215 protein-coding genes, 5 tRNA genes, 2 pseudogenes and 2 riboswitches (1 of these 224 only partly in view) are annotated in these 223498 nt (G+C 72.2%); of the genes and pseudogenes, 125 read left to right on the top strand and 97 right to left on the bottom strand.

Features of this window, described 5'->3' with window-relative positions:
• Positions 1-289 precede the first annotated feature (289 nt).
• From Nocox_RS35275 to Nocox_RS35250, 6 genes are all read left to right on the top strand, one after another.
• Positions 290-2866 carry a putative bifunctional diguanylate cyclase/phosphodiesterase gene (locus Nocox_RS35275; protein ID WP_246649656.1) on the top strand — a complete coding sequence of 859 codons (2577 nt, stop codon included), beginning with the start codon at positions 290-292 and terminating at the stop codon, positions 2864-2866.
• Between the two features lie 205 nt (positions 2867-3071).
• Positions 3072-4811 (top strand): acetolactate synthase large subunit, encoded by a 1740-nt coding sequence (locus Nocox_RS35270; protein ID WP_020544008.1) that lies wholly within the window; start codon positions 3072-3074, stop codon positions 4809-4811.
• The gene (ilvN, locus tag Nocox_RS35265; protein WP_026214497.1) at positions 4804-5328 is read left to right on the top strand and encodes an acetolactate synthase small subunit; all 525 of its coding nucleotides are present in this window, start codon (positions 4804-4806) and stop codon (positions 5326-5328) included. Before Nocox_RS35270 ends, ilvN begins: the two co-directional genes overlap by 8 nt.
• 34 nt (positions 5329-5362) lie before the next feature.
• Positions 5363-6346, top strand: a complete 984-nt coding sequence (ilvC, locus tag Nocox_RS35260) for a ketol-acid reductoisomerase (protein WP_026214496.1) — start codon at positions 5363-5365, stop codon at positions 6344-6346.
• A gap of 68 nt (positions 6347-6414) precedes the next feature.
• Positions 6415-6789, top strand: a complete 375-nt coding sequence (locus Nocox_RS35255) for a VOC family protein (RefSeq protein ID WP_026214495.1) — start codon at positions 6415-6417, stop codon at positions 6787-6789.
• A gap of 113 nt (positions 6790-6902) precedes the next feature.
• Complete coding sequence (locus Nocox_RS35250) at positions 6903-7742, top strand: hypothetical protein (RefSeq protein WP_020544004.1); 840 nt, start codon at positions 6903-6905, stop codon at positions 7740-7742.
• A gap of 21 nt (positions 7743-7763) precedes the next feature.
• Here the strand turns inward: Nocox_RS35250 and Nocox_RS35245 are convergent, their stop codons facing one another.
• Positions 7764-8456: an MBL fold metallo-hydrolase gene (locus tag Nocox_RS35245; protein ID WP_020544003.1), complete on the bottom strand. Its 693-nt coding sequence runs from the start codon at positions 8454-8456 to the stop codon at positions 7764-7766.
• Between the two features lie 108 nt (positions 8457-8564).
• On the opposite strand from Nocox_RS35245, the gene Nocox_RS35240 reads away from it, so the two are divergent.
• From Nocox_RS35240 to Nocox_RS35230, 3 genes are all read left to right on the top strand, one after another.
• Entirely contained in the window at positions 8565-9518 is a 954-nt protein-coding gene (locus Nocox_RS35240) for a LysR family transcriptional regulator (RefSeq protein WP_020544002.1), read from the top strand.
• A gap of 39 nt (positions 9519-9557) precedes the next feature.
• Positions 9558-10325 (top strand): type I methionyl aminopeptidase, encoded by a 768-nt coding sequence (gene map, locus Nocox_RS35235; protein ID WP_020544001.1) that lies wholly within the window; start codon positions 9558-9560, stop codon positions 10323-10325.
• 203 nt (positions 10326-10528) lie between these two features.
• Positions 10529-10774, top strand: a complete 246-nt coding sequence (locus tag Nocox_RS35230; RefSeq protein WP_020544000.1) for a hypothetical protein — start codon at positions 10529-10531, stop codon at positions 10772-10774.
• Positions 10775-11111: 337 nt separating this feature from the next.
• On the opposite strand, the gene dacB is transcribed toward Nocox_RS35230, so the two are convergent.
• The 4 genes from dacB to Nocox_RS35210 all read right to left on the bottom strand — a co-directional run bounded on the left by dacB (position 11112) and on the right by Nocox_RS35210 (position 15733).
• Positions 11112-12656 (bottom strand): D-alanyl-D-alanine carboxypeptidase/D-alanyl-D-alanine endopeptidase, encoded by a 1545-nt coding sequence (gene dacB, locus Nocox_RS35225; protein WP_020543999.1) that lies wholly within the window; start codon positions 12654-12656, stop codon positions 11112-11114.
• Positions 12657-12824: 168 nt separating this feature from the next.
• Positions 12825-13376 (bottom strand): FHA domain-containing protein, encoded by a 552-nt coding sequence (locus Nocox_RS35220; RefSeq protein WP_020543998.1) that lies wholly within the window; start codon positions 13374-13376, stop codon positions 12825-12827.
• Positions 13377-13442: 66 nt separating this feature from the next.
• On the bottom strand, positions 13443-14798 hold the full coding sequence (locus Nocox_RS35215; protein ID WP_020543997.1) for an MFS transporter: 1356 nt from the start codon (positions 14796-14798) through the stop codon (positions 13443-13445).
• Positions 14799-14878: 80 nt separating this feature from the next.
• Positions 14879-15733: a hypothetical protein gene (locus Nocox_RS35210; RefSeq protein ID WP_020543996.1), complete on the bottom strand. Its 855-nt coding sequence runs from the start codon at positions 15731-15733 to the stop codon at positions 14879-14881.
• A gap of 242 nt (positions 15734-15975) precedes the next feature.
• Between Nocox_RS35210 and serA the strand changes: the two genes are divergently transcribed.
• The gene (gene serA / locus Nocox_RS35205; RefSeq protein ID WP_020543995.1) at positions 15976-17565 is read left to right on the top strand and encodes a phosphoglycerate dehydrogenase; all 1590 of its coding nucleotides are present in this window, start codon (positions 15976-15978) and stop codon (positions 17563-17565) included.
• 311 nt (positions 17566-17876) lie between these two features.
• A complete protein-coding gene (locus tag Nocox_RS43820) occupies positions 17877-18005 on the top strand; it encodes a hypothetical protein (protein ID WP_020543994.1) in 129 nt (42 codons plus the stop codon).
• A gap of 26 nt (positions 18006-18031) precedes the next feature.
• On the opposite strand, the gene Nocox_RS43815 is transcribed toward Nocox_RS43820, so the two are convergent.
• Complete coding sequence (locus Nocox_RS43815; RefSeq protein ID WP_020543993.1) at positions 18032-18793, bottom strand: C40 family peptidase; 762 nt, start codon at positions 18791-18793, stop codon at positions 18032-18034.
• Between the two features lie 24 nt (positions 18794-18817).
• Positions 18818-18958: riboswitch (cyclic di-AMP (ydaO/yuaA leader) on the bottom strand.
• A gap of 112 nt (positions 18959-19070) precedes the next feature.
• Here Nocox_RS43815 and Nocox_RS35195 point away from each other — a divergent pair.
• Together Nocox_RS35195 and Nocox_RS35190 are read left to right on the top strand one after the other, a co-directional pair.
• Entirely contained in the window at positions 19071-20117 is a 1047-nt protein-coding gene (locus tag Nocox_RS35195; RefSeq protein WP_026214494.1) for a 3-isopropylmalate dehydrogenase, read from the top strand.
• A gap of 222 nt (positions 20118-20339) precedes the next feature.
• On the top strand, positions 20340-21437 hold the full coding sequence (locus Nocox_RS35190) for a branched-chain amino acid aminotransferase (protein ID WP_020543991.1): 1098 nt from the start codon (positions 20340-20342) through the stop codon (positions 21435-21437).
• 21 nt (positions 21438-21458) lie between these two features.
• Here Nocox_RS35190 and Nocox_RS35185 read toward each other — a convergent pair whose 3' ends face one another.
• Positions 21459-22103 carry an O-methyltransferase gene (locus Nocox_RS35185; protein ID WP_020543990.1) on the bottom strand — a complete coding sequence of 215 codons (645 nt, stop codon included), beginning with the start codon at positions 22101-22103 and terminating at the stop codon, positions 21459-21461.
• Between the two features lie 60 nt (positions 22104-22163).
• Here Nocox_RS35185 and Nocox_RS35180 point away from each other — a divergent pair, with 60 nt between their 5' ends.
• The gene (locus Nocox_RS35180) at positions 22164-22808 is read left to right on the top strand and encodes a DsbA family protein (protein ID WP_084685712.1); all 645 of its coding nucleotides are present in this window, start codon (positions 22164-22166) and stop codon (positions 22806-22808) included.
• Between the two features lie 191 nt (positions 22809-22999).
• Positions 23000-24574: a citramalate synthase gene (gene cimA / locus Nocox_RS35175; protein WP_020543988.1), complete on the top strand. Its 1575-nt coding sequence runs from the start codon at positions 23000-23002 to the stop codon at positions 24572-24574.
• Between the two features lie 25 nt (positions 24575-24599).
• Here the strand turns inward: cimA and Nocox_RS35170 are convergent, their stop codons facing one another.
• Together Nocox_RS35170 and Nocox_RS35165 are read right to left on the bottom strand one after the other, a co-directional pair.
• On the bottom strand, positions 24600-26282 hold the full coding sequence (locus Nocox_RS35170) for a heparinase II/III domain-containing protein (protein WP_246649655.1): 1683 nt from the start codon (positions 26280-26282) through the stop codon (positions 24600-24602).
• Between the two features lie 106 nt (positions 26283-26388).
• Positions 26389-26760: an antibiotic biosynthesis monooxygenase family protein gene (locus tag Nocox_RS35165; RefSeq protein ID WP_020543986.1), complete on the bottom strand. Its 372-nt coding sequence runs from the start codon at positions 26758-26760 to the stop codon at positions 26389-26391.
• 117 nt (positions 26761-26877) lie between these two features.
• On the opposite strand from Nocox_RS35165, the gene Nocox_RS35160 reads away from it, so the two are divergent.
• Together Nocox_RS35160 and gltX are read left to right on the top strand one after the other, a co-directional pair.
• Positions 26878-27654: a fumarylacetoacetate hydrolase family protein gene (locus Nocox_RS35160; protein ID WP_026214493.1), complete on the top strand. Its 777-nt coding sequence runs from the start codon at positions 26878-26880 to the stop codon at positions 27652-27654.
• A gap of 34 nt (positions 27655-27688) precedes the next feature.
• The gene (gene gltX, locus Nocox_RS35155) at positions 27689-29029 is read left to right on the top strand and encodes a glutamate--tRNA ligase (RefSeq protein ID WP_051112600.1); all 1341 of its coding nucleotides are present in this window, start codon (positions 27689-27691) and stop codon (positions 29027-29029) included.
• A gap of 54 nt (positions 29030-29083) precedes the next feature.
• Here gltX and Nocox_RS35150 read toward each other — a convergent pair whose 3' ends face one another.
• On the bottom strand, positions 29084-31054 hold the full coding sequence (locus Nocox_RS35150) for a M3 family metallopeptidase (protein WP_020543983.1): 1971 nt from the start codon (positions 31052-31054) through the stop codon (positions 29084-29086).
• 167 nt (positions 31055-31221) lie between these two features.
• Here Nocox_RS35150 and Nocox_RS35145 point away from each other — a divergent pair.
• Positions 31222-31293 (top strand) — tRNA-Gln (locus Nocox_RS35145).
• Positions 31294-31427: 134 nt separating this feature from the next.
• Here Nocox_RS35145 and Nocox_RS35140 read toward each other — a convergent pair.
• A complete protein-coding gene (locus tag Nocox_RS35140) occupies positions 31428-32336 on the bottom strand; it encodes an alpha/beta fold hydrolase (RefSeq protein ID WP_020543982.1) in 909 nt (302 codons plus the stop codon).
• 143 nt (positions 32337-32479) lie between these two features.
• Between Nocox_RS35140 and Nocox_RS35135 the strand changes: the two genes are divergently transcribed.
• From Nocox_RS35135 to Nocox_RS35120, 4 genes are all read left to right on the top strand, one after another.
• A complete protein-coding gene (locus Nocox_RS35135) occupies positions 32480-33682 on the top strand; it encodes a sensor histidine kinase (protein WP_020543981.1) in 1203 nt (400 codons plus the stop codon).
• Positions 33679-34299, top strand: a complete 621-nt coding sequence (locus tag Nocox_RS35130) for a response regulator (protein WP_026214491.1) — start codon at positions 33679-33681, stop codon at positions 34297-34299. Before Nocox_RS35135 ends, Nocox_RS35130 begins: the two co-directional genes overlap by 4 nt.
• A gap of 110 nt (positions 34300-34409) precedes the next feature.
• Positions 34410-34485: transfer RNA gene (locus Nocox_RS35125), tRNA-Glu, on the top strand.
• 19 nt (positions 34486-34504) lie between these two features.
• Positions 34505-34577: transfer RNA gene (locus Nocox_RS35120), tRNA-Glu, on the top strand.
• A gap of 113 nt (positions 34578-34690) precedes the next feature.
• Here the strand turns inward: Nocox_RS35120 and Nocox_RS35115 are convergent.
• Positions 34691-36418, bottom strand: coding sequence for a hypothetical protein (locus tag Nocox_RS35115; protein ID WP_020543979.1), 1728 nt, complete (start codon positions 36416-36418; stop codon positions 34691-34693).
• Between the two features lie 58 nt (positions 36419-36476).
• Positions 36477-37193 (bottom strand): IclR family transcriptional regulator, encoded by a 717-nt coding sequence (locus Nocox_RS35110; RefSeq protein ID WP_020543978.1) that lies wholly within the window; start codon positions 37191-37193, stop codon positions 36477-36479.
• A gap of 143 nt (positions 37194-37336) precedes the next feature.
• Between Nocox_RS35110 and leuC the strand changes: the two genes are divergently transcribed.
• The 4 genes from leuC to Nocox_RS35090 all read left to right on the top strand — a co-directional run bounded on the left by leuC (position 37337) and on the right by Nocox_RS35090 (position 39940).
• Entirely contained in the window at positions 37337-38722 is a 1386-nt protein-coding gene (gene leuC / locus Nocox_RS35105) for a 3-isopropylmalate dehydratase large subunit (RefSeq protein WP_026214490.1), read from the top strand.
• 13 nt (positions 38723-38735) lie between these two features.
• Positions 38736-39323 carry a 3-isopropylmalate dehydratase small subunit gene (gene leuD / locus Nocox_RS35100; protein WP_020543976.1) on the top strand — a complete coding sequence of 196 codons (588 nt, stop codon included), beginning with the start codon at positions 38736-38738 and terminating at the stop codon, positions 39321-39323.
• Complete coding sequence (locus Nocox_RS35095; protein WP_051112592.1) at positions 39302-39541, top strand: SCO5555 family protein; 240 nt, start codon at positions 39302-39304, stop codon at positions 39539-39541. The genes leuD and Nocox_RS35095 overlap by 22 nt, the downstream gene beginning before the upstream one ends.
• 99 nt (positions 39542-39640) lie before the next feature.
• On the top strand, positions 39641-39940 hold the full coding sequence (locus Nocox_RS35090; protein WP_020543974.1) for an HU family DNA-binding protein: 300 nt from the start codon (positions 39641-39643) through the stop codon (positions 39938-39940).
• A 69-nt stretch (positions 39941-40009) separates the two neighbouring features.
• On the opposite strand, the gene Nocox_RS35085 is transcribed toward Nocox_RS35090, so the two are convergent.
• Both Nocox_RS35085 and cofC read right to left on the bottom strand, forming a co-directional pair.
• Complete coding sequence (locus tag Nocox_RS35085) at positions 40010-40210, bottom strand: hypothetical protein (protein ID WP_026214489.1); 201 nt, start codon at positions 40208-40210, stop codon at positions 40010-40012.
• A 41-nt stretch (positions 40211-40251) separates the two neighbouring features.
• Positions 40252-40899 (bottom strand): 2-phospho-L-lactate guanylyltransferase, encoded by a 648-nt coding sequence (cofC, locus tag Nocox_RS35080; RefSeq protein WP_020543972.1) that lies wholly within the window; start codon positions 40897-40899, stop codon positions 40252-40254.
• 74 nt (positions 40900-40973) lie between these two features.
• Here cofC and Nocox_RS35075 point away from each other — a divergent pair, with 74 nt between their 5' ends.
• The 3 genes from Nocox_RS35075 to Nocox_RS35065 all read left to right on the top strand — a co-directional run bounded on the left by Nocox_RS35075 (position 40974) and on the right by Nocox_RS35065 (position 43883).
• Entirely contained in the window at positions 40974-41684 is a 711-nt protein-coding gene (locus Nocox_RS35075; RefSeq protein WP_020543971.1) for a lysophospholipid acyltransferase family protein, read from the top strand.
• 4 nt (positions 41685-41688) lie between these two features.
• On the top strand, positions 41689-42699 hold the full coding sequence (locus tag Nocox_RS35070) for an NAD(P)H-dependent glycerol-3-phosphate dehydrogenase (RefSeq protein WP_026214487.1): 1011 nt from the start codon (positions 41689-41691) through the stop codon (positions 42697-42699).
• Between the two features lie 86 nt (positions 42700-42785).
• On the top strand, positions 42786-43883 hold the full coding sequence (locus tag Nocox_RS35065; protein WP_020543969.1) for a D-alanine--D-alanine ligase family protein: 1098 nt from the start codon (positions 42786-42788) through the stop codon (positions 43881-43883).
• Between the two features lie 3 nt (positions 43884-43886).
• On the opposite strand, the gene Nocox_RS35060 is transcribed toward Nocox_RS35065, so the two are convergent.
• Complete coding sequence (locus tag Nocox_RS35060) at positions 43887-44309, bottom strand: DUF3515 family protein (protein WP_020543968.1); 423 nt, start codon at positions 44307-44309, stop codon at positions 43887-43889.
• Between the two features lie 28 nt (positions 44310-44337).
• Positions 44338-44571 (bottom strand): Lrp/AsnC family transcriptional regulator, encoded by a 234-nt coding sequence (locus Nocox_RS35055; RefSeq protein WP_020543967.1) that lies wholly within the window; start codon positions 44569-44571, stop codon positions 44338-44340.
• Between the two features lie 98 nt (positions 44572-44669).
• Between Nocox_RS35055 and Nocox_RS35050 the strand changes: the two genes are divergently transcribed.
• The 3 genes from Nocox_RS35050 (at position 44670) to thiD (ending at position 48526) form a co-directional block, all read left to right on the top strand.
• The gene (locus tag Nocox_RS35050) at positions 44670-45587 is read left to right on the top strand and encodes a thiamine-phosphate kinase (RefSeq protein ID WP_425517743.1); all 918 of its coding nucleotides are present in this window, start codon (positions 44670-44672) and stop codon (positions 45585-45587) included.
• A 126-nt stretch (positions 45588-45713) separates the two neighbouring features.
• A complete protein-coding gene (locus Nocox_RS35045; protein ID WP_026214485.1) occupies positions 45714-47705 on the top strand; it encodes a hypothetical protein in 1992 nt (663 codons plus the stop codon).
• A 17-nt stretch (positions 47706-47722) separates the two neighbouring features.
• On the top strand, positions 47723-48526 hold the full coding sequence (gene thiD / locus Nocox_RS35040) for a bifunctional hydroxymethylpyrimidine kinase/phosphomethylpyrimidine kinase (RefSeq protein ID WP_026214484.1): 804 nt from the start codon (positions 47723-47725) through the stop codon (positions 48524-48526).
• 72 nt (positions 48527-48598) lie between these two features.
• On the opposite strand, the gene rpmB is transcribed toward thiD, so the two are convergent.
• Complete coding sequence (gene rpmB / locus Nocox_RS35035) at positions 48599-48784, bottom strand: 50S ribosomal protein L28 (RefSeq protein ID WP_043618345.1); 186 nt, start codon at positions 48782-48784, stop codon at positions 48599-48601.
• Between the two features lie 209 nt (positions 48785-48993).
• On the opposite strand from rpmB, the gene Nocox_RS35030 reads away from it, so the two are divergent.
• The 8 genes from Nocox_RS35030 (at position 48994) to mutM (ending at position 56866) form a co-directional block, all read left to right on the top strand.
• Entirely contained in the window at positions 48994-50538 is a 1545-nt protein-coding gene (locus Nocox_RS35030) for a DAK2 domain-containing protein (protein ID WP_020543963.1), read from the top strand.
• Between the two features lie 54 nt (positions 50539-50592).
• The gene (gene recG, locus Nocox_RS35025) at positions 50593-52779 is read left to right on the top strand and encodes an ATP-dependent DNA helicase RecG (protein ID WP_020543962.1); all 2187 of its coding nucleotides are present in this window, start codon (positions 50593-50595) and stop codon (positions 52777-52779) included.
• 293 nt (positions 52780-53072) lie between these two features.
• Positions 53073-53642 carry a 16S rRNA (guanine(966)-N(2))-methyltransferase RsmD gene (rsmD, locus tag Nocox_RS35020; RefSeq protein ID WP_026214483.1) on the top strand — a complete coding sequence of 190 codons (570 nt, stop codon included), beginning with the start codon at positions 53073-53075 and terminating at the stop codon, positions 53640-53642.
• Positions 53643-53656: 14 nt separating this feature from the next.
• On the top strand, positions 53657-54133 hold the full coding sequence (gene coaD / locus Nocox_RS35015; protein WP_026214482.1) for a pantetheine-phosphate adenylyltransferase: 477 nt from the start codon (positions 53657-53659) through the stop codon (positions 54131-54133).
• A 54-nt stretch (positions 54134-54187) separates the two neighbouring features.
• The gene (locus Nocox_RS35010; protein ID WP_020543959.1) at positions 54188-54757 is read left to right on the top strand and encodes a YceD family protein; all 570 of its coding nucleotides are present in this window, start codon (positions 54188-54190) and stop codon (positions 54755-54757) included.
• 1 nt (position 54758) lies between these two features.
• Entirely contained in the window at positions 54759-54938 is a 180-nt protein-coding gene (gene rpmF / locus Nocox_RS35005) for a 50S ribosomal protein L32 (protein WP_033409409.1), read from the top strand.
• Between the two features lie 316 nt (positions 54939-55254).
• Positions 55255-55989: a ribonuclease III gene (gene rnc / locus Nocox_RS35000; RefSeq protein WP_020543958.1), complete on the top strand. Its 735-nt coding sequence runs from the start codon at positions 55255-55257 to the stop codon at positions 55987-55989.
• A gap of 22 nt (positions 55990-56011) precedes the next feature.
• On the top strand, positions 56012-56866 hold the full coding sequence (gene mutM / locus Nocox_RS34995; RefSeq protein ID WP_020543957.1) for a bifunctional DNA-formamidopyrimidine glycosylase/DNA-(apurinic or apyrimidinic site) lyase: 855 nt from the start codon (positions 56012-56014) through the stop codon (positions 56864-56866).
• On the opposite strand, the gene Nocox_RS34990 is transcribed toward mutM, so the two are convergent.
• Entirely contained in the window at positions 56805-57959 is a 1155-nt protein-coding gene (locus tag Nocox_RS34990) for an MFS transporter (protein WP_084685711.1), read from the bottom strand. The two genes, mutM and Nocox_RS34990, sit on opposite strands and share 62 nt — an antisense overlap.
• A gap of 93 nt (positions 57960-58052) precedes the next feature.
• Here Nocox_RS34990 and Nocox_RS34985 point away from each other — a divergent pair, with 93 nt between their 5' ends.
• The 7 genes from Nocox_RS34985 to Nocox_RS34955 all read left to right on the top strand — a co-directional run bounded on the left by Nocox_RS34985 (position 58053) and on the right by Nocox_RS34955 (position 67387).
• On the top strand, positions 58053-58958 hold the full coding sequence (locus tag Nocox_RS34985; protein WP_020543955.1) for a LysR family transcriptional regulator: 906 nt from the start codon (positions 58053-58055) through the stop codon (positions 58956-58958).
• 27 nt (positions 58959-58985) lie between these two features.
• The gene (locus tag Nocox_RS34980) at positions 58986-59273 is read left to right on the top strand and encodes an acylphosphatase (RefSeq protein ID WP_020543954.1); all 288 of its coding nucleotides are present in this window, start codon (positions 58986-58988) and stop codon (positions 59271-59273) included.
• A 191-nt stretch (positions 59274-59464) separates the two neighbouring features.
• Positions 59465-59659, top strand: coding sequence for a hypothetical protein (locus Nocox_RS34975; RefSeq protein WP_026214481.1), 195 nt, complete (start codon positions 59465-59467; stop codon positions 59657-59659).
• Positions 59660-59803: 144 nt separating this feature from the next.
• Positions 59804-63499, top strand: coding sequence for a chromosome segregation protein SMC (gene smc / locus Nocox_RS34970; protein ID WP_020543952.1), 3696 nt, complete (start codon positions 59804-59806; stop codon positions 63497-63499).
• 53 nt (positions 63500-63552) lie between these two features.
• Positions 63553-64728 (top strand): signal recognition particle-docking protein FtsY, encoded by a 1176-nt coding sequence (ftsY, locus tag Nocox_RS34965; protein ID WP_020543951.1) that lies wholly within the window; start codon positions 63553-63555, stop codon positions 64726-64728.
• Positions 64729-64994: 266 nt separating this feature from the next.
• The gene (locus Nocox_RS34960; RefSeq protein WP_020543950.1) at positions 64995-66671 is read left to right on the top strand and encodes a tetratricopeptide repeat protein; all 1677 of its coding nucleotides are present in this window, start codon (positions 64995-64997) and stop codon (positions 66669-66671) included.
• A 59-nt stretch (positions 66672-66730) separates the two neighbouring features.
• Entirely contained in the window at positions 66731-67387 is a 657-nt protein-coding gene (locus Nocox_RS34955) for a DUF72 domain-containing protein (protein WP_051112591.1), read from the top strand.
• Between the two features lie 6 nt (positions 67388-67393).
• Here Nocox_RS34955 and Nocox_RS34950 read toward each other — a convergent pair whose 3' ends face one another.
• Positions 67394-68467, bottom strand: coding sequence for a PLP-dependent cysteine synthase family protein (locus Nocox_RS34950; RefSeq protein WP_026214480.1), 1074 nt, complete (start codon positions 68465-68467; stop codon positions 67394-67396).
• A 234-nt stretch (positions 68468-68701) separates the two neighbouring features.
• Between Nocox_RS34950 and Nocox_RS34945 the strand changes: the two genes are divergently transcribed.
• On the top strand, positions 68702-69304 hold the full coding sequence (locus tag Nocox_RS34945) for a sigma-70 family RNA polymerase sigma factor (protein ID WP_026214479.1): 603 nt from the start codon (positions 68702-68704) through the stop codon (positions 69302-69304).
• A gap of 10 nt (positions 69305-69314) precedes the next feature.
• On the opposite strand, the gene Nocox_RS34940 is transcribed toward Nocox_RS34945, so the two are convergent.
• Positions 69315-70259 carry a sensor histidine kinase gene (locus tag Nocox_RS34940; protein WP_020543947.1) on the bottom strand — a complete coding sequence of 315 codons (945 nt, stop codon included), beginning with the start codon at positions 70257-70259 and terminating at the stop codon, positions 69315-69317.
• Between the two features lie 27 nt (positions 70260-70286).
• On the bottom strand, positions 70287-71129 hold the full coding sequence (locus Nocox_RS34935) for a DMT family transporter (protein ID WP_020543946.1): 843 nt from the start codon (positions 71127-71129) through the stop codon (positions 70287-70289).
• A gap of 94 nt (positions 71130-71223) precedes the next feature.
• Between Nocox_RS34935 and Nocox_RS34930 the strand changes: the two genes are divergently transcribed.
• The 4 genes from Nocox_RS34930 (at position 71224) to Nocox_RS34915 (ending at position 73706) form a co-directional block, all read left to right on the top strand.
• Positions 71224-71799, top strand: a complete 576-nt coding sequence (locus Nocox_RS34930) for a helix-turn-helix domain-containing protein (RefSeq protein ID WP_020543945.1) — start codon at positions 71224-71226, stop codon at positions 71797-71799.
• 75 nt (positions 71800-71874) lie between these two features.
• Positions 71875-72180 carry a hypothetical protein gene (locus Nocox_RS34925; protein WP_020543944.1) on the top strand — a complete coding sequence of 102 codons (306 nt, stop codon included), beginning with the start codon at positions 71875-71877 and terminating at the stop codon, positions 72178-72180.
• A gap of 35 nt (positions 72181-72215) precedes the next feature.
• Positions 72216-73013 carry a polysaccharide deacetylase family protein gene (locus Nocox_RS34920; RefSeq protein ID WP_084685710.1) on the top strand — a complete coding sequence of 266 codons (798 nt, stop codon included), beginning with the start codon at positions 72216-72218 and terminating at the stop codon, positions 73011-73013.
• Between the two features lie 42 nt (positions 73014-73055).
• A complete protein-coding gene (locus Nocox_RS34915) occupies positions 73056-73706 on the top strand; it encodes a DUF2461 domain-containing protein (protein ID WP_020543942.1) in 651 nt (216 codons plus the stop codon).
• Positions 73707-73752: 46 nt separating this feature from the next.
• Here the strand turns inward: Nocox_RS34915 and typA are convergent, their stop codons facing one another.
• Positions 73753-75603, bottom strand: coding sequence for a translational GTPase TypA (gene typA / locus Nocox_RS34910; protein ID WP_020543941.1), 1851 nt, complete (start codon positions 75601-75603; stop codon positions 73753-73755).
• A 49-nt stretch (positions 75604-75652) separates the two neighbouring features.
• The gene (locus tag Nocox_RS34905; RefSeq protein ID WP_020543940.1) at positions 75653-76237 is read right to left on the bottom strand and encodes a TetR/AcrR family transcriptional regulator; all 585 of its coding nucleotides are present in this window, start codon (positions 76235-76237) and stop codon (positions 75653-75655) included.
• Between the two features lie 109 nt (positions 76238-76346).
• On the opposite strand from Nocox_RS34905, the gene Nocox_RS34900 reads away from it, so the two are divergent.
• The 4 genes from Nocox_RS34900 to Nocox_RS34885 are packed head-to-tail and all read left to right on the top strand — an operon-like array spanning position 76347 to position 81116.
• On the top strand, positions 76347-77090 hold the full coding sequence (locus tag Nocox_RS34900; protein ID WP_169577044.1) for an AMP-binding protein: 744 nt from the start codon (positions 76347-76349) through the stop codon (positions 77088-77090).
• A gap of 54 nt (positions 77091-77144) precedes the next feature.
• Positions 77145-79922 (top strand): LuxR C-terminal-related transcriptional regulator, encoded by a 2778-nt coding sequence (locus Nocox_RS34895; RefSeq protein ID WP_020543938.1) that lies wholly within the window; start codon positions 77145-77147, stop codon positions 79920-79922.
• A 56-nt stretch (positions 79923-79978) separates the two neighbouring features.
• Positions 79979-80335, top strand: a complete 357-nt coding sequence (locus Nocox_RS34890; RefSeq protein WP_157383136.1) for an AMP-binding protein — start codon at positions 79979-79981, stop codon at positions 80333-80335.
• Positions 80336-80372: 37 nt separating this feature from the next.
• Entirely contained in the window at positions 80373-81116 is a 744-nt protein-coding gene (locus Nocox_RS34885; protein ID WP_020543936.1) for an alpha/beta hydrolase, read from the top strand.
• Positions 81117-81313: 197 nt separating this feature from the next.
• On the opposite strand, the gene Nocox_RS34880 is transcribed toward Nocox_RS34885, so the two are convergent.
• On the bottom strand, positions 81314-82747 hold the full coding sequence (locus tag Nocox_RS34880) for an aldehyde dehydrogenase (protein ID WP_020543935.1): 1434 nt from the start codon (positions 82745-82747) through the stop codon (positions 81314-81316).
• A 116-nt stretch (positions 82748-82863) separates the two neighbouring features.
• Positions 82864-85884 (bottom strand): M14 family metallopeptidase, encoded by a 3021-nt coding sequence (locus tag Nocox_RS34875; RefSeq protein ID WP_033409404.1) that lies wholly within the window; start codon positions 85882-85884, stop codon positions 82864-82866.
• A gap of 203 nt (positions 85885-86087) precedes the next feature.
• On the opposite strand from Nocox_RS34875, the gene Nocox_RS34870 reads away from it, so the two are divergent.
• Positions 86088-86984 carry a coiled-coil domain-containing protein gene (locus Nocox_RS34870; RefSeq protein WP_020543933.1) on the top strand — a complete coding sequence of 299 codons (897 nt, stop codon included), beginning with the start codon at positions 86088-86090 and terminating at the stop codon, positions 86982-86984.
• Here the strand turns inward: Nocox_RS34870 and Nocox_RS34865 are convergent.
• Positions 86966-88282, bottom strand: a complete 1317-nt coding sequence (locus tag Nocox_RS34865) for a GH1 family beta-glucosidase (RefSeq protein ID WP_020543932.1) — start codon at positions 88280-88282, stop codon at positions 86966-86968. The genes Nocox_RS34870 and Nocox_RS34865 overlap by 19 nt on opposite strands.
• Before the next feature lie 90 nt (positions 88283-88372).
• Between Nocox_RS34865 and Nocox_RS34860 the strand changes: the two genes are divergently transcribed.
• Complete coding sequence (locus tag Nocox_RS34860; RefSeq protein WP_026214478.1) at positions 88373-89011, top strand: TetR/AcrR family transcriptional regulator; 639 nt, start codon at positions 88373-88375, stop codon at positions 89009-89011.
• A gap of 4 nt (positions 89012-89015) precedes the next feature.
• Here Nocox_RS34860 and Nocox_RS34855 read toward each other — a convergent pair whose 3' ends face one another.
• On the bottom strand, positions 89016-89939 hold the full coding sequence (locus tag Nocox_RS34855) for an aldo/keto reductase (protein WP_020543930.1): 924 nt from the start codon (positions 89937-89939) through the stop codon (positions 89016-89018).
• 80 nt (positions 89940-90019) lie between these two features.
• On the opposite strand from Nocox_RS34855, the gene Nocox_RS34850 reads away from it, so the two are divergent.
• Positions 90020-90379 (top strand): MerR family transcriptional regulator, encoded by a 360-nt coding sequence (locus Nocox_RS34850; RefSeq protein WP_020543929.1) that lies wholly within the window; start codon positions 90020-90022, stop codon positions 90377-90379.
• A 72-nt stretch (positions 90380-90451) separates the two neighbouring features.
• On the top strand, positions 90452-91867 hold the full coding sequence (locus Nocox_RS34845; protein ID WP_246649653.1) for a penicillin-binding transpeptidase domain-containing protein: 1416 nt from the start codon (positions 90452-90454) through the stop codon (positions 91865-91867).
• On the opposite strand, the gene Nocox_RS34840 is transcribed toward Nocox_RS34845, so the two are convergent.
• Positions 91868-93730, bottom strand: a complete 1863-nt coding sequence (locus Nocox_RS34840) for an ABC transporter ATP-binding protein (RefSeq protein WP_020543927.1) — start codon at positions 93728-93730, stop codon at positions 91868-91870.
• 159 nt (positions 93731-93889) lie between these two features.
• On the opposite strand from Nocox_RS34840, the pseudogene Nocox_RS34835 reads away from it, so the two are divergent.
• A pseudogene (locus tag Nocox_RS34835) lies at positions 93890-94147 on the top strand (sugar ABC transporter permease); the annotation flags it as partial.
• Positions 94144-94743: an ABC transporter permease family protein gene (locus Nocox_RS34830; RefSeq protein WP_425517742.1), complete on the top strand. Its 600-nt coding sequence runs from the start codon at positions 94144-94146 to the stop codon at positions 94741-94743. The pseudogene Nocox_RS34835 and the gene Nocox_RS34830, both read left to right, overlap by 4 nt.
• On the opposite strand, the gene Nocox_RS34825 is transcribed toward Nocox_RS34830, so the two are convergent.
• The 6 genes from Nocox_RS34825 to Nocox_RS34800 form a co-directional block, all read right to left on the bottom strand.
• Positions 94733-95737, bottom strand: coding sequence for a 2-hydroxyacid dehydrogenase (locus Nocox_RS34825; RefSeq protein WP_020543924.1), 1005 nt, complete (start codon positions 95735-95737; stop codon positions 94733-94735). The genes Nocox_RS34830 and Nocox_RS34825 overlap by 11 nt on opposite strands.
• On the bottom strand, positions 95734-96351 hold the full coding sequence (locus tag Nocox_RS34820; protein ID WP_020543923.1) for a histidine phosphatase family protein: 618 nt from the start codon (positions 96349-96351) through the stop codon (positions 95734-95736). Before Nocox_RS34820 ends, Nocox_RS34825 begins: the two co-directional genes overlap by 4 nt.
• Positions 96348-97763, bottom strand: coding sequence for an FGGY-family carbohydrate kinase (locus tag Nocox_RS34815; RefSeq protein ID WP_033409402.1), 1416 nt, complete (start codon positions 97761-97763; stop codon positions 96348-96350). The genes Nocox_RS34820 and Nocox_RS34815 overlap by 4 nt, the downstream gene beginning before the upstream one ends.
• On the bottom strand, positions 97760-99238 hold the full coding sequence (locus Nocox_RS34810) for an FGGY-family carbohydrate kinase (protein WP_020543921.1): 1479 nt from the start codon (positions 99236-99238) through the stop codon (positions 97760-97762). Before Nocox_RS34810 ends, Nocox_RS34815 begins: the two co-directional genes overlap by 4 nt.
• Before the next feature lie 122 nt (positions 99239-99360).
• Entirely contained in the window at positions 99361-100329 is a 969-nt protein-coding gene (locus tag Nocox_RS34805) for a sugar-binding transcriptional regulator (RefSeq protein ID WP_020543920.1), read from the bottom strand.
• A 62-nt stretch (positions 100330-100391) separates the two neighbouring features.
• Positions 100392-101384 (bottom strand): helix-turn-helix domain-containing protein, encoded by a 993-nt coding sequence (locus tag Nocox_RS34800; protein WP_157383132.1) that lies wholly within the window; start codon positions 101382-101384, stop codon positions 100392-100394.
• A gap of 59 nt (positions 101385-101443) precedes the next feature.
• On the opposite strand from Nocox_RS34800, the gene Nocox_RS34795 reads away from it, so the two are divergent.
• A complete protein-coding gene (locus Nocox_RS34795) occupies positions 101444-102676 on the top strand; it encodes an MFS transporter (protein WP_246649652.1) in 1233 nt (410 codons plus the stop codon).
• Here Nocox_RS34795 and Nocox_RS34790 read toward each other — a convergent pair.
• Positions 102642-103622: a LacI family DNA-binding transcriptional regulator gene (locus Nocox_RS34790; RefSeq protein WP_425517741.1), complete on the bottom strand. Its 981-nt coding sequence runs from the start codon at positions 103620-103622 to the stop codon at positions 102642-102644. The genes Nocox_RS34795 and Nocox_RS34790 overlap by 35 nt on opposite strands.
• Before the next feature lie 67 nt (positions 103623-103689).
• Here Nocox_RS34790 and Nocox_RS34785 point away from each other — a divergent pair, with 67 nt between their 5' ends.
• Complete coding sequence (locus tag Nocox_RS34785) at positions 103690-104862, top strand: CynX/NimT family MFS transporter (protein ID WP_033409400.1); 1173 nt, start codon at positions 103690-103692, stop codon at positions 104860-104862.
• A 22-nt stretch (positions 104863-104884) separates the two neighbouring features.
• Positions 104885-105535, top strand: a complete 651-nt coding sequence (locus Nocox_RS34780) for a hypothetical protein (protein WP_020543915.1) — start codon at positions 104885-104887, stop codon at positions 105533-105535.
• Positions 105536-105537: 2 nt separating this feature from the next.
• On the opposite strand, the gene Nocox_RS34775 is transcribed toward Nocox_RS34780, so the two are convergent.
• A complete protein-coding gene (locus Nocox_RS34775) occupies positions 105538-106074 on the bottom strand; it encodes a cysteine dioxygenase (RefSeq protein ID WP_020543914.1) in 537 nt (178 codons plus the stop codon).
• Positions 106071-106967, bottom strand: coding sequence for an amidohydrolase family protein (locus Nocox_RS34770; protein ID WP_211212696.1), 897 nt, complete (start codon positions 106965-106967; stop codon positions 106071-106073). The genes Nocox_RS34775 and Nocox_RS34770 overlap by 4 nt, the downstream gene beginning before the upstream one ends.
• A 188-nt stretch (positions 106968-107155) precedes the next feature.
• On the opposite strand from Nocox_RS34770, the gene Nocox_RS34765 reads away from it, so the two are divergent.
• Entirely contained in the window at positions 107156-108145 is a 990-nt protein-coding gene (locus Nocox_RS34765; protein WP_033409398.1) for a LacI family DNA-binding transcriptional regulator, read from the top strand.
• Positions 108146-108271: 126 nt separating this feature from the next.
• Here the strand turns inward: Nocox_RS34765 and Nocox_RS34760 are convergent, their stop codons facing one another.
• Complete coding sequence (locus Nocox_RS34760; RefSeq protein ID WP_020543911.1) at positions 108272-108652, bottom strand: phage holin family protein; 381 nt, start codon at positions 108650-108652, stop codon at positions 108272-108274.
• Between the two features lie 115 nt (positions 108653-108767).
• Here Nocox_RS34760 and Nocox_RS34755 point away from each other — a divergent pair, with 115 nt between their 5' ends.
• Positions 108768-109037, top strand: a complete 270-nt coding sequence (locus Nocox_RS34755; protein WP_020543910.1) for a hypothetical protein — start codon at positions 108768-108770, stop codon at positions 109035-109037.
• A gap of 20 nt (positions 109038-109057) precedes the next feature.
• On the opposite strand, the gene Nocox_RS34750 is transcribed toward Nocox_RS34755, so the two are convergent.
• Positions 109058-109816, bottom strand: coding sequence for a ferredoxin reductase domain-containing protein (locus tag Nocox_RS34750; RefSeq protein ID WP_026214473.1), 759 nt, complete (start codon positions 109814-109816; stop codon positions 109058-109060).
• A 51-nt stretch (positions 109817-109867) separates the two neighbouring features.
• Here Nocox_RS34750 and Nocox_RS34745 point away from each other — a divergent pair, with 51 nt between their 5' ends.
• From Nocox_RS34745 to Nocox_RS34720, 6 genes are all read left to right on the top strand, one after another.
• On the top strand, positions 109868-110260 hold the full coding sequence (locus tag Nocox_RS34745) for an OsmC family protein (protein WP_026214472.1): 393 nt from the start codon (positions 109868-109870) through the stop codon (positions 110258-110260).
• Positions 110261-110564: 304 nt separating this feature from the next.
• Entirely contained in the window at positions 110565-111488 is a 924-nt protein-coding gene (locus tag Nocox_RS34740) for a nucleoside hydrolase (protein WP_020543908.1), read from the top strand.
• 41 nt (positions 111489-111529) lie between these two features.
• Positions 111530-111603 (top strand) — tRNA-Lys (locus Nocox_RS34735).
• Between the two features lie 161 nt (positions 111604-111764).
• Positions 111765-112418, top strand: a complete 654-nt coding sequence (locus tag Nocox_RS34730) for a DUF433 domain-containing protein (RefSeq protein WP_033409472.1) — start codon at positions 111765-111767, stop codon at positions 112416-112418.
• Positions 112399-112848, top strand: coding sequence for a DUF5615 family PIN-like protein (locus Nocox_RS34725; protein ID WP_020543906.1), 450 nt, complete (start codon positions 112399-112401; stop codon positions 112846-112848). The genes Nocox_RS34730 and Nocox_RS34725 overlap by 20 nt, the downstream gene beginning before the upstream one ends.
• Positions 112849-112953: 105 nt before the next feature.
• A complete protein-coding gene (locus Nocox_RS34720) occupies positions 112954-114009 on the top strand; it encodes a hypothetical protein (RefSeq protein ID WP_020543905.1) in 1056 nt (351 codons plus the stop codon).
• 4 nt (positions 114010-114013) lie between these two features.
• Here Nocox_RS34720 and Nocox_RS34715 read toward each other — a convergent pair whose 3' ends face one another.
• Complete coding sequence (locus tag Nocox_RS34715) at positions 114014-114595, bottom strand: HD domain-containing protein (protein ID WP_020543904.1); 582 nt, start codon at positions 114593-114595, stop codon at positions 114014-114016.
• 72 nt (positions 114596-114667) lie between these two features.
• On the opposite strand from Nocox_RS34715, the gene Nocox_RS34710 reads away from it, so the two are divergent.
• Positions 114668-115528 carry a DUF4429 domain-containing protein gene (locus tag Nocox_RS34710; protein WP_020543903.1) on the top strand — a complete coding sequence of 287 codons (861 nt, stop codon included), beginning with the start codon at positions 114668-114670 and terminating at the stop codon, positions 115526-115528.
• A 176-nt stretch (positions 115529-115704) separates the two neighbouring features.
• The gene (locus Nocox_RS34705; RefSeq protein WP_020543902.1) at positions 115705-116226 is read left to right on the top strand and encodes a phospholipase; all 522 of its coding nucleotides are present in this window, start codon (positions 115705-115707) and stop codon (positions 116224-116226) included.
• Between the two features lie 12 nt (positions 116227-116238).
• Here the strand turns inward: Nocox_RS34705 and Nocox_RS34700 are convergent, their stop codons facing one another.
• Entirely contained in the window at positions 116239-117339 is a 1101-nt protein-coding gene (locus tag Nocox_RS34700; RefSeq protein ID WP_020543901.1) for a winged helix DNA-binding domain-containing protein, read from the bottom strand.
• A 141-nt stretch (positions 117340-117480) separates the two neighbouring features.
• Here Nocox_RS34700 and Nocox_RS34695 point away from each other — a divergent pair, with 141 nt between their 5' ends.
• Positions 117481-119097: a serine/threonine-protein kinase gene (locus Nocox_RS34695; protein ID WP_020543900.1), complete on the top strand. Its 1617-nt coding sequence runs from the start codon at positions 117481-117483 to the stop codon at positions 119095-119097.
• 16 nt (positions 119098-119113) lie between these two features.
• Here the strand turns inward: Nocox_RS34695 and Nocox_RS34690 are convergent, their stop codons facing one another.
• The gene (locus Nocox_RS34690; protein WP_084685708.1) at positions 119114-122332 is read right to left on the bottom strand and encodes a WD40 repeat domain-containing serine/threonine-protein kinase; all 3219 of its coding nucleotides are present in this window, start codon (positions 122330-122332) and stop codon (positions 119114-119116) included.
• Between the two features lie 97 nt (positions 122333-122429).
• A complete protein-coding gene (locus Nocox_RS34685) occupies positions 122430-122933 on the bottom strand; it encodes a shikimate kinase (protein WP_211212695.1) in 504 nt (167 codons plus the stop codon).
• A gap of 37 nt (positions 122934-122970) precedes the next feature.
• On the opposite strand from Nocox_RS34685, the gene Nocox_RS34680 reads away from it, so the two are divergent.
• Both Nocox_RS34680 and Nocox_RS34675 read left to right on the top strand, forming a co-directional pair.
• Positions 122971-123252 carry a hypothetical protein gene (locus Nocox_RS34680; RefSeq protein ID WP_020543898.1) on the top strand — a complete coding sequence of 94 codons (282 nt, stop codon included), beginning with the start codon at positions 122971-122973 and terminating at the stop codon, positions 123250-123252.
• A gap of 13 nt (positions 123253-123265) precedes the next feature.
• Entirely contained in the window at positions 123266-123649 is a 384-nt protein-coding gene (locus Nocox_RS34675; RefSeq protein WP_020543897.1) for a ChaB family protein, read from the top strand.
• A gap of 21 nt (positions 123650-123670) precedes the next feature.
• Here the strand turns inward: Nocox_RS34675 and Nocox_RS34670 are convergent, their stop codons facing one another.
• A complete protein-coding gene (locus tag Nocox_RS34670) occupies positions 123671-125497 on the bottom strand; it encodes a transketolase (RefSeq protein WP_020543896.1) in 1827 nt (608 codons plus the stop codon).
• 73 nt (positions 125498-125570) lie between these two features.
• The gene (locus tag Nocox_RS34665; protein ID WP_020543895.1) at positions 125571-126167 is read right to left on the bottom strand and encodes a nucleotidyltransferase; all 597 of its coding nucleotides are present in this window, start codon (positions 126165-126167) and stop codon (positions 125571-125573) included.
• Positions 126168-126237: 70 nt separating this feature from the next.
• Between Nocox_RS34665 and Nocox_RS34660 the strand changes: the two genes are divergently transcribed.
• Complete coding sequence (locus Nocox_RS34660; protein ID WP_020543894.1) at positions 126238-126723, top strand: DUF1360 domain-containing protein; 486 nt, start codon at positions 126238-126240, stop codon at positions 126721-126723.
• Here the strand turns inward: Nocox_RS34660 and Nocox_RS34655 are convergent, their stop codons facing one another.
• The 3 genes from Nocox_RS34655 to Nocox_RS34645 form a co-directional block, all read right to left on the bottom strand.
• Positions 126724-126987, bottom strand: a complete 264-nt coding sequence (locus Nocox_RS34655) for a hypothetical protein (RefSeq protein WP_157383131.1) — start codon at positions 126985-126987, stop codon at positions 126724-126726. It lies immediately after the preceding gene.
• Between the two features lie 172 nt (positions 126988-127159).
• The gene (locus tag Nocox_RS34650; RefSeq protein ID WP_026214469.1) at positions 127160-128164 is read right to left on the bottom strand and encodes an SDR family oxidoreductase; all 1005 of its coding nucleotides are present in this window, start codon (positions 128162-128164) and stop codon (positions 127160-127162) included.
• A gap of 8 nt (positions 128165-128172) precedes the next feature.
• Positions 128173-128430, bottom strand: coding sequence for a hypothetical protein (locus tag Nocox_RS34645; protein WP_157383130.1), 258 nt, complete (start codon positions 128428-128430; stop codon positions 128173-128175).
• Between the two features lie 56 nt (positions 128431-128486).
• On the opposite strand from Nocox_RS34645, the gene Nocox_RS34640 reads away from it, so the two are divergent.
• The 3 genes from Nocox_RS34640 to Nocox_RS34630 are packed head-to-tail and all read left to right on the top strand — an operon-like array spanning position 128487 to position 130513.
• Entirely contained in the window at positions 128487-129494 is a 1008-nt protein-coding gene (locus Nocox_RS34640; protein ID WP_026214468.1) for a DNA topoisomerase IB, read from the top strand.
• A 46-nt stretch (positions 129495-129540) separates the two neighbouring features.
• Positions 129541-129789, top strand: a complete 249-nt coding sequence (locus tag Nocox_RS34635; protein WP_020543889.1) for a BON domain-containing protein — start codon at positions 129541-129543, stop codon at positions 129787-129789.
• Positions 129782-130513, top strand: coding sequence for a metallophosphoesterase family protein (locus tag Nocox_RS34630; protein ID WP_020543888.1), 732 nt, complete (start codon positions 129782-129784; stop codon positions 130511-130513). Before Nocox_RS34635 ends, Nocox_RS34630 begins: the two co-directional genes overlap by 8 nt.
• Before the next feature lie 164 nt (positions 130514-130677).
• Here Nocox_RS34630 and Nocox_RS34625 read toward each other — a convergent pair whose 3' ends face one another.
• The 4 genes from Nocox_RS34625 to Nocox_RS34610 form a co-directional block, all read right to left on the bottom strand.
• Entirely contained in the window at positions 130678-130827 is a 150-nt protein-coding gene (locus tag Nocox_RS34625; protein WP_020543887.1) for a GPGG-motif small membrane protein, read from the bottom strand.
• Positions 130828-130878: 51 nt separating this feature from the next.
• Positions 130879-133029, bottom strand: coding sequence for an accessory Sec system translocase SecA2 (gene secA2 / locus Nocox_RS34620; RefSeq protein WP_020543886.1), 2151 nt, complete (start codon positions 133027-133029; stop codon positions 130879-130881).
• Between the two features lie 188 nt (positions 133030-133217).
• The gene (locus tag Nocox_RS34615; protein WP_020543885.1) at positions 133218-134096 is read right to left on the bottom strand and encodes a DMT family transporter; all 879 of its coding nucleotides are present in this window, start codon (positions 134094-134096) and stop codon (positions 133218-133220) included.
• 163 nt (positions 134097-134259) lie between these two features.
• Entirely contained in the window at positions 134260-135075 is an 816-nt protein-coding gene (locus tag Nocox_RS34610) for an SAM-dependent methyltransferase (protein ID WP_026214467.1), read from the bottom strand.
• 180 nt (positions 135076-135255) lie between these two features.
• Here Nocox_RS34610 and Nocox_RS34605 point away from each other — a divergent pair, with 180 nt between their 5' ends.
• The 3 genes from Nocox_RS34605 (at position 135256) to Nocox_RS34595 (ending at position 137147) form a co-directional block, all read left to right on the top strand.
• Positions 135256-135612 (top strand): PRC-barrel domain-containing protein, encoded by a 357-nt coding sequence (locus Nocox_RS34605; protein WP_020543883.1) that lies wholly within the window; start codon positions 135256-135258, stop codon positions 135610-135612.
• A 107-nt stretch (positions 135613-135719) separates the two neighbouring features.
• Complete coding sequence (locus tag Nocox_RS34600) at positions 135720-136094, top strand: VOC family protein (protein ID WP_026214466.1); 375 nt, start codon at positions 135720-135722, stop codon at positions 136092-136094.
• Positions 136095-136226: 132 nt separating this feature from the next.
• On the top strand, positions 136227-137147 hold the full coding sequence (locus Nocox_RS34595) for a DMT family protein (protein WP_020543881.1): 921 nt from the start codon (positions 136227-136229) through the stop codon (positions 137145-137147).
• On the opposite strand, the gene Nocox_RS34590 is transcribed toward Nocox_RS34595, so the two are convergent.
• A complete protein-coding gene (locus tag Nocox_RS34590; RefSeq protein ID WP_020543880.1) occupies positions 137122-138282 on the bottom strand; it encodes an FAD-dependent oxidoreductase in 1161 nt (386 codons plus the stop codon). The two genes, Nocox_RS34595 and Nocox_RS34590, sit on opposite strands and share 26 nt — an antisense overlap.
• Positions 138283-138357: 75 nt before the next feature.
• On the opposite strand from Nocox_RS34590, the gene Nocox_RS34585 reads away from it, so the two are divergent.
• Positions 138358-138936 carry a TetR/AcrR family transcriptional regulator gene (locus Nocox_RS34585; RefSeq protein ID WP_020543879.1) on the top strand — a complete coding sequence of 193 codons (579 nt, stop codon included), beginning with the start codon at positions 138358-138360 and terminating at the stop codon, positions 138934-138936.
• On the opposite strand, the gene Nocox_RS34580 is transcribed toward Nocox_RS34585, so the two are convergent.
• A complete protein-coding gene (locus tag Nocox_RS34580; RefSeq protein ID WP_020543878.1) occupies positions 138923-139504 on the bottom strand; it encodes a GNAT family N-acetyltransferase in 582 nt (193 codons plus the stop codon). The genes Nocox_RS34585 and Nocox_RS34580 overlap by 14 nt on opposite strands.
• Positions 139505-139611: 107 nt before the next feature.
• On the opposite strand from Nocox_RS34580, the gene Nocox_RS34575 reads away from it, so the two are divergent.
• From Nocox_RS34575 to Nocox_RS34565, 3 genes are read left to right on the top strand one after another with little or no spacing between them, the layout of a single operon-like run.
• Positions 139612-140814 (top strand): acyl-CoA dehydrogenase family protein, encoded by a 1203-nt coding sequence (locus tag Nocox_RS34575; protein ID WP_020543877.1) that lies wholly within the window; start codon positions 139612-139614, stop codon positions 140812-140814.
• A gap of 5 nt (positions 140815-140819) precedes the next feature.
• The gene (locus tag Nocox_RS34570) at positions 140820-141983 is read left to right on the top strand and encodes an acyl-CoA dehydrogenase family protein (RefSeq protein ID WP_020543876.1); all 1164 of its coding nucleotides are present in this window, start codon (positions 140820-140822) and stop codon (positions 141981-141983) included.
• On the top strand, positions 141980-143041 hold the full coding sequence (locus Nocox_RS34565; protein WP_020543875.1) for an acyl-CoA dehydrogenase family protein: 1062 nt from the start codon (positions 141980-141982) through the stop codon (positions 143039-143041). The genes Nocox_RS34570 and Nocox_RS34565 overlap by 4 nt, the downstream gene beginning before the upstream one ends.
• Here Nocox_RS34565 and Nocox_RS34560 read toward each other — a convergent pair.
• The gene (locus Nocox_RS34560) at positions 143000-143614 is read right to left on the bottom strand and encodes a TetR/AcrR family transcriptional regulator (protein WP_020543874.1); all 615 of its coding nucleotides are present in this window, start codon (positions 143612-143614) and stop codon (positions 143000-143002) included. The two genes, Nocox_RS34565 and Nocox_RS34560, sit on opposite strands and share 42 nt — an antisense overlap.
• A 161-nt stretch (positions 143615-143775) precedes the next feature.
• On the opposite strand from Nocox_RS34560, the gene Nocox_RS34555 reads away from it, so the two are divergent.
• From Nocox_RS34555 to Nocox_RS34545, 3 genes are all read left to right on the top strand, one after another.
• Positions 143776-144549 (top strand): nuclease-related domain-containing protein, encoded by a 774-nt coding sequence (locus tag Nocox_RS34555; RefSeq protein WP_020543873.1) that lies wholly within the window; start codon positions 143776-143778, stop codon positions 144547-144549.
• Between the two features lie 100 nt (positions 144550-144649).
• Positions 144650-145009 carry a hypothetical protein gene (locus Nocox_RS34550; RefSeq protein ID WP_157383128.1) on the top strand — a complete coding sequence of 120 codons (360 nt, stop codon included), beginning with the start codon at positions 144650-144652 and terminating at the stop codon, positions 145007-145009.
• Positions 145006-145410, top strand: a complete 405-nt coding sequence (locus Nocox_RS34545; protein ID WP_020543871.1) for an FmdB family zinc ribbon protein — start codon at positions 145006-145008, stop codon at positions 145408-145410. The genes Nocox_RS34550 and Nocox_RS34545 overlap by 4 nt, the downstream gene beginning before the upstream one ends.
• Here the strand turns inward: Nocox_RS34545 and Nocox_RS34540 are convergent.
• Both Nocox_RS34540 and Nocox_RS34535 read right to left on the bottom strand, forming a co-directional pair.
• Positions 145391-146764, bottom strand: a complete 1374-nt coding sequence (locus Nocox_RS34540; protein ID WP_020543870.1) for a vWA domain-containing protein — start codon at positions 146762-146764, stop codon at positions 145391-145393. The two genes, Nocox_RS34545 and Nocox_RS34540, sit on opposite strands and share 20 nt — an antisense overlap.
• Positions 146757-147596 (bottom strand): AAA family ATPase, encoded by an 840-nt coding sequence (locus tag Nocox_RS34535; protein WP_020543869.1) that lies wholly within the window; start codon positions 147594-147596, stop codon positions 146757-146759. Before Nocox_RS34535 ends, Nocox_RS34540 begins: the two co-directional genes overlap by 8 nt.
• A 101-nt stretch (positions 147597-147697) precedes the next feature.
• Here Nocox_RS34535 and Nocox_RS34530 point away from each other — a divergent pair.
• Positions 147698-147771 (top strand) — tRNA-Lys (locus Nocox_RS34530).
• A 63-nt stretch (positions 147772-147834) separates the two neighbouring features.
• Here the strand turns inward: Nocox_RS34530 and Nocox_RS34525 are convergent.
• Positions 147835-148164, bottom strand: a complete 330-nt coding sequence (locus Nocox_RS34525; RefSeq protein ID WP_020543868.1) for a hypothetical protein — start codon at positions 148162-148164, stop codon at positions 147835-147837.
• Positions 148161-148340, bottom strand: a complete 180-nt coding sequence (locus tag Nocox_RS34520) for a hypothetical protein (protein WP_246649651.1) — start codon at positions 148338-148340, stop codon at positions 148161-148163. Before Nocox_RS34520 ends, Nocox_RS34525 begins: the two co-directional genes overlap by 4 nt.
• Positions 148341-148669: 329 nt before the next feature.
• On the opposite strand from Nocox_RS34520, the gene Nocox_RS34515 reads away from it, so the two are divergent.
• Positions 148670-150094 (top strand): NsdA family TPR-like regulatory protein, encoded by a 1425-nt coding sequence (locus tag Nocox_RS34515; RefSeq protein ID WP_020543866.1) that lies wholly within the window; start codon positions 148670-148672, stop codon positions 150092-150094.
• A 26-nt stretch (positions 150095-150120) separates the two neighbouring features.
• On the top strand, positions 150121-150600 hold the full coding sequence (locus tag Nocox_RS34510) for a hypothetical protein (RefSeq protein ID WP_020543865.1): 480 nt from the start codon (positions 150121-150123) through the stop codon (positions 150598-150600).
• A gap of 28 nt (positions 150601-150628) precedes the next feature.
• On the opposite strand, the gene Nocox_RS34505 is transcribed toward Nocox_RS34510, so the two are convergent.
• The 5 genes from Nocox_RS34505 to Nocox_RS34485 are packed head-to-tail and all read right to left on the bottom strand — an operon-like array spanning position 150629 to position 159698.
• Positions 150629-153850 (bottom strand): type I restriction endonuclease subunit R, encoded by a 3222-nt coding sequence (locus tag Nocox_RS34505; protein WP_020543864.1) that lies wholly within the window; start codon positions 153848-153850, stop codon positions 150629-150631.
• A complete protein-coding gene (locus Nocox_RS34500) occupies positions 153847-154974 on the bottom strand; it encodes a restriction endonuclease subunit S (RefSeq protein WP_084685705.1) in 1128 nt (375 codons plus the stop codon). The genes Nocox_RS34505 and Nocox_RS34500 overlap by 4 nt, the downstream gene beginning before the upstream one ends.
• Positions 154971-156032 carry a virulence RhuM family protein gene (locus Nocox_RS34495; protein WP_020543862.1) on the bottom strand — a complete coding sequence of 354 codons (1062 nt, stop codon included), beginning with the start codon at positions 156030-156032 and terminating at the stop codon, positions 154971-154973. The genes Nocox_RS34500 and Nocox_RS34495 overlap by 4 nt, the downstream gene beginning before the upstream one ends.
• The gene (locus Nocox_RS34490; protein WP_020543861.1) at positions 156025-157635 is read right to left on the bottom strand and encodes a class I SAM-dependent DNA methyltransferase; all 1611 of its coding nucleotides are present in this window, start codon (positions 157633-157635) and stop codon (positions 156025-156027) included. The genes Nocox_RS34495 and Nocox_RS34490 overlap by 8 nt, the downstream gene beginning before the upstream one ends.
• Before the next feature lie 17 nt (positions 157636-157652).
• On the bottom strand, positions 157653-159698 hold the full coding sequence (locus Nocox_RS34485; RefSeq protein ID WP_020543860.1) for a DNA methyltransferase family protein: 2046 nt from the start codon (positions 159696-159698) through the stop codon (positions 157653-157655).
• Between the two features lie 186 nt (positions 159699-159884).
• Between Nocox_RS34485 and Nocox_RS34480 the strand changes: the two genes are divergently transcribed.
• The 3 genes from Nocox_RS34480 (at position 159885) to Nocox_RS34470 (ending at position 162512) form a co-directional block, all read left to right on the top strand.
• Positions 159885-160439 carry an Rv1352/Rv1906c domain-containing protein gene (locus tag Nocox_RS34480; protein ID WP_020543859.1) on the top strand — a complete coding sequence of 185 codons (555 nt, stop codon included), beginning with the start codon at positions 159885-159887 and terminating at the stop codon, positions 160437-160439.
• Positions 160440-160473: 34 nt separating this feature from the next.
• Complete coding sequence (locus Nocox_RS34475; RefSeq protein ID WP_246649650.1) at positions 160474-162093, top strand: DNA recombination protein RmuC; 1620 nt, start codon at positions 160474-160476, stop codon at positions 162091-162093.
• Between the two features lie 155 nt (positions 162094-162248).
• A complete protein-coding gene (locus tag Nocox_RS34470; protein WP_157383127.1) occupies positions 162249-162512 on the top strand; it encodes a hypothetical protein in 264 nt (87 codons plus the stop codon).
• 24 nt (positions 162513-162536) lie between these two features.
• On the opposite strand, the gene Nocox_RS34465 is transcribed toward Nocox_RS34470, so the two are convergent.
• From Nocox_RS34465 to Nocox_RS34455, 3 genes are read right to left on the bottom strand one after another with little or no spacing between them, the layout of a single operon-like run.
• Entirely contained in the window at positions 162537-163244 is a 708-nt protein-coding gene (locus Nocox_RS34465; RefSeq protein WP_020543856.1) for a hypothetical protein, read from the bottom strand.
• Positions 163241-163687 carry a cupin domain-containing protein gene (locus Nocox_RS34460; protein WP_020543855.1) on the bottom strand — a complete coding sequence of 149 codons (447 nt, stop codon included), beginning with the start codon at positions 163685-163687 and terminating at the stop codon, positions 163241-163243. The genes Nocox_RS34465 and Nocox_RS34460 overlap by 4 nt, the downstream gene beginning before the upstream one ends.
• Positions 163684-164076: a VOC family protein gene (locus Nocox_RS34455; RefSeq protein ID WP_026214461.1), complete on the bottom strand. Its 393-nt coding sequence runs from the start codon at positions 164074-164076 to the stop codon at positions 163684-163686. Before Nocox_RS34455 ends, Nocox_RS34460 begins: the two co-directional genes overlap by 4 nt.
• 111 nt (positions 164077-164187) lie before the next feature.
• Between Nocox_RS34455 and Nocox_RS34450 the strand changes: the two genes are divergently transcribed.
• Positions 164188-164757, top strand: a complete 570-nt coding sequence (locus tag Nocox_RS34450; protein WP_020543853.1) for a TetR/AcrR family transcriptional regulator — start codon at positions 164188-164190, stop codon at positions 164755-164757.
• Here Nocox_RS34450 and Nocox_RS34445 read toward each other — a convergent pair whose 3' ends face one another.
• From Nocox_RS34445 to Nocox_RS34395, 11 genes are all read right to left on the bottom strand, one after another.
• Positions 164758-165297 (bottom strand): hypothetical protein, encoded by a 540-nt coding sequence (locus Nocox_RS34445; RefSeq protein WP_020543852.1) that lies wholly within the window; start codon positions 165295-165297, stop codon positions 164758-164760.
• On the bottom strand, positions 165290-165814 hold the full coding sequence (locus Nocox_RS34440) for a hypothetical protein (RefSeq protein ID WP_020543851.1): 525 nt from the start codon (positions 165812-165814) through the stop codon (positions 165290-165292). The genes Nocox_RS34445 and Nocox_RS34440 overlap by 8 nt, the downstream gene beginning before the upstream one ends.
• A gap of 52 nt (positions 165815-165866) precedes the next feature.
• The gene (locus tag Nocox_RS34435) at positions 165867-176528 is read right to left on the bottom strand and encodes a WXG100-like domain-containing protein (protein ID WP_026214459.1); all 10662 of its coding nucleotides are present in this window, start codon (positions 176526-176528) and stop codon (positions 165867-165869) included.
• A gap of 9 nt (positions 176529-176537) precedes the next feature.
• Positions 176538-176882, bottom strand: a complete 345-nt coding sequence (locus tag Nocox_RS34430) for a hypothetical protein (RefSeq protein WP_020543850.1) — start codon at positions 176880-176882, stop codon at positions 176538-176540.
• Positions 176879-177283 carry a YbaB/EbfC family nucleoid-associated protein gene (locus Nocox_RS34425; protein WP_020543849.1) on the bottom strand — a complete coding sequence of 135 codons (405 nt, stop codon included), beginning with the start codon at positions 177281-177283 and terminating at the stop codon, positions 176879-176881. The genes Nocox_RS34430 and Nocox_RS34425 overlap by 4 nt, the downstream gene beginning before the upstream one ends.
• Before the next feature lie 100 nt (positions 177284-177383).
• A complete protein-coding gene (locus Nocox_RS34420) occupies positions 177384-177788 on the bottom strand; it encodes a hypothetical protein (protein WP_020543848.1) in 405 nt (134 codons plus the stop codon).
• Positions 177785-178675 (bottom strand): SseB family protein, encoded by an 891-nt coding sequence (locus Nocox_RS34415; protein ID WP_020543847.1) that lies wholly within the window; start codon positions 178673-178675, stop codon positions 177785-177787. The genes Nocox_RS34420 and Nocox_RS34415 overlap by 4 nt, the downstream gene beginning before the upstream one ends.
• Before the next feature lie 30 nt (positions 178676-178705).
• Positions 178706-180826, bottom strand: coding sequence for an iron ABC transporter permease (locus Nocox_RS34410; protein WP_020543846.1), 2121 nt, complete (start codon positions 180824-180826; stop codon positions 178706-178708).
• On the bottom strand, positions 180823-181803 hold the full coding sequence (locus Nocox_RS34405; RefSeq protein ID WP_020543845.1) for an ABC transporter substrate-binding protein: 981 nt from the start codon (positions 181801-181803) through the stop codon (positions 180823-180825). Before Nocox_RS34405 ends, Nocox_RS34410 begins: the two co-directional genes overlap by 4 nt.
• A 47-nt stretch (positions 181804-181850) precedes the next feature.
• Positions 181851-182669: an ABC transporter ATP-binding protein gene (locus Nocox_RS34400; protein WP_020543844.1), complete on the bottom strand. Its 819-nt coding sequence runs from the start codon at positions 182667-182669 to the stop codon at positions 181851-181853.
• Between the two features lie 80 nt (positions 182670-182749).
• Positions 182750-183547: a hypothetical protein gene (locus Nocox_RS34395; protein ID WP_020543843.1), complete on the bottom strand. Its 798-nt coding sequence runs from the start codon at positions 183545-183547 to the stop codon at positions 182750-182752.
• Positions 183548-183733: 186 nt separating this feature from the next.
• On the opposite strand from Nocox_RS34395, the gene Nocox_RS34390 reads away from it, so the two are divergent.
• The 10 genes and pseudogenes from Nocox_RS34390 to Nocox_RS44275 form a co-directional block, all read left to right on the top strand.
• Positions 183734-184861: an ROK family transcriptional regulator gene (locus tag Nocox_RS34390; protein WP_020543842.1), complete on the top strand. Its 1128-nt coding sequence runs from the start codon at positions 183734-183736 to the stop codon at positions 184859-184861.
• 17 nt (positions 184862-184878) lie between these two features.
• Positions 184879-185838, top strand: coding sequence for a glycoside hydrolase family protein (locus Nocox_RS34385; RefSeq protein WP_020543841.1), 960 nt, complete (start codon positions 184879-184881; stop codon positions 185836-185838).
• An 89-nt stretch (positions 185839-185927) separates the two neighbouring features.
• Entirely contained in the window at positions 185928-187706 is a 1779-nt protein-coding gene (locus Nocox_RS34380; protein WP_020543840.1) for an ATP-binding protein, read from the top strand.
• 15 nt (positions 187707-187721) lie between these two features.
• Complete coding sequence (locus tag Nocox_RS34375; protein WP_020543839.1) at positions 187722-188864, top strand: exonuclease SbcCD subunit D; 1143 nt, start codon at positions 187722-187724, stop codon at positions 188862-188864.
• A complete protein-coding gene (locus Nocox_RS34370) occupies positions 188864-191341 on the top strand; it encodes an AAA family ATPase (RefSeq protein WP_020543838.1) in 2478 nt (825 codons plus the stop codon). Before Nocox_RS34375 ends, Nocox_RS34370 begins: the two co-directional genes overlap by 1 nt.
• Positions 191338-192282: a hypothetical protein gene (locus tag Nocox_RS34365; RefSeq protein WP_020543837.1), complete on the top strand. Its 945-nt coding sequence runs from the start codon at positions 191338-191340 to the stop codon at positions 192280-192282. The genes Nocox_RS34370 and Nocox_RS34365 overlap by 4 nt, the downstream gene beginning before the upstream one ends.
• Before the next feature lie 297 nt (positions 192283-192579).
• Positions 192580-193989 carry an AAA family ATPase gene (locus tag Nocox_RS34360; RefSeq protein ID WP_026214456.1) on the top strand — a complete coding sequence of 470 codons (1410 nt, stop codon included), beginning with the start codon at positions 192580-192582 and terminating at the stop codon, positions 193987-193989.
• Positions 193990-194216: 227 nt separating this feature from the next.
• Positions 194217-194981 (top strand): transposase family protein, encoded by a 765-nt coding sequence (locus Nocox_RS34355; RefSeq protein WP_219495520.1) that lies wholly within the window; start codon positions 194217-194219, stop codon positions 194979-194981.
• A gap of 222 nt (positions 194982-195203) precedes the next feature.
• Positions 195204-195521, top strand: a complete 318-nt coding sequence (locus Nocox_RS34350) for a hypothetical protein (protein ID WP_211212543.1) — start codon at positions 195204-195206, stop codon at positions 195519-195521.
• 307 nt (positions 195522-195828) lie between these two features.
• Positions 195829-195984: pseudogene (locus Nocox_RS44275) on the top strand (IS701 family transposase); the annotation flags it as partial.
• A 37-nt stretch (positions 195985-196021) separates the two neighbouring features.
• Here Nocox_RS44275 and Nocox_RS34345 read toward each other — a convergent pair.
• The 3 genes from Nocox_RS34345 to Nocox_RS34335 form a co-directional block, all read right to left on the bottom strand.
• The gene (locus tag Nocox_RS34345; RefSeq protein ID WP_020541349.1) at positions 196022-196471 is read right to left on the bottom strand and encodes a hypothetical protein; all 450 of its coding nucleotides are present in this window, start codon (positions 196469-196471) and stop codon (positions 196022-196024) included.
• A 172-nt stretch (positions 196472-196643) separates the two neighbouring features.
• Complete coding sequence (locus Nocox_RS34340) at positions 196644-197852, bottom strand: sensor histidine kinase (RefSeq protein WP_020541348.1); 1209 nt, start codon at positions 197850-197852, stop codon at positions 196644-196646.
• Entirely contained in the window at positions 197849-198505 is a 657-nt protein-coding gene (locus tag Nocox_RS34335) for a response regulator transcription factor (protein WP_020541347.1), read from the bottom strand. The genes Nocox_RS34340 and Nocox_RS34335 overlap by 4 nt, the downstream gene beginning before the upstream one ends.
• Before the next feature lie 173 nt (positions 198506-198678).
• On the opposite strand from Nocox_RS34335, the gene Nocox_RS34330 reads away from it, so the two are divergent.
• The 4 genes from Nocox_RS34330 (at position 198679) to Nocox_RS34315 (ending at position 202350) form a co-directional block, all read left to right on the top strand.
• The gene (locus Nocox_RS34330; protein ID WP_020541346.1) at positions 198679-199203 is read left to right on the top strand and encodes a hypothetical protein; all 525 of its coding nucleotides are present in this window, start codon (positions 198679-198681) and stop codon (positions 199201-199203) included.
• Positions 199200-200348 carry a peptidoglycan-binding protein gene (locus Nocox_RS34325; protein ID WP_020541345.1) on the top strand — a complete coding sequence of 383 codons (1149 nt, stop codon included), beginning with the start codon at positions 199200-199202 and terminating at the stop codon, positions 200346-200348. The genes Nocox_RS34330 and Nocox_RS34325 overlap by 4 nt, the downstream gene beginning before the upstream one ends.
• Positions 200345-201067: an ABC transporter ATP-binding protein gene (locus Nocox_RS34320; protein WP_020541344.1), complete on the top strand. Its 723-nt coding sequence runs from the start codon at positions 200345-200347 to the stop codon at positions 201065-201067. Before Nocox_RS34325 ends, Nocox_RS34320 begins: the two co-directional genes overlap by 4 nt.
• A 107-nt stretch (positions 201068-201174) precedes the next feature.
• Positions 201175-202350 (top strand): ABC transporter permease, encoded by a 1176-nt coding sequence (locus Nocox_RS34315; protein WP_020541343.1) that lies wholly within the window; start codon positions 201175-201177, stop codon positions 202348-202350.
• Between the two features lie 13 nt (positions 202351-202363).
• On the opposite strand, the gene Nocox_RS34310 is transcribed toward Nocox_RS34315, so the two are convergent.
• Together Nocox_RS34310 and Nocox_RS34305 are read right to left on the bottom strand one after the other, a co-directional pair.
• The gene (locus Nocox_RS34310; RefSeq protein WP_157382838.1) at positions 202364-202846 is read right to left on the bottom strand and encodes a hypothetical protein; all 483 of its coding nucleotides are present in this window, start codon (positions 202844-202846) and stop codon (positions 202364-202366) included.
• Positions 202847-202895: 49 nt separating this feature from the next.
• Entirely contained in the window at positions 202896-203891 is a 996-nt protein-coding gene (locus tag Nocox_RS34305; RefSeq protein ID WP_020541341.1) for a rod shape-determining protein, read from the bottom strand.
• A gap of 161 nt (positions 203892-204052) precedes the next feature.
• Between Nocox_RS34305 and Nocox_RS34300 the strand changes: the two genes are divergently transcribed.
• From Nocox_RS34300 to Nocox_RS34290, 3 genes are all read left to right on the top strand, one after another.
• Positions 204053-204253 carry a DUF5302 domain-containing protein gene (locus Nocox_RS34300; RefSeq protein WP_026213948.1) on the top strand — a complete coding sequence of 67 codons (201 nt, stop codon included), beginning with the start codon at positions 204053-204055 and terminating at the stop codon, positions 204251-204253.
• Between the two features lie 147 nt (positions 204254-204400).
• Positions 204401-204536: riboswitch (cyclic di-AMP (ydaO/yuaA leader) on the top strand.
• A 207-nt stretch (positions 204537-204743) separates the two neighbouring features.
• A complete protein-coding gene (locus Nocox_RS43435; RefSeq protein WP_020541339.1) occupies positions 204744-205613 on the top strand; it encodes a hypothetical protein in 870 nt (289 codons plus the stop codon).
• Positions 205614-205675: 62 nt separating this feature from the next.
• Positions 205676-206521: an alpha/beta fold hydrolase gene (locus Nocox_RS34290; protein ID WP_020541338.1), complete on the top strand. Its 846-nt coding sequence runs from the start codon at positions 205676-205678 to the stop codon at positions 206519-206521.
• 50 nt (positions 206522-206571) lie between these two features.
• Here the strand turns inward: Nocox_RS34290 and Nocox_RS34285 are convergent, their stop codons facing one another.
• The 5 genes from Nocox_RS34285 to Nocox_RS34265 form a co-directional block, all read right to left on the bottom strand.
• Entirely contained in the window at positions 206572-206943 is a 372-nt protein-coding gene (locus Nocox_RS34285) for a hypothetical protein (RefSeq protein WP_020541337.1), read from the bottom strand.
• A gap of 28 nt (positions 206944-206971) precedes the next feature.
• Complete coding sequence (locus Nocox_RS34280; protein ID WP_020541336.1) at positions 206972-207346, bottom strand: roadblock/LC7 domain-containing protein; 375 nt, start codon at positions 207344-207346, stop codon at positions 206972-206974.
• Between the two features lie 29 nt (positions 207347-207375).
• Positions 207376-208218: a hypothetical protein gene (locus Nocox_RS34275; protein ID WP_020541335.1), complete on the bottom strand. Its 843-nt coding sequence runs from the start codon at positions 208216-208218 to the stop codon at positions 207376-207378.
• A 3-nt stretch (positions 208219-208221) separates the two neighbouring features.
• On the bottom strand, positions 208222-208596 hold the full coding sequence (locus Nocox_RS34270; protein WP_020541334.1) for a roadblock/LC7 domain-containing protein: 375 nt from the start codon (positions 208594-208596) through the stop codon (positions 208222-208224).
• A 137-nt stretch (positions 208597-208733) separates the two neighbouring features.
• Complete coding sequence (locus Nocox_RS34265) at positions 208734-209009, bottom strand: winged helix-turn-helix transcriptional regulator (protein ID WP_020541333.1); 276 nt, start codon at positions 209007-209009, stop codon at positions 208734-208736.
• Positions 209010-209138: 129 nt separating this feature from the next.
• Here Nocox_RS34265 and Nocox_RS34260 point away from each other — a divergent pair, with 129 nt between their 5' ends.
• Positions 209139-209744, top strand: coding sequence for an NAD(P)-dependent oxidoreductase (locus Nocox_RS34260; RefSeq protein ID WP_020541332.1), 606 nt, complete (start codon positions 209139-209141; stop codon positions 209742-209744).
• Here Nocox_RS34260 and Nocox_RS34255 read toward each other — a convergent pair.
• The gene (locus Nocox_RS34255; RefSeq protein ID WP_020541331.1) at positions 209738-210952 is read right to left on the bottom strand and encodes a DUF4032 domain-containing protein; all 1215 of its coding nucleotides are present in this window, start codon (positions 210950-210952) and stop codon (positions 209738-209740) included. The two genes, Nocox_RS34260 and Nocox_RS34255, sit on opposite strands and share 7 nt — an antisense overlap.
• A 22-nt stretch (positions 210953-210974) precedes the next feature.
• Here Nocox_RS34255 and Nocox_RS34250 point away from each other — a divergent pair, with 22 nt between their 5' ends.
• Positions 210975-212576, top strand: coding sequence for a DUF885 domain-containing protein (locus tag Nocox_RS34250; protein ID WP_020541330.1), 1602 nt, complete (start codon positions 210975-210977; stop codon positions 212574-212576).
• Here the strand turns inward: Nocox_RS34250 and Nocox_RS34245 are convergent.
• Positions 212545-213180, bottom strand: coding sequence for a class II aldolase/adducin family protein (locus Nocox_RS34245; RefSeq protein ID WP_020541329.1), 636 nt, complete (start codon positions 213178-213180; stop codon positions 212545-212547). The genes Nocox_RS34250 and Nocox_RS34245 overlap by 32 nt on opposite strands.
• A 47-nt stretch (positions 213181-213227) precedes the next feature.
• A complete protein-coding gene (locus Nocox_RS34240; protein WP_020541328.1) occupies positions 213228-213821 on the bottom strand; it encodes a TetR/AcrR family transcriptional regulator in 594 nt (197 codons plus the stop codon).
• Positions 213822-213867: 46 nt separating this feature from the next.
• On the opposite strand from Nocox_RS34240, the gene Nocox_RS34235 reads away from it, so the two are divergent.
• On the top strand, positions 213868-214785 hold the full coding sequence (locus tag Nocox_RS34235; protein WP_020541327.1) for a carbohydrate kinase family protein: 918 nt from the start codon (positions 213868-213870) through the stop codon (positions 214783-214785).
• Entirely contained in the window at positions 214782-215996 is a 1215-nt protein-coding gene (locus Nocox_RS34230; RefSeq protein ID WP_020541326.1) for an aminotransferase class III-fold pyridoxal phosphate-dependent enzyme, read from the top strand. The genes Nocox_RS34235 and Nocox_RS34230 overlap by 4 nt, the downstream gene beginning before the upstream one ends.
• A gap of 174 nt (positions 215997-216170) precedes the next feature.
• On the opposite strand, the gene Nocox_RS34225 is transcribed toward Nocox_RS34230, so the two are convergent.
• The 4 genes from Nocox_RS34225 to tnpA form a co-directional block, all read right to left on the bottom strand.
• The gene (locus tag Nocox_RS34225) at positions 216171-216587 is read right to left on the bottom strand and encodes a nucleotide triphosphate diphosphatase NUDT15 (protein ID WP_020541325.1); all 417 of its coding nucleotides are present in this window, start codon (positions 216585-216587) and stop codon (positions 216171-216173) included.
• A gap of 19 nt (positions 216588-216606) precedes the next feature.
• The gene (locus Nocox_RS34220; protein ID WP_020541324.1) at positions 216607-217230 is read right to left on the bottom strand and encodes an MBL fold metallo-hydrolase; all 624 of its coding nucleotides are present in this window, start codon (positions 217228-217230) and stop codon (positions 216607-216609) included.
• Positions 217231-217337: 107 nt separating this feature from the next.
• Positions 217338-218522 carry an RNA-guided endonuclease InsQ/TnpB family protein gene (locus tag Nocox_RS34215; protein ID WP_026213946.1) on the bottom strand — a complete coding sequence of 395 codons (1185 nt, stop codon included), beginning with the start codon at positions 218520-218522 and terminating at the stop codon, positions 217338-217340.
• A complete protein-coding gene (tnpA, locus tag Nocox_RS34210) occupies positions 218515-218934 on the bottom strand; it encodes an IS200/IS605 family transposase (protein WP_026213945.1) in 420 nt (139 codons plus the stop codon). Before tnpA ends, Nocox_RS34215 begins: the two co-directional genes overlap by 8 nt.
• A gap of 155 nt (positions 218935-219089) precedes the next feature.
• Between tnpA and Nocox_RS34205 the strand changes: the two genes are divergently transcribed.
• The 4 genes from Nocox_RS34205 to Nocox_RS34190 all read left to right on the top strand — a co-directional run bounded on the left by Nocox_RS34205 (position 219090) and on the right by Nocox_RS34190 (position 221535).
• The gene (locus Nocox_RS34205; RefSeq protein ID WP_020541321.1) at positions 219090-219365 is read left to right on the top strand and encodes a 4a-hydroxytetrahydrobiopterin dehydratase; all 276 of its coding nucleotides are present in this window, start codon (positions 219090-219092) and stop codon (positions 219363-219365) included.
• A 97-nt stretch (positions 219366-219462) separates the two neighbouring features.
• Positions 219463-220035 (top strand): superoxide dismutase family protein, encoded by a 573-nt coding sequence (locus Nocox_RS34200; RefSeq protein ID WP_020541320.1) that lies wholly within the window; start codon positions 219463-219465, stop codon positions 220033-220035.
• Between the two features lie 76 nt (positions 220036-220111).
• A complete protein-coding gene (locus Nocox_RS34195; RefSeq protein ID WP_020541319.1) occupies positions 220112-221209 on the top strand; it encodes a low temperature requirement protein A in 1098 nt (365 codons plus the stop codon).
• Positions 221206-221535, top strand: coding sequence for a nuclear transport factor 2 family protein (locus tag Nocox_RS34190; RefSeq protein ID WP_020541318.1), 330 nt, complete (start codon positions 221206-221208; stop codon positions 221533-221535). The genes Nocox_RS34195 and Nocox_RS34190 overlap by 4 nt, the downstream gene beginning before the upstream one ends.
• 3 nt (positions 221536-221538) lie before the next feature.
• Here Nocox_RS34190 and Nocox_RS34185 read toward each other — a convergent pair whose 3' ends face one another.
• A complete protein-coding gene (locus Nocox_RS34185) occupies positions 221539-222384 on the bottom strand; it encodes a spermidine synthase (RefSeq protein WP_033408172.1) in 846 nt (281 codons plus the stop codon).
• A 61-nt stretch (positions 222385-222445) separates the two neighbouring features.
• Here Nocox_RS34185 and Nocox_RS34180 point away from each other — a divergent pair, with 61 nt between their 5' ends.
• Positions 222446-223498 carry the 5' portion of a penicillin-binding transpeptidase domain-containing protein gene (locus Nocox_RS34180; protein WP_169577003.1) on the top strand. It continues 444 nt past the right edge of the window, so the window shows 1053 of its 1497 coding nt (coding positions 1-1053); its start codon is at positions 222446-222448; its stop codon lies beyond the right edge, outside the window.

The following is a 223498-nucleotide window of genomic DNA, read 5'->3' as shown; positions in this document are numbered from 1 at the left end:
CGGGACTCGTACTGAGAGGATTCCGGAACGTGGCTGGTCCGTGACCTGGGGTGCGTACGGTTACGTTTGCAGGGAGTTCCTGACTCACTGTCAAGGAACTCTTGGCGGCAATCGGTCCGTGTGGTTATCAGATCGGTGACGACATCGGCGTTGTCACCACCCGGGCGCCCGCGACCGCACACACTGGCGAGTGATCGCCGAGCCCCGGCGGTCGCGAGACGCAGAGTTCGAGACGGGATGGGCAACGACTGTGATCCGCTGGCGTGATCCGCGTGCGCCGCTGACCGCTGTGATCGCGGCAGGAGCGGTGGTGCTCGCCGCCGCGTTCCTGAACGACGATCAGGTCCTCGTCGCCGGAGCGGTCATCGGAGGGATCGCCGCGCTCGCGGCCGCCGCCTCCCTGGTGGTGGCCTCGCTGCGGTCGGGCGGGCACCGCCCCACCGCCATGGGCGCCCGCTGGATGGGCGGCGGCGCCGTCATCTGGGGCGCCGGACTGGCGTTGCGCCCGGTCGACGGAGGCTTCGTCGCCGGCTTCGCCGACCTGTTCCTCCTGCTCGGCACGGTGATCACCGCGGGCGGCGCGCTGATCGCCGCCGACCGCAAACTGCCGGCCAGGTCGGTGTTAAGGCACATCACCGACTCCTACCTGTGCGTGGCCTCGATCTTCCTCGTCGGATGGGTGGTGCAGCTCCGCCACGTCTACGACGCCACCGCCGACCCGCCGACGTTCACCCTGGTCATGCTGCCGTCCATGATGGGCCTGCTGGTGACCTGCGCGGTGCTCCCGTCGGTGGCGATGAGCAGGGCGCGGTCGTGGACGCTGAGCCTGGCCGGGGCCGGCGCGCTGCTCGCCATGAGCGTGGCGGGCCTCGCCGTCGCCGTGACGCGCCTCGACGACGGCGTGCCGCCCGTCTGGGCGGTGGTGCCCGCCCCGGTGGCGTTCCTGCTGCTGGCGGCCGTGCCCTGGATCCAGTGGCCGGGCCAGGGCGGCGGGGTCGTGGCGAAGAACCTCGTCGCGATGGTTCCGCTGGGTCTGGTCGCCGTGGCCGCCTGCACGCTGCTGGCCCACGTGGCCGGCGGCGACGCCGGGCACCCCGTGACCGGCGTCGTGGTGATCGCGGTCAGCGTCGTGCTGCTCCTGCTGGTCCGGCTGGTCGTGGTCTCGGCGGTCAACGTGCGCCTGCGCGGCCTGGTCCGGCTCGGCGAGCGGCAGCTCAGGGAGCTGGCCGAGAGCACCGGCGACGTGGTGTTCCTCTGCGACCACGAGGGTGTGGTGCGCGAGATCGGCGCGGGCGTCGAGGTCACCTACGGCTACGCGCCCGACGAGGTGGTCGGCGGCTCGATCTTCGACTACATCCATCCCGAGGACGTCCCCGTCATCCAGGCCGCGCTCCAAGCCCTGGGCCTCGACGAGGAGAAAGCCACCGCCGGCGCCTGCCTCATCGCCTGCCGGGTGCGCGCCGCCGACGGCACCTGGCGGCCCACCGAGTCCGTCGCCACCCGCCACGTCGGCGGCGACGAGCTGATGCTGGTCACCACCAGGGACGTCAGCGACGAGGAGGCGCTGCGCAACCAGGTCGCCCACCTGACCTTCCACGACGGCGTCACCGGCCTGCCCAACCGGGCCTACTTCGAGGAGCGCACCCGCGAGGTGCTCTCCGGCCGCACGGTGGGCAACGTCGCGGTGATCTTCCTCGATCTCGACGGGTTCACCTCGGTCAACGACTCGGTCGGCCACGCCAGCGGCGACTACCTGCTCGGGCAGGCCGCGCGGCGGCTGCGCGGGGCCGTACGCGCCGACGACACCCTCGCCCGGTGGGGCGGCGACGAGTTCGCGGTGCTGGTGGAGACCGGCGGCGACGCGCAGGTGGCGGTCGACCTGGCCGAGCGGCTCGTCCGCGCGGTGTCGCAGGAGCCGTTCCGCGTGGCCGACCGCGACGTGGCGCTCACGGCGAGCGTCGGGGTGGCCTTCGCCGAGGACGACATACCGGCCGGCGACCTCATCCGCAACGCCGACGTGGCCATGGCCCGCTCGAAGGAGCTGGGCGGGAGGCGCGTGGAGGTGTTCGCGGCGCAGATGCACGCCGACGTCGTACGCCGCCTGGAGCTGGCCGCCGACCTGCAGCGGGCGCTCATCGAGCACCAGTTCGCGATCGAGTACCAGCCGGTCGTGGACCTCGCCACCTCGCGGGTGACCGCCGTGGAGGCGCTGGTGCGCTGGTGGCGCGGGTCGGTGTTCGTGCCGCCCGAGCGGTTCCTCGGCCCGGCCGAGGACACCGGCCTGATCGTGCCGCTCGGCGAGTGGATCCTGCGCGAGGCGTGCCGCGAGGTGGCCGCCTGGCGGGCCTCCTCCTGGGACATCGGGCTGTCGCTCAACCTGTCGGCCCGCCAGATCACCGCGCCGCGCTTCGTCGAGACCGTCGAGGAGGCGCTGGCCGAGAGCGGGCTGCCCGCCTCCGCGCTGACCCTGGAGGTCATCGAGGAGATGCTGGTCGAGGACGCCGAGGAGACGATCAAGCGGCTGTCGGAGCTGCGCGCGCTCGGCGTGCGGCTGGCCATCGACGACTTCGGCACCGGCTACGCCTCGCTCGCCTTCCTGCGGCAGCTCCCCGTCGACATGATCAAGATCGATCCGTCGTTCGTGGCGGGGCTCGGCAGGGACGACACCCTGACGCTGCTCACCCGTACGATCGTGCGGCTCGGCCACGACCTCGGGCTGATCGTCGTGGCGGAGGGCATCGAACGCCCCGAGCAGCTCGAACTCCTCCGTGAGATGGGCTGCACCCGAGGTCAGGGCTTCCTCGTGGCCCGGCCGATGGCGGCGCGCGGTGTCGACTCGCTGATGCGGACAAGTCTCACGGTTTGAGACTTGTGTCCACCAAGTTGACACCAGGGCGTTCGGAGCGGATATCGTGGACGACATGCTTCGCAGTGAGATTCTCGTAGTACTTCGCCGGCGCGCAGGCCGATAGCGAAGCACGACGACCTGCGCGCCGCCCCAGTCCCGCCGTCACAGGTGGGAAGGGGCCTTTTTTATGTCCTAAGCGAGTAGCCACGCAAGGAACGAGCCGATGACCGAACGCATGACAGGTGCACAGGCCCTGGTCAGGGCGCTGGAGCACGTGGGGGTCGACACCGTGTTCGGGATCCCCGGCGGCGCCATCCTGCCCGCCTACGATCCCCTCTACGACTCGGTCAAGGTGCGGCACGTGCTTGTACGGCACGAGCAGGGCGCCGGGCACGCGGCCGAAGGATACGCGCAGGCCACCGGCAAGGTGGGCGTGTGCATGGCGACCAGCGGGCCGGGGGCGACCAACCTGGTGACGCCGCTGGCCGACGCCTTCATGGACTCCGTGCCGATCGTGGCGATCACCGGTCAGGTGGCCGCGCCGATGATCGGCACGGACGCCTTCCAGGAGGCCGACATCTCCGGCATCACCATGCCGATCACCAAGCACAACTTCCTGGTGACGGATCCCGGTGACATCGCCCGTACGATCATGGAGGCGTTCCACATCGCCTCGACCGGGCGGCCAGGGCCGGTGCTCGTGGACATCTCGAAGGACGCGCTGCAGTCCGAGACGGTCTTCTCGTGGCCGCCGGTCATGCAGCTGCCCGGCTACCGCCCGGTGACCCGGCCGCACTCCAAGCAGATCCGCGAGGCGGCCAAGCTGATCGCCGAGTCCAGGCGGCCGGTCCTCTACGTCGGCGGCGGCGTCCACAAGGCGCGCGCCTCGGCGGAGCTGCTGCAGCTGGCCGAACTGACGAACATCCCCGTCGTCACCACCCTGATGGCGAGGGGCACCTTCCCCGACGGCCACCCGCAGCACATGGGCATGCCCGGCATGCACGGCAGCGTCGCGGCGGTCGGCGCGCTGCAGAAGTCCGACCTGATCATCGGGCTGGGCGTGCGGTTCGACGACCGGGTGACCGGCCAGCTCTCGACGTTCGCCCCCTACGCGAAGATCGTCCACGCCGACATCGACCCGGCCGAGATCTCCAAGAACCGCCACGCCGACGTGCCGATCGTCGGCGACTGCAAGGAGGTCCTCACCGACCTCATCGCGGCCGTCCAGGCCGGCGGGCAGAAGGGCGACTACGACGAGTGGTGGCGGCTGCTCAACGGCTACAAGCAGACCTACCCGCTGGGTTACGAGCAGTTCGCCGACGGCTCGCTGGCTCCTCAATACGTCATGGAGCGGCTGAGCGCGATCGTCGGGCCGGACGCCTACTACGTGGCCGGCGTCGGCCAGCACCAGATGTGGGCCTCGCAGTTCATCGACTACGAGAACCCCGGCACGTTCATCAACTCCGGCGGCCTCGGCACGATGGGCTTCGCCGTCCCGGCCGCGATGGGCGCCAAGATGGGCTGCCCGGACAGCACGGTGTGGGCCATCGACGGCGACGGCTGCTTCCAGATGACCAACCAGGAGCTCGCCACCTGTGCCCTGGAGGGCGTGCCGATCAAGATCGCCGTCATCAACAACGGCAACCTCGGCATGGTCCGCCAGTGGCAGACGCTCTTCTACGACCAGCGCTACTCCAACACCGACCTGCAGACGACGCGCCGGATCCCCGACTTCGTCAAGCTGGCCGACGCCTATGGTTGTGTTGGTCTCAGGTGCGAGCGTCCCGAGGACGTGGACGCCGTCATCAAGAAGGCCATGGAGATCAACGATGTGCCCGTCGTGATCGACTTCGTCGTCCACCAGGACGCGATGGTCTGGCCGATGGTCGCCGCGGGCACCAGCAACGACGACATCAAGATCGCCCGGGACATGGCGCCGAAGTGGGAGAACGAAGATGAGTAGGCACACGCTGTCCGTGCTTGTCGAGAACAAGCCGGGCGTGCTGGCGCGCGTGTCCGCGTTGTTCAGCCGGCGCGGCTTCAACATCGACTCGCTGGCCGTCGGGCCCACCGAGCACGCCGACATCTCACGCATGACCATCGTCGTGAGCGTCGAGGAGCTGCCCCTCGAACAGGTGACCAAGCAGCTCAACAAGCTCGTCAACGTGCTCAAGATCGTCGAGCTGGACCCGTCGCAGTCCGTGCAGCGCGAGCTGACGCTCATCAAGGTCAAGGCCGACGCCGAGAGCCGCTCGCACGTGCTGGAGCTCGTCCAGCTCTTCCGCGCCCGCTGCGTGGACGTGGCCACGGACGCGGTGACCATCGAGGTCACCGGCACTCCCGACAAGCTCGACGCCTTCGTCAAGGTCCTTGAGCCGTTCGGGATCAAAGAACTCGTCCAGTCGGGCATGGTGGCCGTCGGCCGCGGTGCCCGTTCCATCACCGACCGGTCCCTCAGGGCACTGGACCGTACCGCCTGAAATCCGCCTGAAAGGTTCTAAGCAAGTGACCGAGATCTACTACGACGACCAGGCCGACCTGTCGATCATCCAGGGACGCCACGTGGCCGTGCTGGGGTACGGCAGCCAGGGCCACGCCCACGCGCTCTCCCTGCGTGACTCCGGCGTCGACGTGCGCGTCGGCCTGCCCGAGGGCTCCAAGAGCCGCGAGAAGGCGGAGAACGACGGCCTGCGCGTCGTCACCCCGGCCGAGGCCGTCGAGGAGGCCAACCTCACGATGATCCTCGCGCCGGACCACGTCCAGCGTGACCTCTACGCCCAGCACGTGGCGCCCAACCTGGTCGAGGGCGACGCCCTCTTCTTCGGCCACGGCCTCAACATCCGCTACGGCCTCATCGAGGCCCCCGAGGGCGTCGACGTCTGCATGGTCGCCCCCAAGGGCCCCGGCCACCTCGTGCGCCGCCAGTTCGAGGCCGGCCGCGGCGTGCCCTGTCTCGTCGCCGTCGAGAAGGACGCCTCCGGCAAGGCGCTGGACCTGGCGCTGTCGTACGCCAAGGGCATCGGCGGCACCCGCGCCGGCGCGCTGCGCACCACGTTCAAGGAGGAGACGGAGACCGACCTGTTCGGCGAGCAGGCCGTGCTCTGCGGCGGCGTGTCCGAGCTCATCAAGGCGGGCTTCGACACCCTCATCGAGGCGGGCTACCAGCCCGAGGTCGCCTACTTCGAGTGCCTGCACGAGATGAAGCTCATCGTCGACCTCATGTACGAGGGCGGCATCTCCAAGATGTACTGGTCGGTCTCCGACACCGCCGAGTACGGCGGCTACACCCGCGGGCCGCGCGTCGTCACCGAGGAGACCCGCCAGGAGATGCGCCGCATCCTCGGCGAGATCCAGGACGGGTCGTTCGCGCGCGAGCTGGTCGACGAGTTCGACAGCGGCCAGAAGAAGTTCCAGCAGTACCGCGACGAGCTGGCCGAGGACGCCATCGAGAAGACGGGCGCCAAGCTGCGTCCGATGATGAGCTGGCTCAAGGGCTGAGATCCGCGGCGTGAGGCGCCCCCGGCGAAGCGGTCTTCGCCGGGGGCGTCCGTGCGTAGGATGCGATCATGGCTTGTCGCATCTCCGAACTGATCATCCCTTGTCGGGACCCGCGCGGTCTGGCCGCGTTCTGGTGTGAGGTGCTGGACTTCGTGGTCCTCGACACCGAGGCCGACGGCTCGGTGGAGGTCGGTCCACGGGAAGGGTTCGGCGGGCTGCAGCCGACCCTGATCTTCAGCCCTGCCACCGAGCCCAAGACGGGCCCGCTGCGGATGCACTTCGACGTCAACGCGACCGACCGCGACCAGGACGCCGAGCTCGAACGCCTGCTGAGCCTCGGGGCCCGCCCGGCCGACGTCGGCCAGACCGGCGAGGAGTCCTGGCACGTGCTGGCCGACCCCGAGGGCAACGAGTTCTGCCTGCTGCGCGCCCGCCTGAGCTGAGCCGGGGTCTCGGCGACCTGCATACCCATGGTGTGCACCGACTTGACTGATGATCTTGCATGCACCAGATTGTTCGCGTTCCGGAAATTCCCCCTCAAGGAAACCAAGAACCCATGAAGCGAACCATCGTCGGTGCCGCCGTGGTCGCCGGTGCGCTGCAGCTCGCCGTCGCCGCGCCCGCGCAGGCGGCCCCGAAGATCGATCCGGTGAAGGTGCTCACGTCCGAGCTGGCGCGGGGCAAGGGCGTCAACGTCCGGGGCACCGCGAAGGTGACGTACTCGGCGGCCGAGTACATCTCCACGACGCTCGACGGCACCGTCGAGTTCGACGCGCGCGGCGCGCGGGCGGCGGACACGAGCCAGAGCCTGGCCTACAGCAGGAGCCTGCTCGCCAGGATGGCGAAGGTGAGCCCGCGCGAGACCGAGGCGCTGCAGCAGTCGCCGGTCCGGGTGCTCTCCTCCGGCCAGGTCAGCTACGTCTCCGGCGCGGTGGTCCAGGACGCCCTGCCCGAGGGGACGAGCTGGGTGCGCTACGGCGGCACCGACGTCCCGTCGGGCAACCTGCTGCTCGACGTCTTCGAGCCCGCCACGCTCAGGGCGCTCATGGACCACCGCGCGTCCTGGAGCGGCGGCGTGGTCAAGGGCACGATCAAGCCGAAGGAGCTGGCCAGGGCGTCCGCCTCGTTCGTGGCCCGGTACGGCGAGCAGTGGAAGAAGGCCCGCGGCGGCGCGATCTCCTACGCCCTCCGCCTCAGCGCCGCCGGACGGGTGGAGCGCGTGTCGGTGAAGGGTGAGCTGCCCTACGGCAAGGGCTCGGTGCGGATCCAGTCGGAGACCGTCTACACCGAGTGGGGCCGCCAGGTGACGGTCCTGCTGCCGTTGCGCGGGGAGGTCATCGACCAGCCCGAGGTCAAGGACGAGGTGCCGGCGCAGGCCCCCGCCCTCTGGAGCTGATCCCGGAGGGCGGCCCGCCCGTCAGAGCGCCGCGGCGGCCGCGCTGAGTGCGGCGTGGGCGTCCGTGACGGGCGCGCCGTGGCCGACGCAGGCGAGCCGCGCGTCCACCCCGGCGAGCCGCCGGAAGGAGCGCAGCATCTCGTCGCGGTCGAGGTTGAACACGCCGGGCATGACCTGCCCGTCGACGTGCGCGACCGTGTCGCCGGTGAACAGCACTCCCTGCTCAGGCAGGTGGACGGCGATGCTGCCGTCGGTGTGCCCGGGGGTGTGGATCACCCGGGCGCCGCCGCCGAAGCCGATCACGTCGCCGTCCTCCAGCTCGCGGTCCACCCGGCAGGCGGGCGCGGGAGGCAGCAGGTGGGCTCCCAGCTCCTGGTGGAGGACCCGTTCCTGATCGGTGAACCGGGGCGGGGGCGCGGGCCGCTCGCCGCGGATCACCGGCGCCTCCAGCCGGTGGGCCAGCACGGTGACGTCACCCCAGCCGGCGATCTCGGCCGCTCCTCCGGCGTGGTCCTCGTGGAAGTGCGTGAGCACGACCCGCCTGACGTCCTCGGTACGGAAGCCGAGCTCGCGCAGGGCGGCCGCCACTGCGGCGCCGGAGGTGGCGATGCCGGTGTCGACGAGGGTGAGCCCGTCCTCGTCGGCCCACAGATACATCTGACCGAACTCCGGCAGCAGCAGGTGCAGCTCGGGACGGATCCGCTCGATCTTCATGGGTGCCCCCTTTCGCTCGGCCACCAGCCAACCGGGGGCGGGGCGGCGGCGTCCAACAACGGTTCCGGCGGATTGACAACCGGCGGTTGTCGATCCAGGCTCGCCCGCATGGAGCCGGACATCGAGGGCCTGCGCGCGTTCACCGTCGCCGCCGAGGAACTGCACTTCGGACGGGCCGGCGCGCGGCTGTTCCTCACCCAGCAGGCGTTGTCGAAGCGGATCCGCCGGCTGGAGGAGGCGTTGGGGACGCGGCTGTTCCGGCGGACGACACGGGCGGTGGAGCTGAGCGAGGCGGGGCGGCGGCTGCTGCCGGAGGCGATCGAGGCGGTCGCCGCGTTCGACCGGGCGGTGCGGTCCGTGCGGGCGCAGGACGAGCCGCTGCGGGTGGACGTCTACGACGAGCGCTTCACGCCGCTGCGGCTGGTGCGCGAGGCGAGCGAACGCGATCCGCGGGTCCGCATCGAGCTGAGCATGCGCCAGGGGCTTTCGGTGGCGCTGCCGGCGCTGCGGCGGCAGGAGATCGACGCGGCGTTCGGACGGGTGCACGGGACGCCGGGGCCGTGGCCGGACGAATTGGCGCACCGGCTGGTGCATCTGGAGCCGCTGCACGCGTTCGTGCCCGAGGATCACCGGCTGGCGGCCAGGAGCGTGCTGTGTCCGGCCGATCTGCGGGAGGCGGGCATCGCGATGCCCGACCCGGCGGGCGCGGCCGAGTGGCGTGACTACCTGGAGCGGCTGGCCGCCCGGCTCGGCGTGCCGCTGCGCTTCAACGCGCCCGCCATCGGCCTGCGGCACCTGGTGGAGCAGTTCCTGGCGGAGAAGGCGGCGGTGGGGCTGGGGGAGGCCGCCATCGATGTGACGGGCAGCGGGCTGCGCCGGATCCCGATCGTCCGGCCGACGCCGCTCATGCCCTGGTCGGTGGTCTGGCACCGGGGCAATCCGCGCCCCCTGCTGCGGGCGATGCTGCGGCAGTTGCGCGGGTGCGCGCCGCCCGCGCGGCTCGACCCGGAGGTGTGGGTGCCGGAGCCGGATCGGATTGCGGCGATAAAAATACCGGTATAGTTATCGCTTGTACCGGCCGTTGATCGTTGAGGAGGGGCCGTGATCGAGCTGAAGAGCGCCGGGGAGATCGCCGCGATGCGCGAGGCGGGACGGGTGGTGGCCGCCGTGCACGCGGCGGTCCGCGACCAGGCCGCCGTGGGCGTGACGCTGAGGCGGCTCGACGAGGTGGCGCGGACCGTCATCGAGGAGGCCGGGGCCGGGGCGTCGTTCCTGGGCTACCACCCGTCCTTCGGCGCGACGCCGTACCCGGGGGTCATCTGCACCTCGGTCAACGGGACCATGCTGCACGGCCTGCCGACGGCGTACCGGCTGCGCGACGGCGACCTCATCAGCGTGGACTGCGGCGCGATCGTGGACGGCTGGCACGCCGACGGCACCGTGAGCTTCACCGTCGGCACGCCGCGCGCCGAGGACCTCAAGCTCATCCAGGTGGCCGAGGAGACGCTGGCCGCCGGCATCGAGGCGGCCGTGCCCGGCGGCCGGATGGGTGACATCGGCCACGCGATGTCCACCGTGGGGCGCGGCGCCGGCTACGGCATGCAGAACGACTTCGCCGGCCACGGCATCGGCCGGGCGATGCACGAGACGCCGTTCGTGCCGAACGAGGCCCGCGCGGGGCGGGGCCTGCGGCTGCGCCCCGGGCTGGTGATCGCGATCGAGCCGAGCCTGATGGCCGGCGGCGGCGACGACTACTACATGGCGGACGACGGCTGGTCGGTGTGCTCGGGGGACGGCAGCCGCAGCGTTCACGTCGAGCACACGGTGGCCGTGACGGCCGACGGGCCGGTGGTCCTCACCCTCCCCTAAGGGATGGTCATGGAAGGGCCGGGCGTTCCTCCGCCGCGCGCATGGCTCCGTCAAGGGCCGAAGGGCTCCGGCACGTCTTCGCTCGGATTCGGTATCGTCCCAGGTCAAGGCTGAGATCTTGGCGTTTGGTCAAAGATGGCATAGGGCAGATCTTCTCCCGATAGCTACGGAGAGTAGTCGATAGGTATCAGAGGAGATACGATATGTACAGAGCAGGACTCGTCCTTGCCGGCCTCGTCGGCGGGATGGTTGTGTTCGGCGGCTCCGCGCTAGCGACAACCAACGCCGTCACGGTCGAGGGCGTGCAGAGCGGCATCGTGCCCGGTCCGCACCACGGCCACGACGCGGCGAACTGGGACTTCGGCGAGTGGAACAACTTCGGCGATGACCGCGACGTCCTCGACCTGGACCTCCTGACCCAGCTCCTCAGCAGGGTGCTCAGCGGCTGACGCTCCGCTTTTCCCATACGAGTCGTACGAAGGGGCCCATCCGGTAGGGATGGGCCCCTTCGCCGCGTCGTGGGCCCGGTGGGCGGGCCCGGCCGCGGTCCTGTGTGCGGGGGGAGGCGCGGCCGAGCCCGCGGGAAGGGGAGCGCCATGGGCGTGCGGTGGGTAACCGGCTCAAGGGTGTGGCCGGCGAAGCCCCGGGCGCTCCCGTGGTCCTCGGTGGGCTGTCCTGAGAAGGGATTCTGGTTGCCGGATGTCGACCATGTCCTGAAAAGTTGGCCGATATCTGGAGCTCCAGGTAAACCTGGCCGGCCCCCTGGGCGTCAGAGGGCCATCCGGGTCAGCACTGGACGGGCTTCAGCCACGAGCACTCCAGGTCGCCCGCCTGCCCCTCGGCCGCCGAGCGGAGCTGGGCCGGAGCGTCGGCGGCGGCGGCGCGGGTGAACTGCGCGAGCCGTACCGCGATCTTGTCCTCGATGTCCTTCGGCGAGCCCGACAGGTACTGGTTCAGCATGATCGAGAAGACCAGCGGCTCGCCGTCTGCGCTGGTCACGTAGCCCGACAGCGACGTCACGCCGGTCAGGGAGCCGGTCTTCGCGTGGACGTTGCCGGCGGCCGGGGTGCCGCGCATCCGGCTGCGCAGGGTGCCGCCCACGAAGCGGTCGGCGTTGCCCGCGATGGGCAGGGCCGCGTACCAGGTGGGGAACCACGGCTTGCCGCGTACGGCGGTCAGGAGCTGGACGATCGAGCCGGGCGAGAACCCGTCGCGGCGCGACAGCCCCGAGCCGTCCCGCATGTTGATGACCTGCACGCCGTTCGCCTTGGCGAAGTCGGTGGAGACCTTGAGTCCGGCCGACCACGTGCCCTGGCCGGCGACCTTGCGGCCCATGGCCTTGGTGAGGATCTCGGCGTGGATGTTGTTGCTCAGCTTCATGAAGGGCACCAGCAGCTCGCCCAGCGTCATCGACTCGTGCCTGGCCAGCTCCTTGGCCCCGTCGGGCGCGGCCCCCGTGGCGGTGCCGCCGAGCACCTTCACGCCGTGCTTGGCGAGCGAGGCGCGGAACAGCGTGGAGACGTAGGCGGTGGGGTCGTCCACGGCCACCCACTCCTGGTACGGGTCCGCCACCGTGCCGGTGATGACGACCGTGCGGGTGCCGTGCAGGCGCTCGATGAGCACGTCGGTCTCGGCGCCCGCCGTGGCCTTGTTGACGATCTTCAGGTAGTCGGTCTCGGGCGTCGTCGACACCTTGACCTTGCCGCCGTCGGCGGCCACGGAGACGATCACCGATCCGGCGTCGTAGTCGCGGTCGGGCGAGGCGGTGAGCGCGGAGATCGGGGCCGCGTAGTAGGCGGTCTCGTCGTCCCACGTCCAGTCGTTGCCGAGCAGCTGGGAGTCGAACCAGGTGTCGTCGGCCACGAGGCGGCCGGTGACGACCTTGACGCCGGCCGCGGCGACCTCGGCGGCGAGGGCGTCGTAGTCGGCGGCCAGCATGGTCGGGTCGCCGGTGCCGCGCAGCACGAGGTCGCCGGCGAGGACCGAGCCCGCCTTGCGGCCCGCGCCGAGCACGGTGGTCGGGAAGCGGTAGTCGAGGCCGAGCGTCTCCACGGCGGCGGCCGAGGTGAACAGCTTGGTGTTGGACGCCGGGATGAGCTGCTTGCCGGCGTCGGTGGCGTACAGCTCCTCGCCGGTGGAGGCGCTCTTCACCACGACGCCCGCGCGGGCGATGGTGAGCCGGGAGTCGCTGAGGATCTGGTTGAGGTCCTGGGTGAGATCGGCAACGCCGGCCGCGGGGTCCAGGGCGACGGCGGGTGAGGACGGGCCGGACGCCCACGCGAGGGCCGCGACGAGCGCGCCCGCGACGAGGGAGGCTGAGGTGCGCCGCATGGGGTCTCCAAGAAGACTGGGGGATCGCCTGTGAGCATGGTTCAGCACAGTCAGCCTGTAATCCGCAAAATTCCGTATTTATCGATCAGGGTCGCCTGATCGACCGCGCCTGATCGACCGCGCCTGATCGACCGCGCCTGATCGACCGTGCCTGATCGACCGGCCCGCTCAGGCCGTCGGCACCCCGGACGTCAGCAGGAAGCCGCAGTCGCCGAAGGACACCTCGTCGCCCGGCGTCACCCGCGCCGGCCCCACCAGCCGCCAGCCGTTGAGCCGGGTGCCGTTGAGCGAGCCCAGGTCGACCAGCACCCACCGGCCCTCGTCGTCACGCCGCAGCTCGGCGTGGACCCGGGAGACGGTCAGGTCGGACAGCACGAGGTCGCAGGCCGAGCCCCGCCCCACGACGTAACGCACCCGCTCGTCGTCGGGCAGCGCGAGCCGGGGCAGCCGGGGCCGCCGCCAGGCGGACTGGAGCTTGGTGGTGAACTCCGACACCGACGACACCGCGTCGGTCAGCCGCTGACGGAACGTGGGCCGCCGCGGCAGGTCGGCCACCAGCTCGTCGAGCTCGTGCTGACTGCGGGCGCGCAGCGCCTGGTCGACCCGGCCGACGAAGGTGTCGTGGGAGATGCGGCCCTCCACCGCGCGGACCTTGAGCTCGTCGATCGCGCGGTCGCGTTCCCCGTCGGAGGCGCGGAAAGGTGGAGGGGTCGAGCTCATGTAGCGAGTATCGGCCTGAACCTCGGTTCGTGTCCAGAATACGCCGGATCGGGTGCCGCGCTGGGTTCAGGCGTCCGCGGGCGGCGCTGCGGGGGGCGTGAGCCGGTACTTCAGGGTCACCAGCACCGACGTGAAGATGATCAGCGCGGGGATCGTGGTCTGGCCGATGAGCACGGCGGTCACCGCGCTGTCCGGCTGCCGCACCGGCGTGTCCGGCTGGGACTCGACGAAGCCGCCGAGCGACAGGACGATGCCGAAGATCAGCGCGCCGAACGAGCTGACCCCGCTCTCGATGGCCGTCCAGAGCCCGGTGAGCACGCCCGCGCGGCGCTTGCCGGTCTCGGCGGCGTCCACGGCGATGACGTCGGCCAGCATCGAGAACTGCAGCAGCTGCAGCCCGGCGTACCCGACGCCGACGAACAGGATCGTCACGTGCGCCCACAGCGAGCCGAACAGCGGCGTGGCCATGGCCGCCGCCGTGCCCGCGCCGAACAGCGACGCCGCCAGCACCATCGCCCCGCGCTTGTCGAAGCGCCTGGCGAGGCGCACCCACAGCGGCATGGTCAGCAGGATCGGGCCCACGAGCGCGGCGAAGAGCGTCTGCGTGGCCTTGGGATCGCCGATCGTGTAGGTCGCGAAGTACGGCGCCGCGGCCAGCATCATGCTGACCGCCAGCATCTGCGTGCAGGCCAGCACGGTCAGCCAGAGGAACGGCCGGTTGCCCCTGATCGCGGCCAGCTGCTCGCGCCAGGTGCCCCGGTCGGCCTCCGGCGCGCCGGTCATGGGGGCGCGGGCGGTGCCGAAGAAGGAGCCGAGCATGGCGAGCAGCAGGATGGCCGCGATGGTGAGCGCCATCGTCCGGTAGCTGCCGAGCGTCCCGTTCTGGCCCTCGGCGGTGGCGATGGCGGGGGCGAGCACGCCGCTGATCGCGGTGGCCACGCCGACGAAGACCATGCGCCACTGCAGCAGCGAGGTGCGCTCGTGGTAGTCGTGCGTCATCTCGCCGGGCATGGCCTTGTACGGCACCTCGAACAGCGCGTACGCCGTCGCCGTGGCGAGGAAGCAGACCGCGACGTAGCCCGCGGCGGGGACCCCCGTCAGCGGCGGCCCGGCGAAGACCAGGAAGAACGCGACCGGCAGCGTGCAGGCCCCGGCGAGCAGCCACGGCCGGCGCGGGCCCCAGCGCGAGACGGTCCGGTCGGACCAGCGCCCGACCAGCGGGTTGACGACGAGGTCCCAGATCTTGGGCGCGGTGACCACCACGCCGGCCAGCCACGCGGGCACGGCCAGGAAGTTGGTCATGTAGTAGAGCAGCAGCAGCCCGGGAACGGCGTTGACCGTGGCCGTGCAGAAGGAGCCGACCCCGTAGCCGAGGCGCACGCCCCGGGGAACCGTGGCGGCGCCCGCGACCGGTGTGATCATGCCCACATTAGAGCCGAGCAATGGCTTGTTTGGCGAGACCCATTCGGCCCCCGGCGGCGGGGGAGCCCCGCCGCCGCCGGTCAGTCGTGGACGTCGGCACACACCACGTGCGCGCCGATCTCGATCATCCGGCGCTCGCTGCGCGCGTCGGCCACCCGGGCCATGAGGATCGGCGCGCCGCTGGCCGCGAACTGCGGCAGCCGGGCCCGCACCAGGCGGTGCAGGTCGCGTACGACGTCCTCGGCGGCCGACATGTGCACCTTGACGTGCAGCATGATCCCGGTGGCCCCAGAGGCGGTGCTCGCCTCGGAGATCCAGACGTGGTGCACGAGCGGGAAGTCCCTGAGCAACTGCGCGATCGCCTGCCGCAGCGCGGGCAGGATCGGGTGGGCGCACCTGCGGTAGCCGGGGTCCACCTGCTGCATCGGGCCCGACAGGTGAGGCCGCGGCGCGGGCACCCAGGGGAACGCCGGCGCCTGCGGAGCCGGCGGGGCGACCTGGGCCAGCGCGGCACCCCGCGACACGGTGGCCATCGCGCCCGTCGCGTAGGCGGCGGGGGCCGCCCCGGACAGCACGGGCGTGGGCCCGGTCCGCGTCGTGGTCAGGAAGCGCTGGAGATCGTCGATCGGCACGGCCGCGGCGGCTGGTCCGGCCGCGTCGATGACGATCTCCCGCACGCCGGTGACGCGCTGGATGTCCAGGATGGTGTCGGCGTCGCACGCCGACAGGGAATGGCTGCCACGGTGGCGGGCGTAGGTGGCGGCGCTGGTGTAGCCGAGCAACACGCGGTCGCCGGCCTGGGTCGTCCCGAGGACGACCGAACGGTCAGGGCGCACTGCCACCAGGACGCCACCGTCGGCGAGAGCGCCCAGCAGCCGGTGGGGCGTGCCATGCTGGGCGAGAACGTCGGCAAGCGCAGGATTCCCGATGCTCATATGACGAACCATAGGTAGTCGGCCACGGCTTATCAGGCTAATGGCGAATAAATCTCCCGATCAAGACGAAGATGGCCCCAGGATGGGTGACTTTCTCCTCTACCGGGTAGCCAAGCGCCCGTCTCAAATGGTGGGTCCTTCGTGAAAGCGTTCACAAGCGCCGGTTAGACTCGGAAGGACCGCCGGGGGATCCATGGACGTGTCCCCCTCATGACTCGCCGGAAGCCCCTAAGGATCCACCCGTGAACAAGCCCGTCGTACTGGTCGCTGAGGAGCTGTCCGAGGCCGGCCTCGCCGTTCTCGGCGCCGATTTCGAGGTCCGCCACACCGACGGCGCCGACCGTTCCCAGCTCCTGCCCGCCCTCGCCGGCGTGGACGCCCTCATCGTGCGCTCCGCGACGCAGGTCGACGCCGAGGCCATCGCCGCGGCGCCCAAGCTGCGCGTGGTCGCCCGCGCGGGCGTCGGGCTCGACAACGTCGACGTCGAGGCGGCCACCAAGGCCGGTGTCATGGTCGTCAACGCGCCGACCTCCAACATCACCAGCGCCGCCGAGCAGACCGTCGCCCTCATCCTGGCCAGCGCGCGCAACACGGCCCAGGCCCACGCCGCGCTGAAGAACGGTGAGTGGAAGCGGTCCAAGTACACCGGCGTCGAGCTGGACGAGAAGGTCGTCGGCATCCTCGGCTTCGGCAAGATCGGCCAGCTCGTGGCGCAGCGGCTGCTGCCGTTCGGCGTCGAGATCATCGCCTACGACCCCTACCTGCCGCCGGCCCGCGCCGCGCAGCTCGGCGTCAAGCTGGTGAGCCTCGACGAGGTGCTCAGGCAGGCCGACTTCCTCACCGTGCACCTGCCGAAGACCAAGGAGACCCTCGGGCTCATCGGCGAGGAGGCGCTGCACAAGGTCAAGCCGAGCGTGCGCATCGTCAACGTCGCCCGTGGCGGCATCGTCGACGAGGCCGCGCTCTACTCCGCGATCAAGGAGGGCCGGGTCGCCGGCGCCGGCCTCGACGTCTTCGCCAAGGAGCCCTGCACCGACAGCCCGCTGTTCGAGCTCGACCAGGTCGTCGTCACCCCGCACCTCGGCGCCTCCACCCACGAGGCCCAGGAGAAGGCCGGCACCCAGGTCGCGCGGAGCGTGAAGCTGGCGCTCGCGGGCGAGTTCGTGCCGGACGCCGTCAACGTCCAGGGCGGCGCGGTGGCCGAGGACGTCAAGCCGGGCCTGCCGCTGGCCGAGAAGCTGGGCCGGGTCTTCACCGCGCTGGCCGGCGAGGTCGCCACCAAGCTCGACGTCGAGGTGCGCGGCGAGATCGCCTCCCAGGACGTGCGGGTCATCGAGCTGGCCGCGCTCAAGGGCGTCTTCGCCGACGTGATCGAGGAGCAGGTCACCTACGTCAACGCGCCGCTGCTGGCCAAGGACCGCGGCGTGGCCGTCGAGCTGATCACCAGCTCCGACAGCCCCGACTGGCGCAACGTGGTCACCGTCCGCGGCGTGCTGGCCGACGGCCGCCAGGTGTCGGTGTCGGGCACGCTGTCCGGCCCCCGCCAGATCACCAAGATCGTCGAGGTCAACGGCTACGAGATGGAGATCGAGCCGACGGCGCACCTCGCGTTCTTCACCTACGCCGACCGTCCCGGCATCGTCGGCGTGGTCGGCCGGCTGCTCGGCGAGCACGGCGTCAACATCGCCTCCATGCAGGTGGCCCGCGACGTCAAGGGCGGCAAGGCGCTCATCGCGCTGACCGTCGACTCGGCGATCCCGGCCGACATCGTCGACCAGATCGTGGCCGAGATCGGCGCCGAGAGCGGCCGTTCCGTGGACCTGGAGGACTGACCCTCCCTCACGTGCGGAAGGCCGCCGCCCCGGTTCGGGCGGCGGCCTTCTGTCGTCTCAGCATGCGAGATGCTAGGACATCCAACGAGATTCCTCGGTTACCGTGGAAGCACATGCGCCAGGTGTCCGTACTCATTACCTGCCGCGGCGAGGCCTGTTAGGGCAGGTCGGCGACTCGCCGCGGTGAGCGGCGTGCGTCGGCCGGTAAGTCCCTTCCGTCCGGTCCGTGATCCGGACCGCGGCATCAGGCCCCGTTCGGATTCGCGACCGGGGTCCGACCCTCCCGTCACCAACGCCTTTCGCGAAACGAGATGACCACCATGTACGAGATGTACGCCTGGAACCGTGCCGACGACCCCAAGGACGAGGCCGCCGAGGCCCTGCAGACCGCGCTGGACCGCCGCGACAACGGCGGCGCCCCGCAGGAGTCCGGCCGGTAGGGCCCCGGCTCGCTCATGAGGCCGCGTCAGAGCACTGACGCGACGGGCATGGACGGCGGCGGCGTCTCGCGCCGCTCCGCCCACTCCCGCACGCCCTTGCGGTCGGGCCGGACGCCGCCGACGAAGGCGCTCCTGCGCCAGCTCGACAGCTTCTCCTCCTTGACGACGTCCCCCGTGCGGGGCGCGTGCACCATGTAGCCGGGCCGGGAGATCATCCCGACGTGGCCGAGGTTGCTGAAGAAGACCAGGTCGCCGGGCTTGAGGTTGTTCCAGGAGACCTTCTTGTCGTACGCCGCGTACTGGTCCGTGGTGACGCGGGGCAACTGGATCCCCGCCTTCTGGTACGCCCGGAGCATGAGCCCCGAGCAGTCGTACCCGCCCCTGCCGGTCCCGCCCCAGAGGTACGGGATGCCCCGCTTCTTCATGGCGAAGCGCAGCGCGATCTTCCAGGCGGGCCTGCTCTGCCTGTCCCGGATCTTCTTGAGCTCCGGGCCGGTGAGCGTGGTGGTGAGTGCGCGCTCGTCGAGGGTGTCGTTCTTGGGCGCGCGGTCGGGGGTGGACGCGCCGGAGGGGTCAGATCCTCCGGCGGTGCTGGATCCCCCGGCGGGATCGGGCTGGATGGGATCGGGCTGGGTCGGGGTGGGCTGAGCGGGATCGGGCTGGGCGGGATCGGGCTGGGTGGGGGTGGGCTGGGCGGGATCGGATTGGGTGGGGGTGGGCTGGGGGGCTGGGGTGGATGCCTGGGCGGGGGAGGCGAGCACGGCGACGCCGGCCGCGCCCGCCGCCACGAGAATGGCGATGCGAGACAGGGGACTGTCCTTCCAAACGGCCGGCCGGGTTAGCTGACGGGCTCGGGCCTGGAAGCAGCCCTACGGCGGATGCCGATTCGCCCCTGGGGAGAGTGGGTCCCCGGCTCCACGCGAACCGCCGCGTGAATTAGGCAGGGCACGGACGCTAACGAATCGGTCAAAAGATCGCAAACTTCTCAAATCGGACGTTCCTCGGAACGGTCCGGAAAATGAGACCGAGTGTTCGTCAGGCGAGACGAGCCGGTAAGGTACCGGCATGGAGTCGCGTAACATCCGCTTGGCCGTCATCCCCGGCGATGGCATCGGCACCGAGGTCGTCGCCGAAGGGCTCAAGGTCCTCGAAGCCGTCGGCACGAAGATCGAGCCCACGCACTACGACCTGGGCGCGGCGCGATACCACCGCACCGGCGAGACGCTGCCCGACCCGGTGCTGCAGGAGCTGCGCGGCTACGACGCGATCCTGCTCGGCGCGGTGGGCGACCCCAGCGTGCCCCCGGGCATCCTGGAGCGCGACCTGCTGCTGCGGCTGCGCTTCGAGTTCGACCACTACGTCAACCTGCGCCCGGTCAAGCTCTTCCCCGGCGTCGAGACCCCGCTGGCCGACACCGCCGCCGAGGACATCGACATGATCGTGGTCCGCGAGGGCACCGAGGGCCTCTACGCGGGCACCGGCGGCGCCATGCGGCGCGGCACGCCGCACGAGATCGCCACCCAGGAGTCGCTCAACACCGCCTACGGTGTCGAGCGCGTCGTCCGCTACGCCTTCGACAAGGCCCAGAGCCGCCCGCGCAAGAAGCTGACGCTGGTCCACAAGACCAACGTCCTCACCTTCGCCGGCGACCTGTGGCAGCGCACGGTCAACCGGGTCGCCGAGGAATACCCCGAGGTCACCACCGACTACTGCCACATCGACGCGGCGTCGATGTTCTTCGTGACCCAGCCGGGGCGCTTCGACGTCGTCGTCACCGACAACCTGTTCGGCGACATCATCACCGACCTCGGCGCGGCCATCGCGGGCGGCATCGGCCTGGCCGCGAGCGGCAACATCAACCCCGAGGGCACGGCGCCCAGCATGTTCGAGCCGGTGCACGGCAGCGCGCCCGACATCGCGGGCCAGGGCAAGGCCGACCCGACCGCCACCATCCTGTCGGTCGCCATGCTCCTCGACCACCTGGGCCTGCGGGCCGAGGCCGCCAAGGTCGAGCAGGCGGTCGCCGACGACATCGTCGAGCGGCTGGCCGGCTGGACCGGCCGCACCACGTCGCAGATCGGCGACGACATCACCGCGCGAGTATCCGGCTAGGGCCGCCCAGCCTCACCACGCGCCTGGCGGTCCGCATCGGATCGCCAGGCGCTTTTTGCTGTCCAAAGCGGCTGAATCCCCCCAACGGCAGCTTGTCATCCCATACGGCGAGACAATAGGAAGTACTAGCTGCCTTCGGGCAGAACTGCCGCGCCATAGCGGGTCCGCGGGCCCGCAGGATTCGGTAGATTTCGCGAAATCGCAGAGAGAAGGACCGTCGTCATGACCATCGCTCAGAAGCTCAGCTTCGACGTGCAGCTATCCGACCACGCGCGCACCGCGGCCGAGCGGGAGCAGGTACTGGCGAACCCCGGATTCGGGCAGTCCTTCACCGATCACATGATCACCATCGACTACACCGAGGGCCAGGGCTGGCACGACGCCCGGCTGGCGCCGTACGGACCGCTCTCGCTCGACCCGGCCACCGCGGTCTTCCACTACGCGCAGGAGCTGTTCGAGGGCCTGAAGGCTTATCGGCAGATCAACGGGTCCATCGTGATGTTCCGCCCCTACGCCAACGCCGCCCGCTTCAACCGCTCGGCCGCCCGCATGGCCATGCCCGAGCTGCCCGAGGAGACGTTCGTCGAGTCGCTCGAACTCCTCGTCCGCACCGACGAGGAGTGGGTGCCGACCACCGAGGGGCACAGCCTCTACCTGCGGCCCTTCATGATCGCCACGCAGGCGGGGCTCGGCGTCAACTACCCGTCCAGGACCTACTCGTACATGGTCATCGCCTCGCCGGCGGCGTCGTACTTCAGCGGCGGCGTCAAGCCCGTGTCGGTGTGGCTGTCCACCGAGTACACCAGGGCCGCGCCCGGCGGCACCGGCTTCGCCAAGTGCGGCGGCAACTACGCCGCCGCCTTCGTCGCCCAGCGCCAGGCCGTCGAGAACGGCTGCGACCAGGTCGTGTGGCTGGACGCCCAGTCCCACGAGTACGTCGAGGAGATGGGCGGCATGAACCTGTTCTTCGTCTTCGGCAACAAGCTCGTCACCCCCGCCCTGACCGGCACCCTGCTGCCCGGCATCACCCGTGAGTCGATCCTGGAGCTGGCCGGCGGTCTCGGCCTGGAGACCGAGGAGCGGCTCATCTCGGTCGACGAGTGGCAGTCGGCGTGCGAGTCGGGCGAGCTGACCGAGGTCTTCGCCTGCGGGACGGCGGCCGTGGTGACCCCGGTCGGCTCGGTCAAGGGCGCCGACCGGGCCTGGACGGTCGCCGACGGCACCCCCGGCCCCGTGACGATGCGGGTGCGCGAGGAACTGGTCGGCATCCAGTACGGAGCCCGCCCCGACGCCCACGGCTGGGTCCACAAGATCGCGTGACCTCGGGGACCCGCGCCCGTCTCAGTGCTTGGTGATCAGCGTCATGCCGTCGGCGACCGGCAGCATGAGCACGCTCACCCGCGGGTCCTCGATCACCAGGTCGTTGAACTGGCGGATCTCCACCGTGGTCGGCTCGTCGTGGGCCGGGTCGGCCACGTGCCCGCGGCGCAGCGTGTTGTCGGCGATGAGCAGCCCGCCCGGCCGCATGCGTTCGATCAGCAGCTCGTAGTAGCCGGGGTAGTTGCCCTTGTCGGCGTCCACGAAGGCCAGGTCGACGGTCTCGCCGAAGCCGGCGAGGGTGTCGAGCGCCGGGCCCAGGGTGAGCGTCACCCGGTCGGCGACCCCGGCCTCCGCCCAGTAGCGGCGGGCGATCGAGGTCCACTCGTCGCTGACGTCGAAGCAGTGCAGCCGGCCGCCGCGCAGGCCCCGGGCGATGCAGATCGACGAGTAGCCGGTGAACGTGCCCACCTCCACGGCCACCTGGGGCGCCATGATCTGGGTGATCATGGTGAGGAACGTGCCCTGGTCGGGGGAGATCTGCATCCCCGCGCTGTCGCCCGCGATCTCCAGCGTCTCGCGGGTCAGCCGCTCCAGCAGCGGGTCGGGCTTGGTCGAGTGCTCGTACACGTAACGCGCCACGGCGGGGCTCAGGAGGTCGGCCTTCATACGGCCATTGTTTCTGTTCCGGTAGGGTCTGCGCGATCGGCAAGCTGAAGGTGTGGGCGAATGATGAAGCGGTTGGTGGCGGTCGCGGTCGCGTGCGCGACGATCGTCATGCTCGGTGTGCTGGCGTTCTCCGAGCCGGGCGAGAGCTCGGCGGAGGTGCGGCTGACCCGGCAGCTCGACGGGTCCATGGTGCTGGCGGAGCGCGGCGGTGACGCCCCCGTACTGGATGTTTACGAAGATTTTGACTGCCCGGTCTGCAAGGAGATGCACGCCAAGGTGGACCCGACGATCCAAAGGCTGGCCCGCGCGGGCAAGGTCAAGGTCGTCTTCCACGCCGTGACCATCTTCCGCGACGAGCCGATGCGCTCCAACTCCGTCCGCGCCGCCGCCGCCGCGCGCTGCGTCCCCGAGGCGAGCTGGCTGGCCTTCCGCGACGAGCTGTACGCCATCCAGCCCGCCCCGCACGGCGTCGCCTCGGGCTTCACCGTCGAGGAGCTGGTCCAGGCCGCGAGGAAGGCGGGCGCGCAGGTGGACGCCTGCGTACGCGGCCAGTCGTACGCCGACTCCCACCTCGCCGAGACCGCGAAGGTCCGGCTGGAGGGCACCCCGACGCTGCTGCTCGACGGCAAGCTGCTGGGCAACGAGGCGTTCGACCCCGAGGCGCTGGAGCGCGCCATCACGGGCGGCGGCGGCGTCACCGTGTAGGCGTCCCGAGCGGTGAGATCCTTGTGCCGAATGGTGGAAACGTATGGCAGACTGATGAGCACCATGTTCTACGGTCTGCTCATTATCGGCAGGCGCGCTGGCTGACACAGGGACACCGCCAGCGCGCAGACCTCTCACGTCCGTGAGGGGTCTTTTTGTTTTCTCCAGGGATCTCCAGAAGGAAGAGGCTCATGGCCGATGACCGGTTCCACGTATACGACACGACCCTGCGTGACGGCGCGCAGCAGGAAGGGCTCAACCTGACCGTCGCCGACAAGCTCGCCGTCGCGCGTCACCTGGACGGACTGGGCGTCGGCTTCATCGAGGGCGGCTGGCCCGGAGCCAATCCCAAGGACACCGAGTTCTTCAGGCGCGCTCAGACCGAGCTCGACCTGAAGCACGCGCAGCTCACCGCGTTCGGCGCGACCCGCCGGGCCGGGGTGAAGGCCGCCGACGACCCACTGGTGGCCGCACTGCGCGAATCCGGCGCGCCCGTCGTGACCCTTGTCGCCAAGAGCCACGACCGGCATGTCGAACTGGCCCTCCGCACCACGCTGGAGGAGAACCTCGCGATGATCCGCGACACGGTCTCCCACCTGCGTGCGGAGGGCCAGCGGGTCTTCCTCGACGCCGAGCACTTCTTCGACGGCTACAGGTCCAACCCGGCGTACGCCCTGGAGGTGCTGCGCACCGCCGCCGAGGCCGGCGCCGACGTCGTCGCCCTGTGCGACACCAACGGCGGCATGCTCCCCGACGAGCTGGCCGATATCGTCCACGAGGCGGTCCAGGCCGGGGCCAGGGTCGGCATCCACTGCCACGACGACACCGGCTGCGCGGTCGCCAACACCCTCGCCGCGGTCCGCGCCGGCGCCACCCACGTGCAGGGCTGCGCCAACGGCTACGGCGAGCGCTCGGGCAACGCCAACCTCTTCACCGTCGTCGCCAACCTGCAGCTCAAGCGCGGCTTCGACCTGGTGCCGCCGGACGCGCTCGCCGACATGACGCGCATCGCGCACGCCATCACCGAGGTGACCAACGTCACCCCCAACTCGCACGCCCCCTACGTCGGCATGTCCGCCTTCGCGCACAAGGCCGGGCTGCACGCCAGCGCCATCAAGGTGGACCCCAACCTCTACCAGCACATCGACCCGGCCGCCGTCGGCAACGACATGCGCATGCTGGTCTCCGACATGGCCGGCCGCGCCTCCGTCGAGCTCAAGGGCCGCGAGCTGGGCTACGAGCTGACGGGCGAGCACACCAAGGCGCTGGTCGAGCGGGTGAAGGAGCTGGAGTCGCGGGGCTTCACCTTCGAGGCCGCCGACGCCTCCTTCGAGCTGCTGCTGCGCGACACCGTCCAGGGCGAGCGCAAGCGCCACTTCGAGGTGGAGTCCTGGCGGGTCATCGTCGAGCGCACCAAGGGCGGCGAGCTGGTCAGCGAGGCCACCGTCAAGGTGCACGCCAAGGGCGAGCGCATCGTGGCCACCGGCGAGGGCAACGGCCCCGTCAACGCCCTCGACAGGGCCGTCCGGCTGGCCCTGGAGCAGCTCTACCCCGAGCTGGCCAAGGTCGAGCTGGTCGACTTCAAGGTCCGCATCCTGGAGGACACCCACGGCACCGACGCGGTCACCCGCGTGCTCATCACCACGAGCGACGACACGGGCGAGTGGGCCACGGTCGGCGTCGCCGAGAACATCATCGACGCCTCCTGGCAGGCCCTGGAGCAGGCGGTCACCTACGGCCTGCTGCGCGCCGGCCGCGACTGCTGAGGCAGGGAGGCGGCCCCGCAGAGGGTCAGAGCAGGCGGGCGGAGAAGGAGACCCCTTCGACCGTCACCTTGCCGCCGGAGCACGACACCTTCGGCGCGTCCGTCCCCGGCACGACCACCGTCAGCAGGGACTTCGCCGCAGGCGAGACCACCACCGTGGCCGCCTGCCTCGACAGGTACGTCGGCGACACCCAGCCGAGCTTGCCGCCGCGCTCCACCCGCTGCCCGCCCACCTTCGCGCACGACGGCGAGAGCTGCAGCAGCGTGACCTTGAACTTGCCGTCGCCGAGCACGACCTTGCCGCCGCCGTTCGAGACGACCTTGAGCGACGGGGCGAACCGCCACAGGTTGCGCACCCGCTTGCCGCCCGAGGCGGTGTCGAGCACCGCCATCAGGTCCTCGCCGTGGTTGACCAGCACCGACCGCGTACGGCTCACGCCGTAGGCGTCGTCCGTCACCCGGAACGCCTGCCGGTCGTCGCCGAGCGAGGACTTCGTCAGCCGCGAGGAGGTGCGCGGCCGGAACTTCGCCCCGGCCACCGTCGGCACGTTGTGCGCCTCGGGGGAGAGCGTCCAGTAGCGGTAGGCGCTCTTCTCGTAGGAGTGGAAGCCGGCGTCCACGAGCACGTCGCGGCCCTGCGCGTAGTAGGTGACGCCCAGGTGGTCCTCATGGCCGTGGAACTTCATCCCCGGGCCGAACCTGATCGAGTAGTACGCCGAGTCCTGCTTGTCGAAGGCCGTCCTGCCGAACACGTAGCCCGCCCGGTAGACCTTGACCTTCTGCTTCGGCGTGCCGGTCTCCATCTTCGGCTCGGTCTCGGCGCTGCCGTCGCCGAGCGGCACCATGAAGCCGTTCGGCATGGTGGCGTGCGCGATGAAGTCCTTCAGCGCCTCGGCGCGGGAGGAGATTTGGCCGGGGACCTTGCGTCCGCAGGACTTCATGTTCGTCATCGCGACCTGAAGGCGGCCGTAGACGTAGACCGCGTAGCGGGGGGCCTGCTCCATCAGCGCGCCCTGGGAGTCCACGTCCAGCTTGACGGTGCCCGTCAGGCGCCTGGAGGCCAGGTCGGCCCAGTCCTTGCGGCCGTAGCGGCAGCCGATGCCCATGAGCGCGATGTCCTGGTCGATGCCGTGGTTGTGGCCCTTCTTGTACAGGGCCGGGTTCGCGAGGAGCTTGGCGTGCACCGCGAGGCTGTCCTTCAGCCAGGCGTCCTTCACGTGCTCGCTCAGGCACAGCAGCGGCTGGGTGCGCAGCGAGACCGGGTGGTCCTTCCAGACGTAGGGCTTCGTGCCGCGGGCGCCGTACTTGTTGTGCGCCACCCAGTCCTTGGCGAGCTCCGTGGCGCGGTCGAGGTAGCGCCGCTCGCCGGTGTTCTCGTACTCGACGACGAGCGTGCCCAGCCAGCGCAGCGACTGGAAGACGAACTCCCACGAGCGGTTCTTGTACGGGCTCGCGCCCCAGTCGACCTTCTCACCCAGCTTGTACGCCGGCAGCCCCACCAGCGAGATCTCGCCGCCCATGACGTCCGCGGCGGTCGGCGTGCCGGGCAGCCAGTCGCCCTGGCACGCCGCGGTCCGCGCCACCTTGTCCGCCTGGCCGCCCGCCTGCCCGCCCATCTGTCCGCCCGTCTGTCGGTCCGCGTGCGCGGGTGTCCCCGCCAGGCCGCCGAGCGCGAGCGTGAGGGCAAGAGGGATCGCGAGGCGGCGCACGCCAGTTCCTTTCAGCATGAACTCGGACACACAAGGTGGAGGCGGGACATGCTTTCGCGTGCGCGATCATCCGGTCAAGCCGAGTGCCCGATTCGTTAACCGCCCCCTACGCCTTGGGCGGGGCGCTCTCGACCACCTCGAACGTCCACAGCTCGGAGCCGCTGGCGGCGGGCCCCTGCCCGTGACCGTGACCCTGCCCGTGCCCCTGCCCGTGACCGTGCCCCTGGGCGCCTTCGCCGGCGGCGCGCGCGTGGCCGCGGGCGAACTCCTGGCTCTGCTGCCACGCCTGGAAGTCCTCCTCGCTCCGCCAGCGCGTGTAGACGAGGTAGCGCTCGGTCCCGTCCACCGGCCGCAGCAGCTCGAACCATTCGAACCCGTCCGCGGACTCCACCATCCCGGCCCGGCCGGCGAAACGTCGTTCGAGCTCCTCCCGCATCGCGGCGGGCACGGTCAGCACGTTGATCTTCACGACGGACATGGGAAACCCCTCTCGTCAGCGCACCGGCGCAGGTCAGAGGTCCAGGCTAACCGGTCGTACGGGACCCGCGCGGGGCAGGTGAACGGACTCCCGTGGCGGCGGCGATAGCCTGGACGGGTGCGTATAGCGAGGTTCTCCACAGGCGATGGCGTGTCGTTCGGCGTGGTCGAAGGCGGCCCCGGCGAGGAGTTCGTCTCCACCGTCGCCGGCCACCCGTTCAACCAGGTGCAGTTCACCGGCGAGCGCCACCCGCTCAGTCAGGTCAAGCTGCTGGCGCCGATGCTGCCGAGCAAGGTCGTCGCCATCGGCAGAAACTACGCCGAGCACGCCGCGGAGATGGGCAACGAGGTGCCCGAGGAGCCGCTCATCTTCATGAAGCCCTCCACCTCGGTGATCGGCCACGGCGAGCAGATCGCCTACCCGGTCCACCTGTCCGACCGCGTCGACTACGAGGGCGAGCTGGCCGTGGTCATCGGCCGGCTGTGCCGCGAGGTCCCGGTCGAGCGGGTCAAGGACGTCATCTTCGGCTACACCTGCGCCAACGACGTGACCGCGCGCGACCTGCAGAAGAAGGACGTGCAGTTCACCCGGGCCAAGAGCTTCGACACCTTCTGCCCGCTCGGGCCGTGGATCCAGACCGACCTCGACGCGAGCGACCTGGCCCTGACGACCACGGTCAACGGCGAGGTGCGCCAGAGCGGCCGCACCACCCAGCTCATCCACGACATCCCCGCGCTGGTGGCCTACGTCAGCGCGGTCATGACGCTCATCCCCGGCGACGTCATCCTGACCGGCACGCCGGCCGGCGTCGGCCCGCTCCAGGTCGGCGACGAGGTCAGCGTCGGCATCGAAGGCATCGGCACACTCACGAACAAGGTGGTCTCCCGTGACTGACGTACGGGTCAGGTTCGCCCCGTCCCCCACCGGCATGTTCCACGTCGGCGGCGCCCGCACGGCGCTGTTCAACTGGGCGCTGGCCGAGCAGTCCGGCGGCCGCTTCGTGCTGCGCGTCGAGGACACCGACGCCTCGCGCAACCGCCCGGAATGGACCGAGGGCATCATCTCCGCGCTCGACTGGATCGGCGTCAACGGCACCAACCCGGCCTTCGAGGGCCCCTACTTCCAGTCGGCGTACGAGCCGCAGCATCGCGAGGCCGTGGCCAAGCTGCTGGCCGACGGCCGCGCCTACTACTGCGACTGCACCCGCGAGGCGCTGGTCGCCCGCACCGGCTCCGAGCACCGCGGCTACGACGGCCACTGCCGCGAGCGCGGCCTGACCGAGGGCGCGGTCCGCTTCCGCACGCCCGACGAGGGCGTGACGATCGTGTCCGACCTCATCCGCGGCGAGGTCGAGTTCCCCAACGAGGCCCAGGAGGACTTCGTCATCGCCCGCACCGACGGCTCGCCGCTCTACGTGCTGGCCAACGCGGTCGACGACATCACCCAGAACATCACCCACGTCGTACGCGGCGAGGAGCACCTGGGCAACGCCGCCAAGCAGATGCTGCTCTGGCCCGCCCTGGGCGCCAACCCGCCGATCTGGGCGCACCTGCCGGTGATCGTCAACGAGCAGCGCAAGAAACTGTCCAAGCGCCGCGACAAGGTGGCGCTGGAGGACTACCGGGCCGAAGGCTACCTCGCCGAGGCCATGGTCAACTACCTCATGCTGCTCGGCTGGGGCCCCGGCGAGGACCGCGAGATCATGCCGTGGTCGGAGATGGTGCCGCTGTTCCGGCTGGAGGACGTCAACTCCTCCAGCGCCTTCTTCGACGAGAAGAAGCTGCGGGCCTTCAACGGCGAGTACATCCGGGCGCTGCCGCTGGAGACGTTCGAGGAGCGCTGCGCCCCCTACCTGGAGGACGGCTGGGACCGCGAGCTGTTCAGCAAGGTCGCGCCGCTCGCCCAGACCCGCATCGGGGTGCTGTCGGAGATCCGGCAGAACGTCGACTTCCTCTTCCTCGACGAGCCGGTGTTCGACCAGGCGTCCTGGGACAAGGCGATGAAGAACTCCCCGGTGGAGATCATCTCCGGCTACCTGGCGCGGCTGGAGCAGATCAGCTGGGACCCCGAGTCGCTGAAGGAGGCTCTGGAGGACGTCGGCGCGGCCCACGGGCTCAAGCTCGGCAAGGCCCAGGCGCCGGTGCGGGTGGCCGTCACCGGCCGCACGGTGGGCCTGCCGCTGTTCGAGTCGATCGAGGTGCTGGGCCGCGAGCGCACCCAGGACCGGCTGCGCGCCGCCCTCGCCCGCCTCGGCGCCGTCGGCGTCTGACGGACTCCGCCGGGCGGCCCGCTCGCGTGGCGGGCCGCCCGTGCCGGGCCGGCGTCAGTCCAGGCCGCGCCGCTTCAGCAGCGGCTCGATGCTCGGCTCGCGCCCGCGGAAGTTGCGGAAGGCGGTCAGCGGATCGAGGCTGCCGCCCCGCGACAGCAGCTCGCGGCGGAAGTGCTCGCCGTTCTCCCTGCGCAGCCCGCCCTTCTCCTTGAACCATTCGACGCTCTCGGCGTCCAGCACCTCGCTCCAGATGTAGGAGTAGTAGCCGGCGCTGTAGCCGCTGGCGAAGATGTGCGCGAAGTAGTTGGTCCGGTAGCGCGGCCGGACCTGCGGCACGGCGATCCCGGCCCGCTCCAGCGCCGCCGCCTCGAACGCCTCGGCGTCCGCCACCTCCTGGCCGGGCGCGAGCCGGTGCCAGGCCCAGTCGAGCAGCGTGGCGCCGAGATACTCGACGGTCTTGAAGCCCTGGTTGAACGTCTCGGCCGCGGTCAGCTTGTCCACCAGCTCGGCCGGCATCGGCTCGCCCGTCTCGTGGTGCCTGGCGTAGTTGGCCAGCACCTCGGGCCAGGTCACCCACATCTCGTTGACCTGCGAGGGGTACTCGACGAAGTCGCGCGGCACGGAGGTGCCGGACACGCGCGGGAAGCGCACCTGCGAGAACAGGCCGTGCAGGGCGTGCCCGAACTCGTGGAAGGCGGTGGTGACCTCGTCGTAGGTGAGCAGCGTCGGCCCCGAGGCGGGCTTGGTGACGTTGAGGTTGTTCAGCACCACCGGCCGCAGCCCGAACAGCAGCGACTGGTCCACCAGGTTGTTCATCCACGCCCCGCCGCGCTTGTTCGCCCGCGCGTACGGGTCCAGCAGGAACAGCCCGAGCGCCGAGCCGTCCTCCTCGAACACCTCGAACACCTTCACGTCCGGGTGGTAGCCGGACAGGTCGGACCGTTCCGCGAAGGTGACGCCGTACAGCTTGCCGGCCGCGAAGAAGACGCCGTCGCGGTAGACCCGCTCCAGCTCGAAGTACGGCCGCATCGCGCTGTCGTCGAAGTCGTAGCGGGCCTTGCGCACCTGCTCGGAGTAGTAGGGCCAGTCCCACGGCTCGATCGGGAACCCGGCCTGCCCGGCCAGCTCGGCGGCCTCCCGCCCGGCATTGCGCACGGCCGGGCCGACGAGCTGGCCGAGCATCTCCTCGACCGCCTCGACGGTCTTGGCCGTCTGGTCGGCCACCACGTAGGAGGCGTGGTCGGCGAAGCCCAGCAGCGCCGCCCGCTCGGCGCGCAGCGCCGCCATCCTGGCCGCGATCGCGAAGTTGCCCGGCGCGCGGCCGACGCTCAGCTCGAACAGGCGGCGGCGCACGTCGCGGTTCGTGAGCTGGGAGAGCGCGGGCTGGGCGGTGAAGTTGAGCAGCGGCAGCGCGTACGTGCCGTCGTCCTGGCGCAGCGAGTCGATCCTGGCCTGGTCGAAGCCGTCCAGGTCGGCCGGGTCCTCGACCACCAGCGCGGCCTCGGTGGCCGCCTTGAGCAGCGCCTGCGCGAACTCGGTGGACAGCCGCGACAGCTCCTCGTTGAGCTCGCGCAGCCGGGCCTGCTCGGTCTCCGACAGGTCGGCGCCGGCCCTGATGAAGTCCTCGCGGTACTTCTGCAGCAGCCACGCCTCCTCCGGGTCGGAGGTGGTGACCTGCTTGATGCGCGCCCACAGCTTCCGGTCGAGCCGGATGCTGTCGCTGTGCCGGGTCAGCTCGGGGGAGATCTCCTTCTCGATCTCCATGATGCCGTCGCCGGAGTTGGAGGAGGCGATCGTGAAGAAGGCCGTGGCCGTGCGGTCGAGGACGCGTCCCGACCGTTCGAGCGCGGCGATCGTGTTGTCGAACGTCGGCGGCTCGGCGCTGCCGGCGATCGCCTCGACCTCCGCCAGGTGCTCCGCCATGCCGCGCCGGAAGGCGGGCAGGTAGTGCTCCTCGCGGATCTCGGCGAAGGGCGGCAGCTCGTACGGCAGGGCGCTGGGGGCGAAGAAGGGGTTCTCTGCCAAAGCTCGGGGCTCCTTCACGTGGTGTTTTGTCCCCAACAGCTTGGCACGGCCACGCCCTCGCCGCGCCCGGCGGAAACCCCGTCCGGCAATCGTTTTGGTCTTACCCCCGGAGCTGGGCTATTCTTTCGGACGTCGCCAAGCGCGCTCCACGGAGCTCGCGGCAGCGGTGGGGTATGGTGTAATTGGCAGCACGACTGATTCTGGTTCAGTTAGTCTAGGTTCGAGTCCTGGTACCCCAGCAAGGCGTGACCTGTGGCGGGAGTCTCATCGAGACCCCCGCCTTGTTCGTTCTCAGGGCTCGATGCCGCGCTCGCGCTCCACCAGTTCCGTCACCGCGAGCTCCAGAGCCACCTCGCCACCGCCGAGTCGCCGGTCAGCGGGCCAGCTTGTCCAGGATGTCGGTGATCTGGCGGTAGTCCGCCGGGGTCGGGGCGTGGGAGGTGTCCACGGTGAAGACCTTGAACCGGTTGCCCGGCGTGGCGGCGTCCGCCTCCCTGATCATGCGGTCCTGGAGCGCGGGCGGGATCACCCGGTCACGGGAGTGCCGGATGTAGACGCGCGGCACCCGTCCCCAGGCGTGCGGGCGGCCGCGGGCGTCGGCGCCGGACACCAGCAGGCTCTCGTCGGGCAGCAGCGTGTTCAGCATGGCCAGCAGCTCGCCGTCGGTCCCGCCGGCCATGAACGCCGCCTTGGCGGCCGTCAGGAACGCGGGGTCGTTCGTCCGCCAGTTCACCCGGATCGCGCCCAGCTCGCGGGGGTCGGCGACGATCGCGCCGAGCACGCTGCCGGCCAGGCTGCCTTCGTTCTCCGGCGTCTCCATGTACGCGGCGGGGGAGCTCAGCTCCGTGCAGCAGAAGGCGGCGTCGTAGACGAGCAGGTCGACGAGGTCGGGCACGGCGTCGGCCGCCATCGTGACGGTGGAGCCGCCGAGGCTGCCGCCCACCAGCACCACCCTGCCGTGCCGCGCGGCCCTGCGCACGGTGTCCACCGTGGCCGCCACGTAGTCGTCCAGCGTCACCCGCGCCACCGGCGAGGGCAGCGCCGCCAGCGTCGTGAGGTCCTGCGGCGCCTGGTAGGCCACGTGGAACTGCTCCTCGGGGCCGTGTCCCGGCAGGCTCACGCCCACCGAGCGGTGGCCGCGCAGGGTCAGCTCGGGGTCGGCGGAGGCGACGCCGTTCGAGCCGGTCACGAAGACGAACGTGGTCACCTCCTTGGCCTTCCCCGGCGGCCCGCCCGCCAGGGCGGCCGTCTGGACGCCGAGCGCGCCCGCTGCCGTTGCCATCCGGAACGCCTTCCTTCGTGTGGGATCGTTCATGGCACCGATCGTCGCCCGCGCGGCCCCGGCGCCGCCTCGCCCGGCCGGCTCCGCGATCGGGCGAGGCCGCGTATCCACCGATCGGTGGATGCCGTGCCAGGCTGGAGGGCATGAGCCGGCTTGACGGGCGCGAACGGTGGGTCTTCCTGGGGCTCGCGTACGCGCTGCTCGCGATCTCCGCGACCGCCGCCGCCCTCATGGGCACGGGCAGGGGCGCGGTGTGGCCCGTGCTCGCCGTGGCCGCCGCCGGGTGGGTCGCGCCGCTCGCCTGGCTGCACCCGCGCCGCGACCGCCGCCGCGTGCTCGTCGTCGGCCACTACCTCGTCCTCGTGGCACTCGCGGGGGCGCTGACGGCCGCGCACGCCGCCTTCGCGGTGTTCGCCGCGATCGGCTATCCGCTCGCCCTCGCGCTGCTCCCGTCCCGGCTGGCGATGGCCGGGGTGACGGTCACCGCCGTCGTCGTGGTGGCCGCCCAGGCGGGCCCCGGCGACCGCGCCGCGCTGCTCACCGTGGTCGCCGGCGTCGCCCTGCCCCTGGCCGTCGCCGGCTGGTACGTCGCCGCCGAGCACGACAAGCGCCGCCGCCTCGTCGAGCGCCTGCGCGCCGCCATGGACGAGAACGCCTCCCTGCACGCCAGGCTGCTCGACCAGGCCAGGCACGCGGGCGTCCGCGACGAGCGGCGCCGGGTCGCCGGCGAGCTGCACGACACCCTGGCCCAGGACCTCGTCGCGCTGATCCGCCAGCTCGACGCCGCCGCCGGCGCCACCGGCGAACAGGCCCGCCGCCACCTCGGCCAGGCCGCGGGCCTGGCCCGGCGCGGGCTGGCCGAGGCCCGCAGGTCGGTGAGCGCGCTCGGCCCCGGCCCGCTGGAGCGGTCGAGCCTGCCGGAGGCTCTGGAGCGGATGGCGGCGTCCTGGTCGCGGATGTCAGGGGTGCCGGTGGCCTGCGAGGTCACCGGATGGCCGGTCGCGCTGTCCGCCGACGTGGAGGCCACGCTGTTCCGCGTCGCCCAGGAGGCGCTGGCGAACGTGGCCAAGCACGCGGAAGCCACCAGGACGGCGCTGACCCTGTCGTACACGGACGATCTCGTGCTCCTGGACGTCCGGGATGACGGCGCCGGTTTCGATCCGCAGACGGCCACTGACGGCTTCGGGCTCGACGGCATGCGGCAGCGGGTCCGGGCCGCCGGCGGCACCCTGGAGATCGAGTCGCGGCCCGGGGAGGGCACCACGATCGCCGCCGCCGTCCCGGCTCTGCCCACCGCCCGCCGCCCCGCCGATGAGACGATGGCCGGCGGAGGGGAGGACCCATGACGTCACCTGTGCGGGTGCTGGTCGCCGACGACCATCCGATCGTGCGCGACGGCCTGCGCGCGGCCCTCGGCCCCGGCTCCGGCGTGGAGCTCGCGGGCGAGGCGGCCGACGGCGAGCAGGCCGTGCGCCTGGCCGCCGAGCTGCGTCCCGACGTCGTCCTGATGGACCTGCGCATGCCCGGCCTGGACGGCGTCGCCGCCATCAGGCGCATCGCCGGCACCGGCCCCCGCGTGCTGGTGCTGACCACGTTCGACACCGACGTGCTGCCCGCGCTGGAGGCGGGCGCGCACGGCTACCTGCTCAAGGACGCCCCGGCCGGCGAGCTCGTCCGCGCCGTGCTGGCCGTGCACCGGGGCGAGACCGTGATCGCGCCCGCCGTCGCCGGCCGGCTGGCCGAGCAGGTACGCCGGCCGTCCAGAGGCGCACTGAGCAGACGCGAGCTGGAGGTGCTGCGACTGGTGGCCGGGGGAGCGACCAACAAGGAGGCGGCGGCCGCGCTGTTCATCAGCGAGGCCAGCGTCAAGACGCACCTGCTGCACGTCTACGCCAAGCTCGACGTCCGCGACCGGGCCGCCGCCGTGAGCGAGGGCTACCGGCGCGGCCTGCTCACCGCCTGAGCGCGCGAACGGCGTCCTGAGCGCTGTTCAGCGGTTTGGTTGTGGTCTGCGGGGTGCGGTACAGTTACCTGCGTCGCCGGGGAGATCCGGCGACGAAAGCTTGTGGACAGGGTCCCGTCGTCTAGTGGCCCAGGACGCCGCCCTCTCAAGGCGGTAGCGCCGGTTCGAATCCGGTCGGGACTACCACTGGTCACAAGCTCGCGAAGGTCCCGTCGTCTAGTGGCCCAGGACGCCGCCCTCTCAAGGCGGTAGCGCCGGTTCGAATCCGGTCGGGACTACGTCTGCTTCACCACCGCTCCGGTGCCTCTGGCCCGGGGCGTTTTCGCGTTTTCGGGGGTCGTACGAACGGGGAAGCCCCCCGCCGCGAACGGCGGGGGGCTTCCCGAGGGCGTCAGACCGAGCGGGCCTTGAACAGCGCCCGACGGGCCGCCTTGGCGATCTGCTTGTCAGGGTGCACCTGGGAGATGAGGTCCAGCAGCTCCTCCACGTGCGCGTGCGGGATCTTCCAGATCACCTCCAGCAGCTCGGTGACCATCTCGGGGCCGATGTCCTGGAGGCTGCTCACGAACTCCGACCGGCCGAGGCCGGCCGAGATCGTCCACATGTCGAGAATGAGCCAGTGGGTGTCGTCCTGGGTCGGCTCGGGAGCGCCCTCCACGCCGAGCTGGCTGAGGTGCGTGGCCGCGTAGGGCCGCAGCGACGGCTGCTTGAGCGCCGCCTGCCAGGCGGGGAGCGCCGCCTCGCCCAGCGTGCCGACGACGCTGGCCGCCTGCACCCGGATGAGCGCGTCGCTCTCGTCCTCGGCCGCGGCCTCCAGCAGCTCCTCGGCGGCCCTGGCCGGCTCGCGCAGCCGCATCCAGGCCGCGAACTCGGCGTCGGCCTCGTCCTCGGGCAGCTCGGCGCTGAGCGCCAGCAGCTCGTGGGCGCTCATCGACTCGATGGCGGGCCGGGCGTCCACCTCGATGTCGGCGTCGTCCACCAGGTGGACGACGCCCTCGGTGCCGAGCGGCGTGAGCTTGAGCGTGCGGCCCTCGACCTCCACCATGCCGTAGCCGACCAGCCAGTCGACGGCGGGGGCGAGCGGGTCGCCCGCGGCCTCCCAGGCGTCGGCGCCGAGCTCCTCGTCCAGCTCGGCGGCGGCCTCGGCCAGCTCGCGCGCCAGCTCGTCGAGGTCGCGCGCGCCGCCGGCCAGCAGCAGCCGCACGAGCACGCCGCGGGTCAGGCCCGCCAGCGCCATGGTGAGGTCGTCGTCGGGCAGCTCGGGGTCGCCGTAGTCGACCGAGTGCAGCCCGAGCATCCAGGCGTCGAGGACGTCCTCGTCGTCGTCGAACGGCCACTCGGCGGTGTCGTCCTGGACCGCGACCGTGCTGCCCTCGCCCGGCTCCAGGAACTCGAGGTCCACCGCGAGGTTCCAGATGTTCCACAGGTAGGGCACGGCCTCGGCGATCGGGCCCTCGACCTCGGGCCGGGGCAGCCCGACGGCGGCCAGCGCCTCCTCCACCTCGGCGTCGCTGAGCAGGGTGTCCTCGCCCACGCGGCGGCCCGAGCCGACCCAGAGGGCCAGGTCGCGGGCCTTGGCGATGAGCGGGGCCTGCCGGGCGGCCGCGGCCAGCTCGGAGTCGGGCCGCAGCCGGATGGTGTCGAGGTCGGCGAGCTCGTCGGCGAACGGCTCGAAGTCGCCGAGGTCGCCGAGGTCGCCGGTCTCCTCCTCGTCGCCGTCCGCGTCGTCGTCGCCGTCCTCGGCCAGCTCGTCCATGAGGTCGACGAACTCGTCCTCGACGTCGTCGAGCTCGGCCTGCAGATCGGCGAGGGAGTCGGAGCGCTGGGTCAGCCTGCCGGTCTGCGAGAGGAACGTGAGGTAGGCGTCCACGGCCGGGAGCATGCCGTCGGCGGCGGCGTCGGGATCCTCCACGACCTTCGGCATGCGGTCGAGCAGCAGGTTGCGCAGGTCGGCGCGCTTCCAGGTGCCGAGGTCCGGCGAAAAGGCGAGACGGTGCCACAGGGCGGCGGGCCCCACGAGCTCGGGGTCGCTGTCGGGCGCGTTGACGCGCGCCCACATGATGAACTCTTCGAGCAGGGGTCGCAGCTCAGTGGCGGCTACCTCGATGCGATCTGTCACCCACTCAGGCTAGTGCGCTCCTGGCGTTGACGGCTCCCGAAATACATCCTTTTGCTGATCATGACGTGCGTCGCATGGCCTCGGTGATCCGTTCGGCGGCGGCCATGACGGGCACCGCGTGCAGCCGGCCGGGCGCCCGGGTGAGCCGTTCGATGGGGCCGGAGACCGACACCGCCGCGATCACCTTGCCGCCGCTGCCCCTTATGGGCGCCGAGACGCTCGCCACACCCTGCTCGCGCTCGCCGACGCTGTGGGCCCAGCCGCGCCGCCGTACGGACGCCAGGGTCGCGGCGGTGAACTTGGCGCCGCGCAGGCCGCGGTGCAGCCGGTCGGGCTCCTCCCAGGCGAGCAGGATCTGGGCCGCGGAGCCGGCCGTCATGGGCAGCGCCGAGCCCACCGGCACGGTGTCGCGCAGGCCGCTCGCCCGCTCGGCGGCGGCCACGCAGACCCGCTCATCTCCCTGGCGGCGGTAAAGTTGCGCACTCTCCCCGGTCAGGTCCCTGAGCTGCATGAGCACGGGGGAGGCCACGGCGAGCAGCCGGTCCTCGCCGGCGGCGGTGGACAACTCGGACAGCCGCGGGCCCAGCACGAAACGGCCCTGTGTGTCCCGGCTGACGATGCGGTGGTGCTCCAGCGCGACGGCCAGGCGGTGGGCCGTGGGCCGGGCCAGGCCGGTGGCCTGGACGAGCTGCGCCAGGGAAGCGGGGCCCGCTTCCAGGGCATTGAGTACAAGAACGGCCTTGTCGAGTACTCCGACTCCGCTAGAGTTGTCCATGTACCGATACTGCAGTCTCGACATATGAGAAAGCAAGTCGGAGGCAAACTCCCGCAAAGAAGCACCGGAACCCGGAGCCGCGAACGGGGGCGGGCCTTGAGCGGGCGATGCGACGGCGCATCGCGAAGACACAGGAGGAGATCATGGGCCGCACACTGGCCGAGAAGGTCTGGGAGCAACACGTCGTCAGGCGTGCCGAGGGCGAACCTGACCTGCTCTACATCGACCTGCACCTCATCCACGAGGTGACCAGCCCGCAGGCGTTCGACGGCCTCCGCCTCGCCGGTCGCAAGGTGCGCCGCCCCGACCTCACCATCGCCACCGAGGACCACAACGTGCCGACCGTGCTCGGCCCGATCTCCGACCCCGTGTCCAAGACGCAGGTCGAGACGCTGCGCAAGAACGCCGCCGAGTTCGGCGTCCGGCTGCACCCGATGGGCGACGCCGGGCAGGGCGTGGTGCACATCATCGGCCCGCAGTTCGGCCTGACCCAGCCGGGCATGACGATCGTCTGCGGCGACTCGCACACCTCCACGCACGGCGCGTTCGGCGGCATCGCCTTCGGCATCGGCACCTCCGAGGTCGAGCACGTGCTCGCCACCCAGACGCTGCCCGCCTACCGGCCGAAGACGATGGCCGTCGAGGTCAGCGGCGAGCTGCCCGCCGGCGTCACCGCCAAGGACCTGATCCTGGCCATCATCGCCAAGATCGGCACCGGCGGCGGCCAGGGCCACATCATCGAGTACCGCGGCGAGGCCGTGCGCAAGCTCTCCATGGAGGGCCGCATGACCGTCTGCAACATGTCGATCGAGGCCGGCGCGCGGGCGGGCATGATCGCCCCCGACGAGACCACGTTCGCCTACCTCAAGGGCCGCCCGCACGCGCCCGAGGGCGAGGCGTGGGACCAGGCCGTCGAATACTGGAAGTCGCTGCGCACCGACGACGACGCCGTCTTCGACCGGGTCGTGGAGATCGACGCGACGACGCTGACCCCCTACGTCACGTGGGGCACCAACCCGGGCCAGGGCCTGCCGCTGGGCGAGTCCGTCCCCAGCCCCGAGTCCTTCGCCGACCCGGTCGCGCGGGCCGCCGCCGAGCGGGCGCTGGAGTACATGGGCCTCGCCGCCGGCACGCCGCTGCGCGAGATCGAGGTCGACACCGTCTTCGTCGGCTCGTGCACCAACGGCCGCATCGAGGACCTGCGCTCGGCCGCCGAGATCCTCAAGGGCCGCCAGGTCAAGACCCGCACGCTCATCGTGCCCGGCTCGATGCTGGTCAAGCTCCAGGCCGAGCAGGAGGGCCTGCACGAGGTGTTCAAGGCCGCGGGCGCCGAGTGGCGCGAGGCCGGCTGCTCGATGTGCCTCGGCATGAACCCCGACACGCTCCAGCCGGGCGAGCGCAGCGCCTCGACCTCCAACCGCAACTTCGAGGGCCGCCAGGGCAAGGGCGGCCGCACCCACCTGGTGTCCCCGCAGGTCGCCGCCGCGACCGCGGTCACCGGCCGCCTGACCGCCCCCGCCGACCTGTAAGGAGTCACGACCGATGCAAGCCTTCACCACCCACACCGGTACGGCGGTGCCGCTGCGCCGCAGCAACGTCGACACCGACCAGATCATCCCGGCCGTCTGGCTCAAGCAGGTCAGCCGCACCGGCTTCGAGAAGGGCCTGTTCGCCGCCTGGCGCGAGGACCCGGCGTTCGTCCTGAACGACCCCGCCTACGAGGGCGGCTCGATCCTCGTCTCCGGCCCCGACTTCGGCACCGGCTCCTCCCGCGAGCACGCGGTGTGGGCCCTGCAGCAGTACGGGTTCCGCGTCGTGATCGCCGCCCGCTTCGGCGACATCTTCCGCAACAACTCCACCAAGATGGGCCTGCTGCCGGTCGTCCTGCCCGGCGACAAGGTCGAGGCCCTGCAGGCCGCCGTCGAGGCGGACCCCAAGCTGGAGATCACCGTCGACCTGGCAGGACGCGAGGTCCGCTGGGCCGGCGAGGCCGTCGCGTTCGAGATCGACGACTACACCCGCTGGCGGCTGATGGAGGGCCTGGACGACATCGGCCTGACCCTGCGTCACGCCGAGGACATCACGGCGTACGAGAATGGTCGGCAGCCATGGCTGCCGACGACCGTCTAGAGGACGACGAACTGGCGCGGCGGTTGCGCGAGGCGCACCGCCGCGTCCGCCTGCTGCCCGCCGCCGACCCCGCCGTCGACAAGGCGCGGCTGGCCCGCCGCTACCTCGCCATCTGCGACCTCGCCAAGCGCGACCCCGAACGCGCGGCGGCCCGTCTGGAGGCGTTCCTGTCCGCGCTCGACACGCCACGCGATGACGAAAACACCGTCGGTGATTGAGTTCCCCCGCGATCCCGCCTACTTTCGACTCGCGTAAGGGGTTTCTACGTCGAACTCGTGTGCTGGAACCCTGACCATAACTGGGGGAGCAGGACTTTCATGAACAAGCGAGAACTCGTCGAGGCCATTTCGGACCGGGTGGGCGACAAGAGGACGGCCACCGAGGCCGTGAACGCGGTCATCGACACCATCCAGAAGGCCGTGGCGAGCGGCGACAAGGTCTCGATCACGGGCTTCGGCGCGTTCGAGATGGTGAACAAGCCGGCGCGCACGGCCAGGAACCCGTCCACGGGTGCCGAGATCAACGTCGCGGAGAGCTGGGCTCCCAAGTTCCGCCCCGGTTCGGAGTTCAAGGACCTCGTGAACGAGGGCGGCAAGAAGAGCGGCAAGAAGAAGTAGCCGCGGCCGATTCGTAGCGGACCGTCACGCCCGGGCTCCTCGCCCGGGCGTCGCGCGTTGTCGGGGCCTTCAGGGCAGCGGGAACGTGGACAGCGTGACGTAGGTGACGCGCTCCCCGGCCAGCGCCAGGTTGACCCGCTGGCCGGTGCGCAACAGCCGCAGCGGGCCCGCGTCGAAGGCGGCGGCGTCGAACTCCAGCACGGTCCCGTCGTCCAGGAAGACCGTGCCCGACCTGGTGGCCTCGTCGAAGCTGCGTACCGTGCCCTGCACGCCCACCAGCGTAGTCCGTACGGCCGGGGCCGGGCGAGCGGTCAGCCGGAGGCCCCGGAGCGCGGCCACAGCTCGGCGACCACCGCCGCCGTGTGCCGGCCCAGCCCCAGCGCGATCGCCGCCTCCAGGTCGGCGGGGGTGTCCACGTCGCGGCGGACCGAGTCGATGCCCGGCACGCACAGCTCCTTCGCCCCGCCCGCCAGGTGCCTGGCCCGGGACTCCCCGCCGAAGCGCGGCGTGAACGGCACCCCCGGCCGCACGCCGTAGAACGTGGTGCCGACGTCGAGCGCGTCCGGCACGAACGCCTGGTCGAACTCGGCCGCCGCGCCCAGCGCCGTCGCCAGCTCGGCCGGCCGCAACGCCGGCAGGTCGGCCTGCAGCGCCCCCACCGCCTCGCCGGGAGCCACCGACACGGCGTGCGCGGCGCCCGTGCGGAGCGCGGTGTTCAGCCCGCGGTCGGGATCGGTCACCACCTCCGCCCCCAGCGCCGCGAGCGGGACCGCCGCCGCGGGATCGGCGGTCACCACGATCACCCGCGCCACCGCAGGGCAGGACAGCGCCGCCGCCACGGTGTCGCTCGCCACCGCCACGGCGAACCTCGTGCGATGCGGTCCCGTCGCGTCGGCCAGCCGGGTCTTCGCGGCGACCAGCGTCTTGACCGGAATGACCAGGGACCACCGGAAGCTCATACCCTTAAGCATCGCGCCTCGACATCCTCGGCGGGCAACCGGGAGACTTGGGGCGCACACCCGAGGAGGAGTCCATGAGCCGCCGCACGCGACCGTCGCGTTTCTGGGAGACCCTGGCCGTCGTCGTCGTGAAACCGCTGTCCCGGCTCCTGGTCAAGCGGGACTGGCGGCACGGCGAGCGCCTCCCGCGCACCGGTGGCATCATCATCGCGGCCAACCACCTCTCCTGGACGGACCCCGTCCTGCTGTCGCACTTCCTGTTCAACAACGGGCGCTGGCCGGTCATCCTCGCCAAGTCCGCACTGTTCCGCGTGCCCCTGCTCGGCCGGGCCCTGACCGGGCTGCTGGTCATCCCCGTCGAACGCGGCAGCACCGAGGCCGCGCGGTCGCTGCGGATCTCCTCCCAGCGGCTCCAGGACGGCTGCGCGATCCTGTTCTATCCCGAGGGCACCTGCACCCGTGACCCGGCCCTCTGGCCGATGGTGGGCAAGACCGGCGCGGCCCGGCTGGCGCTGGAGAGCGGCGTCCAGGTCATCCCGATCGCCCACTGGGGCGCGCACGAGCTGCTGCCGTACGGCGAGAAGAGGCCGCGGCTCTTCCCCCGCAAGACCTTCCGCGTCTCGGTGGGACCACCGGTCGACCTGTCCGGATACGCCGGCCTGCCGCCGCAGGGCGACGTCCTGCGGGAGGCCACGGCCGACATCATGGCGGCGATCACCGCGCAGCTCGCCGAGCTGCGCGGCGAGAAGGCCCCCGAGGCCCCCTACGACCCCGCGGGGCGGTGACCGCATGACGAGAGCCGCCGTGTTCGGCCCAGGATCGTGGGGCACCACCTTCGCGATGATCCTCGCGGAGGCGGGCAACGAGGTCACGCTGTGGGGGCGCAGGCCCGAGCAGATGGAGGCCATCGAGCGCACCCACGAGAACGCCGACTACCTGCCCGGCATCCCCCTGCCGCCCTCGCTGCGCGCCACGACCGACCCCGAGCGGGCCCTCGACGGCGCCGACTTCGTGGTGCTGTGCGTGCCGTCGCAGACCCTGCGGCCCAACCTGGCCGCCTGGCGCGAGCACATCCCGCGCGGGGCGGTCCTGGTCAGCCTCATGAAGGGCATCGAGCTCGGCACCACCAAGCGGATGAGCGAGGTGATCCGCGAGGTCGCCGAGGTGCCGGAGGAGCGGGTGGCCGTCGTCTCCGGCCCCAACCTGGCCAAGGAGATCGCCCAGCGCCAGCCCGCCGCCACCGTCGTGGCCTGCGCCGACGAGTCCGTCGCCGAGAAGCTGCAGGCCATCTGCCACCTGCCGCCGTGGTTCCGCCCCTACACCAACCCCGACGTCGTCGGCGTCGAGCTGGGCGGCGCGGTCAAGAACGTCATCGCGCTCGCCGTCGGCGTCTCCGCGGGCATGGGCATGGGCGACAACGTCAGCGCCATGCTCATCACCCGCGGGCTCGCCGAGATGCAGCGCCTCGGCGTGGCCCTGGGCGCCGACCCGCACACCTTCGCCGGGCTCGCCGGCATGGGCGACCTCGTCGCCACCTGCAACTCGCCGCTGTCGCGCAACCGCACCTTCGGCGAGAACCTCGGGCGCGGCATGACCCTCGCCGAGGTGGTCGCCGCCACCAGGCAGACCGCCGAGGGCGTCAAGTCCTGCGAGTCCGTGCTGGCCCTCGCCCGCAAGCACGACGTCGAGATGCCGATCACCGAGGTCGTGGTCGGGGTGGTGCACGACGGCATGTCCCCGGCCGAGGCCGGCATGCTGCTCATGTCGCGCTCGCCCAAACCGGAGCGGTACGGCGTGTGACCGGCGCGGACGAGGCCGTTGACCGGGCGCGCCGTACAGCGGGGTTGACTCGCTGTGCAGAGGACACCCCGGTAGATTCGGACACCATGAGCAAGCCACGCGTCGCCGTCGTTTTCGGAGGTCGCAATTCCGAGCACGCCGTGTCCCTGATGGGCGCGGGCAGCGTGCTCGACGCGATCGACAGGAGCAAGTACGAGGTGGTCCCGATCGGGATCGCCCAGGACGGCAGGTGGGTGCTGGCCGCGTCCGACCAGCGGTTCGCCATCGAGGAGGGCGAGCTGCCGGTCGTCGACACCTCAGGGGCGGCGCTCGCGCTGCCCTCCGGCGGCAGCTCCCTCGTGGCCTACGACCCCGGCGCCATCCCCGTCGAGCTGGGCAAGGTGGACGTGGTGTTCCCGGTGATGCACGGCCCGTTCGCCGAGGACGGCACCATCCAGGGCCTCCTGGAGATGGCGGGCGTGCGCTATGTCGGCTCCGGCGTGCTGGCCAGCGCCGTCGGCATGGACAAGGCGTACATGAAGACCGTCCTCGCCGCCGCCGGGCTGCCCACGGGCAAGTTCGTCACCGTACGCGACCGCGACTGGCGGCTCAACCGCGAGCTGGTGCTGAAGGAGGCCGAGGAGCAGCTCGGCTACCCGGTCTTCGTCAAGCCCGCGCGGGCCGGCTCCTCCCAGGGCATCTCCAAGGCACGCGACCGGGCCCAGCTCGAACAGGCCGTGGAGTTCGCCAGGCAGCACGACCCCAAGGTCCTCATCGAGGCCGCCATCGAGGGCCGCGAGATCGAGTGCGCGGTGCTGGAGTCGCCAGGCGACGAGCCGGCCGCCGCGTCGGTGCCCGGCGAGGTCAAGGTCGAGGGCGGGCAGGAGTTCTTCGACTTCGAGGCGAAGTACTACCCCGACCAGATGTCGCTCACCGTGCCCGCCGACATCCCCGACGAGACGGCCGAGGAGCTGCGCGCCCTCGCGGTGCGGGCGTTCGAGGCGCTCGACTGCGAAGGGCTCTCACGGGTCGACTTCTTCTATACGCCCGACGGGCGGCTGGTGCTCAACGAGATCAACACCATGCCGGGCTTCACCTCGCTGTCGGTGGCGCCGCAGCTCTGGGCCGCCACCGGGGTGTCGTACGCCGAGCTGGTCGACCGGCTCATCCAGCTCGCGCTCAACCGGCCCGCCGGGCTGCGGTGAGCGCTACCCCGCCATCCGGCCCACCGGGCCGGACAGCTCGGCGAGCACGTCGCCCGGCACGTGGCCGCCGCCGATCGTGACCTCCACGTACGCGGCGTCCGTCACGGCGGTGTACAACGCGGGCCGCTCGGGGTCGGCGAACCAGCCGACGCCGTTGATCTCCTGGAGCTGGTCCGTCGGCGCCATCCGCGCCGGCCGGGGCACGCCGCAGCGCAGCGCGATCGTGCCGTCCCCCCAGACGGCGACATACGGCGAACGCGGCTCGGACGTGCCACGCTCGGCCCCGTCGAGCGAGGCGGGCAGCAGCGTGGCCAGCCTGTCGCAGGCGGCGACCGCCGGGCCCGCGGGCGCCGGCGGCTCCACCTGGACGGTGCCGCCGCAACCGGCGAGCGCTAGGAGAACGAGCAGGACGGCGGCGGCACGCATGCGACGACTACCTTCGGAACTGGACGGCTCAGATGTGGACGATCGGACACGTCAGCGTACGCGTGATCCCCTCCACCGCCTGAATCTGGGCCACGACGAGCTTGCCCAGCTCGTCCACGTTACGGGCCTCCGCGCGGACGATGACGTCGTAGGGACCCGTCACGTCCTCCGCCTGCGTCACACCGGGGATCCCGGAGATCTCCGCGGCCACTGCGGCGGCCTTGCCGACCTCGGTCTGAATAAGGATGTAGGCCTGCACCATCACGTCCTCCCGGGCGATTGGATCACGCCGAAGGGCCACCGTACCCTGTGTGCGTCAGGAGGTGCGTCATCACAGTCGGAGATCTCGGCGAATTCGGCGTGGTAAATCGTATTACCGGTCGTCTGCCCCAGGGCGCGGCGGTAATGCTGGGTCCGGGCGACGACGCGGCGCTGGTCGCCGCTCCTGACGGGCGGGTCGTGGTCTCCACCGACCTGCTGCTGGAGGGCAGGCACTTCCGGCGCGACTGGTCCAGCCCCTACGACGTGGGCCGCAAGGCCGCCGCCCAGAACCTCGCCGACGTCGCCGCCATGGGCGCCGCCCCCACCGCGCTGGTCATCGGCCTCGGCATCCCCGCCGACCTGCCCGTGACCTGGCTGGACGGGCTGACCGACGGCTTTCGCGACGAGTGCGTGGTCGTCGGTGCGAGCGTCGCGGGGGGCGACGTGACCCGGTGCGACCTGGTGGTCCTCGGGGTCACCGCGCTGGGCGACCTGGGCGGGCGGGCCCCCGTCCGCCGGGACGGCGCGCGGCCCGGGCAGGTCGTGGCGGTGGCGGGGCGGCTCGGGCACGCGGCGGCCGGGCTCGCGCTGCTCGACGCCGGTGTACCGGCGCGTACCGAGGCGCTGGAGCGGGCGGTGGCGGCGCATCGGCGGCCGTGCCCGCCGTACCAGGAGGGGCCGCGCGCCGCCGAGCTGGGCGCGAGCGCGATGCTGGACGTCAGCGACGGGCTGCTGCAGGACCTCGGGCACGTCGCCGCGGCGAGCGGGGTGCGGATCGAGGTGGATCCGCAGGCGTTCGCGGTGGGCGAGCCGGTGCTGGCCGCGGCCAAGGAGCTGGCGGCCGATCCGCTGGAATGGGTGCTCACGGGTGGCGAGGATCACGCGCTCGCGGCGGCCTTTCCCGCAGGGGTGCGGTTGCCGGCGTCGTGGCAGGTCGTGGGGCGGGTGGTCGAAGGTGAGGGGGTTCTCGTGTACGGGCGGGAAATGGGGCGTGGCGGCTGGGATCACTTTCGGTAATGATCTGTCCCGATTTTTGGGATATTTTCCCGGTTTGGGGTACGACTAGTGGGATTGCTGTGACAACGGCGTAGCAAAGGTGTTATGAAGATTGGCGGCCAACTGTAACCGGCAGAAAGGGCAGCCATGGGCCGCCACGGCACAGGTGGATCCGACGACGGGGATGAACGGGGGAGCGGCAGCGCATTCTGGGGTCCTGACGAGGACGCCGAGCCGCCGGGCTGGCCGTCCCTGCCGGACCGGCCCGAGGTCACGGGGCAGTGGGCCCCGGTGCGGCCCCGCGAGGGCGAGCCGCCGCGCGGGTCGGCTTCCGAGCCGTACGAGGTCACCGGAGCTTTCGCGCTGCCCACCGACTCCGCCGGCGGACCCGCGGGTGCCTTCCCTCCGCCCCCTGGCGACCAGGCCGGCCCCTTCGAGGTGACGGGCGCCTTCGTCCGCCCCACGGACTGGGACGCCCCCTCCAACGACCGCCCCGGCCCTTCCGGCTTCCCCGGCGACCCCGCCGCCGGATCCGGCTTCCCTGGCGACCCCGCCGCCCCTCGGGGTCCTGGAGGTGGCCTGCCTGGCGATCCCGCCGCGGGCCCGCGGCCTCCGGGCGGCGCCGCGTCGTACGGCGGGCCCGTCACCGGTGACTTCGACGTCCCGGCGCCCTTCGACAGGACGCCAGGTCCCAGCGCCGGTCCTCGCCCCGGCGACGGCTTCTTCAACCCTCCCGCCGAGCGCACCGCCGCCTTCCCCGGCCCGTCCACCCCCCGTGACACCGCAGGCGGCCCTCCCCCCGGCCCCACCGGCCCCTTCGACCGGCCCGCCGGAACCGGCCCCTTCGCCCAGGCCGGGGGCACCGGCCCCTTCGACCAACGCGGCGGGACCGGTCCCTTTGACCAGCGCGGCGGGAGCGGCCCGTTCGACAGGCCCGGGGGTGATGACCCCTTCGGGCGGCCGATGCGGGGCGAAGGGTTCTTCGACGAGCCGGAGGGGCAGGCCGGGGGCGCGTTCGACGGCCCGGTGGACCGTACCGCCAGGTTCGACGCCGCACCTCCCGCGGGCCCGCCCATGCCCGGGGACATCAAGGTGGCCGGCGAGCCCACGGTGGCGGCCAGGACCCCGGCGTGGGCGGAGGCCGAGACGGGCTTCCTCACCTCCGGCTGGTCCGCCGACTCCGGCCTGGACGACCTCGACGACCCGGACGAGCCCAAGGGCCGCCGCGGCCGCCGCAAGGCCGGCCGCGACCAGGACCGCGACAGCGGCAGGGGCCGCGGCAGGGACCAGGACGACGACCTGGCCGCCCCGCCGTCGTCGGGCGGCGGCAAGGGCAAGGTGGCGTTGCTGTCCGTCGCCGCCGTGGCCGTGGTGCTCGGCGGCACGGTGGTGGGCGTGAAGCTGATGAGCTCCGGCGACCCGGCCAAGTGCGAGGGCGCGACCTGCGCGGCCGTGCAGCAGAGCCCGGCCGGCTCCGGCCCCGCGGTCAGCGACCCGGCGGAGGAGGAAGCGGAGAGCGAGCCCGAGGAGGAGCCCGCGACGGACGAGGAGGAGACCACGCCGTCCGGCCGTCCGACGCCCACCGCCTCGTACGTCGCCCGCACCCCCCGCCGCACCACCACGCCCACGCCGAAGCCCACCAGGACCAGGGTGAAGGCGTCCGCGCAGCCGACCAGGGAGGTGATCGAGGAGCCGACGGGCGCGGAGGAGAGCGACACGCTCACCCCCAACCCGAACGCCGAGCCCTCCTCGGACGGCGGTGGCGCCACCACGGCCCCCGCTGAGCCGACGCCGGTCGACACCGGCGGCCCCGGCCCGTTCGGGCAGGGCGGCGCGGCCGGCGGCTCGGTCAACGTCCGGCAGACGATCAAGCAGCGCGTCGGCACCTACGCGGCGAGCCTCACGGTCGCGAACACCTCGACGCGGGCGCTGGCGGGCCCCACGGTCTCGGTGCCGGTCGAGGGCCGGGTGCTGAGCGTGCGCGGCGCGGCCTGGACGCAGGACGGCGACCTGCTGATCCTGGACGTGCCGGACACGCTGGCGGCCGGCGACGCGGCCGAGGTCACGTTCACCGCGACGGGCAAGGGCGAGCGGGCGGAGACGTGCGGCATGGTCAGCGGGGAGTGCGCCGTCACCTGATCGGGCGAAATGGTTGGATGGGGGACATGACGGTTTCGACCCCTCCCCGTGTGCTCACCGTCGCCGGCTCCGACTCCGGCGGAGGCGCGGGCATCCAGGCCGACCTGAAGACCATGATGGCGATGGGCGTGCACGGCATGAGCGTCATCGCCGCCGTGACCGCCCAGAACTCGCTCGGCGTCCAGGGCTACTGGGAGCTGCCGCCCGAGGCCGTACGCGCGCAGCTCGACTCGGTGCTCGGCGACATCGGCGCGCAGGCGGTCAAGACCGGCATGCTGGCCTCGCCCGTCCTGGTGGAGGTGGTCGCCGAGGCCCTCGGCGCGTACGGCGCCCCGGTCGTCGTCGATCCCGTCGGGGTGTCCAAGCACGGCGACTCGCTGCTCGCGGAGGAGGCCGTGGACACCCTGCGCACCCGGCTGCTCCCGGTGGCCACGGTGGCGACCCCGAACCTGTGGGAGGTCGAGCAGCTCACCTCGGTCAAGGTCGAGGACGAGGACGGCCTGCGCCGCGCGGCCGACGCCGTGCTCGCGCTGGGCCCGAGATGGGCGCTGATCAAGGGCGGCCACCTGCCGGGCGCGCCGGTGGACCTGCTGACCGACGGCTCGGAGGAGCACCGCTTCGTCGCCGAGCGCCACGACAACCGCCACACCCACGGCACCGGCTGCACGCTGGCCTCGGCCATCGCCTCCCGCCTCGCGCTGGGCGACGACGTGCCGGAGGCGGTGCGGGCCGCCAAGGAGTACGTGACCGGCGCCATCGCCCGGGGCTTCCCCCTGGGCGCGGGCATCGGCCCCGTGGACCACGCCTGGCGCTGGCGCTGACTCGCCGGCAGGTGCGCATGACAAAGGCCCGCTGCTCCCTGAGGGGAGGCGGGCCTTCGCTCGTGCGGGAACCTAGCGGGTGACCTTGCCCGCCTTGATGCACGAGGTGCACACGTTCAGCTTCTTCGGCGTGCCGCCGACGACCGCGCGCACCGTCTGGATGTTGGGGTTCCAACGACGGCGGGTGCGGCGGTGGGAGTGGGACACGTTGTTACCGAAGGTCGGCCCCTTGCGGCAGACATCGCAGACGGAAGCCACGGTATCGCTCCTTAAAACAGTCGATGTAGCCCTGTCCGCGTGATGCTTTCCGGGCGGAGGGCATGCCGGGACAACCGGCCAGCCAGACGAGAATATCCGATCCATGCCGCTGGGCGCGAACTGGAGCGTTGGCCGGGTCTCGATCAGCCCGGCACGGAGATATTCTCCATCGACAACGGTAGCGCACGCGGGGAGCACGGAGGCGCCGGATGGAGATCCTCGACCCGCCCGCGGTGCGTAGATGGGCGCGGCTGGCGGCCGACGCGCTCGGCCGGGCCAGGACGGACATCGACGCGCTCAACGTGTTCCCGGTGGCCGACGGCGACACCGGCACCAACCTGCACCTGACCCTGCTGTCCGCGGCCGAGGCCGTCGAGTCCCTGCCCGACGACGTGGACGCGGCCGTGGTGTGGCAGACGCTCGCGTACGGCGCCCTGGTGGGCGCGCGGGGCAACTCCGGTGTGATCGTCAGCCAGGCCCTGCGCGGCCTGGCCGAGGTGCTGAAGGACGGCCACGACCTGCGGGCCGCGCTGCACCGGGGCGCGGTGCTGGCCAGGGAGGCCGTGGCCAGGCCGGTTGAGGGCACGGTGCTGAGCGTGCTGGAGTCGGCCGCGCGGGCCGTCCAGGGCCTGGACGGCGGCCTGGCCGAGGTGGCGCGGAGCGCGGCCCGCGAGGCCAGGGCGGCGCTCGGGCGCACCCCGAGCCAGCTCGACGTGCTGGCCCGCAGCGGCGTCGTGGACGCGGGCGGCGCCGGGGCGGCGATCGTGCTGGAGACCCTGGCCGCGGTCGTCACCGGCTCCTACGACGGCCGCTACGAGGTGCCCGCGCCGGCCGCCAGGCTGAAGCCGATGACCGAGGCCGGGGCGGGCTACGAGGTGATGTACCTGCTGGACGCCGGCGACGAGGCGGTGGCGGCGTTACGCGCGGAGCTGGACGCGATGGGCGACTCCCTGGTGGTGGTCGGCGGCGACGGCCTCTGGAACGTGCACGTCCACGTGCCCGAGGCCGGGCCAGCCGTGGAGGCGGGGATGCGGGCGGGGCGGCCGCACCGGATCCGGATCACCTACCTGGCCGAGCCCGCCCGCGGGGCCGGGGCGGGCCGGGGCGTGGTGGCGGTCGCCGCGGGCGACGGGATCGCCGCGCTGTTCGAGGAGTGCGGGGCCGTCGTGGTGCGCCGCGAGCCGGGCTCAAGGCCGCCGCTGCCCGCCCTGCTGGCGGCGATCCGCCAGGCGGGCAGCGAGGTCGTGGTCCTGCCCAACGACGAGGGCGTCGGCGACGTGGCCGCGGCGGCGGCCGAGATCGCCCGCGGCGACGGGCAGGCGGTCAGCGTGCTGCCCACGCGGGCGACCGTGCAGGGCCTCGCGGCGCTGGCGGTGCACGACCCGCTGCGCCGCTTCGGCGAGGACGTGGTGGCGATGGCGGACGCGGCCGGCCAGACCCGCTGCGGGCACGTGACGGTGGCCCGCGAGGAGGCGTTCACCAGCGCGGGGGTGTGCCGCCCCGGCGACGTGCTCGGCCTCATCGAGGGCGACGTGGCGGTGATCGGCGGCACGCTGGAGCAGGTGGCGGCACTGGTGGTGGACCGCCTGGTGGCGGGCGGCGGCGAGCTGGTCACCCTGATCACCGGCGCCGGCGCCCCGCCGGGCCTCGCCGAGGGCGTGGAGGAGCACCTGCGGGCCACGCGGCCGGACGTCGACCTCGCCGTGTACGCGGGCGGCCAGGGCGGCTACCCGCTGCTGATCGGCGTCGAGTGACGCGCCGGGGGATGGCGGGATTCCTGTCGGCCGCAGGCGGTAGAACTTAATGCCGTGAGCCGTTTCGACGAGCCTCTGACGAAGGCGCTCGACCCGAAGACCGCCAAGCTGCTGCACAGTGTGCTCGGCCTGGAGACGGTCGGCGACCTGCTGCGCCACTACCCGCGCCGCTACGCCGAGCGCGGCGAGCTGACCTCGCTCGCCGACCTCGAGGTGGACGAGCACGTCACGGTGGTCGGCGAGGTCACCCGGCTGATGCGCAAGCCGATGCGCAACCGGGGCGGCACCTGGCTGGAGGTCGAGGTCGCCGACGGCAGCGGCGACAAGATCTACCTGTCGTTCTTCGGCAAGGGCTCCCACGTGGCCGAGTCGCGGCTCAAGCCGGGGCGGCGCGGCATGTTCGCCGGCAAGGTGGGGCTGTTCGGGGCGCGTGGCAGGCCGCGATGGCAGCTCGCGCACCCGGAGTTCGAGCTGTTCGAGGAGGAGGACGAGGGCGGCGCGGCGGAGTTCGCGGCCGCGCCGGTGCCGATCTACCCGGCGGGCAAGGACCTCACGCCGTGGGCCATCCGGCGCGCGATCGGCGTCGTGCTCGACACGCTCGGCCCGCTCGACGACCCGCTGCCCGCCGAGCTGCGGGCCCGCCACAAGCTGCAGCCGCTGGGCGAGGCGCTGGCCGGCATCCACCGGCCCAAGGACTTCGCCGAGATGGGGCGGGCGCGGCAGCGGCTGAAGTTCGACGAGGCGTTCGTGCTCCAGGCCGTGCTGCTCCAGCGCCGCCAGGCGGCCACCGCCTGGCCCGCGCGGTCCCGGCCGCGCCGCGCCGACGGGCTGCTCGCCGCGTTCGACGAGCGGCTGCCGTTCGCGCTGACGGAGGGGCAGGCCGTGGTCGGCGAGGAGATCGCCGCCGACCTCGCCCGCGAGCACCCGATGCACCGCCTGCTCCAGGGCGAGGTGGGCGCGGGCAAGACCGTGGTGGCGCTGCGCGCGATGCTCCAGGTCGTCGACGCGGGCGGCCAGGCCGCGCTGCTGGCGCCCACCGAGGTGCTGGCCCAGCAGCACCACCGCTCGATCACGGCCATGCTGGGCGACCTCGCGCAGGGCGGCATGTTCGGCGGCACGGCGGTCACGCTGCTGACCGGCTCGATGGGCGCGCCCGCCCGCCGCGCGGCGCTGCTCGACGCCGCCTCGGGCAACGCCGGGATCGTGGTCGGCACGCACGCGCTGCTCCAGGAGCACGTGCAGTTCGCCGATCTCGGGCTGGTGGTGGTGGACGAGCAGCACCGGTTCGGGGTGGAGCAGCGTGACGCGCTGCGCGAGAAGGCCGGTGACGCCCGGCCGCACGTGCTGGTCATGACGGCCACGCCGATCCCGCGCACGGTGGCGATGACGGTCTTCGGCGACCTGGAGGTCTCCACGCTGTCGCAGCTCCCGTCGGGGCGGGCGCCGATCACCACGCACGTCGTCCCGGCCGCCGAGAAGCCCCACTACCTGGAGCGCACCTGGGAGCGGGTGCGCGAGGAGGTGGCGCTGGGCCGGCAGGCCTACATCGTGTGCCCGCGCATCGGCGACCTGGAGGGCGACGAGGGCGACCTGCAGGTGGCGCCGGCCTCGGGCGACGACGAGCGGCGCCCGCCGCTGGCCGTGCTCGACGTGGCCGAGCTGCTGACCCAGGGGCCCTTCCACGACCTGCGGGTGGGCGTCCTGCACGGCAAGCTGCCGCCGGAGGAGAAGGACGCGGTGATGCGCTCGTTCTCGCGCGGCGAGCTCGACGTGCTGATCGCGACCACGGTGATCGAGGTGGGCGTCGACGTCCCCAACTCCTCCGTGATGATCATCATGGACGCCGACCGCTTCGGCGTCTCCCAGCTCCACCAGCTCCGCGGCCGGGTGGGCCGGGGCGGGCTGCCGGGCCTGTGCCTGCTGGTCTCCGACTTCCCCGCGGGCACCCCCGCCCGCGCCAGGCTCGACGCGGTGGCCGCCACGCTCGACGGCTTCGAGCTGTCCCGGGTCGACCTGGAGCAGCGCCGCGAGGGCGACGTGCTGGGCGCCGCCCAGTCGGGCAAGCGCAGCTCGCTGAAGCTGCTGCAGCTCCTGCGCGACGAGGACGTGATCGCGGCGGCCCGTGAGGAGGCCGGCCTGCTGCTCGCCGGGGACGCCGACCTCGCCGGCCACCCGGCGCTGCGGGCCGAGATCGACCGGCTGCTGCAGGACGAGCGGGCCGAATACCTGGAGAAGACCTGAGCGGGCGGCGCGACGGCGCCGGAGAAGGAGAGACGGGGAGAAGAAGGAACCCAGCCGCGGGGACGGCCTCCCCCCGAATGCCGTCCCCGGCTGGGCCCACCCTCGGGTCAGGTGCCGAGGGAACCGGCGTGCGGAAGGGCTCACGATCACGCCGGTCGGCCTTCATGTGGGTCACCTTGAAGGCCGCAGATTCATCATGCGTGCCGTCCCGGCCGAAGCCAATCACCCTTGCTCAGTCGAGGCCGACACTTGTCCACTCTTGACCTGCGGGAACATGCGAAAGAATGGGGCACATGACTCGGATCATCGCGGGGAGCGCGGGCGGCAGGCGGCTGGGGGTGCCGCCGGGGCGCGGCACGAGGCCGACCAGCGACAGGGCCAGAGAAGGGATCTTCTTGACGATCGGCTCCCTCTACGGCCTGGACGGGGTCCGCTTCCTCGACCTCTACGCCGGTTCCGGCGCGATCGGCCTGGAGGCGCTCTCGCGCGGGGCGGCGGAGGCGGTGCTGGTCGAGTCCGACCCCAGGGCGGTGCGGACGATCAAGGACAACGTCCGGGCGCTGGGCCTGGAGGGCGCGCGGGTGGTCGCGGACAAGGTCGTCCGGCTGCTCGCCAGGCCGCCGGAGGGCGGGCCGTTCGACGTCGTCTTCGCCGATCCTCCCTACGCGGTGCCGGACGCCGAGGTGGCCACGGTGCTTGAGCTGCTGCGGGACCACGGCTGGCTGGCCGAGGAGGGATTGGTGGCTTTCGAGAGGGAAAGCAGAGGAAAAGCCCTTGTGTGGCCTGAGGGGTACGTTGAGGAGAGGGTCCGTCGTTATGGCGAAGCGTCCGTTTGGTACGGTCGCGCCGCCGGGAACCCGTAGACCTGGGAGGCGTCTTGCGCCGCGTAGTCTGCCCGGGGTCGTTCGACCCCATCACCAATGGCCATCTTGACATCATCGGACGTTCGGCCCGCCTGTACGACGAAGTGACGGTGGCGGTCCTCATCAACGTCGAGAAGAGCAGCCTGTTCACCGTCGACGAACGCATCGAGATCCTGCAGACGGTCACCAAGGATTTCTCGAACGTCACCGTCAGGAAGTTCCACGGCCTGCTGGTGGACTTCTGCAAGCAGAACGACATCCCCGCCATCGTCAAGGGCATCAGGGTGGTCAGCGACTTCGACTACGAGCTGCAGATGGCCCAGCTCAACTACCGCCTGTCGGGGGTGGAGACGCTGTTCATGCCGACCAACCCCGAGTACTCGTTCCTGTCCTCAAGCCGGGTCAAGGAGATCGCCCGTTATGGCGGAGACGTGTCGGGTCTGGTGCCCGACCTCGTGCACAAGCTCCTCATCGAGCGGCTCAGGGGCTGAACGCGACCTGCTATCCTTTCATTTCGGCCTTGTACGACGGCGAGCATCTTCGCCATGCCTAGCGAGATCAGGATGACTCAGCACCTCGACCCCCGCTCCCCGTGGGTGATCTCCACTCATGACCTGGGCAAGCGGCCGGGCACGATGCGGCAGATGACCCTGGCCCTCCCGGCACCGGAAGACCTCGGCGTCGACATGATCGGCGTCCCCAAGGACGCCGAAGTCGAGCTGGATCTCCGGTTCGAAGCAGTGATGGAAGGCGTGCTCGTGTCCGGCACGGCGCGTGCCCCGCTCGCCGGGGAGTGCGCCCGCTGCCTCGACCCGATGTCCTCGGACATCGAGGTCGATCTGCAGGAGCTGTTCTTCTACTCCGACGAGGACGCCTCCGAGGACGACTCGCTGCTCGACGGCGAACTGCTCGACCTCGAGCCGACGTTCCGCGACGCGGTGGTGCTCGCACTGCCGCTGAGCCCCGTGTGCCGCGAGGACTGCGAAGGGCTCTGCACGGAGTGCGGGGTCAAGCTGGCCGAGGCCGGCGACGACCACCGGCACGAGGTGATCGATGCCCGCTGGGCGTCGTTGCAAGGTCTGATTTCCGACAAAGATAACGATCAGGAGAAGTGACGTGGCCGTCCCGAAGCGAAAGATGTCGCGGAGCAACACCCGCGCCCGTCGCTCCCAGTGGAAGACGACTGCCGTCGCCCTGGTGAGCTGCCCGCAGTGCCGTTCGCCGAAGCAGCCGCACATCGCGTGCCCCACCTGCGGCACCTACAACCGCCGTCAGGTCATCGAGCCGTCCGCCTGATCCGCCGGCACGACCGCAGACCCCTGCCGGATGGACCGCCGCCGCCTTTCGTGCTTGGTTGAGAGCGTGGCGGCAGTCACCCAGCAGGTTTCTCGTCAGCAGTTGACGTGATGCCGACCGAGTGCCATTGTGCCTCGGTCGGCGTTACCGTCTCAGATGCGTGCGGCGGCGGTTCGCCCGCGGCCGTGGTGGACGCCGGGGCCAACGCGATCACCCCGACGCCCACCACGTTTTCGGGCATCTTCCCGCCAGTCGGCGCGCCATCGCCATAGGAAGATGTCCGAGGAGGAAGCACGTGGGCGCAGGTCCTAAGCCCGTGGCCGTCGAGGTCGCCAGGGACGAACTTGAGCGGGTTCTGTCGGTCGGTCTCGACCACGACATTCTTGAGCGGGCGCTGACGCACCGCTCGTACGCGTACGAGAACGGCGGCCTGCCGACCAACGAGCGCCTGGAGTTCCTCGGCGACTCGGTGCTCGGCCTGGTGGTCACCGACACCCTCTACCGCAACCACCCCGACCTGCCCGAGGGGCAGCTCGCCAAGCTGCGGGCGGCCGTGGTCAACATGCGCGCGCTGGCCGACGTGGCCCGCAACCTCGGCCTCGGCCGCTTCCTGCGGCTCGGCAGGGGCGAGGAGGGCACCGGCGGGCGCGACAAGTCCTCGATCCTGGCCGACACGCTGGAGGCCCTGATCGGCGCGATCTACGTCGACAAGGGGCTCGGCGAGGCGTTCCGCGTGGTCCACCTGCTGTTCGACCCGCTGATCGTGCGCTCGGCGTCGCTGGGCGCCGGGCTCGACTGGAAGACCTCGCTGCAGGAGCTCACCGCCTCCGAGGCGCTCGGGGTGCCCGAGTACCACGTCGAGGAGAGCGGGCCCGACCACGCCAAGTCGTTCACCGCCATGGTGCGGGTCGGCGGCGAGTCCTACGGGTCGGGCACCGGCCGCAGCAAGAAGGAGGCCGAGCAGCAGGCGGCCGAGGCGGCGTGGACCCGCATCCGGGCCCGCCGCGACGAGCGCGAGAAGCAGCGCGAGAGCCAGCCCGCCGCGGGCTGAGCCGCGCGAGGAGCGGAGTCCTGTGCCGGAGTTGCCGGAGGTCGAGGTCGTCAGGCGTGGCCTCGCCCAGTGGGTCGTCGGCCGTGAGATCGCCTCCGCGGAGGTGCTGCACCCCCGCGCCGTCCGGAGGCACCTGCCGGGCGCCGACGAGTTCGCGGCCCGGCTGAAGGGCCGGACGGTGCTGTCGGCCGAGCGCCGCGGCAAGTACCTGTGGCTGCCGCTGTCGGGCGCTCCCGAGGCGCTGCTGGCACACCTGGGGATGAGCGGCCAGCTCCTGGTCGTCGATCCGCAGGCGCCGCCGGAGAAGCACCTGCGGGTCCGCCTGCGCTTCGAGGATGGCGGCCCCGACCTGCGCTTCGTCGACCAGCGCACGTTCGGGCACGTCATGCTCACCCCGCTGGTGAACGGCGTGCCCGAGCCGATCGCGCACATCGCGCCCGACCCGTTCGAGGCGGCCTTCGACGACGAGGAGTTCGCCCGGCGGCTGCGGGCCAGGCGCACCGAGGTCAAGCGGGCCCTGCTCGACCAGTCGCTGATCAGCGGCGTCGGCAACATCTACGCCGACGAGGCGCTGTGGATCTCCCGGCTGCACTGGGCCCGCCCGACGCAGACGCTCACCAAGCCCAAGATCGCCGAGCTGCTGGCGGCGGTCCGCACGGTCATGGCCGCCGCGCTGCGGCAGGGCGGCACGTCGTTCGACAGCCTGTACGTCAACGTCAACGGCGAGAGCGGCTACTTCGAACGCTCGCTGGAGGTCTACGGGCGGCGCGACCTGCCCTGCTCCCGGTGCGGCGCGGCGATCAGGCGCGAGGCGTTCATGAACCGCTCGTCCTACTCCTGCCCCAGATGCCAGCGGCGGCAGCGGCCAGCAGGCTGAGGGCGGCGGCCGGCCACATCGCGGCGGTGGTCGACACCCCGTCCACGACCCGGCCGCCCACCAGGGCGCCGAGCGCGATCGACAGGTTGAACGCGCTCACGAACAGGGCGGTCCCCAGCTCGCCGCCGCCCGAGCGCATGATCCACAGTTGCAGGGTCACGCCCACGCCGCCGTAGCCGAGCCCCCACACGACGAGCGCGGCCAGCGGCGGGGCGCCGAGCGGCAGGGCGGCCGTGGCCGCGGCGACGAGGACGGCCAGCAGGATGAGGACGGCACGGGGGTTCCTGGCCGCGCGGGCCCCGGCGGCGAAGTTGCCGGCGACGCCGGCCGCGCCGTACAGCAGGAGGGCGGCGCTGACCAGGCCCGGACCGGCCTGCGCGGTCTGCTCCATGAACGGCCGGAGGTACGTGTAGGCGGCGAAGTGCCCGCCGATGATCAGCACGGTCAGCACGAGCACGAGCGCGAGCGGCCGGGACATCCGCGACCGCGCCCCCGCCCGGTCCCCGGATGAGGGCAGAGGCGGGAGGGTGACGGCCAGCAGGGCGAGCAGCGCCAGGGCCAGCACGCCCAGGGCGGCGAAGGCCGCCCGCCACCCCGCCGAGGAGGACACCAGCGTCGCCACGGGCACCCCCAGCACCGACGCCACCGACACCCCGCCCAGGATGACCGAGGTGGCCCGCCCGACCTGCCGTTCGGGCACCAGCCGCGCCCCCAGCCCGGCCGCGAACGCCCAGAACCCGCCGATGCTCACCCCGGTCGCCACCCGGGCCGCCAGCATGACCGCGTAGCCGGGCGCGAGCGCCGCCGCGAGGTTCGCCGCCGCCAGCAGCGCCATCAGCCCGATCAGCAGCGTCCTGCGGTCGGCCCGGCGGGCGGCCACGGCCAGCGCCGGCGCGGCGACGGCGGCCACCAGCCCCGGCGCGGACATGGTGAGGCCCGCCGTCCCCGGCGAGACGCCGAGGTCCGCGGCGATCGAGGTGAGCAGGCCGACGGGCAGCATCTCGCTGGTCACGAGGGTGAAAGTGCCGAGGGCCACCGAGGCCACGGCGAGCGGGCGCGCCCGTACGGGGGAGGGGTCAAGGGTTGTCGTCATGCCCCTCAGCCTTCTTCCGGCCCGGCTCCGGGAACAACGGCGAAGTCCGAAGGCTTGGTTGAGTCAGGCTGAACGATCCACGGGGAGGCGGACATGGACTTCAGGGAGCTGGAGTGCTTCCTGGTGCTCAGCGAGGAGCTGCACTTCGCCCGTACGGCCGAACGCCTCTACCTGTCACCCGCCCGGGTCAGCCAGCTCCTGCGCGCGCTGGAGACCAGGATCGGCGGCCGGCTGTTCGAGCGGACGAGCCGGCGGGTGCGCCTCACGCCGCTCGGCGAGCGGTTCCTGGCCGACCTGAGGCCCGCCTACGACGGCGTGACGGGCGCCGTGAGCCGCGCCACGGCCGCCGCGCGGGCGGTGAAGGAGGTGGTGCGGGTGGGCTTCCTCGCGACGCCCACGGAGGTCGTGACGGGCAGCGTACGGGCCTTCGAGCGCCGCCATCCCGGCAGCGCGGCCGAGCTGGTGGAGATCCCGCTCGCCGACCCGTTCACCCGGCTGCGGGCCGGTGAGGTGGACGTCGCCTTCACCCTCCTGCCGGTGGACGAGCCCGACCTCGCCACGGGGCCGGCGCTGAACAGGGTCTCCTATCGGCTCGGACTCCCCGCCGGCCATCCGCTCGCGGGGCGGCCGGCCGTGACGGCGGAGGAACTGGCCGAGGTTCCCCTGATCGGCCTGGCGGGGCCGGCGCCGTGCTGGTGGAGCGAGCGGACGGCACCCTCCGTGACGCCTTCCGGACGGCCGATACCCCGGTCGGGCGCCGTCGCCACCGCGCAGGAGGGCTTGACACAGGTGGCCCTCGGGCGTGGGGGAATGCTTTTCTGCACCCCCACCGCGGCCGTCCACGAGCGGCCCGACGTAAGCTTCGTGCCGGTCAGCGGGCTGGCGCCGTCGATCCTGGGCCTGGCCTGGGTCAGGGCGGCGGAGAGCGCGACGGTCAGGGCGTTCGTGGCGGCGGCGGCCGGGTGGGCGTCCTCCGCGAAGGACGCCCTGGTCGCCTGAGGACGACGGGCCCAGGGGAGGGGAAAGATGACGGAAAATCAGGAAAACGCCAGGTTGACGGCCTGGGTCCGGGGGAGGGTCCAGGGTGTCGGTTTCCGTTGGTGGACCCGCGCCAGGGCACTGGAGCTGGGCCTCACCGGGTGGGCCCGCAACACCGACGACGGCCGGGTCGAGGTCGTCGCGGAGGGCTCGCGCGTGAGCTGCGTCAAGCTGCTGGAGCTGCTCAGAGGTTGCGACACGCCGGGCAGGGTCGATGGAGTAGTGGAACGTTGGAGCGAACCCCGAGGTAGTTTGGGTGGTTTTGTGGAGAGGTAGCCACTTTCGTTAAACCGCCCAAATAGGGTATAGTTATATGTCGGGAGTGCCCATCAGTAGGGCGCAGCGGTTTGTTCGACTTGACCGCCCACACTGCCGGTGCGACTCTTGTTAGGTACCACGCGCACCCCTCCCGCGGAATAAGAAGTGCGCGAACCAGTCTGGTCACTCAGCGTGGAGGACCCTTTACCATGGCGAAGGCTCTACTCGGCCACGTCGGCGGTCCTGACCCTCGTATGGTCTCGGAGATGCGCCGCCTGCAGCAGCGCATCCGTGACCTGGAGGCAGAACTCATCCGACTTCAGGCCACGAACGACGCTCTTGCGGCGCAGACCCGCGACGAGGCGCTCAGTCGCTTGCAGGAGCGCGAGCCGGCACTCACCTGAGAGTGATCGGAACGCAGGACCCAGGGACGTCTCCACGAGGCGTCCCTTGCTATTTGCCCTTGTCCCACCCGGCGTCGCCTGCGCCGGGTGGCCGGGACCAGTAGGCTTTTCCGAAGGTCCGGGTCAGGGAGAAGGGGGTCGCGCTTGTACCTGAAGACCCTCACCCTGCGCGGGTTCAAGTCCTTCGCCTCCGCCACCGCCCTGCGGTTCGAGCCGGGCATCACCTGCGTGGTCGGCCCCAACGGCTCCGGCAAGTCCAACGTCGTCGACGCCCTCGCCTGGGTCATGGGCGAGCACAGCGCCAAGTCGCTGCGCGGCGGCAAGATGGAGGACGTCATCTTCGCCGGCACCTCCTCCCGGCCGCCCCTCGGCCGCGCCGAGGTCACGCTGACCATCGACAACACCGACGGCGCGCTGCCGATCGACTACACCGAGGTCACCATCAGCCGGCTGATGTTCCGGTCCGGGCAGAGCGAATACGCGATCAACGGCGACACCTGCCGCCTGCTCGACATCCAGGAGCTGCTGTCCGACTCCGGCATCGGCCGCGAGATGCACGTCATCGTCGGCCAGGGCCAGCTCGACGCCGTGCTGCACGCGGGCCCGGAAGACCGCAGGGCCTTCATCGAAGAGGCCGCCGGCGTGCTCAAGCACCGCAAGCGCAAGGAGAAGGCGCTGCGGAAGCTGGACGCCATGCAGGCCAACCTGACCCGCGTCCAGGACCTCGCGACCGAGCTGCGCCGCCAGCTCAAGCCCCTCGGCAGGCAGGCCGAGATCGCCCGCAAGGCCGCCGTCATCCAGGCCGACCTGCGCGACGCCCGGTTGCGGCTGCTCGCCGACGACGTCGGCACGCTGCGCGCCACCCTGGAGCGCGAGGCCGCCGACGAGGCCGCGATCATGGCCAGGCGCGCCCAGGTCGAGGCCGAGCTGGCCGAGGCCCAGCGGCGCGAGGCCGCGCTGGAGGCCGCGGAGGCCGAGGCCCAGCCCCGGCTGGCCGCCGCCCAGGAGACCTGGTTCCGGCTGTCCTCGCTCCGCGAGCGCATCACCGGCCTGGAGCAGCTCGCCGCCGAGCGGCACCGCCACGCGCTCGACGCCGCCTCCATCGAGCGCCGCGGCCGCGACCCCGAAGACCTCGAACGCGAGGCGGACGAGGCGCGCGAGCGCGAGCTCGTGCTCAGGGCGGAGCTGGAGCAGGCGCGCGAGCTGCTCGAGGAGGCCGTCCAGGCGCGGGCCGGGTGCGAGGCCGAGCTGAGCGAGGAGGAGCGGCGGCTCGCGCTGGCCGCCCGTGCCGCCGCCGACCGCCGCGAGGGCCTGGCCAGGCTGCGCGGCCAGGTCGACTCCGTACGCAGCAGGGCCCGCGCCGCCGAGGAGGAGATCGGCCGGCTCCAGCAGGCGGTGGCCGAGGCCGCCGAACGCGCCCGGCAGGCCGGCGAGGACCTGGAGACCCAGCGGCTGGAGGAGCCCCCGGTCGATCCCGCGCTGGCCGAGGAGCTGGCCACGGCGCAGGCGCTGGTCGAGGAGGCCCGCGCGGTCGCCGACGCGGCCAGGGCGGCGGCCGAGGAGGCCAAGGCCGCCCTCGACGAGCCGCGTTCGGGGCTGCAGGCCGCCCGCGCGGCGGTCGCCACGGCGCGCTCCGCCGACCAGGAGGCGCAGCGCTCGGTCGCCGCGCTGTCCGCCCGCCGCGACGCCCTGGAGCTGGGCCTGGCGAGGGGCGACGGCGGCGCCGCGCTGCTGGAGGCCGACCTCGCCGGGGTGCTCGGCCCGCTGGCCGTCGCGCTGCAGGTCACGCCGGGCGCGGAGACGGCGGTCGCCGCCGTGCTCGGCCCGGTCGCCGAGGCGATCGCCGTCAAGACCATCGACACCGCCGTGGAGGCCCTCACCCTGCTGCGCGACCGCGACGCCGGCCAGGCCACCCTGCTGGTCGCCCGCCCCGGCGGACCCAGCGGCTCCGGCGGGGGCGGCGGTGCGTACGGGGCCGCGCCCGAGGGGGCGCGGTGGGCCGCCGATCTGGTCACCGTTCCCGACCACCTGCGGCCGGCGCTCGACCACGTGCTCGACGGCGTCGCCGTGGTGGCCGACCTGGAGGCGGCGCGGGAGCTGGTCGAGCGGCACCCGCGGCTCAGGGCCGTCACCATGGCGGGAGACGTGGTGGGCGCGCGGGTGGCGAGCGGCGGAGCCGCGGGCGGGCAGTCCGTGCTCCAGGTCCGCGCCGCCTTCGACGAGGCCGTCAGAGACCTGGAGGAGGCCGAGGCGCGGGCGGAGGAGACCGCGGCGGCCCTGGACGAGGCGATCGACGGAGAGCAGCGCGCCCAGGCCGCCCTGGAGGCCGCCCAGACCGGGGTCAACGAGGCCCAGACCGCCGTCACGACCGCCCAGTCCGGCGTGAGCGCCGCCCAGGGCGCGCTCGACCAGGTCAGGGGCCGCCAGCGGGAGGCCGACCAGCGCACGGCCGCCGCCGCCCGGCGGCTCGCCCAGCTGGAGGCCGCCGCGGGCGCCGCCCGCGCCGAGGCCGAACGGCTGGCCGCGAGCGTGACCAAGGCCGAGGCGGCCCGCGCCGAGGGCCTGGAGGAGCTGGCCGAGCTGGAGATCCGCCTGGCGGAGGCCGAATACGCCCAGGAGCTGGAGACCGAGCCCACCACCGACCTGCGCGACGAGCTGGCCGCCTCCTGCGAGGCGGCCCGCCGGCGCGAGATGGACACCCGCCTCCAGGTCCGCACGGCCGAGGAGCGCGTCAAGAGCGTCGAGGGCCGCGCCGACGGCCTGCTGCGGGCCGCCCGCCGCGAACGCGAGGAACGCGCCCAGGCGGCCGCTCAGCGGGCCAGGCGGCGGCGTCAGGCGGCGCTCGCCGAGGCCGTGAGCAAGGGCGCCAAGCGGGTGCTGGCGGCCCTGGCCGAGTCGGTCGCGCTGGCCTCCAGGGAGCGCGACGAGGCCGACCTCGCCCGCGTCGCGATCGACGCCGAGCTCAAGCAGGTGCGCCTGCGGGTGCGCGAGCTCGGCCAGGAGCTCGACAAGCTGGTCAACCGCGTGCACGGCAGCGAGGTCGCGCGCACCGAGCAGCGGCTGCGGCTGGAGCAGCTGGAGCAGCGGGCGCTGGAGGAGTTCGGCGTCGAGGTCGAGTCGCTGCTCACCGAGTACGGCCCCGACGCCGAGGTCCCCGGCGACCCGCCCGTCCCCTACGTGCGTGAGGAGCAGGAGAAGCGGGCGCGGGCCGCCGAGCGGCAGATGAACCAGCTCGGCAAGGTCAACCCGCTCGCGCTGGAGGAGTTCGCGGCGCTGGAGGAGCGGCACGCGTTCCTGACCTCGCAGCTCGAAGACCTGAAGAAGACCCGGCGCGACCTGCTGACCGTGGTCAAGGAGGTCGACGACCGCGTGGAGCAGATGTTCGCCTCCGCGTACGACGACGTGGCCCGCGAGTTCGAGCAGATCTTCACCCGCGTGTTCCCCGGCGGCGAGGGCCGGCTGGTCCTCACCCAGCCGGACGACATGCTGACCACCGGCATCGAGGTCGAGGCCAGGCCGCCGGGCAAGAAGGTCAAGCGGCTGTCGCTGCTGTCGGGTGGCGAGCGCTCGCTCACGGCGGTGGCGTTCCTGATCTCGATCTTCAAGGCGCGGCCGTCGCCGTTCTACGTGATGGACGAGGTCGAGGCCGCTCTTGACGACACCAACACGCAGCGCCTGCTGACGCTCTTCGAGGAGCTGCGGCAGAGCTCGCAGCTGATCGTCATCACGCACAACAAGCGCACGATGGAGATCGCCGACGCTCTCTACGGCGTGTCGATGCGCGGCGACGGGGTCACGCAGGTCGTCAGCCAGCGGCTCAGAGAGCGCGAGCCGGCCTGAACGGTGTGGCCTTGGGCGTGACCATGACAGTCGATCTGGAAAACTGACATCTTGTGGAGAGTTACCTCGGCGTCATCGTGATCGTGGCCGTCGTCGCCCTGCTGGCGGCCGGCGGTCTCTTCCTGCTGCTCAGGCCGGGCCGGAAGGCCCCGCCGGTCAAGCCGCCAGAGACCCTCCCGATCCCGGAGGAGAAGGAGAAGCCGCCCGCCGCGGCCGAGGAGCGCGAGGGCGGGGCGACCACCACGCTGCCGCCGCCCGCCCCGCCGGCGGAGCCGATGGTCGTCGTCCCCGAGATCGAGGTGCCGCCGCCGTCCGCCGGCCGGATGGTGCGGCTGCGCTCGCGGCTGGCCCGTTCGCAGAGCGCGCTCGGGCGCGGCCTGCTGGAGCTGCTGTCCCGTGACCGGCTCGACGACGAGGTGTGGGACGAGATCGAGGAGCGCCTCATCACCGCCGACGTCGGCATCGCGCCGACGCAGGTGATCGTCGAGGAACTGCGCACCCGCGTCAAGGTGCTGGGCAGCCGCACGCCCGCGGAGGTGCGGGCGCTGCTGCGTGAGCAGCTGCTCGCCCAGATCGACCCCGACCTCGACCGCACCCTGCACGTCCAGAAGCACGGCGAGCGCCCGGCCGTGGTGCTCGTCGTCGGCGTCAACGGCACCGGCAAGACCACCACCACGGGCAAGCTCGCGCGTTCACTGGTCGGCGACGGCAAGAAGGTCACGCTCGGCGCCGCCGACACCTTCCGCGCCGCGGCGGCCGACCAGCTCCAGACGTGGGGCGAGCGCGTGGGCGCCGACACCGTGCGCGGGCCCGAGGGCGCCGACCCGGCGTCCGTGGCCTTCGACGCGGTCGCGAAGGGCATGGAGGAGAAGGTCGACGTCGTCATCGTCGACACCGCGGGCCGCCTGCACACCAAGACCGGCCTGATGGACGAGCTGGGCAAGGTGAAGCGGGTCATCGAGAAGAAGGCGACGGTCGACGAGGTGCTGCTCGTCCTCGACGCGACCACCGGCCAGAACGGCATGCGCCAGGCCCAGGTGTTCGGCGAGGTCGTCAACATCACCGGCATCGCGCTGACCAAGCTGGACGGCACCGCCAAGGGCGGCATCGTGATCTCGGTGCAGCGGGAGCTGGGCGTGCCGGTCAAGCTCGTCGGGCTCGGTGAGGGTCCCGACGACCTGGCGCCGTTCGACGCCGAGGTCTTCGTGGACGCGATCCTGGGTGAGTGATCCATTACGGTCAGGTCGTTTCTGGTGATGTAAGAGCCCTTACCAGAAGATGCCTTGATGGGCGAGATTTCCGTGTGCTGACATGTACCGGTCATCAGTGATCGTCGGGTCATGAGCACGCGAAAGGGCGCCCCCATGAAGAAGATCGTCGTTCACCGGCCAGGAACCGTGAAGGTCACCGCCGCGGCCGCGCCGAGGCACATGTCCTGAGCCGACCTCGCCGGCGCCTCCCGCACAGAGGCGCCGGCCGCACCGGAAGAGGTCGCGTGAACACGATCGTCATCGACGCGGACCGCCGCGCGGGAGGCCCCTACACCTTCGCCGCTGCGCTCCTCGGCCGCCTCGTCCCTGAGGCGCTGGAGAGCGGATCCGGCCTGCCCGCCCTTCACGACATCGAGATCAGGGCGGCGGCGCCCGCCCTGCGGCCGCTCGTGCCGGCCCGCAGGCGCTCGCTCGCCGACAGTCTGCCCCGGTCCCAGCGGGTGCTGGTCCCGGGGGCGCGGCGCACGCTCAGGCTGGCCAACGGGCTCGCCGAGTTCGTCCGCGGCCACCTGACGCGGACGGGGCCGCTCACGGTCACCGTCACCAACCTGGCCGAGGCCGACCCCACCGACGCCGAACTGGTCGCGGTGCTGCGCCGCCGGCTCGACCCCGCGCTGCTGCGCGTCGAGGAGGGGCCGTCGGCGCCGTCGGCCGGGCCGCTGCCCGAGGACTTCGACCGCTACCGCGACGAGGGCTTCCACCACGCCATGGCCGAGTCGGGGCTCGCCAGGCTGCGCGCGAGCGCGTACGAGGACGACCCGGGCGGCTGGGAGCGGCTGCTGGTGCGGGTCGCCGGCGCCCTGGAGGCCGTCGAGCGGGAGGACGAGGCCCGCGCGCTCTACGACGAGGCCCGCCGCCGCGTCACCGACCCGCGGCGCCGCGCCACGATGGCCTACGCCACGGCCATGATCCTCGTCCGGCACCACGACCCGGCCCGGCGCGACCCGGAGGAGGCGCTGGCCTGGGTCAACGAGGCCGTCACCATCACCTCCCTGCTGCCCGACCCCCGCGAGCGCGCCTTCCACCTGGGCTTCGACCTCAACGGCAAGGCCCTCGTCGAGGTGCGCAGGGGCCGCGTGGAAGCCGCCATGGACCTCGTCCAGGAGGCGCTCGACCTGGCCGGGGCCGACCTCGCCGACCAGCACCCGATCCACCGGCTCGTGCTGCACGCCAACCGCGCCCAGCTCCTCGCCATGGCCGGCCGGCCCGAGGAGGCGCTGGCCGACTACGGGCGGGCGATCGCCGCCGACCCCGGCTACCCCGACTACTACCTCGACCGGGGCAACCTGCTGCACCGGCTCGGCCGCCCGGCGGAGGCGCTGGCCGACTACGAGGCCGTCATGCGGCTCAGCCCGCCCTTCCCCGAGGCGTACTACAACCGCTCCGAGCTGCGTTACGCCGCGGGCGACCTGGCGGGGGCCCGCGCCGACCTGGACCACACGCTGGAGCTGGACCCGGCCTTCGCCCCCGCCTACGTCAACCGGGCCGGGATCCACGCGGCGACCGGGGCGTACGCGCTGGCCAGGGACGATGCGCAGGCGGGGCTGGCGGTCGCGCCGCGTGATCCGTACCTGCTGTGCGTGCTCGGTCAGGTCGAGCAGGCCGAGGGCCGCGCCCGGGAGGCGCGGGCCGCCTACGACCGGGCGCTGGAGCTGGACCCGCGCCTGGTGGCGGCGTGGGCCGGCCGGGCCGAGCTGGCCCACGAGCGCGGCGACCACGAGGAGGCCCTCGCCGACCTGGGCCGCGCGCTCGACGTGGAGGAGAGCGCGGAGCTGCTGTTCAACCGGTCGGTGGTGTTGCGGGCGGCGGGGCTGCCGGAGCGGGCGCGTCGGGACCTGCTGCGCGCCGCCGACCTGGCCCCGGACGACGAGGACGTGGGGCGCGCGCTGGCCGAGGTGTGAGGCGGCGCCCGCGCGGGGTACGTGGCGCCGATGGGCAAGATCCTCGTCGGCACCGCGTCGTGGACGGACAAGTCGCTGCTCGCCTCCGGCTGGTACCCGCCGGAGGCGCGCACCGCGAGCGCACGCCGGACGGGTTCACCTTCAACGTCAAGGCGTTCTCCCTGCTCACCCAGCACCCGACCCGGCCGTCCTCGCTGCACAAGGACTTACGCGCGGCGCTCGGCGAGAGCCCCAAGCGCACCCTCTACCAGCGTGACCTGCCGGCGGAGATCGTCGAGGAGGTGTGGGACCGGTTCCTGGGCGCGCTCGCGCCGCTGCACGAGGCGGGGCGGCTGGGGGCGCTGCTGTTCCAGTTCCCGCCGTGGTTCCCGCCGGGCGAGAGCAACCGCCGTTACCTGCTGCGCTGCCGCGACCGGTGCCGGCCGATGCGGATCTGCGTCGAGTTCCGCAACGCCGCCTGGATGGACGACGCGCACCGGGAGGACACGCTCGCCTTCCTCGCGGCGCACGACCTGCCGTACGTGTGCGTGGACATGCCTCAAGGGCACCCGTCGTCCGTGCCGCCCGTGCTGGCCGCCACCTCGGACCTCGCCGTCGTCCGCCTGCACGGGCACTCCGAGCGGTGGACGAGCCGGGTGATCGAGGAGCGGTTCGGCTACCTGTACGGCGAGCACGAGCTGCGCGACTGGGCGGAGCTGCTGGGCGCGGACCGCTGACCGGAGCTACCCCTCCAGCCAGGCGCGCAGCTCGGCGAGGTGCGGCTCGATGTCGAGCGACTGCGCGGCGAGCCAGGCGGGGTTGCCGTAGGTGCCCTTGTAGCGGTCGCCGCTGTCGCAGACGAGCGTGACGACGCTGCCGCGCTCGCCCGTCTGGCGCATCTCGTCGACGAGCTGCACGCAGGCGGCCATGTTGGTGCCGGTGGAGCCGCCGACGTCGAGTCCGGTGACCTCGCGGGTCCAGTGCATGGCGGCGATGGAGTGGGCGTCGGGCACCGCGATCATGCGGTCGATGACGGACGGCTGGAACGACGGCTCCACGCGGGGCCTGCCGATGCCCTCGATCCGCGAGCCGGGCGCGGTGAGCGCGGCGTCGCCGGTGGTCCAGCTCGGGTAGAAGGCCGAGCCCTCGGGGTCGACGACGGCGAGGCGCGTGGGGTGACGGCGGTAGCGGATGTAGCGGCCGATGGTGGAGGAGGTGCCGCCGGTGCCCGCCCCGACGACGATCCAGGCCGGCTCGGGGTGCGGCTCCATCGCCATCTGGGAGTAGATGGACTCGGCGATGTTGTTGTTGCCGCGCCAGTCGGTGGCGCGTTCGGCGTAGGTGAACTGGTCCATGAAATGGCCGCCGGTCTCGGCGGCCAGACGGTGAGATTCGTCATAGATCGTGGCGGGATCGCGTACGAGATGACATTTGCCGCCGTAGAACTCGATGAGGTGGATCTTCTCCGGCGAGGTGGAGGCGGGCATCACCGCGATGAAGGGCAGCCCCAGCAGCCTGGCGAAATAGGCCTCGCTGACCGCCGTGGAGCCGCTGGAGGCCTCGACGACGGTGGTGGCGGGCCCGATCCAGCCGTTGGCCAGACCGTAGAGGAACAGCGAGCGAGCGAGTCGGTGTTTGAGTGAACCTGTAGGGTGCACCGACTCGTCTTTCAAGTAGAGGTTTACTCCCCAGTGCGAGGGCAGCGGAAAGACGTGAAGGTGTGTGTCGCAACTGCGGTTGGCATCGGCCTCCACCTTGAGTATGGCCTCCGCCACCCAGCGGCGCGTACGCGAGTCGTGACGGTCTACGAAAATCATGCTCTTACGCTATCCCCTGTGATGCTGGCCACTATTACTGCGGAAATGGGTAGGTAGTGTTATGATAACGAGACTTGTCCGGCCGTGGACGTGATGACGCACGCCGCGAGCAGACGGACGGAAACCCCTTCTGACCTTGGCGGACTCTCGCTAACGCGTCCCTTAGCCGGGACTTGCCATGATGAGAACGTCGGCAGACGGCCTTTGCCGAGACGGGGGACAGCGCAAGGGGGAATGAACATTTTGATCACCATGACCGATGAGCAGCGCCAGGACTGGTTCGAGCGCGATGTCGTGCCCGTGACGTCGCAGCTGTTCGCGTCCGCCATGCGCTTGACCCGGAACGCCGCCGACGCGGAGGACCTCGTCCAGGAGACGGTGGCCAAGGCGTACACGTCTTACCACCAGTTCCGTGAGGGCACCAACCTCAAGGCGTGGCTCCACCGCATCCTCACGAACAACTTCATCAACGACTACCGCAAGAAGCAGCGCTCGCCGAAGCTGTCCGCGGCCGAGGAGATCGAGGACTGGCAGCTCCACGCCGCCGAGTCGCACAGCTCCACCGGTCTCCGGTCGGCCGAGACCGAGGCGCTCGACCGGCTGCCCGACAACGTCGTCATGAACGCCCTCCGCTCCCTGCCCGAGGACTTCCGGGTGGCCGTCTACCTGGCCGACGTGGAGGGATTCCCGTACAAGGAGATCGCCGAGCGCATGGGCACGCCCATCGGCACCGTGATGTCCCGCCTGCACCGGGGCCGCCGCCAGCTCCGCGGGATGCTGGAGGAGTACGCCCGCGAGGAGGGCGCGCTGCGCGTTCCCAGCCAGCGCGCCGCCTGAGCAGGGAAGGTCATTCCCCCAGAGACAGATGGAGGCGGACGCGCAGCACGCCGCCTTCCGCGCGCAGCTCCACCAGGTCGCAGAGCTGCCTGCTGATCCAGAGCCCGTATCCCCTGGGGGACTCGGGCTCGGGTGGTATGTAGCCGGGCAGGGGGTCGTCCAGGGCCCCACCGGGGTCGGCGATCTCGCAGAGCAGCTCCCCGCCGGTCTTCCACATCGTGATCGTGCCGAATCCCGCCCCGTGCTCCACGCTGTTCGCGGCGATCTCCGAGACGCTGATGACCAGCGACGTCACGTGGTCGCGCGCCATGCCCGCGGTGCTCGCCCAGTCGCCGACGCTGCGGCGCAGCCGTCTCAGCTCGCGGGCGGTGAAGCGGATCGTCACCGCGCCGGGCCCGGGCGCGGGCAGCGGGGCGCGGTCGCCGTCCAGCACCAGCTCACCCGGCGGGACGAAACCGGCGCTCGGCGTCTCGCCCGCCGCGTCCAGCAGCAGCGGATGGTTGACCTCGTGGTACTCCAGCGCGGCCGGAGGCGTCCTGCGCAGGTCGTACATGCAGAAGACGAGCGCCGAGGAGCGGGCGAGCGCCGCGTTGACCACCGACTCGTGGCGGATCAGCTCGCGGACCTCGCGCTCGTTCCTGCCCTCCCATGCCGGCTCGCCGACGACGAGCGTGCGCCGGCCCCGGGTGTACTCGTGCAGGGCGGCCAGGGTGCGGTAGGGGTGGCCGTACCAGGAGGCCGCCACCCGCCGGTCGACGCGCTCGGCGTCCCGGCCCAGGGCCTCGGCCAGCCGGTCCAGCTTGTCGGGGCGGGTGATCACCAGCACCCGCCGGCCCTCGGTGAGCGCGGTCCGCACGCGCGGCAGCACGAGCCGGACATAGGCGTCATCAGAGTCGTACGGCACGCCGACGTGCCTCAGACCCTCGCCCTTGATCCGTGCCCCGTCGGGCCGCACGGGCGAAACGTAACAAGCGCGCCGGGGCTACGCAACGGCTATCAGGGCGACCGCGCCGAGCGCGCATGCCACGCCCGTCACCTGGATGCCGTTCAGCCGCTCGCCGAGCACGTGCCTCGCCAGCAGCAGCGTGCTGGCCGGGTAGAGCGAGACGAGCACGGCCACGAGACTGAGCAGCCCCTGCCGCTGCGCCAGCAGGTAGAGGACGTTGGCCGCCATGTCGAGCACGCCCGCCGCCACGATCACGCGGCCCGCTCCCGCCCCCGCCCGGGGCCACAGCGCGCGCCCGGTGGCGAGCGCCACCAGGGCCACCGCCGTCACCGACGACAGGCGCGCCCCGACCAGCGGCCACAGGCCGGCGTCGGCGGGCGCCATGGCGAGCAGGATGAAGAACCCGCCGAACCCGGCCCCGGCCAGCAGCGCGGTCGCGAGCCCCGCTGAGGCGCCCCGGCCGGCGCCGGCCGAGCGGTCCTGGCTGACCAGCAGCACGGAGCCGAGCGCCAGCGCCACGCCCACGAGCGCCCAGAACGCCGGCCGCTCCCCGGTCGCCAGCCCGAACAGCACCGGCAGCGCCGCCGAGGTCACCGCCGTGGTCGGCGCGACCACCGACATCACGCCCGTGGCGAGCGCCCGGTAGAACAGCGCCAGCCCGCCCGCCCCCGCCAGCCCGGCGGCCAGGCCCCACAGCAACGCGGGCGCGCCCGCCGCGCCGGGCAGCGCCGGCAGCAGGACGAGGACCAGCGCCAGTCCGGCGAGCTGCGAGAGCGCGACGACCGCGAGGACCTGGGTGCGCCGGGTGGCGAGACCGCCGAAGAAGTCGGCGGTGCCGTACACCACCGCGCAGGCGGTCGCGAGGATCACCGCGGTCATCCGTCAGCTCCTTCCATGAGTCCAATGTGTTGGCCATCTAGTACAACACATTGAGTGCACTGTGTTGCCACTGAATATCACTACACTGCACTGCATGGAAGACCCCGAGCTCATGAACCAGGCCATCGCCAGCAACGTCCGCTACCTGCGCTCCCACCGCGGGCTCACGCTGGACCAGCTCGCCGCCCGGTCAGGCGTGAGCCGGGGCATGCTCGTCCAGGTCGAGCAGGGCCGGACGAACCCCAGCGTGTCCACGCTCACCCGGATCGCCTCCGCCCTCGGCGTGACCGTCGCCCGGCTGGTCGAGGTCGGCGACGTCCCCCTGGTGCGCATCGTCGACAAGTCCGACGTGGTCACCTTCACCCAGGGCGGGGTGCGGGCCCGGCTGCTCGTCGGCGCCGACTCGCCGATGATCCTGGAGCTGTGGGACTGGCGCATCGCCCCCGGAGACCACCACGACGGCGAGGCCCATCCGCCCGGCACCCGCGAGATGGTGACCGTCCTGGAGGGCGAGCTGACCCTCACCCTCTACGGCAAGAGCCACGTCATCGGCAAAGACGACGCCGTGCTGTTCACGGCCGACCGGCCCCACCGCTACGCCAACCAGGGCACGGAGGAGCTGCGCATCGTCATGGTCGTGGCCGAGCCGCGCGAGACGCATGACCAATAACGTCGAACGGCCTGCGGATCACCCCGCGGAGCTTCATGATTACCGCGTGATTCGGCCGTTCTCAGGAGGTGGGGTGTGAGTGAGGCCCGGGCGGCGACGGAGAAGTTGCACGCGGAGCTTCATGGCCGGGGCGTGCCCAGCGCGTACGAGCTGGGCGACGACGAGACCATCTCCGTGTGGATCGGCCTGGTCGTACGTTATAGGGATGGTTTTTACCGATGGCAGGAAGGAGCGGTGAAACGTCGGCATCTGGGTACGGATCCGGTCGGATGTGCCATACGTGTGGCGCGCCGCTACCAGGAATTGCAGGCCGATATCCCACTCTGGTGGGACGACCTGGCCAGGGAGCTGCGGGGGACGCCGGCCCAGGACCGTCCGTGATGTGATTCCCCCCGCCTGCGGCGTTCGGGGGAATCATGCGTGTGTGGGCCTTGCCGCTCGCCCTGCTCGCCCTGGCGGCCTGCGTCACCGCGTCGGTCGCGCACCGGCGCGCGGCCAGGCCCCCGGCGATCGTGCCGATGCGGGCGGCCCACGTCGATCCCGGTCAGCTCGCCAAGCGGCTGGCGTCGATCCAGCCCGGCTGGCCGCGCGCCCGCGCGTTCGACTGCGGGCGGGTCAAGTGCGTGGCCCTCACCTTCGACGACGGGCCCGGCGACCACACCGGCCGGCTGCTCGACCTCCTCGGGCGGCGCGACGTCCGGGCCACCTTCTTCGTGATCGGCCAGATGGTGGCCGCCGACCGGGGCGGGCGCCTCACCCGGCGGATCGTGCACGAAGGCCACGAGATCGGCAACCACTCCTGGAGCCATCCGGCGCTCACCGGGCTGTCCGACGAGGGAGTCCGGCGCGAGCTGCGGCACACCGGGGAGCTGGTGCGGCGGCTCACGGGGGTCCGCATGCGGGTCATGCGGCCGCCGTACGGGGCGACCGACAAGCACGTGGCCAGGGAGACCCGCCGCGAGGGCCTGGCGCAGATCCTCTGGAACGTCGACACCCTCGACTGGCGCGACCGGAACTCCGAGGTCGTGGCCCGGCGGGCGGGGAAGGCCAGGCCCGGCTCGATCGTCCTCATGCACGACATCCACGCCACGACCGTCCGGGCCGTGCCCCACGTGCTGGACACGCTCTCCCGCAGGGGGTTCACCTTCGTCACGGTCTCCGAGCTGTACGGCCGCCCGCCGGTGCCGGGCAAGGAGTACACCGAGCGCCGGTGATCGGATTGCCGCCCTGCCGGTCCGGCGTGGCACTCTGGCGGCATGGGTTTCACCGGATTTCCCGACGAGGCGTTCCTGTTCTACGAGGGCCTGGAGGCCGACAACTCCAAGACCTACTTCGCCGAGCACAAACGCCGCTACGAGGAGGCCGTGCGGGCGCCGATGCTCGCGCTCACCGACGAGCTGGCCGCCGAGTTCGGGCCGGCCCATCTCTTCCGGCCGCACCGCGACGTGCGTTTCGCCAAGGACAAGTCGCCGTACAAGACGCATCAAGGGGCGTTCGTCGAACGCCTGCCCGGCATCGGGCTCTACGTGGAGATCAGCGCGGCCGGCCTGTACGCGGCCGGCGGCTGCTACACGCAGGCGCCCGACCAGGTCGCCCGCTACCGGGCGGCCGTGGACGAGGACCTGTCGGGCAAGCCGCTCGCGGCCCTCGCCGACGGCCTGACCGCCGCCGGCTACACCGTGGACGGGGCGCGGCTGAAGACCCGGCCGCGCGGCTTCGGCGACGACCACCCTCGCATCGGGCTGCTGCGCCACAAGTCGCTGTACGCGGGCATCCGCTTCGACCCCGAGCCCTGGGTGTCCACGGCCGAGGCTCGCGAGCGGGTGGCGGCGGCGTGGCGCGACTTCGCGCCGCTGGTCGACTGGCTCCACGCCCACGTGCGAGGCAGCGAACTGCCCCGCCGGTGACCGTCAGGCGCGCCGGGGCGTTCGTCCGGCGGACCTGACGCGGTCGTCAGGAGCGCTTGGCGCGGGCCGCGGCGCGGGCTCGGGAGGAGGCGTCGAGCACGACCTTGCGGATGCGCACCGCCTCGGGGGTGATCTCCACGCACTCGTCCTCGCGGATGAACTCGAGCGCCTGCTCCAGCGACAGCACGCGCGGCGGGATCACCTTCTCGGTCTCCTCGGAGGTCGAGGAGCGCATGTTGGTGAGCTTCTTCTCCTTGGTGATGTTGACGTCCATGTCGTCGGAGCGGGAGTTCTCCCCGACGATCATGCCTTCGTAGACGTCGGTGCCGGGGGAGACGAACAGCGCGCCGCGCTCCTGAAGGTTGAGCATCGCGAACGCGGTGACCGGGCCGGAGCGGTCGGCCACCAGCGAACCGCTCGCGCGGGTGCGCAGCTCGCCGAACCACGGCTCGTACGAGTCGAACACGTGGTGCACCAGGCCGGTGCCGCGGGTCTCGGTCAGGAACTCGGTGCGGAAGCCGATCAGGCCGCGCGCCGGCACCACGAACTCCATGCGGATCCAGCCGGTGCCGTGGTTGGTCATGTGCTCCATGCGGCCCTTGCGCACCGCCAGGAGCTGGGTGACCGCGCCGAGGTATTCCTCGGGGCAGTCGACCGTCAGCCGCTCGACCGGCTCGTGCACCTTGCCGTCGATCTCCTTGGTGACCACCTGCGGCTTGCCGACGGTCAGCTCGTAGCCCTCGCGGCGCATCTGCTCGACCAGGATGGCCAGCGCCAGCTCGCCCCGGCCCTGCACCTCCCAGGCGTCGGGCCGGTCGGTCGGCAGCACGCGCAGCGACACGTTGCCGACGAGCTCCTTGTCGAGGCGGTCCTTCACCATGCGGGCGGTGACCTTGGTGCCCTTGGCCTTGCCGACCAGCGGCGAGGTGTTGGTGCCGATGGTCATCGAGATGGCCGGCTCGTCGACCGTGATCAGCGGCAGCGGGCGCGGGTCCTCGGGGTCGGCCAGCGTCTCGCCGATCATGATGTCGGGGATGCCGGCGATCGCGATGATGTCGCCGGGGCCCGCCTCCTCGGCCGGCTTGCGCTCCAGCGCCTCCGTCATCATCAGCTCAGTGATCTTGACGCGCTGGATCGAGCCGTCGGTGCGGCACCAGGCCACCTGCTGGCCCTTGCGGATCTGGCCCTGGTGGACGCGGCAGAGCGCGATGCGGCCGAGGTAGGAGGAGGCGTCGAGGTTGGTGACGTGGGCCTGCAACGGCGCGTTGGGGTCGTAGGTGGGCGCCGGGATCGTCGACTTGATGATGTCGAACAGCGGCTCCAGGTCCTCGGAGTCGGGCATGCCGCCGTCGTCGGGACGGTTCATGGAGGCCCGGCCGGCCTTCGCCGAGGCGTAGACGATCGGGAAGTCGATCTGCTCCTCGGTCGCGTCGAGGTCCATGAACAGCTCGTAGACCTCGTCCACGACCTCCCTGATGCGGGCGTCGGGACGGTCGACCTTGTTGATGCAGAGGATGACCGGCATCTTCGCGCCCAGCGCCTTGCGCAGCACGAAGCGGGTCTGCGGCAGCGGCCCCTCGGAGGCGTCGACCAGCAGCACCACGCCGTCGACCATCGACAGGCCGCGCTCGACCTCGCCGCCGAAGTCGGCGTGGCCGGGGGTGTCGATGATGTTGATGGTCATGCCGCCGTGCTGCACGGCGGTGTTCTTCGCGAGAATGGTGATGCCCTTCTCGCGCTCCAGGTCGTTGGAGTCCATGACCCGGTCGTCGACGTCCTGGTTGGCGCGGAACGCCCCGGACTGCCAGAGCATCGCGTCGACCAGCGTGGTCTTCCCGTGGTCGACGTGCGCGATGATCGCGATGTTCCGCAGGTCGTCGCGGCTGTTCAGAGGCATGATGAGATCTCGCTCTATGTCGTGGGGGCGGCCGCGCGAAATCGCGACCTCACAATTCTAGTTGATTCCCCTCGGTGGGCAGGTTCGGCCGCAGGAGCGGCACCAGGTGACGGCGCGCGTAGGCGCGGGCGTCCTCGTCGTCGCGGAGCGGCACCACGCCCGCCGGGGTCAGGACGAACGACAGCGCGATGCGCACGTACGTCTCCGCCACCGCGTCGGCCCGCGCCCCCTCGGTCCTCAGCCGCTCGGCCAGATAACGCCTGGCCACCGCCAGGTACGGCCCCGCCTCCACCGTGAGCTGCGGCAGGATCGTCTCCGGCTCGGTGGCGAGCAGCCGGGTCAGCAGCGGATGCGCGCGGACGAGCCGTAACGTGACCGCGAACCCCTCCACCACCCGCTCCGCCGCCGTCGGCAGCGGCGCGAGCTCCTGCTCGAACGCCCGCAGGAACCGCCGCAGCTCCCGCAGCAGCACCGCCTCGATCAGCTCGCTCTTCCTGGCGAAACGCCGGTAGACGGTGATCCTCGCCAGCCCCGCCCGCCTGGCCACGTCGTCCATGGTCAGCCGGCGCAGGCCCTGCTCCAGCATCCCGGCGTACGCGGCGTCGAGGATGCGCCCCAGGGATTCGTCCGGCATGGATCAAGCGTAGGGCGGCCCGCCGCGCGCCGTCCCGGCTCGCAGCTACATACCCGGTTGCACATTTGTGCGCATGGCAAGCGCGGGCCCGCTCCCTAGATTGGCGGGCATGACGTGGACAGAGCTGGTGACGGCGTCGGCGCCGACCAAGGGCGACGATCCGGCGGTGAGCGACGTCAGGACCGGCGAGGTGCTGTCGTACGCGGCGTTCGTCCGGTGGGTGACGCGGGCCGCGGCCGGGCTGCGCCGCAACGGCCTGCTGCCCGGCGACCACGTGCTCGTCGACGTGCCGCTCGGCGCCATGCTGCCGGTCGCCGTCCACGCTGTCGCCTGGGCCGGCGGCGTCACCGTGCTCGGCAACGCGGGCAAGGCCCGCATGATGATCACCCAGCGCTTCCACGACCCGTCCGCCGTCCAGGTCGAGCAGGTCTTCTCCTTCCAGCGGGCGCCGGGCACGCGGCCGTTCGGCGACCTGCTGAACGCCGGGGCCGTGGAGTTCGGGCCGCTGGTGGGGCCGGCCGTCGCGCTCGACGGCGGGCGCGTGTTCGACCACCTGCAACTCGCGGGCGACCTGCGGCGGCTGTCCACCCGGCTCGTCGTCGGCAAGGACGACGTCGTCGTCTGCGCGGTCAGCGAGCCCTTCCGCGGCCTGCGGGTCATCGACCTGGCCATGATGGCGGGGGCCCACGTCGTGGTCGCCCACGAGCCCAGCGTCGTCGGGTGCCGCGTGCTCGTCCAGGAACGGCGGGCCACCGTGGTCGTGGGGCCGTACGAGCTGGCCAGGAAACTGCTCGGCGACCCGCTCCTGCGGGTCGTCGACGAACGGGCGATCGTGAGTTCCCTCGGCCTCTGAAAGTGCGACACTACTGTGGGAGAGTGTGATCCTTCCGCGACGCAGGGTGACCGCATGCCAGAGCCCCCCAGGCACAACCTTCCGGCAGAGCCCAACCGGTTCGTCGGCCGCGAGCGCGACGTCGGCGACCTGCGCGCGCTGTTCGGGCGGACGCGGGTCGTCACCCTGTGCGGCGTGGGCGGCATCGGCAAGACCCGGCTGGCGCTGCGGGTCGCGGCGGGGCTGCTGCCCGCCTGCCCCGACGGCGTCTGGCTGGTCGAGCTGGCCAGGCTCGGGCGGGGCGAGCTGGTCATCCCCGAGATCGCCCGCGTGCTGCGGGTGCGCGCCGAGGCCGGGCGGCCCCTGCTCGACACCGTCACCGCGCGGCTGCGCGACCTGTGCTGCCTGCTGCTGCTCGACAACTGCGAGCACCTGGTGGACGCCTGTGCGGAGGTGACGGCGGGGCTGGTGGCCGCCTGCCCGCGGCTGAGCGTGCTCGCCACCAGCCGCGAGCCGCTGCGCATCGCCAGTGAGCTGATCTGGCGCGTCCCGCCGCTCGACCTCCCCGACCCGGACGAGGACCTCGCGCCCGCCGCCCTCGCCCGCACGCACGCCCCTGCCGCCCCTGCCCCCGCGCGGCCTCTTCCCGGCCGGAAGCCCGGCCAGGCCCCACCAGGCAAGGCGCCCCCTGGAGCCCCGGCGGTGCTCGGGCGCACGCCGATGCCCGGCGAAGCCGGGGAGTCAGGAGCGGGCGGCGCCGCGTCGCGCGAGGGGGGCGGAGCGCGGGGCGGCACGGGGAGTCCTGGCGGGCAGCGGGGCGGTGAGGGGGGTCTCGGGGGCGGGGGAGTGCGTGAGCGGGGTCTCGGGGGCGGGGGAGTGCGTGAGCGGGAGGGCGGGGCGGGGGGTGGCGGTGGGTGGGAGACGTGGGGGGCGGTGGCCGAGGTGGAGTCGGTGCAGCTCTTTCTCGATCGGGCGGCGGCCGCCGGGACCCGGCTGGGGCCGGAGAGCCTGGCCGACGTCGTACGCCTGTGCCGGGCGCTCGACGGGCTCCCGCTGGCCCTGGAGCTGGCCGCGGCCCGGACGAGCCTGCTCAGCCCCGGCCGGATAGCCGACCGCATCGACGACCGCTTCTCCCTGCTGACCACGGGAGGCCGTACGGCGCCCGCCAGGCAGCGCACGCTGCTCGCGGCCGTCGAGTGGAGCTACGACCTGCTCTCGGCGAAGGAGCAGGTGCTGCTGCGCCGGTTGGCGGTGTTCGCGGGCGGGTTCGATCTCGGGCTGGCCGAGCGGGTGTGCGCCGAGCGGCCCGTCGCCGAGGCGGAGATCGTCGATCTGCTCGGCGGCCTGGTCGACAAGTCCCTCGTGCTGTGCGACGAGACCCGCACCCGCTACCGGCTGCTGGAGACGATCAAGCGGTACGCGCTGGAGCGGCTGCGCCAGGCGGGCGAGCGGGAGCTGCTGCGCGAGCGGCACCTCGGCGTGATGTGCGAGCTCCAGGAACGCCTCTTCGCCACCGAGATGGTGGACCCCGGCGTGCCGTGGCCGGAGCGGCTGCGGGCGCTGACCGCGGGCCGGAGCCTGCTGGACGACCAGCGGGCGGCGCTCGACTGGGCCGTCGAGTCCGGCGACGTGGCGCTGGGCCTGCGGCTGTGCATGGTCAGCACGGCCCTGCTGCCGCTGGGCGGCAATCCCGCGGAGATCGTCGGCTGGATCGAGCGGCTGCTGTCGCTGGACGTGTCGGCGGTGCCGCCGGAGCAGATCGCCCATGCGAAGGCGTACCTCGCCTACGGCCTGGAGGCGCGGGACGAGCTGAGCCGGTCGCTGGAGGCGGCCGAGGAGAGCCTGGCTGGCCTCGCGCCGGACAACGCGTTCCCGCGCTGCGTCATGCACAGCCTCGTCGTCGTGGTGCTGCTGCGCATGGGCCGCGCCGGCGAGGCGCTGCGCCACGCCGAGGAGGGCCTGGCCGAGGCGACCCGTACGGGCGATCCGTGGAACCAGGCGGCGGGGCTGGCCGGTCTGTCGGCGGTGGCCCTGACCCGGGGCCGGCTGCGGGAGGCGCAGCGGCACGGGGAGGAGGCGCTGGCCCGCGCCCGCGAGCACGGCCACCGGTGGATCATGGCCCGCGCCGCCGCCCAGCTCGGCGCGGTGGCCGAGGCCCGTGGCGATCTGGTGACGGCCAGGGCCAGGTACGAGATGGCCGTCCCCTGGCTGCGCGAGCTGGGCACCGACGCCGACCTGGCCCGCTGCCTGGCCCACGGCGGCCGGGTGGCGGCGATGCTGGGCGAGTTCGCCGTCGCGCGGCGGCGCCTGGCCGCGAGCCTCGCGCTCAGCAGGGAGACCGGCCAGCGTCAGGGCGTGGCCCGCTGCCTGATGGGGCTGTCGGTGCTGGCGGAGTGCGAGGGCGACCTGGAGGGCGCGTTGCCGGCCGCCGCCGCGGCCGCGGAGCTGCGCGAGTCCATCGGCCAGCAGCACGCCACGCTCCGCATCGAGGAGCTGCTGGGCCGGGCCCGGGGCAGGCTCGGCGAGGGCCGTACGGCCGCCCTGTGGTCGAGGGGCCGGGCGATGGGCCCCGACGAGGCCGCCCGCCGCGTCCTGGAGGGGGAGCGGCAGCCGCGGCGGGAGCCGCCGGCGCCGGCCGAGCCGGTACGGCGCCCGCTGCTGACGGCCCGTGAGCGGGAGATCGCCGGCCTGCTCACCCGCGGCCTGTCCAACCGGGCGATCGCCGGGGAGCTGGTCATCAGCCCGGCCACGGTGGCCAGGCACATCGCCAACATCATGGAGAAGCTGGGCTACACCTCGCGGGCGCAGATCGCGGTGTGGGCGGCCGAACAGGCGTCGGGCTCTTCTGCATAGGGATTTGCATATTCCGCCCCATGTAGGCACGAGACGCCCTGCCTACGGTGGTCGGCATGGACGAGCGCTACGTCATCGTGGACTCTGACACCGGTCTGAAGCTCACCGAGGAGCAGCTCGACGAGCGGTCGGCCGCCGCGGTCGTCCAGCTCCGCCGGCGCGGCCTGCGGACCGGCGACACCGTGCTCATCTGCCTGCCGGTCGGGCCCGACCTGCTGGTGGCGACCGACGCGGTGATCGCCGCGGGCGGCGTGGCCTGGCCGGTGCCCGCCGACCTGCCCGCCGCCACGCTGAGGGAGCGCGTACGGGCCAGCCGCGCCCGCGTGCTGATCTCCGACGTGCCGCACGCGGTGGGGGCGGCCGAGGAGTCGTGGGTGCGGGTCGTGATGGGCGTGGCGGACCTGGGTCCCTAAGCTCGAATCCATGCCTTTCGCGCCCAGTTTCCCCGTCATGCTGAGGACCGAGGACGGCGTCCGCATCGACGCCGCCCACACCCCGCCCCGCGCCGCCGCCGTCGCGGCGGGGAACGGCGTCGGGATCGTGGTGGCGCACGGCTTCACGGGCTCGTGGCGGGAGCGCACCGCGCGCCGTATCGTGCACGTGCTGAGCGGTTACGGCGGCGTGCTCGCCTTCGACTTCCGCGGCCACGGGCGCTCCGGCGGCGAGACCACCGTGGGCGACGTGGAGATCCTGGACGTCGAGGCGGCCGTCAGGCACGCGAGGACGATCGGCTACGCGAAGGTGGCGGTGGTCGGCTTCTCGATGGGCGCGGCGGTGGCCGTGCGCCACGCCGGGCTGCTCAAGGGCGTGGACGCGGTGGTGGCGGTGAGCGGTCCGGCCCGCTGGTACTACCGGGGCACCAGGCCGATGCGCCAGGTCCACTGGGCGATCGAGCAGCCGGTGGGCCGGTTCGCGGCGCGGCTGGTCAAGCGGACCAGGATCCGCCGCGGCCCGTGGGACCCGGTCCCGGTGCCGCCGTACGAGGCGGTCGCGCTCATCGCGCCGGTCCCGCTGCTGGTCGTCCACGGGGACGCCGACGCGTTCTTCCCCCTGGAGCACGCGCACCAGCTCTACGCGGGCGCGGGCGAGCCGAAGGAGCTCTGGATCGAGCCGGGGTACGGGCACGCGGAGGCCGCGGCGACCCCCGATCTCGTCCGCCGGATCGGCAAATGGATCTCTTCGAACTTTTCGTGAGTAATACACGTCGTACTGAGGCGTATGGAAGGAAACCGCCGGGAGAAAGTCCCTGGGGAAGAAAACCGGCCACGGGCTGGACATGGGACATACTTCAGTAGTCAGGCGGTTGCCCAGCGTCGCGGGGGCGCGCTGGGTGGCTTTCGACAGGGGAACGGCCCCGCACCACGGGTGCGGGGCCGTTCCTCGCCGGGGGCTCAGCCCAGGCGGGCGATGCTCTTGTACTCCAGGTAGCCGGACAGGCCCTCGGGGCCGAGCTCGCGGCCGATGCCGCTGGACTTGAAGCCGCCGAAGGGCGTGTTCGCGCCGAGCATGTAGCAGTTGACGCCGTAGGTGCCGGTGCGGACCTGGCGGGCGATGTCCATGCCGTGCTCGGTGTCGGCGGTCCACACCGTGCCGGCCAGGCCGTACTCGCTGTCGTTGGCGATGCGGACGGCGTCGGCCTCGTCCTCGTACGGGATCACCGCCAGGACCGGCCCGAAGATCTCCTCGCGGGCGATGCGCATGTCGTTGGTGACGCCGGAGAAGACGGTGGGGGCGACGTACCAGCCGCGGTCCTGGGGCCGGTCGAGGCCGCCGAGCACGACCTTGGCGCCCTCGTCCATGCCGATCTTGATGTAGCCCTCGACCCGCTCCTGCTGCCGCTTGGCGACCAGCGGGCCGATGCCGGTCGCGGGGTCGGCGGGGTCGCCGACCTGCTGGGCGGCGACCATGCCGGCGACGGCGTCCACGACCTCGTCGTAGCGGTTGCGCGAGGCGAGGATGCGGGTCTGCGCCACGCACGCCTGACCGTTGTTCATGAGCGCGGCCAGGGACAGGAAGCCCATGCTGGAGGCGAGGTCGGCGTCGTCGAGGATGATGGCCGCGGACTTGCCGCCGAGTTCGAGGCTGACCCGCTTGAGCTGCTCGCCGCAGATGGAGGCGATGCGGCGGCCGGCGGCGGTGGAGCCGGTGAAGGCGACCTTGTCCACGCCGGGGTGCGAGACCAGGTGCTCGCCGACCTCACGACCGGCGGGCACGATGTTGAGCACGCCGGCCGGCACGCCGGCTTCGACGACCCACTCGGCCAGCAGGTACGCGTCCAGCGGCGTCTCGGGCGCGGGCTTGAGCACGACCGTGCAGCCGGCCAGCAGGGCGGGGGCGAGCTTGGTCATGGTGACGAACTGCGGCACGTTCCAGGGCACGACGGCGGCCACCACGCCGACCGGCTCGCGGCGCACGGTGACCGGGCCGAACAGTCCGGGCCGCTGCTCCTCCTGCTCGAACGTCTTGCCGAGCTCGGCGTAGAAGTTGAGCATCTCCAGGGGCTGCGGCGCCTGGGCGAGGTTGGAGAAGGTGATCGGCGAGCCCATCTCCTCGGTGATGAGCTGGGCCATCTCGCCCTGCCGCTCGTTGTAGATCGCGGCCAGCCGGGCGATGACCTCGGCCCGCTCGGCGAACGTCATGCGCGGCCAGGGCCCGTGGTCGAACGCCTCGCGGGCGGCGGCGACGGCGCGGTCGACGTCCGCGGCGGTGCTGTCGGGCACCCGGCCGACGACCTCCTCGGTGTGGGGCGAGATGACGTCGATGGTGCCGGTGCCCGCGGGGGCCACCCATTCGCCCCCGATGAAAAGCGTGTCGTGCTGGCGCATGTCGAGAGCCTCCTGCTTGGCCGGATGGGTGTATGCCTCAAAGGCGACCGAATCATGTTCTGCTCGCGCACGCAAGAGGGGCGCGGCCCGCGCCGCGCCCCTCCGCGTGCCGCCCGCTAGCGCCGGTCGCCGAGCAGGTGCCGCATGGACCGCTTGACGAGATCCGTACGCGCCGCCTGGTCGGTCACGCTCTCGGCGCCGAACCCGAGATAGACGGTGTCCTTGGTGACGATGCCGCCGCCCTCCTCGAAGACCTGGTCCGTACGGAACCAGTTGTTGATGGAGACCGAGGTGCCGGCCGGCGGCGCCCCGACGGCCCAGCCGCCGAGATCCGTCTCGAAGGAGGTCTCCGAGGCCGTCGCGCCGTCCAGCGTCACCTTGGCGTCGTCCAGGAAGACGCCCGCGCCCTGGGTGGCCCAGTCGCTGATGGAGGAGATGGACAGCTCGACCCGCTTGCCCGCGTACGGGGTCAGGTCGATCCGCCACTGCTGCCAGCCCGCCGAGTTGCCCGAGGCCGCGTGCCAGGCGCCGGAGGAGCCGGTCGGCTCGCAGGCCGGGCCCTGGTAGCGCTGCGTGAACGGGTGGATCGTGCGCCAGCCGCCGCTGTTGCCGGTCTGGCAGCTCTCACCGGTGCTCTGGCTGGTGTGCCCGTTGGCGTCGGGCAGCGTGGTCCAGTCGTCGCCGCCCGCCGTCCTGGCCTCCACGGTCAGGAAGTCCCAGTCGGCCTCGGTGTCGTACGACGTCCAGAACGTCAGCTCGCCGCCGCTCCTCCCGGTGAGGTCCACGGTCGTCGTCAGCCGCTTCCACGCCACGTCGGCGATGCCGCTGTAGACGTCCCAGGAGCCGGTGTGCGGGTCGAACGGGCCGCCGGGGCGTACCCACTTGACCTGCGCGGAGCTGGCGAACAGCGGGAACTGCGCGGCCGGCAGGATGGCCGAGGTGGCCACGAACGAGTTGGTGTGGCTCGGCTCCAGGGTGGCCTGGAAGCCCTCGAACGCGCCGCCCTGGCCCTTGAGCGGGAACGGCAGGCCGGTGTCGTGGTCGGTGCCCGCGTCGTCGAAGAAGACGTAGGCGCCGAGGTAGTACTGCTGGAAGTCGTTGAAGACGGGGATGCACGGCGGGTCGTCCGGGACCGTGCACTCGGGCTGGCCGGCGTCCGGCTCGTAGTAGTACGCGCCGTTGCTGTTGGCCGCGTACGACGGGTACTTGCCGGCATGCAGCAGCTTGCCGCCCTCGTTGAGGTAGTCGCGCACGGCCAGCTCGGTCCGCACCCCGCCCTTGGACGTGGTGCCGGGGACCTGCCCCTGCGACCTCGGGATGATGTCGTCGCCGGTCTCCCAGACCACCGCCTTGTAGTGGCTGAGCACGCCGAGCGGATGCGGCGGCACCCGGCCCATCTTGTCCATGTCGTAGACGTCGGAGGTGTAGCCGGCGGCCGTGAGGGCGTCGGTGTAGGCGGCGGCGTACTTGGCCTCGGTGGCGCCCTGGGCGGGGCTGAGGCCGGTGACGTCCTCGGTGGCGAGCACGAGCACCTTGCCGCCGATGTCGGAGGCGACGGTGTAGGTGAAGTCGGCGCTCTTCTTGCCGATCGCGCTGAACCAGACCTTCACCCGGTCACCCGGCCTGGTCCCGGTGATCTTGCCGCGCATCCAGTGGTAGTAGCGGTCGTAGCCCTTGCCGTAGCGCTCGCCGCCCTTCCACTCGCCGGTGAGCGCGGTCTTCGTACGCCCGCCGTTGACCTGCCAGTTGAGCAGCACGGGGCCGAGCTTGCGCTTGGCGTTGACCTGCACGACCTGGTCCTTGCCGTGGCTGACCTGGAACGGGTCGAGCACGAAGTCGGGGGTGGTGTTGCCCAGGTGGTTGACCGGCTCGACCGGGTTGACCGCCGAGTTCGCCACGTCGAGCGCGAACGGCAGGTTCTTCTCGAACTCGGCCTGCACCAGGGCCTCGTCGTCGGGGAAGACGAAGCCGCAGCCGTCGCAGCCCTCGTCGAGCTCCGGCGTCCAGGCGAGCGTGCCGTACGTGGAGTGGGCGTGGTCGGTGGTCTCGCCGTTGGTGGTGTAGAGCTCGGCGCCGAGGTCGGGGTCGAAGCCGGGGACGGCCGGCCGCTCGTCGTCGCCCGTGATCGCCTCGTAGATCGGGTTGTCGGCCGTGGGCGTGGCGATCTGGAAGCCGGCGGGGTAGAGCAGCAGCGGACCGAAGGAGTGGTAGTTGAGCTGCATCTCGAACCCGACCCGCCTGAGCAGCCCGTCCAGGGCCCGGGTCTCCGGCTCGCTGGCCGGGCCGGAGCCGCGGTAGGTCTCGCTGCTCGGGATGCTGGAGGAGCCCTCCTCGTCGTAGTGGAAGTTCGTGGGGTAGTTGCGGTTGGGGTCCACGCCGTCGCCGACGGTGATCTGGCCGTCGCCGTTCACGTCGCGCAGGTTCTTGCGCCACAGGCGGTTGCCCTCGGTGAAGGTGAAGTCGTAGCCGTCGGGGTTGGCGACCGGGACGAACCACAGCTCGGTCCTGTTGAGCAGGTCGCGGAGCCGGCCCTTGTTGGCGAGGACGTACTTCAGCAGCCGCATGTCCACCTCGGTGGCGATCCATTCGCGGGCGTGCTGGGTGGCGGAGTAGAGCGTGGCCGGTTTGAGGCCGTCGGGGAGCAGCCTGGCTCCGGTGCTCACCTTGGCGGCGAGGATGTCCTGCCCTCGCAGGGTCTTGCCGATGGACTGGAGCTTGACCACGTCCTTGTTGGCGTCGGCGAGCGCCTTGAGCTGGTCGGCGATGCCGCCGGGCTCCGAGTAGGACCGCCACACCGTGTAGCCGCCCGACGCCTGGGCCCTGGCGGCTTCGAGCTGGGTCTGGCCTTGTGGGTTGCGTACCGGCTCGGGCTTGTAGCCGAGTTTCCTGAGTCCGGCGAGGTCGGCCGCCGCGGCGGTCAGCTCGACGTGCTCCTTGCCCCCCTCGATCTGCTGCTGGACGACGTCGAAGCCCTTCTCCCTGAGCGTCTGCCCGGTGCCCGGCGCGCTGTCGAGCTCGTAGAGCTCGATGCGGTCCGAGGGCGGGAGCGGCGCCGCGGAGACCTGGGCGGGCAGGGCCACGACGGCCGTGGCCACGCCGAGCACGACGGCCGAGGCGAGGATCGTTAATCGGGTCACGCTTGTTGCCCCCCTTGCGAGACGGATTCGACCGCCATCTCAGACCGTTGGAGCGATCCCTGCAAGGCCCAAATTTTTACGTCTTCCTTAAATCCGACAAATCGCCGGAACCTCGCTAAAGGTGCAGCAGTTCGGTCGTTCGGATGACAGATATCAAGATCATCTTCTATAGTTTCGGACCGACCATGAAGGAGGGGACGGATGTGAGAACCGGGCGCGTCGCCGTTCTGGTCGCCGTCCTCGCCGGCCTGCTCACCCTCTCCGGCGCGCCGCCCGCCTCCGCCGATCCGAGCCCCGCCGAGCTGCGCAGGCTCACCAAGCAGGCGGCCCAGCTCAACGAGCTCTACCGCGGTCAGATCCAGAGCCTGGAGGAGATCAGGATCCAGGCCAAGCGGGCCACCGACACCAGCGGCGACCTCGAGGCGCAGCTCCGTGCCGCCCAGGCCGACGTGGGCCGGATCGCCCAGACCTCCTACATCCTGGGCCCGCTCGACTCCACCAAGCTCTTCGGCATGCGCGCCGAGCCCCACCAGGTCCTCGGCCAGGCCGCCAACCTCTCCTACATGGCGACCGAGCGCACCGAGAAGGTCAAGAGCATCCAGCGCCTGATCAGGAAGTCGAAAGAGGCGAAGCTCAACGCCAACGACAAGATCCAGAAGATGAAGAAGGAGATCAGGCGGCTGCAGAGCAAGCGCGACGAGATCCAGCGCCTGCTCAACAAATTCGGCTTCCAGCAGCCGGGCGGCGCCGACGGCCTGACCCCCCGCATGATCGCGGTCCGCGCCGAGATCATGGCGAACTTCCCCATGAAGTACGGCGTCGGCTGCCTGCGCTCCGGCGACCCCGGCGAGCACGGCAAGGGCCGGGCCTGCGACTTCATGATGTCACGCGGCGGCACCATGGCCACGGGCGCCGACGAGGCCAACGGCGACGCCCTGGCCGCCTGGCTGATCAGCAACGGCGCCCGCATCGGCGTCATGTACATCATCTGGAAGCAGCGCTACTACGACATCCGCTCCGGCGGCGGCTGGGACCCGATGTCCAACCGCGGCGGCGTCACGGCCAACCACTACGACCACGTTCACGTGTCGGTGTTCTGACTCCGCACGAACTCCGCGTACCACCGGTAGGACGCCTTCGGGGTGCGCCGCAGTGTCGCGTAGTCCACGTGCACCAGGCCGAAACGCTGGTGGTAGCCCTCGGCCCACTCGAAGTTGTCCAGCAGCGACCAGACGAAGTAGCCGCGCACGTCCACGCCCTCGGCCATGGCCCGCCGCATCGCCGCGATGTGGTCGCGCAGGAAGGCGATCCTGCCCTCGTCCTCGACCGTGCCGTCCTCGGCGGGCACGTCCTCCTGGGAGCAGCCGTTCTCGGTGACGTGGATCGGCGGGAGGGCCGCGCCGTAGCGGGCCTTGAGCCCGGTGAGCAGCTCGCGCAGGCCGTCGGGGACGATCGGCCAGCCGAAGGCCGTCGTGGGGTGGCCGGGCAGGCCGGCGTCGGCGAAGGGCAGCCCGGCTCCGGCCTCAGGGGCGGCGATCCTGGTGGGGTTGTAGTAGTTGACGCCGAGAGCGTCGATCGGCGTGGCGATGACCTCCAGGTCGCCGTCCCGCACGCCGTCCATCCCCGGCGGGTACGCCGACAGGTCCGGATACGCGCCGAGCAGCACCGGGTCGAGGAACAGCCGGTTGTGCAGGATGTCGTACGCCTCGGCCGCCCGCAGGTCGGGCTCCTCCCGCGAGGCGGGTCGCACCGGGGTGCAGTTGTTGGTGATCGCCACCTCGCGCGCGCCGGCCGCGCGCAGCGCCCGCACCGCGAGGCCGTGCCCGAGGAGCTGGTGGTGGGCGGCCGGCAGGGCCTCGTTGAGCAGCGCCCGGCCGGGGGCGTGCACGCCCATGGCGTAGCCGTAGGCCATGTGCACGAACGGCTCGTTCAGCGTGATCCACAGCGGCACCCGGTCGGCCAGGCGCCCGGCGACCACGGCGGCGTAGTCGGCGAAGCGGGCGGCGGTGTCGCGGCTCAGCCAGCCGCCGCGCTCCTCCAGCGCCTGCGGCAGGTCCCAGTGGAACAGCGTCGGCACCGGCTGGATGCCGTGCTCCAGCAGGGCGTCCACCAGCCGCTCGTAGAAGTCGAGCCCCTTGGCGTTGACCTCGCCGGCGCCGCTCGGCAGCACCCGCGGCCAGGAGATCGAGAAGCGGTAGGCGTTGACGCCGAGGCCGGACATGAGGGCGACGTCCTCGGGCCAGCGGTGGTAGTGGTCGCAGGCCACGTCGCCGGTGTGGCCGTCGCGTACCCGGCCGGGCTCGTGGGCGAAGACGTCCCAGACGGACGGGCCTCGGCCGTCCTCGCCGGCGGCCCCCTCGATCTGGTAGGCGGCCGTGGCGGTGCCCCACAGGAACATGCGCGCTCCTCAGTTGATGCGAGTGTGGCTCATGTTAACTCCGTCACCGCGGATTCCCTTTACCTGCAGGTAATGCGCAAGGATGGGGGCATGACGAGTGTGTTGCGCCGCCGTCCCGCCCAACGTCGCAGCGTGGTCCGCGTGGAGCGCATGCTCGACGAGTGCGCGCTGCTGCTCGACGAGGTGGGCTACGAAGCGCTCACCACCAAGGAGGTCGCGCGCCGCGCCGAGGTGCCGATCGGCACCTTCTACCAGTTCTTCCGCGACAAGCAGGCCCTGGTGCGGGCGCTCGCGCTGCGCAACCTCGACGCCTTCCTGGAGCGGATCACGCAGCGCGTCGCCGGCGCCGACCTCGGCCACTGGACCGGCCTCGTCGATCTCGCGGTCGACGAGTTCGTCCACATGAAGCGCACCACCCCCGGCTTCGGCGTCGTGGACTTCGGCGAGGTGCTCATCGCCCCCGGCGGGCCCGCGCTCCCCGGCACCCACCGGGCGCTCGACGAGGCCAGGGACAACAACGAGATCGTCGCCGACCGGCTGCGCCTGCTCACCAGGGAGCTGCTGGACGCGCCCGCCGGGCCCGGCCTCGACCGCGCCCTGCTGGTCGCGGTGGAGGCCACCGACGCGGTGCTCAAGCTCGCCTTCCGCGCCGACCCGGCGGGCGACCCCCAGCTCATCGCCGAGTGCAAGCAGCTCGTCCGCCGCTACCTCGCCGACCACCTGCCCTAGGGCGTCAGCGCGGCGCGTCCAGGCGGGCCTTCAGCTCTCCGTCCAGCTTGAGCCCGGCCGCGCCGATCGCCTCGTCGAGCTGGGCCATCGTCGACACCCCCACGATCGGGACGATCCCGTCGGCCATCAGCCACGCCAGCACCACCTGGTTCGGGGTCGCGCCCAGCTCCCCGGCCACCTCGCGCAGCGTGGCCAGCCGGGCCGTGGTGCCCGGGTGGTCGTAGATCGCCGGGATCGGCCGGTCCTCCCGCGTGTAGGCGCCGTACATCAGCGTGTTGTACGCCCACAGCGTGAGGTCCGGCTCGGCGGCCACATAGTCGAGCATGTCGTCCGTGGCCAGCCGGTGCCCGGCCTCGGCGGGGCCGGTGAGCGGGCGCGGGCGCAGGTAGGTGTGGCGGAGCTGCACGTACGTGTACGGCCTCCAGCCCCGGGCCGCCGCGACGCTCCGCGCCCGCTCAAGCCGCCAGGACGCCGTGTTGCTGGCCCCGACGGCCCCGACCTTGCCGGCCCTGGCCAGCTCGTCGAAGGCCCCCAGGGTCTCCTCCAGCGGCACCGAGTGGTCCTCGACGTGCGCCCAGTAGACGTCGACGCGGTCGGTGCCGAGCCGGCGCAGGCTGCCCTCCGCCGCCCGCGCGACGGCGGCGGCCGACAGGCCCTCGGCCGAGCCCAACGTGGTGTCGCCGGGCACGGTGGGCCGCGCGCCGACCTTGGTGCTGATGAAGACCTGGTCGCGGTTGCGACGGGCGGCCAGCCAGGCCCCGATGGCCTGCTCGCTCTCGTCGCCGGTGCGGCCCTCCACCCAGAACGGGTAGTTGTTGGCGGTGTCGATCATGGTGCCGCCCGCCTCGTGGAAGCGGTCCAGGAGGGCGAAGGTGTCGTCAAGTCCGACGCTGGTGCCGAAGGGGATCGTCCCGAGTGCGAATCTCATGGCTCCGACTTTGGGACCTGGAGCGCACTCCATGTCAAACCGGTTGACGTGGAGTGCGCTCCAGGTGGAATCCTGTGGGGGTGAGCGTGTACACCCCCGCGGAAGCCGTCGAGGAGACCGGCTTCTCCCTCGACACCCTCCGCTACTACGAGAAGATCGGGCTCCTGGAGCGCGTCAGCAGGAACGCCGCCGGGCAGCGCAGGTTCAGCCAGGAGGACATCGGCTGGCTGTGCACGCTGCGCTGCCTGCGCGAGACCGGCATGCCCATCGCGACCATGCTCCGCTTCGCCGAGCTGGTCCGGGCCGGCGACCACACGGTGCCCGATCGCATCAAGCTGCTGGAGGAGCACGACCAGCTGGTCCAGGAGCAGATCGCCAACCTCACCGACCGCCAGGACTACATCCACCACAAGATCTCCTACTACCGCAGTCTCCTGTAGCCCGTCCTTTGCGCGCCGGCTGCTAGACCCGGATCCATGGCGGGAGCGCGGGCCGGGAGGATCAACGAGTCGATGGGTCGCATGGCCCTGATGTGCGGCGGACTGCTGTTCGCACTGCTGGGGCAGATCACCATGATCCAGGCGTTCGGCACGTCCGCGCTCAACGCCGACCCCAGGAACGAGCGCACGCTCATCGACCGCTACTCCCACCCGCGCGGCGACATTCTCACCTACGACGGCACGCCCGTCGCCGTGAGCCGCCCGTCCGGCGCCGGCCCCTACCGGTTCAGGCGGGTCTACCCGCACGGCCCGGTCTACGCGGCCGTCACCGGCCATCTGGCGCTGCGCCGGGCCACCGGCATCGAGCAAGCCGAGGACGGCGTGCTGTCCGGCGCCGACGCCCGGGTCAAGGTGCGCTCGCTGGTGCGGGCGGGCGAGGTCGAGGGGGCCGACGTCCGGCTGACGATCAGCGACCGGGCGCAGCGGGCGGCGTACGAGGGGCTGCGCGCGGCCGGGGTGCCGGGGGCGGTGGTGGCGCTGCACCCGGCGACGGGGGCGGTGCTGGCGCTGGCGTCGTACCCGTCGTACGACCCCAACGCCTTCACCACCTTCGACCGGCACCTCCTCGACGCGACCGGCCGTCGGCTCAGGGAGGACCCCGGCCGGCCCCTGCTGAACCGTGCGCTGAACCGGCCCTATCCGCCGGGCGCCACGTTCAAGCTGGTCACCACGGCGGCGGCGCTGTCCTCCGGCGAGTACACCCCCTCCAGCCTGCTCGACGCCCCGGCGCTGCTGTCCCTGCCGGGCGGGCGGCAGGCCGTGCGCAACAACCCCGCCTGCCGCGACCCGCACCCGACCCTCATCTACGCCTTCCAGGTCTCCTGCGAGACCGCCTTCGCCGGCATCGGCCTGCAGCTCGGCCAGGACCTGCTGCGCGACCAGGCGGAGGCGTTCGGCTTCAACGCCGGGCCGCTCGCGATCCCGCTGCCCGCCACGCCCAGCAGCTATCCAATGAGCATGGACCGGGCGCAGACGGCGCTGGCCGCCATCGGGCACCACGACAACCGGGCCACGCCGCTCATGATCGCCATGCTGTCGGCGGCGGTGGCCAACGGCGGGGTGCTCATGCGGCCGTACCTCGTGGAGGAGGTGCGGCTGCCGGACGGTTCGGCGATCAACCAGTCCGCGCCCGCGCCGTGGCGGGTCGCGATGCCGCCGGCGCTGGCCAAGCACCTGGCGGCGATGATGACGACGGTGACCCGGGCGGGCGGCACCGGGACGGGCGCGGCCCCGCCCGGCGTCGAGGTGGCCGCCAAGACGGCGGAGGCCCCGCCGCCGGCCCCTGTGCAGGACCAGGCGCTCGTCACCGCGTTCGCGCCCGCGGACAAGCCCGAGGTCGCCGTCGGGGTGGTGCTGGAGCGGCCGGGCGCGCGGGCCGCGGCCGTGGCGCCGATCGCGCGGGCGGTGATCCAGGCCGCCCTCTCGTGATCACCGGTAGGCGGTGGCCTGGAGGGTGTAGAGGTCGGCGTAGAGCCCGCCCCTCGCCATGAGCGCGTCGTGGTCGCCCTCCTCGGTGACCCGGCCGTGCTCCAGCACGTAGATGCGGTCGGCGTAGCGCACGCTGGCCAGGCGGTGGGTGATGAGCAGCACCGTGCGGCCGTCCGCGTGACCGCGGATGCGCTCGAACAGCGCGTGCTCGGCGCGGGCGTCGAGCGCCGCCGTGGGCTCGTCGCAGATGAGCAGGTCGGCGTCGCGGTGGAAGCCTCGGGCCACGGCGATGCGCTGCCACTGGCCCCCGGACAGCTCCTGGCCGTCCTTGAACCGGCGGTCCAGCAGGGTGCGGTAGCCGTGCGGCAGCGCGGCGATCACCTCGTCGGCGCCCGCCACCGTGGCCGCCGAGTGCAGGGCCGGCTCGCCCTTGTCGGTGCCCATGGTGATGTTGTAGCGGGCGGCGAGCGGCCAGCGGGTGTGGTCCTGGGCGATCACGGCGGTGCGCAGGCGCAGTTCGTCGGGGTCCACCTCGCGCAGGTCGGTGTCGTCCCAGTGGACGGTGCCCGAGTCCGGCTCGTACAGGCCGGCGAGGATCTTGGAGAGGGTGGTCTTGCCCGATCCGTTCTCGCCGACGAACGCGATGATCTCGCCCCGCTTGATCTCGACGGACACCTCGCGCAGCGCGGGCTCCTCCGAGCCGGGGTAGGTGAAGGTGACGTTGGCGGCGGTGACGCGCTGGAAGCCGGCCGGCATCGGGGTCGTCCGGCTGCCCGGCACCCGGCGCTCGGCGTCGGCGCAGAACTCCAGGAAGTCGGTGAAGTAGAGACCCTCCTCGTAGAGGCGGTTGGTGGCGTACATCAGGGTGCCCAGGGACTGCTGGGCGGACCTGATCGCCAGCACCGCCGTGCCCGCCACGGCCAGCGGGATCGAGCCGGCCGCCAGCAGCACGCCGAGCGCGACGTAGACCAGGCCGGCGCCGAGGCCGCTCAGCGCCTCGCCCACGATCCGCACGAACGTCTGCCGCCGGGCCAGCCTCAGCATCACGTCCTGCTCGGCGCGGGCGACCACGTCGTACATGCGCAGCAGGAAGCCGCGCATGGTGAACGCGCGCACCTCCGCCGCCGGATCGCGGTCGGCCAGCAGTTCGCCGATGATCCACTTGCGGCGGGCGGCGGGGATGAGGGCGTACAGGGTGGCGTAGCGCATCTTGGCGCTGCGGACCATGGCCCAGGCGTCCGGCAGCACCGCCAGCAGGAGCAGCGGCAGCAGCACCGGGTGCAGCACGCCCAGCACGCCGGCGACGGCGGCGATGCCGACGGCGGCGGTCAGCACGTCCACGGTCGCGGACACCACCGAGTCCGCCATCGCCACGCCGCGCAGCCTGGCCCGCTGGAGCGCGTCGTGGAACTCGGGGTCGTCGTAGGCGGCCAGCTCGACGCGGCTGGTCAGCCCGTACAGCCGCTCCTCGGTCAGCCGGCTGACCTGCGGGTCGAGGCGGGACTGCGCCCAGCCCGCGCCGGCCTGCACGGCCGCGCGCAGCGCCGCCGCCGCGCCCACCAGGGCCAGGCTGGGGAGCGCGGCCATCACCCGGCCGGGGGTCGGGCCCTCGCTGAACAGGGCGGTGAGCACGCCGGTCGTGGCGAGCAGGCCGAACGCGGTGAACACCCCGCCGAGCAGGTTGAGCGTGATCGCCAGCGCGGTGTCGCGCGGGCTCGCCCGCCAGGCGATGCCCATCGCCTGGGACACCAGCGAGGGCAGCCGCCGCGCGATCGTGAGGAAGCCGACCTCGGCGAGCTTGCCGGTGTGGGCGTGCCAGTCGGAGAAGGAGATCTCGCCGAGTTCCAGGGGCTCGTCGGCCATGTCCTGGAGTGTGCCCGGCGTGGGCGCCGCTCACTCCGCGTGACAGGAAGAGCACGGGAGTGTGCCTGGGGGTATGCGGAGCTGTTACCGCCTCATCCCTTGACGTCCCATGGTGGCGGGCGTCCTGGGCCTGGCCGCGTGCGGCGGTGGCGGCGGAGGCTGCCGCTGCTGCGGCCGGTGCTGCTGTCGGCGCTGATCATCCTGGGGCACATCTCGCTCAAGGTCTTCGACCTGATCGTGGCGGTGTCCGGCAAGCAGATCATCACCGACGTGCCCGCGGTGTTCATGTGGGTGGCGGTCTTCGACTCCCACGATCCGGCCAAGGGGGCCACGATCGCGGCCTACATCGTGGTCAGCGTGGCGATCTTCGTGGTGCCGTACCTCGTCTGGTCCGTGCGCAAGGAGAGGCGGTCATGACGGCGGTGGCCGGGCGGCGGGGAACGGTGTTCCGGTGGACGCGGTTCGGCGTGCTGTGCCTGTTCGTGGTGATCTTCCTCATCCCGATCTACGTGCTGCTGGTCACCAGCTTCAAGCCGCTCACCGAGGCGGACCCGAGCCAGGCGTGGAACCTGCCGCGGACCTGGACCGTCGAGGCGTGGCGGGTGGCGTGGGAGAAGCTCGCCCCCGGGCTGTGGAACAGCGTGCTGCTGGCCGTGCCCGGCTCGCTGCTGTCGTGCGCGCTCGGTGTTCATCCCCTACCAGGGGGTGATGATCCCGCTGGTGCAGCTCCTCGTCGGGCTCAACGACCTGACCGGGCTGGACGGGGCCGGGATGCTGCGGGCGTACCGGTCGGTGGTGCTGCCGGTGTCCGGGCCGGCCGTCGCGGTGGTCGTCATCTGGCAGTTCACCTCGCTGTGGAACGACTTCCTGTTCACCGTCTTCCTCACCGGGCCGACGAGCTGGGCCAGCAGATGGCGGCGGCGATCCTGGCGTCGATCCCCACGATGGTGATCTACGTCCTGCTGGGCCGGTTCTTCATGCGCGGGCTCATGGCGGGGGCGCTCAGGGGTTAGCGACGTGCAGGAGCGGCTCGCCGCGGACGTAGCGCGCCACGTCGGCCGCGACGATCGCGGCGGCCTTCGCCGCCGTCTCCTTGCTCGCCCCGGCCAGGTGCGGGGTCATGACCAGGTTCGGGGCCGTGAGCAGGCGCGAGCCCTCGGGGATCGGCTCCTCGGGGAAGACGTCCAAAGCGGCGCCGAACAGGTGGCCGGACTCCAGAGCGTCGCACAGCGCGTCGTAGTCGAGCAGCGCGCCCCGCGCGCAGTTGACCAGCACCGATCCCCGCGGCATGGCGGCGATCTCGGCCGCGCCGATCAGGCCGGCGGTCTCCGCGGTGGCGCGGGCGTGCAGGGAGACGAAGCGCGAGCGGCGCAGCAGCTCCGGCAGCTCCACCTTGCCGGGGGCGTCCACGTACGGGTCGTGCACCAGCACCTCGGCGCCGAACCCGGCCAGCATCCCGGCCACCCGGCGGCCGATCGCGCCGTGCCCGACCAGGCCGACCGTGCCGCCCTCCAGCTCGGGGCCCACGTTGTCGTAGGTGTAGTAGTCGCCGCGCCACACGCCCCCGGCCAGGTCGGCGTGCGTCTGGGGGATGCGGCGGGTCGCGGCGAGCAGCATGGCGACCGTGTGCTCGGCCGTGGCCACCGCGTTGCGGCCGGGTGCGAACGTCACCCGCACCCCGGCCCGGGCCGCCGCCTCCAGGTTCGCGTTGACCGGCCCGCCCCGGCTCACGCAGAACAGCCGCAGGCTTGGGGAGGCGTCGAGGACGCGCTCGGTCAGCGGGGCCATCTGGGTGACGCAGACCTCGACGCCGCGCAGCGCCTCGATCAGCTCGTCCTCGACGTCCGAGGCCTCGTCCACCTCGCCGACGCGGCCGAACGGCACCACCGGCCACGGCAGCGTCAGCTCGCGCACGTCCACCTCGCCGGGGACCTCGCGCCGCAGCGCGTCGACCAGCAGGCGGTTCGTGACGAAGTGGTCACCTGCGGCAAGGACTCGGATGGTCAACGAACGGCTCCAATCGGGGAGTTGTACCGCAGCAGCGCGGCGCGTGCGCCGTCGCGGAGCCGCAGCTCGGTCAGGGCGCAGTTGTCCAGGCGCGGGAACAGCCGCCGGTACTCGCCGAGCGGCACCCCGATCAGCTCGCAGAGCGCCAGCCTGATCGCCGTCGTGTGCGCCACGACCAGCACCCGCCCGCCGGGATGCGCCGCCGCCGCGTCCCGCAGCGCGGCGACGAACCGGCCGGCGGCGGCGCGCGGGTCCTCGCCGCCGGGCAGCGGATGCGCGGCGGGATCGGTCTCGAACGCGGCCCGCGCCTCGGGGAAGCGCGCCGCCATCTCCGCCGCGGTCAGCCCCTCGCCGTCGCCGAAGTCCAGCTCGGCGAGGCGCGCGTCGGTGCGGAGCGGGCGGCCGGCCCGTCCGGCGGCGGCCGTGGCGGTGGTCACGGCCCGGCTGAGCGTGGAGGCGAGGACGGCCGTCAGGCCCGCGTCCGCGGCCCACTCGGCGAGCCTGGCCGCCTGCTCGTGGCCGCGCGGGGTCAGTTCGACGTCGCTGACGCCCGCGTAGCGGTTCTCGGCGTGCCAGACGGTCTCGCCGTGGCGGACGAGCACGAGGTCGGTCATCGGGTGGTCCTCTCGCGGGCGTGTGCGGCGACGTGCGGGTCCAGCCAGCCGCGCCGTTCCAGCTCGGCGACGAACCGCAGGTAGAGCTCCCGCCGCCCGTCCCCGGACGGCTCGACCACGGCCCGGGTCCTGATCATGCGGGCCGGGTCGCCGCCGGCCAGCACCGCCATGCCGAGGGCGGGCTCGGCGTTCTCGCGCAGCGTCACGGGACGGCCGAGGACGTCCGCGCGCAGCCGGGTCCAGTAGCCGCTCCGGGTGGCCCCGCCGGTGAGGATGATCTCGCCGTCCACGGGCGCGCCGAGCAGGTCCAGGTAGTCGAAGCACAGCCGCTCGACGAACGCCGCGCCGAGCAGGATCGCGGCGTAGCGCTCGACGTCGCCGGCGGGCTCGCCCAGCGTGAACGCCTCGGCGCCGGGCGCGTCGAACGGGAAGCGCTCCCCGCGCGAGACGAGCGGGTACGTCACGGCGGAGCCCGGCTCCCGGCGGGCGGCCTGCGCGCCGAGCGCGTCGAGGTCGCGGCCGGGCAGGTCGCGGGACAGGACGCCCGCGCCCGTGCTGGACGCGCCGCCCGGCAGCCAGGAGCCGTCGGGGGCGCGGTGGGAGTAGACGACGCCGAGCGGGTCGTGGATCAGCTCCTCGGTCACGCCCTTCAGCACCAGCGTGGTGCCGAGCACCGAGTTCCAGCTCCCGACGCTGGTCGCGCCCGCGCCGAGCTGGGCCGCGCAGCCGTCCGTGGCGCCCGCCAGCACCGGCGTGCCCGCCGGGATGCCGGTCTCGGCGGCGGCCTCGGCGCAGACCGTGCCGAGGAGCGCGCCGGGCCGGACCACCTCGGGCAGCACGCCCGGGGGCAGCAGCTCCAGCACCTCGTCCGGCCAGCGCTCGGCGATGAGGTCCACGCCGGTCTTGAGCGCGTTGCTGAGGTCGGTGGCGACCTCGTGGCCGACCAGCCGCCGGTTGACGAAGTCGCTCTGGTGGGCGGCGCGGGCGCCCGCCGGGGCGTCGCGGAGGAGCCAGAGAAGCTTCGGCAGCGCCCAGGTGGGCTGCATGCGCCGGTAGCCCAGGCGCTCCCACACGGCCGCGCCCGCCTCGTTGGCGCGCTCGGCGGAGGCGCGGCGGTCGTCGTACATGAGGGCGGGCGTCAGCGGGCGGCCTCCGGGGCCGGTGAGCAGGATCGTCCCGCTGGTCGCGGCGACCGCGACGCCCCGCACCCGCTCCGGGGCCACGCCGGCCAGCGCCTCGCGGGTGGCGGCGGCCAGCTCGCGCCACCACTGCTCGGGGTCCTGCTCGTGGCGGGGGCCTTCGCGGTGGCTGGTGAGCGGGCGGGCGGCGGCGCCGGCCACCTCGCCGCCGGGGCCGACCACCAGGGCGCGCACGCTCTGCGTCCCGAGGTCGACGCCGATCCACACGCTCATGCCCGGCCCCGCATCTCGGCCAGCAGCGGCCAGGCCCCCGCGTGGCCCGCGCGGAGCGTCAGGAAGTCCTCGAACAACCGGTCGTAGCGGGCGCGGCGGCCTGGGCCTGGTTCGACGGCGTCGCGCAGGCGTACGTGCTCGGCCGCCGCCGCGGCGATCGACGGGGCCGCTCCCGTGGCCGCCAGCGCCGCCACGTACGCGCCCCGGGCCCCCACCTCGGCGTCGGCGGGCCGCCGTACGGGCAGCCCGGTGACGTCGGCGATCAGCCCGAGCCAGGTGGCGCTGGCCGAGCCGCCGCCGCACACCCGCAGCTCGGCGGGGTCGGTGCCGGTGGCGGCCAGGCAGTCGCGGATGACCAGGGTGAGCCCTTCGAGCGCGGCGCGCGCGATCTGCTCGGGCCCGTGCTCGAACGACAGCCCCAGCAGCGCGCCCCGCGCCAGCGGGTCGGAGAACGGCGCCCGCTCCCCGGCCGGCGACAGGTAGGGCAGGAACGCGAGCCCGCCCGCGCCCGGCTCGCTCCGCCCGGCCAGCTCGCCCAGCTCCTCCGGGCCGCCGAGGCCCAGCAGCCGGCACGTCCACTGCACCACCTCGGTCCCGGCGAACGTCGGGAAGGCCCGCAGGTAGCCGCCGGGCAGCGCGATCGTGATGCCGGTCGGCTCGCCGTCCAGTGCCGGGGTCTCGGCCACGACCTCGGTGCACAGGGTGGTGCCGAGGATGGCGCACGCCTGCCCGGGAGCCACCGCGCCCGCGCCGAGCGCGGTCGTGACGATGTCGTACGGGGCCATCACGACGGGGATCCCGGCGCGCAGGCCGAGGGCGTCGGCGGCCCGCGCGGTCAGCCCGGCGACCGGGCAGGAGCGCACCGGCGGCAGCAGCCGTTCCGCCCACTCCAGGCCGAACAGGCTCAGCAGCTCCGGCGCGTACGCCCGCGTCCGCAGGTCCATGAACGGCGCGGAGGCGTCGGACTCCTCGGCCGCGAGCTCGCCCGTGAGCCGGGACCAGATCCAGCCGCCGCAGGTGAGCAGCGCGGCCGACCGGTCGAGCCTGGCCGGGTCGTGGGCCCGCAGCCAGGACAGGACGGCGTGCGGGAGCCCGGAGGCGGCCGAGGAGCCGTTGACGAGGAAGGCGGCGGCGGCCAGGCCGTCGCGGGTCCAGGCGTCGACGGTGGCGGCGGCGCGGGCGTCGTTCCAGAGGACGGCGGGGCCGGTCGGCTCGCCGGAGGCGTCCACGAGCCAGCAGCCGTCGCCCTGGGCGGTCACGGCGACCAGCTCGACCGGTCCGGCGACGGCGGCGGCCACCTCGCGGACCGTGGCCGTGACGGCGTCCCAGACCGCGTCCATGTCCTGCTCGGCGTGGCCGGGGGCGGGACGTGACACGGCGGTGCCGCGCCGGGCGAGCGCCGACTCCGCTCCGGTGGCGTCGTAGGCGACCGCCTTGATGACCGTGGTGCCGGCGTCCACGCAGATGACCGCCATCAGGCCCTGCCCCCGCTACTCCCGAGACGCGGACAGGCCCCGGCGACAGGGCGTGTCCTCTGGTGCGGCACACGTTAGCGCGCGGTCAGAAACTTTGTCCAGCACACTTGTTCAGGGCATCGTCAGAGCTGATGGGCGGCCGCCACCAGCCCCTCGGCCGTCGGGGTGTCCGTGACCAGCTCGTTGAAGTAGCCGCCCCTCGCGCCGGCCACGATGGACAGCACCTTCTCCGCGCCCACCGCGACCGCGATCACGGACGGGATGCGGCGCAGCTCGTCGGGCTCGGCCGCCACCAGCCGCTCACTCCCCGGGTATGTCACCGGAGCGCCGTCGCGGTCGTAGACCCGCATGCACACGTCCCCCACGGCCCGGCGCAGGCTCTCGGCGTCGCGCGGCATGAGCGAGGGCACCATCTGCCGCATGAGCGGCGCCGAGCCGACCCCGACCAGCGCGCACTTGGCCCGCGCCCACAGGTCCATGACCCGGCGCACGGACGGCTCGTGCTGCAGCGAGGAGAACAGCTCGGGGCCGGGCAGCGCGGGCGCGTAGAGGTAGGCGGGCACGCCACCCACGCGCTCGGCCAGGATGCGGGTGGTCTCGTTGGTCTGGAACCAGGGCTGGGGCTCCTCCTGGCCGCCGACGGCCGGGGCGATCGTGACGCCGGGGAACTGGCCGAGCCCTTCGCGGGCGCACTCGTACACGGTGGTGCCGGAGGAGACCAGCACGACGTCGCCCGACTCCAGCCCCACGCCGGCGAGGGCGCGGGCCACGCCGGGCGCCAGCCACGGGCCGAGTGCCGGGCCGCTGACCCTGGGCACCAGGTGGACCCGCCGCAGGTCGAGCGCCTGGGCCACCTCGTCGGCCAGCGGGCCGTCGGCCATGGTGTCGGGGCGGTGCACCCTGATCTCGACGATGCCCTGCCTGCGGGCCTCGGTGAGCAGCCGGCTCACGGTCGCCCGGGAGACGCCGAGCCGCTTGGCGATGTCGCCCTGGGTGGCGTCCTCCAGGTAGTACTGCTGCGCCGCCGCGTACATCAGCTCGTGCGGGAACCTGGCCTGCTGGGTGTCGGGGGCGGCGTCGGCGGCGTTCATGCGCCCTCCTCTGAACAAATTTGCAGAACTGATGTGCAATCACTGTTTCTTCGTGTCACAGGCTAGCCGTTGATCAGGGCATCGCCGAGTGGCGTGCGGGTGTAGAGGACGCCGCGGCCCACCCGGGCGCCCGCGATCAGGCCGGTGCGGCGCAGGGCCGCGATGTGCTCGCCCGTCGTGCCGGGGCTCTGGCCCAGCAGCGCGGCGAGCTGCGTGGTCGTCGCGGGCTCGGCAAGCTCGGCGAGGATGCGGGCGCGGCTGCGGCCGATCAGCAGCGACAGGTCCGCGTCGGGCCGGGGCGGCGCCGCGCCGAGCCCCCGCGCCGGATAGAGCAGCGCGTACGGCCACGACTCGTCCAGGTACGTGGCGATGGACGTCATGAACGCCGACGGCAGGAACAGCAGGCCCCTGCCCCCGAGGCGGTGCCGTTCGTCCCGCCCGGAGAGCATCCGCACCTCGATGTGCCCGCCGGTGGGGCCGCCCCGGCGCCAGCGGACCCGGGGGCTGAGGTCGTCCAGGGCCGCCGCCCAGCCGTAGGCGGCCAGCCGGCCCGCCCGGTAGGCCACGTCCCGCTGCAGGGCGGCGTGGAAGCGCGGCCAGTCGTGGGCGAGCACGCCCGTCCACAGGGCCTCGTACGCCTCCGCGAACAGCTCCACGACCTCCGGGCCGAGCAGCAGCTCCCGCACCCAGCCGGTGACCGGCGGACGATGGGCCAGCACCCGCTCGATCTCGGCGTGCGCCTGCGCGACCGGCGTGGCGCGCACGGTGGCCAGCTCGTCCTCGAAGGCGACGTCCACGGCGGTCGGGGGAGGGGCGATGAAGTCGACGTTCGCCGACCCGATGTTGCCGCTGACCGCGGCGGCGGCCCGCAGCGTCGGGTGGCGGCCGGCGAGCCGCGCGTACGTGCCCCGCCACCGCTCCACCCACTCCCCGTGCGGGCCCTCCGGGACGCGCCCGGCCAGCAGCCACTGGGCGTGCATGGTCTCGATCAGCGGGGAGATCGCGAACCTGCTCGCCATCAGGTCCTGCGAGGTCACCTCGATGCGCACAGGCACCCTTCGGTTATATCCGAAGAAGTCGCGCGAAGGGCGGCTTGTTCCGCACCATCGGTCGGGTGAAGGGCGCGACGTTCGGCGAGGTGTTCGCCGTCAAGGAGTTCCGGGTGCTGTTCGGCAGCTTCGTGCTGCTCATCGCCGGGGACGTGGTCAAGATGCTGGCGCTGTCCGTGCTGGTGTACGCGCGGACCGGGTCGGCGGGGCTGTCTGCGGCCGCGTACATGGCGGGGTGGCTGCCGTTCATCCTGGGCGGGCTGTTCCTGCTGTCGCTGGCCGATCGCGTGGCGCCGCGGCCGCTGATGATCGCCGGCGAGCTGGTGCGGGCGGTCACCTGCCTGGTGCTGGCGTACGTGGGGCTGCCGGTGTGGGCGCTGCTGGCGCTCGTGCTGGCCACCGGGCTGTTCTCGCCGGTGTTCTTCGCGGCGCGGGCGGCGATGCTGCCGGAGGTGCTGCCCGGCGACGCGTTCGTGCTGGGCAGGTCGGTGCTCAACGTGGCCTCGGCGGGCGCGCAGATCGTGGGCCTCGCGGCCGGGGGCGCCTTCCTGGCGGTCACCGGGCCGTCCGGGGCGCTGGCCGTCACGGCGGCCCTGTCCGTGGTGGCGGCGGTCGTGCTGCGCGCCGGCCTGCCGCACCGGCCCGCCAGGGTCGCCGCGGAGGGCGGGCGGATGACGGCCGGATGGAGCGGCGCCGTGCGCGAGACGCTGCGCGTGAACCGGCGGCTCGTCGGCGACCGGCGGGTACGCGGGCTGCTGCTCGCCCAATGGCTGCCGTGCGTGTGCCTGGCCGGGGCCGAGGCCATGGTCGTGCCCTACCTGGGCGGCCAGGGACAGGCCGGGATCGTGCTGGCGGCGGCCGCCGGCGGCATGGCGGTCAGCGAGTTCGCCGTGGGCCGCTTCGCCAGGCCGGAGCTGCGCGAGCGGCTGTCGCTGCCGCTCGCGGTGCTGCTCGGGGTGCCCTGGCTGGGCTTCGCGCTCGCGCCCGGCATCGCCTGGGCCTCGGTGCTGGCCGCACTGGGGGCGGCGGGGCTGGCGTACCAGCTCGGGCTGCAGCGGCGGTTCGTGGACGTGGCGCCCGAGGAGACGCGCGGGCAGGCGTTCGGGCTCCAGTCGGCGGGGCTCATGACGGGGCAGGCGGTGGGCGCGGCGGCCGTCGGCGCGCTCGGCGAGGCGGCCGGCCCCGGGACGGCCATCACGATCGCGGGCGCCGGCGGCATCCTGGTGGCGCTGGCCCTGGCCGGCGTCCTGCGCCCGCCGGCGCTCACGGGGGAAGCTCGCCCGAGCCACGCGGGATGAGGCGGACCGGGAGCCGGACGTGCTCGGGCGGCCCCTCGTCGCCGCCCAGGCGGCGGAACAGCAGCTCGGCCGCCACCCGCCCCATCCTGGCCGGGTCCTGCGCGACGACCGTCACCCCGGGCCGCAGCAGGTCGGCCAGCTCGAAGTCGTCGAAGCCCACCAGCGCCACCTTCCGCCCGGCGAGCGCCCGCAGCGCCGTCACCGTGCAGCGGCCGTTGCCGGTGAAGATCGCGGTGGGCGGCCGGTCCAGGGCGAACATGCGCGCCAGGTCCGCCCGCATCGCCTCCTCGGCCGGTGGCCGCATCGCGACGAGGCGGGGGTCGTACCGGCCGCCCAGCGCGTCCCGGTAGCCGCGGTGGCGCTCGGCGGCGGTGTGGATGGCCGGGGCGTCCCCGACGAAGGCGACGCGCTCGTGGCCCTGCCCGAGCAGGTGGCGTACGGCCGCCTCCGCCCCGCCCGCGTTGTCGGCGAGCACGGTGTCGGCGTCGAGCCCCGCGCCGGGCGGCCGGTCGGCGAAGACCGCCTTCGTGCCCGCCTCCAGCTCGGGCCGCAGCCAGCCGTGGTCGGCCCCGGCCGGCACGACGATCAGCCCGTCCACCCGCCGGGCGCAGAACGTCTCGACCAGCTCCCGCTCGCGCCCGGGCTCCTCCCCGGACGAGCCGCTGAGCAGCAGGCAGTCGTGCGCGATCGCGACGTCCTCGACGGCCCGGCCGAGGCTCGCGTAGAACGGGTCGGCGACGTCCCCGATGACCAGCCCGATCGTGGCGGTCCTGCCCCTGCGCAGCACCCGGGCGCTCTCGTTGCGGCTGTAGCCCAGCCGGCCGATGGCCGCGCGGACCCGCTCGGCCGTCGCGGGATGGACGCCGGGCTCGCCGTTGACCACCCGCGAGACGGTCTTCAGCGCCACGCCCGCCGCCGTCGCGACGTCCTTCATCGTCGGTCTCACGCCTGGATCATGTCTCACCGTACGGGGGCGGACAACGCTGTCAGGGCGTGTGCCAGAGTGGACGCTTATGTCGTTGCGATCTGTGGTGCTCGTGGCCGGGTTCGTGCTGGCCGCGCTCAACCTGCGCCCGGCCATCGCGGGCGTCTCCCCTCTCCTCGACGAGATCATGGGGGACGTGGGCCTCTCGCCGGCGGGCGGCGGCGCGATCACCACCGTGATGGTGGTCTGCCTGGGCGTGTTCGGCCCGGTCGCGCCCCTGCTGGCGCGGCGGATCGGGCTCGACCGCACGCTGCTGGCCGGGCTGCTCGTGATCGCCTGCGGCGTGGCGCTGCGCGGCCTCGACGGGGCGCCGGTGCTCTACCTCGGCTCGGCGCTGGCCGCCACCGCGATCGCCGTCATGAACGTCTCCATGCCCGGCGTCGTCAAGCAGCACTTCCCGTCCCGGATCAACGTGATGACCGGCGTCTACGTCTCCGCCGTCGTGGCCGGCGCGGCCGTCGCCTCGGCCGTGGTGATCCCGGTCGAGCGGCTCACCGGGTTCGGCTGGCGCGGGGTGACGGCGCTGCTGGCCGTGCCCGCCCTGCTGGCGGCGCTGCTCTGGCTGCCGCAGGCGCTCCGCGGCAGGCCCGCCCGGTCGGACGGCCCGCGCCCCTACGGCACGGTGCTGCGCAGCCGCGTCACCTGGTACGTCACCGCGCTCATGGGGCTGCAGTCCCTCACCTTCTACGTCGTCCTGGCCTGGCTGCCGACGATCTTCATGGAGCGGGGCGTGCCCGCCGAGCAGGCCGGCTACCTGCTCAGCCTGACGAACCTGGTGCAGGTCGCCGCCTCGCTCGCGGTCCCGGTGCTGGCCGGGCGGCGGGCCTCGCAGGTGCCGTACGTGGTGGGCGCGGGCGTGCTGACCGTGCTCGGCTACCTCGGCGTGCTGCTGGCCCCGACGACCCTCCCGTGGCTGTGGATGATCGTCCTCGGGCTCGGGCAGGGCGCGTCGTTCGCGCTGGTGCTGCTCATCATCGCGCTGCGCCCGGCGGACCCGGCCGCGGTGACGGCGCTGTCGGCCGTGGCCCAGTCGGTCGGCTACGTGGTCGCCGCCCTCGGCCCGCTGCTCTTCGGCTACCTGCGCGAGCTGTCCGGCGGCTGGAGCGTGCCGCTGACGGTGGCGCTGGGGGTGCTGGCGGCGCAGATCGTGGCCGGCTGGTTGGCCGGCCGCCCTGCTACGTTAGGGCCGGGCCGGCCTTGAGTGAGCGGGAAGGGAGTCCTGGGTGCTGACCGACGCGCTGCGGCGCATGGCCGACGCCCGTGGCGGGGTGCTCGGCGTCGAGCCCGGCCTGGTCATCGAGCCGGACGAGACCTGGACACCGGTCGCGGAGCTGCTGCGGGAGCCTCACACGCTGCTGGACGAGCTGATCGACGAGACGGCCAGGCGCTGGGACGCGCCCCGCCACGTCGGCGCGGCGCTGTTCTGGAAGACGTTCAGCTACTGGCACACGCTGCCCATGGCGCTCGGCTGGGCGCTGGACGGGCGGGTGCCGGTCATGCGCCTGGAGGAGACGTGGTTCAAGGTCTCCGAGGCCGGCGTGACGATCGCGGCCACCCGCGTGGCCTGGACCGACGGCACGGACGCCATCGGCGAGGCGCTGGCCGGCACCCAGCGGCCGCTGGTCGCCGCCATCAGCGGCCGGGCCAGGGTGGGCGCGCGCACGCTGTGGGGCTCGACGGCCGAGGCGTTCGCGCACCCGCTGACCACCGTCGTGCGCGGCGACTACATGGAGCTGCTCAGGCGGATCGGGCGGCCGGTGGACGGCCTGATCGAGCCGGCGGGCGACGGCTACTTCCGCAGGACCTGCTGCCTGTGGATCGTGCTCCCCGACGTGGAGCCCTGCGGAAGCTGCTGCGTCCTGCGCCCGCGCTGACCTCAGGCCACCTCGGCGTCGTCCAGGGGCCGCAGCTCGTCGGCGTAGCTCACGGACACCCGCCGCATCACGCCGGTGCCGTCGATCGAGTACTGCCCGAGCCGCCAGAGCGGCGGCGAGTAGGCGTGGATGGAGACGCTGCGCTCCACCGCCCCGGTCAGCCGGTGGATGTGGTCGGGCCCGAACGAGAACGACTGCCCCTCCGTGACCACCGTCTCCAGGTGCTCGCCGCCGATGCGCGGGTTGCACTCGCGCAGCGCGCCCCGCACCACCCGCACCGCGCCCGAGGAGATGTCGTGGTCGTGCCAGCCGGTGTCGTCCTCGGGACGCCAGCACAGGACCCACACGTCCACGTACGCGTCGCGGTGCAGCGAGGCGTAGTGCCGCCCGCCGTCCTCCGGGAAGTCCACCAGCTCCTCCCACTCCTGCGGGGCGGCGGCCAGCCGGTCCACCAGGTCGCGCAGCTCGCGCCGGTCGAGCGTGCGCTCGGGGAGGGCGTGGCAGGTCCCCCCGTCCTGCTGGATCTGGTCGGTGCTCACGTACGTGTCTCCTCTCTGGACGGTGGAACGGCCGCCCCGGGGCGGCCGCCCAGCAGGCGGCGGGGATTGGTGACGCGGATGGCGTGGGCGGCGGCGGCGCCGAGGCCGGGGTCGGGCGCGGTGGCGTAGGGGGCGTCGGAGCCGTTGACGACGACGTCGATCCCCAGCTCCCTGACGATCGCGTCGATCGCGCGCGGGCCGTAGGAGGAGGTCTCGACGAACGCGCCGGGGTCGACCAGGCCGCGGCCGGAGCCGCCCCTGGCCAGCAGCCGCTCCGAGTGCAGCGGCGCGAGGCCGGCGAGCAGCGCGAAGCACACGCGCAGCCGCGGGTGCCGGGGCCGGACGACGGCCTGGAAGTGGTGCCACGCCTGGTGCATCTGCTGCACGTACGGGACCACCGCCGGCCACCACGGCGGCGCGCCCCCGGGGACGCGCGCGGGGCCGGGGTGCACGAACAGCGGCAGGTCGCGGCCGGTCAGCACCTCGAGCAGCCGGTCGTCGGGCACGGCGGTCGCCGGGATCTGCAGCCCGGCGCAGCCGCGGTCGAGGTCGGCCGCCAGCCGGTCGGGGTCGGGCTCGCTGTGGCAGGTGGCCGCCCACACCCCGAACGGCTCACCGAGCCCGAGCGCCCCCTCGTGGTGGGCGTCGAGCAGCGGCCAGCACTCCTCCGGCGGCAGGAACTCGATGCCGAGCGGGCTCGACAGCGACACCAGCGCCAGGTCCAGTCCGGTGGTGTCGCGGCGCTCGTGGTCGGCCGGGTTCACCTCGTAGGGGGGCTCGCCGTCGAGGATCAGCGTCCAGCCGTCGAGCCGGGGCGGTGCCGTGCGCGCCCGCAACGCCGCCACGAACGCGCCCGTCCACAGATGCTGATGGACGTCGATCCCGCCGCTCACGATCACCCCTCCCCTAATTTCCTACTAGTATTACATACAAACCTGCTGTCCAGGGAAGGTGCACGAGTGAAGCGATTCAGTGATTCGGTTCAGTGAAACGCTTCACCTGATCGCTGTCAACGGCCGTGCCCATCGTGCTCGTCACCGGGAAACCCGATTCTGTCGGCGGCAGGCAATAGGCTGGCGTAATGCCTCGCAAGAGAGCGACGATCCGTGAAGTGGCCCAGGCCACCGGCCTGTCGCCGGCGGCCGTCTCCTACGCGCTGCGCGGCCTTCAGGTCTCGGAGGAGACCATGGAGCGCGTGCGCGCCGCGGCGGCCGAGCTGGGCTACGAGGCCGACCCCATCGCCAGGGCCCTGGCCAGCGGGCGCAGCGGGATGATCGGCCTGCTCTGCGGGTCGCTCGAAGACCTCTGGCAGCAGTCGCTCGCGGTCGGCATCAGCAGAGGGCTGCGGGAGAAGGACCGCTACGCCCTGATCCTCGACGCGGTCGGCGACCCGGCCCGCGAGCGCGCCCTCGCGCAGCAGCTCCGCGACCAGCGCGTCGACGGCATGATCGTGCAGCCGCTCGACCCGGCGGCCGGGTTCTGGCGTGAGCTGTGCGAGTCGCTGCCCGTGATCGCGATCGGCGACTCGCTGCCCGGCACCGCGGGAGAGGTCGTCTTCGACAACCGGCGCGGCGTCACCCTCGCCCTTGAGCACCTGCGCGACCTCGGCCACCGGCGCATCGCCGTGCTCACCCCCACCCGGGCCAGCACCCCCGACCGGCCCGCCGACGTCCACGTCACCGCCGAGGCCGAGCGCCTCGGGCTCGACATCGAAGTCTCCACCGCCCCCCACGGGATGACCGCCGCCACCGAGGCCGCCCGCGGCATCCTGCTCGGCAGGAAACCGAGCGCCGTCTTCTGCTTCGCCGACTCCATCGCCTACGGGGTCTATGCGGCGGCGCAGGAGCTCGGGCTGTCGATCCCCCGCGACGTGTCCGTCATGGGCTACGACGACCACCCCATGTCGGGGCTGCTCACGCCGGGGCTGACCACGGTCGACTGGGACATCGACGGGATCGTCCGCGCCGCCGTCCGCCTCACGGCCGCCGCGGCCGACGGCGCGACCCGCCGCCGCCGCGTCGTCCAGTCCCCGACCCTCCGTCCCCGGGCCTCCACCGCCCTCCGCCCCTGAGCTCGTCTGTCACCCGCCCGCGCGAGGACCGAGGGCGTGGCGGGAGGCGGTGAGGCCGGCGGCCAGCGGACCTGCGCGCACGTCAGTCCGGCGCCGTCGAGCAGGACCACCGCCGGCATCGGAGGATCAGTCGCCGTCGGGGAGGATCAGCCCGAGCAGCCAGCTCACGACGCTGACGATGATCGCGCCCCAGAAGGCCGCCGGGTAGAAGTTGTCCACGTGGAAGGGGATGTCGAGCTGGGTGGAGATCCAGCTCGTCAGCAGCAGCATGGCCGCGTTGATCACGAGCAGGAACAGGCCGAGGGTCAGGACGATGACGGCGCAGCCGAGCGCCTTCACGATGGGTTTGACGATGGCGTTCACGACGCCGAAGATGAGCGCCACGAGCAGCAGGACGCCCCAGTACTGCGCGGAGTTGGCGGGGGCGCCGACGTCGATTCCGGGGATGAACTGGACGGCGACCCAGAGGGCCACCGCCGCCGCGATGGTTCGGATGATGAATCTCACGCTGCTTGATACTCCCACTTGCGCTCGGCACCGCGATAGGGCTGCCGCTGACTACGTGCCCGGTCGGTTATCGCCGCCCCCGCAAGGGGAAGAGGCGGGCGGGGGAAGGAGCGAGATGGACGCGAACGGGCTCGAGTCTCTGCCGGCACACGAGTTGCACGAGCGCGCGGTGCGGTACGCCGTGCGTCACGGTGATCTGGGGTTCCTGTGGGAACTGCTGAAGGTCATCCCGGCGGCGGAGGCCGCCTCAGGTCACGAGACGGACGCCGACCTGACGAAGGTGTCGGCGCTGCTGGCGGACGCCATCGCGGCCGGGGAGGGCGAGCTGGGCGAGGCGCTGCGCCCGGTGTACCTGAACTATCTGCGCGAGCACCCCGACGCCTAGCGGCGCCTCCGGGACAACGGTCACCTCGCCTCCTCGTCCGCGGCCCACGGCGGCAGGCCGGGGGCGAGGGCGGGCCGGGCCTTCAGCCGCGAGGTGAACCGGACCCGCGACCGGGGCACGGCCAGGCGGGTCAGCGCGCCCCCGACGTAGCGCTGGAACGGCCGGGGACCGGCCACCACGACGTCCCGCTCGGCGAGGTCGGGGATCTCGCGGGCCAGCCCTGAGGCGCTGATCCGCTCCTTGGCCCGCGGGTCGTGCTCGGCGCCCTCGACGAGGACGAGCCGGCGCCGGGCCGCGAGGTCGCGCAGCTCGTCGGTCACCCGGTCCGTACGGTAGATCGCGACCGTGTCGCCGCCGTCGAGCCGGGCCCGCAGCGCGCCGGCGTCGAGGCCGGTGGCGATCAGCAGGGTGCCCCTGGTGGCGGCGCGGCTGAGCGCGTGGCCGCGCAGCGCCGTCACGGCGGCCACGGCGTACAGCAGGAGCGAGCCGGCCTGGACGAGGCCGGGGGCGCCGGTGGACGCCCCGGACTGCTGGGCGACCAGCAGCGCGCCGGAGAGATAGCCGGCGAGCAGCAGCCGCTGCCTGGCCTCCGGGCTGCGGAGCCGTCCGGCGGCCTTGACGGTGAGGAAGCCGACCGCCACGAGCAGCGCGGCGGCCAGGTAGGCCGCGGGCCTCCAGAGCTGGCCGGGGCCCGGCTGGTTCGCGCCGATCTCCGCGACCGCGACACCGCACCAGAACAGGACGGGACCGTGATGATGAGCGTGCGCCTGGCTTGCCATGTCTCCACGGTGCTGAACGAACATGAAAGCTTTCTGAGTAGGGTCTGAAACATGGCTAACGTGTGGGTCGAACGGACCGAGGACGGCGGATTCCGGGCCACCAACGCCCGTGGGGCAGAGGTGCGCATCGGCGGCGGCGACGACGAAGGGGCTTTCACGCCCGTGGAGCTGCTGCTGGCGGCCGTGGGCGGCTGCAACATCGTCACCGTCGAGCCGCTCACCGCCCAGCGCGGGCACCGGCTGGTGCGGCTGGCGATGACGGTGGAGGCACAGAAGGTCGAGCAGAACCGGCTGGGCCCGGTGACGATCACCTACGACGTGGAGCTGCCGTCGGAGGCGGCCGACGAGGTGTTCCGCGCGGTGGCCGGGCGGGTGCACGACAAGTACTGCACGGTGAGCACGTCGCTCCAGGACGGCACGGAGGTTCGGCTGGAGCTGCCCTAGTCGGGAGCTTCCTGAGTCGGATTAAACAGATATTCGACCCCGTTATGACGCGACCGTTGCATTCGTCTCGGTAGCGTTGTAGCAGGTCAGGAGCACAGAACTGGGTTTCTGGCCGAACGACCTTCACCGAAGCGGACGCGGAGGGGGACCGCGAGCCGCAAGTGCGGGACCGCCGGTGTTTTTGGGGGAAGACACCGGCCTGGACCGCCACCGATCGGGCCGGGCAGATTTGGGGGAACTGCCCGGCCCGATCCATGCCCGCACCCGGGCGCCTCGCGCGCCCGGGTGCGTATCCTCCGAACCTGTGAAGAGAGTTCTCCTCGACTGCGATCCCGGCATCGACGACGCCCTCGCCCTCGCCCTGATCGCCGGCTCCCGCGACGCCCTCGACCTGGTGGGCGTCACGACGGTGGGCGGCAACGTGGACCTCTCGCTGACCACGGCGAACGCGCTGGCGCTGCGCGAGTTCCTGGACCTCGGGGACGTTCCGGTGACGCCGGGCAGCCCCGGCGCGACGCCCCGGCGCACCGTACGGGCCGCCGTCCACGGCACGAGCGGGCTCGGGGACGCGGTGCTGCCCGCACCCGTACGCGGTCCGTCGCCCGGCCACGCGGCCGGCTTCATCGTGGACGCGCTGCGCTCCGCCCCCGGCGAGATCACGCTGGTGTGCGTGGGCCCCCTGACGAACCTCGCCCTCGCCGTCCGCGCGGAGCCCCGCATCGTGGAGTGGGCCCGCGACCTGGTCGTCATGGGCGGCTCCTACACCGGCGGCGACCGCGTCCCGGCCGCCGAGTTCAACGTGCTCACCGACCCCGAGGCCGCCGCGACCGTCTTCGCGGCCGGCTGGACCGTCACGGCGGTGGGCCTGGACGTGACCCTGTCGGCCGTGGTGAACACCGCCGTGCTCGACCGGATGCGCCCGCTCGGCAGGCTGGCGGAGCTGCTGGTGCCGGGGGTGCGGTCGTACAAGGAGGTGACGGACGACGACGGGCCGGCCATCCATGACGCCTGCGCGGTCGCGTACGTGCTGGACCCGTCGCTGTTCACCTGCGTCCCCGCGGCCGTGACCGTCGAGACGACCGGCCTCCACACCCGCGGCACGACCGTGACGGACCTCGACCCGGCAGGCCGCCGGGCGAACGCCCTGGTAGCGACCGCCCTGGACGTGCCGGGCTTCTGGGACCTCGTGCTCGCCGCGTACGGGAGGCTGGCGGCCCGTCTCGGTTGATGTGCGAGCACCGCTCCGCGGCTGATACAGTTACTCGTGTTGCGCCGCTAGCTCAGTTGGTCAGAGCAGCTGACTCTTAATCAGCGGGTCCGGGGTTCGAGTCCCTGGCGGCGCACCCACTTCACATCAGGCTCGGTTGCCGTCACGGCAGCCGGGCCTGATTTTTTTATGGGCCGGACGCTTCCGCCGGCCGATCAACACGGAGTAATGGCGCGTGAACCGTGGGGATGTTTGCGATGATGAAGGAGGCCGGGTCAGGCGAGGGAGGTGAAGTGGGTGTCCTACAGTCCGAAGCTGGCGGCGGCATTGTCGGGGGCCACACTTCGTCAGCTCGCGCACTGGCGCAAGGCCAGTTCCGGCCGTGGCGCCGTGCTGGTGCCGGAGGTCTCGCCGGTGCGTCCTGTGCTGTACTCGTTCCGCGATCTCGTGGCGTTGCGTACGTGTGTGAAGCTGCGCCAAGACGCGTCCTTGCAGAAGATCCGCCGGGCGCTCGACACGCTCCGCGACGGCCTGCAGGAGCGTGAGCATCTGTCGGCTTACCAGCTGGTGACCGACGCTTCGACGATCTACTTGGTCGAGCAGGGTCAGGCCACCGATCTGGTGCATCGCACGGCCAACGTCGTCATTCATGACATGGTCGAGGTGCTGCGGCCGTTCTACCGGGATGGACGGCACATTCCGGATCTGCTGCGTCCTCGGGAGCACGTCACGGTCGACCCGGCGGTTCGCGGGGGGATGCCGGTGATCGAAGGGACCCGGGTGCCGTACGACGAGATCGCGGCGCTGCTGCGGGATGGCGTCCCGGCTGAGCGGATCGCTGACTACTACCCCAGCGTGTCGGCCACCGCGGCGCTGGACGCCGCCGACTTCGCCGACTACGTCGACAGTTACGAGCCTCCCAGGGAGCAGCATGAGGCTGCTGCTGGATGAGAACGTCCCCCGTCCGCTGCACCAGGTCCTGACGAGCTTCGTACTGAACCACGACATCGTCCACCTGCTGGATCTTCCCGGCTGGGCGGGCACGCGCGATGAGACCCTGTATCCGCGAGCCGCGGCCGAGGGGTTCCACGTGGTTCTCACCAACGACGCCCGGCAGATGCAGCGACCGCGGGAAGTGGCCGCTGTCGCCGCCTCCGGCCTGCACCGGGTCGAATACCCGCACAAGCACCCTGGGCTGGTCGGAATGGGCGTCGCGATCGCGACGGTCGCCGCGGGCTTACCGAGCGCACTGGCGTTACTGGAAAAATCCAGCGGACCGCGCTTGATCACTTTGCGAGGCGTCGATCCCACGGTGGCGAGCCGGCTGCGGGTGATCGATCCTGCGCTGAACTCACCCAAGTTCTGGCCCACGTCTTCGTAGCCTGCGCTCAGGTCGTTTCGGCGGCAACCGGATCGTCTGCTGCTCGTAACCGGCGCAACCCCGAAAGAGCGACGTACGTCACCCTTCATGTCATAGCCTTCCGCAATGCTCGATCAACTCTCCGACGAACTGCACCGCGCCGCGGCCGACCGGAACCCCCTTCGCCTTCTCGACATCCTGCCCAGGCTGTACGCCGCCGCCCGGACCGCCGACGAGCCGGCGCTGTCGGCCGTGCTCGCGCGGCTCGGGGACCTCTTCGAGCGGGTCCCCGTCAGGATCGGCGCCCGCCTCGGCGTGCTGTGCGGCGCGCTGGCCGAGCTGGGTGGCGATCCTGAGCCGGTGGCCGCGCCGCTGGTCGCCGAGCTGGCCGACTGCCTGGAGCTGGCCGGCACGTTCGCCGCCCACTGGCGTACGGCGACCGGTGAGGCGCCGCCCGAGCCGGTGGCCGACGACCACGGCTGGACCGAGGCCGCGGCCGACCGGCTGACCGCCGCGCCGCTCACCCGCGAGGCCGCCGTGGAGCTGGCCGACGCCTGGTCGCTGGCGCGGCTGCGGAGCCTGCCCGTGCTGTCGATCCTGCAGCTCTCGCCCCGGCTGCGGCACGCGCTGCCCGGCCGCGAGCGGCTGATCGCCGCCCTCGGGACGGTGCTGGACGAGCGCCCCGACCTGGAGCTGCTGGCCGGGCTGCTGCGCGTCCTCGACGACGAGCGGCTGATCGTGCTGCACCGGCCCACCGGCCGCGGCTACGAGGTCGTGATCGGCGGGATCGGCGACAACGTCCAGCTCCAGACGCTGCTCGCCGACGTGCTGAGCGGTCCGGGCGCCGAGGGCCTGCTGGAGGGGGTGCGGCCGGACCCGGCGTGGGTGCGCGCCGCGACCGACGGGCCCGCGGACCCGGCAGCGCCGCCGGTGCGCGGCCCGTTCGCCCTGGTGGACAGGCACGGCCGGCGGATCTGGGACGAGGGCCGCCCGGCCGACATCCCCCGCCTGGACGGGGTGCGCGTGCTCGTCCTGGACGCGCCCGCCTACCGGCGGTCGTGGAGCCCCGGCCGGATCTACCCGATGATGCGGCCGGACGTGCGCCTGCGCAGGGTCCTGCCCGCCGGCGAGGCCGCCGCCTGGCTGTCCAGGGTCGCCCCGGGGGCGCGCGTCCCGGCGTGAGCGGTCAGGCGGGCCAGCGTTCGACGCGGCGCCAGAGCCGGCGCCACTCGGCGTACCACTCCGCGAACCAGGGGTGGGCGCCGGCCAGCGGCAGCACGTACGCGACCGTCTCCAGGTAGTAGCGCCGCTGGAACCGCCACGGCATGCGCTGGAGCTCCTGCACGTTGCTCGCCCGGTCGGCCAGCTTGACCAGCACGGCCTGCGGGGGAGCCTGGACGAGGGCGGCGAGGTAGTCGGCCTTGGACGTGCCCGGCCGCCGGGTCACCCACCGCACCAGCTCGGTGATCTCCACGCCGAAGCGCCGGGCGAGCTCCCGCTCGGTGCACGGGGTGTCCTCCAGCACGTCGTGCAGCACGGCGGCGACCAGCACGTCCCGCTCGCGCACCCCCGCCCCGCACACGGCGATCTCCAGCGCCTCCAGCAGATGCTCCACGTACGGCCGGCCGGTCGGCCGCTGCTGCACCCCGTGGCACCGGCCCGCGAACGCCACCGCCTCGCGCAGCGCCTCCACCGTGGGGCCGGGCAGCGCGCCCCGGAGCGGGCCCTCCGCCTGCCTCCAGGAGGGCCAGCTCGTGAAGATCTCCATCCCGCTCCTTCTCCGGCCGGCGAGGGCCCGTAGCCGTCAACGCCTCCCCGCGCGTTGTCCTAGGGTGAGGATATGGCCGAGATCGCCGTCCCCGACGGGTCATGGACGTTCAACGGTGACCTTCTGCGCATCGTGCCCGGCAGCGGGAAGGACGTGCACGAGCTCCGCCGGACGCTGGGCGCGGTCGCGGTGCCGCGCGAGGCGATCGCCGGGGTGACGTTCGAGCCCGCCCGCAAGGGCGGTCACCTGCGGCTGCGGCTGCGCAAGGGGGCCGATCCGCTCTCCGACGCGGTGGCGGGGACGCTCGGGCCGCCCGCGGACCCCTACCGGCTGGCGGTGCCGAGGACCCGCGCGGGCGCGGCCGAGTACTTCGCCGACGAGGTGCGCGACACGCTGGAGATCTACCAGCAGCCCAGCGGCCCCTGCGAGGAATACCTGCTGCCCGGCCCCGACGTCCCCATCTCGGCCACCGCGGGCGACGGCACGGTGATCTTCGACGGCGAGCGGGTGCGGCTGGAGTGGACCGGCTTCGCCGCGTCGGAGAAGGAGAAGGCGGGGCCGCAGGAATACCCGCTGTCGGCGGTGACGGGCGTGGAGTGGAAGCCGCAGTCCGGCATGGGCTACGGCACCCTGCGCTTCCGCGTCAAGGGCGAGGGCCCGACGCAGCAGCCGCAGAAGGACCTGCGCTGCATCTCGTGGGGCATCCAGCGCTTCGGCGGGGCGAGCGCCCTGGTCGCCGCGGCGGTGCTGGCCCGCCTGCCGCGCGAGCTGCCGCCGGAGCTGCCTCCCGTCCCGGCCCCCGGCGGGGATGTGCACGACGCCGTCCTGCGCCGCCTCGCCGAGCTGGGCGAGCTGCACCGCGCGGGCGTGCTGACGGACGAGGAGTTCGCCTCCGCCAAGCAGGCCGTGATCCGCCGCCTGCACGAAACCTGACCGACCTGCCTGACCACGGAACGGCGAAGCCGTAAAGGGCGACGTTCCGCCAATCACCGTGCGGAAATTGAGCACTTTCTGCTTCTGCGTTACCCGGTTTTCCCCTTCATCGTAAGGACGTCGCGCGAATCTGATCGAAGTCCTCACGTTTCCCCGGGCAGGAGAAGCAGATTCCCATGGTCCGACGTTGCCTCGCCACGCTCTTTGCCGCCGCGATCTCCCTGACCACCGTGTTCGGGCTGCCCGCCCACGCGGTGACGCTGGAGCAGAAGCTCGCCGCGCTCTCCGGGTTCAGCCAGCCCACGACGCCGAGCGCCCTCGCGTGGCGCTCGGCGTGGGAGAACCAGGCCGCCTGGGCCGACTACGCCTTCGACTGGTCCACCGACCTGTGCTCCAGCAGCCCCGACCAGCCGCTCGGCTTCGACTTCCGCATGCCCTGCCGCCGGCACGACTTCGGCTACCGCAACTACAAGTCCGTGAGCCAGTTCCCGGCGAACAAGCCGCGCATCGACGACGCCTTCTACTACGACCTGCGGCAGGTGTGCGCGGCGTACTCCGGGGCCTCCAAGACCACCTGCGACGGGCTCGCCTGGACGTACTACCAGGCGGTCCGGCAGTTCGGCAGCCTCGTCGTCACCGACGAGCAGATCGCGGAGGTCGAGCGGACGGCCGCGCTGCCCGCCGCCGCCACCTCCTGACCGGCCCCCGGGTCAGCCCATGGAGGAGGCGTTGAAGAAGGCCACCTCGTGCTCGTCGCCGGGCGCGAGGAAGGCCAGCAGCGCCAGCGCCTCCTTCTCGACCTCGTCCCGCTCCCTGATCGGCTGCCAGGCGTGCACGTTGAGCGTGGCGACGCCCCTGGCCCTGCGGTACGTCCAGTCGCCGGCGGTGAAGCCGTCCACCAAGATCATCCGGGGCTGGACGTTCGTCCCCGCGAAGCGGCCCAGCACGGCCCCGCCGACGTCGCTGATGACCCGCGAGCGGTCGGCGTACGACAGGAACAGGTTGTCGAAGTCGTACATCAGCCGCACCGGCGCGGGCACGTCCTCGGGCGGGCGGGGAGCGTCGGGCAGGTCGTAGACGACGCGGCCGGACCCGTCGTCGAAGCGCCTGAGGTCCAGCGTCTCCACGACCTCCGACAGCCGGGTCAGCCCCGACCAGGTCTGCATGTCGAGGACCGAGGCGGGCCCGAACGCCGCCAGGTAGCGCCTGACCAGCTCGCCCGCCGCCATCGCCGGGGCGCGGAAGCCGAGCCACGACTCGGCGCTGGTGTGGGCGACCGGCCCGCTGCGGCCCCACACGCCGCGGGGCGGCACCTGCACCAGCGGCACCAGCGAGCGCACGCCCTGGCCGAGCGCCTGCGGGTCGGCCTGCGGCCAGCGCCCGGCGAGCTCGCGCCCCAGCTCGGCGAAGGTCATCGACCGCGACTCCAGCAGCTCGCGCCCGGCCTCGGCCAGCTCCTCCAGGTCGACCCCGGACAGCCGCTTGCCGAACACGCTGCGCGTCATGCGCGTGGTGACCGGCTGGAGCAGCGGCCGCATGGCCAGGCAGTCGCGGGCGCTGACCAGGTGGATGGTCGAGCGGTGCAGCGCGATGCGGACCAGCTCGCGCGAGAGCAGCAGCTCCCCGGCCGCCGCCGGGTCGAAGCCGGCGATGCGGTTCCACAGGCCGGTGTACCACGTGTGCGGGGTCTGCGCCTGCAGCCCGGCCAGGTGCTCGACGACGTCGACCACGCCGCGGTCGGTGCGGCTCAGCAGGAACTGGCGCTCCAGCGTGGCCCGGTTGAGGGCCCTGCGGCTGATGAGGGGATCCATGAGGACCAAGGTAGGGCCAATCGCGGTCGATCACAGGCCGCAATGGCACGTTTGCTCTGGGTCAATTCTTCCGGCCGGGGCTCCGGGCGCCGGCGACGCTCGCGATGGCGGGCGGAGCGCGGCGGCCCTACGCTGCTCCTCATGCACAATCGGGTGATCGACGGCCGCTTCGAGCTGCTGGAGCGGCTCGGCGGCGGCGGCATGGGCCTGGTGTGGCGCGCCCGCGACGTGGCCCTGCACCGCGAGGTCGCGCTCAAGGAGGTCCGGCCGCCCGATCCCGCGTACGACGACGCGCGCGATCCCGCGGCGGCGGCCGAGCTGCGCGCCCGCGTCCTGCGCGAGGCCCGCGCGCTGGCCCGGCTCAACCATCCGCACGTGGTCACCATCCACCACATCGTCGATCCCGGCGAGCACGCCTATCCGTGGCTCGTCATGGAGCTGGTCACCGGCGGCTCCTTGCAGGACCGCCTCCAGCGCGGCCCGATGACGCCCGCCGAGGCGGCCAGGCTCGGGCGGGAGGTGCTGTCCGCGCTGCGCGCCGCGCACGCCGTCGGCATCCAGCACCGCGACGTCAAGCCCGCCAACGTGCTGCTGCGCGAGGACGGCCGGTCGGTGCTCACCGACTTCGGCATCGCGGCGGTCCGCGAGTCCACCAGCCTGACGGCGACCGGGTCGTTCATCGGCTCGCCCGAGTTCATGGCGCCCGAGCGCATCAACGGCCACGAAGGCGATCCGGCCTCCGACCTGTGGTCGCTCGGCATGCTCCTGTACGTCGCCGTCGAGGGACGGCACCCGATGCGCCGGCCCACCCCGCTGGCGACGCTGGCCGCCGTGCTCAACCAGCCGGTGCCGCCGCCGGAGCGGGCCGGGCCGCTGACCCCGGTCCTCCACGCCCTGCTCCAGCGCGAGCCGGCCGCCCGCCCGCACCCGGAGGCACTGGACCGCATGCTGGCCGCGGCCGCCGCGGCGCCGCCCCCGGTCGCGGGCCCGGCGCAGGGGTACGCGCCAGGCTTACCCCCCGGGCACCGGCCCGTGCCCCCGCCGTACGCCGCGAGACCCGTGTGGCGGAAGGACACCGTGCGCTCCCGGCGTTCCGGCCGCGGCGCCCGCAACGCGATCGGCGCGGCCACGGTCGCCGCCGTGGCCGTGGCGGGCGTCCTGGCCTGGCGGTTCCTCCCCCTCGGCGGCCCCCTGGTCGACGCCGGGCCGGACGGGCGCACGACCACGTCGGCCTTCACCCCTCCGGCGAGCGAGAGCGCCGAGCGGTCCACCCCCGAGCAGACCCCGGCCGGCGAGTCCGCGCCCGAGCAGGAGAACCTGCTCACCCCCGCCGGCATGCGGGCCATGATCGCCAAGTTGAAGCCGGCGATCGGCGGCAGCAAGGTCGCCGACATGACCGTCTACCCGACGTACGCCGTCATCCAGGCCCCGAAGCAGGACGACCCGGAGGTCTCCGAGCGCTACGACTACCGCGACGGCAGGGTCACCAAGTCGACCGGCTTCGGCAGGGAGATCGACGGCCCCACCGTGGACCTCGACAAGTACGACTGGAACGCCCTCCCCGCCCTGCTCAGGAAGGCCGACAAGGACCTCGGCGTGGCCAGGCCCACGTCCCGCTACCTGATCGTGGACCCCGACTTCGTCTTCACCAGCCCCCGCCAGGTCCTGCGCGTGTACGTCAGCGACGACTACCAGCGCACCGGCTACCTCGTCGCCGACTTCAAGGGCAAGGTGCTGAAGGTCTACCCGGACGACTGACCCCCTGCGGGCCGGGTCAGCACACGTCCCGGTAGCCGCTCTCCGGGATCAGCCGCGACCACTCCGCCCGGCTCAGCGACCCGCCCGCCCGGTCGCACACCTCCCGCGCGGCCAGCGCCGGGTCCACGGGGCTCTCGCGTACGGTGCCGTCCAGCGCCACGCCGCGCAGCCGCTTGCCGTCGGGGCTGAAGGCGAGCCCGGACGTCCACGAGGCGACCTGGCCGACCTCGCGCAGCGTGCGGACGTCCCAGAGCGTCGTACGGGCCGCCTCGACGGCGAGCAGGTCGCCCTTCGGGGAGAAGCGCAGCGCGCCGACGGCCGAGGTGCCCGTCTCGATCGTGCCGACCCGCTCGCGCTCGCGGGTGTCCCAGAGCAGCACCCGGCCGCCGTCCAGGCCGAACGCCAGCGTGCGGCCGTCGGGGGAGTAGGCGAGCGCGGTCGGCACCGGCGCGTCCGACGTGGCCCCGCCGGTCCGCAGGTCCAGCAGGGTCACCCTGCCGCTGCGCAGGTCGAGCAGGGTGGACCCGGCGGCCAGCGTCGCGCCGTCCGGGCTGAACGCGAGCGCCAGGTCGCCCGCGCCCTCGTAGACCCTGACGCGGCGGCCCGCCCGCACGTCCCACGTCTCCAGCGTGCGGCCGCGCGCGGTGGCCAGCAGGTCGCCCTTGGGGGAGAGGGCCACGGCCAGGACGTCGCCGCCCGCGTCGACGGAGCTGACCAGCTCACCGCCCGGCACCTGCCAGACGGTCACCGGGTCGCCGGCCACGGCGAGCAGCCTGCCGCTCACGTCGAAGGCGAGGTCGCCGTCGGCGGCGATCCTGCCCAGCTTCGTACGGTCCTCGGTGTCGGTGACCTCGATCGCGTCGCCGACCGCCTTGGCGGCGACCTTGCCGTTGCCGGAGAACGCCGCCGCCACGCGCGCCCCGGACGGGACCGGCAGGCCGGACACGTCCAGCGAGACCACCGAGCCGGTGCCGCTCAGGTAGCGCAGGCAGTGGCCGTCGGGGGAGAAGCTGAGGCCGGGCCGGGGGTCGCGGAGAGGGTACGAGCCGGACAGGCGGCGCTCGGCGACGTTCCAGACCCGCACCTCGCCGGCGCCGGGCAGGGCGATCAGCCGGCCGTCGGGACTGAACACCGGCGCCCCGGACGGCCCGGCGGTCGGGGGCAGGGGGGCGGTGGCGGGCTTGAGGGCGTCCACGAGGGTGACGCCGTCCCGTCCCGCGACCGCCAGCAGCCGCCCGTCCGGGCTGAACGCCATCGGCGGCGGCGCCGCCGGCCGCGGCGTACGGGGCGGCCGGACCGTGACGGCGGCCGTCCTGGCGCGTCCCGCCAGCTCCCGCAGCTCCACCCGCCCGTCAGGGAACGAGACCGCCGCCCGCGTCCCGTCGGGGGACACCGCCACCCCGCGGCCGGTCACCTCCAGCAGCACCCGCCCACCCCGGTACACGCGGGTGCGGTCACCCCGGCTGATCACGTACACGGCGGCGTCGCCCGGCGTCCGGCCGGTGGCGAGCTCGAACGGCCGCCCGTCCACGCCCTCGGCGAAGCGCCCGTCGTCGCTCAGCGCCGGGTTCCCGGGCGGCAGCGCGTGCAGGGCGGTGCGCCGCCCGGCGACCACGTCCCACACGGTCACGGCGTCGGCGTCCCACTTGAGCAGTTCGTCCCCGCGCAGCAGGTAGCGGGCCCGCGAGTCGGGCGCGGGGTCGGTGAAGACGCCCAGCTCCGGCTGGACGAGCGAGGCCTGCAACGCCGCCCGCGCCTCGAACACCGGCGACAGCCGCCAGGCGGCCACGCTCAGCCGCATCGCGGTGCGCGGGTCCGACGACCGGAGCGCCTCCGCGCGCGCCGCCACCGCCCGCGCGTTCGCCTCCACGAGCCGCCCGCGCAGCTCGTGCTGCCCCAGCACCGACACGACCGCCATCGACACCGCGACGGCCAGCACCCCGCCGGCCACGCCGAACCCCGGCGCCAGCAGCCTCCTGCGCTGCTTGGACAGGGCGACGCTGCCCGCGATGAAGTCCCGTTCGAGCTGGTTCAGCCGCAGGTGGCGGCGTTTGACGGCGGCCCAGCCGAGCGCGGTGTCGAGCGCCTCGCCGCGCAGCAGGTGGCCGCGCCCGCGCCGGTGCGCCGACCAGCGCCCGGCGGCCTCGCGGATGCTCCGCAGCACGAGCAGGCTCTCCCTCTCGTCGGCCACCCAGCCGCGCAGCCGCGGCCAGGCGCGGTAGAGCGCGGCGCTCGCCGGGGCCACCCGCCCGTCGCCGACCGCCACCAGCTTCCCGACGGGGGTCTCCGCGGGCGGCACCCGTACGCTGCGCCGCACCACCAGGCCGGCGTCCATGAGCGGGCCCAGCACGTCCCCCTCGTCGTGCGGGCTGTCGCCGTCGAGCAGCCGCAGCAGCAGGCTGGGCACCTGCTCCTGCTGCGCCGGGGTGAGCGCCTGGTACGCCTCCTCCGCGCGCTCCCCGAGCGAACGCGGCCCGGCGTGCCCCTCGGGCGGGCGCAGCACCGCGGCGCCGCCGCCGATCCGCAGCCGGGACGCCTCGGGCCGCTCCGCCGGATCCTTGGCCAGCGCGCTCCCGACCAGCTCGCGCAGTCCGCCGGGCAGGAGGCTCAGGTCGGGGTCGACGGTCAGCAGCCGGTGCATGACCCCGCCGAGGCTCCGCCCCGCGAACGGATCGTGCCCGGTGGCCGCGAAGAGCACCACCGCCCCCCACGCGAACACGTCGGCCGCCGCCCCCGCCTCCCCGGCGGTCAGCGTCTCGGGCGCGAGATAGGTGAACGTGCCGTCCACGGCGCCCGCGGCGGGCAGCCCCAGCTCGATGACCTTGGGGCCGCCGGCCGCCAGCAGCACGCTCTCCGGGTTGAGCCCGCGGTGCGTCAGCCCCGCCGCGTGCAGCGCCTCCAGCGCCTCGCCGAGGGCGTCGGCCAGCGCGAGCAGCTCCTCGCCCGCGTACGGGCCGTGCAGTTCGACCGCGCGCCGCAGGTCGGGGCCGTCCACGTACTCGGCGACCACGTAGGGGACGCGGCCGTCCACGCCGACCGCGACCACCTCGGCCAGCCGGGGGCACGAGACACGCTCGTAGCGCCGGCCGGGGGCCTCGCCGCGCGGCACGGTGACGACATGGCGGCGGCCGTCGTCGTCGTAGGCGTCGTAGACGACCCCGCGCCCGCCCGCGCCGAGACGGCCCGCCAGCCAGAAGCCGCCAAGCCGTTCGGGGTCGCCGGGCACCAAGCGCATAGTCACTAGCGTTTAGATGCGTGGCGCGCGTGGATGGTTGACGAGAGGGACGCCACAGGCCCCCCGCGCGCCTCGGGGGGCCCATGTGTCATGATCATTATGCCAGGCCGCGGGAGCGCATCTCCCTCAGCACCTCGTCACGCACCTGCTCGGGCCGGAGAACGCCCACGTCGCAGTGCACGTCGGCGACCTCCTTGAAGAAGGGCTCGCGCCGGGCCCGCATGACCTTGGGGTCGAAGCCGGGGCGGTGGTCGCCCGACTTCATGCGTTCGGCCAGGACGGCGTCGTCGGCGTCCAGCCACACCACGAACACCTCGCGCAGTGCCGTGCGCACCCGGGGGTCCTCGACGGTGCTGGCGGCCGCCGCGATCACCTTGGGCTCGCCGTCGAGTTCGAGCAGGACGTGCTGGGCCTCGTAGTGGTGGAGGACGTCGGCGCCCTCGCGGGCGGCGATCTCTTTGGCGGTCCCGCCGTAGCGGGCACGGAGGAAGGGGTCACTGTCGCTCAGGGGGAGGTGGAGGGCGTCCGCGATGAGGCGGCCGACGGTGGTCTTACCCGATCCCATCAGCCCGATCACCACGACTGGTTTGTTTTTCGACATGTGGATAGAAGTTCCTCGTGTCAAGGAGGTAAATCAGATGACCATCGCCGGAAGCATCATCCTCATCATGCTCGGTGCGATCCTCACCTGGGCCGTCGAGTTCGACCTCGCCGGTCTTGACATCAACGTGGTGGGGGTCATCCTCATGCTCGGCGGTCTGGTCGGTCTCCTGTTCGGAATCTACCGGATCACCGTGACCCGCAGGGCGGTCGGTCCGATCGACGAACCGGTGCACCGGCACGACATCGTCGCTGAGCCCGAGACCCGCCGCACCACCGTGTACGAGGAACGCCGCCGCTACGACGAGCCGCCCCTGTAGGAGGTGAAAGGGAATGCCGGGAGTCGAAGAGCTGCCGTCGACGATCAAGCGTTCACCGAAGAAGGCGCAGCGCACCTGGATCAAGGCGCACGACAGTGCGGTGGAGGAGTACGGAGAGGGCCGGCGCGCGCACATGACCGCGTTCGCCGCGTTGAAGCACTCCTTCGAGAAGGTCGGCGACCACTGGGAGCCGAAGTCGGAGAAGGGCCCGTCCGACCAGGGCGCGACGGACCGGTCCGGCCGCACGGCCGAAGGCGTGGACGCCAACGCCGGCAAGGAGCACCTGCAGGGCGTGGCGAAGCGGCTCGGCGTGCCAGGCCGGTCCAGGATGACCAAGAAGGAGCTGGTCGAGGCCATCAAGAAGGCCAACAGGAAGGCCACCGCGAAGGCGCGGTGACCTTCCCCCTACCGGGCCTGATCACAACAGCCGCTTGACCGCCGCGACGATGGCGCGGCGGTCAATGCGTGCGTCGGCCAGTTGTTCCTCGGGCGTCGCCGAGGCGGGCAGCCCGCTCACCCCGAGCTGGACGACCCGGGGCCCGAGCTCGCTGACGGCCTCCAGCACGGCGTCGCCGAGCCCGCCCTCCAGCCGGTGATCCTCCACGGTGATCAGGTTGCCGGTGGTGGTGGCGGCCTCGGCCAGCGCCGCCGCGTCGATCGGCTTGACGGAGTACAGGTCGATCACTCCCACGGGGACGTCGGCCGCGGCCAGTTCGTCGGCCGCCGCCAGCGCCTCGTGCACGGTCACCCCGGCCGCGACGATCGTGACCCGGTCCTCCGCCGAACGGCGCAGGACGCGCGAGCCGCCCACGGGGAAGCGTTCGCCCGGCTCGTAGATGACCGGCGTGCCGCCGCGCGTGGTGCGCAGGTAGGACACGCCCTCCAGGTCGGCCATCTCGGCGACCAGCGCCGCCGTCTGGTTGGCGTCGCAGGGGTAGAGGACGGTGCTGCCGTGCACGGGCCGCATCATGGCGAGGTCCTCCAGCCCCATCTGGGACGGCCCGTCCTCGCCGATGGCGACGCCCGCGTGCGAGCCGACGAGCCGGACCGAGGCGCCGCTGACCCCGGCCATCCTGATGAAGTCGTAGGCCCGGGTCAGGAACGCGGCGAAGGTGGCCGCGTACGGCTTCCACCCGCGCACCTGGAGCCCGACCGCGGCGGCGACGAGCTGCTGTTCGGCGATGTACATCTGGAAGAAGCGTTCGGGGAACGCCTCGGCGAACGTCTCGGTCTTGGTGGAGTCGCCCACCTCGCCGTCCAGGGCCACCACGTCGCCCCTGGCCGCGCCGAGCGCCGCCAGCGCCTCCCCGTACGCCGTCCGCGTGGCCACCACCTCGCCGGTCTTGTACGCCGGCAGCTCCAGCGGCCCGTCGTCGAAGCGGAACGGGGCGGGGCTCTCGTCCGGCGGGTGCACCGCGACCCGCACGTCCCGGACGCCGCCCAGCTCCTCGACGGCCTTGTCCGGGTCCTTCAGCGCCTTGCCGTGCGCGCCCTCGCGGTTCTCCACCTCCAGCACGCCCTCGCCCTTGCGGGTCTTGGCCAGGATGACCGTGGGCCGCCTGCGGGTGTTGGAGGCGTCGCTCAGCGCGAAGTCGATCTGCCCGGGATCGTGCCCGTCGATCTCGATGGTGTGCCAGCCGAACGCGCCGAACCTGCGGGCGTACGCGCCGGTGTCCCAGCCGTGCCGGGTGGGGCCGCGCTGGCCGAGCCGGTTGACGTCCACGATGAGGGTGAGGTTGGCGAGGCCCTCCTCGCCGGCGTGCTCGGCGGCCTCCCATATCGACCCTTCGGCCAGCTCGCTGTCGCCGCACAGCACCCACACCCGGTACGGCAGCCGTTCCAGCCGCCCGGCCATCGCCACGCCCACGCCGACGGGAAGTCCCTGGCCCAGGGAGCCCGTGGCGACGTCCACCCAGGGCAGGCGCGGGGTGGGGTGCCCCTCCAGCCGGCTGCCACGCTTGCGGAAGGTCAGCAGCTCCTCGTCATCGACGGCGCCGGCCGCCTTGTAAAGGGAGTACAGGAGGGGGGAGGCGTGCCCCTTGGAGAAGATCAGGTGGTCGTTCGCCGGGTTGCCGGGGTCGGCGAAGTCGTAGCGGAGGTGGCAGGCGAACAGGACCGCCATGAGATCGGCGGCCGACATCGACGAGGTCGGGTGGCCGGAGCCGGCGGCCGCGGCGGCGCGTACGGAGTCGACGCGGAGTTGCGCGGCCAGCTCGGCCAGATAGTGAAGATCGCGCTCGGGCATCTTGACCTCCTCGGAGACGGGTTCCGCCCCGTCTACCCGCGTCGGCCGGGTTAACGCCGTGCGCGGGCGGGCGTCAGGGCCACTTGGAATCGCCGGAGGGCTCGACGGGGCCGTTGAGCACGCCGAGCCGTTCCAGCAGGGTGATGAACGTGGCCGCGTACGGGGAGGTCTCCGTCACGGCGGCCACCCGCGGCCAGTCCACCTGCTCGCGCAGCGCGCGGACCTGGGCCAGCAGCGCCCCGTAGTCGCAGGCGTGCTCCGACAGGGGCAGCAGCCACGAGATCACCAGGTCGGTGGCCTCCAGCACGGGCACGATCACGGCCGACGCCTTCAGCGGCTCGGCCCGGTCGAGCAGCTCCTCGGTGATGTCGAGATCGGACACACGGAAGATCAGGTCCACCAGCCGGCCCTCGTCGTAGGCCTTGACCAGCCAGTCCTCCGGCGGTTTGGCCGTCTGGAAACCGAGCTGGCGCAGCGCCTCCAGGGCGGCCGGCACGTCGTGCTCGGTAAGGACGAAATCGACGTCATGGAGAGAGGGGGCGGCGCCTCGGGCGTAAGCGGCGCAACCTCCGGCCAGCGCGAACTTGACCCCGGCGTCCTTGAGCCCGGAGCTGGCGCGCTTCAAGGTGTCGAGGATGGCGTCGGTGACCTCGTGACCGTGGCTGCTCATAGGTTCGGGCTACCCAGCGAATGGTCAAGTAGGCGTTGGATGCGGCCCTGCGAGGGTAGCTGCGGGCCCCATGACGGAAATCCTGGAAAAGACAGAAAGGGCCTACGAGGGCGGGCAGAATCGTCCGCTCGGTGGTTACCTCGGCATCCTCGCCGCGTACGGCGGCACGGTGGCGGTCGCCGCGGCGGTGGCCGGCCTCGCGAACCGGCGCGTCCCCGACCGGATCGGCCTCCTCGACCTCGCGCTCATGGCCGCCTGCACGCACAAGGTGTCCCGGCGCATCGCCAAGGACCCCGTCACCAGCCCCATCCGCGCCCCCTTCACCCGGTACGAGGGCCAGAGCGGGCCCGCCGAGGTGCAGGAGAGCCCCCGCGGCGCGCTCGGCGAGCTGCTGGCGTGCCCGTTCTGCCTGGCGCAGTGGGTGGCGACCGGCTACGCGGCCGGCCTGGTGATCGCGCCGAAGGCGACCCGCCTCATCGGCGCCACGATGACGGCGGTGGCGGTGTCGGACTGGCTGCAGCTCGCCTACGCCAGGCTCATCAAGGCCACGGAGTAGTCACCGCTCCTCGTCCGGCGGCCTGCCCGCCTTGAGCCCCAGCCCGGCCAGCTCGCGGCGCAGCGCGTCCAGCTTGCCCAGCACCTCGTGGCGGGCCGGCTCAAGGTGCTCCTCGGCCTGCCGGGTCAGCTCGCCGACCTGCCGGCCGAGTGTCGTGAGCCCGTGGCTGACCTCGTGCCTCAGCTCCAGGAGCTCGGCTCTCGTGCCGGCCATCCGGCTCCAGAGGCCGTCCCCGCCGCCCGGCGGCTCCGCCGTTGCGTTCACGCGCTCCCGCCTTCGCGCTCGCATGAAGGGACCCCGGACCCGTCCAGGGCCGGGGTCCCGCCGTCCTGTGAGCCTATGGTGGCAATCCCGCGCCACCTCTGGCGATCGGCGAGCCGATCATGGGGTGTGCTTCTTTACACCAGGGGAGGACAAATCTGGACCTGTGAGCCGCTCACCTGCGGCGCAGCAGCGCCAGTGCGCCCGCCGCCGCGCCTCCGGCCAGCCCCAGCAGGATGGGGCGGCGGTGCTGCGACAGCCAGAGCTGGGGGCTGCGCATGGTCGAGCGCCGGTCGAACGTGCCGTGCGCGCCGTAGTCGGTGTCGTCGTCGGCCGGCTCCCACAGGTTCGACACGCCGCTCGGCGGCTTCTCGTCGGTCTGCTGCGACTGGACGCCGGTCCGCGCGAGATAGCGGTCCACCAGCGCCGGGGCCACCCGCTGCGCCATGAGGGTCGCGGCGGTCATGCCGCCCACCCAGTACTCCTTGCGCTCCGGGTGCTCGGCCGCGAACACCACCGCCCTGGCCGCGACCTCCGGCTGGTAGATCGGCGGCACCGGCTGCGGGTGCTTGCGCAGCTTGCTCAGCACCCACTCGAACTGCGGGGTGTTGACCGCGGGAAGCTGGACCACGGTGATCTTGACGTTGCTCCCGTCGGCCATCAGCTCGGTGCGGACCGACTCCGTGAAGCCCTGGATCGCGTGCTTGGCCCCGCAGTACGCCGACTGCAGCGGGATGGAGCGCTGCGCCAGCGCCGAGCCCACCTGCACGATCGCGCCCTGGTTGCGCGGGCCCATGAGGTCCAGCGCCACCTTCGTGCCCCACACGTATCCCAGGTACGTGACCTGCGTGGTCCGCTCGTACTCCGCCGGCGAGATGTCGGTGAAGCGGGCGAAGACGGTGGAGAAGGCCGTGTTGATCCAGACCGAGATGGGGCCCATCTCCGTCTCGATGCGCTCGGCGGCGTCGCGTACCTGCTCGTAGTCCGCCATGTCGGTCTCGTAGACCTGGCCGACGCCGCCCGCCGCTCCCACGTCGACCGCGGCCGCGCCGAGCCCGGTCGTGCCGCGCGCCAGCAGCGCCACCTTCGCGCCCTGTTTGCCCAGCTCGCGTACGACCGCGCGGCCCACGCCGCCGCTCGCGCCCGTCACCACGACGACCCGCCCTCGTAGTGATGCCATGAACCCGATCAGCCCGCCTCTCCGTCTCGTCGCTGCTTCTGACGTCGTACGGCGAGGACCATGTCGATCACCGTGACCACGGCGAGCGCGATGGCGATGCCGGTGATGACCGGCGCCTGCGCGATGAGTCCGAGCACCGTGAAAGCGAACAGGAACACCAAGATGAACGACCCCACCCGGATGTGCACCACATCGCGTGGGGTCGCCGGCACCATGGCGTGGCCCCGTGAGGACCGTTCCTCGTGCCACTCTCCCTTATCAGCCATGCCCGCACCTCTGCCCGTGTCGTTTGCCCTATAACGTCCTGGGTAGCCCGCGTGTCGTGCCCGAGCTGCGTCCGAGTGATCACAGTGAGCCGGGGATCGTCCGGCGACGCAGGGGGCGCGGGTTCAGCTATGCCGACCCCGACGGCAGGCCCGTCAAGGACGCCGAGACGCTGGCCAGGATCAGGGCTCTCGCCATCCCTCCGGCCTGGACGGACGTGTGGATCTGCACCGACCCGCACGGCCATCTGCAGGCCGTCGGCACCGACGCGGCCGGGCGGCTCCAGTACCGCTACCACGACCTCTGGCGCGAGCAGCAGGACCGGGCCAAGTTCGACCGGGTGCTGGAGGTGGCCGAGCGGCTGCCGGAGTTCAGGAAGGTCGTGGACGACCAGCTCCAAGGGCGCGGGCTGACCCGGCAGCGGGTGCTCGCCGCCGCGGCCCGGCTGCTCGACATCGGCTTCTTCCGCATCGGCGGCGAGAGCTACGACAGCTACGGCCTGGCCACCCTGCGGATGGAGCACCTGGCCTTCTCGAAGGGGTACGTCGTCTTCTCCTACCAGGCCAAGGGCGACATCCCGCGCGAGGTCGAGGTCGCCGACCCCGGGGCGTGCGCGGTGCTGCGCGCGCTGAAGCGGGCCGGCGGCGAGGGCGAGCTGCTGCGGTACCGGCGTCAGGGCGGCTGGACCGACATACGCAGTGAGGACATCAACGACTATCTCAAGGAGATCATCGGCTACGAGGTCACGGCCAAGGACTTCCGCACCTGGCACGCGACGGTGCTGGCGGCCGTCGGGCTGGCGGTGTCCCGCCCGGCCGTGAGGGAGGGGCCGACGAAGAAGAAGCGGGCGGTCACCCGCGTCATGCGGGAGGTCGCCGAGTACCTGGGCAACACCCCCACCGTGGCCCGCGCGTCGTACGTGGATCCGCGCGTGATCGAGGCGTACGACCAGGACAGGACCATCGGCGCGGCCCTGACCGAGCTCGGCTCGGACGCCGACTTCGGGCAGCTCGCGACGGCGGGACCGGTGGAGCGGGCGGTAATTGACCTTATTCGTACCGTTTGAGGCGTTAATACCCGGGCACGCGACGACAAAGTGAGGAGGCGAAGCGATGGAAGCTCCGCAGTACGTCGCGGCCCGCGTCCAGGCGGCGCTGGCCGAGGACGGGCGCACGCACGAGCTGGGGATCCGCGTGGACATCCGCGGCGACCAGCTCTTCCTGCGTGGTCAGGTGAGCGGGGCCGAGCAGCGCGAACGGCTCGGCCTGGTGGCGCACGAGGCCGCCCCTGACCTGCGGGTGCACAACGAGATCATGGTCGTGGAGGTCGCCGACGCGGGAGAGGACGAGCATCTTGACTGAACTGCGCATCGCGGCAGTCGGGGACATCCACCTGGGCGAGGACGTCCGCGGCCAGTACCGCAAGCACCTGGAGGGCATCGAGGAACGCGCGGACGTCTTCATGCTCACCGGGGACCTCACCCGGCACGGCACCCTCGAAGAGGGCCGGCTGGTGGCCGAGGAACTGCGCGGCCTGCCCGTCCCCACGATCGCCGTGCTCGGCAACCACGACTACCACTCCGACCTCCAGTACGAGATCGCCGCCGCGCTCCGCGACGCCGGCGTCATCGTCCTCCACGACGACGGCGTGGTCATCCAGTGCGGCGAGGTCAAGCTGGGCGTGGCCGGCGGCAAGGGCTTCGGCGGCGGGTACGCGGGCAAGTGCGCGAGCGAGTTCGGCGAGCGCGAGATCAAGAACTTCGTGGCCCACACCCGCTACATCGCCGAGGCGTGGAAGGTCGCGCTGAAGGAGATGACCGCCGACCTGAAGGTGGTGCTGTCGCACTACTCCCCGGTCAAGGAGACGCTGGAGGGCGAGCCCCACGAGATCTACCCCTTCCTCGGCAGCTACCTGCTGGCCGAGGCGGTCGACACGGCGGGCGCCGACCTGATCCTGCACGGGCACGCGCACAAGGGCAGCGAGAAGGGCATGACACCGGGCGGCATCCGGGTGCGCAACGTGGCGCTGCCCGTCATCGGCCGCGCCTACGCGGTCTACTGCCTGGGCGAGAACGGCCACTGCTGAGTCCGGGAGTTTTCGCGCGGCGAGGACGCCAATGGCGTCCTCGCCGTCGCCCGGAAAAACCTACGCTCTTTTATCTTAGTAATCAGGCATGATGGAGCCGCTGGACCGCTCTCGGAGATCGGCCCAGCGGCGTTTCGGAACGAAACTGCGGGCGGCCTGCGCCCCTAGACATTGAAGATGCTGACGCCACCCGGGCCGACCAGGAACCCGAGGACGATGAGCACGATCCCCCACAGGAGGTCGCGGCGGGCCAGGATCACATAGATCCCGGCGATGACGAGGATTACTGCGATGATCCAGAGCAAAGTAGCCATGAGCCCATCACTGCCCTCAGCCGCGACCCCATAACATCTTTTTCTGCCGCGCTAGCCGCGGCGGGTGGCATTCTTGACCCGGCGCAGGATGCGATCCCATTCGGTGCCGAACGGATTGTCCTGCACGAGGTAGGTCCAGGTCGCCGAGGGCCGCTTGAGGTCCGGCTCCGGCGACTCGAACGCCTCCAGCGAGCGCCGCTCCACCTCGGCCAGCAGCGATTTGTACTCGGCCACCGCCTCGCGGTGGAACTCGTCGACCGGGCTCATCCGGCCCAGCGCCCGCAGGTGGATGCCCTCGCGGAGGTCCTGGAGGAAGGCCAGGTGCTCGGTCCAGCACGTGTCGATGGCGTGCAGCACGATCTGCCTCGCCGTCTCGTCGCGGGTGTCCTCGGGCAGCGCGGCCCAGCGGCCGGGATCGGCCTTCTCCAGCGCCCTGGAGGCGGCGTCACCGTGCAGGACCTTGTCGCGCCACTCCAAAATCAGCTCGCGCTGCTGCTCAAGCAGCCGGGTGTAGCGCCAGGTGTTGCGGTGGATCTCCAGGTTGACGCCCTCGGCGACGCGCTGGGCGTGGCCCACCAGGTAGGCGCCGCGCCGGTGCCTGACGATGCCGTCGGGGTCGGCCGCGGGCGGGCGCTCGTCGGGGACGAACTGCGTGATCAGGTCGTCCTGCATGCTGACGAAGAACACCGAGGCGCCGGGGTCGCCCTGGCGGCCCGCCCGGCCGCGGAGCTGGTCGTCGAGGCGGCTGCTGGCGTGCCGGCCGGAGCCGATGACGTAGAGGCCGCCCAGCTCGGCCACGCCGTCGCCGAGGCGGATGTCGGTGCCCCGGCCGGCCATCTGGGTCGAGACCGTGATCGCGCCACGCTCGCCGGCCCGCGCGATGATCGCGGCCTCCTCGGCGTCGTTCTTGGCGTTGAGCACGACCGGCTCCATGCCGCGCCGCTGCAGCAGCTTGGCGAGGTTCTCCGACTCGGCCACGTCGAGCGTGCCGATGAGGATGGGCCGGCCGGTCGCGTGCGCCTCCTGGATCTCCTCCACCAGCGCCGCGTCCTTGTCGGGGACGGTCGGGTAGACGCGGTCCGGCTCGTCCTCCCGCACGCAGGGCCGGTTGGACGGGATGACGGCGACCTTCAGCCCGTAGAACTCGCCGAGTTGCTCGCTCACCGCGACGGCGGTGCCGGTCATGCCGCAGATCTGCGGATAGCGGCGGATCAGGCCCTGCACGGTGATCGAGTCGAGGATCTCGCCCTTCTCGCTCGGCGGCAGCGCCTCCTTCGCCTCGACGGCCGCCTGGAGGCCGTTGGGCCAGCGCTGGAGCAGCGCCACCCGGCCGCGCGAGGGGTTGATGAGCTGGACCTTGCCGTCGCGCACGATGTAGTCGACGTCGCGGGTCAGCAGCGCGTGGGCGTGCAGGGCGAGGTTGAGCTCGATGAGCGTGCCGGGCTCGTGCTCGTCGTAGAGCTCGACGCCGAGGAGGTTCTCGACGCTGTCGGCGCCCTTGGGCGTCAGGTAGACGTTGCGGGCCTGCTCGTCGATCTCGTAGTGGTAGCCGCGGACGAGCTGGCGGACCAGCGCCGCCATCTCCGGCACCGCGTTGCCGGGGTCGGCCGCGCCGGCCATCACCAGCGGCACGCGGGCCTCGTCGACGAGCACCGAGTCGGCCTCGTCGATGATCGCGACCTCCGGGGCGGGCACGATGATCTCGGCGGCGTCGGTGCGCAGCCGGTCGCGCAGCACGTCGAAGCCGATCTCGCTGACCGGCCCGTACGTCACGTCCTTCGCGTACGCCGCCCGCCGCTCCTCCGGCGTGGAGTTCTGGTCGATCCAGCCCACGCTCACGCCGAGCGCCGCGTAGAACGGCTCCATCCACTCGGCGTCGCGGCGGGCCAGGTAGTCGTTGACGGAGATCACGTGGACGCGCTTGCCCTGGAGCGCGTAGCCGGCGGCGGCCATCGCGCCCGACAGGGTCTTGCCCTCGCCGGTCGCCATCTCGGCCACCTTGCCGTCGAGCAGCGCGAGCGTCCCGAGGAGCTGCACGTCGTAGGGGCGCAGCCCCAGGGTGCGGTCGGCGGCCTCGCGCGCCACGGCGCAGAACTCGGCCAGGTCGTCCATGCCGGGCCTCGGCAGCTCGTCGAGCTCCTTGACCCGCTCGGCGCGCTCGCCGGCCGCCTTGACGACCTTCTGGTAAGGGGTCAGGGGCACGCCGCCCGGACGGTCCAGGAGGTTCCTGAATATTCCCTTGAGTGAGGCCACAGTTCCTCCAACGCACGCTTCGCCGACACCGTTCCCCCGATGCGGGGTGGGAGCGCAGCGACGGCACGGCACGCGCCGCCGTACCGGACCTTAACCCATGTTGCGGCCCGGACCGCCACACCGCTCCCACCCCGGGCTCAGCCCGCCTCGGGCCGGGCCGCGAGCACCGCCACCGCCGCCAGCAGCAACGCGCAGCCGCACCAGGCGAGCGGCGTCAGCCGCTCGCCGAACAGCAGCACGCCGAGCAGCGCCGCGCCGACCGTCTCGCCCAGCGAGATGATCGAGACGGTGGTGGCCCGCAGCGCGGTCAGCGCGCGGAAGAACAGCCCGTACGCCAGCGCCGTCGGCACCGCGCCCAGGTAGAGCAGCAGCGCCACCGACGTCACGCTGACCTCGGGCAGCACGTCACCGGCCGTCGCGAACGGCGCCAGACAGGCCGCGGCCACGACGAACCCGCCGGTCGCCGTGCTCGCCGCGTCGTCGTGGTGGCGACGGGAGAACAGCCGGGACAGCAGGGTCACCCCGGCGTACCCGGCGGCCGAGGCCAGCGCCCAGCCGATCCCGGCGGCGGAGGCGTACGCCTCCCCGGCGGTCTCCGCCGTGAGCAGCACCAGCCCGGCCAGCGCCACGGCCAGCGCGCCGAGCGCGAGCGCGCCGAGCCGTTCGCGCAGCAGGAAGCGGCTGCCGAGCGCGGCGAACACCGGCGTGGCGCCCATGGTGACGACCGTCGCCACGGCCACCCCGGCGTGGGCGATCGCGGCGAAGTACGCGGTCTGGTAGAGCGCCATCCCGGCCCCGATCGGCAGGACCCGCCAGCTCAGCGGCCGGGGGGAGGCGGGACGGGGGGCGAGCAGGAACAGGAAGGCGGCGCCCAGCAGGTAGCGCCACAGGGACACGCCGACGGGGCCGAGCCCGCCGGACTCGAACAGCAGCGAACCGGCCGCGCCGCCGGTGCCCCAGGCGGTGGCGGCCACGGACACGTAGACGGCGCCCCGCCGGGCGGAGACATGGGTCATGACAGGAGCTCTCCGGAGGAGGTGGTGGGAAAAGGGCCCGTACGCGGGCAGCAACCACCCCCGGATCGCCAGGACCCGGATGTCGTGTGAGAGGCCGCCCGCTAGCGGGCGGGAGGCGGAGAGCAGATCAGACGTCGCGGCACGCGGATCAGCGTAGCGGGCTTCACGGTTTGCGCGCGACGCCGCCGAGCAGCAGCTCCTCCCAGGGCGCGAGCGGCCCGGGCGCGCGCTCGTCCGGCCGCCACTCGGGGAAGTGCACCACGCCGGGCTCCTCCAGCACCAGGCCGTCGAAGTAGGCGGCGACGGCCTCCCGCGCACGGAACCAGCTCGTGCCCATCGTGGCCTGGAGCAGCGCCTCCAGGGCCTTCGCCTTGGGGCTCGGCGAGGCCATGTGGTTGGAGGCGGCCAGGTAGCTGCCGGACGGCAGCGCCGCCATGTAGCGGCGCAGCAGCCCGTGCGGGTCCTCGTCGTCGGGGACCAGGTGCAGCAGCCCGATGGCCAGGACGGCGGTGGGCCGCGACAGGTCGACGAGCCGGGTCAGCGTGGGGTGGCCGAGCACGGCCGCGACGTCGCGGGCGTCGGCGGTGACGGCGTCGGCGTACGGGTTGCCCTTCATGATCGCGCGGGCGTGCGGCTCGACCATGGGGTCGAGGTCGACGTAGACCACCCGGCAGAGCGGATCGGCGAACTGGGCGACCTCATGGGTGTTCTCCACCGTGGGCAGCCCGGCGCCGAGATCGATGATCTGGCGGATGCCCGCCTCGCGGACGAGGAAGTCCACGACCCGGCCGCTGAACGCGCGGCTGCACCACACCAGGTCGACGACCTCCGGTACCGCGTCCTTGAGCCGGCGGGCGACCGAGCGGTCGGCGGCGAAGTTCTCCATCCCGCCGAGCAGGGCGTCGTGCACTCTGGCCACGCTCGATCGTGAGGGGTCCACGCCGGGCGGCGCCCACTCCTGCGGGCCGTCGAGACTCACCTGACCCCCTTGTCACGGTCGGATGCGCGGATCGTATCCACACCCGTCGCTCCGGCGCGCGGCCTGGTCCAGGTTCGTCAGGACAGTCAAGCGTCCTTGTCAAATGCTTTGCCGCACGTTTGGGCCCCTGTCGCCGGGTAGTGGATCGGAGCCCGAGGAAGAAGACGAGGAAGAGAGAGGATGAGCTACCTCATGGAGCTCTGGGACTATCGTCCTGACGTCTACGACCGCGGCCAGAGCCTGGACCTCGTGGGTTACCACGTCCAGGCGACGGACGGCAAGATCGGGTCCGTCGATGAGGCGACGTACGAGGTCGGCGAGAGTTACATCATCGTCGACACCGGCCCCTGGATCTTCGGCAAGAAGGTCATGCTCCCGGCTCAGGTCATCACGAGCATCGACCCTCAGGAGCGCAACGTGTACGTGGCGCGCACCAAGGCCGAGATCAAGGACTCGCCCGAGTTCGACGAGGCCAGGTTCAAGGAGCCCGAGTATCGAGCCCGGCTCGGGGACTACTACGGCCGGTTCCCCCGGTGATCCTTGACCTGCCGTTCAGAGGGGCCGCGCCCGGGAGGGCGCGGCCCCTCGCCGTTTCTCCCGTATACCTGACGAAAGGTGACAGGTACGGCTGGAAGCCTGAAGCCATGACAACGCAAGCGAAGCTCTTCGCGGTCTCTCTCGACTGCCAGGAGCCCAAGACGATGGCCGAGTTCTACCACGCGATCACCGGCTGGGAGATCACGTACGCCGAGGACGAGTACGCCGCCGTGAGCGACGGCACGACGAACATCTTCTTCGGCCGTGTGGCCGAGCGCGAGCCGGTGGCCTGGCCCAGCCCGAACAAGCAGTTCCACTTCGACTTCCGGGTGCCGGACGTGGAGCGGGCCGTGGAGGAGTACGTCGCGCTCGGCGCGACCAGGCCCGCGTTCCAGCCCGGGATCACCGAGGATGGGGTGCGCTGGATCGTGCTGCAGGATCCGGCCGGGCACGCGTTCTGCGTCTGCCCTGAGGCATCCTGAAGGAAAGATGTTCCCCCAGGTGGCGGACGATATCTGAGTAATGTTCCGCCGAAAGTATGATTCGTCCGCTCCGCTGTCCTCCTAAGCTGGAGCAATGCTCGTGCAAGGATCTCTGCCCCCGCGTGGCCGCCCATGACCTGGGCCGGCCTGCTCATCGCCCTGGTGGGAGCGCTGGGCTACGCACTCGGCGCCGCCCTCCAGCAGTACGAGGCCGTGGCCGAGGGCGCCTCCCTCAAGCTGGTGCGCCGCCCCCGCTGGTGGATCGGCGGCGTCATCGGCTTCACCGGCGCCTGCCTGCACGCGGTGGCGCTCAGCCTCGCCCCGCTGGTCGTGGTGCAGCCGATCAGCGTGGCCACGCTGGTGTTCGCGGTGCCGCTGGCCGCGTTCATGTACGGGCGCAAGCCGTACCGGGCGGAGATCCTCGGTTCGCTCGCCGTCGCCGTCGGGCTGCTCTGGCTCATGCTGCTGGTGCCCGAGCACGACGTGACGCCGCGTCTCGGCGACGGCGCGGCCCTCGGATTCCTCGCCGTGATCGGCGTGATCGTGCTGGTCACGCAGGTGGCGGCGGGCCGCATGCGGGGCGCGGGGCGGGCGATCGTGCTCGCCGTCGGAGCCGGTGTGGTCACCGCGAGCGTGTCGACGTTCGTCCGGGTCGTGGGCGGCGGCTTGGAGGGCGACTGGGGGCGGCTCGTCCACTGGTTCACCCTCGCGGTGCCCGTGCTGCTGGTCTGCGCCGTGGTGCTGCTCCAGCGCTCCTACGCGGTCGGCTACTTCGGCATCGCGTACGCGGGCGTGCAGGTCATCGACCCGATCACCTCGGTGCTGGCCGGGGCGCTGCTGCTCGGCGAGCCGCTGCCGACCGCCCCCGGCACGGCGGTCCCCGCGCTGCTCGCCGCCGCGCTGACGATCGGCGGCACGATCACCCTGGGCCGCCTGGCCCCCGACCACACCCGCCCGGTCGTCCCGGCGAACCCGGCGGCGCCGGTCGAGGCCGCCGCCTCCCCGGCCGCCGGCTCCGGGAGCGCGGTCACGGCCGCCTCGGACGCGAGCTGACCGCCTCCTCCGGGGGCCGCCAGCCCAGCACCTCGTCCATGGAACGGACGAGCAGGTCCGGCCGGGCCTTCGCCCCGAAGGCCAGCGCGGCGTCGCGGGCCGCCACGAGCAGCGGGGCGCGCAGTTTCGTGGCCCGGCAGACGGCCCACGAACGCCGCATGATCCGCCGGGTGCGCGCCAGCCGGGCGGCGGTGTAGCCGGCCAGGTCGCCCGCGCCGGCCGTGTGCGCCAGCACCACCGCGTCCTCGACGGCCTGGCAGGCCCCCTGCCCGAGGTTGGGGGTCATCGCGTGGGCCGCGTCGCCCACCAGGGCGGTCCTGCCCCGGTGGTAGGCGGGCAGCGGCTCGGCCAGGTGGTGGACGTCGCTCCGGATGACCGCCGCGGGGTCCGCCGCCCGCAGCAGCGCGGGGATCGGCTCGTGCCAGCCGCCGAACCTGCGGATCAGCTCCTCCCGCTCGTCGCCGAGCACGGCGCCCTCGGGCAGCACGTCGGTGGCGTAGACGTAGACGAGGTCGCCGGCCAGCGGGCTCACCCCGAACACCCGTCCCCGGCCCCAGCTCTCGGTCACGCTGACCTCCAGGTCGCCACGGGGCACGAGGCAGCGCCAGGCGGTCACGCCCGCGTACACCGGCCCCGGATGCCCGGGGAACAGCGCCCGCCGGGTGCGGGAGCGGATCCCGTCCGCGCCCACCACGAGGTCGGCGCGCAGTTCCTCGCCCGCCTCGGTGCGGACCATGCCGGTCTCCGGGTCCACGTCCGCCACGGCCGCGCCGAGGCGCAGGGCGCCGGGGCCGAGCGCGCCGGTCAGGACCTCCATGAGCGCCGACCGCAGCATGACCACCACCGAGTCGTCGTAGCGGCCCGCCGCGGTCTCGGGGGTGGTGTGGGTGAGCCAGCGCCCGTCGGCGCGCTTGATCCCCACCTGGCCCTGGATCCTCGACAGCGCGCGGACGCGGTCGCCGAGGCCGAGCGTGTCGAGCGCCTTGAGCGCGTTGGCCGCGATGGCGAGCCCCGAACCGACCGGCTCGATCGCGGGCGCCCGCTCCAGCACCGTCACCTCCCAGCCGCGTTGCCGCAGCGCGATCGCGCTGGTCAGGCCGCCGATCCCGGCTCCGATGACGACGGCTTCCGCCATGTCAGGACCTCCCGCTCACTACGTCTGTAGTGTCAGCGTACTACGGGTGTAGTGCGACCTGTAGGATCGGCTGCCGTGAAACGCTCCGACCTCGTCGCGGACACGGCCATCGCCCTGCTGGCCGAGCGCGGCATGCGCGGCCTCACCCATCGGGCCGTGGACGAGGCGGCGGGCCTGCCGCCGGGCTCCACCTCCAACCTCGCGAGGACGCGGGCGGCCCTGCTGGAGCTGACGCTGGGCAGGCTCGCGGAGCTGGAGTCCACCGTGTTCGAGCCGGAGGCGCTCGCCTCCCCGGTGACGGTGGACGGGGTGGCCCGGCTGGCCGCGCGGGCGCTGCACGCGCAGCTCCTCGACCGCCGGCGTACGCTCGCCCGCTACGAGCTGGCCCTGGAGGCCACCCGCCGGCCCGAGCTGCGCGCGGTCTACGACCTCGCGGGCCGCCGCTTCCGCGACGTCGCCGCGGGGTTGCTGGCCTCGATGGGCTCGGCGGACCCGGCGCGGCACGCCGCCGAGCTCGTGGCCTACGCCGAGGGCCTGATGTTCTACGCCGTCGCCGGCGCGGGCGGCGTCCCCGCCGAGGACGACCTCCGCCACGCGGTCGCCGACCTGCTCGCCGGCATGCTGGGCCGGACCGGGGGCCTCACGGGCGGTTGAGCAGCCGGGCCCGGTGCTCGGGCCACTCCTCCTCGAGGATGCCGAAGACGACGGTGTCGCGCCAGGTGCCGTCCGGCCGCCTGCGGTGCCGGCGCAGCGTGCCCTCGTGCACGCCGCCGATCCGCCGGATGGCGTTCTGGGAGCGCGTGTTGAGCACGTCGGTCTTCAGCAGGACGCGGTTGAGACCCAGGTCGAAGGCGTGGTCCACGAGCAGCAGCTTGCAGGCGGTGTTGACGGCGGTGCGCCAGACGGCGCGGCCGTACCAGGTCCAGCCGATCTCGACGCTGGCCTCGAACCCGGGCACGTCGGCGTAGGTCGTCCAGCCGACCGCCCGGCCGCTCTCCTTCGCCACCACGGCGAACGGGACGTGCTGGTCGTCGTGGACGAGGGCGAGCGCCGTCTTGCCCAGCTCCTCCTCCGTGCGCGGCGTGGCGACCGGCAGCCAGCGCCACACCTCGTCGTCCCCGCCCCCGGCGGCGAACAGGTCGGGGACGTGGGCGAGGGCGAGCGGTTCGAGCCGGACGACGTCGTTCTCGAGGACGACGGGCTGAGGGAGCGTGGCGGTCATGAGGGCAACCCTAGAAGGCCCGGCTTAGCCCTGATGATGGCCACATGGCGGTTTTTGTGGGGATCCACCTGTCGACACTCATACCGGCCGGTCGGTAGGCTCACCGCATGGACTTCGCCTATGACCACGTCACCGAGGACCTGCGGGAACGCCTGCTCCGTTTCATGGACGAGTGCGTCTACCCCGCCGAGGCCGCCTTCGAGGAGCAGGCGGCCGACAGCGGCTGGAACCTCCCGCCCCTCCTGGACGACCTCAAGGACGAGGCCAGGAAGCGCGGCCTGTGGAACCTGTTCCTTCCGGGCGAGCACGGCGCCGGCCTGACGAACCTCCAATACGCCCCGCTGGCCGAGATCCTCGGCCGGAGTCCCACCATCGCCCCGGCGGCCACCAACTGCGCGGCCCCCGACACCGGCAACATGGAAGTGCTGGCGATGTTCGGCAGCGAGTGGCAGCGCAAGGAATGGCTGCGGCCGCTGCTCGACGGCGAGATCCGCTCCGCCTTCGCGATGACCGAGCCGGACGTCGCCTCCTCCGACGCCACCAACATCGCCACCTCCATCGTCCGTGACGGCGACGAGTACGTCATCAACGGCCGCAAGTGGTTCATCTCCGGCGCGATGAACCCCCAATGCAAGATCTTCATCGTCATGGGCAAGACCGACCCCGAGGCGCCGAAGCACCGCCAGCAGAGCATGGTCCTGGTGCCGCGGGACACGCCCGGCCTCCACGTCAAGCGCGGCATGCACGTCTTCGGCTACACCGACGCCGACCACGGCGGTCACGCCGAGGTCGTCTTCGAGGACGTCCGCGTCCCGGTGGCGAACCTCATCGGTGAGGAGGGCGGCGGCTTCGCCATCGCCCAGGCCCGCCTCGGCCCCGGCCGCATCCACCACTGCATGCGCCTCATCGGCATGGCCGAGCGGGCGGTCGAGCTGATGTGCCGGCGGGCGCTGTCGCGCACCACGTTCGGCAAGCCCGTCGCCCGGCAGGGCGTGATCCAGGACTGGATCGCCGAGTCCCGCATCCGCATCGAGCAGCTCCGGCTGCTCGTGCTCAAGACCGCCTGGCTCATGGACACGGTGGGCAACCAGGGCGCCCACACCGAGATCCAGTCCATCAAGATCGCGACGCCGATCGCCGTCGAGTGGATCCTCGATAAGGCCGTGCAGGTGCACGGCGCGGGCGGCGTCTCCCAGGACTTCCCGCTGGCCGCGCTCTGGGCGCACGCGCGCACGCTCCGCCTCGCCGACGGCCCCGACGAGGTGCACAAGCGCTCACTCGCCTACCGCGAGCTCAAGAAGTGGATGTGAGAAGGGTGAACGAGGCGGACATCAAGCAGCGGGTCGCGGAGTTCCTGGCCGGGCACGACCCGGCGGGGGACCGGCTGGAGTTCCTGCGGGCCAGGTTCGACGCCGGGCTCGCCTGGGTGTGGTTCCCCGAAGGGCTCGGCGGGCTCGGCGCGTCCCGCGAGCTGCAGCAGGTCGTGGAGCGGGAGCTGGCCGACACCCCGCAGATCAACGGCGGCAAGCAGGGCATCGGGCTCGGCATGGCCGCGCCGACGATCCTCGCGTTCGGCACCGAGGAGCAGAAGCGCCGCTTCCTGCGCCCGCTGTGGACCGGCGAGGAGATCTGGTGCCAGCTCTTCAGCGAGCCCGGCGCCGGCTCCGACCTGGCCACGCTCGCCACCCGGGCGGTGCGCGACGGCGACGAGTGGGTGGTGGACGGCCAGAAGGTGTGGACGTCCGGCGCGCACCACGCCCGCTGGGCCATCCTCGTCACCCGCACCGACCCCGAGGTGCCGAAGCACCGCGGGCTGACGTACTTCGTGTGCGACATGAACGCGCCCGGCGTCGAGGTGCGGCCGCTGCGGCAGATCACCGGCGAGGCCGAGTTCAACGAGGTCTTCCTCACCGGCGTGCGGCTCTCCGACGACCTGCGCCTCGGCGAGGTCGGCGACGGCTGGCGGGTCGCGCAGACCACGCTCATGAACGAGCGCGTGGCCATCGGCGGCGCGCCCACCCGCCGCGGCGGCGGCGTCATGGCGGCGGTGCTCGACGCCTGGCGCGAGCGTCCCGAGCTGCGGACCCACGACCTGCACCAGCGGCTGCTGTCGCTGTGGGTGGAGGCCGAGGCCACCCGCCTGTCGGGCGCGCGGCTGCGCGAGCAGCTCGCCGCCGGGCAGCCGGGGCCCGAGGGGTCGGGGATGAAGCTGTCGTTCGCCAAGCTCAACCAGGCGCTGACCGGCTTCGACGTCGAGTTCAACCGCGACCTGGGCTACGACGACTGGACGTTCAGGCGTTCCGAGGACGTCGACTTCTTCGGCCGCGGGCCCGGCTACCGCTACCTGCGGGCCAAGGGCAACTCGATCGAGGGCGGCACGTCGGAGATCCTGCGCAACATCGTCGCCGAGCGGGTGCTCGGCCTGCCCTCCGAACCCCGCGTCGACAAGGACGTGCCCTGGAAGGACCTGCCGCGATGACCCTGCTGTACACCGAGATCGAGGAGGAGCTGCGCGCGAGCGTGCGGGCGCTGCTGGCCGACCGCTGCCCGCCGGCCGCCGTGATCGAGCGCGTGGAGTCCGAGCCTGCCGACCTGGACCTGTGGAAGACGCTGGCCGGCGAGATCGGCGTGGCCGGGCTGCTCATCCCCGAGGAACTGGGCGGCGCGGGAGCCGGTCCTGGCGAGGCGGGCGTGGTGCTGGAGGAGCTGGGCCGGGCGGTCGCTCCGGTGCCGTTCCTCACCAGCGCGGTGCTGGCCACCCGGGCGCTGCTGCCGACCAGGGACGCGCTGCTCGGCGAGCTGGCCGAGGGACGCCGTACGGCGGCGCTGGCGGTGTCGTTCGCGGCCTCGCCGTACCGGCCGCAGCGGGGCTCGGCGGTGCGGGCGGAGGGCGGCCGGCTGTCCGGCACCGTCACGGGCGTGGCCGGGGCGGACGCGGCCGACGTGCTGCTGGTGCCCGTGGACGGCGAGCTGTACGCGGTCGAGGCGGCGGCGGCCGTGGTGACGGCCGGGCCGTCGCTGGACCTGACCAGGCCGGTCGCCACGGTGACCTTCGACCGGGCCGAGGCCAGGCACGCAGGGGCCTGCGACCTGGCCGCCGTGCTGCGCCTCGGCGCGGCGCTGCTGGCCAGCGAGCAGCTCGGCGTGGCGGAGTGGTGCCTGGAGACGACGCTCGGCTACGTCAAGGAGCGCCACCAGTTCGCCCGGCCCGTCGGCTCGTTCCAGGCGATCAAGCACCGGCTGGCCGATCTGTGGCTGGACGTCGTACGGGCGCGGGCCGCGGCCCGCAACGCGGTGGCCGACCCGTCGGCCGTCTCGGTGGCCGTGGCGCAGGCGTGGAACGCCGGGGTCGCGGTGCGCGTGGCCGAGGAGGCGCTGCAACTGCACGGCGGGATCGGGATGACCTGGGAGCACCCCGTCCATCTCTATCTCAAGCGCGCGAAGTCCTCGGAGATCGCGCTCGGCACGCCGGGCGACCACCGGGCCGCGCTGGCCTCACTCGTCGGCGTGCCCGGCCCCGAGGGAGGCGAGCAGTAGGTCGGCGAAGTGCCTGCCCACCTGGGCGCCGGTGAGCGGCCCTTCCACGTGGAACCACGTGCCCAGGTGGTGCACCGAGCCGAAGAAGTAGTCGACGACCAGCTCGGCGGGGACCCTGGCGGAGAAGACGCCGGCGCGCTGCCCCTCGGCCACGAGGTCGCGGAAGCGTTCGTGGTAGCGGCGGCGTTCGGCGCGCACGGTCTTCTGGGTCTCCGGGGCGAGCAGGTGCATCGACCGGAAGAAGATCTTGGAGTCGTCGAGGTTGGCGGTCGTGGTCTCGACGACGTCGGCGGCGGCGCGGTGCAGGCGCTCCTCCACCGTGCCGGCGCCGCCCGCGATGTGGGTGAGCCGGTCGAGCTGCAGGCGCAGGACCCTGCCGTAGATCTCGCGCAGCAGGTCGTCCTTGGATTCGAAGTAGTGGTACATGGCGCCCTTGGTGACGCCCGCCGCCACGACGATCTCCTGCACGGAGGTGCCTTCGAACCCGCGCTCGGCGAACAGCCTGGTCGCCTCGGCGAGCAGCCGCTGCCGGACCGGTTCGTCTTTCCCCTGCTGCCCCTTGGTCACCGGCACAGCATACCGACTGGTCGGTTGAAGCAGGCGACACCTGCTTGCCGGTGCCAATCGTCTCACCTTAGGCTTGCCTTGGTTGCGGGCCGGGTATCCCTTGACCGGCGAGGGGATCTTCGGCGTGGCAGATCCTGCACATTTCCTACGCTTTGGGGGAGTTTGCCGTGCCCGGTGGCTCGATCTACGTGCAGCCAAGCGACAAGTACACAGGAAACTCCGCGCAGTGGTGGTACGAGAAACTCTGGCGCGAGGACGCCAAGAACCGCCGCAGGTCCAGATACGTCAAGGCGGGCGTGGGGTTCGTCGTCGGCGTCGCGGTGGCCCTGCGCTTCGGCCTCTCCACGGCCTCGGTCCTGGTGGGCCTCCTGGTCGCCGGTCTCGTGGCCGCGGTCGACTGGTATCTCGACTGGCACGCCTTCCACGCCACCGCCGTCTGGCGCGGGGCCAAGCACGGTGAGACGATCACGGCCAGGCTCCTGCGCCGCTCCCTGGGCCGGCAGGGCTACACCGTGCTCGACGGGCGCGCCGTCAAGGGCGAGGCGTCCATCGACCACCTCATCATCGGCCCCGCCGGGGTGTGGATCGTGGACAACGAGTCCTGGAGCCCCGACACCGACATCAACGTCTACGGCGGCCGGCTGTTCTTCGGCGAGAAGTACGGCTCCACGTACGCGCGCAAGCTCGTCAAGACCGCCGAGTCCTTCGGCGACCTGCTGACCCGCGAGACCGGCGTCCAGGTGACGATCTCGCCCATGCTCGCCGTCCACTGCGGCCTCCTGCCCAAGGGCGGCGTCTTCGTGGCCGAAGGGCTGACGGTGCTCAAGCCACGCGTGGCCCCCAAGGTCATCCAGGCCGTCGGGGGCCGCGTCTACACCGACGAGCAGATCGAGCTGCTCACCCGCACCGCGGCCAAGGAGCTGCTCAAGGCCGCCGCCTGAGACCTGCCTCCCCGCGATCCCGGCCCGGCCCCGGCCGGGATCGCCGATCGTGCCGCCGCTCCCGTGGAACGGCGGCACGATCGGCTGCGATCATCGACGCATGTCCGCATCGCCTGATCCGTACACCTTGGTCACCCACTTACGGTCGCTGCCCGACGAGTGGCTGACCTACCTGCTGCGGCAGGTCTTCGAGGCTCGCACCCCCGACGACGATCCCGGGAGCCGCTACCTCCTGGCCGTCGCCACCCGTGAGCGCGACCCCCGCACCGGCCGCTGGGAGGGTCCGCCCGAGTACAGCGCGGTGGCCTACCCGGACGCCGACCACTACGGCGGCGACCGGCGCGACGTCGACTGGGGCCTGGCGCAGAGCGGCGGCTGCGCCCGCTGCCGGATCGGCCTCGCCGGCAGCCGCAAGCACGTCCGCTGCCCGGTCTGCGACGAGCCGGCGTACCTGACATGAGGGACGACCTGCCCCTGGGCGAGCTGCGCGACGCCGTGGCCAGGATCACCGTCGAGCGGCTGCTGCCGGAGCTGCTGGCCCTGCCCGACGACCGGCTGCGGGACGTGCTCGGCGCGGTGCTGTCCCACCGCCTGCCGTACCCGCCGGCGCCCGGCACGGAGTCGCGGCTGTTCCTCGCGGTACGCGGCCCCGCCCCCGGGCGCAGGGGTCCCGCCTGGCGGCATCCGGCGGTGGCCGCCGCGTTGCCGCGCCTCGGGACCCGGGACGGGCGTGGCCGGCTCGCGTACGAGGGCCGCTGCGCGGCCTGCGGCACGCCGCTCCGCGCGGACACCGCCCACGCAGCCTGCCCGGTGTGCGGGGTGACGGCCACGGACCTGACGGTCAGGCCAGGGTCTCGATGAACGCGGTGAGCTGGGCGACGTTGCGGCACTCGTACATCGGGACGATCGTGGCGTAGTCGCTCGCCACCGAGTCGCCGGTGTCCCACTGCTGCCGGGGCTCCGGGTTCAGCCAGTAGGCGTGGCGGGCCTTGCCGGCCAGCGACTTCAGCAGGTCGAGAGCGGGCGGCTGGTAGTTGGAGCGGGCGTCGCCGAGGATCAGCAGCGAGGTCCTGGGGCCGATCGCGTCGCCGTAGCGCTCGGCGAAGGTCTCCAGGCTGTGCCTGTAGTTGGTACGGCCGAAGCGGACCATGTCGGCCTCCTTCGCGAGCCGGGTCATGGCCTCGACGACGTCGGCGCCGGGCTGGAAGAACTTCGTGATCTCGTCCACCGTGTCCACGAAGCCGAACGCCCGCACCTTCGTGAACTGCTCACGCAGCGCGTACGTCAGCAGCAGCGTGAAGTGCGCGAACGACGAGACCGAGTCGCTGGTGTCGCAGAGGATGACCAGCTCCGGCTTGTGCGGCCGGGGCGGCTTGAAGTGCGTGGTCAGCGGGACGCCGCCGCTCTGCAGCGAGGCCCGCACGGTGCGGCGGAAGTCGAGCCGCCCACGCCGGCCCTTCCTGTGCTTGATCGTCAGCCGTGCCGCGAGCCGCCGGGCCAGCGGGTGCACCTCGCGGCGCAGCCGGGCCAGGTCGGCCTTGGTGACGCGCAGGAAGTCGATCTGGTCGAGCGGCGGGCGCACGGCGGAGCGGGCGATGCGCTCCACCCCGGAGTCCTCGGCGATGCGGCGGCGGACGTCGGTGGCGACCTCCTCCTCGAAGCGCCGGATCCCGGAGGTGACCCGCTGCCGCACGGTCTTCTCCGCCAGCCCGCCGCGCTCCTGCCCGGCCAGGACCTCGCGCAGGATGCGGGCCATCAGCGTCTCGGGGGACAGGGCCCGCAGGACGCTGTAGGAGAACCAGTTCTGCCGGCCGGGCCCGGACGCCTGCTGCCGCCCGAACCGGCTCACCATCGCCTGCGCGAACGCCCGCATCTCGGCGTCGCCGCCGTCGGTCAGCAGCTGCGCGAGGTACGCCCGCAGCTCCTCGACGGTCGCCGTCTCCGGGTCGAGCGGCTCCTCGCGCGGGGCGCGCAGGCCGGTCGTCGTGGCCGGGAACCAGAGGTCGAACAGCACGTCGAACCCCGGCCGGTAGCCGGGCTTCTTGACCAGCGTCGCCGCGTACGCGGCCCGCAGCGACTCCCGGTCGGCCAGCTCGACCACACGCAGCGCGTTGGCGGCGTCCAGCCCCTCGGCCACCGACACGGGCACCCCGGCCTCACGCAGCGCGTGGACGAAACCGACATGCCGGTCGACCAGCGAGCCGGGCTCAGGCATCGGGAAGCCCCAGCTCCTTGACCGCCCGCGTGTGGTCGGCGGCGTGCTTGAGCACCACGCCCAGCGTCCCCGCGACGGTGGCCTCGTCCAGTTCCTCCCTGCCGAGGGCGAGCAGGGTGTTGGCCCAGTCGACGGTCTCGGCCACCGACGGGGCCTTCTTCAGCTCCAGCGCCCGCAGCGTCGCCACGGTCCTCGCGAGCTGCTCGGCGAGGTCGCCCCGGATGCCCGGCACCTGGCTGAGCACGATGTCGCGCTCGCGTTCCGGCGTCGGGTACTCGATGTGCAGGTAGAGGCAGCGCCGTTTGAGCGCCTCCGACAGCTCGCGGGTGGCGTTGGAGGTCAGCACGACGTACGGTCGCCGCCGGGCCACGACGGTGCCGAGCTCGGGGATCGTCACCTGGAAGTCCGACAGCAGCTCCAGCAGCAGGCCCTCCACCTCGACGTCGGCCTTGTCGGTCTCGTCGATGAGCAGCACCGTCGGCCGGTCGGACCTGATGGCCTTGAGCAGCGGGCGCTCCAGCAGGAACTCCTCGGTGAAGATGTCGTCGTCCGCGCTGGTCGCCTGGATGCGGAGGAGCTGCTTCTTGTAGTTCCACTCGTAGAGGGCGCGGGCCTCGTCCAGGCCCTCGTAGCACTGCAGCCGGATCAGGTCGGACCCGGTCGCCGCGGCGACCGCCTTGGCGAGCTGCGTCTTGCCGACCCCGGCCGGGCCTTCCACCAGCAGCGGCTTGCCCAGCGCCGCGGCGAGGAACACCGAGGTGGAGATGGCGTCGTCGGAGAGATAGTCCACGGCGGCGAGCCGCTCCGTCACGTCGGCGGGCGAGTCGAACATCGATGCTCCTGTCTGCGGGCCGAACTTTATTCTAGCAACAGAGCGTCGCCGATGACCGATTCGACCAGGATGGGGATGACCGGTATATTCCTTCCTGCAAGGCGCCGCTAGCTCAGTTGGTCAGAGCAGCTGACTCTTAATCAGCGGGTCCGGGGTTCGAGTCCCTGGCGGCGCACCGCACCAAACCCAGTTCAGTACGCTGAGCTGGGTTTTTTGGTGTCAGGATGCGCAGGGCGGCTCATCGGGCCTGGCCGGCGAGCAGGCGGCGCCACCATTCGAGCGCTTCCCCGCGGCGCCACCGATCGGCCGTCCAGGACACCGGCGGCACGCCCCGGCGGGGAACGGTCCGCCGACGGATCTGATAGACGCCGCCGCAGGCCACCAACTCGTAGGCGGTCATCTGACAGGAGCAGGTGTACGCGACGACCCGGCCGGGCGCGAGTCCCTGCCCGATCCACCGCAGCGCCGTACGACCGGGGCGTGGCGCGGCCGGATGCGGCGAGATCCCCGGGCAGTCCTCGTCCGTGAGGACATCGGGCGGAGCGAGAACGACGGCGGACGCGGTCACCGTATTGTCCGGACGATCCAGCGCTTCCGCTCGGCGATGCCCTCCTGTACCGCGATGGCCTGGCACAACTTCACCAGGTCGTCGGCATCGACCGTACGGTGGGCACCGGCGTCCTCGGCGGCCCGGGGGAACGGTTGCTCGCGCGTGGCCCAGAATCGTCCGGCGTCGCTGCGCATGATCCGCCATCCGGCGAACACCGGACGGGCGGCAGTTGTAGCCCTATCGTGTGTCATGGGTCAGGACCACCATCCTGATCAAGGGGTCCGTACGGCGGTGTCAACGCCTGCGGACCCCGGTTTCGATCGCGTCACCTCCGATTACAACAATGAGTAATCATTCGATTACAGATGCGTTTGAGGGACATTCAGGGGGGTCACCACGTCCCCCTGAGTCTGACGGCGAGGAACTCGCTGACAACACTAAGTAATAGAGCGCGGACAGCTGGTGTTGAAGCACACTGGAGGACGCGAGAGTGTCCCCTTGCCCGCAGATGAGGTGTGACGGCATGACCGACGAGACTGACCTGCCAGCCTGGGCCGAACGCATCCGGCACGAGCGCCGGCGACGCGGCTGGTCTCAGAAGCAAGTGGCTGTCCACCTGTTCAAAGCCGCCGGTAACGAGATCGCCTTGGCGGAGTTCGAGTCGGTCCTGCGCACGATTAAACGGCATGAAGCAGGCAAAGGTCATCCTCGCGATCCATATCCCCTTCTTTATTGCCGCGTGTTCGAGATTCCAGAAACCAAGCTGTTCGAGCGTCCGGCGGTGCCGGAGGCCACGACCGATGACTGCGCCGACGACGACGCGAACTCGGTCTCCTCTGCTGCCCTACCTTGGCTCTGGGGAGCAGGACAGACAGCCGATGCCATCTACGACATCACCAAGAGCGACCTCATGTTGAACCGCCGCGAAGCGGTCAAGGCGCTGGCCATCACGGCAGGGCTTCCGCTCGTCGATCCGGTACAGCGTTGGCTCGCGTACCCGCCCCCCGTGCCCTCCCCATCGGAGTACGGAGGACGCATTGGGTTGGACGAGGTCGCCCAGTTGGAGCATGCGGCGAACGTCTTCCGCACATGGGACGACCAGCACGGCGGCGGACTCGCCCGCAAGGCCGTGATCGGACAGCTCAACGAGGTGGCCGACCTGCTGCGCGACAGCCACCCCCATGAGGTGAGTGTGCGGCTGTTCCACGTGATGGCGCAGCTTGCGAAGATCGCCGCCACCATGTCATGGGACTGCGGCATGCAAACCGCGGCGCAGAAGTACTACGTCATGTCTCTGCAGGCGTCCACGCCTGGTGAGGATAAGCCGTTCGGCGCGAGCGTCCTGGCGTCCATGGCGCGGCAACTGCTGTACCTCGACCGACCGCAGGACGCGCTAGAGCTGATCCGGCTTGCCTTGGACGGAGTCAGGTCCACGGCCACACCTCGACTCCGCGCGATGTTGCACACCCGGGAGGCATGGTCGTACGCCAAGATGGGCCGACCTGAGTCCTTCAAGCGCGCCACGGGCAACGCCAAGGATGCATTCAGCGAAATCGGTTCTCACGACCCCGACCCCGACTGGATCGCGTACTTCGACGACGCCGAACTGGCCGGGGTCACCGGTGGGAGATACCTGGAGCTGGCCCAACATGACAGCCGATTCGCGGGCGACGCCCTCGACCACATCCGGCAAGCGGTGGCACTTCGGCAACGTTCCAGCATGCGCAGCCTCGCGCTCGATCAGGTGGGGCTCGCGTACGCCCACCTCCTCACCGGCGACCGCGACGAGGCCGTGACCCTGGGCAACGCCGCCGCCGACGCCGCCGGACAAGTTCAGTCCGACAGAGTCAGGGTCCAGCTCCGCGAGTTCTATCTTGAGATCAAGGCTCGGAAGGATCCCATCATGGCTCCCCTTGAGCAGCACATTCGCGAGACGCTGGCTCGCTAGTAGCCGACGCCTAGGAAGAGGACTTGATGATGCGTATCGGCGTGACTGGCCATATGAACCTGACCCCGGCGACGGCCCACCTCATCTCCGACGCGCTCCGCGCGCACCTTGCCTCGTTCACTGGCGAACTCGTAGGCGTATCCTGCATCGCTCGTGGCTCCGACAGCCTGTTCGCCGACGAGGTGCTCGCAGCTGGCGGATCGCTGGAGGTGGTGCTGCCATCGCGGGACTACCGACTGACCAAGGTGAAGCCGGATCACGCCGAACAGTTCGACCGGCTCATGGAGGCGGCGAAGACCGTCCGTTTCATGGACTTCGACCACGCCGACCGGCAGGCGTACGAGGCCGCCAACGAAGCCGTACTGTCAACGGTCGATGAGCTGGTGGCAGTTTGGGACGGACAGCCCGGCGCCGGAGCGGGCGGGACGGCCGAGGTCGTCGCCGAGGCCCGGCAACGCGGCCTCCCCGTGACCGTCATCTGGCCCGAGGGCGCCGCGAGAGAATAGTCGCACCTATGTCTCTGCCGGGGAAGGGTCACGTGACCCTGCCGTCCTTGGACCAGATGTCGGCGAAGTGCTCCACTTGCCGGATGACCAGATCGATGGCCTTCGCTTCCTGGTCGGGCGGGTAGTTGTAGCGCGCCAGGAGTCGTTTGATCGTGGCGCGGAGACGAGCACGGACCGGTTCCCGTGCGATCCAGTCCTTCTTGAGGTTGGCCTGCACCTGCGTGACGAGGTCTCGTGCGATGGTGGCGAGCACCTCGTCGCCCATCAACTCCCGGGCCGTGCCGTGGTCGGCTACCGCGTCGTAGAAGGCGAGTTCACGCCAGTCGAGTGCCGGGTTGAACTGCTCACCACGCCGATGGTCGCCTGCGATTTCCTTGGCCAACTCCACTAGCTTGGCGATGATCTCTGCGCTGGTGAGCTGCTCGCGCATGTAGCGGTACATCAGGTCCTGAAGCCGTTCGGAGAACGTCGTCCTGCGCACGATGTTGTGCTTGGTGACCTCCCGCATCTTCTTCTCGATCAGGCGGCGCAGCGCTTCCGCGGCCAGATGCGGGGTCTTGCTCTGTGCCAGTTTGGCCACCAGCGCGTCGTTGAGGTGCGTCAGGTCAGCCGTCTCCAACCCCGCTTCCGCGAACAGGTCGGTCACGCCCTTCGTCTCCACCACGGCGGAGGTCAATTGGGCGAGGTAGAGCTCCACGTCCCGGGCGACGGGCAGGCCGCGCGCCTCGCGGTCCATGGCGTCCAGCTTGGCCATGTAGGCGCGGACCTCGACGAAGAACTGGATGTCGCGCCGCCAGTACGGGTTGCCTGGGAAACGGTCGGCGAGGTTGGCCGCGTTGGCGGTGAGCGCGAAGAAACGCTCCAGCCGGTGGGCGTGCTCACGGAAGCGATACCAGGGTGTCTGCTTGACGTCTTCGGCCTTCTTGGACTTCAGCAGGTACTCCGCGACCGCGAGAGCCGCGTCGATGAAGGCGGTCTTGCTCGGTACGGCGAGCAGTTCCCGCCACTTAGGGCCGTCGCGCAGGATGCCGTCGATGATGTCGTACTCGTTGCGCAACTCGTCCAGCGCTCGGTCCAGGTCCTGACCGAGGGTCTGGTCCTGCTGGTCGGCCGCGGAGTATTCGGCGATGGCCGCCTGGAGTTTCTCGGTTAGCGGGGCGTACCCGACCAGCAGGCCGTCCTCCTTGCCGCGGAAGCGGCGGTTGACCCGGGCCAGGGCCTGCATCAGGGTGGCGCCCTTGAGCGGCCGGTCCAGGTACATCGTGTGGATCGGCGGAGCGTCGAAGCCGGTCAGCAGCATGTTGTTGACGATGAGCAACTGCAGCTCGTCGTCGGGGTTCTTGGCCCGGTTGATGACGGCCTTGCGCTGGGAGTCGCGCAGGGCGTGGGCGCGCAGGTGCGCGGGGTCCTTCCTGGAGTCCGACGAGAACACGATCTTCATGACGCCCTTGGCCGGGTCGTCGTCGTGCCACTCGGGGCGGAGCTTGCGCAACTCGTCGTAGACGCGGGCGCAGATGTCCCGGGTCGCGCAGACGATCATCGCCTTACCCGGCGAGCCGGTCTCCGATGCGCCGACGAAGGGCTGCATCCGCTCGTGCCGCACTTCCCAGTGCGCGACCAGGTCGGCGACCAGATCACGGATGCGGGCCGGCGCGCCGTACATCGCGTTCATGGTGGCGACGTGCTGCTCGATTCGCTGCCGCTCGGTCTCGTCCAGGCCATCGGTGATCCGGTTGGCCTCCGCGTCGATCGTCTCCGGGTCGGTCTTGCCGTCCAGGACCAGCTCGACGACGCGGCTCTCGTGGTAGACCTTGACCGTCGCGCCGTCGTCAGCGGCTCGCTTCAGGTCGTAGACGTCGATGTAGTCGCCGAAGACCTCGCGGGTGTTGCGGTCCGCTTCCGAGATCGGAGTGCCGGTGAAGGCGAGCATGGTGGCGTGCGGGAGCGCGTCCCGCAGATGCCGGGCGTAGCCGTCCAGGGCGTCGTAATGGCTGCGGTGCGCCTCGTCCACGACGACGATGATGTTGCGGCGCTCCGAGAGCAGCGGGTGATCCGTGCCTGATGCTCTCTCCTCCTTGGTCTTGCCGAACTTCTGCAAGGTGGTGAAGAGGATGCCGCCGGTCCGCTTGGTGGTGAGCTCTTCGCGCAGCTCGGCGCGGGAGAGGATCTGCTGAGGCTCCTCCGGGAGGATCTCGCTTTCCTGGAAGGTGGAGTAGAGCTGGTCGTCCAGGTCATTCCGGTCGGTGATGACGATGATCGTCGGATTCAGCAACAGCGGATCACGCATGATCAAGTTGCTGGTCAGCACCATCTCTTCGGACTTGCCCGACCCCTGGGTGTGCCAGACCACCCCCGCCCTGCCGTCGGTCTCTGCGGCCTTTCGTACGGCTAGCACGGCACGGGTGACCGCGAAGAACTGGTGTGGTTTGGCGATGCGTTTCACCCGCTTTGAGGGCACGAAGTTGATGAAGCGCTCCACGATGCGGAGAAAACGAGCTTGGGTGAAGAGACCGTGGAGGGCGAGCTTCTGGGCCGGCTCGCGGAAGGAGTCGACGCGCTTGCCCTCCTCGTCCAGGTTCCATGGTGCGTAGTGCTCGAACGGGGTGAACGGGGTGCCGTACTTGGCCGTGATCCCGTCCGACAGGAGGACGACAGCGTTGTAGCGGAAGGCGGTGGGGAACTCGCTGACGTACCAGCCGATCTGAGAGTGAGCGTTCTCCAGGGTGGAGTTGTCGTCGCCGCCGCGCTTGATCTCCAGTACGGCGAGCGGTAGCCCGTTGACATAGAGGACGAGGTCGAATCGGCGGTTGTGCTCGCCCCGGATGACGGTGACCTGGCGGTGGGCGCGGTAGGTGTTGTTGCCGGGGGTTGTGAAGTCGATCAGGCGGATGGTCGGGTTGTGGCTCCCGCCGAACTGGTCGGTGTAGGTGACACTCCTGATGCCCTCGACCAGGTTCCGGTGGGCGGCCCGGTTCTCCTCGTAGGTTTCCTTGGAATGGACGCGGGTGGCGTGATCGGTGGCGTCCCGGACTGCTTCCGGGGGGAGGGCGGGATTGAGGCGCTCGATTGCCTCGCGCAGGTCCGTGTAGAGGATGAGGTCGTCCCAGGACTTGCGGTGACCCGAACCGGGGGTGAACTCGTTGCCGTGGGCGGGCTCCCAGGCGAGTTCGGCCAGTTCATCGTGGGCGAGGATTTCCCAGTCGGCTTCGAGTGGGCGGAAGTTGGGTGTTGAGGAGTGAGGAGGAGTCACGTCATATCCTCGACAATCTTTTCGGCATCCCGAACTCGGAGCCGACCGGACAGGAGTTGAGGGAGCAGGGCGTCGCGCAACGAAGCCAGGTTCCGGGACTCGCTCGCGAGGGATTTCATGTGGGCGAATGCGGCCGAGGCTTCTGCTCCAAATACCGTGATCGCGTCGACGTCCGGCCTGTTGACAAAGTAGTTGGCTGCATCGGCTGCGCTCACACGCTGCCGTCCGGAGGAACCAACCATATTACGAATCACATGCTCCCGAAAGCGACCGTCACGAGCTAGATAGTAGCTCAATTCGCGGGGAGTTCCCGGACGTGACCTCAGAACGATGAACTCGGTCGACCCGAGCCCGACCTCGCCATCGTCCATAAAATCGACGTAGCCTGTCTTCCCGTTCTCTAGACATGGCGTGATACGCGCCATGAGAGTGTCGCCATTCATGAAACGAGAGCCGGATTTGGGGGCCCTTCGAGTCCAGTCGAGAATGCTGGCGGTAGCTGTCGGAAGAGCGGCCATATCGACGTAGATTGGCGCGTCCGCGCTAGGCCTATCATGCTTCGGATTGAAGGTGACGAGGTCTGTAACCGGAACAGCTAGATCGCTATCGGGCTCGTCCGCTAGGCCCAGCTCGACAAACTTGCACTGCAGAAGTTGCTCATAGAGCGAAGCTATGCGCTCGTTGATGGCGATCTTGTCGTCCAGCGCTCCGAGAATGGCCGAGATCTCGCGCTGCTCGTGCGGTGTAGGAAGAATAATCGAGATTTGCTTGATGTAGTTCCGGTTGAGCATGGGTTGTGCAGCACCGGAATTGAATCCGGAAAAGTCAATCTGTCCGAGAAGGTAATAGACGAACCTGGGGTCGTTGCCGAGAAAATCTGTGACGTAAAGCGATGTGTTCAAGGGCCAGAAATCGACATTACAATAGGTCGCATGCCCCATTGATGCGCCGGCCCGGCCGATGACAACGCCGGGTGCTTTGGCGACGGCCGTATCATGTAGCCCGCTTGGCCCACCCGCCCCTACTACAGGGACGTTTCCGGGACGCCGCTGCCCGGTAGGCAGGTCGTGACCTCTCTGTAGTTTGACCAGATGGTCCAGGGTCGTCTTGCGCCACTCGGTCATTGGTCTTCCTCCAGCTTCTCGGCGGCGGATTGGAGCTGTTCAAATGCATCAAGTTGCCCCTCGGCCCGCGCCAGTTCGCGGATCTCCTGAGCTGCTTCGATGTCGGCGCGAGTGGCCTCCAGCATGCGGCGTTGGGTCTCGAAATCCTCATAACGGGCATGGCAGATGGTCTCCGCAGCTTGATGAGACACGCGGCCAGCGTTGGGCAGGACCTTCATGTCGTTGACCAGGATGAACTGGTCGGTGGCGGTAACCCACTCGGTCATGGTGATCTGCTGTCGCCGTCGCGCGCGCAGCTCCGCGAAGTCGAGGAACTGGGTGGTCAGCATGTTGAGCATGCCGATCTCATCAGAGCTCAGATAGTTCTTGGCGACCGTGACGTCCGTCTTGCGGACGCGGGATCCCTTCCACGTGGTCAGGCCCATGTTCGGCTTGCCAGGATCGGCGCGGCCCACGATCAGTTCGGCGGCGGTCTGCCCGGTCACCGCGTAGATCAGTTTGTTCTGGATGGTGGCGAAGAACGTGCGAGCGGTCTCGGTGCCGGGGTCGTAGTCAGCCGACGTTGCCACGAAGACATCCCGGACTTTCTGGTAGAAGCGCTTCTCCGAGGCGCGGATCTCACGGATCCGCTCCAGCAGTTCGTCGAAGTAGTCGAACCCGGCCGGGTCCTTGAGCCGTTCGTCGTTGAGCACAAAGCCCTTGACCAGGTACTCGCGCAAGGTGGTCGTTGCCCACCGGCGGAACTGGACACCGCGCGGCGAGCGCACCCGGTAGCCGACGGCCAGCACCATGTCGAGGTTGTAAACGAGCACCTCCCGCCGGACCTGGCGCGCCCCCTCCTGGCGAACTATTTCCTGGGAGGAAATAGTTGCCTCGGTGATCTCGCCGTCCTCCAGGATCGACGCGATGTGCTTGTTGACGTTGGGGATGCCCGTGTCGAACAGCTCAGCCATCTGGGCCTGCGTCAGCCAGACGGTCCCGTCGACCGCACGCATCTGGATCTGGGAGCGCCCGTCCTCGGTCCGATAGAGGATCAGCTCCCCGGAGGGCTCAGCCATCGAGTCTCCCCAACTGCTCCCGAACGGTCCGAGCCAGTTCCTCCGACTTGTCGAAGAGCTGGAACAGTTCCTTCTTCAGCCCGGCGATCTTCTCGGCCAGGGCCTCGGCGTCCTCCTCCTCGGCCTCGACCGCCCCCACATACCGGCCGGGCGTGAGCGCGTAGTCCTGCGACCTTACGGTCTCCAGGTCGGCCGAGAAGCAGAAGCCGGGCTCGTCCGCGTACTCCAGTCCGGCCGCCCGGGCCGAAGCTGTACCTCTCCATGCGTGATACACGCCGGCGATCTTGGTCAGGTCGTCCTCGGTCAGGACCCGCTCGGTGCGGTCGATCATCGTCCCCATGTTCCGGGCGTCGATGAAGAGGATCTCCCCGCGCCGGTCGGCGAGCCGCCGGCCGCCCTGCGGGGTCTTGTCGCGGGTCAGGAACCACAGGCAGGCCGGGATCTGCGTCGTCCGGAAGAGCTGCGGCGGCAGCGCCACCATGCAGGCCACCAGGTCATGCTCGATCAACTGTTTGCGGATCTCGCCCTCGCCGTTCTGCTGCGAGCTCATCGACCCGTTGGCCAGGACGATCCCGGCCGTCCCGCGCTCACCCAGTTTGCTGACCATGTGCTGCAGCCAGGCGTAGTTGGCGTTGTTCGCCGGCGGCACACCGTACTTCCAGCGAGGGTCCTCCGTGTTGCGGGGCCAGTCCTTGATGTTGAACGGCGGGTTGGCCAGGATGAAGTCGGCCTTGAGGTCGGGGTGCTTGTCGTCGTCGAAGGTGTTGCCCCAGCGCGGCCCGAGGTTGCCGTCGATCCCGTGGATGGCCAGGTTCATCTTGGCCAGTCGCCAGGTCCGCTCGTTGAGCTCCTGTCCGAAGACCGAGATGTTCGACTTCTGGCCCGCGTGTGCCTCGATGAACTTGCCCGCCTGGACGAACATGCCGCCCGAGCCGCAGCACGGGTCGTAGACGCGCCCCTCGTACGGCTCCAGGATCTCCACCAGCAGCCGGACCACGCTGGCGGGGGTGTAGAACTCGCCGCCCTTCTTGCCCTCGGCCCGGGCGAAGTTGCCCAGGAAGTATTCGTAGACCTCGCCCAGCACGTCCTGGGCTCGGCGGTCGCCGTAGCCGGAGAACTTGGCGTTGTTGATCAGGTCGACCAGCCCCGCGACGATCTTCTGGTCGACCCGATCCTCGTTGAAGATCTTGGAGAGGGTGCCGGTGAGTGCGGCGTTCTCGCGCATGATGGCGTCCAGCGCGTTGTTGAGCAGTTCGCCCACGCTCTGCGTCTTGGCCTTGCCCGAGATCCATGACCAGCGGGCCTCCTCGGGCACCCAGAACACGTTGTGCCCGGTGTATTCGTCCTTGTCCTCAAGGAACTCCGCCTGCCGCTCCTCGGGCATGCCCTCGTCGGCCAACTCCTTGGCCAGAGCGGTGCGCCGCTCGTCGAAAGCGTCCGAGACGTACTTGAGGAAGATCAACTCAAGGACGAACTCCTTGTACTGAGCGGCGTCCAGGGAGCCGCGCAGCTTGTCGGCGGCCTTCCACAGCAGGTCGCGGATCTCCTTGGCCGAGGATGCGGTGAACAGCTCCGCCTGGTCGGCGCGCTTGGCAGGGGGCATGGGACGGTCGTCTCCTTCTAGATGATCGTGAGCGTGCCGTCGGCCATACCGGCGGCGGTGAGCTGATCCAGGGCGGCCAGAGTCGCGGTCTGCTTGCGCAGCAGCGACCTCAGCCCGTCAATCTCGGCCAGAAGAGTGTCGTACCTTTCGGCCTCGTCGGGGGCGAGTTCCGGGATAAGAAGCTCCTCCAGTCGCCGCGGCACTCGCAGCGCGCCCTCGACCCTGCGATGCTCGGCCGCGGCGGCGCGCAGCAGGGCGGCCAGGACCCGGGGCCGCACCGGGCGCTCGGCGTCTGTTCGCACCCGCAGGATGCGGGCTGGGAAGGCGACCACGGAAGAGCCCTCCGTATCGACCAGAGCGCCCAGCTCCGGGTTGGCGGTGATCACGATGTCGCCGGGCCGGGTGAGTGCCCCGTGTTCAAAGGCTTGGGTGAAGGCCAGCAGGCCGATGCGGTGTCCGCCCAGAGGCGCTCGGCCGAGCACCTCCTCAGGTGTGATCACGACCAGGTCGCCATCAGTGCTGAGGTGCTCGTCCTTGACCCTATGGCCAGGAACCTTGCGGATCCGGCGCTCCTTGAGCATGCGGGCGACGCTGGTTCGCACGGTCTGGTCGGCCTGCCGTTCGATGGCCCGGATCCGGAGCGCGGCCGGCTCCTGGCGCATCAGCTTGGCGAATTCGATCTCCAGCTCCGCGATACGAGCCGGCCGCTCCCGCACCGCCTCGGTGTGCCGGATCTCGCGCGGCCGGTGCCGTGGGGTGAGAGCGGTGCCGGGCCGGTCGTTGAGGACCTGGATGGGCAGGATCACGCCGTGCCGTACGGCATGCCGGCGATCCTCCTTCCAGCCGGCGGCCCGGAAGATGTCGACATCGGCCACCAGCGTGTCGACCGACTGTTCACTGAGCGGGACGGAGGACAGGTCCGCCAGCAACACCAAGCCGTTACGGCGCTTCTCCGGCGTGCGGGACAGCACCCACACGGCCGTCCGGTAACCGGGACGATGGCGGAACACCCCCTCGGGAAGACTGACCACCGCCTTGAGCAGGCCCTCGGTGAGGAACCAGCGGCGAAGCAGATCAGCGTCTTCATGCGGCGCGAGCGGCTGGGCCAGGGCATCGGCCGGTCCCAGCACGACGGCGACACGGTCCTGGTCGAGCCAATCGACGAGATTGGCGATGCGGGTCAGCACCAGGTGAGCGCGGCGCGTTTCCGCAGGCTCGTAGGGCAAGGCGCAGACCACGAGGTCAGGATCACCCCACGTGTCGATGTTCGGCTCGTGACTGTCGGCCACCTCGAAGCGCAGATCCGTGAGGCCGTGAACGAACATCCGGCGACGGGTCAGCCGGGCCATGGCCGGGTCCGGATCGGCGGCGACATAGGAGTGCTCGGGCGCTTGCTCGTGCACCGATGCCAGCAGTCCACCGGTTCGGACATACGGCATGACGACGATGCTCCCCTCGGAGAGGGTCTCGGCTCCGGAGAGCTGGGCGAGCATCCGCGAGACCAGCGGCGTCGGCTCGTCGACGACCATCTGCCCGGCGCCCAGATGGTGGCACTTGTCCAGCACCCACTCGAACGCCCCGCCGGTCGTGTAGGCGGCGTCGACCAGGCCATCGGCCAAGCCGGCGAGTTCGACGCCGTCATCGGCGGGAAGCCCACTGAGCTCGGCCAGGAGATGGGCGTCGTCGAAGTCGGCGCGGGCGGCGTGCTCTACCAGCGCATCCCAGGAAGTGGCGCCCAGCGGCCCGTCCAGGTGATGGCGCAGGCAGATCAGGGAGGTGAGCGTGGCGACAAGGGCAGAGGCGGGCAGGCGGTCGCGCCAGGCACTCAGGCTATGAAGGGCCGACTCTGCCTGTAGCGTGCCGGGGTCGGCGTTGCCTCGTCCCGTTTCCAGCAGCCAGGACACGACCTGTTCGCTGTCGAACAGGGGCCGGCCGCGCTCGCGGGAGATGGGCTGAGGGAAGTCGATGTAGCGGCGGGCCCAGGTCGTGGCGACGGGGCGCTCGACTTTGGCCAAGCTGGCGATCTCGGCGAGGGAGATCAGGGAGCGTCGCCGCTCAGCCATGGCGACCCCCTTCTCGGCCGTCGTCTGTGGTCGCGATCATCACTGTACATCTGCTCCCGCATTAGACCGCAACAAATGTTGATAAGGGGGGTTATCGGCCCGAATTCAGCAGTCGTCAAGGAGCTTGGGACACAGTGCTCTCGTCAACACCTTCGGGCTCGACGTCCGACCGCGAGAGGACTCGACATGACCAACCACAATCCCGGCACCGGCCCCTATCCACAGCCGCCGTACCAGCAGCCTTTCGCCCAGGCCGGCTGGCAGCCCGCCGCCCCCGTGGTGTCCCCGGCCCGTCCCGGCCGGCGTTTCCTGGCGCACGGCCTGACCGCGATCGTCTCGTTGATCATCGGGGTGGGGATCGGTGCGGGTGGCGACACCGGGACCTCGGCCTCCCCGCGCCCCACGGTCACGGTGACCGAGACCGCGCAGGCCGAGTCGGTGCCTGCCGCGACCGAGACGGTCACCGCCGAACCCGTGGTGGACCCGGAGGAAGAAGACGGCCCGCAGACCACCTTCTCCGGTGACGGCCAGTACCTCGTCGGCGAGGACATCAAGCCCGGCACCTACAAGACGGCCGGGGCGGACGGTCTCAACTGCTACTGGGCCCGCCTGAAGAACGCCTCCGGCGAGCTCACCGCCATCATCGCCAACGGCAACGTCCAGGGGCAGACCAGAGTCGCCCTGAAGAAGGGCGAGTTCTTCGAGACCAACGGGTGCCAGGACTGGAAGCGGGTGGGCTGAGATGACTTCCTTCTACCTCGTCGTCCTGGCGGTCGTGCTCGTGCTGGTCAGCGCGACGATCGCCTATCTGGTCGCCCGTGGCCGCGCGGCGGACGATCGGGTCGCGTTGAAGCTCGCCCAGGAACAGCGGACCCAGGCCGCCGAGCAGGCGGCTGCCCTGCGAGTCGAACGGGACAGGGTCCGGAGGCAACTGGCCGAGTTGAGCCAGGCTCACACCGCCGCCCTGACCGAGCGCAGGACGCTGGACGAGCGACTCGGTCGGCTCGACGCCGAGCTGGTGGCGACTCGCAGCACCCTCCAACGGGAGCTGGCCGACGCGGAGCGGCTGCGCGTCGAACTTCGGTCGGAGCAGGGGCGAGGAGCGGAGGCCGGTCGTCGTCTCCGCGATACCGAGCTCTCGATCACCGCGCTGAAGGCGAAGGAGTCGGTCCTTTGCTCGGAGATCCAGGACCTGAAGACGCAGCTGGCCGAGTTGGTCATGCAGAAGCAGGCGCTGCTGGAGCAGGCCGCGACCGTGCAGGCCGTCCGTCAGGAGCTCGATCGGACCCGGGTGGAGAACAACCGGCTCCTGGAGGAGACGCTGCGCGCGGCAACCAACGAGATGCTGAAGCAGTCTCAGGTCGAGCTGGTGACCAAGGCCGAGGCGGCCCTGAACGCGGTCGGCAAGCCGGTCCACGATCAGTTGGCGGAGATGGACCGGCAGCTCAAGGAGTTCTCCACCACGCGCGTCGCGGCCGAGGCGACGTTGAGCCAGCAGCTGGCCACGCTGACCGAGGAGGGGCAGCGGACCAGGAAGGAGACCCGGGCGCTCGTCGAGGCGCTCAAGAAGCCGCAGGTGCGCGGGTCCTGGGGTGAGATGCATCTCAAGAGGGCCGTGGAGCAGGCGGGCCTGGTCGACCGGTGCGACTTCGACACCCAGGTCCACTTCGCCGACACCGAGGGCTCGCTCCGGCCCGACATGCTGATCCACCTGTCGGGCGGCAAGCATGTGGTCGTGGACTCGAAGGTTCCGATGGCCGCGTTCATGGCGGCGATCGAGGCCGACGACGAGGCCGAGGCGGACCGGCATTGGGCCGACCACGCCCGGCAGCTGCGCCAGCACGTGGACGCGCTCGGGGGCAAGGAGTATTTCCGTAAGGTCGCCGCTTCACCGGAATTCGTGGTGCTCTTCGTGCCCAGCGACGCCTTTCTCCAGCCGGCGCTGGAGAAGGAGCCGACCCTGCTCGAGTACGCGGTCGGCAGGAACGTCCTGATCGCGACGCCGACCTCGCTCATCGCCCTGCTCCGCACCGTGGCGTTCGCGTGGACACAGGCGGCGCTGCAGGACAACCTCAAGCAGGTCTACGAACTCGGCCGCGAACTGTACGACAGGCTTTCTGCCATGGGCGGGCATCTCAACACCCTGGGCAGGTCGCTCGACCGGTCGGTCAAGGCGTACAACGACACGGTCGGGTCGATGGAGGGGCGGGTCATGGTGACCGCGCGCAAGTTTCACACGCTCAAGGTCGTGGAGAGCCAGCTGGTCGAGCTCAAGGCGGCCGAGCAGAGCACGCGACCGCTCGGCAGCCCGGAGCTCGTGGAATCGGCCGGCGCCATGGCGGCTGTCCGAGCGATCCCGCCGGCGCCCGGCACCGAGAACGGGCTCGCCGGGTGAACGTCGTGGCGGCGGGCCGCTCGCGCGGCTCCGCCACGTAGCCGCGAATGCCAGATATACGGATGACAATGTGGAGCAAATGCATTGTTCGGCCCTGTAAAGGTCCGCCTGATTGATATTCTCCGGCGACCGGATCCCATGCGGAGGTTGAGGATATGGCGCAGTGCAACGGTTGCGGCGGTGCGGTGTCGGAGGGAAAGCTCTGTGCATTGTGCATCGCGAAGATGGTCGCCTACCACGATGGCGACTATGACGACGAAAACGACCCCGCTGTGAAGCTCTATCACCAGACCGCCGCCAAAATGAACGCGAATACCTCCTCCAGTTCGAGCGGGTGCGCTCTCGTCGTGCTCGCCCTCACGTCCGTCTCCGCCGTGCTCGCGGCCACGGGGATCGGCGTGGAGAACCTCGTCTTCTGACGACGCTTTCTGGCGCGGCGGGGGTCAGTAGACGGAGCAGCCGACGCGGACCGGGACGGAGGCGGACCAGCGGCCCGAGGTGACGTCCTGGGCGCGGGCGTAGGCGTTGGCCGGTTTCCCCGGGGTCGAGCAGTCGATCTTGCCGGTGCGTTTGCCCCAGCTTCCGCCGGCGTACCCGCCGTTCCGCGTGGCCGTGACCGTGCCGCTCCAGAAGAGCTTGCCGGTGGTGTAGTAGATGAACACCTTCACCTGGCCCGGGTTGAAGTGGCTGCCGTTCAGCTTCAGCCGGGGGATGTCGTCGGTGGAGGTGGTGGTGGCGGTGCCGTCGCCGTTGTCGACGGCGCCCAGCCGGTACGTGGAGATCCACAGCTTGGCCGTCACCCGGCGGTTGGCGGCCTGGGCGTTGTCCCGCCGCGCCTCGTCGCGGCTGCGCGGGGTGACGCAGACGTCGTCGCCGGGGAAGGCTTCCCGCCAGACCGTCCCGTTCACGCAGGTGTGCGGGCCGTACGCGCCCGTGACCCAGTTGGTGTACTTGAGGCGGTTCTCCACCTGGGTCCGTTCGCGCACCTTCGGGGTCACGCAGACGTGGTCGGTGGGCCGGGCCTCCCGCCAGACGAAGCCGACCAGGCAGGTGTCCGGAGGAGGAGCGGTGGACGCGGCGGCCGGAGCGGGTAAGAGGGCGAGGGTCGCGGCCAGAGCCGTGGTCAGGGCGGCGGTTGCAGGATATTTCATGATTTTTCCTCCAGTGGGCCGATGATCCGGTAGCCGTGGTCGGCGGCCACCTGAGCCAGCAGGGCAGGGTCGGGGGCGCGGCCGGAGAGGTCGGCGGCGAAGTGTTCGAAGCCGGCCGGCCACGTCAGTTGCAGCAGACGGAGCAGTGAGTCCTGGCGGTTGGCGAAGGCGTGGGGCAGGTCGCGGGGCAGCAGGACGAAGTCGCCGGCCCCGGCCTGCCAGGTGCGGTCGCCGCAGTAGAGCTGGGCGGCGCCCGACAGGACGTAGAACGCCTCGTCGTCCTTCTGGTGTACGTGCCAGGGAGTGGCGAAGCCCGGCGGGCATTCCTGTTCGATCAGGGTCAGGGCGCCGGCGGTCTCCGGCACTCCCGCTTTCACGGTCATCGTGGTGCCGAGGAAGTGATGGGTCGCGCCGTTGCCGGCGGGCAGGTGGAGGGCGCTCATAGCCGCTCCTGCTGGGTGTAGAGCCGGATCTCGATGCCGTCGGGGTCGGTGATGCCGCCGATCAGCCAGCCCACGCTGCCCTCGGCGATGCCGGAGTGACGTACCTGGAGCTCGTCCAGGTGGTCGGACCAGGCGCGGAGCGCGTGCAGGGTCGGCACGGCCAGCGCGACCGGGTCGAACCCGCTCCAACCGGCGGCCCGGTCGGGCTCCTCGCGCAGCGCGAGCATGAGCGTACGGCCGGCGTCGGTCAGCGCCACGCCGCGCAGCACGCCGTCCTCGACGAACTCGATCGCCACGTCGAGCCCGAGCACGCGGCGGTACCACTCCAGGCTCTTGTGCACGTCGGAGATCGGCAGCTTGACGTGGTGGAACCCGCCCAAAAGCGTCATGACCCTCCCTTTGTAGTGGGACTCTAAGGTGACACTCTAAAGTGCTACCCTAAAGAAGTGGAAGAGGTGAAAAGTCCGAAACGCCGCTCGGCAGAGACCAGAAACCGCATCGTGAACGCCGCCCGCGAGCTGTTCGTCACGCGCGGCTACGCCGGGACGACGTTCCAACTGGTCGCCGACGCGGCCGAGGTGTCGGTGCAGACGGTCTACTTCCACTACGGGACCAAGAGCGAGTTGCTCAAGCACGTGGTCGACGTCGCCTCCGCCGGGGACGACGAGCCTGTGCCGCTCCTGAGCCGCCCATGGTTCGCGGCCTTGGAGGCGACGGAGGACCCGGTGAAGGTCGTGGCCGGATGGGTGCGCGAGAGCGGGGTCATCCTCGACCGGGTCGCCCCCGTCCTGGCGGTGGTCCGCGACGCGGCGGCCGGCGACCCCGGCATGGCCGCCCAATGGGACGCCAACAGCCGGCAGCGGCACACCGCCCACGGTACGGTCGTCGCCATCCTGGCCCGCCTGAACGCCCTGCGGCCCGGCCTCACCGAACGCCGGGCCACCGACATCACCGTCGGGATCCTGTCACCGGACCTGTTCCTGGTGATGCGGCGCGAATGCGGCTGGACCACGCCGCAGTGGGAGGACTGGGCCGCCGACCAGCTCGCGCACGGCCTGCTGGCCCCCTGATCAGCGGGTGCGCAGGCGCTGGAAGTCGGTCAGGCTCCGCCGGTAGAAGATGAGGTCGCGCTCCAGCTTCTCGCGGGTGAGCCGGGCGGGCTCCGACGCGCGCAGCGTCCGGCCCTCCTCGCTCCAGAACGCCTCCGCCGGCAGCTCGGCGGCCCCCTCGGGGAAGAACTTCAGCGCCTCGGCCACGGCGTCGGCGGCGAAGCGCCAGTTGGTCGTCACCCGCTGGTAGGCGTCCTCGCCGGACGCCACGCCGGCCGCGTACATCAGGCCGCCCTCCAGCGCCCGGCCGGCGTAGGTGGCCGCGACCAGCGTCCACTGGCCGGGGTCCAGCAGCTCCGACAGGCCCGCGCCGAACGTCAGCCCCTCCTCGCGGGCCGCCTCCTCCGCCTCGTACGGCACCAGCACCTCGGCCCCGCCCAGCCGCAGCACCAGCCCGTCCGGCTCGTGCGTGAGCTCGGCCGCCGCCGAGCCCTGCGGCTGGACCAGGTCGAAGTGCACGTACGCCTCCACCAGCGAACGCGCCAGTCCCCGCTCAGGCATAACGGCCCGCCAGCTCCTGGTAGGTGTCGCGGACGACCAGCAGCCGGTCGAGCGCGAACCTGCCCGGCTCGGCCGCCCGCACCAGCAGCCCGCGTTCGGACCAGAACCCGTCGTCCGGCACCGCGTCCGCGCCCGGCGGCACGAACTTGACGACCTCCTCGACGGCCGCCGCCGCGACGCGCAGCGACCGCAGCGCCTCGTCCCGGTCGTCGGTGGGGACGTTGCCCGCCGTGAGGTCGGCCACCCACAGCCATTCGCCCGCGTCCAGCAGCTCCGACGGCTCGGGGCCGCCGAACGTCGGGTAGCCGTCGGGCATCACCGGGCGTTCCGGCAGGCCGAACACGTACTCGCGGGCCGCCCCGCAGCTCTCGCACACGCCGGCGTAGCGGTTGGCCAGGGCCCCCTCGACGCTCACCAGGCCGCTGCGCCAGGTGGTGTCGACCGAACCGCACGCGCACGGGTGCAGGTCGAAGTAGAGGTGGGCCTCGTCCCTCGTCCGCGCCACCGCGAATGCCATACCCGTCCTCTCTCCGGCGGAACTCCCATGATGCCCGACTCCGTGGGGCCGCTCATGCCCCTATCCGCTGCTGCTCGTCCGGGTTCCACGAGTTCGGGCGGCCCCGCGCGCCCGGCCGCAGGCCGCAGCGGCACGGCGCGTCGTCGGGGCAGGTGCACTCCTGCTCCGGCGGGTTCCAGCCGGTCGTGTCCGCCAGCCTGCGGGCCCGCGCGTAGCGGGCGGGGCGGTCCACCGGGCGGGGGCCCGCCGCCAGGGTGCCCAGCTCGGTCGCGACGGGCGCGGCGATCAGCCGCCACACGCCGGGGCCCGAGGCGGCGAGCAGGTCGTGCAGCACCCCCAGCCGGGCGGGGCGCTGCGCGGCGGTGGCGGAGCGTACCTGGCGGACGGCCTCGTGCACCTCGGCCAGCGCCGCGAGGTCGGCGTCCGGCCGGCCCTGGGCGCGGGCGACCGCGGCGGCGGCGGTCGCGGCGGCGGCGCGCTCGTTCGCGCCGATCGTGCGGGCGGGGTCGACCCGCACCGTGAGGACGCCGGGGTCGGGCGTGCCCGCGCCGTCCGGGCGGACCTCGACGGGAATCGGCGGGCGGCCGGGCAGCACCAGGTCGGCGAGGTCCGGGCCGTACAGGTGGACGCGGGCGCCCATCAGCGCCGCGCCGCGCACGAAAGCCTGGGCCGCGGCGGCCTCCGGCAGGGCCGGGTGGTTCCTGATCGCGGCGACGTGCTCGGAGGTGAGCGCGCCGGTCCGCGCCAGCGCGAGCAGTCCGGCCGCCGCGCCTGGCTGTCCTGGCGCGAGTCCCGCCCGTTCCGCCTCGGCCCGCAACGCCGCCGCGGCGCCGCGGTGCCCGCCCTCGTTCACCGCGACCGCGAGGCCCCGGATCCGCGCCAGCGCCGCCGCGTCGGGGCCGCCCGGCGCCGCCGCCGTTCCGTGAGCGGCGGAGCCGGGAGAGGTAGCGGGGTGGGAAGCGGCGGAGGCGGTGGGGAGGGTGGCGGCGTGGGTGGCCAGGTGTTCGGCGACGGACACGGTGGCCTCGTGGCCCGGGTTCGGGGGGACGCGCAGGGTCAGGCGGCCGGGCCGGTCCCCGGCGACCCGGACCTCCGCCGTGCCCGCCGGGGCCGGCTCCAGGGCCAGGGTGAACGTGCCGTCCCGGGTGGTGACGGCGAACTCGCCCGGCCGGCCGGGCACCGGGGCGAGCCCGGCGACGCCGGCGATCTCGGCCAGCCGGGACAGCCCGGCCGCCGAGGTGTCCAGGCCCGCCGTGATCTCGGCGTTGAGCAGCCGCGCGATCCGCCCCTGCGACCGGTCGGCCACGGGGACGCGCGGTCCCGTGCCCCACGGCGGCGGTGGCGGGGTGTGGCCGCGGCGTTCGAGGTCGGTGGCGATGGCGTCGATCGCGTCGGCCAGCAGCTCCCGCCGTGCCGGGTCCGTGGCCGCCCGCCACTTGTTCGACAGGTGGGCGTGCTCGTCCAGCCGGGGGACCACGCAGAAATCCGTGCCCTCCGCCTGCTGGGGCGACAGCGACGGCCTGACGACGCCCTGCGGGGCGCCCGCCGTGATCGCCGCGACCTCCTGGGCGATGTGCGAGAACTCGTGCACCAGGACCGACGACCCCACGTCCGGGTGGACGCGCGGCCAGATGCGCACCACGTGCGGGTCGTCCGGCGTGCCCGCGCGCAGCTCGGTGGAGCCGTTCAGCCCCTCGCCGGGCTCGCCCACCACCATGCGGATGTGCTGGTCGGGCGCGGCGGCGAACCGCATGGTCACGGCATCGTCCCCGTGCCAGGTCACGCGGGAGGCGGCGCCGCCGAGGTCGGCCGCGGTGACGGGCTGCGCGCGCAGCTCGGCCAGGGTCAGGTCGGGGTCCCCGTCGGGGCGTCCCGACCTGGACAGCGGCGTGTTCTCGATGGCGGGCGAGGCCACGCCGGCCGTGATGCCCTGGCCGACGCTGCCGCCCACCGCCGCCTGCCCGCTGACGTGCTCGACGGGCCACGCCGGTTTGTCGGCGACGACGAAGGTGCCGCGGGTGACCAGCTCGGCCACGACCTGCTGGGTGAACGTGCCGGGCATGCCGGGGTTCATGAAGACCTCGCGCAGGTTGAGGCCGGTACGGTCGGCGGCGGCCAGCACCGCGGGCGGGACGGTGGCGAGCGCCTGGGCGAACCCGCCGTCCGGGGTCAGGCTGAACAGGGAGCCGTCGGGGAAGGCCAGGAAGCGGTGGACGCCGTCCGCCTCGCGGACCGCCACGCGGACCGCCTGGCCGCGCTCACGGGCGGCCAGGCGGGCGAGCTCCACGAGCTGGACGAGGCCGCGCACGTTCTGGGCGGGCACGAAGGGGACCGTCCGTTCCGGTACGACCGGCGGCGAGGTGAGCCGGACGCCGTTCTCCATCCGGGACCGCAGCTCCGCCAGCTCGTGCTCCGTCAGTGTCACCTCGACCTCGCCGCTCGTCGCGCCGGTCAGGTGCACGGGAAGGCCGACGACCCGCTCGTCCTGGCCGCGCAGCCGGGCCACGTACTGGAAGGTGAGGTCGTAGTCCACCCGGAGGCGCACGTCGTAGAGGCGGCCCCTCTCGAACTTGCTGCGCTCGCGGCGGGCGCCGTGGTGGTCGGACACGCTCTCGGACGACTGCTCGCCCACCCGCATGCCGCCGTCCAGGCCGGTGTCGGCGTGGCCGGCGTTGCCGCCCACGCCGACGGGCAGCACCCGGCCCCGCGAGACGGTGGTGTTCGTGGCGTCGGCCGCCCGGTCCACCTCGCCCTTCTCGGCCTCGTACGGCCCGGCGACGACGGTGAGGTCCGACAGGCGGGCCTGGATCTTGACCTGGGCGCCCTGGTCCTTGAACTTCAGCCGCGACACCCGTTCGACATGCCCGTCGGGCCCGGTCATCCGCTCCAGCGCGGTCACCAGCCCCGACGGGGACAGCCGCCTGACCAGCTCGTTCCTGCGCTCCGCGACCGCCGGCTCGCCCAGCATCTTCGTGAACTGCGCGGTGACGACCTTCAGGAGGGTGGGCTTGTGCGGGTCCTCCCAGACTCCCTGCGGGAAGTGGCCGGGATGCAGCTCGACCCGTCGCGGGTCGAGCGTGAGGGCGACCGGGCCCGGGTCCTGGGCCGCGCTGACGATCATGCCGGTCCGGATGCGCCGGACGATCCTGGCGCTGTAGGTGGCCTTGGTGTAGCGGACCCTGCGGAGGAGCTTGGCGGCGGTCCGGGCCACCTTGTTCTTGCGCACCTGCCGCCGCTCGACCTCGATGACCAGCCTCGGCTTCTGCTCCACCCGGTAGTGCCCGGCGAACTGACTCATCCGCAGGAGCCGCACCTCCTGCTGGTTCCCCGACACCGCGTACGACCAATTGCGGTCCGTCACCAGGCCGAGGCCCTGCCCTTCGCCGTTCTCCGCGCTGCTGGCGTCCACGCCTCCCGAGTAGGAGCCGCTGTAGGACGCGGACCTCGTCCGGTCGAAGTAACGGTAGTGCTGGAGGATGCTGCCGGCCTGTGAGGTGTGCGAGAGCATCCAGCCCCGCCGGGAGTCGCCCTCGTGGTCGTAGACCAGCCGCGCCCGGACCAGCACCTCCTCGGCCCGGGTGTGCTGCGCCCCGGCCTGTACGTGGTAGGTCCTCTCATAGCCCGTCCGCGACCACATGTCCATGAGGTGGATGATCAGCACTTCCCGGGAGAAGTCGGTGCTCACCTCCTCGCGCAGCGTCGGGCTGACCTCCGCGATGCCGGGGTAGGCGGCGTCCACCGCGTCGAGCGCCGCGTCCAGCGGGTCGACCGGGTTGCCCTGTGCGTCGGACGCCTCCAGGGACTCGGTGGCCCCGAGGCCCGGTGACCGGTCGTAGGAGGAGGCGAGCACGACGTCCCTGGAGTTCTCGATGTGGGTCGCCGCGTCCCGCAGCGCCTGGTCGAGCTGCTGGTCCACGCCGCCCTTCTGGGCCGTGGTCGCCGCCGGGCCGAGGCCCGTGACCTCCATGATCTTGGCGAGCAGGACCTCCGGGGTGTGCCGGGCGGCGTACCCCACGTCCGCGCCCGCCGCCCGCGCCGCGGTGAGGTCCTGGAGGTAACGCTGCACCAGGGGCACGGCGAGGGTCTGGTCGAGGGTGAGGCTGCCGTTGACGAACCGCTCGATCGCGTCGCCCACCAGACGGCCGGGCAGCGCGACGTCGCCTTCGGCGTACATGAGCAGGGCGTCGTACTCGGGGAGCGAGAACAGCGCGGTGCCCTGCGCCTTGGAGGTCCGGACCTCGCCCACCGGCTGCCGGCTCTCCGCGGGCAGGGCGTACATCCTGCTCTCCGCCCCTGTCAGCGCGAGGTCGACGGGAGCGCGGATGATGTACTGGCGGCCGTGCTCGATCGTCAGCTCCTCGGTGCCCCAGATGTCGAGGAGCGAGGTGGACTCGGAGGTGCCGCCGGAGCGGGAGGGCAGCCCGAGGGCGCCGCCGTCGCGGGAGGCCCCGTCGTCGTCGAGGTCGGCGCCGCTGACGGAGGCGCCGACGTTCACGCCGCTGGATCCGCCCCAGGAGACGCCGGCGCTGTTCAGCCCGAACAGGATGTTGCCGCTCACGTGGTCGACGACGGCCAGCACCTCCGCCTCGCCCGTCTCGGCGGACACCGACAGCGCCGACCGGGTCGGCACCCCCTGCGGGCGGACCGCCAGAGAGGTGGTGAGCGGCCGGTTCAGCAGCTTCGGGTGGCCGACGAGGTTGCGCACGTTCAGGAACGCCACGAGGTGCTGGTGGGCCGCCGAGTCCGCGCGCATCCCCTCCGGGAGCACCTGCTGCGCGGCGGAGATCAGCCCCCGCACGTCCATGTGGAGCAGCCGGGCCCGTGACAGCAGCCGGCCCCGCATCGGGCCGAGCGGAGCCGGCACGGAGGTGGGCCCGCCCGCGCTCGGGTCCGGCGGGAGGAGGTCCGCGGCGAACAGGAGCTTCGCCCGTCCCTGGGCGGTGGCCAGCGTCTCGGCCCGGCCCTTGTGCACCAGGTCGGCCTGGATCTCATGGCCCAGGGAGAAGATCGAGCTCGGGCCGCCGTTCTCGTCGAGGTTCACCAGGTTGGTGGTGCCGCCGGCGCTGGAGCCCACCGTGAGCGTCCTGTTGCCGCCGGCGTTGACGCCCCCCTCGTGCGCCAGGCCGTCCTGGCCCTCCTCGGGGCCGTCGCTCACGGCGACGGAGCCGCCGCCCGCGTACGTGCGGGACCTGCTGATCCCGCGCGCCGAGGTGTCGGAGCCGATGTCGAGGTTGACCACCGTCTCGGAGTCGGTGTAGCCGAGGTACTTCACGTCGCCGAAGTCCTGCCGCAGCGACAGGCGCAGCAGGTAGTGCTCCGGGGCGCTGTTGCGGCCGTGCAGCACCAGGTCGATGCCGAGGCCGCCGGTGCCGTCCGGCTCGGCCTGGGCCAGCACGTCGTACGCCGACCTGATCCGATGCTCGGAGAGCTGCTCCAGGACCTCCTGCCGGTTGAGGATCTGGCTGGCGCGTTCGAGGCGGTTGGAGGAGTACTGCGGCACGCCGTTCACGGTCTTCGGGACGATGCCGCGTTCGGCCAGCTCGTCCATGACCTTCGTACGCAGCTGGTCCAGCCCGTCGATGTCCTGCACGAGGGCGGGGCCCGAGCCGCGCATCTGTCCCGGGCCGTCGCCGAGCCATTCCGGCAGCACAGGCAGGCGGCCGGGCGGCGGGCCGGGCCGCGGATCGCCCCGCAGCACCGGGATGCCGTCCGCGCCGATGAGCGGCCGGCCGTTCTGGTACACCAGCGCCGACCGGGCCACGGGCAGGCCGTAGCGGTAGGCGGCCGACTCCCGCATGCTCACCACCACCGAGCTCCGCACCGGCGGCAGCTTCACCGGCGGGCGGCCGATCCGCTCCACCGTGAACGTCGTGTGCATCTCCAGGCGGTAGGCCTGCTTCGGGCTGGTCTTGCGGTGCACGCTCGGATGGATGGCCTGCTTGTTCGCGGTCGCCGAGTACGATCGGCTTCCCGACCTGGAGCCCTTGACCTTCGGGCCGATGTCCGGCGCGTAGCGGCCGGGACCGTCGACCTCCTGCAAGGCCCCGATGGTGGGGCCCGCGGAGACGCCGGCGTCCAGCGACCTGCCGGCGGAGGTGCCGCCGGGCGTCGCGGCGAAGTCGACGAGCACCTCCTCCTCCCACTCCTCGGCGGTGCGCCCGCCCACCGGCTCGGCGGCCACCAGGACGGCCCTGGTGTTCGCGACCACCCGGAGGTCGGGTTCGCCGTTGACCGTGAAGACGCCCTCAAGCCCTTCCGGCCTGGTCGCGTCGCGCAGCCGGTGGGACAGCCTGGTCATGAACGTGCGCAGCTCGCCGTGGGCCCTGGTGCCCACCTGGGCGTACTCGCCGCCGGCCTCCTCCATGATCTGGGTGAGCGCGTCCTCCATGCCGGTCATGGCGCTGACCAGGACATGGTTGGGCATCTTCGGGTCCCGCTTGTCGTCGTCGATCCAGGTCAGCTTGTCCGGGGCGGCGTCGGTGTAGGAGTGGGAGACCCACAGCCGTTGCGCGGCGGCGTCACCGGGCGCGCCCGAGTCGATCACCCTCGTGCCCTGCCAGCCGCCGCTCTCGCTGGTCTGGACGTCCACGGTCCAGCGCGCGGCGGCGTCGAACAGCAGCGACTCGCTCCGGTTGTCGGCGACCGAGCCGCCCTGCGCGAACATGCCGGCGCCGCCCGTCGCCGACGCGTTGCGCCCGCTCCCCAAGCCGAGGCCCACGCCCGCCAGCTTCATCGCGTTCTGCAGCGATTCGCCGTCCGGCATGAACTGCGCCAGGGCCCCCAGGTCGACGCCGAGGCCCATGCCCGCCAGCTCCATCGCGGCCTGCGGCCATTCGCCCTCCGGCAGGAGCTGCGCCAGGACCGCCGTGTTGAAGCCGCGCGACAGCCCGAAGCTGCCCGCCTCCGTGGCCGACACGATGTGGGACGCCTGGAAGAACAGGCCCACCATCATCTCCGACGCCTTGACGCCGGGGTCCAGCACCTCCACCAGGTCGCTTAGGCTCAGCCGGACGCGCACCTCCACCGCCTTGGCGCCCTGGCCCACGCGCAGCACGAGGCCGTCGGGGGAGGCGACCTGGTGGAAGTCGGCGCGCAGCATGCGCTCCAGCCCGTCCGGCGTGAAACGGTAGGTGGCCCCGTGGCTCGCCAGCAGCTCGTTCACCGAGGCGGTCAGTGCCGACAGGTGGGCGAGCCGTCCCGTGGGCATCGCGCCGGGCAGGGTGTCCAGGTCCGGCAGGGCGGCGGCCATCGCGTCCAGGTAGTTCTGGTGCAGGGCGAGGGCCTCGGCGGTCAACCTCTGGGCGATCGTGGCGTGGGGGACACCGCCCGGCGGCGTCGAGGGGCCCTGGGCGGCGTACCTCATCGCCGACAGCGCCTGCTCGTACTTGAGCCGCGTCGACGTCGCCCGCAACAGGGCGGCGCTGTACGCCTCGGCGATCCTGGTGTGGCGGGCCTGCGTGGCCCGGTGCACCCGGTTCTCCTGCCTGGCCTTGCGCGCCCGCTCGAAACGGGCCTCGTCGTGCTGCTTCAGCGCCTTCTTGGCCTGCCGGGTGGCCTTGCGGGCCTCCACGCGGGCCTCCTCGGCGCTGCGCTGCTTCGCGGCGACCTGGAGCTGGAGCTGCTGCTCGGCGTGGCGGAGCGCGTCGAGGGTGTCGCTCACCTGCTGGAGGGTCGGGTTCGTGCCCGGTAACGGCGGCGTCTGCTGCGTACGGGTGTCCTGGGCGGGAGCCCAGGGCGGGGGCGGCAGGACCTGGCCGCGCGCCGCCAGCTTGCGGGACAGGCCGTCGATGTCCAGGGCGAGCAGGCGCTTCTCCGGGAGCGTCTGCGCCTGGTGCCACTTCTCGGTCAGGAAGGCCAGCTCGTTGAGCTGCGCGTCCACGCACAGGTCCGTGGTCGCCTCGGCCCTGGCGGCCCTGCGGCGGCCGCGCCGGCCGCCGGCCTTGACCTCCTGGAGGGTGTCGGTGATCTCGTGCAGCCAGATCCGGGAGAGCTGGTCGTTGGCGACCCGCGGATTGAAGTGCACCACGTGCGGGTTGTTCACGTCGGTGCCCCGGGTGAGGTTCTTGCCCTCCGCGAGCTCGGTCTCGCCCATCAGATTCGACGACGACAGGCCGCCCACGACCGGGCGGAAGTGGTGGGTGCCGTGGTCGCGGGTCTCGACCGTCAGCGTGCTGCCGTCCTGCGACCAGGTCAGGCTGAGCACCCCCTGCGTCAGGAAGTGGCGGGCCAGGAGTTCGGCGACCGCGTTCTTCACCTCGTCGAGGGTCAGGTCGGGGCCCGTGCGGCCGTCAGTGACGTACCGGGTGCCGGGGATCGGGTGGGAGGTGACCGTGCCCGGCTTGCTGGTGGCGGGGACCGGGGCGGCGGCGGAGTCGGCGGTGGGGTCGGGGGCGAGGTCCGTGACCAGGTCCGCGCGGGCTTGGGAGACCAGGAGCAGGGCGGACGCCTCGACCTGAAGGTCCGCGAGGTTCCGCACCTGTTCGGCACGGGCGTTCAGGACGGTGCGGATGCGGTTCATGGTCGCGGCCGGGATCGCGCGCACGCCGTCGGCCCTGGGGACGAGCAGGTCGCCGGTCGGGCCGAGCACCGCGCCGGGGAAGTCGGCGGTGATCGCGCCGATCAGCGCCGTACGGGCCCGCGCGGCGGGCGTCACGGACGCGACGGGGGCCTCGGCGGACGCCACGTCGTCGGCCAGCCGCGTGGCCGTCCCCGCCGTCCCCGCCGCCTGCGCCACGGCCGCGGCCTGCGGCCCGGCGGGGGCGTCGCCGGGCCGCGCCGCGGCGACGGCCTCCGGCTGGGCAGGGGCGGCTTCCGGTCGCGACGCGGCCTCCGGCTGTGGCGCGGCTTCGGGCTGGGCGGGAGTGCTGTCCGGCTGCGGTGCGGAGACGGCTTCCGGCTGTGCCGCGGCTTCCGGCTGCGCCGCGGGGGCGGCGCTCTGCTGGGGGCCGGTGGTCGCGTCCGGCTGCGGCGCGGCGGCGGTCTCCGGCTGGGAAGCGGCGGCCGGCTGAGCGGGGTCGGCGGGCCTGGCGGGGTCGGCGGCAGGCTGGGAGGCGGACGGCTGGGCGGGGGCGTCCTGTTGCAGGGTGGCAGCCGACTGGGCGGGGGTGGCCGGTTGTGGGGTGGTGGTGGAGGTGGGCTGGCTTGCCTGCTGGGGCTGCTGGCCGGTCGCGGTGCGGCGCTGTTCTGAGCGGTCGGGGTCCGGGGTGGCGGGCGTCTGGGGCTGCTGGTCGGGGGCCGCGGGCTGGGCGGCGCGGGCGCGGCGCTGGGTGGAGGCGTCGGCGTCCGGGACGCCGGCGGTCGTACGCCGGCCGTCGTCGTTCCGGACGCCGTCGTTCCGCGCGCCGTCGTTCCTGGAGAGGTCGTTCGTGGCGACGGGGCTCGCCGGCACGCGGTCGGGCGTGGAGACGGCGGTGCGGACCTGCACCGGGTTCGCGCCCCCCGGACGGTTGGCGGCGCCGGCCGTGCCGGTGAGGTCGCCGTTGCCGTTCGGCCCGCTGCCGTTCGGCCCGCCGGCGATCGGGCTCCCGGCGGCCGGGTCCCCGGGCGGGGCGCCGCCGGCGCGGGTGGCGTCGGCGCGGGCGGCGGCGTCGTACGCGGAGGCGAGCGAGGTCAGGGGATGCCCGAGCGCCGTGTACACGTCCGGGTTGAACGGGCTGATCGTGTCAGTGCGCCCGGCTCCGCCGAAGAAGCCCCCCAGCAGGGCGTCCGGCGTGAACGGGTTCTGCCACTGCCCGTACACGAGCCCGTTGGCGACGAAGCTGCCGGCCGGGGAGGCGATCGTGTTCGACAGGCCGGTGGTGAGCGCCCGCCCGGCGAACCCCGGCACGCGCTGGGTGACGCGGGACATCGGCCCGGCCAGCTTGGTGCCGACGATCGCGCCGCCGCCCGCGCCGATGGCCGCGGCCTTGGTCTTCTTCCAGTCCCACTGGGTCCGCGTGCCCATCTTGATCTGCTGGTACTGGGCGACGGCGTCGAGGAAGACCTCCTCGCCGATCTCCTCGATGAGCTCGCGGCCGATCGCGGAGGCGAGCAGCCGGGTGATGACGCTGCGCCCGGTGGCGCCGCTGAGCACGGTCACCCGGGCGAGCTGCCGGGCGGCGAGCGGCCTGCCGCCCACCATGGCCAGCCGGACGAGGATCCGGCTGATGGCCGCGCGGGCCGCCGCCGCGTACGGGCCGATGATCGCGGTGCTGGATCCGGCGGTGAAGAAGGCGACGTAGAGGGCGATGGCGATGGCGACGACGGTCACCCAGAAGGCGACGTTGATGGAGAGCTTGGAGTACTGGGTCTCGACGGCGAAGTCGTTCGCCTGCTGCGTGTACGCCTGCGCGTTCTGGGCCACGCCGGCCAGGCCGCCCTGGTGGCCGTAGAGGAACTGCGCCCTGGAGGCGAAGTCGGCGGTGGCGGGCGCGGCCCAGCCGGCCAGGACCACGCGCGTGGCGGCGCCGGCCTTCGGCGCGGAGGAGACGGCGCGCGAGCCGAGGGCCTCGTACGCGGCGGCCAGCTTCGACATGCCGCTCTCGCTGGCCTCCGGCCACTTCTGCCCGGCCGACAGCATGGGGATGAGCCAGCTGACCACCCATTCGGGCAGCGCCTCGGTCTCCCAGACCGGTTCGACGTCACGGTCGATGCGTACCGCGCTCACCTGGGTGGGCAGGCCGCCGCCGTTCTGGCTGCCGTTGCCGGTGAAGCCGCCTGTGTTGTTGCTCGCCACGTCGCCGGGTCAGACCTGCATCGTCAGGTTGGCCTGGAGGTCGTTCTTGATGTCGGCGTCGGTGAGGAGGGTGTTGTCGACGTTGTCGCGCACCCGGGTGCCGGCGTCGGTGATCGCCTCGGCGAGGTCCTCGTACTGCTTGAGCATCCGGTTGGGGCCGTCGCCGCGGAAGTGGGCGGCGAAGAAGGACTGGCCCTCGGTGCCCGCGCCCCACGGCTGGGCCGCGAGCGCGGCCTTGACCTGGGCGGCCAGGTGGGTGGCCTCCTCGTTGAGGTCGTCGGCCATCGTCGTCCACTGCGTGATGCCGCGGTAGACGACGGGCTTGGCGATCTGCGTGCCGTCCCAGAGCCTCACCTCTTGCCCTCCATCCGTTCGGCGAAGCGGGCCATGGCGGTGTCGAGGTCGCCGTCGAGGTGGGCGAGGAGCTCGTCGCGCGGGACGACCGGCTCCAGGATCTCCACCACGCGCTCACGTGCCTGTGCCGTGGCCCGCTGGACGGTGTCGAGGATCGTGCGGGCCAGATGGCGCGCGTCGGCGTGGCGGTAGATGCGCGGATCGAGGTCGAGCCCGACGAGCTCGCCGCGGGCGCCGACGGTGACTGTCACCAGGCCGTCGCGCGACTTCGCGGTGGTCCGCAGGGTCTTCGCCTTCTCGTGCAGCTCCTGGCCGGCCTCGGAGATCTGCCGGAACATGTCACGCAGTTCGTCGGCGTAGGCGCGCATCGCCGCCGCGTCGGGCCGCTCCGACGAGTCCACGCGACACACACCCCCCGATGCCAAGCTCACACGTCCCCGGAAACACTCACGTGTTACTGATCAGTTTCCGTCACATGAACAGCAGAAGGCAAGAGATCGATCAAAAGTGTTGAATCCCGACATTCAGCGGCACGGCGTCCTCGCGCAGATCCGTGACCTCCTCCCGGGGCACCCACCGCCGGTACACCCCGCGCTCGATCCGCTCCAGCCCGAGCTCGCGCGCCGTCAGCACCGAGGCGCCGAGGTACTCCAGGCGCACCTGCCCGTCCCGCTCCTCCCGCACGAGGAACGGCTCACGCCGCCAGCGGCACACGGTCCTCACCAGGTGCAGCGCCTCGCACTCGGGCGCGGGCACGGTGCGGACGTGGCAGCCGGGCTCGACCTCCTCGAAGCCGTCCAGCGGCTCGGGGCTCCGCAGCCGGATCCACAGCTCCATGGCGTGCGGCTCCGGGCTGGCCGGGTAGTCGGCGCCCCGCCAGCGGGCCCGGTAGAAGCTTCCGCTCATGCCGCCCGCCTGTCGATGAGCAGCCAGCGCCGCAGGTCGCCGTGGTACAGCGCGCGGCGGTGCTCGGTGCCGCCGGGGAGCAGCTCCCAGATCTCCGCGCCGTGCGGGAGCGGCACGTCGTACACCTTGTACTCGCGGATGACGTGGTCGGGGTGCGGCGCCAGGCCCATCCCGACGAACGGCGGCTCCTCGACCACCCAGCCGGAGACCGCCGCCCGGCTCTCCTCGTCGGTCCCGCCGTAGGGCGTGAGGTAGAGCTCCAGGCCGGCGGGCCGCCAGCGCAGGACGTTGAGCGAGCCGTCGTCGGTCAGCATGCCGGGCTGCCCGAGCGCCTCGGCGAGCACGTCAGGCGTGGCGATGTGCGAGACGTCGAGCGCGTGGTGGCAGTAGCCGGAGATCCGCGGCTCGCCGCCGGTCAGCAGGTCGTGGATGTCGGCGGGCGCGAGCAGCTTCTGCACGGCAGGCACCCCCGAGCCGGGGGCGATCCGCAGGTCCTGGACCAGCGTGGGGACCGCCAGCCTGGCGACCGTCCCGGGCTCCAGCAGGAAGGCGGCGGAGAGCCCGGGGTTGACCGCCAGCCCCCACCGGGGGTCCGGCCAGCCGGCCGCCAGCTCGACCAGCGAGGCGATCCTGCCGTGCTCGGCCGCCCCGCCGGTGGCCAGCCGCATGGCCTCCACCGACGTGTACGCCGGCACCCACGTACGCGGGCCGTCCGCGACCGTCGGCCACGCGGGCGGCTCGTCCCCGGCCGCCGCGGCGGCGGTCATCGGCAGCGCCAGCTCCGCCTCCCGCAGCAGCGCGAGGCACAGCGCGGTCCGCCCGTCCTGGCGGGCCGCCCACAGCCGTTCCTCGAACGGGCTGACCGGTCGATGATCGGTTGATGTCATCCGTCCAGTCTGCCCCGGCTCGCGGGCGCCTCAGCTCGCGTCGGCCTGGGCGCGGGCCCGCCAGAGCAGGTAGACGAAGTACGGCGTGCCGATCAGCGCCGTGACCAGACCGGCCGGCACCTGGGCGGGGGCGATGACCGTACGGCCCAGGGTGTCGGCGAGGCTCACCAGCAACGCGCCGAGCAGGGCGGCCACCGGCAGCATCCGGGCGTGCCGTGAGCCGACCAGGGCGCGGGCGGCGTGCGGCGCGACGAGGCCGACGAAGCCGACCACGCCCACGGCCGACACCGCCGTGCTGGTCAGCACGACCGCCCCGGCCAGCGCGGCCAGGCGGACGGGCTCCAGGGGCACGCCCAGGACGCGCGGGGTGTCCTCGTCCAGCGCGAGCAGGTCGAGGTCGCGGCGCAGCCAGGCCAGCAGCGGAACGGTCACCAGCAGCGCCAGCACCACAGGGACGAGCTGGGCGGGCACCCGGCCGTACGTGGAGCCGGACAGCCAGGTCAGCGCCAGCGCGGTGTTCCACGGATCGGCCTTCACGATGATGAGCACGGTGACCGAGGTGCAGGCCGCCTGCATGGCGATGCCGATCAGGACCAGCCGGTCCGAGTGCAGCCCGCCGCGCCAGGAGAGGGCGTACACCGCGGCGAACGTGACGAGCGCGCCCGCGCCCGCGGTGGCGGACATCATCCAGACGCCGGCCAGCGGCGCGGCGGCCAGCAGCGCGATCGCCCCCACCCCGGCCCCGGCCGTGACGCCGAGCACGCCGGGCTCCGCCAGCGGGTTGCGGCACACGGCCTGCACGGCGGCGCCCGCGACGGCCAGCGCGGCCCCCGCCAGCACGGCGGCCAGCACCCGGGGCCAGCGCTGGTCGAGCACGAACGTGAGCGCCCGTCCCGAGCGGCCCTGCAGCCAGTTGAGCACGTCGCCGGTGAGCAGCCACCGGTCGCCGCCGAGCAGCCCGGCGACCACCGCCGCCACCAGCAGCACGGCGCAGACCGTCACCACGGCGAGGAAGGCCCCGCGGCTCCGGGTCCCGCCGGTGCGCACGGCGGGCGGCCTGCGGGTCGGGCCCGCGTCCCGGTAGCGCCGGGCCAGCCAGATCATCACGCCCGCGCCGAGGATGGTCGTGACCACGCCCGGCGGCACCTCGACCCCGGCCTGACCGCCGAGCGCGGCCCGCAGCAGGATGTCGGAGCCGAGCACGATCAGCGCGCCGGCCAGCCCGGACAGCGGCAGCAGCGCCCGGTTGCGGTGCAGCCCGGGGATGGTCCTCGGGAGCAGGCGCACGATCACCGGCGCGCAGAGCCCGACGAACCCGATCGGCCCCGCGATCGTCACGGCGGCGGCCGCCAGCAGGACGGCCATCAGGACGAGCCATCCGCGCAGCCGGCGTACGTTCACCCCGAGCACCGCGGCGGTGTCGTCGCCCAGGCCGAGGATGTCCACCCGCGGCCCGGCCAGCACCGCCACCACTGTCACCGCCGCGATGAGCGGCCCGAACTGGGCGACGGCGCCGAAGTCGCTCTGCACCAGCGAGCCGCTGCCCCAGGCGAACAGCCCGGTGGTCTCCTCCTCGAACAGGATCATGACGAGGTTGGTGAGCGACTGGAGCGCCAGGGCGGTGGCGGACCCGGCGAGGATGAGCCGGGTCGTCCCCGCGCGCCCGCCCGCCGACAGCGCCATCACCAGCCCGGCCGCGGCCAGCCCGCCGACCAGCGCGAGCCCGCCCGAGACGGGCAGCGGCAGCGCCAGTCCGAACGCCGCCGCCGTCGCCACGGCCACGTGCGCGCCAGAGCTGACGGCCAGCGTGTCGGGCGAGGCCATCGGGTTGCGCGCCACCGACTGCAGCAGGGAGCCGGCCACGCCGAGCGCGACGCCGACGGCCACCCCGGCGAGCAGCCGGGGCAGGCGGGAGGCCAGCAGCACGCGGGCGGCCTCCTCGTCGCCGCCGAACGGCAGCGCCAGCAGGTCGAACGCGCCGATCGACGAGGTGCCCTGCGTCACGTGCGCGGCCGCCATCAGGACGACGGCGGCCAGCGTGAGCACGAACACCCCGGCGGTGCCGAGCCGCCGCAGCGGCGTGCCCGGCGGCTCGGGCGCGAGAACCGGTCCGGCCGGCGCGCCCGAGCCAGGTCGTGCCGCGTCGCTCAACCCGCGTACGCCTTCACCAGCGCGTCGGCGTACTGCCGGCAGGACAGCGGCCCGCCGAAGGTCCAGATGCCGTCGGGCAGCTTGTGGACCTGCTGCTTCTTGACGAACGGCAGCGACTTCCAGATGGCGTTGGAGGCGAGCCCGTCGGCGAAGACGTCGTCGCCGTCGGAGGCGTTGTAGAAGAAGCGGGTCTCGGGGTCCTTGAGCGCGGTCAGGCCCTCGACGTCGGTGGTGCCGAGGCCCCACTGCGGGTCCACCTCGCCGGTCCAGGCGTTGGTGAGGCCGAGCTGGAGGGCGACCTCGGAGACCAGCGCGCCCTTGCCGAACAGGCGGACCGAGATCGTGCTGCCCTGCTTCCACCCGTCGGCCATGGCGAACGGCTTGCCCGCCGCGCCCGCGTCGGCCAGCTTCTGCTTGCCCGCGGCCATCGCGGCGTCGAAGTCGGCCAGCAGCTTGGCGGCCTGGTCGGTCTTGCCGACCGCGGTGGCGATCATGTTGAGGTCGTCGCGCATGCGCTGGAGGTTGCCGCTGCCGTCGCTGCCCTTGGTCACCAGCACCGGCACGAACTTCTCGAGCTGCCCGATCAGCGGCGAGTCCCGATGGGGCTCCATCACGACCAGGTCGGGCTGGAGCGCGCTGATGGAGTCGACGCTGGGCTCCTGCCGGGTGCCGACGTCCTTGACCGAGCCGTCCAGCTTGGCGGCGGTGACCCAGGTGGCGTAGCCCTTCACGTCCGCCGCGCCGACCGGCATGACGCCCAGGGAGGCGAGCATCTCGGTCTCGCCCCACTCCAGGCTGACCACCCTGGTCGCCGGCCGGTCGAGGGTGATCTCCTTGCCCCGGCTGTCGGTCACGGTGATCTTGGTGGCGGCGGAGGGGCTGCCGCTCGGCCCCGCCTGTTCGGTCACGGGGGCCTCGGTCGTCCCGCACGCGGCGAGCAGGACGGTGGAGGCGAGGGCGAGCAGGGTCTTGCGCATGGTCTTTCCTGTCGTGTGGTGAATCGGGGGAGAGGTGCTGAGGGGGATCAGGCGGAGACCGGGACCGCGCGGGTGTGACGGCCGACCGGGCGGGTGCTCACGGTGCCCGTACGGGGGTCGCGGGCGGCCTCGATGCGGATGCCGTAGGCGCCGGTGAGCAGCTCGGTCGTGAGCACCTCGGCGGGCGTGCCCTCGGCGCGGACCCGGCCGCCCTGGAGGAGGACGACGTGGTCGGCGATCTCGGCGGCCTGGTTGAGGTCGTGCAGCACGACGCCGATGGCGACGCCGTGCTCGTCGGCGAGGTCGCGGACGAGCTCCAGCAGCTCCACCTGGTAGCGCAGGTCGAGGAACGTGGTGGGCTCGTCGAGCAGCAGCACGCCGGTGTCCTGGGCCAGGCAGGTGGCCAGCCAGACGCGCTGCAGCTCGCCGCCGGACAGCTCGTCCACGGGACGCTCGGCCATCACGGCGACGCCGGTGAGCTCCATCGCGCGGGCGACGGCGGCCTCGCCCTCGGGGTCGCCGGCCCGCCAGCGCCGGCGGTAGGGGTGGCGGCCGTAGCCGACGACGTCGCGTACCTGGACGCCGCCCGGCGTGGGGCGGCTCTGGCAGAGCAGCGTCACCCGCTGGGCGAAGTCGCGGGCCGTCAGGTCCAGGGCTGAGGAGCCGTCGGCCAGGGTCACGGCGCCGCTGTCGGGCCGGTGCAGCCGGGCCAGCGCGCGCAGCAGGGTCGACTTGCCGCTGCCGTTGGGGCCGACCAGGGCGGTGACGCGGCCCGGGCGGAGCGCGATGCGGGCGTCCTGGACCACGGGGGTGCCGTGGTAGCTCAGGCAGAGCTCCGCGCCGCGGAGGGAGATCTCCTCGGTCATGAAGATAAGGTTAGGCTAACCTTCGCCGCTGGGGAATGCCGGGGCCCCTCCTGGTCACGTGCTCCTGGTCACAATCGCGATCACGACAGCCGGCGACGGCGCAGGACGAGGCCCGTACCGCCGGCCAGCAGCAGCAGGGAGCCGGTCAGGATCAGCGCCCGCCCGTCGGGACCGGCCTCGCCGCCGCCTCCCGTGGAGACGCCGCCGGACGGCACCTTCGAGCTCTCGCTCTCCTCCGGGGCGGGGTCGTCCTCCGGGTCCTCCTCCTCGTCGTCCGTGGGAGTGGGGGTGGGCGTCGGGGTGGGGGTCTCGCTCGGGGTGGTGCTGGGCGTGGGGGTCGGGCTGGGCGTCGCGCCCGTGGCGCTGATCGTCAGCGGGTGCTCCTTGCGCCCGGCGGTGCTCGCGAGCTCGCACTCGATCACCGGCTCCTGCGGGCTGGAGCCGAAGTTGACCGACGCCGCGTGCACCGTGCCCGTCCCCGCCTCCGGCGGGGTGGTCGTCAGGTTGACCGTCGTCGTGGGGAGGGCGATCGGCGCGCCGGGGACGACGCCGGTGAGCTGGGCGACGCCCGTGGCCGAGGTCAGGCGGGGGATGCGGCTGATGCCGACGTAGGCGTACAGGTTGAGCCCGGCCTCCAGGCCGGTCGCGGGCGCGAGGAGCTGCGCCGAGCCGGAGTAGGCGCCCTTCCAGCCGATCGACAGGTTCTGCTGGACGCCGCCGGTGGCCGGCACGGTCAGCTCGACGCTCAGCTTGACGTTCTGCTTGTCGCCGGTCGCGGTCGTGGTGCACGTGTAGTCCAGCACCTCGGGGGCCGCGGCGGACGCGGGGGCGCTCCCTAACAGAAGGGCGGCGAGGGGGACGATCAGGGCGACACGCACGGCGGGCTCCTGAGAACGACGGGGACATGACGGAACAAAGTGTTCAAGGTTCCACGATCTCTCCAGCTGAGCAAGGTCACCCGCCGTGACGTCGGGGCACGGGCGGCAAAGGTGTTCATTTGCGGCATATTGCCTAATTCGGTCAGAACCCTTATTTTCTCACCAGTAGTTACTTAAGGGGCGACCATGGGCGAGCGGATCTCACCGGTCCAGGACGTGCGCCGGCACCATCTCCGGCTCGTGCTGCGCAGCCTGCGCGACGACGGCCCCCAGCCGCGCGCCGACCTCGCGCGGCGGCTCGGCCTGTCGGCCACCACCATGACCAAGGTCGTCGGCCAGCTCCTCGACGAGGGCCTGGTCGCCGAGGGCGCCGTGGAGGGGGCCGGCCAGCGGGTCGGCCGGCCGTCCACGGGCATCGGCATCCGGGCCGACGCCCGGCACGTCATCGGCGTACGGGTCGGCGCGGGCACGGTCGAGCTCGGGCTGTGCGACCTCAGGGCCCGGGTGTCGCGGAGCGCGTCGTTCGCCTTCGACCCCGCCGAGCGGCCCGAGCGGGTGGTCGCCCGCATCGCCGAGGAGGCGTCGCTGCTGGCCAAGGGCCTGCCCGACGGGCGGCTGCTCGGCGTGGGTGTCGCCGCGCCCGGCCCGGTGGACGCCGCGCACCGCCGCAACGTGCTGTCGGTCAACCTCGGCTGGCGCGACGTGCCCTTCGCCGACCTGCTGGAGCCCGCGCTCGGCGTCCCCGCGGTCGTGGACCACAACGTGCGCTCCATGGCGCTCGCCGAGAGCCGCTACGGCGCGACCGGCGGCGCGGACCCGCTCCTCTACGTCCACGTCCGCACCGGCGTGGGCGCGGGTCTCGTGATCGGCGGGCAGCCGTTCCGGCCCGGCGCGTACGGCGTGACCGAGCTCGGCCACCTGCGCGTGCGGGAGAAGGGCAGGACGTGCGCGTGCGGCGCGACCGGCTGCCTGGAGACCGTCGTGTCGGAGGCGTACCTCGCCGAACGGCTCGGCCGCCGCTCGCCCGACCCGCTCGCGGAGCTGGACGACGCGCTGCTCGGCGAGGTCGCCGACCACCTGACCACGGGCCTGGCCAGCGTGGTCAACCTGCTCAACCCCGAGCTGATCCTGCTCGGCGGCATCTTCCGCACCGCTCCCGAGCCGGTCTTCGACCGGGTGCGCGCCGCGCTGCGCGCCAAGGTGTTCCCGGTGCTGCGCGACATGGTACGGGTGGAGCGTCCGACCCTCGGCGGCGACGCCGGGGTCGTGGGCGGAGCCGCCGTCGCCCTGGACAGTTTCTTGTACGAAAGGTAGGCATAGTGGGAAATCGTGTGTTCGCTCCGCTGTCCGCGTTCGATCCGGTGGCGGGCTCCGTGGTGCTGGAGCCGGAGAAGGACGAACCGGGCTACTGGAGCGGCGCGGCCGGAGTCCTGCACGACGGCGAGCGGTTCTGGCTCACCTACCGCCGGCGGCGGCCGAGGGGCGCCGAGACCGAGCGCGGCTGGCAGTGCGCGGTCGCCGTCAGCGACGACGGCCTGCGGTTCACCGACGTGTGGAGCGTGCACAAGGACGAGCTCGGCACCCCCTCCATGGAACGCTTCTGCCTGATGCCGGTCAGCGGCGGCTACCGGCTCTACCTGTCGTACGTGGACCCCGCCGACAACCGCTGGCGCATCGACGCGCTGACCGCCGAGCACCCGTCGAGGTTCGACGTCACCCGGGCCCGGCCGGTCCTGACCGCGGCCTCGACCGGCACCGAAGGGGTCAAGGACCCGTTCGTGCTGCGGGCCGGGCCTGTGACGTACCTGTTCGCCAGCTACGCCGCGCCCCTCGACCGCCCCGACCCGAAGGCCCACGCCACCGCCGACATCTACAACGTCGGCGCGACCGTCCACCCGACCGGCCTGGCCACCAGCCTCGACGGCGAGTCGTTCACCTGGCGCGGCGCGGTCCTGCCCGTCGGCACCGGATGGGACCGCTACCAGGCCAGGCTCAACAGCGTCGTCCCCGTGCCCGGCGGCGGCTACGTCGGCTTCTACGACGGCTCGGCCGCCCACACCGAGAACTACGAGGAGCGCTGCGGCGTCGCCGTCTCCTCCGACCTGTTCTCCTGGCGGCGGCTCTCCGAGTACGGCCCCTGGGTCACCTCCCCGTACGGCACCGGCTCGGTCCGCTACCTCGACGCGCTGCTCCACGACGGCCACTGGTGGCTCTACTACGAGATGACCCGCGCCGACGGCGCGCACGAGCTGCGCGTCCACCGCGTTCCCGTCGCGCGGGGCGACGCATGAGCGGGGCCCGCGCGGCCGAATGAGCCGGACGCACCCCGCCCGCCCCACTACCCTCCTTGGGAGGGCGTTGGTTGGGGGCGGAGGGATTGGTGACGGTCAACGGAGCGGCGAGCCCGCAGGCGGCCACGGCGGCCGGTGGGCCGCAGGTGACCGGTGAGGTGGTCGGGCGGGTCCTCGGCACGCAGGCGGCCTCGCCGCTGTCGTTCTGGGTGGGCCTGGAGCCGGGCAAGGTGGTCCAGCTCGACGACGTGGTGGTGACCAGACGGGAGGTGCCGGGCCACGGCCCGGTGCTGGTCGCGGGCGTGGTCACCACGGTGGAGGCCCGGCACGAGGGCGCCGCGTACGACTCCGACGTGTTCCTCATCGCCGACGGCGCGCTGCCGGCCGCCGTCGTCGAGGTGGCCGAGGTGCGGGTGACCCGGGTCGAGCCGGAGGTGTTCGTGCCGCCGCTGCCCGGCGCCCAGGTCTACCTGGCCGGCGCCGGCGACCGCGACCAGGCGCTCTACTTCGACGTCATGGAGCGCCGCATCCCGCTCGGCATGGGCCGCGACGGCCAGCCGCTCTACGTCAACTTCGACTTCCTCGACGGCACCCGCGGCGCGCACGTGTCGATCTCCGGCGTGTCGGGCGTGGCGACCAAGACGTCCTTCGCCACGTTCCTGCTCTACTCGATCTTCAACTCCGGCGTGCTCGACGCCGAGTCCGCCAACACCAAGGCGCTCATCTTCTCCGTCAAGGGCGAGGACCTGCTCTTCCTCGACCACGACAACACCCGGCTCGACCAGCGCGCCCGCGACGGCTACGCCAGGCTCGGGCTGCCCGCGCGGGCCTTCGGCAGCGTCCACGTCTTCGCCCCGCCGCGCCCCGGCGACCCCAACGGCGTCCCGCACGTCGCCGCCCGCACGCAGGGCGTCAGCGCCTTCTACTGGACCCTGGTCGAGTTCTGCCAGGAGGAGCTGCTGCGTTTCGTCTTCGCCGACGCCGACGACGAGCGGGCCGGCTACTCCCTGCTCGTCGGGCAGGTCGCGGCCCGGCTGAAGTCGTGGGCCGAGCCGATCGGCGACGGCGGCGCCGTCCGCGTGCAGGGCACCACCTGCCGCACCTTCGCCGACCTCGTCGAGATGCTCTCCGACCAGCTCCAGGAGGAGGACAGCCGCAGGGACTGGACCGGCGCGCAGACCCCGCTCGGCACCGTCAACGCCTTCCTGCGCCGCCTGCGCAGCGCCGTCCGCCCGCTGTCCCCGATCGTCCGCGGCGACCTGCCCTTCTACCGCAGCCACTCGGTCAGCACCTCCGACGCCCAGGTCTCCATCGTCGACCTGCACAACCTGCCCGAGCGGGCGCAGCGGTTCGTGGTCGGCGTGGTGCTGCGCGGCGAGTTCCACCGCAAGGAGTCCTCTGGCACCGCCAAGCCGCTGCTGTTCGTGGTGCTGGACGAGCTCAACAAGTACGCGCCGCGCGAGGGCGACTCCCCGATCAAGGAGATCCTGCTGGACGTCGCCGAGCGGGGCCGCTCGCTCGGCGTCATCCTCATCGGCGCCCAGCAGACCGCCTCCGAGGTGGAGCGGCGGATCGTCTCCAACAGCGCCGTCCGCGTCGCCGGGCGGCTCGACCCGGCCGAGGCCGCCCGCTCCGAGTACGGCTGGATGCCCCCGGCCGTCCGCGAGCGCGCCACCATCGCCAAACCGGGCACCATGTTCGTGGCCCAGCCGGAGATCCCGGTGCCGCTGGCCGTGGCCTTCCCGTTCCCCGCCTGGGCCACCCGGCCCGCCGAGGCCGCGCCGCGCGCCGACACCGCCGCGAGGACGGGCGCCGACCCGTTCCAGGGCCTCCCGTCCGCCGTCGAAGACGACATCCCGCCCTTCTGACCCACAGGTGATTTCGTGAAGATCCTGCACACCGCGGACTGGCACGTGGGCAAGGTGCTCAAGGGCCGCTCCCGCCTCGACGAGCACCGTGAGGTGCTGCGCGAGCTGGTCGCCGCCGCCCGCGCCCACGACGTGGACGCCGTCATCGTGGCCGGCGACCTCTTCGACACCTCCGCGCCCACGCCGGAGGCGCAGTCGCTGGTGCTGGGCGCGCTCATGGCGCTGCGCGGCGAGGACCGCGACGTGGTCGTGCTGGCGGGCAACCACGACAACCCGCAGCTCCTCGAGGTCTACCGGCCCGTGCTGGGCAAGCTCGGCCTGCACGTGGTCGGCGTCTTCCGCCGCCCCGACGCGGGCGGCACGCTCGCCTTCACCGCGCGTACGGGCGAGCCGGTGCGCCTCGCGGTTCTGCCGTTCCTGTCGCACCGCTACGTCGTCCGCGCCGCCGAGGTGCTCACCGGCACCGCCGCCGAGCACAACCGCGACTACGCCTCCCGCGTCGGCGAGCTGATCGGCGCGCTCACCGCCGGCTTCCACGGCGACACCGTCAACCTCGTCACCACCCACGGCACCCTGCCGGGCGGCGCGTTCGGCGGCGGCGAGCGCGAGGCCCAGTCGATCTTCTCCTACTACTTCGAGCCGACCGCCTTCCCGCCCTCCACCCAGTACGCCGCCCTCGGCCACCTCCACCGCCGCCAGCAGATCCCCGGCCCCTGCCCGATCTGGTACAGCGGCTCGCCGCTCAACGTCGACTTCGGCGAGGAGGGCAACGTGCCCGGCGCGCTGCTGGTCGAGGTCACGCCGGGCCGGCCCGCCGTGGTCCGCGAGCTGTCCTTCTCCTCGGCCCGCCGCCTCCGCACCGTGCGCGGCACGCTGGAGCAGCTGGAGGGCATCGACCCCGGCGACGACTGGCTCAAGGTCGTCGTGGAGGAGAAACCCCGCGTGGGGCTCGCCGACGACGTGCGCGAGCTGCTCGCCGGCGCCGCCGTGGACGTCATGCTGGACGAGAAGTTCCGCCCGGTGCCCGCCACCCGCCGGGCCGGCACGGCCGGCCGCAGCCCGCGCGAGCTGTTCCGCGACTACCTCGCCGCCACCGGACGCCACGACGACCAGGTGGCCGCCCTGTTCGACCGGCTCTACGACGAGGTGACCGGCTGATGCGACCCCTGCTGCTCCACCTCGACCACTTCGGCAGCTTCCGCGAGCCGGTGACCGTCGACTTCTCCGACACCGACTACTTCGCGCTCGTCGGCCCGACCGGCGCGGGCAAGAGCACGATCATCGACGCCGTCTGCTTCGCCCTCTACGGCACCGTGCCGCGCTGGGGCAGGGAAGGCGCGGTCGCGCACGCTCTCGCGCCGTCCGTCGCGGCCGGCAAGGTCGCGATGGTCTTCGACAGCGACGGCCGCCGCTACGGCGTGGTCCGCGCCATGGTGCGCGACGCCAAGGGCGCGGTCCGCACCAAGGAGGCGCGGCTCGACGAGCTCGATCCCGCCGCGCCGCTGGAGCAGGCGTTCGAGGCCGTGGTCAAGCCGCTCGCCGAGGGCGAGGGCGTCACCCCCGAGGCGCAGCGGGTCACCGGCCTCGAATACCGCTTCTTCACCCAGTGCGTGGTGCTGCCGCAGGGCCGCTTCGCCGAGTTCCTGCACGCCGCCCCGCGCGAACGCCAGGACCTGCTGGTGCAGCTTCTCGACGCCGACGTGTACGAGCTGATCAGGCAGCGCGCCGCCCGCGAGGAGGAGAGCGCGGGGCAGGAGGCGTCCTTCGCCCGCGACCAGCTCGCCAAGCTGTCCGGCGCGAGCGAGGAGGCCGAGCGCGAGCTGGCCGAGCGCATGGAGGCGCTGCGCCGGCTCTCCGACGCCATCGGCGCCGACCTCGACCTGCTGCGCTCCCGCGAGGGCGACATCCGCCGCGCCGAGCAGGACCGGGCCGCCGTCGCCGAACGGCAGGCGGTGCTGGCCAGGCTCGCCATGCCCGACGCCGTCCCCACCCTGGCCTCGGCCCGCCGCGCCGCCGCCGAGGCCGTCGAGACGCTGACCCGCGAGGTCGCCACGCTGGAGGCCGACGAGCACGAGGCGTTCGAGTCGCTGGCCGCGCTGGGCGACCGCGGCGCGCCACGGGCCGCCCTGGCGGCGCTCGACGCACGCGACCGCCTCGCCGCCGACGCCGCCCGCACCCGAGCCGAGGCCGAGGCCGCCGCCGCGGGCCTCGCCGGTCTGGCCGCCGCCGCGGAGGCCGCCGAGCAGGCCGCCGGCGCCGCCGAGGAGCGGCGCGAACGCCTGCGCGACGCCCACGCCGCCGCCCACCTGGTCCACCGGCTGGCCGTCGGCGAGCCGTGCCCGGTCTGCCACCACCCGGTCGCCGAGCTGCCGCTGCACCGCTCGCCCGCCGACATGCGCACCGCCGACCGCGCCCTCGCCCAGGAGCGCGAGCGGGCCCAGCGCGCCCGCGCCGCGCACGCCAAGGCCGAGACGTCGGCGTCCCTGCTGGCCAGGCAGGCGGAAGGGCTGGAGGCCCAGCTCGCCGGGCTGCCCGCGCCCGGCGACCGCGCCGAGCTGGAGGCGCGGCTCGCGGAGATCGCCAAGGCCGACGCGGTGGCGGGGGAGGCCCGCGCCGCCGTCCGCGCCGCCCGCGGCCGGCTGCAGCGCGCCCGCGACCACGCCGACCAGGTCGAACGCCAGACGGCGTCGGCCTGGCAGGCGCTGGAGTCCGCCCGCGACCAGCTCCTCGTCTCCGGCGGCCGCCCGCCCGTCGCCGTCGAGGAGCGCGAGGGCACGGGGTGGGAGGGCGCGGGGTGGGAGGCGCCGCCGCCGCTCGTCCGCGACGACCTGCACCGGGCCTGGAGTGAGCTGCTCGCCTGGCGCGACCGGGCCGCGGAAGCCGCCCGCGCCGCGCTCTCCGCGCGGGAGAAGCAGCTCGCCGAGGCCCGCGACCGGCTCGCCGCCGACCGCCGCAGGCTCGCGGAACGCCTCGCCGAACACGGCGTCGTCCCGCCCCGCGACGCCTCGCCCGACCAGTACGGCGCCGCCGTCGCCGGCGCCCTCGCCCGCGCCGAGAGCGACCTCGACCGGCTCAGGGAGGAACGCAGGCGCGCCGCCGAGCTGGAGCAGCGGATCGCGATGAAGGAGCACGAGGCCAAGGTCGCCCACGAGCTGGCGCTGCGGCTGCGCGCCAACGCCTTCGAGCGCTGGCTGTGCGCCGAGGCGCTGGCGGTGCTCGTCGCCACGGCCTCGGAGACGCTGCGCGAGCTGTCCGACGGCCAGTACGAGCTGGCCCTCGCCGACCGCACCGGCGACATCGAGGTGATCGACCACGCCGAGGCCGGCCTGCGGCGCAGCGCCCGCACCCTGTCCGGCGGCGAGACCTTCCAGGCGGCGCTCGCCCTGGCGCTCGCGCTGTCCGGGGCGGTCGCCAAGAGCCTCGACTCGATCTTCCTGGATGAGGGCTTCGGCACCCTCGACCCCGCCACCCTCGACACCGTCGCCACCACGCTCGAACGCCTCGCCGCCGGCCAGGACCGCATGATCGGCCTGGTCACCCACGTGCCCGCGCTGGCCGAGCGGGTGCCGGTGCGCTTCGAGGTCAGCCGCGACGGCAAGGGCTCCCACGTCCGCAAGGCCGGGATCGTCGCGTGAGCGGCTTCACCGTCGACCCGTGGGACCCGGGCTACGCCGCCGCGCTCGCCGTCGAGAACATCGCCGAGCTGGGCGCCACGAGCGCCGAGCTGGTGCTCGACATCGAGCTCCAGCCCGCCGCCTGGCAGCCGGTCACGCCCGCGCCCGACGCAGTCCCGCCCGCGTCGCTGCTGGTCGCCGACGGGGTGCGCCGCGTGGACGCGCGGGTCTGGGTGGACGACCCCGGCGCGCCGATGCCGGTGCCGGGGATCGCGGCCTCGTACGCGGCCGGCATCGTCCGGTGCGGGCCCGAGGGCGCCGACCTGGCCGCGATCGAGGTCAACAGGACGCTCATCTCCGCCTCCCCGCACGCGCCCGAGGTCAAGACGCCGCACGCCACCTACCACCCGAGCAAGGCCGCCGACGCCAGCTTCGAGGAGCTGTCCCTGGCGTTGCAGCGGCAGGTCACCCAGCTCGAGGTGGACCTCGCGGTGCGGCACCGCGCCGAGAGCGACGACCTGCTGCTGGTGGACGGGCCGCTGCGGGGCCGCAGCCACCTGCCGCGCACGGTCGGCTACATCAAGACGCACCACACGGCCTACCTGCCGCCGCCGCAGTCCGCGGTGGTGGCGGCGCTCGCGCCGGGGCAGCGGACGCCGGTGTTCCTCATGGGCACGAGCTGGCGGCGGCACGCCTGGTACGTACGGCTGCCGGTGCAGTCCTCCGCCCCGTGGGCGGGCGTCGCGCGCTGCGAGGCGAGCGCGGAGCTGGAGCCCGCCCAGGTCGTCCGGCTCGCCGACGCCGTGACCCTGGCGCTGCCGCCGCTCGCCGGCGTCGACTACAAGGACCCGCGCGCCCCCCAGAACCTCGTGCCGATCGGCGGCCTGGAGAAGCTGCTGCGCCACCACCTGGGCGACGCCCGCCTGCTCTACCGCTCGCTGCGCACGGCCGCCCTCGGCTAGTACTCCAGTGACACTTGACGATCTTGAGGCGTTGGGGCCACATGGCGACGGCCACCACGTGATCATCCCGGAGTTTGAAGACGACCAAAGATCGTGCGGCGGGACCGCCAAGCTGCTGGGCTTACCCCACGTTCCGTGGGTACATGGCACATGGGTGTCAGATGCCCGTACGGCATCATGCAGCTCAGGGCGCCACATCGGCGGTGCCGCAGCCGAGATGACTCGACCCCATCGGCGTGCGGACAGCAGACGAATCCATGCCCTCGGCGCTACCATAGACCAGGTGGAAAGGCTGCGATGCTTACAAAACTGGAAGTCGACGGGTTCAAGAACCTTCTGAATTTCGAGGTAGAACTGGGCCCTTTCACCTGCATTGCAGGCGTCAACGGCACAGGAAAGTCAAACATCTTCGATGTGATTCAGTTCCTCAGCCTCCTGGCAGACAGATCGTTGATTGAGGCGGCTCAGGAGGTTCGGGGTGTGCACGGTGAGCGCTTGGGCGATCCGCGCGATCTTTTTTGGAATGGATACTCTCGGTCTGATCATAAGATGAGCTTTGCCGCAGAGATGATCGTGCCAGGCGAGGTTGAGGATGACTTCGGCCGACCAGCAAAGCCCTCCATCACCTTCCTTCGCTATGAGCTGGAAATCGGCTATATCCCACCTGCCGGGATCGAGAAGATCGGACGTCTTAGCCTGCTTGCTGAAAACCTTCGACACATCAAGCTTGGCGATGCTCCAGAAAAGCTTGGTTTTCGGCATAATGCTGGCCAATTCCGCAAGGCGGTTTTGCATGGGCGCCGAGCCGGCACAGCCTTCATATCGACCGCGATAGACGCCGACGGTCAGCCGATCATCAGTATCCACCAAGATGGCGGCAGCCGGGGCCAGCCAAAGCCTGCTGCTGCATCGAGAGCCCCTGCGACGGTTGTAAGCACGGTCACAAGCAGCGATGACCCCACGGTGCTGGCCGCGCGCCGAGAGATGCAATCCTGGCGACGGTTGGCTCTTGAGCCTTCCGCATTGCGAACGGCAGACCGCTATGTTGATCCCCGACAAATGGATCCGACGGGCCGCCACCTCGCGGGAACTCTGTTCCGCATCGCCTATACAGACGGGGACTTCGAGCGAGTTTATGCCCGTGTCGCCAGTCGTCTGGCTGACTTGTCAGGAATAGACGTCAGAGAACTTCGGGTCGAGCAAGACGACGTCCGTGAGCTATTCACGGTGCAACTTGTCGAGTCGGGTGGACTGGCCTTGCCTGCAAGAAGCCTGTCCGAGGGGACCTTGCGCTTCCTTGCCCTTTGCGTTCTCCTCGAAGATCCTTCTGTTGAAGGCCTGCTGTGCATGGAGGAGCCCGAAAATGGCATCCACCCCGCCAACTTGAATGCAATGGTCCAGCTGGTTCAAGATCTGGCCGTGGACCCCTACGAAGCACCAGGCGTGGACAATCCGTTCCGACAGGTGATCGTTAATACGCATTCTCCTGCGGTTGTGCAACTCGCGGACCCGCAGGATCTCCTTTTCGCTGAAGTCGATATTCGGCGTGCGCCGGACGGGACAATGGCCAGGGCTCTGAGTGTCCGTCCTCTGGTCGATACCTGGCGCGATAACCGAGACACGAGGACCAGGGCCGTTTCCAAGGCCGACATCCTGCCGTACTTGACCACCCCTCCAGGCGCTCAGCTCACTCTGGAGATCGCGTGAGCCTGCGGATTCTCTTTCTTGGTGAGGGGACCAGCGATAGCGGGATCACCACTCACATCAGGCGCATCGCAATCGAGCACGGATATCAAGTGGTCATCACTGAGTGTTTTCCATCCTGAAGCCGCAGGTCGCGGGCATGCTGCGCGAGTGGGTCTGATCGACAAGTAGAAGAGCCCCTGGTAGAAGGGTTGTCGACCAAGATCAACCGTTAGACCAGAGGCTCCGAGTTGCTGTTCTACCGCGCCGCGCTGCCGTTGTCACCTCAGACCCTGTCCTATCTGTCCGGCATCCTGCGCCGGCACCGCAAGACGATCAACTCGCCCTGGCGTCGCCTCAACCCCGGCCAACAAGCCCTGCTCGTCCTCGTCCACCTGCGCAAAGGCGAGACCCTGGCAGAGGTCGCCGCAGGCTTCGGCGTCGGCATCGCGACCGCCTGGCGCTACATCCATGAGGCCATCGCCCTGCTCGCCCGCCGCTCGCCCCGCCTGGAGCAGGTGTTACGCGCGGCCAAGCGGGCCGGCTACCCCTACCTGGTCCTGGACGGCACCCTCATCCCCATCGACCGCGTCGCCGCCGACCGGCCCTACTACTCCGGCAAACACAAGAAGCACGGCATGAACATCCAAATCCTGGCCACCCCCGACGGCACACCCTTGTGGACCTCCGGCTCCCTGCCCGGCTCCGTCCACGACCTCAAAGCCGCCCGGATCTGGGGCATCCTGCGCCGCCTCAAGGCCGCCGACCTGATCACCCTCGCCGACAAGGGCTACGTCGGAGCCGGCGAGCACGTACGCGTGCCCTACAAGGGCCGCAACAAGCCCGCCTCCCAGAAGGCCGCCAACGCCGCTCACGCCAAGCTCCGCGGACCGGGAGAACGGGCCAATGCACAACTGAAGACCTGGCGTATTCTGCGCAAACTCCGGTGCTGCCCACTCCTCGCAGGTCAGCTCGTCAAAGCGATCCTCGTCCTTCAGCGCCGCGAGGCGGGATGAAAAGCACTCACTGATCCGTTGATGGATGGACTACCGCCGTCTCGACGAAGGACCGTAAAATCCAAGCTGGAGCTCATAACGGAAATAGGCGGAATGTACGAACTCGTAGTGGTCCATCGAGATGCAGACAGGGATGGCAGAGGCGCTCGCCTACGAGAGATTGAGGACGCTGTTCACTCGGTGACCCCTTGCACCCCTTACGTAGGGGTCGTACCTATCCGCATGACTGAGGCATGGCTTCTGTTGGATGAGCGTGACCTGCGAGTCGTGGCCGGCAACCCCAATGGACGCATGGACCTGAACTTGCCTCGACCAAAATCGGTGGAGACGATTCCAGATCCGAAAGCGGAGTTGACCGAAAAACTAGCTCTTGCTTCCGGCTTGTCAGGTAGGAGGTTGGCCAAGTTCAGGCAGCGATTTCCCGAGCATCGCCGTCAACTACTTGATCGAATCAATCCGGCCGGCCCTATTTGCGATGTCCCTTCTTGGAACAGCTTCAATGAGGACCTTTTGGCAGGATTGCAGCAGGCGGCTGGATAAGAAGTTCGGCTGCGATCGCATATGAGCGGGCCTGGACACGGACTGCGAGAGAGCCAACGCCGACCCATGGACCGTCCCGTTTATCGCGGGGCCACCACGCGCGGGTGCCTTGTACTCCAGTGACACTTGACGATCTCGAGAAGTTGGGGTCACATGGCGACGGCCACCGCGTGATCACCCGGAGTTTGTGAAGGCAACCAAAGATCGTGCGGTGGCCGCGATCCATGGCGTAGACCTCAGACCGCTTGGACGGTGTCCAGGTCAACGCGGCCGAGGTCGCCGCGCGGGTGGCCGACCGGCACCGGCACTCCAGCTGGCGCTCCCCGAGATCCGACGGTTGCTGGTCGCGCTCATCTTGGCCGCGACCCGCACGATCACGGACATCCTGCACTGGTCAGACTGGCGCCGCCGCCATCAAGCAACCGTACGACACTGCCACTACCAGCGCAGGTCCCAACCATGATCGGATGTGTCCCGGGAGTACTAGCTGATCGGGCGCGTCACGGGCACTTCGCGCGCATCTTGGGGCTGTAGCCGTTGTGGACGACGTACTTGCTGCCGGCGTAGTACCTGACCTGGCCCTGCAGGCGGTAGGTGAAGGTGGTGCCCCGCTTGCAGCCCTTGTACAGCGTCTTCTTGCCGGCGCCGTACCAGGAGGCGCTGGAGATCTGCTGCCAGCCCCACCAGCGCTTGCGCTGAAGCATGATCTTGATTTCCTGGTTGCGGGAGCAGCCGATCGCCCAGCCGGTCGCGGCCACGTGTCCCTTGCGCATCTCCGGGCGGTACACGCGCACCTGGCGGCAGGACGCCGCCGCCGCCGAGTCGGCCGCCGCGGCGGCCGTGGCGACGGTGGCGGGGGAGGTCTGAGCGGCGGCCTGCGCGGGGGCGCCCGCGGTCAGCGCCGCGGCGGCGACCGCGGCACCGAGGACCATCGTGTTGAGCGTTCGCATCGCGTTCTCCTTGGTGCTCGTCGTACTGGACACCGCGAAGGTAGCCAGGCCGATGTTGAGGACCTGTGGAGCGCCTGTTGAGCGAACGGTCCGCTAGACCGCGAAGACCTGCCGTCGTCGGCGAACACCTTGAACTCCAGGGCGGTCAGGCCCCCTCGACCCGATACCCCGGTCAGTGGCGGGCGCGGGGGAGGGTGGCGGTGACGACGAGGCCGCCGTCCTCGCGGGGGCGGGCGCTCACGTCGCCGCCGTGCGCCACCGCGATCGAGCGCACGATCGACAGCCCGAGCCCCGCGCTCCGCGCCGTGACCACCCGCTCGGCGCCGTGCCGGTGGAAGGGCTTGAAGAGCGGCGGCACGTCGTACGGCGGCACGTCGGGCCCGGTGTTGGCGACCTCCACCTCGACGCTGTCGCCGTCCACGGTGCGGCTCACCACCCGCACCCATCCGCTCCCGTCGTCCAGGTTGTGCCGGATGCCGTTCTCGACCAGGTTGTGCACGAGCCGTTCGAGGAGCAGGGCGTCCCCGGTGACGGGCGCCTGGCCGGCCACCTCGTCCACGGTGACCTTGGCCTCGGCGGCGTCGCCGGCCGTCTGCCGCACCACGTGCGCCACCACGTCGGCGAGGTCCACCGGCGAGCGGTCGGCGATCTCCTGCTCCGAGCGGGCCAGCAGCAGCAGGCCCGAGATGAGGCGTTCGTGCCGGGCGTTGATCTCCAGCAGGCTCTCGCCCAGCTCCTTGACGTCCGGCGAGGCCGTACGCCGGTGCATGGCCAGCTCGACCAGCGCCCGGTTGAGCGTGAGCGGCGTGCGCAGCTCGTGGGAGGCGTTCGCGACGAACCTGCGCTGCCCGTCGAAGGAGTGGTCCAGCCGCTCGACCATCGTGTCGAAGGTGTCGGCGAGCTGCTTGACCTCGTCCGCCGGGCCCTCCAGCGCGATCCGCTCGTGCAGCCCGCGCTCGGCCATCGGGGCGGCGGCGATCCGGCGGGCGGTGTCGGTGACGCGGTGCAGCGGCGCCAGCATCCGCCCGGCCACCACCCAGCCGAACGCGACCGCCGCCCCGCCGACCACGGTCAGCGCGAGCACGCCCTGCGCGAGCAGCGAGGTGCCTGCGGCCCCGCGCAACTCCAGCTCCTGCCGCCGCAGCCACTCGACGGCCGCGTCCCCGGTGAGCCGCATGTCGCCCTCGGCGATGAAGAACTGCTTGTTCATGCCTGGCGGGGCGGTGAACCGGTCCTCGAACGACCGCGTGAGCTGCTGCTCGAACAGCACGTACGTGACCCCGAGCAGGGCCAGCCCGGCCACCAGGAAGATCGCGCCGTACCCGAGGGTGAGCCGCAGCCGCAGCGTGCGCGGCCCGCGCGGCCTCCAGCGTCCGGTCATCCGATCCGGTACCCCACTCCCTGCACGGTCTCGATCACGGGCGGGCCGGCGAGCTTGCGGCGCAGCTTGAGCACGGTGAGCCGGACCGCGCCGGTGAACGGGTCGGCGTGCTCGTCCCACGCCTTCTCCAGCAGGTGCTCGGCCGAGACCACGCCGCCCTGCGCCCGCAGCAGTTCGGCGAGCACCGCGAACTCCTTCCGCGCCAGCGGCACGAACCTCCCGTCCCTGAACACCTCGCGGCGCGCCGGGTCGAGCGTGATCCCGGCCCGCCGCAGCACGGGCGGCGCGGCGGGCCGCGACCGCCGCCCGAGGGCCAGCACCCGCGCGGCCAGCTCGGGGAAGGCGAACGGCTTCGGCAGGTAGTCGTCGGCCCCGATGGACAGTCCCGTCACCCGGTCGTCGAGCTGGGCCGCGGCGGTCAGCATGAGCACCCGCGCGGCCGAGTCGGAGGCCACCAGCTCCTTGCACACGTCGTCGCCGTGCACGCGCGGCAGGTCGCGGTCCAGCACGACCACGTCGTAGTCGTTGACCGCGAGGCGTTCGAGCGCCGCCTCGCCGTCGTGCGCCAGGTCGACCGCGTGCGTCTCCTCCCGCAGCCACTCGGCTATCGCGTCGGCGAGCACGTGCTCGTCCTCAACCACCAGCACCCGCATGGCTCGTTCTCCGGCCCTTTCCGTCGCCTACAGAGCCGAGTGTGGCTGAGACGGCGTTCGGCGGAGGTAAGCGCCGGAGCCGGATGCCAGGAAACGCGGAGGAAACAGCCCGGCCTATTGCATCTCCCTTCGAACGACCACATGTCGTACCAACCAGATGGGGGAGACCACTCATGCGAGGACGAGTCCGCAGCGCCCTGGCCGCCGCGCCCGTCGCGTTCGCCCTGCTCCTGACCGGCTGCGCCGCCGCCGACGGCGGCGGCTCCGGGGTGGCGTCGGTCACCGGCGCCCGGACCGGCGCCGGCGCGACGCCGAGCGCCGATCCGCAGGACAAGGGCATCAAGTACGCCCAGTGCATGCGCGAGCACGGCATCGACATGCCCGACCCCGAGCCCGGCAAGGGCGTCACGATGAGGATCGGCCCCGGCACGCCGAAGGAGAAGGTGGAGCAGGCCGAGCAGGAGTGCAAGCAGTGGGCACCGGCCGGCCGGGCCGAGGGCGGCGGCGACCCCAAGCGCGCCGAGGCGCTGCGCAAGGTGGCGCAGTGCATGCGGGACAACGGCGTCGAGAAGTACCCGGACCCCGACGGCGGCATGATGCGCATCACCCGCGACGTCGGCGAGGACCCCGACTTCAAGTCCGCCCAGGAGAAGTGCCAGAAGGAGATGGGCGAGGCCGGCATGGGGGGCCTGGGATGAGCATGATCGCCCTCGACGGCAAGGACGGGAGGAGGAGCGGGCCGGGCGACGGGCCGCCGCGCCGTGCCCGGCGGCGCGGCCGGGTGGCCGCCGGGCTGCTGGTCGTGCTGGCCGCCACGGGCGGAGCCTTCGTCGCGGTCAACGGCGCCGGCCTGCTCGCGGACGGGGCCGGCCCGGCCCGTACGGCCGCGATCCTGCCCCCGGCCACCACCACGGTCGCCAGGCAGACCCTGGACGACACGATGGACGCCGACGGCGAGCTCGGCTACGGCCCGGTCACCGGCGCCCTGGCGAGGAGGCCGGGCACCATCACCTGGCTGCCCGCGAGCGGCCGGCAGATCACCCGGGGCCGCTCGCTCTACCGCGTGGACGACGAGCCCGTGACCCTCATGTACGGCGACACGCCCGCCTACCGCGACCTGCGGATCGGCACGGAGGGCGGCGACGTCCGCGACCTGGAGCGCAACCTGCGCGCGCTCGGCTACGACGGCTTCACCGTGGACGACGAGTACACCTACGGCACGGCCGCGGCCGTCAGGGAGTGGCAGGCCGACCGCGGCCTGGAGGAGACGGGCGTGGTGGAGCTGGGGCGGGTCGTGTTCGCGCCGGGGAAGGTGCGGGTGGAGAGCCTGGAGTCCGAGGAGGGCGAGCCGGCCCGGCCGGGCCAGAGGGTGCTGACCTACACGGGGACGTCCAAGGTCGTCACCGCCGAGCTGGACGCCGAGGACCAGCGGATCGCGCGCAAGGGCGCGAAGGTCCAGGTGACGCTGCCGGACGGCACGACCGTGCCGGGCCGGGTCACCGAGGTCGCCACCGTCATCGAGCCCGGCGATGGCCAGGGGGCCGACCCCGGGACGCGGGTCGAGGCCCTGGTCTCCCTCGGGTCCGCGAAGGCCGCCAAGGCGGCGAAGGGCCTGGACCGGGCGGCGGTGGACGTGACCTTCACGGCCTCGCGGCGCGAGAACGTGCTCACCGTGCCGGTCGCGGCGTTGGTCGCGCTGCGGGAGGGCGGGTTCGGGGTGCAGGTCGTCGAGGGCGGCACGGCCCGGTACGTGGCCGTCGAGACCGGGCTCTTCTCCGGCGGCCGGGTCGAGGTCGAGGGCGAGGGGCTGCGCGAGGGCATGACGGTGGGGATGCCGCGATGACGTACCCGATGATCGCCCTGACGGAGGTGTCCCGCGCCTACCCCGGCGGGGTGACGGCGCTGCGCTCGGTGTCGCTGCGCGTCGAGCACGGCGAGCTGGTCGCGGTCGTCGGCCCGTCCGGGTCGGGCAAGTCGACGCTGCTCAACGTCGTCGGCACGCTCGACCGGCCGACCTCCGGCGCCGTCCACCTCGACGGCCACGACGTGGCGGAGCTCTCCGACGGCCGGCTCTCGGCGCTGCGCGCGACCACGATCGGCTTCGTCTTCCAGCACTTCCACCTGGCCGCGCGGGTCCCGGCGCTGGACAACGTGGCCGACGGGCTCGTCTACACGGGCCTGCGCCGCTCGGAACGCCGCCGCAGGGCCGCCGAGGCGCTGGAGCGCGTAGGGCTGGGGCACCGCATGGACCACGAGCCGCACGAGTTGTCCGGCGGGGAGCGCCAGCGGGTCGCCATCGCCCGCGCGGTGGCCGGCGAGCCGCCGCTGCTGCTGGCCGACGAGCCGACCGGCGCGCTGGACTCGGTGTCGGGCGCGGGCGTGATGGACCTGCTGCACGAGCTGAACGCGGCCGGCACGACCATCGTGATCATCACGCACGACCGCGAGGTGGCGGGCGGCCTGCCCCGGCAGGTGAGCATGCGCGACGGCCGGATCGTCGCCGACTCCACGGCGGCGGCCCTGACGGCGGCCCTGAGGGCGGAGGGGCGGGTGCCGCGATGAGCGCCGCCGAGCCTCCCCGCCCGGCCCCGGCCCCGGCGCCGGCGCCGGCACCGGCGCCGGCACGGGCGCGGCCGGCGCGGGAGAGGGCGTGGCCGGTGCCCGCCAGGATGCGGCCGGCGGACGTCGTGCGCGTGGGCGCGGTGGGCCTGCGCACGCGCCCGCTGCGGGCGTTCCTGTCCGCGCTGGGCATCGCCATCGGGATCGCGGCCATGGTGAGCGTGGTCGGGCTCTCGTCCTCCTCGGGCGCCGAGCTCGACCGGACGCTCTCCGCCCTCGGCACCAACCTGCTCACCGTCTCCTCCGGATCCACGCTGATGGGGGAGGCGGCGCGGATGCCGGTGGAGTCCGAGGCCATGATCGAACGGGTCGGCCCGGTGGAGGCGGTCTCGGCCGTCGGCAAGATCCCCGAGGCGAAGGTCTACCGTACGGAACGCATCCCGGAGGCCCAGACCGGCGGGCTCAGCGCGTACGCCGCCCGCCTCGACCTCCCCGCCACCCTCGGCGCGACCCTGCGCGACGGCGTCTGGCTCAACGCGGCCACCGAACGCCATCCGGCCGCCGTGCTCGGCGCGGCGGCGGCGCGGCGGCTCGGCGTCGGCGCGGCCGGCCCGGACACGCAGGTCGTCGTCGGCGGCGTGCGTTTCACCGTGGTCGGTGTGCTGAACCCGGTCGCCCTCGCGCCCGACCTCGACAACGGCGTGCTGGTCGGCTGGCCGGCCGCCGAGGAGCGGCTGGGCTTCGACGGGCATCCGACGACCCTCTACACCCGCGCCGAGGAGGCCGCTCTGGAGGCGGTCCGCGACGTCCTGGCCGGCACCGCCAACCCGGAGGCGCCGAACGAGGTGGACATCTCCCGCCCGTCCGACGCGCTGGCCGCCAAGCAGGCCACCGGTCAGGCCTTCGCCGGCCTCCTGCTGGGCGTGGGCGCGGTGGCGCTGCTGGTGGGCGGGGTCGGCGTGGCCAACACGATGGTCATCTCGGTGCTTGAGCGCCGGGCCGAGATCGGCCTGCGCCGCTCGCTGGGGGCGACCAGGGGGCAGATCCGCACGCAGTTCCTGGCGGAGTCGCTGCTCCTGTCGCTGCTCGGCGGGGCCGGCGGCGTCCTGCTGGGCACGGCGGTGACCGTGGGGTACGCGCGCTACAGCGGCTGGCCCCCGGTGGTGCCCGCGTGGGCGACGGCGGGCGGCCTCGCCGCGACGCTGGCGATCGGCGCGGTGGCGGGCCTCTACCCGGCCGTACGGGCCGCGCGCCTCTCGCCGACCGAGGCTCTCTCCACCCCGTGAGGCGCGGCCTCCGTCACGGCCCGCCGGGCGTCTCCCTGGGAGCCGCGGGCCGGGCGGAGGCCGCGTAACAGGAGGTCTTGCCGACCAGGCGGACGCCAGGGCGGGGGCCGCGGGCGACCGTCAGCTCGAAGGTCAGCAACGTCCTGGGGTCGCGCAGCACCGCCACGTCCCGGCGGCCGTCGCGCAGGTCCAGGTCGTCGGCGATCTTGTCGTACCCGAGGGCCTGGAGTCTCTCCTGGAGGCCGGAGGAGGCGTCCACCCGCTCGCTCTCGGCCAGCAGCCACCCGCGTACCTCGCCGGGGACGCAGGAGCCGTCCTCGACCTGCTGCGGCGCGGAGCGGTGCAGGTCGGAGGAGTCGAGGAGGAGGAGGTCGGCGTCAGCGGTGAGCCGGCTGATGGCCTCGTCGAGCGTGGGGAGGCTCCGGCCCGCCGCGCACGCGGTGATCGCCGCGGCGCAGGCGAGCGCCACGGAGGCAGCGTATCGGCGGGTACGCATGATCCGGACACTACCGGAGGCCCCGCTCCTCCGGCAGGGGCGGACGGACTCAGTGAATGATCGCCTTGAGCCGGTTGACCAGGCGCTGGTCCTCCACGCAGCGGCCGAGCCCGAGCGCCACCGAGTAGAGCGGGCGCTCGGCCCGCCGCACCGGCATGCACAGCTCCGCGCGCAGCCGCCGGCCCAGGCCGCGCAGCAGCGCGCCGCCCCCCACCAGCACCGCGCCCCGCTCCCCGAGGTCGGCCACCAGCTCGGGCGGGCACCCTTCGACGGTCCCGACGGCGGCCCGCACGATGGCCTCGACCGGCTGCCTCGTCGCCTCGTAGATGAGCTGGACGGGCAGCGACACGGCCCGCTCCTGGCCGGTCTCGGCGTCCCGTCCCTGGACGGTCACGTGCCGCTGCAGCGGCTTCCAGTCGGTGCCGGCCCGGCGTTTGGCGTCCTCCGCCTCGGCCTCGTCGAGCAGCAGCCCGTGCTCGCGCTCGACGAGACGGGCGATGGCGAGGTTCATGGCCCGGCCGCCGACGGGCACCGTGGCCGCGGCCACCACCGCGCCGTGGGACAGGACGGCCACGCGGGCCACGTCCTGCCCGATGTCGATGACCATCCGCCCGGTGCCGTCGCGTACCTGCACGCCCGCGCCCAGCGCCGCCGCGAGCCCGTGCGGGACGAGCATGAGCCCGCGGGCCTCGGCGTCGTAGGCGACGTCCCGAAGGGCCGCCTTGTCGATGGACGTGGCGCCCTCCGGCAACGCCATGACCAGGCGCGGACGGGCCGCGAAGGGCCGCCGGTGCACCTTGCGCAGGAAGTGCCTGACCAGCCGCCGGGTCAGCTCGCCGTCGCCCGGCAGGCCCGCGCTGACGGGCCGGCAGGTCTCGTGGCCGCTCGTGGGGTCGGCCTCCGCGCCGTACTCCACGATCTTGCCTGTCCTGGCGTCGCGGACGACGGCGGAGGGCTCGTCCAGGACGATGCCCCTGCGCTTGGCGTAGATCCGCGTGCGCGCGGCCCCCAGATCCACGGCCAGGTCCAGGCCGAGGACACTCATGCCTGTCCAGGCGATTTGTCCATCATGTCGGGATTTGTATCCGCTCGTACCCCAACGCAACACCAGGAACCGAGCGGTACCCCTTTACCTGACGGACCGGTTTCGCGTCGTAAGGGACACCGTGCGAAGCTGGGGGTGTCCCAACACCATGGAGGTCCTCAATGGCGGAATCACCGGAGCCGGAAGTCAGCGAAACTCCCGAGGACGAGATGAAGCGCAAGTTCCGCGAGGCGCTTGAGCGCAAGCGTGGCCAGCACGCGGCCGGCGGCGCGGGTGGCAGGGGCGGCGATCCGTCGAAGATCCACGGTACGCACGGCCCGGCCGCGAACAAGCGATCCTTCAGGCGCAAGAGCGGCGGCTGAGTCAGCAGGTCCGGCAGGTCCGGTAGCCCAGGGAGGGCGCGGTTATTCCGCGCCCTCCCTTTTCTTTGCCCGGCGGCCAGGTAGATCTTTTGTCCGATTCGTGACGATTCGTTTGCTTTCGTCCCTGTGTGCGTGGTTAAGTGTGGCCCATTCAACCAGCCGAATCCCGAACCTCTCGGGAACCGGGGACCCAGTCCGTTGGGGTGAATCCGGCAGCACGCCGGTAGGGCATCTCCTCGTCCGAACCCGTCAGCTAACCCGGTAGGCGTGATGGAGAGGACCCCCGCATGTCGTACCGCGTCACACCCCCGGACACCGGATCCCCACCGGCCGAGATTCCCGACAGCGTAGTGCCGGCCGCCCGCTGAGCGGCTCTTCGTCCAGGCTCCTCCGCGCTCCGCGCAGCCTCCCCCGTCAGGTGTTCTCCCCTGGCTGCGCCCTTCTCCCCTGAGCGCGTGTCCCTGTCCCTCGCAAAGGACCTCACTGCTCCATGTCTGCTTATTTCGGCCTGCGCTCCTGCGCCGTGCTCGCCGCCTGCTCGTTCGGCGCGCTCACCGCCGTCTCCGCCCCCGCCCACGCTGACACCGACGAGAAGATCCTGCTCAAAGGCTCGACCACCGCCTCCTACTTCTGGGACGACGGCTCCGGCAGGGCCGGGGACACCGGCCTGCCGGCCAGCGGCAAGCCGATGCAGAAAGGGCTGGCCGCCAGCCCGAGCTGGCCCCTGCTGACCGAGGGCTACGTGATGTACAAGGGCAAGAAGATGCCCTTCTTCGTGGGCGACCGCGGCCCAGGCGTGCCCTCCAACCGGGGCATCATGCTCGACCTGGACGCCAAGACCTTCGCCGAGCTGACCGGCGGCCGGTTCAACTCCGCCACGCTGGGCGTGGACGGCATCGGCGGCCAGGGCCACATCAAGGTCGACTACGTCATCACCAAGTGGGGCCCCGGGGTCGGCAAGAAGAACCACCCGGTCCCCTTCTCCACCGGCGCCTGGTCGCGGCGTGACAACAACCCGGCCGAGCCCCCGAAGGTCCTGGCCGAGGAGAAGCCGGCGACGACCGGGACCGCGCAGCCGGCGAAGGTCAGGACGAAGACCGGCACGCAGAGCGCGGCGAAGGCCGTGCAGGAGAAGGCGGGCCAGTCAGAGACGCCGGCGCAGGGCGTGGCCGGCGGTTCCGCCGGTGGCGCGGCCGTCCAGCTCGCGGCCGGCCAGGCCGGGACCGTCCGCCAGGGCGAGTCCGCGCAGGCGGGCACCGGCGTGGGCGGCGCCCTGCTCTGGGCCGCCCTGGCCCTGGGAGGCGGGGCCGTGGTGCTGGGCGGTAACCGCCTCCGGCGCCTGCTCAAGCGCGGCGCCTGAGCCGGCGCCGGCATCCGCTCAGAACGCTTTACGTCACCGGACCAGAATGAGATTCTGGTCCGGTGACGACCCGCGTAACCGCCAACGGCATCGACATCGCCTACGAGAGCTTCGGCGACCCCGGAGGCCGCCCGCTGCTCCTCATCATGGGCCTCGGCGCCCAGCTCATCCACTGGGACGAAGGGCTCTGTGAGCTCCTGGCCGAGCAGGGACACCACGTGGTCCGGTTCGACAACCGCGACGCGGGGCTGTCCACGCACGTCGGTGGGGCGGGGGTGCCCGGCGCGGGCACGGCTCCGCCGTACCTGCTGGACGACATGGCCGAGGACACCGCCGGCCTCATGGACGCCCTCGGCTGGCCGCGGGCCCACGTGGTGGGCGCCTCGATGGGCGGCATGATCGCCCAGACGCTGGCCATCCGCCGTCCGGAGCGCGTGCTGACCCTCACCTCGATCATGTCCACCCCCGGCCCTGAGATCGCGCCGCCGACGGCGGAGGCCGCCGCGATCCTCATGGCCCGGCCGGCCGCCGACCGCGACGGCGTGCTGGAGCAGGCCGTACGCACCTGGACAATGATCGGCTCGCCCGGCTACGAGCTGGACCACGAGCGCATCACCACCCTCGCGGGACTGGCCTACGACCGCTGCTTCGACCCGGCGGGCACCGGCCGGCAGCTCGCCGCCATCATGGCGTCCGGCAGCCGGGTCGAGGCGCTCGGCCGGCTGACCGTGCCCACCCTGGTGCTGCACGGCGAGGCCGACCAGCTCGTCCCCCTGGCGGGCGGCGAGGCCACCGCGGCGGCCGTCCCGGGGGCTCGCCTGGTGACGTACCCGGGGATGGGGCACGACCTGCCGCGCGCGCTCTGGCCCGACATCGTCGCCGAGATCACCAAGCACACCACCGCCTGAACGCGCCGCGGCCCGCGCCCCCCGCACGGAGGGCGCGGGCCGCGCGGTGCTCAGACCTCCAGCTTCTCCTCGATGCCGCGGAGCTGGTGCCGGGACATCGCCAGGTTGGCCCGGGCGCGGTCGAGGGCGAGGTAGAGGAACAGCCCCTTGCCGCCGCGTCCGGTGATCGGGCGGATGATGTGGTACTGGCCTCCGAGGGTGATGAGGATGTCCTCGATGCTGTCCTTGAGACCCAGCGAGTCCATCGTGCGCAGCTTCGCCTTGACGACCTCGGTGTTCCCCGCGGCGGCGACCTGGAGGTCCAGGTCCTTCGATCCGCCGAGGGTGCCCAGCGCCATGCCGCTGCCGTAGTCGACGACCGCCGCGCCGACCGCGCCGTCGATCGTCATCATCTCCTTGAGAGAGACGTCCATGCCCGCCATGACTCCTCCTTCTCTGCCAGGTTCGGGTTCACTGCTTCTGCGGTGCGACGGCCGCCACGGCGGCGGCCGTCTTCCTGCCCTCCAGCCGCAGGAGCCCGACGTTCGCGCCGGGTCCGGCCAGGACTGTGAGGACGACGGTGGGGCCGGCCGCGTAGAAGGCCACGAAGCCGGCGGTGCCGGAGATCAGCGTCTCCTCGAAGGCGCCGTGCTGCGTCATGATCAGCATGCGCCTGCTCATGGCGAGCAGGGCCGCCGCCAGGGCCGCCGCCTGCTCGCCGATCTCGTCGGGCAGGTCGCAGGCCACCTGCAGGCCGTCCACGGTGCAGGCGACGCTCCCGCGCACGTCCGGCGTGCGCTCGCGCAGGAGCCTCATCTCCTCCAGGACCTCGTGCTTCAGCTCCACCCGTGGCCTCCTCCTGAGTGAGGGAAACCTCACGACAGCTCCTCTAGCGCTTTCTTCAGCCGCAACAGCAGCGCTATATCGGTCGGGTCCCCCGTGACGGACGGTCCGGCGGACGGCCTCGGGGCCTCCGGACGGTGGGGCGGGCGCGGCAGCTCGCCGCGGGCCCGCCTGGGCAGCGTCCGCTCGTCGCCGGCGGACAGCGGGTCCTCCGGCTCCGGCGGGTCCGGCGGGTCCGGCGGGCACAGCAGGCCCGCGGCGGCCAGCCGGCGCACGGCCAGCAGCACCGAGTAGCCCGGCCGCCCGATCTGCCTGGCCAGCTCCAGCGGGGTGGCCCGCCGGTCGGCCTGGACGAGCACCTCCCACTGGACGCGGTCGAGCGTCACCGCGTGCCCGGCCAGGGCGGTGGCCGGGCGCACGGGGCTGGTGTCGACGTCGGCCGAGGGCCAGATCCCGGCGAGCTGGGCCCGCCGCCTGGCGCACTCGCGCACGAGCCCCGCCACGTCGAAGAACCACTGCCCGCCCAGCCAGTGCTCCTCGCCGGGACGGAACTTCGGCCGCGTCCCGCTCATCGGCAGCAGGAAGAAGGCCGCGTCGAGCACCACGCCGAGCACGGCGTACTGGAGCTCTCCCTGGGTGATCGGGCCCTCCCGCAGCAGCCGGGCGCAGCCGCCGTCGGACTGCATGCCCCGCAGGGCCGCCTCCGACATCCGTCCCCTGGCGGTGAGCAGCCGCTCCAGACTCGGGGTCTGGGCGCACTCCATGTACGTCACGCGCCCGTCCGACAGGAAGATCGTGCCGCTCCGGCCGACCCGCAGCGCGCCGGTCGAACGCTCCCGTGCGAGCCCGGCGAGGAGGGAGTCCAGCTTGGTCATGGCTCACGTCGTCAGACGGCCGGCGATGGACTGGAGACGGTGCCGGGCCAGGGCGAGGTTGGCTCGCTCCAGGTCGAGGCGTACGTAGATGACGAGCGGCCCCTCGAAGACGGTCTCCATCAGCCGGAGCAGATGGTGGCCCTTGTCCGTGGTGACCAGCATGTCGTCGATGCGGACGACGTCGCCCGGGCAGGTGCGCGCGAGCCCGTCGGAGGTGGCGCGCAGCGCCTCGGTGAGCGCGGCGGCGGAGCGGTCGGCCTCGACGCCGGAGTCCTGGCTGAAGGCCACGGCCATGCCACTGGTGTGGTCGACCAGCATGGCGTCCAGCGCGCCTGGTATGGCCATGACCTCCGCCAGGCAGGTGTCGATTCCGAGCACGTGACCTCCCTCGCCATCGGTGGGACGGAGACAGCGTAGAGGTACGGAACCGCCGCGAAGCGTGATCAGTCGCTGGAGTTAATGTTTTGTACGGCGATGGCGGAGAAAAACAACACCGATGCAGATAATTGTTTGATTCACGAGAATTTCTCGCGGCACCGCAGGATCTCCGCGACGTTCCTCTCGGCCCATTCGGCCACCACCGACAGCGGCCCGTGCAGCGAGAGCCCGAGGTCGGTCAGCGTGTACTCCACCCGCGGCGGCACCTCGGCGAACACCTCCCGCGTCAGCAGCCCGTCCTGCTCCATGGCACGCAGGGTCTGGGTGAGCACCTTCGGCGTGACGCCGCCGATCCGGGTGCGTAACTGGGTGAAGCGCATCGGCCCGTCGCGGAGGCTGAGCAGCACCAGCATGGACCATTTATCGCCAATACGATCCAGAACCACACGGGTCGGGCATTGTGGGTCGAATACATCACCGGTATCCACAAGGTACTTATAGCACGATGAAGTAACCAGTATCCAACGGATACTGTTGACCCCATGAAGATCCTTGTCATCGGCTCGACCGGCATGATCGGGCAGCGCATCGTCGCGGAGCTGACCCGCCGCGGTCACGAGGTCACCGGCGTGAGCCGCTCGGGCGGCCCGGTCAAGGGCGACGCCCGCGACACCGCCACCCTCGCCAAGGGGCACGACGCGATCGTGCTCGCCATCTCGCCGCCGCGCGACGGCAGCGACCCCGAGGGCCCGTTCGTGGAGGCCAACCGCGCGGCCATCGACGGCGCCCGCGAGGCCGGCACCCGGCGGCTGATCGCCGTCGGCGGCGCGGGCAGCCTCAAGACGCCCTCGGGCGACGACCTGGTCGACACGCCCGGCTTCCCCGAGGTCTACAAGAAGGAGGCGCTGGCCGGGCGGCTGGCCCTCGGCCTCTTCCGGCAGGCCGGCGACCTCGACTGGACCTACATCTCGCCGGCCGCCGAGATCGCGCCGGGCGAGCGCACCGGCGTCTACCGCATCGGGCGCGACGACCTGCTCGCCGACCCCGACGGCCGCAGCTTCATCACGGCCGAGGACTACGCGGTCGCCGTCGCCGACGAGCTGGAACGCGGCGCCCACCCGCGCACCCGCATCACGGTGGCCTACTGATCACCGGTCGGTTCGTCCGGGAGCAGCGCCTTCTCGTCGGGCTTGTGCACGAGCACGTTGTCCACGTACGACTTCACGGCCGTGGCGAGCCCGACGTCGGCGCCCGCCTGCTCGGACAGAAACCAGCGGTGGTCGAGGATCTCGTGGAAGATCTGCGCGGCCTCCAGCTTGCCGCGCAGCCCGGCCGGGATCGCGTCCACCGTCGGGTTGAACACCTCGGCCAGCCACCGGTGCGCCACGATGGCCTCGTCCTCGTGCCGCAGGCCCTTCGCCATCCGGAAACCGTCGAGGTCGTTGAGCAGCCGCCTGGCCTGGTTCTCCTCGACGTCGAGGCCGGTCAGCCTGAGCAGCCGCCGCTGGTGGTGCCCGGCGTCCACGACCTTGGGCCGGACGATGAGCCGGCCGGTGCCGACCTTGCGCCGCACCATCATCTCGGCCACGTCGAAGCCGAGCAGGTTGAGCCGCCGGACGCGCTGCTCCACGCGGTGCCAGTCCAGCTCCTCGATGATCTCGCTCTCGTTGAGCTCGGCCCAGAGGCGGTGGTAGCGGGCCACGATGTCCTCGGCGGTCTCCATGGGGTCGATCGACGGGTGCAGCAGCCCGCCGGCCTCCAGGTCCAGCATCTCGCCGAAGATGTTCGTGTGGGCCATGTCGATGTCGGTCAGCCGCTGGCCCTCGCTGATCATCGGGTGCAGCTCGCCGGTCTCGGCGTCCACCAGGTAGGCCGCGAACGCGCCCGCGTCCCGGCGGAAGAGCGTGTTGGACAGTGAGCAGTCGCCCCAGTAGAAGCCGTTGAGGTGCAGCCGCACCAGCAGCACGGCCAGGGCGTCCAGCAGGCGGGTGAGCGTGTCGGGGCGCAGGGTGCCCGACATGACGGCCCGGTAGGGGAGCGAGAACTGCAGGTGCCGGGTGATCAGCGCGGCGTCCAGGCCGTCGTCCCGGCCGGTGACGTACGCGACCGGCTCGACCGACGGCGCGTCGAGCCTGGCCAGGCCCCATAGGAGCTGGTATTCCCGCCTGGCGTAGCGCTCGCTGATCTCCTTGATCGCGTACACCTTGCCGGAGAGCCGGGCGAAGCGCACGATGTGCCGGGAGATGCCGCGCGGCAGATCCACCAGATGGTGCTGCGGCCAGTCTTCCAGGGGGACGTCCCACGGGAGGCGGAGCAGGTCGGGTTCGCCGAGCGCGCCAGTGATCTGGAGGGGCATTCGATCAGGATAAGGTGCACCGGTGGACGAGTTTCTCAAGTGGTACTTTTCCGACCGTCCTGTGCTCGCCAGCCTGCTGGGAGCCGAGGGCTACGATCACACCCTGGGCGACTTCACGGCCGCCGGCTGGGCCGCCCGCGAGCGCGAGGAGGCCCGCTGGGCCGAGCGGCTGCAGGCCCTCCCCACCGCCTCCCTCGACGACGAGATCGACAGGGATCTCGTCCTCTCCCAGCTCAGAGGCTCGATCGCGATCGCGTCGTCCTGGCCCGAGTGGCGCCGCGACCCGGCCGTCTACCTCTCGCCGGTCTTCGGCGCGATGTACACCCCGTTCCAGCGGCGGCTCCAGCCCGAGCCCGAGCTGGTCGCCGCCGCCATCGCCCGGCTGGCCGAGGTGCCCGGCGTGCTCGCCGCCTGCCGCGCCAACCTCGACCCCGGCCTCGCCGCGCCGCTGCTCGTCCAGCGCGGTCTCGGCCAGGCCCGCACCGGCCGCAACTTCCTCACCCGCACCATCCCCGGCATGGTCGGGGACGAAGGGCTGCGCGCGAAGCTGGCCGAGGCAGCCGAGCCCGCCGCCCGCGCCTTCGACGAGCTCGTGACCTTCCTGGAGGGCTTCACGTGCGGCGGCACCTGGCGCATGGGGGAGAAGCTCTACTCCACCCTGCTGCGCGAGCGCGAGCTCCTCGGCTACGGCGCCGCCGAACTGCACGAGAAGGGTAAGGCCGCCTGGGCCGAGCTGGACGCCAGGATGCGCGAGGTCGCCGTCCGGGTGAGCGGCGGCGAGGACTGGCGGGCGGCCATGGAGTCCCTGATGGACGACCATCCGCCCACCCTCGCCGACATGCGGGCCGAGTACGAGGCCGAGACCCTGCGCGCCCGCGCCTTCGTCGCCGAGCGCGACCTGGTCACCTTCGCCGACGGCGAGGAGTGCCAGGTGCTGCCGTCCGCCGAGTACACCCGGCCCGTCCTCGCCGTCGCCCACTACCTGTCGCCGCCGCCGCTGGCCGGCTCGCGCACCGGCGTGTTCTTCGTGCCGTACACGCCGGACGACTTCACCGAGGAGCAGGTGCGCCAGCGGCTGCGGACCAACTCGCGGGCCCAGATGCCCTCGATCGCCGTCCACGAGGCGTACCCCGGCCACCACTGGCACCTGTCGTACATGGCGGGCAACCCGCGCACGGTCAGGAAGGTCTTCCGCACCCCCTACTTCAGCGAGGGCTGGGCCCTGTACGTCGAGAAGCTCCTGCACGAGCAGGGCTACTTCGACACCCCCGCCACCGAGCTGGCCCACCTGGACTGCCGGATCTTCCGCGCCGCCCGGATCGTCGTCGACACCGCGCTGCACTGCGAGGACATGTCGGTCGAGGAGGCCGAGACGTTCATGGCCACGAAGGCGTCGCTGTCGCCGGGCACCGCCCAGGGGGAGGTCAGCCGCTACTGCGCCTGGCCCACCCAGGCGCCCTCGTACCTGACGGGGGCCATCGAGATCGACCGGATCCGGCAGTCGTTCCAGGGCTCGCTCAAGGAGTTCCACGACCGCATCGCCGGCTCCGGCGGCCTGCCGCTGGGGCTGGCCGAGAAGGCGGCGCTGGCCGTCAGCCGCGCCGGGGGAACGACGGGGGGTTGAGCGCCCGTTCGACCACGGCGGCCAGCTGCTCGTCCGTGAGGACGGCCGGCCGTCCGACGCCCAGCCCCCTGACGTAGACCTCGCACAGCCACTCCAGCAGCCGGGTGGCCTCGAACGCCTGCTCCAGGCCGGGCCCGATGGTCACCCCGCCGTGGTTGGCGAGCAGCGCGGCCTGCTTGCCCGCCAGCGCCTCCCGCACGTTGGCGGCCAGCTCGCCGGTGCCGTACGTGGCGTAAGGGGCGACCTTGACCACGCCGCCGAGCAGCAGCGCGTTGTAGTGCACCGGCGGCAGCTCGGTCATCGTCGTGGCCACGACCGTGCCGAACACCGAGTGCGTGTGGACCACGGCCCGCGCCTCCGTGCTCGCGTAGATCGCCAGGTGCATGGGCGTCTCGCTGGAGGGCTGCAGCTCGCCCTCCACCAGGTAGCCCTCGACGTCGACCAGCGGGCACATCTCGGGCGTGAGCCGGTCGAGCGCCACGCCGGACGGGGTGACCGCGACGAGGTCGCCGTCGCGCACGCTGAGGTTGCCGGACGTGCCGATGACCAGGCCGAGCTCGACGGCGCGGCGGCCGTACGCGCAGAGCTGTTCGCGAGGGTCCATGAGGGCGCAATCTAGTCGGTCGTCCGAATACGAGCAATGACGGGCGGTCACAGGCGGTCGAGCGCGCGCAGCATCAGCCGTTCGACGTCCACCCGGGTCAGCCGGTCCGGGTAGAGCAGCAGGTGCAGGCTGAGCCCGTCCACGAGGGCGAGCAGGTGCTCGGCCAGGTCGTCGAGGCCGTCGTCGGGATGGTCGCCGCGCAGCTCGCCGGCCGCCCGCGCCTGGCCCAGCAGCTCGCGGACGGCGGCGCGCAGCTCGCCCGCCTCCGCCCGCTGCACCCCGGCCAGCCGCTCGGAGGCGAGGCTGCGGCTCCAGAAGCTGACCTCCAGCCGCGACTCCTGGGTGCGCTCGGCGTCCAGCGGCAGGTTGTCCAGCAGCAGCTCGCGCAGCGCGGCGAGGCCGCTCGCGCCCTCCACCTTGCCGGTCAGCCGCTCGCGGATGCGCTGGTGCGACTGGCGCAGCGCCGACAGCAGGATCTCGTCCTTGTCGGCGAAGTAGTGGGCGAGCACGCCGTTGGAGTAGCCGGCCTCCTTGGCGATGGCTCGGGTGGTCGCGGCGTCGATGCCGTCCCTGACGATCACCCGGCGGGCCGCCGACAGCACCTCTCGCCTGCGCTCGTCGTGATCGACGATCTTCGGCATCGAACCTCCCCTTGACGTTTTATTCGGACGTCTGTCTATTTAGACTATGACCGTCGTCACCGTCGGCGTCCACATCGTCGACATTCTCGCCAGGCCCGTCGAGCACATCCCCGAGGGCCAGGACACCGTGCTGGTCGACCAGATCCGCCTGACCGCCGCCGGCGCGGCCGCCGGCACCGCCGTGGATCTGGTCAAACTGGGCAACGACGTGATCACCATGGGCGCGGTCGGCGACGACGAGCTCGCCGACTTCCTCCTCATGGTGCTCGCCAAGCACGGCGTCGACACCTCCTGCCTGCGGCGCAGGACGGGGGAGGCGACCGCCGCCTCGATCCTGCCGATCAGGCCGGACGGCGGGCGGCCCAGCTTCCACGTGCCCGGCGCGAACCTCTCCGTCGTCCCCGCCGACCTCGACGCCGGCGTGCTGCGCCGCGCCCGGGGCGTCCACCTCGGCGGCATGGACGTCACGTTCGGGCTCGGCGACCCGGGCTTCTTCGCCCTCCTGGACGAGATCCGCGCCGGCGGCGCGGTCGTCACGATGGACCTGCTGTCGGAGATGCCCGACCTGCTCGGGATGGCGCGGGCCTTCCTCCCGCACGTGGACTACGTCCTGCCCAACGAGTCCCAGGCCCGGCTCATGACCGGGGCCGCGGACGCCGAGGAGGCGGCCCGCGCGCTGCTCGCCGACGGCCCGCGCGGCGTGCTCGTCACCCTCGGCGAGGAGGGCAGCCTCGTCGTCACCGGCGACGCGGCCGAACGGGTGCCGGCGCTCAAGACCGACGTCGTCGACACCACCGGGTGCGGCGACGCCTACTGCGCCGGTTTCCTGACCGGCCTGCTCCACGGCGAGGACGTCCTCGCCGCCGCCCGCTGGGGCACGGCCGCCGCCGCCCGCGTCGCCACCGGGCTCGGCTCCGACGCCGGCCTCACCGATCTCGACTCGACCCTGAGGATGCTCGCATGAACGACGCCGACCTCCGCGCACGGGCCGCCAAAGTCGTCCCCGGCGGCATGTACGGCCACCTCAACGCGGCCCTGTTCGCCCCCGGCTTCCCCCAGTTCTTCGAACGCGGCGAGGGCTGCCGCCAGTGGGACGTGAACGGGCGCGAGTACATCGACTTCATGTGCAGCTGGGGCCCGGTCGTGCTCGGCCACCGGCATCCGCGCGTGGAGGAGGCCGCCGCCCGCCAGGCCGCGCTCGGCGACTGCCTCAACGGCCCCGGCCCGATCATGGTGGAGCTGGCCGAGCTGCTCGTGGACCTGATCCCGAGCGCCGACTGGGCGATGTTCTCCAAGAACGGCACCGACGCCACCACCCAGGCCCTCATGGTCGCGCGGGCCGCCACCGGCCGGACCAAGGTGCTGATGGCGCACGGCGCCTACCACGGGGCCGACCCCTGGTGCACGCCCTCCACGGCGGGCACCACGCCGAACGAGCGGGCCGACCTGGTGGAGTTCGCGTACAACTCGCTGGAGTCGCTGGAGGCCGCCGCGGCCACCGTCGAGGGGGACGTGGCGGCGATCATCGTGACGCCGTTCAAGCACGACTCGTTCGAGGACCAGGAGCTGGTCGAGCCGGCCTTCGCGCGCGGCGCCCGCGCCCTCGCCGACCGGATCGGCGCCGCGCTGGTGATCGACGACGTGCGCGCCGGCTTCCGGATCGACCTGCGGGGCTCCTGGGAGCCGTACGGGGTGCGCCCCGACCTCACGGCCTGGTCCAAGGCGATGGCCAACGGCTACCCGATCGCCGCCGTCACCGGCACCGACGCGCTGCGCGGCGCGGCCCAGACGTTGTACTCGACCGGCTCGTTCTGGTTCTCGGCGGTCGCGATGGCGGCGGCCAAGGCCACCATCGAGACCCTGCGCGACACCGACGCCATCGCCGCCATGGAACGCGCGGGCGCCCAGCTCCGCGAGGGCCTGTACGCCCAGGCGAAGGCGCACGGCTTCGTCGTCAACCAGACCGGTCCCGTGACGATCCCGTGGCTCAGCTTCGACGGCGACGCCGACCTGTCCGTGGCCATGCACTGGAGCGACGCCTGCCTGCGCCACGGCGTCTACCTGCACCCGTGGCACAACTGGTTCATGTCGGCGGCCCACACCGAGGAGGACGTCGCCAAGGCGCTCGAAGGCACCGACCTGGCCTTCGCCGAGACCCGCGCCCACTTCGGCTGACCCGGCCCGGCCCCGGCGCGTCACCCGGCCCCGGCCCTGCCCGGCCCCGGCCCCAGCCCTGCCCGGCCCCGGCCCCGGCCCCGGCCCCGGCCCCAGCCCTGCCCGGCCCCGGCCCCGGCCCCGGCCCCGGCCCCGGCCCCGGCCCTGCCCGGCCTGGACCGGGGGCGCCGGGGTTCAGCCGGTGACGCGGTAGTGGCCTCCGCCGTGACCGCCGAGCACCCGCGCCGTCGCCGGGAACAGCGGTGACGGCAGGTCGCCGGCGGCGAACCAGCGCCACGACCGGAACACGTGCGGCTCGGTGACCACGGGTTCGCCCGACCGCAGCTCCATGGTCACCGCGGCGGTCACCCGCACCACTCCCTCGCCGGGATGGTCGAGCACCACGGCGGTGACCCGGGGCGGCCCCGTGTCGGACAGCCCGGTCTCCTCGCGCAGCTCGCGCGCGGCGGCCGCCTCGAACCCCTCGCCGGGCTCCACCGCCCCGCCCGGCAGGCACCACGACGGCGGCTCGCCCGCTTTGACCCGCTCGCCCAGCAGGACGCGCCCGCCGGGCGCGGTGAGCACGACGCCGACGCCGATGATCCGTTCCACGGGACATCACCGTAACGGCTCAGGACCGTTTCCTGGACTCCGCGGCGGCCCGGGCGAAGACGCCCCTCGCCATGCCGAAGACCGGCGCGCCGTGGCTGGGCAGCATGATCTCGGCGTCCATGGCGGCCATGCGGTGCAGGGCGTGCACCCACTCGCGCGGGTAGCGCTGCACCTTCTGCGGGTTGCCGCAGTTGGGCGTCACCCAGATGAACAGGTCGCCTGGGAGCAGCAGCCGGTGCTCCGGGACGTAGCCGATCGTGGCGTCGTCGGTCTCGCCCTTGGCGTGGGTGAGCTCGAAGGTCAGCCCGGCCCGCCGGACGGTCAGGGCGTCGCGGTAGGTCACGTCGGGATGGCGGTACTCCGTCGGCCAGCGCAGGCCGTCCGCCTGGAACTGGCGCTGGTTGATCACCGCGTTGTAGCCGTTGGTGAGCACGTAGCGCCGGAAGCGGTCGCCGACGGCCTCGTGGGCGTGGACGGTGGCGCGCGGCCCCGACTCCTCGAACGGCCCCAGCCCGAAGACGTGGTCGATGTGCCCGTGCGAGTAGAACGCGGTGGTCAGCGGCGCGCGGCTCCATGCCCGTACGTCCACGATGCTGTCGTCCGACTCGCCGCGCCAGACGCGGTCCGCGTACTCCTCGATCATGGAACTACTCTGCGGCCGGGAACCGTCCCCGGCAAGGACCCGTCGCGAGGGGCCTGGAATAAGGTGACCTCGTGACTCCTCCGCTCCCTGAAGGGAGCGGCTTCTCGCTAAGCCGCTTGCGCAGCCTCACGAAGGGCAAGCCCTGCCCTCAAGATGTTGATCGCCGCGTTCACGTCGGCGTGCGCGGCGTGCCCGCACGCCGTACAGGCGAACACGGCTTGGGTGAGGCGGTTCTCCTTCGCCACGTGCCCACAGCGGGCGCATGTGCGGGAGGTGTTGGCGGGGTTCACCGCGATCAGCTCTCGACCGGCGCTTTCAGCCTTGTGCGCGAGGACCGCAAGGAACACCCCCCAACCCGCGTCGAGAATGCTCCGGTTCAGGCCGGACTTGGCGGCGACGTTCCGGCCGGGTGCGTCGATCGTGCCGGACGCCGAGCGGGTCATGTTCGCGATTCGCAGGTCCTCGTGCACGATCACGTCGTAGGCGGCCACCAGGGCGAGCGCGGCCTTGTGCGCATGATCGAGGCGCTGACGGCGGACCTTGGCGTGGAGCGCGGCGACGCGGGCGACGGCCTTGCGGCGGCGTTTGGAGCCGCGTTTCTTGCGGGCGAGGTCACGCTGCGCGTCCGAGAGGCGGTCAGCGGTGGCAGCGAGGTGGCGCGGGTTCGCCAGGTGATCACCGCCGGAGGTGGTGACCAGCGAGGCGACGCCCATGTCGATCCCCGCGACCGCGCCGGTCGCGGGGAGAGGTTCGGCGGGTACGTCGTCGCACGACAGGACGACGAACCAGCGGCGGCTCTCCCGCTTGATGCTGATCGTCTTCACCTGGCCTTTCACCGGCCGGTGCTGGTGGACGCGGACGTGGCCGACGCCCTGCAACCGCACGAACGTGGCGGACGGGTGCTCGGGCTGGGAGTCCCACCGGCAGCCGTCGCCGTCTTTCGGCCACTCCACGGTGTCGAACCAGCCCCGGCCTTTGAAGCGGGGAAAGCCCGGCGTGCGACCGGCCTTGACGCGGTCGAAGAACGCGCGGAACGCCTTGTCCAGGCGGCGCAGCGTGGCCTGCTGGGAGGAGAACGACCATCGGTCCTGCCCGCCCGCGTCGTCGGCGCGGATGTGCTTGAGGTCGGCCGACTGGTCGCCGTAGCGGATGCTCACGCCCGCCTTGGCGTAGGCGGTGCGGCGGTGCTCCAGCGCGGCGTTGTACAGCGTGCGGTGGTCCTCCAGGCATGCCGCGAGCGCGGCGGCCTGCTTGACCGTGGGGCGCAGCAGGAACTTGAACGACCTACGCACGGTCACCGCCTGTGGGCCGCTCGTACTGTGTCTCGATATAGCGCTGCACCGTCTCGGCCGACACCGCGCCGACCGTGGCCACGAAGTAGGACCGCGACCACAGCGTGGGCAACTGGGAACGCAGGTGGCCGAACTCGGCGCGCAGGTGGTGGGAGGTGAAGCCCTTGAACTGGTTGGCCACGTACGACGGCGAGTTCTTCGGGTGGGGCTTGACGAACAGGTGCACGTGGTCGGGCATCACCTCAAGCGCCACGATCTCCCACCCGTGCTCGTCGGCCTTGGCGCGGATCAGTTCCTCCAGGCGGGTCTTCACCCGGCCGCCGAGGACCGGGCGGCGGTACTTCGGGCACCACACCACGTGGTACCCGAGGTCATACGCCGCACCGGGGGAGGTGCGCACCTGACGAGTCACACGATCATTATAACAGTGCTGCCCATCTAACGCGCGACGAACGGAGATCTCTGATGCCCGAATCTGGCGGGTCACTGCACGCTCGGGCCTTGGCGGCCCTCCCGTTCCCGATTCCCCCGTCGCCTGAAGGCGACGGTCCCCTCGGGAAAAACCTGATGGACGTCGAGAGCAGGCTGAAGGACCTCCCCGCCTGGCGGCGCGAGGGCGACGAGATCCGGCGCACCGTCGAGGCGCCCGACTTCCCCACGGCCATCCGCATCGTCGACGCGATCGCGGTCAAGGCCGAGGAGCTCGACCACCATCCCGACATCGACATCCGCTGGCGCACCCTGCGCCTGGCGCTCACCACGCACGACCAGGGCGGGCTCACCGAGCTCGACTTCACGCTCGCGGCCGTCATCGACGCCATCGCCGCCGAGCACGGCGCCTGACGGCGTTCCCCGCCAATACTCCCTGTAGTGTCGTCGTCACTCGTTAGAGTGGGTGGCCTCTCGGAAGCCGCCGGGTCCGGACCTTGGGGGAGTTCACATGCGTGTGCCCGCGTTCCTGCTCGTTCTGCTCGCCGCCGCCGGTTGCGCGGGCCCGCCGCCGCCCATGCGGGCCGTGGGGCCGAGCGAGCGCCCCGCCCCGGTGAGCTCCACCGCGCCGGAGGGCGAGGTCAACCTCTCCTCGGCGGGCGAGTTCACGGCCTCCGACACCGGCGCCATCGCCTACGACCGCAAGCTCGTCCCCGAGGGCGCCCAGGCCAGCGTCACCGTCGAGTCGTCGGCGGGCGTCACCCGCACCTCGCTCGTCGCCGAGGGCCTGCTGCCCGGCCGCCGCTACGGCGCTCATCTGCACACCAAGCCCTGCGGCGGCAAGCCCGACGAGTCCGGCCCGCACTACCAGCACCATCCCGGCCAGGTCACCCCGGAGAGCGAGGTGTGGCTCGACTTCACCACCGACGGCGAGGGCGCGGGCCGGGCCACGGCCCGGCAGGACTGGGCGCTCGACCCCGACCGCCTGCCGGGCTCGCTGGTGATCCACGCCAAGCCCACCGTGAGCAGCGGCCCGCAGGCCGGCGCCGCGGGCGACCGGGTCGCCTGCCTGACCCTGCGCTGATCGCGAAAACCCGTTCCGCCGACGCCCCTGACGGTGCGACAATTACACAATTACACAGCGGAGAAGGGCGGATGCGGTGATCAGCCAGTGGCAGCCACCTCGATTACGGCTCTTCGAGCGGGAGCACCGCCGCGTCACGTGGCTGGAGCTCCTCTACGACCTCGCCTTCGTCGTGGCGGTCGCCGAGCTGGCCACCGCGCTCGGTGAGGGCCGCGTCCTGGTCTACGTGGGCCTGTTCGTGCCGGTCTGGTGGGCCTGGGCGGGCTACGTCTTCTACGCCAACCGGTTCGACACCGACGACGTCAGCCACCGGCTGCTGGCCCTGCCGCAGATCCTCGCCGTGGCCGCCATGGCGGCCGCCGTGGGCGACATCGAGCAGCGCTCGGGGCTGTTCGCGGTCGCCTACGTGGCGGCCAGGCTGCTGCTCGTCCTCGCCTACCTCCGGGCCGGGCGGCACGTGCCCGAGGCCAGGCCGCTGGCCGCCCGCTACGCCGCCGGGTTCTCCGTCGCCGCGCTCGTCTGGCTGGCCTCGCTCGCCGTCGAACCGCCCGCGCGTTACGTCCTCTGGGCCGTGGCCCTGCTCGTCGACCTCGGCACCCCGCTACTGGCCCGCCGCCACCAGGGCAAGCTGCCGCCGCAGACCGAGCACCTGCCCGAGCGCTTCGGCCTGTTCGTGGTGATCGTGCTCGGCGAGGCCGTCAGGTCCGTGGCCGTCGGGCTCAAGAACCACGAGGTGACGCCGGGCACCCTGGCCCTCGCCGCCGCGGGGGTGGCGATCGCGATGGCCTTCTGGTGGCTCTACTTCGGCCACACCGACGAGTCCGTGGTGCTGCGCACCCGGCTGGCCGGGCAGGTCTGGGTCTACTCCCACCTGCCGCTGTCGCTCGGCCTGGTCGCGTTCGCGATCGGCGTCGAGCACGCCATCGCCCATCCGGCCGCGACGAGCTGGGCGGTCGGCGGACCGGCGGCGCTGGTGCTCGCCGTGCTCGGCGTCCAGCACCTGTGCTCCGGCGAGCGCCGCGCCGCCACGCTGCGCCTGGCCGCCGCCGCGCTCACGCTCGCCTCCGCCGCGCTGCCCACCGCCGCCGCGCTGTCGCTGATCCTCGCGTACGCGGCCGCCCAGGTCGGCCACGACCTCCTCCGTCCCCGCTCCGTGGAAGGCGCCGCCGCATGACCGCCCAGGACGTGTTCGACCGCCAGCTCGCCGCCATCGCCGCCGGCGACCTCGACGCCCTGCTCGCCCAGGACCACCCCGGGGCCGTCGTGGTCCGCTTCGACCGGGTGGCGAGCGGCCCGGAGGGGATCGCCGGCCTCTTCGCCGCCTATCTCGCGGCGAAGCCGCAGGTGGACGAGCTGGTCTCGGTCCGCACGAGCGACGACGTGATCTTCTACCAGGCCCGGATGACGGTCGGCGGCAACCAGGTGGAGACCTACGGCACGCTGGTGCTGCGCGACGGCCTCATCTGGCGGCAGACCGCCGCCGCCCGCCCTCTCGCCTGAGGCTCAGCCGAAGACGGCGGGCGGGGGGACCGGCGCCAGCACGTGGTCGCCGTCCCTGATGGGGGCCGCGCCGGCGACGAAGTTCGTCAGCGCCTCCCCGTGGACGCACCGGGCCTGGGTGAGGCCGCCGGCCGCGCGGCGGGTCAGCAGGTCCACGGGCAGCTCGGCGCGGGAGGCGGCGACGATGAGGTTGCCGAAGCGCCGCCCCCGCAGGACGCCGGGCTCGGCCAGCAGCACCACGTGCCTGAACGTCTCCGTGACGGTCGCGACCAGGCGCCGGGCGAAGGCGAGCCCCTTGCCGTCGGCCAGGTTGACCAGCAGGGTGCCCTCCGGGCGCAGGACGCGGGCGAGGTCGCCCATGTACTCGGTGGTGGCCAGCTCGACCGGCATGGTCGCGCCGGTGAAGGCGTCCAGCACCACCAGGTCGGCGGTGTCGTCCCACACCTTGCCGGTGCCCGTGCGCCCGCCCTCCACGATCACTTTCAGCCGCGGCACCGAACGCAGGTCGAGCTGTTCGCGTACCAGGTTGACGAGGAGCCCGTCGGGCTCGACCACGATGTGGCGCGAGCCGGGGCGGGTGGCCGAGACGTAGCGCGGGATCGAGCAGGCGCCGCCGCCGATGTGGAGGCAGCTGAGCGGTCCCTCGTCGAGGAGGTCGATCACGTCCGCGATGAGACGTACGTACTCGAATTCCAGGAATGTGGGGTCTTTGAGATCCACATAAGACTGAGGTACGCCATCCTTGGACAGCACCCAGCCGTCCTGCCTGTCCAGGTCCCGGAGAAGCTCGACCTCGCCGAACGTCACCGGATAGACCCCAGGCGCCGGTTCCCGCTGTCCACGTGTCACGCTGATCCCTCCCGGGAGAAACCGTATGCGACGCAAGAGGCTGATTGTGCTCGTTGTCGCGGTGACCGCGATAGTCGGCGCGGGCGCGTTCGCCGTCTTCGCCGCGGACAAGGTGAAGGGGACCGCGGCCGGTACCGCGGCCGCCTACTTCTCGGCGTGGCGCCAAGGAGACGTCCTGGGCATGGAGCGGCTGGTCCACCAGCCGCCCGCCGACTTCGTGCCCCGCCACCGGGCGCTGTCGGAGGAGCTGCACGTCGAGTCGATCGCGCTGACGCCTGGACCGCTCAGACGGACGGGGGAGGAGTCGGCGGAGGTGCCGTTCGCGGGCGTGCGCCGGCTCGCCGAGTTGGGAGCGTGGCCGTTCGACGGCACGCTGCGGCTGGCCGTGCGCGAGCGGGCGTGGAAGGTCCTGTGGACGCCCGAGACGCTGCACCCGCTGCTCAAGGACGGCGCGCGGCTGGAGCTGGGGGAGATCGAGACGACCTCGGCCGAGTTCGTCACCAGCGAGGGCGACCGCATCCCGCACGACAGCTACGCCGACGCCTACCTCGATCCGCTCAAGCCCGAGTTCGCCGAGGCGCGGTCCGGCTGGGAGCTGCTGCTGAGGACGCCGGGGCAGCCGGACCGGTCGCTGCTCAGCAAGCAGCCCGCGGCGAACGTCGAGCGGACCACCCTCTCCCGCTCGGTCCAGGCGGCCGCCGCCCGCGCCCTCGACGCCGTGGACGACTCCACGATCGTGGTCGTCCGGCCCAGCACCGGCGAGATCCTGGGCCTGGCCGACCGGCTGAGGGACGACTACAGCGCGGTGCGGGACGTCTTCCCGCCGGGCTCGATCTTCAAGACGGTCACGGCGGCGGCGCTGCTGAAGAGCGGCCTCGATCCGCTGGCCGAGGTGCCGTGCCCCGGCTCGTACACCGTGCCCGGCTTCCGTACGATCCGCAACGACGGCGAGGTGGACCGGGGGACGGTCACGTTCACCGACGCCTTCGCCCATTCCTGCAACACCACGTTCGTCGAGCAGGCGACGACCCGGCTGACCTCGGCGGCGCTGGCGGAGACGGCGGCCGAGTGGGGCTTCGGCCGTCAGGTGGTGACCGGCATCGGCGGGAGCTGC

The sequence above is a fragment of the Nonomuraea coxensis DSM 45129 genome (assembly GCF_019397265.1).
In the GTDB taxonomy this organism is placed as follows: domain Bacteria; phylum Actinomycetota; class Actinomycetes; order Streptosporangiales; family Streptosporangiaceae; genus Nonomuraea; species Nonomuraea coxensis.
This window is presented reverse-complemented; position numbering and strand designations above follow the sequence as displayed.

Excerpts from the sequence above, each read along its gene's own strand:
- Nocox_RS34680 (WP_020543898.1), top strand. The coding sequence starts at position 122,971 with ATGACCATCGCCGGAAGCATCATCCTCATCATGCTCGGTGCGATCCTC.
- Nocox_RS34685 (WP_211212695.1), bottom strand. The coding sequence starts at position 122,933 with ATGTCGAAAAACAAACCAGTCGTGGTGATCGGGCTGATGGGATCGGGT.
- Nocox_RS35055 (WP_020543967.1), bottom strand. The coding sequence starts at position 44,571 with ATGGTGCAGGCCTACATCCTTATTCAGACCGAGGTCGGCAAGGCCGCC.
- Nocox_RS34980 (WP_020543954.1), top strand. The coding sequence starts at position 58,986 with ATGACGGAAAATCAGGAAAACGCCAGGTTGACGGCCTGGGTCCGGGGG.
- Nocox_RS34415 (WP_020543847.1), bottom strand. The coding sequence starts at position 178,675 with ATGACATCAACCGATCATCGACCGGTCAGCCCGTTCGAGGAACGGCTG.
- Nocox_RS34345 (WP_020541349.1), bottom strand. The coding sequence starts at position 196,471 with ATGCGAACGCTCAACACGATGGTCCTCGGTGCCGCGGTCGCCGCCGCG.
- ilvN (WP_026214497.1), top strand. The coding sequence starts at position 4,804 with ATGAGTAGGCACACGCTGTCCGTGCTTGTCGAGAACAAGCCGGGCGTG.
- Nocox_RS34745 (WP_026214472.1), top strand. The coding sequence starts at position 109,868 with ATGGCTAACGTGTGGGTCGAACGGACCGAGGACGGCGGATTCCGGGCC.
- Nocox_RS34855 (WP_020543930.1), bottom strand. The coding sequence starts at position 89,939 with ATGAGATTCGCACTCGGGACGATCCCCTTCGGCACCAGCGTCGGACTT.
- Nocox_RS35220 (WP_020543998.1), bottom strand. The coding sequence starts at position 13,376 with ATGAGCTCGACCCCTCCACCTTTCCGCGCCTCCGACGGGGAACGCGAC.
- Nocox_RS34580 (WP_020543878.1), bottom strand. The coding sequence starts at position 139,504 with ATGACCGCCACGCTCCCTCAGCCCGTCGTCCTCGAGAACGACGTCGTC.
- Nocox_RS34205 (WP_020541321.1), top strand. The coding sequence starts at position 219,090 with ATGGACGTCGAGAGCAGGCTGAAGGACCTCCCCGCCTGGCGGCGCGAG.
- rsmD (WP_026214483.1), top strand. The coding sequence starts at position 53,073 with ATGACTCGGATCATCGCGGGGAGCGCGGGCGGCAGGCGGCTGGGGGTG.
- Nocox_RS34480 (WP_020543859.1), top strand. The coding sequence starts at position 159,885 with ATGACCAACCACAATCCCGGCACCGGCCCCTATCCACAGCCGCCGTAC.
- Nocox_RS34820 (WP_020543923.1), bottom strand. The coding sequence starts at position 96,351 with ATGACCGACCTCGTGCTCGTCCGCCACGGCGAGACCGTCTGGCACGCC.
- Nocox_RS34285 (WP_020541337.1), bottom strand. The coding sequence starts at position 206,943 with ATGGCGGGCATGGACGTCTCTCTCAAGGAGATGATGACGATCGACGGC.
- Nocox_RS34230 (WP_020541326.1), top strand. The coding sequence starts at position 214,782 with ATGAACGACGCCGACCTCCGCGCACGGGCCGCCAAAGTCGTCCCCGGC.
- Nocox_RS34840 (WP_020543927.1), bottom strand. The coding sequence starts at position 93,730 with ATGGCCGACGAGCCCCTGGAACTCGGCGAGATCTCCTTCTCCGACTGG.
- Nocox_RS35185 (WP_020543990.1), bottom strand. The coding sequence starts at position 22,103 with ATGAAGGCCGACCTCCTGAGCCCCGCCGTGGCGCGTTACGTGTACGAG.
- Nocox_RS35030 (WP_020543963.1), top strand. The coding sequence starts at position 48,994 with ATGGAGATCCTCGACCCGCCCGCGGTGCGTAGATGGGCGCGGCTGGCG.
- Nocox_RS34720 (WP_020543905.1), top strand. The coding sequence starts at position 112,954 with ATGCTCGATCAACTCTCCGACGAACTGCACCGCGCCGCGGCCGACCGG.
- Nocox_RS34265 (WP_020541333.1), bottom strand. The coding sequence starts at position 209,009 with ATGCTGGTGCTGCTCAGCCTCCGCGACGGGCCGATGCGCTTCACCCAG.
- Nocox_RS34510 (WP_020543865.1), top strand. The coding sequence starts at position 150,121 with ATGATGCGTATCGGCGTGACTGGCCATATGAACCTGACCCCGGCGACG.
- Nocox_RS34575 (WP_020543877.1), top strand. The coding sequence starts at position 139,612 with ATGGACTTCGCCTATGACCACGTCACCGAGGACCTGCGGGAACGCCTG.
- cimA (WP_020543988.1), top strand. The coding sequence starts at position 23,000 with ATGGCCGATGACCGGTTCCACGTATACGACACGACCCTGCGTGACGGC.
- Nocox_RS34390 (WP_020543842.1), top strand. The coding sequence starts at position 183,734 with ATGGGCGAGCGGATCTCACCGGTCCAGGACGTGCGCCGGCACCATCTC.
- leuD (WP_020543976.1), top strand. The coding sequence starts at position 38,736 with ATGCAAGCCTTCACCACCCACACCGGTACGGCGGTGCCGCTGCGCCGC.
- Nocox_RS34320 (WP_020541344.1), top strand. The coding sequence starts at position 200,345 with ATGACGTACCCGATGATCGCCCTGACGGAGGTGTCCCGCGCCTACCCC.
- Nocox_RS34650 (WP_026214469.1), bottom strand. The coding sequence starts at position 128,164 with ATGGCATCACTACGAGGGCGGGTCGTCGTGGTGACGGGCGCGAGCGGC.
- Nocox_RS34865 (WP_020543932.1), bottom strand. The coding sequence starts at position 88,282 with ATGTTCCTGTGGGGCACCGCCACGGCCGCCTACCAGATCGAGGGGGCC.
- Nocox_RS34565 (WP_020543875.1), top strand. The coding sequence starts at position 141,980 with ATGACCCTGCTGTACACCGAGATCGAGGAGGAGCTGCGCGCGAGCGTG.
- Nocox_RS34445 (WP_020543852.1), bottom strand. The coding sequence starts at position 165,297 with ATGCCTGAGCGGGGACTGGCGCGTTCGCTGGTGGAGGCGTACGTGCAC.
- Nocox_RS34305 (WP_020541341.1), bottom strand. The coding sequence starts at position 203,891 with ATGAGTGTCCTCGGCCTGGACCTGGCCGTGGATCTGGGGGCCGCGCGC.
- Nocox_RS35180 (WP_084685712.1), top strand. The coding sequence starts at position 22,164 with ATGATGAAGCGGTTGGTGGCGGTCGCGGTCGCGTGCGCGACGATCGTC.
- Nocox_RS34660 (WP_020543894.1), top strand. The coding sequence starts at position 126,238 with ATGACGGAAATCCTGGAAAAGACAGAAAGGGCCTACGAGGGCGGGCAG.
- Nocox_RS34220 (WP_020541324.1), bottom strand. The coding sequence starts at position 217,230 with ATGATCGAGGAGTACGCGGACCGCGTCTGGCGCGGCGAGTCGGACGAC.
- Nocox_RS34690 (WP_084685708.1), bottom strand. The coding sequence starts at position 122,332 with ATGCGCTTGGTGCCCGGCGACCCCGAACGGCTTGGCGGCTTCTGGCTG.
- Nocox_RS34990 (WP_084685711.1), bottom strand. The coding sequence starts at position 57,959 with ATGACGACAACCCTTGACCCCTCCCCCGTACGGGCGCGCCCGCTCGCC.
- gltX (WP_051112600.1), top strand. The coding sequence starts at position 27,689 with ATGTTCCACGTCGGCGGCGCCCGCACGGCGCTGTTCAACTGGGCGCTG.
- Nocox_RS35210 (WP_020543996.1), bottom strand. The coding sequence starts at position 15,733 with ATGAGCATCGGGAATCCTGCGCTTGCCGACGTTCTCGCCCAGCATGGC.
- Nocox_RS34350 (WP_211212543.1), top strand. The coding sequence starts at position 195,204 with ATGACTGAGGCATGGCTTCTGTTGGATGAGCGTGACCTGCGAGTCGTG.
- Nocox_RS34935 (WP_020543946.1), bottom strand. The coding sequence starts at position 71,129 with ATGACCGCGGTGATCCTCGCGACCGCCTGCGCGGTGGTGTACGGCACC.
- Nocox_RS35245 (WP_020544003.1), bottom strand. The coding sequence starts at position 8,456 with ATGAAGATCGAGCGGATCCGTCCCGAGCTGCACCTGCTGCTGCCGGAG.
- Nocox_RS34240 (WP_020541328.1), bottom strand. The coding sequence starts at position 213,821 with ATGCCGAAGATCGTCGATCACGACGAGCGCAGGCGAGAGGTGCTGTCG.
- Nocox_RS34485 (WP_020543860.1), bottom strand. The coding sequence starts at position 159,698 with ATGGCTGAGCGGCGACGCTCCCTGATCTCCCTCGCCGAGATCGCCAGC.
- Nocox_RS35215 (WP_020543997.1), bottom strand. The coding sequence starts at position 14,798 with ATGATCACACCGGTCGCGGGCGCCGCCACGGTTCCCCGGGGCGTGCGC.
- Nocox_RS34920 (WP_084685710.1), top strand. The coding sequence starts at position 72,216 with ATGCGTGTGTGGGCCTTGCCGCTCGCCCTGCTCGCCCTGGCGGCCTGC.
- Nocox_RS34900 (WP_169577044.1), top strand. The coding sequence starts at position 76,347 with ATGACGTGGACAGAGCTGGTGACGGCGTCGGCGCCGACCAAGGGCGAC.
- Nocox_RS34515 (WP_020543866.1), top strand. The coding sequence starts at position 148,670 with ATGACCGACGAGACTGACCTGCCAGCCTGGGCCGAACGCATCCGGCAC.
- Nocox_RS34945 (WP_026214479.1), top strand. The coding sequence starts at position 68,702 with ATGAACATTTTGATCACCATGACCGATGAGCAGCGCCAGGACTGGTTC.
- Nocox_RS34710 (WP_020543903.1), top strand. The coding sequence starts at position 114,668 with ATGGCCGAGATCGCCGTCCCCGACGGGTCATGGACGTTCAACGGTGAC.
- Nocox_RS35095 (WP_051112592.1), top strand. The coding sequence starts at position 39,302 with ATGGCTGCCGACGACCGTCTAGAGGACGACGAACTGGCGCGGCGGTTG.
- Nocox_RS34905 (WP_020543940.1), bottom strand. The coding sequence starts at position 76,237 with ATGCCGGACGAATCCCTGGGGCGCATCCTCGACGCCGCGTACGCCGGG.
- Nocox_RS34845 (WP_246649653.1), top strand. The coding sequence starts at position 90,452 with ATGGGTCGCATGGCCCTGATGTGCGGCGGACTGCTGTTCGCACTGCTG.
- Nocox_RS34700 (WP_020543901.1), bottom strand. The coding sequence starts at position 117,339 with ATGGATCCCCTCATCAGCCGCAGGGCCCTCAACCGGGCCACGCTGGAG.
- Nocox_RS34625 (WP_020543887.1), bottom strand. The coding sequence starts at position 130,827 with ATGGCTACTTTGCTCTGGATCATCGCAGTAATCCTCGTCATCGCCGGG.
- Nocox_RS34255 (WP_020541331.1), bottom strand. The coding sequence starts at position 210,952 with ATGCCCCTCCAGATCACTGGCGCGCTCGGCGAACCCGACCTGCTCCGC.
- Nocox_RS43820 (WP_020543994.1), top strand. The coding sequence starts at position 17,877 with ATGACCACCATGTACGAGATGTACGCCTGGAACCGTGCCGACGACCCC.
- Nocox_RS34340 (WP_020541348.1), bottom strand. The coding sequence starts at position 197,852 with ATGACCGGACGCTGGAGGCCGCGCGGGCCGCGCACGCTGCGGCTGCGG.
- Nocox_RS35195 (WP_026214494.1), top strand. The coding sequence starts at position 19,071 with ATGGAGTCGCGTAACATCCGCTTGGCCGTCATCCCCGGCGATGGCATC.
- Nocox_RS35135 (WP_020543981.1), top strand. The coding sequence starts at position 32,480 with ATGAGCCGGCTTGACGGGCGCGAACGGTGGGTCTTCCTGGGGCTCGCG.
- Nocox_RS35110 (WP_020543978.1), bottom strand. The coding sequence starts at position 37,193 with ATGGACAACTCTAGCGGAGTCGGAGTACTCGACAAGGCCGTTCTTGTA.
- Nocox_RS34460 (WP_020543855.1), bottom strand. The coding sequence starts at position 163,687 with ATGAGCGCCCTCCACCTGCCCGCCGGCAACGGCGCGACCCATCACTTC.
- Nocox_RS35250 (WP_020544004.1), top strand. The coding sequence starts at position 6,903 with ATGAAGCGAACCATCGTCGGTGCCGCCGTGGTCGCCGGTGCGCTGCAG.
- Nocox_RS34360 (WP_026214456.1), top strand. The coding sequence starts at position 192,580 with ATGCTTACAAAACTGGAAGTCGACGGGTTCAAGAACCTTCTGAATTTC.
- Nocox_RS34440 (WP_020543851.1), bottom strand. The coding sequence starts at position 165,814 with ATGGCATTCGCGGTGGCGCGGACGAGGGACGAGGCCCACCTCTACTTC.
- Nocox_RS35090 (WP_020543974.1), top strand. The coding sequence starts at position 39,641 with ATGAACAAGCGAGAACTCGTCGAGGCCATTTCGGACCGGGTGGGCGAC.
- Nocox_RS34400 (WP_020543844.1), bottom strand. The coding sequence starts at position 182,669 with ATGACCGAGGAGATCTCCCTCCGCGGCGCGGAGCTCTGCCTGAGCTAC.
- Nocox_RS35045 (WP_026214485.1), top strand. The coding sequence starts at position 45,714 with ATGGGCCGCCACGGCACAGGTGGATCCGACGACGGGGATGAACGGGGG.
- thiD (WP_026214484.1), top strand. The coding sequence starts at position 47,723 with ATGGGGGACATGACGGTTTCGACCCCTCCCCGTGTGCTCACCGTCGCC.
- dacB (WP_020543999.1), bottom strand. The coding sequence starts at position 12,656 with ATGCGGCGCACCTCAGCCTCCCTCGTCGCGGGCGCGCTCGTCGCGGCC.
- Nocox_RS34765 (WP_033409398.1), top strand. The coding sequence starts at position 107,156 with ATGCCTCGCAAGAGAGCGACGATCCGTGAAGTGGCCCAGGCCACCGGC.
- Nocox_RS34420 (WP_020543848.1), bottom strand. The coding sequence starts at position 177,788 with ATGAGCGGAAGCTTCTACCGGGCCCGCTGGCGGGGCGCCGACTACCCG.
- Nocox_RS34665 (WP_020543895.1), bottom strand. The coding sequence starts at position 126,167 with ATGAGCAGCCACGGTCACGAGGTCACCGACGCCATCCTCGACACCTTG.
- Nocox_RS34725 (WP_020543906.1), top strand. The coding sequence starts at position 112,399 with ATGAGGCTGCTGCTGGATGAGAACGTCCCCCGTCCGCTGCACCAGGTC.
- Nocox_RS34675 (WP_020543897.1), top strand. The coding sequence starts at position 123,266 with ATGCCGGGAGTCGAAGAGCTGCCGTCGACGATCAAGCGTTCACCGAAG.
- Nocox_RS34500 (WP_084685705.1), bottom strand. The coding sequence starts at position 154,974 with ATGACCGAGTGGCGCAAGACGACCCTGGACCATCTGGTCAAACTACAG.
- Nocox_RS34985 (WP_020543955.1), top strand. The coding sequence starts at position 58,053 with ATGGACTTCAGGGAGCTGGAGTGCTTCCTGGTGCTCAGCGAGGAGCTG.
- Nocox_RS35060 (WP_020543968.1), bottom strand. The coding sequence starts at position 44,309 with ATGCGTGCCGCCGCCGTCCTGCTCGTTCTCCTAGCGCTCGCCGGTTGC.
- Nocox_RS35010 (WP_020543959.1), top strand. The coding sequence starts at position 54,188 with ATGCCTAGCGAGATCAGGATGACTCAGCACCTCGACCCCCGCTCCCCG.
- Nocox_RS34755 (WP_020543910.1), top strand. The coding sequence starts at position 108,768 with ATGGACGCGAACGGGCTCGAGTCTCTGCCGGCACACGAGTTGCACGAG.
- Nocox_RS34600 (WP_026214466.1), top strand. The coding sequence starts at position 135,720 with ATGACAACGCAAGCGAAGCTCTTCGCGGTCTCTCTCGACTGCCAGGAG.
- Nocox_RS35230 (WP_020544000.1), top strand. The coding sequence starts at position 10,529 with ATGTACAGAGCAGGACTCGTCCTTGCCGGCCTCGTCGGCGGGATGGTT.
- Nocox_RS35065 (WP_020543969.1), top strand. The coding sequence starts at position 42,786 with ATGAGCAAGCCACGCGTCGCCGTCGTTTTCGGAGGTCGCAATTCCGAG.
- Nocox_RS35165 (WP_020543986.1), bottom strand. The coding sequence starts at position 26,760 with ATGTCCGTCGTGAAGATCAACGTGCTGACCGTGCCCGCCGCGATGCGG.
- Nocox_RS35240 (WP_020544002.1), top strand. The coding sequence starts at position 8,565 with ATGGAGCCGGACATCGAGGGCCTGCGCGCGTTCACCGTCGCCGCCGAG.
- Nocox_RS34975 (WP_026214481.1), top strand. The coding sequence starts at position 59,465 with ATGGCGAAGGCTCTACTCGGCCACGTCGGCGGTCCTGACCCTCGTATG.
- Nocox_RS34490 (WP_020543861.1), bottom strand. The coding sequence starts at position 157,635 with ATGCCCCCTGCCAAGCGCGCCGACCAGGCGGAGCTGTTCACCGCATCC.
- leuC (WP_026214490.1), top strand. The coding sequence starts at position 37,337 with ATGGGCCGCACACTGGCCGAGAAGGTCTGGGAGCAACACGTCGTCAGG.
- Nocox_RS34815 (WP_033409402.1), bottom strand. The coding sequence starts at position 97,763 with ATGAGCGTGTGGATCGGCGTCGACCTCGGGACGCAGAGCGTGCGCGCC.
- Nocox_RS34325 (WP_020541345.1), top strand. The coding sequence starts at position 199,200 with ATGAGCATGATCGCCCTCGACGGCAAGGACGGGAGGAGGAGCGGGCCG.
- Nocox_RS34715 (WP_020543904.1), bottom strand. The coding sequence starts at position 114,595 with ATGGAGATCTTCACGAGCTGGCCCTCCTGGAGGCAGGCGGAGGGCCCG.
- Nocox_RS34670 (WP_020543896.1), bottom strand. The coding sequence starts at position 125,497 with ATGCCCGAGCGCGATCTTCACTATCTGGCCGAGCTGGCCGCGCAACTC.
- Nocox_RS34235 (WP_020541327.1), top strand. The coding sequence starts at position 213,868 with ATGACCGTCGTCACCGTCGGCGTCCACATCGTCGACATTCTCGCCAGG.
- Nocox_RS34405 (WP_020543845.1), bottom strand. The coding sequence starts at position 181,803 with ATGCGCAAGACCCTGCTCGCCCTCGCCTCCACCGTCCTGCTCGCCGCG.
- Nocox_RS34315 (WP_020541343.1), top strand. The coding sequence starts at position 201,175 with ATGCGGCCGGCGGACGTCGTGCGCGTGGGCGCGGTGGGCCTGCGCACG.
- Nocox_RS34520 (WP_246649651.1), bottom strand. The coding sequence starts at position 148,340 with ATGCGCAGCGACGCCGGACGATTCTGGGCCACGCGCGAGCAACCGTTC.
- Nocox_RS34200 (WP_020541320.1), top strand. The coding sequence starts at position 219,463 with ATGCGTGTGCCCGCGTTCCTGCTCGTTCTGCTCGCCGCCGCCGGTTGC.
- Nocox_RS34880 (WP_020543935.1), bottom strand. The coding sequence starts at position 82,747 with ATGCGCCAGCACGACACGCTTTTCATCGGGGGCGAATGGGTGGCCCCC.
- Nocox_RS34750 (WP_026214473.1), bottom strand. The coding sequence starts at position 109,816 with ATGGCAAGCCAGGCGCACGCTCATCATCACGGTCCCGTCCTGTTCTGG.
- Nocox_RS34635 (WP_020543889.1), top strand. The coding sequence starts at position 129,541 with ATGGAAGCTCCGCAGTACGTCGCGGCCCGCGTCCAGGCGGCGCTGGCC.
- Nocox_RS35190 (WP_020543991.1), top strand. The coding sequence starts at position 20,340 with ATGACCATCGCTCAGAAGCTCAGCTTCGACGTGCAGCTATCCGACCAC.
- Nocox_RS34895 (WP_020543938.1), top strand. The coding sequence starts at position 77,145 with ATGCCAGAGCCCCCCAGGCACAACCTTCCGGCAGAGCCCAACCGGTTC.
- Nocox_RS34860 (WP_026214478.1), top strand. The coding sequence starts at position 88,373 with ATGACGAGTGTGTTGCGCCGCCGTCCCGCCCAACGTCGCAGCGTGGTC.
- Nocox_RS34595 (WP_020543881.1), top strand. The coding sequence starts at position 136,227 with ATGACCTGGGCCGGCCTGCTCATCGCCCTGGTGGGAGCGCTGGGCTAC.
- Nocox_RS34470 (WP_157383127.1), top strand. The coding sequence starts at position 162,249 with ATGGCGCAGTGCAACGGTTGCGGCGGTGCGGTGTCGGAGGGAAAGCTC.
- Nocox_RS34615 (WP_020543885.1), bottom strand. The coding sequence starts at position 134,096 with ATGACCCATGTCTCCGCCCGGCGGGGCGCCGTCTACGTGTCCGTGGCC.
- Nocox_RS34885 (WP_020543936.1), top strand. The coding sequence starts at position 80,373 with ATGCTGAGGACCGAGGACGGCGTCCGCATCGACGCCGCCCACACCCCG.
- Nocox_RS34275 (WP_020541335.1), bottom strand. The coding sequence starts at position 208,218 with ATGACCAAGCTGGACTCCCTCCTCGCCGGGCTCGCACGGGAGCGTTCG.
- Nocox_RS35255 (WP_026214495.1), top strand. The coding sequence starts at position 6,415 with ATGGCTTGTCGCATCTCCGAACTGATCATCCCTTGTCGGGACCCGCGC.
- Nocox_RS34465 (WP_020543856.1), bottom strand. The coding sequence starts at position 163,244 with ATGAAATATCCTGCAACCGCCGCCCTGACCACGGCTCTGGCCGCGACC.
- Nocox_RS34455 (WP_026214461.1), bottom strand. The coding sequence starts at position 164,076 with ATGACGCTTTTGGGCGGGTTCCACCACGTCAAGCTGCCGATCTCCGAC.
- Nocox_RS35130 (WP_026214491.1), top strand. The coding sequence starts at position 33,679 with ATGACGTCACCTGTGCGGGTGCTGGTCGCCGACGACCATCCGATCGTG.
- Nocox_RS34830 (WP_425517742.1), top strand. The coding sequence starts at position 94,144 with ATGACGGCGGTGGCCGGGCGGCGGGGAACGGTGTTCCGGTGGACGCGG.
- Nocox_RS34245 (WP_020541329.1), bottom strand. The coding sequence starts at position 213,180 with ATGGACCCTCGCGAACAGCTCTGCGCGTACGGCCGCCGCGCCGTCGAG.
- Nocox_RS34950 (WP_026214480.1), bottom strand. The coding sequence starts at position 68,467 with ATGATTTTCGTAGACCGTCACGACTCGCGTACGCGCCGCTGGGTGGCG.
- Nocox_RS34645 (WP_157383130.1), bottom strand. The coding sequence starts at position 128,430 with ATGGCTGATAAGGGAGAGTGGCACGAGGAACGGTCCTCACGGGGCCAC.
- Nocox_RS34695 (WP_020543900.1), top strand. The coding sequence starts at position 117,481 with ATGCACAATCGGGTGATCGACGGCCGCTTCGAGCTGCTGGAGCGGCTC.
- Nocox_RS34705 (WP_020543902.1), top strand. The coding sequence starts at position 115,705 with ATGGTCCGACGTTGCCTCGCCACGCTCTTTGCCGCCGCGATCTCCCTG.
- Nocox_RS35075 (WP_020543971.1), top strand. The coding sequence starts at position 40,974 with ATGAGCCGCCGCACGCGACCGTCGCGTTTCTGGGAGACCCTGGCCGTC.
- Nocox_RS35140 (WP_020543982.1), bottom strand. The coding sequence starts at position 32,336 with ATGGCAACGGCAGCGGGCGCGCTCGGCGTCCAGACGGCCGCCCTGGCG.
- Nocox_RS34545 (WP_020543871.1), top strand. The coding sequence starts at position 145,006 with ATGAGGGACGACCTGCCCCTGGGCGAGCTGCGCGACGCCGTGGCCAGG.
- Nocox_RS34335 (WP_020541347.1), bottom strand. The coding sequence starts at position 198,505 with ATGCGGGTGCTGGTGGTTGAGGACGAGCACGTGCTCGCCGACGCGATA.
- Nocox_RS34805 (WP_020543920.1), bottom strand. The coding sequence starts at position 100,329 with ATGAACGCCGCCGACGCCGCCCCCGACACCCAGCAGGCCAGGTTCCCG.
- Nocox_RS34535 (WP_020543869.1), bottom strand. The coding sequence starts at position 147,596 with ATGTTCGACTCGCCCGCCGACGTGACGGAGCGGCTCGCCGCCGTGGAC.
- Nocox_RS34540 (WP_020543870.1), bottom strand. The coding sequence starts at position 146,764 with ATGCCTGAGCCCGGCTCGCTGGTCGACCGGCATGTCGGTTTCGTCCAC.
- Nocox_RS34330 (WP_020541346.1), top strand. The coding sequence starts at position 198,679 with ATGCGAGGACGAGTCCGCAGCGCCCTGGCCGCCGCGCCCGTCGCGTTC.
- Nocox_RS34190 (WP_020541318.1), top strand. The coding sequence starts at position 221,206 with ATGACCGCCCAGGACGTGTTCGACCGCCAGCTCGCCGCCATCGCCGCC.
- Nocox_RS34605 (WP_020543883.1), top strand. The coding sequence starts at position 135,256 with ATGAGCTACCTCATGGAGCTCTGGGACTATCGTCCTGACGTCTACGAC.
- Nocox_RS34590 (WP_020543880.1), bottom strand. The coding sequence starts at position 138,282 with ATGGCGGAAGCCGTCGTCATCGGAGCCGGGATCGGCGGCCTGACCAGC.
- Nocox_RS34300 (WP_026213948.1), top strand. The coding sequence starts at position 204,053 with ATGGCGGAATCACCGGAGCCGGAAGTCAGCGAAACTCCCGAGGACGAG.
- Nocox_RS34915 (WP_020543942.1), top strand. The coding sequence starts at position 73,056 with ATGGGTTTCACCGGATTTCCCGACGAGGCGTTCCTGTTCTACGAGGGC.
- Nocox_RS43435 (WP_020541339.1), top strand. The coding sequence starts at position 204,744 with ATGTCTGCTTATTTCGGCCTGCGCTCCTGCGCCGTGCTCGCCGCCTGC.
- Nocox_RS34930 (WP_020543945.1), top strand. The coding sequence starts at position 71,224 with ATGGAAGACCCCGAGCTCATGAACCAGGCCATCGCCAGCAACGTCCGC.
- Nocox_RS35070 (WP_026214487.1), top strand. The coding sequence starts at position 41,689 with ATGACGAGAGCCGCCGTGTTCGGCCCAGGATCGTGGGGCACCACCTTC.
- Nocox_RS34550 (WP_157383128.1), top strand. The coding sequence starts at position 144,650 with ATGTCCGCATCGCCTGATCCGTACACCTTGGTCACCCACTTACGGTCG.
- Nocox_RS34310 (WP_157382838.1), bottom strand. The coding sequence starts at position 202,846 with ATGCGTACCCGCCGATACGCTGCCTCCGTGGCGCTCGCCTGCGCCGCG.
- Nocox_RS35270 (WP_020544008.1), top strand. The coding sequence starts at position 3,072 with ATGACCGAACGCATGACAGGTGCACAGGCCCTGGTCAGGGCGCTGGAG.
- typA (WP_020543941.1), bottom strand. The coding sequence starts at position 75,603 with ATGCCTCTGAACAGCCGCGACGACCTGCGGAACATCGCGATCATCGCG.
- cofC (WP_020543972.1), bottom strand. The coding sequence starts at position 40,899 with ATGAGCTTCCGGTGGTCCCTGGTCATTCCGGTCAAGACGCTGGTCGCC.
- Nocox_RS34370 (WP_020543838.1), top strand. The coding sequence starts at position 188,864 with ATGCGACCCCTGCTGCTCCACCTCGACCACTTCGGCAGCTTCCGCGAG.
- Nocox_RS34260 (WP_020541332.1), top strand. The coding sequence starts at position 209,139 with ATGAAGATCCTTGTCATCGGCTCGACCGGCATGATCGGGCAGCGCATC.
- Nocox_RS34890 (WP_157383136.1), top strand. The coding sequence starts at position 79,979 with ATGGACGAGCGCTACGTCATCGTGGACTCTGACACCGGTCTGAAGCTC.
- Nocox_RS34810 (WP_020543921.1), bottom strand. The coding sequence starts at position 99,238 with ATGGCGGTCATCTGCGTGGACGCCGGCACCACGGTCATCAAGGCGGTC.
- Nocox_RS34495 (WP_020543862.1), bottom strand. The coding sequence starts at position 156,032 with ATGGCTGAGCCCTCCGGGGAGCTGATCCTCTATCGGACCGAGGACGGG.
- Nocox_RS34785 (WP_033409400.1), top strand. The coding sequence starts at position 103,690 with ATGTCGTTGCGATCTGTGGTGCTCGTGGCCGGGTTCGTGCTGGCCGCG.